This window comes from Pedobacter westerhofensis, assembly GCF_900182595.1.
Lineage (GTDB): Bacteria > Bacteroidota > Bacteroidia > Sphingobacteriales > Sphingobacteriaceae > Pedobacter > Pedobacter westerhofensis.
Genome location: NZ_FXTN01000001.1, coordinates 403,701 through 634,386 on the forward strand (window position 1 = coordinate 403,701; position 230,686 = coordinate 634,386).

At 43.5% G+C, this 230,686-nt stretch carries 210 protein-coding genes, 1 tRNA gene and 3 pseudogenes (2 of these 214 only partly in view); 93 read left to right on the top strand and 121 right to left on the bottom strand.

Translation table 11 applies throughout. The features are described 5' to 3' along the window. On the bottom strand, positions 1-594 hold the start of the coding sequence (locus FN831_RS01630) for a dicarboxylate/amino acid:cation symporter (RefSeq protein ID WP_142526443.1). It extends 792 nt beyond the left edge of the window; only the first 594 of its 1,386 coding nucleotides appear in the window; its start codon is at positions 592-594; the stop codon falls past the left edge of the window. A 143-nt stretch (positions 595-737) separates the two neighbouring features. Here FN831_RS01630 and FN831_RS01635 point away from each other — a divergent pair, with 143 nt between their 5' ends. Next, positions 738-1,235, top strand: coding sequence for an RNA polymerase sigma factor (locus tag FN831_RS01635; RefSeq protein WP_142526444.1), 498 nt, complete (start codon positions 738-740; stop codon positions 1,233-1,235). After that, complete coding sequence (locus FN831_RS01640) at positions 1,222-1,827, top strand: hypothetical protein (protein ID WP_142526445.1); 606 nt, start codon at positions 1,222-1,224, stop codon at positions 1,825-1,827. The genes FN831_RS01635 and FN831_RS01640 overlap by 14 nt, the downstream gene beginning before the upstream one ends. Here the strand turns inward: FN831_RS01640 and FN831_RS01645 are convergent. The 20 genes from FN831_RS01645 to FN831_RS01740 form a co-directional block, all read right to left on the bottom strand. Next, on the bottom strand, positions 1,820-2,440 hold the full coding sequence (locus tag FN831_RS01645) for a hypothetical protein (RefSeq protein WP_185960348.1): 621 nt from the start codon (positions 2,438-2,440) through the stop codon (positions 1,820-1,822). The two genes, FN831_RS01640 and FN831_RS01645, sit on opposite strands and share 8 nt — an antisense overlap. A 108-nt stretch (positions 2,441-2,548) precedes the next feature. After that, positions 2,549-4,435 (bottom strand): family 20 glycosylhydrolase, encoded by a 1,887-nt coding sequence (locus FN831_RS01650; protein ID WP_142526446.1) that lies wholly within the window; start codon positions 4,433-4,435, stop codon positions 2,549-2,551. Further along, the gene (locus tag FN831_RS01655; protein WP_142526447.1) at positions 4,432-6,834 is read right to left on the bottom strand and encodes a glycoside hydrolase family 3 C-terminal domain-containing protein; all 2,403 of its coding nucleotides are present in this window, start codon (positions 6,832-6,834) and stop codon (positions 4,432-4,434) included. Before FN831_RS01655 ends, FN831_RS01650 begins: the two co-directional genes overlap by 4 nt. A gap of 21 nt (positions 6,835-6,855) precedes the next feature. Further along, complete coding sequence (locus FN831_RS01660) at positions 6,856-8,274, bottom strand: glycoside hydrolase family 125 protein (protein ID WP_142526448.1); 1,419 nt, start codon at positions 8,272-8,274, stop codon at positions 6,856-6,858. Positions 8,275-8,295: 21 nt separating this feature from the next. Further along, positions 8,296-9,582: a sugar MFS transporter gene (locus FN831_RS01665; RefSeq protein WP_142526449.1), complete on the bottom strand. Its 1,287-nt coding sequence runs from the start codon at positions 9,580-9,582 to the stop codon at positions 8,296-8,298. A gap of 23 nt (positions 9,583-9,605) precedes the next feature. Next, entirely contained in the window at positions 9,606-11,525 is a 1,920-nt protein-coding gene (gene nagB / locus FN831_RS01670) for a glucosamine-6-phosphate deaminase (RefSeq protein WP_142526450.1), read from the bottom strand. A gap of 22 nt (positions 11,526-11,547) precedes the next feature. Further along, entirely contained in the window at positions 11,548-14,232 is a 2,685-nt protein-coding gene (locus FN831_RS01675) for a glycoside hydrolase family 2 protein (RefSeq protein WP_142526451.1), read from the bottom strand. Positions 14,233-14,258: 26 nt separating this feature from the next. Then, the gene (locus FN831_RS01680) at positions 14,259-16,556 is read right to left on the bottom strand and encodes a GH92 family glycosyl hydrolase (protein WP_142526452.1); all 2,298 of its coding nucleotides are present in this window, start codon (positions 16,554-16,556) and stop codon (positions 14,259-14,261) included. A gap of 8 nt (positions 16,557-16,564) precedes the next feature. Continuing rightward, a complete protein-coding gene (locus FN831_RS01685) occupies positions 16,565-18,001 on the bottom strand; it encodes an alpha-L-fucosidase (RefSeq protein ID WP_142526453.1) in 1,437 nt (478 codons plus the stop codon). A gap of 189 nt (positions 18,002-18,190) precedes the next feature. Continuing rightward, the gene (locus FN831_RS01690; protein ID WP_142526454.1) at positions 18,191-19,798 is read right to left on the bottom strand and encodes a SusD/RagB family nutrient-binding outer membrane lipoprotein; all 1,608 of its coding nucleotides are present in this window, start codon (positions 19,796-19,798) and stop codon (positions 18,191-18,193) included. Positions 19,799-19,804: 6 nt separating this feature from the next. Beyond that, complete coding sequence (locus FN831_RS01695; protein ID WP_221931237.1) at positions 19,805-23,191, bottom strand: SusC/RagA family TonB-linked outer membrane protein; 3,387 nt, start codon at positions 23,189-23,191, stop codon at positions 19,805-19,807. A 177-nt stretch (positions 23,192-23,368) separates the two neighbouring features. Beyond that, complete coding sequence (locus FN831_RS01700; RefSeq protein ID WP_142526455.1) at positions 23,369-24,445, bottom strand: FecR family protein; 1,077 nt, start codon at positions 24,443-24,445, stop codon at positions 23,369-23,371. A 386-nt stretch (positions 24,446-24,831) separates the two neighbouring features. After that, positions 24,832-25,416 (bottom strand): RNA polymerase sigma-70 factor, encoded by a 585-nt coding sequence (locus tag FN831_RS01705; protein ID WP_185960350.1) that lies wholly within the window; start codon positions 25,414-25,416, stop codon positions 24,832-24,834. Positions 25,417-25,753: 337 nt separating this feature from the next. Then, positions 25,754-26,722, bottom strand: a complete 969-nt coding sequence (gene trxB, locus FN831_RS01710; RefSeq protein WP_142526457.1) for a thioredoxin-disulfide reductase — start codon at positions 26,720-26,722, stop codon at positions 25,754-25,756. A 123-nt stretch (positions 26,723-26,845) separates the two neighbouring features. After that, complete coding sequence (locus FN831_RS01715; RefSeq protein WP_142526458.1) at positions 26,846-27,472, bottom strand: toxin-antitoxin system YwqK family antitoxin; 627 nt, start codon at positions 27,470-27,472, stop codon at positions 26,846-26,848. 20 nt (positions 27,473-27,492) lie between these two features. Then, positions 27,493-29,121, bottom strand: a complete 1,629-nt coding sequence (locus FN831_RS01720) for an acyl-CoA carboxylase subunit beta (protein ID WP_142526459.1) — start codon at positions 29,119-29,121, stop codon at positions 27,493-27,495. Positions 29,122-29,190: 69 nt separating this feature from the next. Next, positions 29,191-29,775: an LOG family protein gene (locus FN831_RS01725; protein WP_142526460.1), complete on the bottom strand. Its 585-nt coding sequence runs from the start codon at positions 29,773-29,775 to the stop codon at positions 29,191-29,193. Between the two features lie 92 nt (positions 29,776-29,867). Further along, positions 29,868-31,337, bottom strand: coding sequence for an IMP dehydrogenase (guaB, locus tag FN831_RS01730; protein ID WP_142526461.1), 1,470 nt, complete (start codon positions 31,335-31,337; stop codon positions 29,868-29,870). A gap of 167 nt (positions 31,338-31,504) precedes the next feature. Next, entirely contained in the window at positions 31,505-32,779 is a 1,275-nt protein-coding gene (locus tag FN831_RS01735; RefSeq protein ID WP_142526462.1) for a M16 family metallopeptidase, read from the bottom strand. Next, positions 32,772-34,016, bottom strand: coding sequence for a M16 family metallopeptidase (locus tag FN831_RS01740; protein WP_142526463.1), 1,245 nt, complete (start codon positions 34,014-34,016; stop codon positions 32,772-32,774). The genes FN831_RS01735 and FN831_RS01740 overlap by 8 nt, the downstream gene beginning before the upstream one ends. 242 nt (positions 34,017-34,258) lie before the next feature. Here FN831_RS01740 and mqnC point away from each other — a divergent pair, with 242 nt between their 5' ends. After that, on the top strand, positions 34,259-35,383 hold the full coding sequence (gene mqnC / locus FN831_RS01745) for a cyclic dehypoxanthinyl futalosine synthase (protein ID WP_142526702.1): 1,125 nt from the start codon (positions 34,259-34,261) through the stop codon (positions 35,381-35,383). A gap of 70 nt (positions 35,384-35,453) precedes the next feature. Here mqnC and FN831_RS01750 read toward each other — a convergent pair whose 3' ends face one another. Both FN831_RS01750 and FN831_RS01755 read right to left on the bottom strand, forming a co-directional pair. Then, positions 35,454-36,284 (bottom strand): ferritin-like domain-containing protein, encoded by an 831-nt coding sequence (locus FN831_RS01750; protein WP_142526464.1) that lies wholly within the window; start codon positions 36,282-36,284, stop codon positions 35,454-35,456. 10 nt (positions 36,285-36,294) lie between these two features. Beyond that, entirely contained in the window at positions 36,295-37,008 is a 714-nt protein-coding gene (locus tag FN831_RS01755; RefSeq protein ID WP_142526465.1) for a ferritin-like domain-containing protein, read from the bottom strand. A 164-nt stretch (positions 37,009-37,172) separates the two neighbouring features. Between FN831_RS01755 and FN831_RS01760 the strand changes: the two genes are divergently transcribed. From FN831_RS01760 to FN831_RS01775, 4 genes are all read left to right on the top strand, one after another. Beyond that, positions 37,173-37,952: a LytR/AlgR family response regulator transcription factor gene (locus FN831_RS01760; protein WP_142526466.1), complete on the top strand. Its 780-nt coding sequence runs from the start codon at positions 37,173-37,175 to the stop codon at positions 37,950-37,952. Further along, on the top strand, positions 37,942-40,875 hold the full coding sequence (locus FN831_RS01765; RefSeq protein WP_246101291.1) for a sensor histidine kinase: 2,934 nt from the start codon (positions 37,942-37,944) through the stop codon (positions 40,873-40,875). The genes FN831_RS01760 and FN831_RS01765 overlap by 11 nt, the downstream gene beginning before the upstream one ends. Before the next feature lie 438 nt (positions 40,876-41,313). Further along, the gene (locus tag FN831_RS01770; RefSeq protein ID WP_142526467.1) at positions 41,314-41,511 is read left to right on the top strand and encodes a hypothetical protein; all 198 of its coding nucleotides are present in this window, start codon (positions 41,314-41,316) and stop codon (positions 41,509-41,511) included. Between the two features lie 74 nt (positions 41,512-41,585). Then, positions 41,586-42,707 carry a GNAT family N-acetyltransferase gene (locus FN831_RS01775; protein ID WP_142526468.1) on the top strand — a complete coding sequence of 374 codons (1,122 nt, stop codon included), beginning with the start codon at positions 41,586-41,588 and terminating at the stop codon, positions 42,705-42,707. 8 nt (positions 42,708-42,715) lie between these two features. Here the strand turns inward: FN831_RS01775 and FN831_RS01780 are convergent, their stop codons facing one another. From FN831_RS01780 to mce, 8 genes are all read right to left on the bottom strand, one after another. Continuing rightward, on the bottom strand, positions 42,716-43,045 hold the full coding sequence (locus FN831_RS01780) for a helix-turn-helix domain-containing protein (RefSeq protein WP_041884843.1): 330 nt from the start codon (positions 43,043-43,045) through the stop codon (positions 42,716-42,718). 29 nt (positions 43,046-43,074) lie between these two features. Further along, a complete protein-coding gene (locus FN831_RS01785) occupies positions 43,075-44,427 on the bottom strand; it encodes a UDP-N-acetylmuramate--L-alanine ligase (RefSeq protein ID WP_142526469.1) in 1,353 nt (450 codons plus the stop codon). After that, positions 44,424-45,266: a 50S ribosomal protein L11 methyltransferase gene (gene prmA / locus FN831_RS01790; protein ID WP_142526470.1), complete on the bottom strand. Its 843-nt coding sequence runs from the start codon at positions 45,264-45,266 to the stop codon at positions 44,424-44,426. The genes FN831_RS01785 and prmA overlap by 4 nt, the downstream gene beginning before the upstream one ends. Then, positions 45,266-46,027 (bottom strand): triose-phosphate isomerase, encoded by a 762-nt coding sequence (tpiA, locus tag FN831_RS01795; RefSeq protein WP_142526471.1) that lies wholly within the window; start codon positions 46,025-46,027, stop codon positions 45,266-45,268. Before tpiA ends, prmA begins: the two co-directional genes overlap by 1 nt. Before the next feature lie 117 nt (positions 46,028-46,144). Continuing rightward, the gene (locus tag FN831_RS01800; RefSeq protein WP_142526472.1) at positions 46,145-47,320 is read right to left on the bottom strand and encodes a putative sugar nucleotidyl transferase; all 1,176 of its coding nucleotides are present in this window, start codon (positions 47,318-47,320) and stop codon (positions 46,145-46,147) included. Positions 47,321-47,417: 97 nt separating this feature from the next. Further along, the gene (locus FN831_RS01805; RefSeq protein ID WP_090554400.1) at positions 47,418-47,666 is read right to left on the bottom strand and encodes a type B 50S ribosomal protein L31; all 249 of its coding nucleotides are present in this window, start codon (positions 47,664-47,666) and stop codon (positions 47,418-47,420) included. An 83-nt stretch (positions 47,667-47,749) separates the two neighbouring features. Further along, the gene (locus FN831_RS01810; protein WP_142526473.1) at positions 47,750-48,037 is read right to left on the bottom strand and encodes a hypothetical protein; all 288 of its coding nucleotides are present in this window, start codon (positions 48,035-48,037) and stop codon (positions 47,750-47,752) included. Continuing rightward, positions 48,030-48,446, bottom strand: coding sequence for a methylmalonyl-CoA epimerase (mce, locus tag FN831_RS01815; protein WP_142526474.1), 417 nt, complete (start codon positions 48,444-48,446; stop codon positions 48,030-48,032). Before mce ends, FN831_RS01810 begins: the two co-directional genes overlap by 8 nt. Positions 48,447-48,572: 126 nt before the next feature. Here mce and FN831_RS01820 point away from each other — a divergent pair, with 126 nt between their 5' ends. From FN831_RS01820 to FN831_RS01840, 5 genes are all read left to right on the top strand, one after another. Continuing rightward, the gene (locus FN831_RS01820; RefSeq protein WP_142526475.1) at positions 48,573-49,748 is read left to right on the top strand and encodes an IscS subfamily cysteine desulfurase; all 1,176 of its coding nucleotides are present in this window, start codon (positions 48,573-48,575) and stop codon (positions 49,746-49,748) included. A gap of 68 nt (positions 49,749-49,816) precedes the next feature. After that, the gene (locus FN831_RS01825; protein ID WP_142526476.1) at positions 49,817-50,143 is read left to right on the top strand and encodes a HesB/IscA family protein; all 327 of its coding nucleotides are present in this window, start codon (positions 49,817-49,819) and stop codon (positions 50,141-50,143) included. 150 nt (positions 50,144-50,293) lie between these two features. Further along, on the top strand, positions 50,294-52,207 hold the full coding sequence (locus tag FN831_RS01830) for an AMP-dependent synthetase/ligase (protein ID WP_142526477.1): 1,914 nt from the start codon (positions 50,294-50,296) through the stop codon (positions 52,205-52,207). 45 nt (positions 52,208-52,252) lie between these two features. Then, complete coding sequence (gene lysS, locus FN831_RS01835) at positions 52,253-53,977, top strand: lysine--tRNA ligase (protein WP_142526478.1); 1,725 nt, start codon at positions 52,253-52,255, stop codon at positions 53,975-53,977. 111 nt (positions 53,978-54,088) lie between these two features. Next, positions 54,089-54,301: a hypothetical protein gene (locus FN831_RS01840; RefSeq protein ID WP_142526479.1), complete on the top strand. Its 213-nt coding sequence runs from the start codon at positions 54,089-54,091 to the stop codon at positions 54,299-54,301. A gap of 76 nt (positions 54,302-54,377) precedes the next feature. On the opposite strand, the pseudogene FN831_RS28370 reads toward FN831_RS01840, so the two are convergent. Both FN831_RS28370 and FN831_RS01845 read right to left on the bottom strand, forming a co-directional pair. Continuing rightward, a pseudogene (locus FN831_RS28370) lies at positions 54,378-54,547 on the bottom strand (transposase); the annotation flags it as partial. A 525-nt stretch (positions 54,548-55,072) separates the two neighbouring features. After that, positions 55,073-55,615, bottom strand: coding sequence for a DUF2892 domain-containing protein (locus tag FN831_RS01845; RefSeq protein ID WP_142526480.1), 543 nt, complete (start codon positions 55,613-55,615; stop codon positions 55,073-55,075). Between the two features lie 269 nt (positions 55,616-55,884). On the opposite strand from FN831_RS01845, the gene FN831_RS01850 reads away from it, so the two are divergent. Both FN831_RS01850 and ung read left to right on the top strand, forming a co-directional pair. Continuing rightward, the gene (locus FN831_RS01850) at positions 55,885-56,337 is read left to right on the top strand and encodes a thioredoxin domain-containing protein (protein WP_142526481.1); all 453 of its coding nucleotides are present in this window, start codon (positions 55,885-55,887) and stop codon (positions 56,335-56,337) included. A 5-nt stretch (positions 56,338-56,342) separates the two neighbouring features. Beyond that, on the top strand, positions 56,343-57,020 hold the full coding sequence (ung, locus tag FN831_RS01855) for a uracil-DNA glycosylase (RefSeq protein WP_142526482.1): 678 nt from the start codon (positions 56,343-56,345) through the stop codon (positions 57,018-57,020). Here the strand turns inward: ung and FN831_RS01860 are convergent. Beyond that, the gene (locus FN831_RS01860; protein WP_090554417.1) at positions 57,017-57,487 is read right to left on the bottom strand and encodes an Lrp/AsnC family transcriptional regulator; all 471 of its coding nucleotides are present in this window, start codon (positions 57,485-57,487) and stop codon (positions 57,017-57,019) included. The two genes, ung and FN831_RS01860, sit on opposite strands and share 4 nt — an antisense overlap. Positions 57,488-57,625: 138 nt before the next feature. Here FN831_RS01860 and FN831_RS01865 point away from each other — a divergent pair, with 138 nt between their 5' ends. The 3 genes from FN831_RS01865 to smpB all read left to right on the top strand — a co-directional run bounded on the left by FN831_RS01865 (position 57,626) and on the right by smpB (position 60,695). Next, complete coding sequence (locus FN831_RS01865) at positions 57,626-58,282, top strand: metal-dependent transcriptional regulator (RefSeq protein ID WP_142526483.1); 657 nt, start codon at positions 57,626-57,628, stop codon at positions 58,280-58,282. Between the two features lie 22 nt (positions 58,283-58,304). After that, a complete protein-coding gene (locus FN831_RS01870) occupies positions 58,305-60,164 on the top strand; it encodes an Nramp family divalent metal transporter (RefSeq protein ID WP_142526484.1) in 1,860 nt (619 codons plus the stop codon). An 81-nt stretch (positions 60,165-60,245) separates the two neighbouring features. Then, positions 60,246-60,695: an SsrA-binding protein SmpB gene (gene smpB, locus FN831_RS01875; protein ID WP_142526485.1), complete on the top strand. Its 450-nt coding sequence runs from the start codon at positions 60,246-60,248 to the stop codon at positions 60,693-60,695. 31 nt (positions 60,696-60,726) lie between these two features. Here smpB and FN831_RS01880 read toward each other — a convergent pair whose 3' ends face one another. Then, complete coding sequence (locus FN831_RS01880) at positions 60,727-61,383, bottom strand: protein-L-isoaspartate(D-aspartate) O-methyltransferase (RefSeq protein WP_142526486.1); 657 nt, start codon at positions 61,381-61,383, stop codon at positions 60,727-60,729. A gap of 261 nt (positions 61,384-61,644) precedes the next feature. Between FN831_RS01880 and FN831_RS01885 the strand changes: the two genes are divergently transcribed. Further along, positions 61,645-62,328: a hypothetical protein gene (locus FN831_RS01885; protein WP_142526487.1), complete on the top strand. Its 684-nt coding sequence runs from the start codon at positions 61,645-61,647 to the stop codon at positions 62,326-62,328. On the opposite strand, the gene priA is transcribed toward FN831_RS01885, so the two are convergent. Continuing rightward, entirely contained in the window at positions 62,325-64,805 is a 2,481-nt protein-coding gene (gene priA, locus FN831_RS01890) for a replication restart helicase PriA (protein WP_142526488.1), read from the bottom strand. The two genes, FN831_RS01885 and priA, sit on opposite strands and share 4 nt — an antisense overlap. After that, positions 64,806-65,192 carry a DUF423 domain-containing protein gene (locus FN831_RS01895; protein ID WP_142526489.1) on the bottom strand — a complete coding sequence of 129 codons (387 nt, stop codon included), beginning with the start codon at positions 65,190-65,192 and terminating at the stop codon, positions 64,806-64,808. It lies immediately after the preceding gene. A 91-nt stretch (positions 65,193-65,283) separates the two neighbouring features. Between FN831_RS01895 and FN831_RS01900 the strand changes: the two genes are divergently transcribed. Together FN831_RS01900 and FN831_RS01905 are read left to right on the top strand one after the other, a co-directional pair. Then, entirely contained in the window at positions 65,284-66,873 is a 1,590-nt protein-coding gene (locus FN831_RS01900) for a hypothetical protein (protein ID WP_142526490.1), read from the top strand. 101 nt (positions 66,874-66,974) lie between these two features. After that, positions 66,975-68,399, top strand: a complete 1,425-nt coding sequence (locus FN831_RS01905; RefSeq protein WP_142526491.1) for a DUF5723 family protein — start codon at positions 66,975-66,977, stop codon at positions 68,397-68,399. Here FN831_RS01905 and tsaB read toward each other — a convergent pair. The 7 genes from tsaB to FN831_RS01940 form a co-directional block, all read right to left on the bottom strand. Next, positions 68,396-69,082 (bottom strand): tRNA (adenosine(37)-N6)-threonylcarbamoyltransferase complex dimerization subunit type 1 TsaB, encoded by a 687-nt coding sequence (gene tsaB, locus FN831_RS01910; RefSeq protein ID WP_142526492.1) that lies wholly within the window; start codon positions 69,080-69,082, stop codon positions 68,396-68,398. The two genes, FN831_RS01905 and tsaB, sit on opposite strands and share 4 nt — an antisense overlap. Before the next feature lie 23 nt (positions 69,083-69,105). Next, positions 69,106-69,336: a membrane protein insertion efficiency factor YidD gene (gene yidD, locus FN831_RS01915; protein ID WP_142526493.1), complete on the bottom strand. Its 231-nt coding sequence runs from the start codon at positions 69,334-69,336 to the stop codon at positions 69,106-69,108. Next, positions 69,323-69,718 carry a ribonuclease P protein component gene (locus tag FN831_RS01920; protein ID WP_142526494.1) on the bottom strand — a complete coding sequence of 132 codons (396 nt, stop codon included), beginning with the start codon at positions 69,716-69,718 and terminating at the stop codon, positions 69,323-69,325. Before FN831_RS01920 ends, yidD begins: the two co-directional genes overlap by 14 nt. 62 nt (positions 69,719-69,780) lie before the next feature. Next, a complete protein-coding gene (gene rpmH / locus FN831_RS01925; protein ID WP_083251894.1) occupies positions 69,781-69,939 on the bottom strand; it encodes a 50S ribosomal protein L34 in 159 nt (52 codons plus the stop codon). A 119-nt stretch (positions 69,940-70,058) separates the two neighbouring features. Further along, positions 70,059-70,793 carry a LytR/AlgR family response regulator transcription factor gene (locus FN831_RS01930; protein WP_142526495.1) on the bottom strand — a complete coding sequence of 245 codons (735 nt, stop codon included), beginning with the start codon at positions 70,791-70,793 and terminating at the stop codon, positions 70,059-70,061. Next, positions 70,771-71,832: a sensor histidine kinase gene (locus FN831_RS01935; RefSeq protein WP_246101293.1), complete on the bottom strand. Its 1,062-nt coding sequence runs from the start codon at positions 71,830-71,832 to the stop codon at positions 70,771-70,773. The genes FN831_RS01930 and FN831_RS01935 overlap by 23 nt, the downstream gene beginning before the upstream one ends. A 10-nt stretch (positions 71,833-71,842) precedes the next feature. After that, positions 71,843-72,586, bottom strand: a complete 744-nt coding sequence (locus FN831_RS01940; RefSeq protein WP_142526496.1) for a LiaF transmembrane domain-containing protein — start codon at positions 72,584-72,586, stop codon at positions 71,843-71,845. Positions 72,587-72,714: 128 nt separating this feature from the next. On the opposite strand from FN831_RS01940, the gene FN831_RS01945 reads away from it, so the two are divergent. After that, the gene (locus FN831_RS01945) at positions 72,715-73,629 is read left to right on the top strand and encodes a ChaN family lipoprotein (protein ID WP_142526497.1); all 915 of its coding nucleotides are present in this window, start codon (positions 72,715-72,717) and stop codon (positions 73,627-73,629) included. Positions 73,630-73,631: 2 nt separating this feature from the next. Here FN831_RS01945 and mscL read toward each other — a convergent pair whose 3' ends face one another. Then, positions 73,632-74,081: a large conductance mechanosensitive channel protein MscL gene (mscL, locus tag FN831_RS01950; RefSeq protein WP_142526498.1), complete on the bottom strand. Its 450-nt coding sequence runs from the start codon at positions 74,079-74,081 to the stop codon at positions 73,632-73,634. Between the two features lie 290 nt (positions 74,082-74,371). Here mscL and rpoN point away from each other — a divergent pair, with 290 nt between their 5' ends. The 3 genes from rpoN to FN831_RS01965 all read left to right on the top strand — a co-directional run bounded on the left by rpoN (position 74,372) and on the right by FN831_RS01965 (position 77,067). Continuing rightward, a complete protein-coding gene (rpoN, locus tag FN831_RS01955) occupies positions 74,372-75,844 on the top strand; it encodes an RNA polymerase factor sigma-54 (protein ID WP_142526499.1) in 1,473 nt (490 codons plus the stop codon). A 353-nt stretch (positions 75,845-76,197) separates the two neighbouring features. Continuing rightward, positions 76,198-76,560 carry a VOC family protein gene (locus FN831_RS01960; RefSeq protein ID WP_142526500.1) on the top strand — a complete coding sequence of 121 codons (363 nt, stop codon included), beginning with the start codon at positions 76,198-76,200 and terminating at the stop codon, positions 76,558-76,560. A gap of 42 nt (positions 76,561-76,602) precedes the next feature. Further along, positions 76,603-77,067: a MarR family winged helix-turn-helix transcriptional regulator gene (locus tag FN831_RS01965; RefSeq protein WP_142526501.1), complete on the top strand. Its 465-nt coding sequence runs from the start codon at positions 76,603-76,605 to the stop codon at positions 77,065-77,067. Between the two features lie 44 nt (positions 77,068-77,111). Here the strand turns inward: FN831_RS01965 and FN831_RS01970 are convergent, their stop codons facing one another. The 5 genes from FN831_RS01970 to FN831_RS01990 form a co-directional block, all read right to left on the bottom strand. Then, positions 77,112-77,828, bottom strand: a complete 717-nt coding sequence (locus FN831_RS01970; RefSeq protein WP_142526502.1) for a 3-ketoacyl-ACP reductase — start codon at positions 77,826-77,828, stop codon at positions 77,112-77,114. Between the two features lie 87 nt (positions 77,829-77,915). Then, a complete protein-coding gene (locus tag FN831_RS01975; protein ID WP_142526503.1) occupies positions 77,916-78,356 on the bottom strand; it encodes a carboxymuconolactone decarboxylase family protein in 441 nt (146 codons plus the stop codon). 80 nt (positions 78,357-78,436) lie between these two features. Beyond that, positions 78,437-79,006 carry a Crp/Fnr family transcriptional regulator gene (locus tag FN831_RS01980; protein WP_142526504.1) on the bottom strand — a complete coding sequence of 190 codons (570 nt, stop codon included), beginning with the start codon at positions 79,004-79,006 and terminating at the stop codon, positions 78,437-78,439. Positions 79,007-79,083: 77 nt separating this feature from the next. Then, positions 79,084-79,548, bottom strand: coding sequence for an SRPBCC family protein (locus tag FN831_RS01985; RefSeq protein WP_142526505.1), 465 nt, complete (start codon positions 79,546-79,548; stop codon positions 79,084-79,086). Positions 79,549-79,556: 8 nt separating this feature from the next. After that, positions 79,557-80,006: an SRPBCC family protein gene (locus tag FN831_RS01990; protein ID WP_142526506.1), complete on the bottom strand. Its 450-nt coding sequence runs from the start codon at positions 80,004-80,006 to the stop codon at positions 79,557-79,559. A 229-nt stretch (positions 80,007-80,235) separates the two neighbouring features. Between FN831_RS01990 and FN831_RS01995 the strand changes: the two genes are divergently transcribed. Further along, complete coding sequence (locus FN831_RS01995) at positions 80,236-81,141, top strand: helix-turn-helix domain-containing protein (RefSeq protein WP_142526507.1); 906 nt, start codon at positions 80,236-80,238, stop codon at positions 81,139-81,141. A gap of 46 nt (positions 81,142-81,187) precedes the next feature. On the opposite strand, the gene FN831_RS02000 is transcribed toward FN831_RS01995, so the two are convergent. Further along, positions 81,188-81,952, bottom strand: a complete 765-nt coding sequence (locus FN831_RS02000; RefSeq protein WP_142526508.1) for an SDR family NAD(P)-dependent oxidoreductase — start codon at positions 81,950-81,952, stop codon at positions 81,188-81,190. Between the two features lie 187 nt (positions 81,953-82,139). Here FN831_RS02000 and FN831_RS02005 point away from each other — a divergent pair, with 187 nt between their 5' ends. Next, the gene (locus tag FN831_RS02005; protein ID WP_142526509.1) at positions 82,140-82,910 is read left to right on the top strand and encodes a helix-turn-helix transcriptional regulator; all 771 of its coding nucleotides are present in this window, start codon (positions 82,140-82,142) and stop codon (positions 82,908-82,910) included. A gap of 88 nt (positions 82,911-82,998) precedes the next feature. Next, a complete protein-coding gene (locus FN831_RS02010) occupies positions 82,999-84,363 on the top strand; it encodes an FAD-binding oxidoreductase (RefSeq protein ID WP_142526510.1) in 1,365 nt (454 codons plus the stop codon). Positions 84,364-84,399: 36 nt separating this feature from the next. Here the strand turns inward: FN831_RS02010 and FN831_RS02015 are convergent, their stop codons facing one another. Continuing rightward, complete coding sequence (locus FN831_RS02015) at positions 84,400-84,990, bottom strand: Crp/Fnr family transcriptional regulator (RefSeq protein WP_246101295.1); 591 nt, start codon at positions 84,988-84,990, stop codon at positions 84,400-84,402. A gap of 367 nt (positions 84,991-85,357) precedes the next feature. Between FN831_RS02015 and FN831_RS02020 the strand changes: the two genes are divergently transcribed. The 10 genes and pseudogenes from FN831_RS02020 to FN831_RS02065 all read left to right on the top strand — a co-directional run bounded on the left by FN831_RS02020 (position 85,358) and on the right by FN831_RS02065 (position 94,274). Further along, positions 85,358-86,011 (top strand): hydrolase, encoded by a 654-nt coding sequence (locus FN831_RS02020; RefSeq protein WP_142526512.1) that lies wholly within the window; start codon positions 85,358-85,360, stop codon positions 86,009-86,011. Positions 86,012-86,083: 72 nt separating this feature from the next. After that, positions 86,084-86,443, top strand: coding sequence for a nuclear transport factor 2 family protein (locus FN831_RS02025; RefSeq protein ID WP_142526513.1), 360 nt, complete (start codon positions 86,084-86,086; stop codon positions 86,441-86,443). A 30-nt stretch (positions 86,444-86,473) separates the two neighbouring features. Beyond that, a complete protein-coding gene (locus tag FN831_RS02030; protein WP_142526514.1) occupies positions 86,474-86,863 on the top strand; it encodes a nuclear transport factor 2 family protein in 390 nt (129 codons plus the stop codon). Next, a complete protein-coding gene (locus FN831_RS02035) occupies positions 86,860-87,189 on the top strand; it encodes a phenolic acid decarboxylase (protein WP_142526515.1) in 330 nt (109 codons plus the stop codon). Before FN831_RS02030 ends, FN831_RS02035 begins: the two co-directional genes overlap by 4 nt. Positions 87,190-87,209: 20 nt before the next feature. Next, positions 87,210-88,397, top strand: a complete 1,188-nt coding sequence (locus tag FN831_RS02040; RefSeq protein WP_142526516.1) for an amino acid ABC transporter substrate-binding protein — start codon at positions 87,210-87,212, stop codon at positions 88,395-88,397. Positions 88,398-88,452: 55 nt separating this feature from the next. After that, positions 88,453-89,853 (top strand): sensor histidine kinase, encoded by a 1,401-nt coding sequence (locus tag FN831_RS02045; protein ID WP_142526517.1) that lies wholly within the window; start codon positions 88,453-88,455, stop codon positions 89,851-89,853. A 43-nt stretch (positions 89,854-89,896) separates the two neighbouring features. Continuing rightward, positions 89,897-91,564 (top strand): FAD-dependent oxidoreductase, encoded by a 1,668-nt coding sequence (locus FN831_RS02050; RefSeq protein WP_142526518.1) that lies wholly within the window; start codon positions 89,897-89,899, stop codon positions 91,562-91,564. A 132-nt stretch (positions 91,565-91,696) separates the two neighbouring features. Further along, positions 91,697-92,119 (top strand): ester cyclase, encoded by a 423-nt coding sequence (locus FN831_RS02055; RefSeq protein WP_142526519.1) that lies wholly within the window; start codon positions 91,697-91,699, stop codon positions 92,117-92,119. A gap of 409 nt (positions 92,120-92,528) precedes the next feature. Then, positions 92,529-93,425, top strand: a pseudogene (locus tag FN831_RS02060) (aldo/keto reductase). Positions 93,426-93,467: 42 nt separating this feature from the next. Next, positions 93,468-94,274 carry a helix-turn-helix domain-containing protein gene (locus tag FN831_RS02065; protein WP_142526520.1) on the top strand — a complete coding sequence of 269 codons (807 nt, stop codon included), beginning with the start codon at positions 93,468-93,470 and terminating at the stop codon, positions 94,272-94,274. 212 nt (positions 94,275-94,486) lie between these two features. On the opposite strand, the gene FN831_RS02070 is transcribed toward FN831_RS02065, so the two are convergent. From FN831_RS02070 to FN831_RS02080, 3 genes are all read right to left on the bottom strand, one after another. Continuing rightward, complete coding sequence (locus FN831_RS02070) at positions 94,487-95,650, bottom strand: epoxide hydrolase family protein (RefSeq protein WP_142526521.1); 1,164 nt, start codon at positions 95,648-95,650, stop codon at positions 94,487-94,489. Positions 95,651-96,015: 365 nt separating this feature from the next. Next, entirely contained in the window at positions 96,016-96,903 is an 888-nt protein-coding gene (locus FN831_RS02075; protein WP_142526522.1) for an NAD-dependent epimerase/dehydratase family protein, read from the bottom strand. A gap of 169 nt (positions 96,904-97,072) precedes the next feature. Then, positions 97,073-97,870 (bottom strand): SDR family oxidoreductase, encoded by a 798-nt coding sequence (locus FN831_RS02080; RefSeq protein ID WP_142526523.1) that lies wholly within the window; start codon positions 97,868-97,870, stop codon positions 97,073-97,075. 129 nt (positions 97,871-97,999) lie between these two features. Here FN831_RS02080 and FN831_RS02085 point away from each other — a divergent pair, with 129 nt between their 5' ends. Next, positions 98,000-98,356 carry a winged helix-turn-helix transcriptional regulator gene (locus FN831_RS02085; protein WP_142526524.1) on the top strand — a complete coding sequence of 119 codons (357 nt, stop codon included), beginning with the start codon at positions 98,000-98,002 and terminating at the stop codon, positions 98,354-98,356. 494 nt (positions 98,357-98,850) lie between these two features. Here the strand turns inward: FN831_RS02085 and FN831_RS02090 are convergent, their stop codons facing one another. Beyond that, positions 98,851-99,549, bottom strand: coding sequence for an SDR family NAD(P)-dependent oxidoreductase (locus tag FN831_RS02090; RefSeq protein ID WP_142526525.1), 699 nt, complete (start codon positions 99,547-99,549; stop codon positions 98,851-98,853). Positions 99,550-99,860: 311 nt separating this feature from the next. On the opposite strand from FN831_RS02090, the gene FN831_RS02095 reads away from it, so the two are divergent. Continuing rightward, positions 99,861-101,093, top strand: coding sequence for an MFS transporter (locus FN831_RS02095; RefSeq protein ID WP_142526526.1), 1,233 nt, complete (start codon positions 99,861-99,863; stop codon positions 101,091-101,093). Positions 101,094-101,102: 9 nt separating this feature from the next. After that, entirely contained in the window at positions 101,103-101,672 is a 570-nt protein-coding gene (locus FN831_RS02100) for a Crp/Fnr family transcriptional regulator (protein ID WP_142526527.1), read from the top strand. A 13-nt stretch (positions 101,673-101,685) separates the two neighbouring features. On the opposite strand, the gene FN831_RS02105 is transcribed toward FN831_RS02100, so the two are convergent. From FN831_RS02105 to moaA, 3 genes are all read right to left on the bottom strand, one after another. After that, positions 101,686-101,883: a hypothetical protein gene (locus tag FN831_RS02105; protein WP_142526528.1), complete on the bottom strand. Its 198-nt coding sequence runs from the start codon at positions 101,881-101,883 to the stop codon at positions 101,686-101,688. A 68-nt stretch (positions 101,884-101,951) separates the two neighbouring features. Then, positions 101,952-102,464, bottom strand: a complete 513-nt coding sequence (locus FN831_RS02110; RefSeq protein WP_142526529.1) for a nuclear transport factor 2 family protein — start codon at positions 102,462-102,464, stop codon at positions 101,952-101,954. Between the two features lie 140 nt (positions 102,465-102,604). Further along, a complete protein-coding gene (gene moaA, locus FN831_RS02115) occupies positions 102,605-103,585 on the bottom strand; it encodes a GTP 3',8-cyclase MoaA (RefSeq protein WP_142526530.1) in 981 nt (326 codons plus the stop codon). Positions 103,586-103,998: 413 nt separating this feature from the next. On the opposite strand from moaA, the gene FN831_RS02120 reads away from it, so the two are divergent. The 4 genes from FN831_RS02120 (at position 103,999) to FN831_RS02135 (ending at position 108,624) form a co-directional block, all read left to right on the top strand. Then, positions 103,999-105,609, top strand: a complete 1,611-nt coding sequence (locus tag FN831_RS02120) for a carboxylesterase/lipase family protein (RefSeq protein ID WP_221931238.1) — start codon at positions 103,999-104,001, stop codon at positions 105,607-105,609. A gap of 35 nt (positions 105,610-105,644) precedes the next feature. Continuing rightward, complete coding sequence (locus FN831_RS02125) at positions 105,645-106,103, top strand: cupin domain-containing protein (protein WP_142526531.1); 459 nt, start codon at positions 105,645-105,647, stop codon at positions 106,101-106,103. Positions 106,104-106,152: 49 nt separating this feature from the next. After that, positions 106,153-107,313, top strand: a complete 1,161-nt coding sequence (locus FN831_RS02130) for an aldo/keto reductase (protein ID WP_142526532.1) — start codon at positions 106,153-106,155, stop codon at positions 107,311-107,313. A gap of 72 nt (positions 107,314-107,385) precedes the next feature. Next, complete coding sequence (locus tag FN831_RS02135; RefSeq protein WP_142526533.1) at positions 107,386-108,624, top strand: PQQ-dependent sugar dehydrogenase; 1,239 nt, start codon at positions 107,386-107,388, stop codon at positions 108,622-108,624. A gap of 237 nt (positions 108,625-108,861) precedes the next feature. On the opposite strand, the gene FN831_RS02140 is transcribed toward FN831_RS02135, so the two are convergent. The 12 genes from FN831_RS02140 to FN831_RS02195 form a co-directional block, all read right to left on the bottom strand. After that, complete coding sequence (locus FN831_RS02140; RefSeq protein WP_142526534.1) at positions 108,862-109,698, bottom strand: oxidoreductase; 837 nt, start codon at positions 109,696-109,698, stop codon at positions 108,862-108,864. 110 nt (positions 109,699-109,808) lie between these two features. After that, positions 109,809-110,936 carry a cupin domain-containing carboxymuconolactone decarboxylase family protein gene (locus FN831_RS02145; RefSeq protein ID WP_142526535.1) on the bottom strand — a complete coding sequence of 376 codons (1,128 nt, stop codon included), beginning with the start codon at positions 110,934-110,936 and terminating at the stop codon, positions 109,809-109,811. Positions 110,937-110,960: 24 nt separating this feature from the next. Beyond that, positions 110,961-111,653 (bottom strand): flavodoxin, encoded by a 693-nt coding sequence (locus FN831_RS02150; protein WP_246101297.1) that lies wholly within the window; start codon positions 111,651-111,653, stop codon positions 110,961-110,963. 33 nt (positions 111,654-111,686) lie between these two features. Next, positions 111,687-112,328, bottom strand: coding sequence for an NAD(P)H-binding protein (locus FN831_RS02155; protein ID WP_142526536.1), 642 nt, complete (start codon positions 112,326-112,328; stop codon positions 111,687-111,689). 23 nt (positions 112,329-112,351) lie between these two features. Further along, positions 112,352-113,200: an aldo/keto reductase gene (locus FN831_RS02160; protein ID WP_142526537.1), complete on the bottom strand. Its 849-nt coding sequence runs from the start codon at positions 113,198-113,200 to the stop codon at positions 112,352-112,354. A 111-nt stretch (positions 113,201-113,311) separates the two neighbouring features. Further along, a complete protein-coding gene (locus FN831_RS02165) occupies positions 113,312-114,202 on the bottom strand; it encodes a helix-turn-helix domain-containing protein (protein WP_142526538.1) in 891 nt (296 codons plus the stop codon). A 115-nt stretch (positions 114,203-114,317) separates the two neighbouring features. After that, positions 114,318-115,070: a LytR/AlgR family response regulator transcription factor gene (locus FN831_RS02170; protein WP_142526539.1), complete on the bottom strand. Its 753-nt coding sequence runs from the start codon at positions 115,068-115,070 to the stop codon at positions 114,318-114,320. Next, complete coding sequence (locus tag FN831_RS02175; RefSeq protein WP_246101298.1) at positions 115,070-116,077, bottom strand: sensor histidine kinase; 1,008 nt, start codon at positions 116,075-116,077, stop codon at positions 115,070-115,072. The genes FN831_RS02170 and FN831_RS02175 overlap by 1 nt, the downstream gene beginning before the upstream one ends. Before the next feature lie 147 nt (positions 116,078-116,224). Further along, positions 116,225-116,800, bottom strand: a complete 576-nt coding sequence (locus FN831_RS02180) for an RNA polymerase sigma factor (protein ID WP_142526541.1) — start codon at positions 116,798-116,800, stop codon at positions 116,225-116,227. A 257-nt stretch (positions 116,801-117,057) separates the two neighbouring features. Then, positions 117,058-117,753 (bottom strand): SOS response-associated peptidase, encoded by a 696-nt coding sequence (locus FN831_RS02185; RefSeq protein ID WP_142526542.1) that lies wholly within the window; start codon positions 117,751-117,753, stop codon positions 117,058-117,060. Position 117,754: 1 nt separating this feature from the next. Continuing rightward, positions 117,755-118,999, bottom strand: coding sequence for a Y-family DNA polymerase (locus FN831_RS02190; protein WP_142526543.1), 1,245 nt, complete (start codon positions 118,997-118,999; stop codon positions 117,755-117,757). Between the two features lie 2 nt (positions 119,000-119,001). After that, complete coding sequence (locus FN831_RS02195; RefSeq protein WP_142526544.1) at positions 119,002-119,445, bottom strand: S24 family peptidase; 444 nt, start codon at positions 119,443-119,445, stop codon at positions 119,002-119,004. Positions 119,446-119,720: 275 nt separating this feature from the next. On the opposite strand from FN831_RS02195, the gene FN831_RS28375 reads away from it, so the two are divergent. Further along, positions 119,721-119,888, top strand: a complete 168-nt coding sequence (locus tag FN831_RS28375) for an NrtR DNA-binding winged helix domain-containing protein (protein ID WP_394348265.1) — start codon at positions 119,721-119,723, stop codon at positions 119,886-119,888. 10 nt (positions 119,889-119,898) lie between these two features. Here FN831_RS28375 and FN831_RS02200 read toward each other — a convergent pair whose 3' ends face one another. Then, complete coding sequence (locus FN831_RS02200) at positions 119,899-121,551, bottom strand: RICIN domain-containing protein (protein WP_185960351.1); 1,653 nt, start codon at positions 121,549-121,551, stop codon at positions 119,899-119,901. 320 nt (positions 121,552-121,871) lie between these two features. Here FN831_RS02200 and FN831_RS02205 point away from each other — a divergent pair, with 320 nt between their 5' ends. Genes FN831_RS02205 through FN831_RS02215 form a run of 3 tightly spaced genes read left to right on the top strand, consistent with a single transcriptional unit; the run spans position 121,872 to position 123,822 of the window. After that, positions 121,872-122,264, top strand: coding sequence for a RidA family protein (locus tag FN831_RS02205; RefSeq protein ID WP_142526546.1), 393 nt, complete (start codon positions 121,872-121,874; stop codon positions 122,262-122,264). Positions 122,265-122,272: 8 nt separating this feature from the next. Beyond that, the gene (locus FN831_RS02210) at positions 122,273-122,851 is read left to right on the top strand and encodes a YdeI/OmpD-associated family protein (protein WP_142526547.1); all 579 of its coding nucleotides are present in this window, start codon (positions 122,273-122,275) and stop codon (positions 122,849-122,851) included. 17 nt (positions 122,852-122,868) lie between these two features. After that, the gene (locus tag FN831_RS02215) at positions 122,869-123,822 is read left to right on the top strand and encodes a helix-turn-helix transcriptional regulator (protein ID WP_142526548.1); all 954 of its coding nucleotides are present in this window, start codon (positions 122,869-122,871) and stop codon (positions 123,820-123,822) included. A gap of 89 nt (positions 123,823-123,911) precedes the next feature. Here FN831_RS02215 and FN831_RS02220 read toward each other — a convergent pair whose 3' ends face one another. Then, on the bottom strand, positions 123,912-124,307 hold the full coding sequence (locus FN831_RS02220) for a cupin domain-containing protein (RefSeq protein ID WP_142526549.1): 396 nt from the start codon (positions 124,305-124,307) through the stop codon (positions 123,912-123,914). A 162-nt stretch (positions 124,308-124,469) separates the two neighbouring features. Here FN831_RS02220 and FN831_RS02225 point away from each other — a divergent pair, with 162 nt between their 5' ends. Together FN831_RS02225 and FN831_RS02230 are read left to right on the top strand one after the other, a co-directional pair. Further along, a complete protein-coding gene (locus tag FN831_RS02225) occupies positions 124,470-125,069 on the top strand; it encodes a Crp/Fnr family transcriptional regulator (protein WP_142526550.1) in 600 nt (199 codons plus the stop codon). A 118-nt stretch (positions 125,070-125,187) separates the two neighbouring features. Then, positions 125,188-126,153: an NAD-dependent epimerase/dehydratase family protein gene (locus FN831_RS02230; protein WP_142526551.1), complete on the top strand. Its 966-nt coding sequence runs from the start codon at positions 125,188-125,190 to the stop codon at positions 126,151-126,153. A 177-nt stretch (positions 126,154-126,330) separates the two neighbouring features. Here the strand turns inward: FN831_RS02230 and FN831_RS02235 are convergent, their stop codons facing one another. Further along, on the bottom strand, positions 126,331-127,092 hold the full coding sequence (locus FN831_RS02235; protein ID WP_142526552.1) for an alpha/beta hydrolase: 762 nt from the start codon (positions 127,090-127,092) through the stop codon (positions 126,331-126,333). 233 nt (positions 127,093-127,325) lie between these two features. On the opposite strand from FN831_RS02235, the gene FN831_RS02240 reads away from it, so the two are divergent. Beyond that, positions 127,326-127,913, top strand: coding sequence for a cysteine hydrolase family protein (locus FN831_RS02240; protein WP_142526553.1), 588 nt, complete (start codon positions 127,326-127,328; stop codon positions 127,911-127,913). Between the two features lie 9 nt (positions 127,914-127,922). Here FN831_RS02240 and FN831_RS02245 read toward each other — a convergent pair whose 3' ends face one another. The 3 genes from FN831_RS02245 to FN831_RS27575 form a co-directional block, all read right to left on the bottom strand. Then, positions 127,923-128,231, bottom strand: a complete 309-nt coding sequence (locus FN831_RS02245; protein WP_142526554.1) for a hypothetical protein — start codon at positions 128,229-128,231, stop codon at positions 127,923-127,925. Positions 128,232-128,286: 55 nt separating this feature from the next. Beyond that, a complete protein-coding gene (locus FN831_RS02250) occupies positions 128,287-129,075 on the bottom strand; it encodes a PhzF family phenazine biosynthesis protein (RefSeq protein ID WP_142526555.1) in 789 nt (262 codons plus the stop codon). 108 nt (positions 129,076-129,183) lie between these two features. Beyond that, positions 129,184-129,330, bottom strand: coding sequence for a hypothetical protein (locus FN831_RS27575; RefSeq protein ID WP_185960352.1), 147 nt, complete (start codon positions 129,328-129,330; stop codon positions 129,184-129,186). A 173-nt stretch (positions 129,331-129,503) separates the two neighbouring features. On the opposite strand from FN831_RS27575, the gene FN831_RS02255 reads away from it, so the two are divergent. Continuing rightward, a complete protein-coding gene (locus FN831_RS02255; RefSeq protein WP_142526556.1) occupies positions 129,504-130,076 on the top strand; it encodes a Crp/Fnr family transcriptional regulator in 573 nt (190 codons plus the stop codon). Positions 130,077-130,169: 93 nt separating this feature from the next. On the opposite strand, the gene FN831_RS02260 is transcribed toward FN831_RS02255, so the two are convergent. Beyond that, on the bottom strand, positions 130,170-130,460 hold the full coding sequence (locus tag FN831_RS02260) for a putative quinol monooxygenase (RefSeq protein ID WP_142526557.1): 291 nt from the start codon (positions 130,458-130,460) through the stop codon (positions 130,170-130,172). Between the two features lie 245 nt (positions 130,461-130,705). Between FN831_RS02260 and FN831_RS02265 the strand changes: the two genes are divergently transcribed. Together FN831_RS02265 and FN831_RS02270 are read left to right on the top strand one after the other, a co-directional pair. Then, on the top strand, positions 130,706-131,746 hold the full coding sequence (locus tag FN831_RS02265) for an alpha/beta hydrolase (RefSeq protein WP_142526558.1): 1,041 nt from the start codon (positions 130,706-130,708) through the stop codon (positions 131,744-131,746). 54 nt (positions 131,747-131,800) lie between these two features. After that, on the top strand, positions 131,801-132,652 hold the full coding sequence (locus tag FN831_RS02270) for an AraC family transcriptional regulator (protein WP_142526559.1): 852 nt from the start codon (positions 131,801-131,803) through the stop codon (positions 132,650-132,652). A 52-nt stretch (positions 132,653-132,704) separates the two neighbouring features. Here FN831_RS02270 and FN831_RS02275 read toward each other — a convergent pair whose 3' ends face one another. Further along, the gene (locus FN831_RS02275) at positions 132,705-133,649 is read right to left on the bottom strand and encodes an NAD(P)/FAD-dependent oxidoreductase (protein WP_142526560.1); all 945 of its coding nucleotides are present in this window, start codon (positions 133,647-133,649) and stop codon (positions 132,705-132,707) included. Positions 133,650-134,131: 482 nt separating this feature from the next. On the opposite strand from FN831_RS02275, the gene FN831_RS02280 reads away from it, so the two are divergent. Further along, positions 134,132-135,241, top strand: a complete 1,110-nt coding sequence (locus tag FN831_RS02280; protein WP_185960353.1) for an alpha/beta fold hydrolase — start codon at positions 134,132-134,134, stop codon at positions 135,239-135,241. Here the strand turns inward: FN831_RS02280 and FN831_RS02285 are convergent. The 4 genes from FN831_RS02285 to FN831_RS02300 form a co-directional block, all read right to left on the bottom strand. Then, a complete protein-coding gene (locus FN831_RS02285; protein WP_142526562.1) occupies positions 135,238-137,409 on the bottom strand; it encodes a xanthine dehydrogenase family protein molybdopterin-binding subunit in 2,172 nt (723 codons plus the stop codon). The two genes, FN831_RS02280 and FN831_RS02285, sit on opposite strands and share 4 nt — an antisense overlap. 18 nt (positions 137,410-137,427) lie before the next feature. Further along, positions 137,428-138,072, bottom strand: coding sequence for a hypothetical protein (locus tag FN831_RS02290; protein ID WP_142526563.1), 645 nt, complete (start codon positions 138,070-138,072; stop codon positions 137,428-137,430). Next, positions 138,069-138,542 carry a (2Fe-2S)-binding protein gene (locus tag FN831_RS02295; RefSeq protein ID WP_142526564.1) on the bottom strand — a complete coding sequence of 158 codons (474 nt, stop codon included), beginning with the start codon at positions 138,540-138,542 and terminating at the stop codon, positions 138,069-138,071. The genes FN831_RS02290 and FN831_RS02295 overlap by 4 nt, the downstream gene beginning before the upstream one ends. Positions 138,543-138,708: 166 nt before the next feature. Beyond that, on the bottom strand, positions 138,709-139,692 hold the full coding sequence (locus FN831_RS02300) for an aldo/keto reductase (RefSeq protein ID WP_142526565.1): 984 nt from the start codon (positions 139,690-139,692) through the stop codon (positions 138,709-138,711). Between the two features lie 495 nt (positions 139,693-140,187). Here FN831_RS02300 and FN831_RS02305 point away from each other — a divergent pair, with 495 nt between their 5' ends. Further along, complete coding sequence (locus FN831_RS02305) at positions 140,188-141,084, top strand: helix-turn-helix domain-containing protein (RefSeq protein WP_142526566.1); 897 nt, start codon at positions 140,188-140,190, stop codon at positions 141,082-141,084. A 55-nt stretch (positions 141,085-141,139) separates the two neighbouring features. Here the strand turns inward: FN831_RS02305 and FN831_RS02310 are convergent, their stop codons facing one another. After that, on the bottom strand, positions 141,140-141,937 hold the full coding sequence (locus FN831_RS02310) for an SDR family NAD(P)-dependent oxidoreductase (RefSeq protein ID WP_142526567.1): 798 nt from the start codon (positions 141,935-141,937) through the stop codon (positions 141,140-141,142). A 246-nt stretch (positions 141,938-142,183) separates the two neighbouring features. Here FN831_RS02310 and FN831_RS02315 point away from each other — a divergent pair, with 246 nt between their 5' ends. Then, positions 142,184-142,561: a winged helix-turn-helix transcriptional regulator gene (locus tag FN831_RS02315; protein ID WP_142526568.1), complete on the top strand. Its 378-nt coding sequence runs from the start codon at positions 142,184-142,186 to the stop codon at positions 142,559-142,561. 69 nt (positions 142,562-142,630) lie between these two features. On the opposite strand, the gene FN831_RS02320 is transcribed toward FN831_RS02315, so the two are convergent. Beyond that, positions 142,631-142,990 carry a winged helix-turn-helix transcriptional regulator gene (locus FN831_RS02320; RefSeq protein WP_142526569.1) on the bottom strand — a complete coding sequence of 120 codons (360 nt, stop codon included), beginning with the start codon at positions 142,988-142,990 and terminating at the stop codon, positions 142,631-142,633. Between the two features lie 104 nt (positions 142,991-143,094). Between FN831_RS02320 and FN831_RS02325 the strand changes: the two genes are divergently transcribed. The 3 genes from FN831_RS02325 to FN831_RS02335 all read left to right on the top strand — a co-directional run bounded on the left by FN831_RS02325 (position 143,095) and on the right by FN831_RS02335 (position 146,006). Beyond that, complete coding sequence (locus FN831_RS02325; protein ID WP_142526570.1) at positions 143,095-143,853, top strand: SDR family NAD(P)-dependent oxidoreductase; 759 nt, start codon at positions 143,095-143,097, stop codon at positions 143,851-143,853. 3 nt (positions 143,854-143,856) lie between these two features. Beyond that, the gene (locus FN831_RS02330) at positions 143,857-145,230 is read left to right on the top strand and encodes an MFS transporter (protein ID WP_142526571.1); all 1,374 of its coding nucleotides are present in this window, start codon (positions 143,857-143,859) and stop codon (positions 145,228-145,230) included. 68 nt (positions 145,231-145,298) lie between these two features. Beyond that, the gene (locus FN831_RS02335) at positions 145,299-146,006 is read left to right on the top strand and encodes a dihydrofolate reductase family protein (RefSeq protein ID WP_142526572.1); all 708 of its coding nucleotides are present in this window, start codon (positions 145,299-145,301) and stop codon (positions 146,004-146,006) included. A 7-nt stretch (positions 146,007-146,013) separates the two neighbouring features. On the opposite strand, the gene FN831_RS02340 is transcribed toward FN831_RS02335, so the two are convergent. Together FN831_RS02340 and FN831_RS02345 are read right to left on the bottom strand one after the other, a co-directional pair. Beyond that, entirely contained in the window at positions 146,014-146,478 is a 465-nt protein-coding gene (locus FN831_RS02340; protein ID WP_142526573.1) for a hypothetical protein, read from the bottom strand. 56 nt (positions 146,479-146,534) lie between these two features. Further along, positions 146,535-146,999 carry a response regulator gene (locus FN831_RS02345; RefSeq protein WP_142526574.1) on the bottom strand — a complete coding sequence of 155 codons (465 nt, stop codon included), beginning with the start codon at positions 146,997-146,999 and terminating at the stop codon, positions 146,535-146,537. Positions 147,000-147,412: 413 nt separating this feature from the next. Between FN831_RS02345 and FN831_RS02350 the strand changes: the two genes are divergently transcribed. Genes FN831_RS02350 through FN831_RS02360 form a run of 3 tightly spaced genes read left to right on the top strand, consistent with a single transcriptional unit; the run spans position 147,413 to position 152,773 of the window. Then, positions 147,413-148,222, top strand: coding sequence for a hypothetical protein (locus FN831_RS02350; protein WP_142526575.1), 810 nt, complete (start codon positions 147,413-147,415; stop codon positions 148,220-148,222). A 58-nt stretch (positions 148,223-148,280) separates the two neighbouring features. Further along, entirely contained in the window at positions 148,281-150,578 is a 2,298-nt protein-coding gene (locus FN831_RS02355) for an Rv1355c family protein (protein ID WP_142526576.1), read from the top strand. A 32-nt stretch (positions 150,579-150,610) separates the two neighbouring features. Beyond that, positions 150,611-152,773, top strand: coding sequence for a sensor histidine kinase (locus tag FN831_RS02360; protein ID WP_185960354.1), 2,163 nt, complete (start codon positions 150,611-150,613; stop codon positions 152,771-152,773). Positions 152,774-152,819: 46 nt separating this feature from the next. Here the strand turns inward: FN831_RS02360 and FN831_RS02365 are convergent, their stop codons facing one another. Next, positions 152,820-153,284: a response regulator gene (locus FN831_RS02365; protein WP_142526578.1), complete on the bottom strand. Its 465-nt coding sequence runs from the start codon at positions 153,282-153,284 to the stop codon at positions 152,820-152,822. A gap of 405 nt (positions 153,285-153,689) precedes the next feature. Here FN831_RS02365 and FN831_RS02370 point away from each other — a divergent pair, with 405 nt between their 5' ends. Both FN831_RS02370 and FN831_RS02375 read left to right on the top strand, forming a co-directional pair. Then, positions 153,690-154,769 carry a hybrid sensor histidine kinase/response regulator gene (locus FN831_RS02370; protein WP_142526579.1) on the top strand — a complete coding sequence of 360 codons (1,080 nt, stop codon included), beginning with the start codon at positions 153,690-153,692 and terminating at the stop codon, positions 154,767-154,769. Then, complete coding sequence (locus FN831_RS02375; RefSeq protein ID WP_142526580.1) at positions 154,759-155,184, top strand: response regulator; 426 nt, start codon at positions 154,759-154,761, stop codon at positions 155,182-155,184. The genes FN831_RS02370 and FN831_RS02375 overlap by 11 nt, the downstream gene beginning before the upstream one ends. Here FN831_RS02375 and FN831_RS02380 read toward each other — a convergent pair. From FN831_RS02380 to FN831_RS02405, 6 genes are all read right to left on the bottom strand, one after another. Next, positions 155,174-156,199, bottom strand: a complete 1,026-nt coding sequence (locus FN831_RS02380; protein ID WP_142526581.1) for a class I fructose-bisphosphate aldolase — start codon at positions 156,197-156,199, stop codon at positions 155,174-155,176. The two genes, FN831_RS02375 and FN831_RS02380, sit on opposite strands and share 11 nt — an antisense overlap. Before the next feature lie 94 nt (positions 156,200-156,293). Beyond that, positions 156,294-156,773: a redoxin domain-containing protein gene (locus tag FN831_RS02385; protein ID WP_142526582.1), complete on the bottom strand. Its 480-nt coding sequence runs from the start codon at positions 156,771-156,773 to the stop codon at positions 156,294-156,296. A 102-nt stretch (positions 156,774-156,875) separates the two neighbouring features. Next, entirely contained in the window at positions 156,876-157,565 is a 690-nt protein-coding gene (locus FN831_RS02390; RefSeq protein WP_142526583.1) for a hypothetical protein, read from the bottom strand. 107 nt (positions 157,566-157,672) lie between these two features. After that, positions 157,673-159,037 (bottom strand): RagB/SusD family nutrient uptake outer membrane protein, encoded by a 1,365-nt coding sequence (locus FN831_RS02395; protein WP_142526584.1) that lies wholly within the window; start codon positions 159,035-159,037, stop codon positions 157,673-157,675. A 10-nt stretch (positions 159,038-159,047) separates the two neighbouring features. Further along, complete coding sequence (locus FN831_RS02400) at positions 159,048-162,188, bottom strand: SusC/RagA family TonB-linked outer membrane protein (RefSeq protein WP_142526585.1); 3,141 nt, start codon at positions 162,186-162,188, stop codon at positions 159,048-159,050. Positions 162,189-162,564: 376 nt separating this feature from the next. Beyond that, positions 162,565-164,808 carry an outer membrane beta-barrel family protein gene (locus FN831_RS02405; protein ID WP_142526586.1) on the bottom strand — a complete coding sequence of 748 codons (2,244 nt, stop codon included), beginning with the start codon at positions 164,806-164,808 and terminating at the stop codon, positions 162,565-162,567. Positions 164,809-165,035: 227 nt separating this feature from the next. Here FN831_RS02405 and FN831_RS02410 point away from each other — a divergent pair, with 227 nt between their 5' ends. Together FN831_RS02410 and FN831_RS02415 are read left to right on the top strand one after the other, a co-directional pair. After that, positions 165,036-166,148 carry a sensor histidine kinase gene (locus FN831_RS02410; protein ID WP_142526587.1) on the top strand — a complete coding sequence of 371 codons (1,113 nt, stop codon included), beginning with the start codon at positions 165,036-165,038 and terminating at the stop codon, positions 166,146-166,148. A 4-nt stretch (positions 166,149-166,152) separates the two neighbouring features. Further along, on the top strand, positions 166,153-166,884 hold the full coding sequence (locus FN831_RS02415; protein ID WP_142526588.1) for a LytR/AlgR family response regulator transcription factor: 732 nt from the start codon (positions 166,153-166,155) through the stop codon (positions 166,882-166,884). A gap of 46 nt (positions 166,885-166,930) precedes the next feature. Here FN831_RS02415 and FN831_RS02420 read toward each other — a convergent pair whose 3' ends face one another. The 4 genes from FN831_RS02420 to FN831_RS02435 are packed head-to-tail and all read right to left on the bottom strand — an operon-like array spanning position 166,931 to position 174,059. Continuing rightward, entirely contained in the window at positions 166,931-168,748 is a 1,818-nt protein-coding gene (locus tag FN831_RS02420; protein WP_142526589.1) for an IucA/IucC family protein, read from the bottom strand. Further along, positions 168,726-170,072, bottom strand: a complete 1,347-nt coding sequence (locus FN831_RS02425) for a lysine N(6)-hydroxylase/L-ornithine N(5)-oxygenase family protein (protein ID WP_142526590.1) — start codon at positions 170,070-170,072, stop codon at positions 168,726-168,728. The genes FN831_RS02420 and FN831_RS02425 overlap by 23 nt, the downstream gene beginning before the upstream one ends. A gap of 47 nt (positions 170,073-170,119) precedes the next feature. Then, on the bottom strand, positions 170,120-172,573 hold the full coding sequence (locus FN831_RS02430; RefSeq protein ID WP_142526591.1) for a GNAT family N-acetyltransferase: 2,454 nt from the start codon (positions 172,571-172,573) through the stop codon (positions 170,120-170,122). Continuing rightward, positions 172,518-174,059, bottom strand: coding sequence for a pyridoxal phosphate-dependent decarboxylase family protein (locus FN831_RS02435; RefSeq protein ID WP_142526592.1), 1,542 nt, complete (start codon positions 174,057-174,059; stop codon positions 172,518-172,520). Before FN831_RS02435 ends, FN831_RS02430 begins: the two co-directional genes overlap by 56 nt. Before the next feature lie 472 nt (positions 174,060-174,531). Between FN831_RS02435 and FN831_RS02440 the strand changes: the two genes are divergently transcribed. After that, on the top strand, positions 174,532-176,964 hold the full coding sequence (locus tag FN831_RS02440; protein WP_185960355.1) for a TonB-dependent receptor: 2,433 nt from the start codon (positions 174,532-174,534) through the stop codon (positions 176,962-176,964). Between the two features lie 54 nt (positions 176,965-177,018). On the opposite strand, the gene miaE is transcribed toward FN831_RS02440, so the two are convergent. Then, complete coding sequence (gene miaE / locus FN831_RS02445; protein ID WP_142526594.1) at positions 177,019-177,600, bottom strand: tRNA-(ms[2]io[6]A)-hydroxylase; 582 nt, start codon at positions 177,598-177,600, stop codon at positions 177,019-177,021. Positions 177,601-177,648: 48 nt separating this feature from the next. Between miaE and FN831_RS02450 the strand changes: the two genes are divergently transcribed. From FN831_RS02450 to FN831_RS02460, 3 genes are all read left to right on the top strand, one after another. Then, positions 177,649-178,887 carry a glycosyltransferase family 4 protein gene (locus FN831_RS02450; RefSeq protein WP_142526595.1) on the top strand — a complete coding sequence of 413 codons (1,239 nt, stop codon included), beginning with the start codon at positions 177,649-177,651 and terminating at the stop codon, positions 178,885-178,887. Between the two features lie 144 nt (positions 178,888-179,031). After that, positions 179,032-179,775, top strand: a complete 744-nt coding sequence (locus tag FN831_RS02455) for a ParA family protein (RefSeq protein WP_142526596.1) — start codon at positions 179,032-179,034, stop codon at positions 179,773-179,775. A gap of 3 nt (positions 179,776-179,778) precedes the next feature. Further along, positions 179,779-180,030 carry a hypothetical protein gene (locus FN831_RS02460; RefSeq protein WP_142526597.1) on the top strand — a complete coding sequence of 84 codons (252 nt, stop codon included), beginning with the start codon at positions 179,779-179,781 and terminating at the stop codon, positions 180,028-180,030. A gap of 64 nt (positions 180,031-180,094) precedes the next feature. On the opposite strand, the gene FN831_RS02465 is transcribed toward FN831_RS02460, so the two are convergent. The 4 genes from FN831_RS02465 to FN831_RS02480 form a co-directional block, all read right to left on the bottom strand. Further along, positions 180,095-180,919, bottom strand: coding sequence for a DUF4249 domain-containing protein (locus FN831_RS02465; RefSeq protein WP_142526598.1), 825 nt, complete (start codon positions 180,917-180,919; stop codon positions 180,095-180,097). Between the two features lie 5 nt (positions 180,920-180,924). Next, positions 180,925-183,255, bottom strand: a complete 2,331-nt coding sequence (locus FN831_RS02470) for a TonB-dependent receptor (protein WP_142526599.1) — start codon at positions 183,253-183,255, stop codon at positions 180,925-180,927. A gap of 215 nt (positions 183,256-183,470) precedes the next feature. Next, a complete protein-coding gene (gene bla, locus FN831_RS02475) occupies positions 183,471-184,349 on the bottom strand; it encodes a subclass B3 metallo-beta-lactamase (protein ID WP_142526600.1) in 879 nt (292 codons plus the stop codon). A gap of 50 nt (positions 184,350-184,399) precedes the next feature. Next, positions 184,400-185,431 (bottom strand): Atu2307/SP_0267 family LLM class monooxygenase, encoded by a 1,032-nt coding sequence (locus FN831_RS02480; protein ID WP_142526601.1) that lies wholly within the window; start codon positions 185,429-185,431, stop codon positions 184,400-184,402. Between the two features lie 150 nt (positions 185,432-185,581). Here FN831_RS02480 and FN831_RS02485 point away from each other — a divergent pair, with 150 nt between their 5' ends. The 3 genes from FN831_RS02485 to FN831_RS02495 all read left to right on the top strand — a co-directional run bounded on the left by FN831_RS02485 (position 185,582) and on the right by FN831_RS02495 (position 187,936). Continuing rightward, a complete protein-coding gene (locus FN831_RS02485) occupies positions 185,582-186,802 on the top strand; it encodes a PQQ-dependent sugar dehydrogenase (protein WP_142526602.1) in 1,221 nt (406 codons plus the stop codon). 128 nt (positions 186,803-186,930) lie between these two features. Continuing rightward, on the top strand, positions 186,931-187,497 hold the full coding sequence (locus FN831_RS02490) for a hypothetical protein (protein ID WP_142526603.1): 567 nt from the start codon (positions 186,931-186,933) through the stop codon (positions 187,495-187,497). Next, positions 187,490-187,936: an SRR1 family protein gene (locus FN831_RS02495; RefSeq protein WP_142526604.1), complete on the top strand. Its 447-nt coding sequence runs from the start codon at positions 187,490-187,492 to the stop codon at positions 187,934-187,936. Before FN831_RS02490 ends, FN831_RS02495 begins: the two co-directional genes overlap by 8 nt. 93 nt (positions 187,937-188,029) lie before the next feature. Here FN831_RS02495 and FN831_RS02500 read toward each other — a convergent pair whose 3' ends face one another. The 6 genes from FN831_RS02500 to FN831_RS02525 form a co-directional block, all read right to left on the bottom strand. Then, positions 188,030-189,109: a TlpA family protein disulfide reductase gene (locus FN831_RS02500; RefSeq protein ID WP_142526605.1), complete on the bottom strand. Its 1,080-nt coding sequence runs from the start codon at positions 189,107-189,109 to the stop codon at positions 188,030-188,032. A gap of 31 nt (positions 189,110-189,140) precedes the next feature. After that, positions 189,141-191,726 (bottom strand): zinc-dependent metalloprotease, encoded by a 2,586-nt coding sequence (locus FN831_RS02505; RefSeq protein ID WP_142526606.1) that lies wholly within the window; start codon positions 191,724-191,726, stop codon positions 189,141-189,143. An 8-nt stretch (positions 191,727-191,734) separates the two neighbouring features. After that, entirely contained in the window at positions 191,735-193,162 is a 1,428-nt protein-coding gene (locus FN831_RS02510; protein WP_142526607.1) for a RagB/SusD family nutrient uptake outer membrane protein, read from the bottom strand. Between the two features lie 10 nt (positions 193,163-193,172). Then, the gene (locus FN831_RS02515) at positions 193,173-196,469 is read right to left on the bottom strand and encodes a SusC/RagA family TonB-linked outer membrane protein (protein WP_185960356.1); all 3,297 of its coding nucleotides are present in this window, start codon (positions 196,467-196,469) and stop codon (positions 193,173-193,175) included. Between the two features lie 176 nt (positions 196,470-196,645). Further along, positions 196,646-197,845: a FecR family protein gene (locus FN831_RS02520; RefSeq protein ID WP_142526609.1), complete on the bottom strand. Its 1,200-nt coding sequence runs from the start codon at positions 197,843-197,845 to the stop codon at positions 196,646-196,648. A 69-nt stretch (positions 197,846-197,914) separates the two neighbouring features. Further along, positions 197,915-198,508: an RNA polymerase sigma factor gene (locus FN831_RS02525; RefSeq protein WP_142526610.1), complete on the bottom strand. Its 594-nt coding sequence runs from the start codon at positions 198,506-198,508 to the stop codon at positions 197,915-197,917. Between the two features lie 274 nt (positions 198,509-198,782). Between FN831_RS02525 and FN831_RS02530 the strand changes: the two genes are divergently transcribed. The 3 genes from FN831_RS02530 to FN831_RS02540 are packed head-to-tail and all read left to right on the top strand — an operon-like array spanning position 198,783 to position 201,527. Then, positions 198,783-199,778 (top strand): NADP-dependent oxidoreductase, encoded by a 996-nt coding sequence (locus FN831_RS02530; RefSeq protein ID WP_142526611.1) that lies wholly within the window; start codon positions 198,783-198,785, stop codon positions 199,776-199,778. Between the two features lie 35 nt (positions 199,779-199,813). Next, positions 199,814-200,557 carry an NIPSNAP family protein gene (locus FN831_RS02535; RefSeq protein WP_142526612.1) on the top strand — a complete coding sequence of 248 codons (744 nt, stop codon included), beginning with the start codon at positions 199,814-199,816 and terminating at the stop codon, positions 200,555-200,557. Positions 200,558-200,582: 25 nt separating this feature from the next. Beyond that, a complete protein-coding gene (locus FN831_RS02540) occupies positions 200,583-201,527 on the top strand; it encodes a D-2-hydroxyacid dehydrogenase family protein (protein ID WP_142526613.1) in 945 nt (314 codons plus the stop codon). A 127-nt stretch (positions 201,528-201,654) separates the two neighbouring features. Here FN831_RS02540 and FN831_RS02545 read toward each other — a convergent pair whose 3' ends face one another. Next, positions 201,655-204,078, bottom strand: a complete 2,424-nt coding sequence (locus FN831_RS02545; RefSeq protein ID WP_142526614.1) for a TonB-dependent receptor — start codon at positions 204,076-204,078, stop codon at positions 201,655-201,657. A 234-nt stretch (positions 204,079-204,312) separates the two neighbouring features. On the opposite strand from FN831_RS02545, the gene FN831_RS02550 reads away from it, so the two are divergent. Both FN831_RS02550 and FN831_RS02555 read left to right on the top strand, forming a co-directional pair. After that, positions 204,313-205,116, top strand: coding sequence for an SDR family oxidoreductase (locus FN831_RS02550; protein WP_142526615.1), 804 nt, complete (start codon positions 204,313-204,315; stop codon positions 205,114-205,116). Positions 205,117-205,140: 24 nt separating this feature from the next. Continuing rightward, positions 205,141-206,046, top strand: coding sequence for a helix-turn-helix domain-containing protein (locus tag FN831_RS02555; protein ID WP_142526616.1), 906 nt, complete (start codon positions 205,141-205,143; stop codon positions 206,044-206,046). A gap of 79 nt (positions 206,047-206,125) precedes the next feature. Here FN831_RS02555 and FN831_RS02560 read toward each other — a convergent pair whose 3' ends face one another. The 3 genes from FN831_RS02560 to FN831_RS02570 form a co-directional block, all read right to left on the bottom strand. Continuing rightward, positions 206,126-207,037: an aromatic alcohol reductase gene (locus tag FN831_RS02560; protein WP_142526617.1), complete on the bottom strand. Its 912-nt coding sequence runs from the start codon at positions 207,035-207,037 to the stop codon at positions 206,126-206,128. 87 nt (positions 207,038-207,124) lie between these two features. Further along, positions 207,125-208,024: a helix-turn-helix domain-containing protein gene (locus FN831_RS02565; protein WP_185960358.1), complete on the bottom strand. Its 900-nt coding sequence runs from the start codon at positions 208,022-208,024 to the stop codon at positions 207,125-207,127. A 16-nt stretch (positions 208,025-208,040) separates the two neighbouring features. Continuing rightward, the gene (locus tag FN831_RS02570; RefSeq protein ID WP_142526619.1) at positions 208,041-208,391 is read right to left on the bottom strand and encodes a winged helix-turn-helix transcriptional regulator; all 351 of its coding nucleotides are present in this window, start codon (positions 208,389-208,391) and stop codon (positions 208,041-208,043) included. A gap of 78 nt (positions 208,392-208,469) precedes the next feature. Here FN831_RS02570 and FN831_RS02575 point away from each other — a divergent pair, with 78 nt between their 5' ends. Beyond that, the gene (locus tag FN831_RS02575; RefSeq protein WP_142526620.1) at positions 208,470-209,486 is read left to right on the top strand and encodes a zinc-binding dehydrogenase; all 1,017 of its coding nucleotides are present in this window, start codon (positions 208,470-208,472) and stop codon (positions 209,484-209,486) included. On the opposite strand, the gene FN831_RS02580 is transcribed toward FN831_RS02575, so the two are convergent. The 5 genes and pseudogenes from FN831_RS02580 to FN831_RS02600 form a co-directional block, all read right to left on the bottom strand. Next, positions 209,446-209,970, bottom strand: a complete 525-nt coding sequence (locus FN831_RS02580) for a DUF4199 domain-containing protein (protein WP_142526621.1) — start codon at positions 209,968-209,970, stop codon at positions 209,446-209,448. The genes FN831_RS02575 and FN831_RS02580 overlap by 41 nt on opposite strands. 93 nt (positions 209,971-210,063) lie before the next feature. After that, on the bottom strand, positions 210,064-210,534 hold the full coding sequence (locus tag FN831_RS02585; RefSeq protein WP_142526622.1) for a response regulator transcription factor: 471 nt from the start codon (positions 210,532-210,534) through the stop codon (positions 210,064-210,066). A 45-nt stretch (positions 210,535-210,579) separates the two neighbouring features. Beyond that, positions 210,580-210,801: a UPF0175 family protein gene (locus FN831_RS02590; RefSeq protein WP_142526623.1), complete on the bottom strand. Its 222-nt coding sequence runs from the start codon at positions 210,799-210,801 to the stop codon at positions 210,580-210,582. 238 nt (positions 210,802-211,039) lie between these two features. Continuing rightward, positions 211,040-211,779, bottom strand: a pseudogene (locus FN831_RS28380) (PDDEXK nuclease domain-containing protein). A 748-nt stretch (positions 211,780-212,527) separates the two neighbouring features. Beyond that, positions 212,528-212,601, bottom strand: a tRNA-Ile gene (locus FN831_RS02600). Between the two features lie 66 nt (positions 212,602-212,667). On the opposite strand from FN831_RS02600, the gene FN831_RS02605 reads away from it, so the two are divergent. The 3 genes from FN831_RS02605 to FN831_RS02615 all read left to right on the top strand — a co-directional run bounded on the left by FN831_RS02605 (position 212,668) and on the right by FN831_RS02615 (position 215,341). After that, complete coding sequence (locus tag FN831_RS02605) at positions 212,668-213,306, top strand: HAD family hydrolase (protein WP_142526624.1); 639 nt, start codon at positions 212,668-212,670, stop codon at positions 213,304-213,306. After that, on the top strand, positions 213,303-213,641 hold the full coding sequence (locus tag FN831_RS02610) for a DUF962 domain-containing protein (protein WP_142526625.1): 339 nt from the start codon (positions 213,303-213,305) through the stop codon (positions 213,639-213,641). Before FN831_RS02605 ends, FN831_RS02610 begins: the two co-directional genes overlap by 4 nt. Before the next feature lie 185 nt (positions 213,642-213,826). After that, positions 213,827-215,341: a catalase gene (locus FN831_RS02615; protein ID WP_142526626.1), complete on the top strand. Its 1,515-nt coding sequence runs from the start codon at positions 213,827-213,829 to the stop codon at positions 215,339-215,341. Positions 215,342-215,423: 82 nt separating this feature from the next. On the opposite strand, the gene FN831_RS02620 is transcribed toward FN831_RS02615, so the two are convergent. The 3 genes from FN831_RS02620 to FN831_RS02630 form a co-directional block, all read right to left on the bottom strand. After that, the gene (locus FN831_RS02620) at positions 215,424-216,101 is read right to left on the bottom strand and encodes a DUF6266 family protein (protein WP_142526627.1); all 678 of its coding nucleotides are present in this window, start codon (positions 216,099-216,101) and stop codon (positions 215,424-215,426) included. Between the two features lie 2 nt (positions 216,102-216,103). Then, positions 216,104-216,877 carry a DUF6266 family protein gene (locus FN831_RS02625; protein WP_221931240.1) on the bottom strand — a complete coding sequence of 258 codons (774 nt, stop codon included), beginning with the start codon at positions 216,875-216,877 and terminating at the stop codon, positions 216,104-216,106. Positions 216,878-217,297: 420 nt separating this feature from the next. Then, a complete protein-coding gene (locus FN831_RS02630; protein WP_142526629.1) occupies positions 217,298-218,494 on the bottom strand; it encodes a proline dehydrogenase family protein in 1,197 nt (398 codons plus the stop codon). A 95-nt stretch (positions 218,495-218,589) separates the two neighbouring features. Between FN831_RS02630 and FN831_RS02635 the strand changes: the two genes are divergently transcribed. From FN831_RS02635 to aroC, 10 genes are all read left to right on the top strand, one after another. Then, positions 218,590-218,796, top strand: a complete 207-nt coding sequence (locus FN831_RS02635; protein ID WP_142526630.1) for an RNA-binding S4 domain-containing protein — start codon at positions 218,590-218,592, stop codon at positions 218,794-218,796. Then, entirely contained in the window at positions 218,796-219,863 is a 1,068-nt protein-coding gene (gene aroB, locus FN831_RS02640; RefSeq protein WP_142526631.1) for a 3-dehydroquinate synthase, read from the top strand. Before FN831_RS02635 ends, aroB begins: the two co-directional genes overlap by 1 nt. Beyond that, positions 219,853-220,782, top strand: coding sequence for a sterol desaturase family protein (locus tag FN831_RS02645; protein ID WP_142526632.1), 930 nt, complete (start codon positions 219,853-219,855; stop codon positions 220,780-220,782). Before aroB ends, FN831_RS02645 begins: the two co-directional genes overlap by 11 nt. Before the next feature lie 264 nt (positions 220,783-221,046). Next, positions 221,047-223,407 (top strand): TonB-dependent receptor, encoded by a 2,361-nt coding sequence (locus tag FN831_RS02650; RefSeq protein WP_142526633.1) that lies wholly within the window; start codon positions 221,047-221,049, stop codon positions 223,405-223,407. A gap of 24 nt (positions 223,408-223,431) precedes the next feature. Continuing rightward, a complete protein-coding gene (locus FN831_RS02655) occupies positions 223,432-224,661 on the top strand; it encodes a DUF4374 domain-containing protein (RefSeq protein WP_142526634.1) in 1,230 nt (409 codons plus the stop codon). Between the two features lie 44 nt (positions 224,662-224,705). Next, positions 224,706-226,028 carry a PepSY-associated TM helix domain-containing protein gene (locus FN831_RS02660; RefSeq protein WP_142526635.1) on the top strand — a complete coding sequence of 441 codons (1,323 nt, stop codon included), beginning with the start codon at positions 224,706-224,708 and terminating at the stop codon, positions 226,026-226,028. A 420-nt stretch (positions 226,029-226,448) separates the two neighbouring features. Next, positions 226,449-227,282, top strand: a complete 834-nt coding sequence (locus FN831_RS02665) for a prephenate dehydratase (RefSeq protein WP_142526636.1) — start codon at positions 226,449-226,451, stop codon at positions 227,280-227,282. A 50-nt stretch (positions 227,283-227,332) separates the two neighbouring features. Beyond that, positions 227,333-228,469 carry a chorismate mutase gene (locus tag FN831_RS02670; protein WP_142526637.1) on the top strand — a complete coding sequence of 379 codons (1,137 nt, stop codon included), beginning with the start codon at positions 227,333-227,335 and terminating at the stop codon, positions 228,467-228,469. Between the two features lie 74 nt (positions 228,470-228,543). After that, positions 228,544-229,800: a 3-phosphoshikimate 1-carboxyvinyltransferase gene (gene aroA / locus FN831_RS02675; RefSeq protein ID WP_142526638.1), complete on the top strand. Its 1,257-nt coding sequence runs from the start codon at positions 228,544-228,546 to the stop codon at positions 229,798-229,800. Between the two features lie 11 nt (positions 229,801-229,811). Then, positions 229,812-230,686: the 5' portion of a chorismate synthase gene (aroC, locus tag FN831_RS02680; protein WP_142526639.1), read on the top strand. 217 nt of this gene lie beyond the right edge of the window; the window shows 875 of its 1,092 coding nt (coding positions 1-875); it begins with the start codon at positions 229,812-229,814; its stop codon lies beyond the right edge, outside the window.

Here is a 230,686-nt window from a genome sequence, read left to right on the forward strand (position 1 = left end):
GGCCATCGCCTCCGTCATACTTTTAGGCACAACATGAGAGATAAAGTCTTTTACTGATACTGCAGCTTTCTGGATCCCGGTATCCAGATGGCTGCTTGGCAGCGGCAGGTGCATGGCTTCGCCCGGTTTAAAAATATTGACCATGATCAGCCCCAGCACCAGCGACAGCAAAGAGGCGCTGACAAACCACAACATGGTTTTTCCGCCGATCCGGCCAACGGCCTTGATATCGCCCACCTTGGCTACCCCTACAACAAGGGTAGTGAAAACCAGAGGCGCCACAATCATTTTAATCAGCCGCAGGAAAATATCGCTCAGTAAAGTAAGCGGCTCCAGTTTTTTTTCACGGATGGTTTCATTGTCCTTCCGCATTTTAAGGGCTTCTTTCTTTTGCGCATTGAGCTGAATATAATTTACAGCAGAAGTATCTTTTATTCCTCCAAGTTTGATGTCAATACTTTTGACCTGGTTATCTGCACTTAGGATATTGTTGTTATAAGTATCAAATGATTTTACATTTAAAACGTATCCGAGAATGACGCCCAGTATCAAGGCTAAAAAAATAAAAAATGTTAACTTGTTGTTTTTTGACATTAGTTGTAATTGTGGAAGTTTGAGGGCGTAAAACTACGATAATAAACTTATTTCGTAAAGATTGTGGAAAAGGTAAGAAAAAACTAAATACACTTGTAACATTTCAGTCCTAAACACGTCGAACACTCATAAATTAACACAGATTGGATCAGAAAGACCTCTTATTTAAGCAAATCTTTGACAGTAATTCCAAAAAGATATTCCATTTGTGCTATGGATATACCGGAGATGCCGATGCTGCCAATGATCTCCTGCAGGAAACCTTCCTGAAAGTCTGGCAGAACATGGACAAGTTCAGGCAGAAATCGCTCATATCCACCTGGATCTACCGCATCGCAGTAAACACCTGCCTCACCTATCTACGCTCAGAAAAACGGCAGGCTAAGGATGAACTTACCGAAACGGTCATTGAAAACAAAACGGAAGAATATTCCGAAAAAAATGAGCAGATCGCTCTTTTATATACGTCTATATCAAAACTGGAGGAGAACGACCGTTTGATTATAACCATGGTGCTGGATGAACTTCCCTACAACGAAATCGCAGAGATTTCAGGGATTTCCGAAGGGAATCTCAGGGTAAAAATTCACCGGATTAAACAAAAACTCACCGAATTATACAATCAACATGCAAGACTTTGAAAATATACAGTCCCTTTGGCAATCGCATTCTGTAGAGGTAAAAATCTCTTCGGGAGAGATGCTGGATCAGGCAAAAAAAGAGGTAAATGCGATACGCATCAAATCTCTTTTAAACATCGGGGGCATGGTGCTCTCTTTTATCGCATTCAGCGCCGCCCTGCTTTACTTTAACTTCGACTCCTGGACAACCAACCTGGGGATAGAGATCCTTGTACTGGCGGTGGCAATTTACACCATTCTGCTGTACCGCGAGCACCGCCTGATCTCCCGAAACGATTTCACCGAGCATCCCGGGGCATTCTTAGGCAAACTGCATGAATACCAGCTGAGCCGCTTTAATCTTTACAACAGGTTATACTGGTTTTACGTGGCCGCAATTTCCCTGGGATTTGTCCTTTTCTTTTTTGAAACGCTGCACAACCTGGATACCTGGATACAGGTTTCCATCATACTCTTTACCGTATTGTGGATGGTGTTCTGCGCCACCATCCTGCGCAAAGCCTTTATGAAAAAGGAAAAAGAACGTATTGATCTGCTGATCGAGAAATTTGAAAGAATCAGTGCACAATTTGGTGAAAATGGCCCTATTTAGTGATCTCGTCTATAGAAAAAGTGTTCCCTCTTAAACGGTAAAGGAGCATTTTTTCTGAACCGTTTTTCGCAGCGGTATCGGTAGAATTTACAATCGGGTACGACCTGAAAAGTTCTCCGTTTTTGATCATAAACTTATCGTTGCCGCCATAGGTCTTTTTGGCCCTGCTGCTTAAAGGAGGGAAACTGATCTTATTGAAACTGCCACCACTGTATTCGTATACATTAAGGTCTTTCACTGTTTTTTTGCTTTGCAGTTCGATATAAAGTTCAGGATTGCCATCATTATCGAGGTCCATATTCCAGGCATCAGTAATGATGCCCTCGCGCTCAACGGAGAGCGACTTGTAGTTGCTCTTTGTAGAATCAGACATTAGCAGCAGGTATCCGCCAATGCTGTCTACCCCTTTTCCCCAGCTTACCACTTCAAAGTTAAGTCCCGGTTTTATCGCTATATCCTTATAAAATGCAAAATGATCAGCATTCTTTTTTACTGCCGATCTGTCCTCTCCCGCATTCACGGCCGGTACAGCTTCTTTGGTATTGCAGGCAAACAAAAACAGCAGCCCCACTAAAAGTGCAGACTGCTGTGAAATATATTTTAATGGCTTCATCCTCTTTTTGTCAGCAATTTATGCTAAAAAAGAAATCTTACCAAATTATTATAGTTAAAATAACCCTGCGAATGGCCTTTTATAAGATTAGCCACCCCAAAAGTTTTGTTATTTGGCTTCGTTGTTCAGCACAGTTGTGCTCACTACACTACGTTTGCCGGTTGAGGTAATTACAATAGTTTTTAACTCCAGTTTTTTACCCTTAGGTACCGAAACTTTCAAAGGAGATTTAACTGAATTGGAAACTTCAGACGGGCGTGTGCCATCCAGTGTGTAATAAACTTTTGAGCCCAAAACCGGAGCTTTCAGGTCTGCCGTAATCTCGTCGCCGTCAATTTGTTTATCAGACTGCCCGATCGGTGTAGGTACCCAATAGTTAATCCCTGCCTTATCCAGGCGTGCCAGGTGCAAAGGAAGACGCTCTTCAGAGAAGTTTTTGAAATCTTTTCTCGCTACCGGGCTCCATGCGATCTCACTTAAAGCCATCATCCTCGGGAAAATCTGGTATTCAAGTTTTCCTTCGTTTTCAACATATTCTGTCCAGATGTTTGCCTGTACGCCTTCAATGAATTTCTTCTGATCATCTGACAGTTCAGCAGGAACAGGATCGTAAGAATAAGCTTTTGAATAAGGAGAATTTCCACCAATATTAACAGGTTCATCAGGTGAAGACGATTGCGCATGGTCTACATATAAGCCATTGCTTCCTGGTGTCATGATCACATTGTGGTTCAGTTTTGCTGCAGCAATACCGCCTTCAACACCTCTCCAGGACATTACAGTAGCGTTAGGCGCCAATCCACCTTCCAGGATCTCGTCCCATCCAATGATGTTACGGCCTTTGGAGTTCAGATACTTTTCTATACGGCTGATAAAATAGCTTTGCAGCTCGTGCTCATCTTTTAATCCTTTTTCTTTGATCAGCTGCTGGCAGAACGGAGACTGTTTCCAGTACTCTTTAGGGCTCTCATCGCCACCGATGTGGATGTATTTGGATGGAAATAACACCATCACTTCATCCAGCACATCTTCAAGGAATCCAAAAGTATATTCAGTTGGTGCAAAAACATCATCAAAAACGCCCCATGTTTGCTGAGGCTGTTTGCCTTTCCTGGATCCCGACCATGGTGCTTTAGGGTCAATATACGTATCTCTGTCAGGGAAACAGCTCAACTGCGGATAAGCAGCAATAGCGGCTGAAGCATGCCCCGGCATTTCAATTTCCGGAATAACGTTAATGAATTTACGTGCAGCATACGCTACCACTTCTTTCACTTCTTCCTGTGTATAATATCCCTTAACAGGAGTATTATCGGTAGTAACTCCCGGGTGATGCCCTATAACGCTACCTGCCCTCACAGAACCAACACTGGTCAGTTTCGGATATTTTTTAATCTCGATCCTCCAGCCCTGATCTTCTGTTAAGTGCCAGTGGAAATTATTCAGTTTGTAGGCAGACATCAGGTCCAGATATTTCTTTACAAAAGCCACAGAGAAGAAATGTCTTCCTACATCCAGGTGCATACCACGGTATTTAAACCTTGGATAATCCTGGATTGTACTTGCAGGAACATCGATTTCCTGTCCTTTTTTCTCAGGCATCATCTGGATGAGCGACTGCACACCATAGAATAAGCCTGCACCTTTACCGGTAACTTTGATCGTTTTTGCGTTCACATCAATCAGGTAACCTTCTGCAGGCAGCTGATCAGCGCCATCAGAGCTCAGCAGGATTGCGCGTTCGCCGCTGGCTGCGCTTTTTGTGGTCCTTAGTGCAAATCCACCATTGCCAGCGATAAATGCGTTCAGCATGTCTGCAGTAGCCGCATTAGCTGTCTCATTGGAAACCAGTACTACCGTTTTGTCAAGTTTAAAGAAACCCGACTGCCGTACAACGGATACGGGTGCAGGGATAATCCCCAAATTTGCATCAGTCTGAGCGCTTACGCTCAGTGTTACAAATGCCAGGACTAATCCTGAGATAACCTTCTTCATAGTTTATAGTTTTTGTTTATATTGATTTTCTTCTCCAATTTGATATCCTGAGAACCGGCACCTACCCTAAGGGTAAAACTTCCGGCTTCCACAACTTTCTGAAACTGCTGGTTCAGCAAACTCAGATCATTCTGGTGCAAAACAAAAGATACCGTTTTTGTCTCGCCTGCTTTAATGTGTATACGGCTAAAGGCTTTCAGCTGCTCTACCGGGGTTACTACCGATGAAACATCATCGCGCACATATAATTGTACCACTTCATCACCGTCCCTTGCACTGCTGTTCGTCACATTCACACTCACATGAAGTGTCAGATCAGCAGCCTCGCTTACCTCTGTTTTCAGGTCGTTGTATTTAAAGCTACTAAAACTTAAACCATATCCAAAACTATAGAGCGGAGCCGCCGGCCCTTCAACGTAATCGTGTTTGGATGAATTCTGGTAGTTATAGTAAACTGGTAACTGGCCCACAGATCTTGGAATTGAAATAGGCAGCCTTCCCGCCGGATTGTAGTCGCCAAATAACACATCAGCAATGGCATTTCCGCCTTCCTGTCCAGGGTACCATGCAGATACGATCGCAGGTACATGCTGGGCGGGCCAGTTCAGGTTTAATGGCCTGCCACCAATAAACACGAGCACTACAGGTTTACCCGTTTTTACGATCGCCTGTAACAGCTCCAGCTGCTTCCCCATCAGATCCAGTGACTGGCGGTCGAACCCTTCACCACTTTCCATATCGCTCACGCCGGTAGTGGCCTGGCTTACGGTAGCAGCTCCGGTGCTGATGTATTCCGTTTTAAAATCGCGGGCACTTGAACCTCCCAGTACAACTACCGCTACGTCCGACTGCTCTGCAGCGGCAACGGCTTCAGCGATATGCACATCGGCAGTATCCCTGATCGCGCAGCCTTTTACGTAATTCACTTTTGCTGATGGCAGCTTTGCCCTGATCCCTTCCAGAACGGTAACGATTGCCTTAGGGTCCTGCGGAGCAGTATAATCTCCCAGCTGGTTATAGATATTATCAGCATTTGGGCCAATCACTGCTATCGACCCAAGATTTTTCTTTAATGGAAGAGCAGATGATTCATTTTTTAACAAGATCACTGATTCCTGTGCTACCTTATGTGCCAGTGCAACGGTAGCAGTACTGCGCGCGTTCTTCTGCGCGGCCTTAGGGTCTACATATGGGTTTTCAAATAAGCCCATTTCAAATTTCTGCGTCAGCAGGCGGCCAACGGCTTCGTCAATTCTCTGCTGCGAAACACGGCCCGCCTTCACTGCTTCAAGCAGGGGACCTGAAAAAATCTGCCCGCCAAGGTCGTTGTCCAGTCCGGCATTCATTGCAAGCACCGCTGCATCCGTATTATCTGCAGCCACGTGCTGCGTCATTACCAGTCCATCTATACTTCCAAGATCTGAAACCGAGAAGCCTTTGAATCCCCATTGTTTGTGCAATAAGGTATCCAGCAAATACGGGCTGGCACTGCAGGGAATACCGTCTACAGAGTTGTAGGCGGCCATGATCGACAAAGCGCCGGCTTTTACTGTAGCCTCAAAAGGCGGCAGGTAACTGCTGAGCAGTTCTCTTCTGCCGGGATTAATCAGTCCGGCATTATGACCACCCTCCGGTGCTCCATAAGCTGTAAAGTGCTTCAGGGTAGAGATTACATTTACACCACTGTTCAGCATATTGTTTAGGCCCTGAAATCCTTTTACCATGGCTACGCCCATCGTACTGTTGAGGTACTGGTCTTCGCCATACGTTTCTTCTACCCTTGACCATCGTGGTTCACGTGCAAGATCAAGCACGGGGCCGTAGCCAATATGCGCCCCCTGCAGCCTTGCTTCTTTGGCAATAGCAGCCGCCATCGACTGGATCAGCATGGGGTCCCAGGTACTGCTCTGACCAATGGAAGTAGGGAAAACAGTAGTACCGATAGCCATATGGCCATGCGGACATTCTTCGGCAATAAAAACAGGTATCTGCAACCTGGTATGTTCTATAATATATTTCTGCAGGGCATTGGTTGCCAGCGCGGATTTATAAGGGTCCAGGCCTGTTTCCAAAGTTTTCTGTGTCCAGGGATCAGCCCGCAGCGTGGCCCATAACATCCCCGTCTGGTTTGCTGCTGCGGCTTTTTTGAATTTATCTGAAGCCACAACACCAGCACCTTTCTTTTCATACATTTCCCATCCCAGGAGAGTAGACAATTGCCCAACCTTCTCTTCGATGGTCATCCTTCCGAGCAGGTCCTTTACCCTGTCGGCCACCGGGGCTTTGGGATTTTTATAAAGCGGGCTTTCTTTTTTTTGTGCAGAAACCAATGCAGGACTGCACACAAAAAAGAGAACTGGCAGGAGCCAGTTCTTTAATTTATTTTGATTCGTAAACATTTGGTAACGGGTTAATATCATTTAACTCAATAGGTGCGGACGTGTTTGGAACACCTCCCAGAGGAACTCACCAAAAATGGTGTTTGTCCATGCAAACCAGGCCCGGGTGAAAGTTTCGGGATGGTCTTTTTTGTAAGATTCGTGCATAAATCCCGTACCTGCGTGGCTTTTTTTCAACCATGCAATACATTGTTTAATCTCTGCATCATCACTGCTGGTTAATCCTCTGGCAATGATACTCAGTGGCCAGATCATATCCTGCTGTTCTACGTGAGGACCACCGATACCTTCGCTTTCCACACCTTTATAGAAATAAGGGTTGTGTTCAGAAAGCGCAAATTTACGGGTATTCTGATAAACAGGATCGGTAGCTTTTACAGCGTTCAGGTAAGGCAGGGCCAGCAGGCTCGGCACATTCGCGTCGTCCATCAGGTTTACATTGCCAAAGCCATCTACTTCAAAGGCATACATTTTACCATAAACAGGATGTTCAACGATTGCGTATTTCTGAATAGCCGTTTCCACTTCCAGTGCCAGGGCAGTTAATTCTGACGCCAGAGCAGCATCCTTATGTACTGCGGTAACCAGTTCGGCAATCTGCCTTAAACTCACTACGGCAAAAAGGTTGGAAGGAACCAGGAAAGGAAAAACTGTAGCATCATCACTTGGCCTGAACATCGAGCAGATCAGTCCTACGGGCTTCACCGGGAACCCGTAACCTGCCATAGGTAAACTATCAGTAGGTTTTGCGGTTTCACGCTGAAAAGTATACGGTCCAAGCCCTGTTTTACGCTGCTGCTCTTTAAAAGTAGCAAGGATCCGCTGAATAGCTTTTTTCCACTCAGCATCGTAAGGAGCAGTATCAGCGGTTAGCTTCCAGTAATTATAGGCCAAACGCATGGTATAACAAAGGGAATCAATTTCCCATTTGCGTTCATGAATACCCGGCTGCATCTTTGTATGGTCACTTTCCCATTCACTTTTCTGTTCGCCGGTATGATAAAAGGCATTGGCGTAAGGATCTTTCAGTACATAGGTAGTCTGACGGTTAATTACGCCCGCAATCAGGTCCTGCAGTTTTTTGTCTTCCTTCATAAAAGAGAGGTAAGGCCAAACCTGTGCAGAACTGTCCCTCAGCCACATGGCATCAATATCGCCCGTGATCACATAGGTGTCTGGCTTTCCATTGCTGGCAGTGTAGGTGACTGTAGTATCAAGCGTATTTGGAAGGCAATTATTAAACAACCAGCCCAATTCTTTGTCAGTCACTTTTTTCTGGAACTTCAGAATTGCTTTTTCTACAGCAGGGCTGCTGAATTTTCTTTTATTCAAGGGTACCCTTACGTTGGGATAGGCCAGTTCAAAAGCACTCAGTTCCTTACTTAAAAGGAGCCCTGCGGTAAGCAGGCCGGTGTTGGTAATAAAGTCTTTTCTATTCATTTCTATTTGGTTTTTGTCGTTTTATATCACGGGCTGGTTTTTTAGGGCAGGGATGTTTTTCCCCACCTTCCATCCAGAAGTAGCATAATAAAAAATGAAGAGGTAACATGGCACCATGATCCAGTATGCCTGCTGTGCATTAAACACATCAGCCAGTCCGCCATAACACAATGGGATCACAGCTCCTCCGGCGATTCCCATGATCAACAGTGAGGATGCCATTTTGGTGAACCTGCCCACGCCGTTTAAGGCCAGCGGCCATATCGCAGGATATACCATCGAATTGGCAAAACCCAGCAGGGCGATAAATAAAACAGATACATATCCGCTCGAAAATATCGCTACAAGGGTTAATACTACGCCCAAAGCTGCAAACCATTTCATTGCATTTTCCTGGCTCAGGTATTTAGGGATACAAACAATCCCTACAAGATATCCGAGGATCATTCCCAGCAGTGTAAATGAAGTAAAGAACTTCGCGGTAGCCAGAGGAATGCCCTGATAGGCACCGTAGCTGATTACTGTATCACCAGCCATCACCTCTACTCCTACATAAAGGAACATCGTAAGGACGCCCATCAGCAGGTGAGGGAATTGAAATGCACTGGTTTTACCTGCTGTAGCAATAGATACTGCTTCATCTTCTTTGTCCGCATCAATTTCCGGAAGGGTAGAAAAATAGATTAATACCGCCAGGATCACCAGTACAACGATGATCACTGCATAAGGCAGGATCACACGCGATGCCAGCAGGTTGAGCTCAGCAACTTTTGCGGCAGGGTCCATTGTAGCCAGACGTGCATGAAAACCATCTGCATCTTTTAATGCGATAGCACCCAGGATAATCGGTGCAATTGCTCCTGCTACCTTGTTACAGATTCCCATTACGCTGATTCTTTTCGCGGCACTGTCTGCCGGCCCCAGAATGGTGATATAAGGGTTGGAGGCAGTTTGCAGTAATGCAAGGCCTGTTCCCTGTACAAAAAGCCCCAGAAGGAACAGTGCATAAGTACGGGTAAGGGCCGCAGGGATAAATATCAATGCGCCTACGCCCATCACTACCAGCCCCAAAGCCATTCCATTTTTAAAACCCGTTTTGTTCAGTACACCTGCTGATGGGATTGCCATCACCAGGTAACTGATATAAAAAGCAAAAGCCACCAGGTAAGACTCAAAGTTATTGAGTTCACATGCTAACCTTAAATATGGGATCAGTACTGAATTTAACCAGGTTACAAATCCGAATACAAAGAACAAGGCACCAATGATAAATATGGGCTGTATTCCTTTTTTTGCTGTTGTAGTCATTTAAGTTGTGATAAGAGGTTAAATTAGAATTTCCATTTTACAAAAGCTTCCATCGCTTCGTATTCTGCCAGTCCAAGCTGATCATAAGCTTTGGCAGTTTCCTGCGTACGTGCTTCTGCCCTTACCCAGAACTCTCTTGAATCGTCACCCGGGAAAACAGGAAGGTCTTTTTGCGACTGGTGTTTAAAAATAGCCAGTCTTTTTCTTTCTACTTCCTGCGGAGAAAGCGGCACAGCCATTTCAATTTCATGGGTTTCAAACTCATGCCATGCACCTCTGTACATCCACAACCAGCAGTCTTTTGTCCAGCTTTCTGTTGCACGCAGCCTGATCATCGCTTCAACGATAACATTAAAACATACTTTGTGCGTACCATGCGGATCTGCAAAATCACCTGCAGCGAAAATCTGGTGGGGTTTTACCTGCTGTAGAAGTTCCATCGTTTGCACGATGTCATCTTCATAGCTCACATTTTTCTGGAATTTACCTCTGTCATAGAAAGGAAGGTCCTGGAAGTGGATCCTGTCGTCAGACAATCCTGCGAACCTTGCGCCTGCAATTGCCTCTCCTTTTCTGATCAGTTTTTTTACTGTACGGATCTCTTCAGGATCAGTTTGATTAGGCAGTTTTTTGCTGATGAAGTCGCGCATTTCATCATAAGTGGCACGCAGTTCTGATGCACCTTCTGATCTTGATTCTGCAAAATCAATATTGAATTCCATGAACCTCAGTACGTCATCGTCCCATACAGCAGTATTACCTGAAGTCTGGTAAGCTACATGTACTTCGTGGCCCTGGTCTGCAAGGCGAATAAAAGTACCGCCCATTGAGATCACATCGTCATCCGGGTGCGGTGAAAAGATAATCACACGTTTCTGTGCAGGCTCTGCACGTTCCGGACGCTGACTGTCGTCTGCATTCGGTTTACCGCCCGGCCATCCTGTGATCGTGTGCTGTAATTTATTAAAGATCTGAATATTGATATTATACACAGGGCCGCGTTCTGTTGCCAGCTGCGCCATACCATGGTTATTGTAGTTATCTTCAGTTAATTTCAGAATTGGTTTGTTCAGTTCCTTGGCCAGCCAGATCACTGCTTTGGTAACTGTAGTATCATTCCACTGGCAATCTTTAACCAGCCATGGTGTATCAAAACGTGTTAATGAAACCGCAGCGTCTGTATCCAGGATAAATTCTACGTTTGGCGAAAGCTGTAAGAACGTTGCCGGAACATCAGAAGACAATTCACCTTCAACTGCTTTTTTCACGATTGAAGCTTTCTTCTCGTTCCATGCCATCAGGATAATTTCCTTGGCTTTAAAGATCGTACCAATACCCATAGTAATTGCCTTCGTTGGCACATTGGCTACACCACCAAAGTCGCGCGAAGCATCTCTTCTGGTCAGGTCGTCCAATGTAACCAAACGCGTTCCTGAGTTAGGTGCAGAACCCGGTTCATTAAAACCGATGTGCCCTGTACGTCCAATACCCAGTAACTGCAGATCAATACCACCAAATCCACTGATTTTTTGTTCATATTTCAAACAGAAGTCTTCAATATCTTCCCTTGCCAGCTCACCATTAGGAATATTGATGTTTTCAGCAGCAATATCGATGTGGTTGAAAAGGTTTTCGTTCATGAAGCGTACATAACTCTGATCTGCATCAGGCTTCATCGGATAATATTCATCCAGATTGAAAGTAACCACATTGGCAAAACTTAAGCCTTCTTCTTTGTGGAGACGGATCAGTTCTTTGTAAACTTTTACGGGAGTGGCACCGGTAGCCAGGCCTAATACAGCCTGTTCACCTTTTTCCTGTTTTGAAATGATGAGCGAAGCGATCCTTTTTGCTACGTCTGCACTTGCAGTTTGTTCGTCACTGTATACGGTAACTGGCAATTTTTCGTAGCGGGTCTCTTCCAATAAATTTAATCTGGACATGTTTGTTATAGTATTAGGTTATCTATGGATTTATTTGGATTGTTTGTTCATTACCGGCGTAATTTGTTAATGTAAGCATTGGCATTGCCGCCCCTTTTTCAGGATTATAATCAATGATAATCTTTTTTTCTGCTCCCGGAAGAACAGAGAAGTAGTTATCATCATAAAATACCGGTAGTACCCTTTTCTTCGTGTTTGCATCTACAAGTGAAATGCGGTTGAAGAAGTTTACCGGTCCGTTAGCGGGATTGGTTAAAGTTACTTCGATCTTTCCACTTTTCAATTGTTTAGCAGAAGTTTTGAGTGCTGTTGATTTCAGGTCAGCCAGACCTGAATACATGCCTTTTTCATCTGCCAGCCAGTATAAGTTATTACTCAATATTTTTTTGTTTTCATCCAGCAGCTGCATCGAAAGGAAAGATCCTTTTTTGGCAGACAGCTGATCGATCATTTTTTTGAATGAACCGATTTTCTTGTAGCTGGACGGATCCATGAAAACGAACACCTGCGTGATCATCGTTTCCTTACCATCCATATCATAAGATTTGATTACCAGCATCATGCTGCGTTTAGCCTCAAAGCCATTGTTTACTACATACACCATTCCGTCTTCCTGGTTATACATCGAGTGCAGGGATTCACTTCCCGAGCGCAGGCCGAATAGACAGGCGTTAGGATCAAGATAGTAATCGTACATCTGGCCACGCATGGATGTCCATGGGTTTTGTGTTTTCCAGATCACCACGCCAGTATACCAGTCCCACATATGTGAGCTGAAACCTTCCATTAAACCTCTGTACTGGTCATAATTTACCAGCTGTGCCTTTAAGGCGAAATCGCCAATGCTGGTAGGTTTACCGTAAGGCAGGATATGATCTTCATAACCAACGCCAAGGTAATTATGGTAATCCCATACAGAGTCTGCTTTTTCTGATGGGCCTCCCGGCTGGCGTTTGTCTGCAGGGATAAACTGCGGTGCTACCAGGCTTGACTTTGGCAGGATACGCTCCAGTGATTCCAGATCACCAACGCCTACCGAACCTACTTCAGAGTTAAAAGGCCATGTCCTTGTATTCCAGAAAGTAGAAATTTTCTGAATGCCATAGGGGCCATCACCATTACCGCCAAGGGTATTTCTGGACATATCGTCTGAGTTTGAATAATCTACAAACCAGCGTGTGCCATCCAGCTCCGGAATCAGTTTGTCCCTTAATGGGATCAGGATATCTTCCGGAGGAGTAATCTCATTTCCTCCGCACCATACTGCCAGCGAAGGATAGTTTCTGATCATCTTGATCGCATCTGCAGCGCATTCAAGAAACAGGTTGTGGTCATCAGGATATTTCCTGCGTGTCCACTGATCTTCAGATTTCATCGGATCTAGCCAGCGGCCGTTTGCATCGCCAGACATCCAGAAATCCTGGAATACCAGCATACCGTATTTATCACAGGCCTCAAAAAACTCAGGGCGCTCTGTCAGTGAACCGCCCCAGATCCTGATCAGGTTGAGGTTCATATCGCGGTGATACCTGATTTCGGCATCATATCTTTCTTTGCTTAAGCGCAGCATGGCATCAGACATGATCCAGTTGCCTCCTTTAATGAAGATCTTCTGGCCATTTACGCTGATTTGTTTACTGCTGGTGATGCTGTTCCATTCTGTTTGAATTTCCCTGATACCAACGCTTACCGTTTCGCTGTCCGTAACCAGCGTACCTTTTTCCTGGAAGCTGATTTTAAGGTCATATAAATCCTGTTTACCGTATCCTGCAGGCCACCATAATTTTGGATTTTTAAATACCAGGTCGGGCATTTTAATTTCCGCTGCAGCATTTGCTTTGAGCAGCACACTTTGCGTTACCTTTTTACCATCAATCGTGTAAACCAGGTTTCCGCTCAGTTCTTTTGCCGTTGAATTTTTCAGTTCGGCAGACACTTTAATGATGGCGGGCTCCTGTGTACCGTCAGCTTTTCTTTTGCCGGGAACAAGCGTTACCACATGTGGATTATCCAGGCTTACACTACCTGTTCTTTCGATAAATACTTTATCCCAGATACCTGTATTTCTATCCCTGATCGGACGGATCCAGTCCCAGCCCGCAGTATATTGCGAACCTACACCACGGGCGATTGTACCGTCGCCACCCTGGCCGCCATTTGGATTGCCCACAACATCCGGCGGGTTTACGATCACGGCCAGCCTGTTTGTTCCTGTTTTTGAAAGCAGTTTAGTGATATTGAATGATTTTCTCAGGTACATTCCTTTAAAAGGAGCGGTATTCACCTTTTTGCCATTCAGGAAGATATCGCAGCTATAGTTGATCCCCCTGAACTTTAACCAAACCTGTCCGTCGGCAGCAGGTGCGGCTTCCTTAAAATCCTTTACAAACCAGTAAGTATAATAATCTCTTCCCGCGGTGTATACATCAGGAATGAGGTTGTTGTTCATCCCAAAGTAAGGGTCAGGCACTTCTTTATTTACCAGCATGGTAGTTAAAACCGTTCCCGGAACAACTGCTTTTTTCCAGCCCGAGGTAGAAAAAGAGCCCGATGAAATATCCGTTCCCTGGGCTTTCACCTGTGTAGCGGGCGAACACAGCCAGCCGGAATTAAGTTCATACTGATCCTGAGCAAAAAGCTGTCCTGCTGTTGTCAGCATGACAAGCAATGTACACAGGTATTTAAAGGATTTAAATTTTTTAAACATTATTATAGATTGAATATAGTATTGAATTATTGTGTTACTGAGTATGGCCTGTCTGCTTGTTTTACACCCCATGTGGCAGAAGGTTTGGCGCCCATTGTAATGGTCATTGCTCCGCCTTTGATCAGCTCACTGTGCATGATAAAAGATTTTGTATAAGGTTTTCCGTTCAGTACGATCGACTGGATATACTTATTGGTCTTGCTGTTGTTCTTCACTGAAAGGCTGAATGTTTTGCCATAACTCACTTTCATGGTAGCCTCATTTACAACCGGGCTGCCGAATACATACATTCCGTTGGAAGGATTCTCAGGATAAAAACCCAGTGAAGAAAAAATATACCAGGCAGACATCTGGCCAACATCTTCGTTACCGCTTAGTCCATCAGTTTCATCATGATAAAGATTTTCCATGATGTACCTTACCTTATCGGCAGTTTTATAGGGCTGGCCTACATAAGCATACATATAAGTAATATGGTGACTTGGCTCATTGCCATGTGCATACTGGCCAATCAGTCCGCTGATATCCGGAGATGACGAGGCTCCCATATCGCCTTTTGCTGCAAACAGGGAATCCAGTTTAGCAGTAAACGGTTTCTGTCCGCCCAACAGGCCGATCAGGCCTTCAACGTCCTGTGGCACCAGCCATAAGTACTGCCAGGCATTACCTTCGGTATAATCATCCTGACGGTGAATCGCCTGGAAAGGGTTGAAAGGCGTTCTCCAGGTATTGTTTTCAAAGCGTCCTCTCATAAAACGGCTTTCTTTATCAAAATAATTCTGGTAGCTTTTTCCGCGTTTGATCCAGTAATCATAGTCTGCTTTATTGCCCCTGTTTTTAGCCACTTGTGCTACGCCCCAGTCGGCAACCGCATATTCCAGTCCCATTGCAACAGATTCTACAGTACTGTCAGCAGGGATAAAACCATGTTTCTGCAGCAGGTTCAGTCCGCGCTCTTTTCTCATACCTGTAGCTTTCAGCGCTTCATAGGCAAGATCTTTATCAAAGCCTTTGATGCCTTTAAGATAAGCATCTGCGACAGTAATCATCCCCGGATTACCCACCATACAATCAGTTTCGTTGCCCATCAGATGCCATACGGGCAACCTGCCCTGCTGCTGGTAAATTGCCAGCCAGGTATTTACCATATCTCCTGCTTTTTCGCTGTTGATCAATGTTAACAGTGGCATTGCAGCCCTGTAGGTATCCCATAAAGAGAAAGTAGTATAATTATTGAAAGCAGCATTTTTATAAACCTTTTTATCCGTACCCATATAATCTCCGTTCACATCATTAAATAATGAAGGTGCGATCATCGTATGGTACAAGGCAGTATAAAAGATTTTCATCTGTTTGGGATCAGCACTTTTGATCACTACCCTGCTCAGTTCCTTGTTCCATTCTGCATCGGCTTTGGCTACCTGTCCGGCAAAGTTCCATCCCGGAATTTCGGCTTTCATATTCAGCTTTGCATTTTCAACGCTCACTGGTGAGATCGCAACTTTCAACTGGACAGGGCTGCCATCTTTGGTATCAAACAGGGCAAGGCCCATCACACCTTTTCCTTTCAGTTCAGTGCCGCTCATGGTGGCGGTGCTGTCAGAAACAGAGAATTTTTTGATAGGTCTTGAAAACACAGCAGTAAAGTAGATCCGCTGGTCTGCTGCCCATCCCTTAGAGTAACGGTAGCCAGAAATGGTGGTATCATTTTCCTGACGGATGAAAGTCTCAACCGGGGCATCCCATCCAATACCTTGTTTGAGGTTAATGATAATCTTAGGCTGCTGCCCTGCCGGGAATGTATATTGATGAAAGCCTACTCTTTTGCTTGCTGTAAGTTCAGCTTTAATGCTATATCGTTTAAGCATTACACTATAATATCCTGGCTTAGCTATTTCATCCTTGTGAGAGAACAAAGAAGTGAAACCACTTTGCAGGTCACCTGCTTTTCCTTCTGTCAGTTTAACCTCACCTGTTACCGGCATCACAGAGATATCTCCAAGATCACCGATACCTGTACCACTGAGGTGGGTATGTGAAATTCCGGTAATAGTAGAATCACTGTAGTGATAACCTGAACACCAGTCCCATCCCGTGGAAAGATTCCTGATTCCGAGTTGAACTGCACCAAAAGGTACATCTGCACCTACAAACACATGTCCGTGTCCACCGGTTCCGATGAAAGGATCTACATATTTTGTCAACTGGGGCACTGCTTTATTTTGCGCCAATGCCTGTCCGCTGATTGCAGCAAGGATAAGTGTGCCGCCAAGCATCATACGTTTAACAGGATGATGGAAGCGCTGAAGAGTGATTTTAAACATAATTATAATTATTGTGCCGGATATGAAAATGCCAGGGCACCGTAAACAGACGAATTATTTTTTATAGATTCCGGAAGATGAACTTTTACTGTAGAACCGTTCAGTTCCCATTTAACTGGCTGATTTGTATTTAATATCACCATTTTGGCGCCCTTTTTTGGAGCGTTGCCATTCCATTCAATTGTATTTAAGGCAAGGTTGTCTTTAAAGCAGAAGATCGCATTTTTTGTCAGCTTGTCTTTGCTTTGTGTAAACCAGGTGCTGCCCTGATGATAGTCTGGAGTGATCCTTGTACCGTAGATTGCTTTGCCATTGGCTTTCATCCATTTTCCGATCTCTTCAAGACGCTGTGTAGCAACTTCTGGGAAAGTACCGTCAGGACGGGGGCCTACGCCCAGTAATAAACTTCCGCCTTTTGCCACCACTTCTACCAGTGAGCTGATCACCTGGTTTGGTGTTTTGTACTGGTCATTTTTCACAAATCCCCAGGCATTGCCCAGCGTTAAGCAGCTTTCCCAGGGATGGTCCTGCTGTGTTTTAGGAATAGTTTGTTCAGGGGTCTGGTAGTTTTCGTAAGGGCCGTGTACTGTTCTGTCAACCATTAAAATACCAGGCTGCGCATCGCGTGCCATTGTTGCAATCTTAGGCATGTCGATTTGTTGGTCCCATTCCGGTATTGCAGCACCCCAGCTTCTTACTTCGTCGTTGACGGTTTCCAGCGGGCGTACCCAGCCCCCATCGAGCCATAGGATGTCTATCGAACCATAGTTGTGCATCAGTTCGCCGATCTGGTTATAGGCAAATGTTTTAAACTGATTCCATCTCCATGGATTTTTTCTGATATCGTAATTTGTGTTGCGGTCTGGGGTCGCATATTTAGACCACCAGAAATATTGAGAATGCCAGTCCGGTTTAGAGAAATAGGCGCCGATCATAAAACCCTGTTTTCTGAAGGCGTCGAAAACATATTTAGCTACGTCAGCTTTGGGATTATTGGCGAAGGGGCCGGAGGCAATATTGAAGTCGGATTGTTTGGTGTCAAACATCGAGAAACCATCATGATGTTTGGTAGTAAAGATCATATATTTCATACCAGCATCTTTACCTGCTTTTGCCCATTGGTCTGGGTTAAATTTTACGGGGTTAAACTCTTTGCTGAGTCCCCAGTACCATTTTTTGTAGTCTTCGTAAGCTACAGTACTGTCAGGGCGTTCGATCCAGCTTTCGTTACAAAGCTCCCAGGATTCGATAATTCCGGGGACAGCGTATAATCCCCAGTGGATGAGCATTCCGAATTTCTGGTCCTGCCACTGATCTAATTTTGTTTTTACAGCCTGATCTTTTGGCCACTCATAAATTGTAGATTGCTGATGTACGCCATTCTGGGCTTGTACTTTTACAGATAGCAGTATTAAACATACAACTACCCAATTCATTTTTTTCATTAGAACTTATATTTAGCCTGAAACAAAAGTTCCGGCTGATTTGCCAACTTATTCTCTCCTAAAATCGTGGTTCGGTACAAATAAGCCTGTAATATCTTAAAAAAAAAAGAAACAACTCCTACCGAATTACTATTATTTGAATTTTCATCAAAATAATGGAACACCGGCAGGAGTTCTTTCTATTTATTATTAGTTAGCAACGTCCCACCATACCCTTGAGGTAAGGAAGTCGCCACCTGAAAGTGTTGCAACAGCAGCAAGGTAGTTTGTGCCGTTAGCAGTTCTTTCTGTTTGAGGATAGATCATTCTTCTTGGAATTGTACCATTAGTTACGTTACCTGTGTAGTTTACCGGAGTAAGTACAGGGAAACCAGATCTTCTCCAGTTAGACCAGCTTTCGATGAAGCTAAAAGTAGCATTCTCGTTAGCCCAGTATTGCTCGTTGATCATTTTCAACTCCTGACCGGCAACCAGTGGATGTGCAGCTGCAAAAGCAGTAGCAGTAGCAGGAGTGATTGTCGCAGCAACATTGATTTGTGCCAATCCTGTTAACGAAGCAGCCAAAGCGTTTGAGTAATGTGCAGCAGCATTTGCACCTACAGCCCAGCCGCGGAAAGCAGCTTCAGCAAGCAGATATTCGGTTTCAGCATAAGATAATGTGATGATCGGAGCATTTTGCTGAATAAAAACAGCTACTCTTGGTCTTGAATATTTACCAAGCGGAGCATCTGCATCAGTTGCACCTGCAGCCGGACTTGTACCAGGGTAACCTGCAGCTCTTGCTATGTTTGTAGCACCCTCACCAAGGTCAAAGCCATTAGGCATACCAATCTGAAGGCTCGCAGTATTATCACCTACTAAAGTGCTGTTTTTGTTGTTTGCAGCTCCGGTAGCTGAAACCTCAGCGATAGCACTGATCCGTGGATCGTCTGATGCTTTCAGGAAGTTAATGAACGTTTGGCTCCATCTCACTTGCTGGAAATCGTCAGTCACCAATAATGCGCCAGTACTTGCATTTCTTGTGTCATCGTAGTTACCATCAGTTTTGAAAACCATGTTATCATCATTGCTGGCCATTAATCCACCTGTATATGCTCTTTCAGCCCAGGTTTTAGCGGTAGCAGCATCAACTTTTGTTAAACGCATAGCTAATCTCAGCATCAGCGAATAACCAGCTTTTTTCCATTTTGTAACATCACCACCAAAATACGTATCACCAGTTACTGCTCCGGCAGCCGGATCAAGTGCAGTGATAGAAGCTTGCAGGTTTGTCAACAAGGCAGTATAGATAGCTTGCTGAGAATCATACTTTGGAGTTACATTTCCTGCCTGAGCCATTAATGCTTCAGAAAAAGGAACCGCTCCATAAGCATCAGTGATTCTCTGGAATAAGAAAATCTGATTGATTTTTGCAATCTGGATTACGTTTTTGAATTTACTTGCATCCTGAGCAGTACCTACTTTAATGGCCTGGTCCAGTTTACTCAATGCCGTGTAACCTTCATTCCAGATTCTTGCCTGGTAGCCGATAGTACCACTTGTATTTACATATTTATCACCGTTTCCGTAGTAACCTAAAGTACTTGCCAGACCCTGGATTGCCATAGATTGATATAATAACTGAGTATAACCAGTATTTGCATATCCCAGCAGACCTGAAGTTAGCAAGAAGTTAGGATCTGTATTTGCGCCTGTACCCGCTTTAGGGTCAGTGTTTGTTTCGCCCAGGTGCTCTTTAGAGCAAGAGGATGTAAGCACTACCGCAGAGAAAGCAAGGTATATTAATATTTTTTTCATAGCTGTCTATTTAAATTTGAAGTTAACATTGAAACCATATGTTCTGGTGAAAGGCAATGCACCGCCTTCTACACCTGCCAAAGCAACCTGCGAAGAGAAAGTATTCTCAGGATCAATGTTATCAGTATGTTTCATGATTGTGAACAGGTTACGGGCTACAAGATTAACGCTTATAGATGAGAAAGGTAATTTACCCAGCATATTTTGCTTGAAGGTATAACCTAACGTAGCCTGACGGAATTTGATAAAGCTACCGTCTAATACAGCAAGGCTATTAACATTTGTCATTAAGCCAGTATAGTAGTTCTGGGCACTTACGTTTGTTGTATTCACTGAACCGTCTTCTTTTACACCCTGTGCAACCACACCACCATCACGACCTGGCAAAGTAGCTTTGTTTAAACCGTAGGTATAAGAGTAGAACTCAGTTGCAGAAAGTATTTTGTTACCAAATCTGTAATCAATAAGGAATCCCAGGTTCCAGTTTTTGTACTGGAAATCGTTATTAAATCCACCATACATTTTTGGAAGGCCAGATCCCTGTGGTTTAAGATCACCGCGCAAAGGAATACCATTCGCACCGATTACAATGTTTCCGTTAGCGTCATACTTATAATCATATGCCATGATCTGAGCTACACCGTAACCCTGAACAACACCAATGTAAGCATCACCAGGCCTGTATGTACCAGTATTCAGCGGTGCATTTGTTCCACCGTCGATGTTTAACACTTCTGTTTTAACGTGGGTAAAGTTAAAGCTTGAATTCCAGCTGAAATTGTCAGTTTTGATCGGCGAACCGCTTAACATAATTTCGATACCGGTATTTTTTGTAGATCCCAGGTTTACATATCTCGACTCAAAACCTGAAGATACAGAGGTTGCTGCCTTAACTACCTCTCCTTCGGTTTTTCTACTGAAGAAGGCTGCATCAATACCAATTCTGTTTTTCAGGAATTTTAATTCTGTACCAACCTCAAATTCTGACAATGAATATGGTTTCAGATTTGCATTAGGCAAAATATTGCTAAAGCTTGCTGTAGTTGTATTATTGATAGAATTTCCGATAGTATAGTATTGCTGCGTCAAATATGCATCTGCCGGCTCACCACTTGTTTTGGCATATGATGCACGTAACTTACCGAAGCTTAAAGGCTCCCATTTGGTCAGCTGCGAGAAGATAAAGCTGGTTGACACTGATGGCGTAAAAATACTGTTGTTATCAACCGGCAGTGTAGAGAACTGATCATAACGGCCGGTAGTACTTACAGTCAGCAAGTTTTTGTAAGTGAAATCGGCAGTATAGTATGCAGAAGGAGTCTCTCTTGAATTGTAATCATAGTTGACATTTCTTGTTTTAACGTTTGTAGCTGTGTACAGGTAAGGAATAATAAAGCTGTTACCGCTTGAACCGGTTGATTCATAAGTTGCTTTACGATAGTTAGCTCCTGCACTTGCGTTAACAGTGAAATCTTTTACTACTTCTTTATTGAAACTTAACAATACGTCAGTGTTCATCTCAGTCCTTTGCGCCTGTGAAAGACCATTTAACTGACCTAAACCACCATTAGAGTAAGCTGTTCCATAAGGAGTTACTGAAAGTGAACGGTCATTTGTAAGGTCATACCCTAAACGTGCCTGTAATGACAGGTAACTTGTGAACGCATATTTTGTTGATACCGCAGTAATAAAACGTTTACGGGCATTGTTATTTACCAGCTGACTGGTTACAAAGTATGGGTTAGTTACATAAGAGTTATCATTCCAGCTCATTTCAGCACCAGTTACAGTATTGTATCCGGGAGCCAGAGAGGTTACATCTAAACTTGTTGGCAGGAACTGAACTGCATAGTTAGCGTTCAATGGTGAATCACTCAAATAAGCTTTGTTTTTATCCTGCTGATCAATATAGTTTGCAACCAGGTTGAAAGACAATTTATCGGTCAGCTGTTGATTGGTACTGAAGTTGAAAGTTTTTCTTACCAGTCCGCTGTTAGGCAATACCGATTTTGCGTCGAGGTTAGATGCAGAGAAACGGTAAGTTCCCTTATCGCCACCACCAGCAATCGATACACTGTTAGTTAAGCTTGGTGCAGTACGGTAAAATGTACTTACGTTGTTTGTAACAGCTGAATATGGGTGAAGCTGACCGTCAGCAGCAATAGTTTGCGCACCGTCTAATTTCTCACCCCATGAATACAGACCAGAGCTGATTGCAGAGTTTTGATTAGTTGGTCTTGCACCTTGCTGACCCTGACCATATTCATATTGATAATCAGAGTTGTCTACTGCTTTATCAAATTGTAAGTTGGCATTGTACTCAATTTGTACTTTACCTTTTTTACCTGTTTTAGTAGTAATGTTGATTACACCGTTTGCAGCTCTGGCACCATATAATGCAGAAGCCGTAGAACCTTTCAGTACAGTCATGCTTTCCACATCATCAGGATTGATGTTGCTGAAACCATCACCACCATCAGATCCACCGTACTGTCCTGCGCCTGTTCCTCTTTGAGAGTTATCAATTGGCACACCGTCAATAACGATCAGCGGCGTAGTACTACCAGTAAATGAAGTAGCACCACGGATATTCAACCTTGCAGAAGCACCGGGGCCACCACTTGTACCACCCACACTTAAACCAGCCACGCGGCCGCTTAGTGAGTTTGCAATGTTTGATTCCCTTGCTTTATCCATAGTTTCACCGCCAACTTTAGTTACAGAGTAACCTAATGTTTTCTGGTCTTTAGTGATACCCAATGCTGTTACAACAACCTCATTCAGGTCGTTTGCATTTGGTTTAATACTTACGTTGATCGTAGTCCTGCCGTTAACAGGAATTTCCTGTGGTGCATAACCTATATAAGATACAACCAAAACTGCATTGTCAGGAACGCTCAAAGAGAACAAACCTTCCGCATTTGTGGTAGCGCCACCTTTGCCGCCTTTTACCTGAACAGATGCTCCGATTACCGGTAAGCCAGTTTCATCAGTAATTTTACCTTTAACAACGATATCAGCTTTTTCTCGAACCGGTACAATCACGATTAGATTATTGGCAAGCATGTTATAGGTGAAACCAGTATTTTCAAGGGTTTCATTTAAGATAGAAGGAACATCTTTATCGGTTACATCGATACTGATTGTTTTTCCGGCAGGGATTTTACGGTTACTGAACATGAACCTGTAATCTGATTTTGCTTCAATTTGCGCAAGTACATCAGTAAATTCTGCTGAGTTCAATTTAATAGATATTCTCTTTTGTGAGTATACACCGGCAACTGCACTTAGGTTAAGTGTTAGCAGCAATCCGCATGTAACTTTGATAATGGCCATTGATTTAGCTGGCGCATTTTTAGGCACTGCGCGTTTTAAGCGCGATAAAAATTTCATACTAGTATAATTAGCGTGATTGTTCTGGCTCCCCGCGGGAAGTTGAATAATAGACAATTGTTTTTTTTGCTCAATTTGGGAATGGTTTTATTCCCGCATGTCATTGCTACGTGGAAATCTCTCTCATATGATCTGGGTTAGTTGTTGTTATTTTGTTTATAATTAGTTGTTCTGTGATTAGAAAATCCTGATGGCAGAATCGTTGATGGTATAATTAAACTTTTCTGTTAACTGGAGTGCTTTAAGCGCTTCACTGATATTTTCTTTTTCTATGATGCCGGTAAATCTGAGTTGTTTTGCGTTTTCACTGTCGAAGCTGATATCTACATTATACCATCTTTCCATGCTCCGGGCCAGTGCGGCAAATTCTTCATTTTTGAAAGTAAGCTTATTGTCTGTCCAGGAGGTTTCTATAATGGTAGCATGGTCCGGCTTAAAATACGTCAGCTGTCTCATTGATGTATCAATATCTGTACTGGTCAGGGCAACCCTCCTCTTATCAGTACGAAGATTTCTGAACACAAGTTTTTGTGAGGGTTTTAAATAAATCTGTTTCTTTGACAGGTTATTTAATGTGACTGTAATGGCGCCGTTCAGTAAAGTTGTTTCGGTAAGGCTTTCATTGGAATAAGCTTTTACATTAAAAGTTGTTCCCAGCACTTTAATATCCATATCCTTGGTATGAATGATAAAAGGATGTGCCGCATCTTTACTTACATCAAAAAAAGCTTCCCCAATCAAAAACACTTCCCTGGTAGAATCAGAAAAGTGTGCAGGGTATTCCAGCCTGCTGTCTGCGTTGAGCCTGATTTCGGTACCATCTGTTAACGTAAATACAGAACGTACCCCCTTTGGTGTTTCTTTTACCAGCAGTTCTTTTCTGTAGGTCAGAAAACTATGAAATACGAACAAGGTACAGCAGGCAATTAATAAAACAGAGGCAGCCCGTGACATCCAGCTAAACAAAGGAACAATAGCAATATTGTCCTCTGATGTATCTGGTTCATTTGTCAGGTCGGTAATCTCTTCCTCTCCTGTTTCACCGTTATCTATTTTTTGCTGAATGCGTTTGAAAAGCGAGTCGCTGTCATATTCAACCTTATGGCTGTTAGACCAGTATTCCCTGAGCAGGTCCTCTTCTTTTCGGTCATAAAACGGCTCTCCACGTAAGTAGATTAATTCGCGCTTTTCATCCACTGTGATTTCTCCAGTAAGATCTTTGGTAAGCAACTCAATAAACCGGTTTTTTTCCATTCAGTAATCTTTTAAGAGCGTTCACCTATATAGACACGGATCTTTTATCAAATGCTTACAGGAATTGAAAATAAATTCTGAATAGATAGTGTATTTATAACACTTAGACTGGATTTGAGCATATAAAATGCAGAAACAAATCCTCAAATCTTAAAAAGGGGCTATACTTTTATAAATCCGACTACAGAAACTGATAAAAAATCAGGAATTGGTTATTTTTTATTGAATTTAACATCTAAAAAAGGGTGATATTGATTTTAATCACCTTTTTTTAATGCTTAAATGAAAAATGTATGATTTGCTGGATTTGAATTGCGCCGGACAGATTGAAAATTAGGGGATATCCTAAACCGCCGCGCTGCAGCTATACTATTATATATATAGTATTATACAAACTTCGAAAAGAAGTTCTTTACGGTAAGGTATGGGCTCATTTCAATACTGAGTTTCTTCATTGCCCGTAATACCTGTGTTTGCACTGTCTTATGAGAAATATTCAAAATCTCCGCCACCTCTTTATATTTCATACCATCTTCCTTTACAAGCTGGAAGATGATCTTACATTGCTGGGGCAGCGTATCAATAGCCTGATCGAGTTTAAAGAACAACTCTTTCCTTTCTATCTCTGCTTCAGGGTTACTGTAAGCTATGATTTCACTGTGGCTGTCCTCAATCTGAACAAGCTGGACGGCAGCATTCTTCCTAAGGTGATTTAACGACCGATTTTTAACTGAAATAAAGATATATGTTTCCAGGTTATCTACCTCAAGCATCTTAAGGCGCTGGTTCCAGAAGTTTACAAATACATCCGCTACTATTTCTTCAGCTATTTCTTTTTTATTAACATACAGCTCACAAAACTTTATCAGCCGGGTATTATAGATAAGAAAGAACTGCTCAAATGATTTGTGATCATTATCACAAGCTATTTTAGTCCACAGTTTCTTAGTATCAAGTCCTTTTTCTATCAAAATAGGTATGTTAAATCGTTTTATCAACTTCGTAAACTGAATTTATGATTTATATCTTATAAAATCAACCATATCCGGCGTTTACGTAAAATGTGTCGGTGAATTGACGGTAAGATTGCAAAGCAAGAGCGCAATATTGCCGGCTAATAACTCAAAGAGACAACTTTCTCAATATTTAGAACAGAATTAAGCAATAAAAGCCAGCTAAAACGCATGATGATCATACTAATATATCATCATACTATATTAAATAAATTGGGCCTGCAAGTTCAAACCAGCAGGCCCAATTTATTTTTATGCGCTTTTATAGCTATTACCGATTAAAACGTGAAACAACTTAAGATAGTATCTTTACTTCATCTTCTTTAGCTGCCAGGTAACGCTCGGCATCAAGTGCTGCCATACATCCTGAACCGGCAGCGGTAATTGCCTGGCGGTAATAATGGTCCTGCACATCACCACAGGCGAAAACACCTTCGATATTTGTTTTTGTTGTTCCCGGGATAGTTTTCAGGTATCCGGTATCATCCATTTCCAGCCATCCTTTAAACATATCAGTATTAGGTTTATGGCCAATGGCCACAAAGAAACCTTCAACTTCAAGATCCGACTCCAGGCCGGTCTGGTTGTTGTGAATTCTCAGGCCTGTTACATTCTTGCCATTGCCCAGTACTTCACGGGCTTCGGAATTATAGATCACCTCTATATTTGGTGTATTCAGTACACGGTTTACCATCGCTTTAGAGGCCCTGAACTCATCGCGGCGAACAAGCATATAAACCTTTTTACATAATTTAGCAAGGTAGGTTGCTTCTTCGGCAGCAGTATCTCCCGCCCCAACAATAGCTACATCCTGGCCCCTGAAGAAGAAGCCATCACATACTGCACATGCCGATACGCCAAAACCATTGTAATGCGATTCGCTTGGCAAGCCCAGCCATTTGGCAGTAGCACCGGTAGAGATAATCACTGTATCAGCGGTAATTGTTTTTATTTCATCCACTACCACTTTATGGGGCATTGAAGAGAAATCAACCGAACTTACATAACCAAAACGGATATCCGTTCCAAATCTTTCTGCCTGCTTGCGGAAATCTTCCATCATTTCAGGGCCCATCACTCCGTTGGGATATCCCGGAAAATTATCAACATCAGTAGTCTGTGTAAGTTGTCCTCCGGCTTCCATTCCGGTATATAATACGGGTTTAAGATCTGCCCTGGCTGCATAAATCGCTGCAGTATAACCGGCAGGCCCTGAACCGATGATCAGGCATTGAACGTGTTCTATTTCTTGAGTAGTGTCCATAATATAATTTATAAAATAACCCCTGGCAGTGCTTATTCAAAAAAGGTAATCGCAAATTTGTCCGGGGTTAATTGCAGTACAAAATTACGCTTTAATATGAGATGCACAAAAGGTTAATCTCTCTTAATTCACATTTTTACGCTGTGCTTGCTTATCCCTCAGTTTCTTGCCTGTCAGTGAAGAGATGAGCTTATCATCAGCGTATTCATCTTCCTGCCTGCCGCCCTTCAATGTCCAGGTGCCAGTCTTTTTTCCCCCTTCGTACATACCGGAAATCTGGACTTTGCCATCATTGTCATACTGCTGGTAAAGACCGTTCAGTGCACCCTGAATATAGGCAGCCATTTGTTTGACCTTTCCGTCTGCATAAAAGCTCAGCCACTTTCCCACACGCAGCCCATTGATATATTTGCCGGTAAGCACCACATATCTGGCCTTCCCGTTGATCTCATAACCCAGGTTAGTATAATTGTTATCAGGGGTGATCCAGTCATAATAAACAAACTGTCCGTGGGGCACCTGCAAACTATCGTCCTTAAACGTACCGGAGGTTAGCAAAACGCCATCAAAATCAAACTTCTTGAAGGTATAAACCGTATCTCCTTCTACCTTTCCAAAAACAGCATAATTAATCGCCAGCGTTGAGTCTGCTACGATACGGTCACGCCCATCCAGTAAAATTGTTTTTACCTGGCTGTACGTATTGATGCTGCCTGTAAGAATAAGCAAACAGATAAGTAATCTCTTCATAATAGTATCAAATTTAGCAACTAGGTCTGGATAATTCCGACATTGAATTGTCTTTTTATTGGCGACTGATTTGCGGCTTCAACCCCCATAGAAATCACTTTTCGGGTTTCCAGCGGATCAATTATCCCATCTACCCACAATCTTGATGCCGCATAATATGGAGTGGTCTGACTATCGTATTTGTCTGTAATTTCCTTCAGCATTTCTGCTTCCTTTTCAGGAGTGATCAGCTCTCCTTTCGCTTTCAGCGAAGCTGCCTGTATCTGCAGCAAAGTCTTTGCTGCCTGTGCACCGCCCATTACGGCAATTTTTGCTGTCGGCCAGGCGTAGATCAATCTTGGATCATAGGCTTTACCGCACATGGCATAGTTGCCGGCGCCATAAGAGTTCCCGATGACGATGGTAAACTTGGGCACCACTGAGTTTGCCACCGCATTTACCATTTTTGCCCCGTCTTTGATGATTCCGCCCTGCTCCGACCTGCTGCCAACCATAAAACCTGTCACATCCTGTAAGAACACCAGCGGGATTTTCTTCTGGTTACAGTTCATAATAAAACGGGCGGCTTTGTCGGCACTGTCTGAATAGATCACACCGCCAAACTGCATTTCGCCTTTTTTGGATTTCACCACCTTTCGCTGGTTGGCCACTATCCCTACTGCCCAGCCATCAATCCTCCCCAGTCCGCAGATAATGCTCTGCCCGTATTCCTTTTTATATTCTTCAAACTGGGAGTCATCTGTAAGGCGGTAAATAATTTCGTGCATATCATATTGCTTCTCCCTGTTTTCGGGCAGCAAGCCATAAATTTCCTGGGGATCGAGCTTTGGTGCTGCAGGCTTAACTCTGCTAAAGCCGGCATTTTCCGGCTGCCCAAGCATGCTCATGATATTTTTGATGCTGTCCAGACAGGCCTGATCGTTCGGATGTTTATAGTCTGTTACCCCTGATATCTCGCAATGCGTAGTTGCGCCTCCCAGTGTTTCGTTGTCCACATCCTCTCCGATGGCTGATTTCACCAGGTAAGAACCTGCAAGAAACACAGATCCTGTACCCTCAACGATCATTGCTTCGTCGCTCATAATGGGCAGATATGCTCCACCGGCAACACATGAGCCCATGATAGCTGAGATCTGTACAATCCCTTCGGCAGACATCATGGCGTTGTTCCTGAACATCCTGCCGAAATGCTCCTTATCAGGGAAAATCTCATCCTGCATAGGCAGATATACCCCGGCACTGTCAACCAGATAGATTACCGGCAAGCGGTTCTCCATCGCAATTTCCTGTGCACGAAGGTTCTTCTTGGCCGTCATCGGGAACCATGCACCCGCTTTAACCGTGGCATCATTGGCAACGATCATGCACTGCCTGCCAGATACGTAACCTATACCACAGACAACACCCGCAGCCGGGCAGCCTCCCTGTTCTGCATACATCCCTTCTGCAGCAAAGGCTCCAATTTCCAGAAATTCAGTCCCCTCATCAATCAGGTAAGCAACCCTTTCCCTGGCGAGCATTTTGCCCTTTTCCTTTTGCTTAGCCGCACTCTTTTCGCCCCCACCTTTATAAATTGTCCTGAGCCGGGTTTTCACTTCGTATGCCAGCTGTTTATTGACGTCTTCGTTTTTATTGAATTCGATATCCATAAAGGCAAGATAGAGGTAATCTATGAAATTACAGAAAAGCAAAGATAAATTTCGCGGCAGAAAACGGGATTAAATCAGATCCCTGTCTTTAAACCAAACCGGATCCGGCGCAGCCGTAAAAGCTTTCATTTTTTCCAGCAGTTCCAGAGGCTGATCTGAATTAATTACCAGTGCCCTGTTGTTGGGCTTCAGCATGCGGTGCTCTACCATTACATCTATTTGCGCAAAAAGGTGATCATAAAAACCATTCACATTTAATACGCCTATGGCTTTGTTGTGCAATCCAAGCTGCAGCCATGTCAGCACTTCAAAAAACTCTTCGAGCGTGCCGAAACCACCGGGCAGGATAATGAACCCATCAGCCAGGTCGGCCATCTTTTGTTTACGCTCGTGCATATTCTGCGTAACAATCAGTTCAGTAACCTCTTTATGGCCTACTTCAAGGTCGAGCAGGAACTGAGGAATTACACCTGTTACCAGGCCTTTATTTTTAAGCACTTCATCGGCGATGATTCCCATCACCCCAACACTGCCGCCACCATATACCAAACGGATTTGCTGATCAGCAAAAGCTGCGGCAAGTTCTTCTACTGCTTTAAGCAAAACGGGATCGCCATTAAAGTTGGCCCCGCAATACACACAAATTGACTTCATAAATTCAGGAGATCATTTAGATTAAAAATAAAAAATCACCTCATGCCTGTGGGCGCTGAGATGATTTCAATAAAGTACACTTATATATTATACTAACGTGAATAATTCGGCGCTTCTTTAGTAATCGAGATATCATGAGGATGGCTTTCTCTCATACCTGCTGCAGTAATGCGGACAAACTTAGCTTCCTGCAGTTGTTCGATCGTTGCAGCACCACAGTAATGCATCCCTGCCCTAAGGCCACCCACATACTGATAGATTACTTCTGCCAGTGTACCTTTATAAGGAACACGGCCAACGATACCTTCGGGAACAAGTTTGGTCACTACATCCTCGTCATCCTGGAAGTAGCGGTCTTTAGAACCTACCTGCATCGCTTCTACAGAACCCATACCACGGTAAGATTTAAATTTACGTCCCTCGTAGATGATCGTTTCGCCCGGTGATTCTTCAACACCGGCGAATAAAGATCCTGCCATAATTGAGCTTGCTCCTGCTGCCAGTGCTTTAACAATATCCCCGGTTTGTTTGATACCACCATCGGCGATTACAGGAATTCCTGTGCCTTTTAATGCCTGTGCACATTCATAAACTGCATATAGCTGAGGTACTCCCACACCTGCTATTATTCTTGTGGTACAGATCGATCCGGGGCCGATACCTACTTTGACGGCATCTGCACCAGCCTCTGCCAATGCGCGTGCTGCATCAGCAGTAGCGATATTACCGGCGATCACCTGTAATTCAGGGAAACGTGCTTTGATGGCTCTCACCATATCAATTACACCCTTGGAGTGTCCGTGGGCAGTATCAACTGTAACCACATCCACACCGGCCTGAACAAGTGCCGCTACACGGTCGATATTGTCAGCAGCAACACCAACGGCTGCACCAACTCTCAATCTGCCGCGTTCATCTTTACAAGCCTTAGGATAGTTTTTATATTTCTGGATATCTTTAAAGGTGATCAGACCTGCAAGGTGACCATCTTTACTGATGACAGGAAGTTTTTCGATTTTATAGTCCTGCAGAATTTCTTCAGCCTGGATCAGCGTAGTGCCCTCAGGAGCAGTGATCAGATTTTCGCTGGTCATTACTTCAGATACCGGGCGCTGCATATCTTTCTGGAAACGCAGGTCGCGGTTAGTGATGATCCCTACAAGTTTGTTGTCGTTATCGATAACAGGGATACCACCGATTTTATATTTGGTCATGATCTGGAAAGCATCTGATATCACTGCGTCTGCACGAAGTGTAACAGGGTCCTGGATCATTCCGCTTTCTGAGCGCTTTACTTTGCTGACTTCTTCAGCCTGGCGCTCAATGCTCATATTTTTGTGCAGTATTCCAATACCGCCAGCCTGGGCAATGGCAATAGCCAGTCCTGCTTCGGTAACGGTATCCATTGCAGCAGATACTATAGGTACATTGATACGGATTTTTCTCGTCAGGTAACTTCCGGTGTCTACATCACGGGGAAGTACTTCAGAATAGGAAGGAACCAACAATACGTCATCGTATGTAAGGCCTTCAGCAATAAATTTTTGGGGATCGAGTTGCATAGCAAATAATTAGGAGTTATTACTTGCCGGGCAAAGGTAAACAAATTATTGCCAATCCGAAATAGTTTTCAATAATGAAGGGAATATGAGGCGCAACTGACAATAAAAACCAGCTGCAGCATGCAGAAAAAAAAGCAGTACCGGCTAATTACTTAGCCGGTACTGTATTACTTTTTACCAACGATAACGCTCGTAAATTCTTCAGTATTTAAATATTTATTGGCCAGTACTTTCATTTCTTCAGCAGTGATCGTTTTAACGGTTTTGATATAATTATCATAATAGTCATAATTCAAACCCGAGAAATAAATATTTTTAAACTTATCCGCGTGGGAGAAAGCATTTTCAAGGCTGCCCAGCATAGAACCCAGCATATAGTTTCGTACCAGGTCAAGCTCCTCATCAGCAACCAGTTCAGATTTCAGCAGGCCAATCTCTTTCTCAATTTCGACCAGGGCATTGGCACAAACATCCGCGCCCACCTCTGTAGCAATAAAGAAGTATCCGGAGTCTTTCATCGAAACGATCGCAGAGCCGATGCCATAGGTATAACCTTTGTCTTCACGGATATTTGACATCAACCTGGAGCCAAAATATCCCCCAAGCAGGCAATTCATCACCTGGAAACCCGGAAAGTCTGTATGTGTCCTGTTCAAACTCCTCATTCCCATTCTGATGGCAGATTGTACCGCATCAGGGCGTTCAATAAAGATTTCGCCAGTTAAGGATTGATCAAAAGAGAAGTGATTGATTACAGAAGCATCTACATTGTTCCATTCCTTACCAAAAATAGCATTCAGGGTATCAAATTCCGATTCTTCAAATTTCCCGGCCACAAAGATGGTACAGTTTTCAGGTTTATAAGCCGCGCTGAAATAGCTCGTAAGTTCATCCCGCTGTATCGCCTGATAATCTTCTACTTCAATGTTGGAACCATAGGCAGAATTACCAAAAATGGCATTGGCAAAGTTCTTTCGGGCAATAAAGTCGTTCTTCTGCAGGCTTACTTTTAAAGATTGCTGCTGGTTCTGTTTAAAGATATCCAGCTCCTGCTGAGGAAAGATGCTTTCATTGAGCACAGACCATAAAATTGGCAAGACAGAGCCAAGATGTTTATTGAGTGTATATACTTTAATGCTCGACTGGTCTGCACCGTAATCTGTTTGCAGAAAAGCACCATAATAATCTACTTTATCAGCAATTTCACGGGCAGTAAGGGTTTTCGTACCGTTATTAATCAAATGGCTCACTGCAATTGCCTGTAAAGGATTGGATTCTTTCCAGTTTACGTTTTCAAAAACAAGTTCTATACGAACAAGTTCCTGTTTTCCCGCATTCACAGTAAAAACTTTAATCCCGTTATCGAGCTCCTGTTTTTTCGGAGAAATAAAATTGATCTCATCTACCTGTTTGGACTCAGGTATTAGCGTACGGTCAAGCATTTTCAGAAGTTAAATAATATAATGTAGAACATTGCTCTCTCACGAAAGTCTTTTTTGCGGCATCGTGTATTTTTGGGGCATCCACTGCCAGGTACTTATCGATTTCGGTATTTAAACCTTGTGCATCGCCCAGTAACTCGTAATAAGCAAGGTTCATGGCTTTGTCAAGCAAGCTCATTTCTGCAAATACCATGATAGACTCCGATTTATTCTTCACTTTGGTGAGTTCAGTTTCGGTTACCTCTTCGGTAGAGATCTTAGTGAGCTCTGCCCATACTGCAGCTTCTGCATCTTCCATTGCCACCCCTTCACTCAGTTTCCCTTCCACAATAAACAATCCTTCGTCCATACTGCTGGTAATATAAGCATGGATGTCACTGAATAACTGCTGCTCTTTCAAAAGACTATTATATAGCCTTGATGACTGTCCCTGCGAAAGTATATCCGCCATCAGATCATAGGCCTGATATGTTGAATCCCTGCGTGCAGGCATTTTAAAGGCCATGTAAAAAGCATTTAGCGGTACGTTGGCAACAACTGTTTCCTTTCGTTCAGTTGTTTGTACAGGTTCCTTAGGCAGGTTCCTTAAGTATTTATTACCGGCGGGAATCGGGGCAAACCATTTTTCAGCCAGTATTTTCACATCCTCGGTTTTCACATTGCCCCCTACCACAAGGATGGCATTCTGAGGGTTATAATGTTTATAAAAAAAGGCCTTTACATCTTCCATTGAAGCGTTTTCAATCTGTGCCAGGTCCTGCCCTATCGTGGCCCATTTGTACGGATGTTTCTGATAGGCAAGCGGCCTCAGTTTAAGCCACACATCGCCATAGGGCTGATTGAGGTAGCGCTGTTTGAACTCTTCACAAACTACATTGCGCTGGGTTTCCAGGCTTTTTTCAGAAAATGCGAGGCTTAACATCCTGTCACTTTCCAGCCAGAAAGCAGTTTCAATATTTGTAGCAGGCAAGGTGATGTAATAATTGGTGATGTCATTGCTGGTGAATGCATTGTTCTCGCCGCCTACCCTTTGCAGGGGCTCATCATAACTTGGTATATTTACCGAGCCGCCAAACATTAGATGTTCAAAAAGATGTGCAAATCCGGTTTTATCCTCTTCTTCATCCCTTGCCCCAACATCATATAATATATTTAATACAGCCATAGGCGTTGTATCATCTTCGTGTACCAGTACACGAAGGCCGTTAGCTAGTGTAAAACGATTAAAATCTACCATAAAAAATTTATAATTCCGCCAAATATAAGCATTATGATTTAGGCTAAATGTGCTAATTATTCCACATCTGCAGAACTCCCTTTGACACAAAAAACGGCAGGTTTAGAAGAAACAATTGCCAAGTGTAACAAAATTTAAATATCCTGATTTGGCCTTCGGTGCTGGTAAAGCAGTAATGTGATAATCTCGTGAAATAAAAACAGAAGAACTTAGCTTATATTTGTACTATGATTACTGCTGAAATGAACACTGCTGATTTACTACAACGGGCGCTGCAATTTGACTTTTTAACAAAAGATGAGGGTGTATTCCTGTATGAGAATGCCTCTACCGCTGAATTGTCTTATGTAGCCAATGAGCTCAGAAAAAAGCAGGTCCCCAGTGGTAAGGTAACCTGGCAGATTGACAGGAATGTAAACACCACCAATGTTTGCATCGCCAATTGTAAGTTCTGCAATTTCTTTAGAAGGCCCGGACACGAGGACAGTTATATCACAGATATTGAAACATATAAGGTGAAAATTGAAGAAACCTTCCGCCTGGGCGGCGATCAGCTGCTGCTGCAGGGCGGTCACCACCCGGACCTCGGACTGAATTTTTACGCAGACCTGTTCAGAAAACTGAAGGAACTTTATCCGGATCTAAAATTGCATGCATTGGGCCCGCCGGAGATTGCCCACGTAGCAAAACTTGAAAAGCTGTCGCACACCGAAGTGTTAAGCGCACTTAAAGCTGCCGGTATGGATTCTTTACCGGGTGCCGGTGCAGAAATCCTGAACGACAGGGTGCGGCGCCTGATCTCCAAAGGAAAATGCGGCGGGCAGGAATGGCTGGATGTGATGCGTGCTGCGCACCAGCTGGATATTACCACTTCTGCCACGATGATGTTTGGCCATGTGGAAACCATCGAAGAACGCTTTGAGCACCTGGTTTGGATCAGGGAAGTACAGAGTGAAAAACCGGAGCATGCCAAAGGATTTTTAGCCTTTATACCATGGCCTTTCCAAGATGATGGTACCTTATTAAAACGTCTGAGGGGTATTACCAACGATGTTTCTGGTGATGAATATATCAGGATGCTGGCTTTGAGCAGGATTATGCTGCCAAACGTAAAAAATATACAGGCCTCATGGCTTACAGTAGGTAAAAATGTAGCTCAGCTGTGCTTACATGCAGGTGCCAATGATTTTGGCTCGATCATGATCGAGGAAAATGTTGTTTCTGCTGCCGGTGCACCTCACCGTTTTACCGCAAAAGGAATTCAGGATGCCATCAGGGAAGCAGGATTTGAGCCTCAGCTTAGAGGACAGCAATATAACTACCGCGACCTGCCGGAGCAGCTTGAAGAACAGGTGATCAATTATTAATCATCTGTTACAGGAAATAAAAAAAGAGGGCAATTGCCCTCTTCTTCATTTTAAACCTAAACAAACTATTTTATTTTATAAATAACGAGGCAATAGCAAGTACATCTGCTTTTACCAGGAACTCATCAAATGATTCAGTAGCTGCGGCAGTAGAAACGCCTAAGCTTGGAATGTTAATACCAGCCTGAGTAACATTGTCCTCACCTTTATATACAGCGTCAACCTGTGGAACACCACTGTCGTTGGCACCGGTAATCCATGGTTTTAATGCAGTTACTCCTCCGCCAGCAGGAGCTTTACGCATCTGACGGATATGTGACGCGTGACGTGCTTCAACTGAGTGGATCTGTAATGCTGTCTGCAATACACTAGGACTGCCCATTAAAGCGGGTGCCTGACCTTTATACGCTCTCACACCTGTATCTTCAAATGCCTGTGCAACAGCAAGGAATGTTGGATAGCTGGTGAATACCGTAGGGAAAGTACTTTTAGCAGTATAGTCAAATTGTGTGGCAACAAAAGATACCGGAGTACCGCCCGAAGCAGTAATTGCACCTTTTAATAAGTTAACGTGAGCCAACTCATGATCACGGATCGTATTAATTGCAGAAACTGCAGGAGTTCCCACAGGAATCAATCCTGCCGTAGCAGCACCCTGCTGATAGAAATAATACTCCAGATATTCTAAGGTAAGTGCAAAGTTCAGCACGTCGATTACAGTAGAAGTAGTCTGGCCATATGCTTTTTTGAACATAGAACCAAGGGCAAGAGGAACAGCGGCAACAGCCATTTTAGAACCAAAGTTATAAAACGATTTCATTGCAGCCCTGCGTGGATTTAAGCGCTCATAGATTTCGCCATCCACTTTTTCAATTTCGTCTAATATATTAATGATATTCATGATGTCTTAATTAAGATGGTAAGTTAGATGCGTTAATTTTTGTTTTGATAAATCCCGATGCAATAGTCAGTACTTCTGAAGGTGTCCTTGCTTTATCTAACCCGTTTGCGTCAACTACTTCTGAGTTGGCAAAAGTTCCATTTTCAATTAAATCGCGGATCAATGCAGCGTGTCTTGCTTCAACTGAAACGATTTTGCCGGCAAGCACTAAATAATCTACACTTTTAATCAGTTTACCTGCACCGTTATAAGCAGATACGCCAAGATCTTCAAATGCTTTGGCTGTAGCCAGTACACTTGCCCTTTGTGTAAAATTAATAGAACTAAAATCTACCTCCAGACCTATGATAGCGTTAGTAGCCAGGGCTTTTTTAAAGAATTCCCTGTGAGCAAGTTCGTGGTCCCTGATATCGGTTAACAATGAAAGTTCAGCAGCAGTGATACCTGAGTATGGAGTTTTTACTACGGCATCATAAAATGCAGCTTCCAGTTGCTCCAGGGCATATGCATAATTAAGAATACCCACATCACCAGATCCAAGGTTTACACCATCAGTTCTGAGGCCTTCACTGCCGTCATCTTTTTTACAGCCCGCAGCAATCAGCGCAATACCTGCAGCACCTGCTCCTGCATATTGAAGGAAAGACCGGCGTTGCAGCTGAGCAGTCAGTATGCCACTTTCTTTATGCAGCAATTCCTGATCTTCTTGTTGAAAATTTTTCATAAGTAGATTTTTTTTAGTTTTTTAATGGTTCGTTTATGTAAAGAATAATTCGTGTCTTTAGCATGACATACGCGGGAAAAATTCATCCGGTTTTCAGATAATGAAGAAAAATTCTTATGTGGCCCATTTTTTTGATAAATTCACCTTGATTAAAATATCTGCCTGTGCTTAATGTGATTATAGTTGATGACGAAGAATTCGCGCGTTCTTCACTTTACTTTCTTTTACAGGAAAACTGTGAAAATGTACATATCTGCGGGATTGCAAAGTCTGTGGATGAAGCCACAGAACTGCTCTCTAATTTTGATGTGGACCTGATCTTTTTGGACATTGCCATGCCTGGTAAAAATGGGTTTGAACTCATTCCGGAGGCGAAAAATAACCACGCGCAGGTAGTATTTACCACGGCATTTGACCAGTACGCATTAAAGGCAATTAAAGCAAATGCGCTGGATTACCTGCTGAAACCGATCGACATTGACGAGCTTAAAGAAACGGTAGATAAAGCTTCTAAAGTGGTCCGCAACAGCGAGCAGGAGACGGACAAAAAAGAGCGCCTCAAAAATTTATCTTCAACATTAAATGATGGGGCAGAAATTCGTAAGCTCAGCCTGCCCAACGGACAGGGTTACACGCTGATCGGCCTGAATGAGATCATCAGAATTGAGGCCGACAGTAACTATTCTGTCTTTCACCTGGACAGCAGGGACAAGATTACCGTATCCAGGGTACTGAAGGATTATGAAGAAATCCTGCCCGAAGACCAGTTTGTGAGGATCCATAAATCAAGCATCGTCAACCTCAACTATCTCAAAGAATACAATTCCAGGAACGGTTTGGAAGTACTGTTAAAAAATGGAGAGAAAATCGCGGTATCACGTCGCAGAGCTAGTATTTTTGTAGAAAAAGTTAAATCTTATACCCGCTTTTCAAGTGATAAATAATATCCGGTTTCTGGGCCTGTACTTTCTGGGCTTCTTTCTCCTGATCTGTATGTACAGCTTCGGACAAACCACCTTTGTAAAGCATTTCAACACAAAAGACGGTTTGCCCAGCAATACCTGTTACTATACGCTGCAGGATAAAAAAGGTTATATCTGGGTAGCTACAGACGCAGGCGTATGCCGTTTTGACGGCAAGGTTTTTGAAACCTTCTCCATAGATGATGGCCTGCCAGACAACCAGATCATCAAACTACATGAAGATCATCAGGGAAGGATCTGGTTTTCTGCCTTAAATGGCCAGCTCAGCTATTTTTACAATGGCAAGATCTTTAATGAAAAGAACGACACCGCCCTTAAAATGTTAAATTTTAAAAGCATTGTCATCTCATTTTTTGAAGACAGCAAGGGCAATATGTGGTTTGGCACCAATAAAAACATGCTGGTAAAATGGAAAGGAAAAACGGTCACCAAATACGTTTCCGGCAATATGTCCAGTCAGTTTATCACCACAGTGATGTATGAAGATAAAACAGGCCGCTTATGGGCTGTGAGCGCAAATTCAGTGCATTTTTTTACCGGCAGCACCTTCATCAGCGCAAAACCGGGCACAGGAATGCTCTCGTTTAAAACTGCGCTGAACCGGCCAGAAAAAACGCTGCTGTACCTCGATGGCAGCGGGCTTAACCTTAAAGATGGCAGCAATCAAAAACTCATTCTAAAGATTGACACGGCCCTGCTCAAAAACAACCCGGGTTACTTTTACGCAGAAAATCAGCAGGAAATATGGCTGGCCAATAATTATGGCGTTTATTTTATTGATAAGCACGGCCACCGCATCCAGTACCTGTCCGGCGTACAAACTACGCAGGTGATCAAAGATACCAAGGGGAATATGTGGTTTACCACCAGTAACGGCATCTATATGCTGCCGCAAAAATCTAAAAGGATATATGTGGTAGACCAGACTCATGGTTTGAGCAATAATGGCATAAAAAGCCTGATGAAAGACCGGCTGAACAGGTTGTGGCTGGGAATGGACAATGGTACAATCAATATCCTCAGCAGGCCCGGTTATACGCTCAGCTGTGTAAACCTTCCGGGAAATAAATTTAGCGCCATTAAACAACTGGCAATGGATTCAGCCGGAAAAAATGTGTTTTTTTCATCTGATTATGCGCTGGGGGTAGTTGGCCTTACGGATAAAACTCCCGGAAAGCCCCGTTATCTGCGCGAATCAAATAATTCAAGTTACGTATTAAAAAACTTCAGTATCAGCAATTCCAATCAGCTGGCGCTGGCCTTATCCTCAGGAGTAGTGATCCTGCCAGACCCGCTCCATAATTTTTCCTTTTCTGCTGCAGCTTACCAGCAGGGAAAAAACTATTTCAGCGACAGGGCATACCGGGTATATTACGACAAGTCGCACCGCCTCTGGTTTTCCAACAGTGCAGGCTTTTCTCAATTCTCAAACGGAAAAACAAACCACCTGCATCAGAAAGACGGCTTACTGAGCAAGCGGATCAATGATATGGCTGCGCTTCCAAACGGAACGATGGTGCTTGCCACTGACGGCTATGGAATTATTTTCCTCCGGCAGGGCAGGGTCATCAGACATATCACCACAGAAAGCGGTCTTGCAAGCAATATCTGTAAAAAGCTTTTTGTGCAACAGGGATACGTATGGGTAGTCACCAATATCGCTGTAAACCGGATTCTTTTGAAAGATAAGTATCCTGTGGAATCGTTTGATTTTACCAACAGCATGCTGGACAACGATGTAAATGAAGTTTATGCCGATAAAGACACTGCGTTTTTCGCTACCAATCACGGCCTTATTTATTTTGCCAACAGCCCGTACGACAGAACACAGGAAGTGCCCAAAGTATTGATCTCCTCAGTAATCAACAATAAAAAGCTGATCGATCTGAACTCTTCTATGATCTTTGCAGCGTCAGATAATAATATCACCTTTTATTACAGTGCCATTGATTTCCAGAACAACAACATCTCGTACCGCTACAGGTTAAACCCCAGCAGCGGATGGACGGAGACAAAGAGCAGGCGGCTTGAATTTTCTTCACTGGAGCCTGATCAATATACTTTTGAACTGAGCGCCAGGACCAGCAACAGCCAGTGGAGCAAACCTGTAAGTGTCAATTTTGTGTTGAAAGCACATTTCTGGCAGTCGCTATGGTTTATGGTCCTTGTACTGCTTCTGGCCAGTTTCAGTTTTTACAAAATCGCCGTGATCGTAACCCGGCAGCAGAAAGATAAAGACCAGCAGCGGCTGTTGTTAAAGAACAAAATCCTGATGCTGGAACAGCAGGCATTGCAGGCCATGATGAACCCGCATTTTGTGTTCAATGTAATGAACTCCATCCAGCATTATATCAATACAAAAAATACTTCATCTGCCAATAAAATACTCACTGGATTTGCCAGGCTGATCAGAAAAAACCTGGACATCTGTACAAAAAGTTTTATTTCTCTCGAAGAGGAAATTGAATATCTGTCACTGTACCTGAGCCTTGAAAAAATGCGGTTTGGCGATAAGTTCAATTATACCATCAGCATCAGCCCGGATATAGATCAGGACGAAACAATGATCCCCTCCATGATTTTGCAGCCTTATATCGAGAATGCAATCTGGCATGGCCTGATGCCAAAAGAAGAAGGCGGCAACCTGGCCATTGTAATCAGCCATCAGGGAACAGACTCGCTCCTGATCCAGATTACTGACGACGGCGTGGGAATAGACAATTCACTGCGTGTGAAAAACGAAAAACACAACAGTAAGGGCATGAGCCTCACACAGGAACGGGTAAACCTGATCAACCAGATTGAGGCAGATCCGATACAGATTAACATCAGGCAGAACGGTAACTGGGGCACAACGATCTCCATTTTAGTACCAAACAGGTAGCATTTTACCGTTTACTCAATGATCCCTACCACTTACTAACTATAATTCTTTTCAGATTAAATTTGCATTAAACTTGTTATAGATATTAAAGCAAACAAAGTTTGCAAAAAGCGTTCTTATAGAATTGGCAAAAGATATTTTTTCACCTAACCTAAAACTTATCTCAATTCAGGTTTCATTTGTGTGTTAAAAGTGGTAAAGTTAAAGCTTTACCACTTTTTTTTTGCCCCTGATTTTTATAACTAAAACAAGTTCTGTCTGATCAGCAATCAGTTAAAAATCTTAGGTAGAATTTTGAAAATAGTTCTTTTTTTAAAATGCTTTTTATGTTATTTTTGGTTGAGCAAAAAAAACAACAAAGCATCCCGGGGTGCGATTTAAAAAGTTTTTTTGTATTTTTAACTTATCAATAAATACTGGCAATTTTATTTTAGACAAATGACAAATCCAAAAAAATCCATTAAGAAAGGTTCATTAGATGATCAGGCGCAGGACAAGGAAATGACTGATGAAAATTCTTTTGACTCCGTTGAAAAAAATAAAACATATGATGACGACGAAGACGATGATTTTGATCTGCCACTGGATGATCTTGACACGTTCGACGACTTTGATGATGATGACGAAAGCTACTAGATAATTCTTACCAATAAAACATATATAGCATCTTACACCAAGATGCTTTTTTATTTAAAATACCTCTCCTTTCAATGCAAATTATTCCCGTTTCTGATTCCCAAACAAAAAAAGAGTTCTTAAAAGTTCCGCAGCTCATCTATAAAAATGACAGCAACTGGATTTGCCCGCTTGACCAGGATGTAGAAAAAACATTTGACCCTGCTAAAAATCCTTTTTTTAAACATGGAGAATGTACCCGCTGGATCCTTAAGAATAATTCGGGCGAAACGATAGGCAGGGTGGCAGCCTTTATCAACCAGAAAAAGGCTTACAATTACGAACAGCCCACCGGCGGAATGGGATTTTTTGAATGTATTGATGATCAGCAGGCAGCATTTCTTTTATTTGATACGGCAGCTGCCTGGCTCAAAGAACGGGGCATGGAGGCGATGGACGGCCCTATCAATTTTGGGGAGAACGATACTTTCTGGGGATTGCTGGTGGAGGGCTTTACTCCTCCCTCTTACGGAATGAATTATAATCCGCCATACTATCAGGCATTTTTTGATAACTATGGTTTTACAACCTCCTATCAGCAGATCACCAACCATCTTGCCGTAAGAAACCCCTTCCCCGAGCGTTTCACCAAAATTGCCAACTGGGTAGCCAACAAGCCCGGCTATACGTTTGAGCACTTCTCAAAGAAAAACGCTGATAAATATGTGGAAGACCTGATGGAGATCTATAACGACGGCTGGAAAGATTTTGAAAACTTTGTCCCGATCAAAAAAGAGACCCTTCAGGAGAGCTTTAAGCAGATGGAGACCATAATGGATGAAAAGTTAATTTGGTTTGCTTATTTGAACGGAGAACCGGCTTCATTCGTAGTTATCATCCCGGATGCTAATCAAATGATAAAAGATTTTAACGGAAAACTGGGTTTAATTGAAAAGTTGCGGTTTGTTTACCGCAGATGGAAAGGCGTTAACAGGATGCGGGCGATTGTGATGGGAACTAAAACTGCTTATCAGAAGCATGGCCTGGAATCGGCGCTGTTTATCAAACTCAAGGAATATGTGTTGCCTATGGAGCAGTACGATGAGCTTGAACTTTCATGGGTGGGAGACTTTAATGATAAAATGCTCTCTATTCATGAAGCGACAGGAGCCACTTTTGGAAAGCGGCACCTGACGCTGCGTAAATTGTTCTCTTAAAAGAAATCTTATTTTTCTCTGATCTCTTCGTAAAGATCAATCACTTTTTTCTGAAGCTTAATGATCTCTTCTTCTCTCAGAGAAAGTTTTGCTTTCAGATTGTTGATCTCTTCGAAATTTACAGATTGAGGATTTTCCCCCTCTTTAGAGATGATGTCCATTGTAGAAACTTCGAAAAGGTTAGCGATCTGAGCAAGTCGTGAAATGTTGATGTCTGTAATTCCCGTCTCAATCTTTGAAAACGCAGGAATAGAGATGTTGAGTCTTTTGGCTACTTCGCCCTGGCTCCAACCATTTTTCTGGCGAAGTTGTCTGATGTTCTTACCGATAATGTTCATTTTTATAAATTTAGGTGTGTTTTGTTCTTTTAAATATTCAACTCACGTGCCAATTTGATTAAATCCATTCCTCCAAAGGTGCCAGAACTCATCATGAGCAGGTTGGTATCCTTAAAATTTAATCCCCTCAAATATTGCCCGAGAGTATTGGCATTATCAAAAAAAGTAAGCCGATCGTTCTTGAATGCTGTTCGAACATCTATTTCACTGAACGGTGTAATTTTTTTTTGTTGAAATGTCTTTTCATCAATATATACGATAGGATTATCTGATTGGATCATCGTATCTGCATATTGTAGTAAAAAATTTTTATTTAAACTACTAAATGTGTGTAATTCCAAACAGGCCACTAACTTTCTTTCCTCAAATTGTGACTTTACTGCCTCAACTGTGGCTTTGACTTTTGACGGAGAGTGAGCAAAATCCTTAAATACACTGGTATTATTTTCAGAAAATAACAGCTCCAGTCTTTTTGCAGCCCCTTTAAATGAAATTATCGCCTCATCAAAGGCATCTTCATTTATACCAATCTCCTTACAAACCAGTTTCGCAGCACTTAAATTCATCAGATTATGATCGCCAAAAACTTTCAGCGGCAAATTCTGAGGCAGAAGGTACGTGATACCAGATTTAACGTCATGTGCCGGAATTTCGTACCCTATTTTAGTAATTTCACTGTTACTCACTTCAACAATATTACGTAATTCTTTATCAGCCTCACAATAGATTAATTTTCCACCGGGCTGAATCGTGTTAATAAATGCTTCAAATTGAAGCATATATTCCCCAAAAGTAGGAAAAACATTAACATGATCCCAGGCTACCCCACTAATAACTGCAATATTTGCTTTGTAAAGATGAAATTTTGGTCGCCTGTCTATAGGCGAAGCAAGGTACTCATCACCCTCAATAATGATCATTGGAGCAGAATCAGTCACCTTTACCATGGTATCAAATCCTTCCAGCTGAGCGCCTACAAGGTAATCGAAATCTTTTCCATGAAAATTGAGCACATGGAGGATCATTGAAGTAATGGTTGTTTTACCATGGCTCCCGCCGATTACTACACGCAATTTATTTTTCGTCTGCTCATAAATATATTCCGGATAGGAGTAGATTTTTAACCCAAGCTCCTGCGCGCGCAGTAATTCCGGATTATCAACAAAGGCATGCATGCCCAGGATTACAGCATCCAAGTCTGTGGTGATCATCTCCGGATGCCAGCCCATTTCTGATGGCAGCAGGCCAAAGCGCGCAAGCCGGCCGGCAGAGGGCTCAAAAACCGCATCATCGGACCCTGTCACATTAAACCCTTTTTTATGCAGGGCAATAGCAAGATTATGCATTGCGCTTCCGCCTATAGCGATAAAATGTATTCTCATTCTGATTTTTTAAAATGTGCAGCTACCCAGTCGCCAATTTTCTGATGGTCACAATAGGTTATATTAAAAGCTTTACATGCTTCAGTGATCATCGCCAGATCAGGCGATTCATAAAATCCACTGAAATAAATATCGCCTCCAGGCTTTAGTACGCTGGCGTAAACCGGTATCTGGTCCAGCAATATATTACGGTTAATGTTGGCCAGGATGATATCAAATTCGCGTGCAGGAATAACTTCCTTACCACCCCAGAGGGCAGTAATGGAAGTAATATCATTTAGAGCAGAATTTTCCTTTGCACTGAGGTAACATACCTCGTCGTTATCGATGGCAACCAATTCTCTTGCACCCATTTTTGCGGCAAGAATAGCCAGGATGCCGGTACCTGCGCCCATATCCAAAACCAGCTTATCAGAAACATCTGCGTCGAGGATATAACGCATCATCATAGTTGTAGTTTGATGATGGCCTGTACCAAATGCCATTTTTGGATCAATTACGATTTCATAACGGTACTGGGGCTGCGGGGCATGAAATGTTGCCCGCACATAACAGCGTTCGTCAATAATCAGTGGTTCAAAATTCTTTTCCCACTCCTCGTTCCAGTTTTCTGCAGCAATTTCTGTAACTGTATATGCATATTCAAATTCGTCTTCAAACTGAATCAGCACGTCATTGAGATTATACTGGCTATAGCTGTCCTCATCTATAAAAGCAGAAAAACCATTGGACGTATCTTCAAATGTATTGAAACCAATTTCCGCCAGCTCATTGATCAGAAGGTCTTTCTGATATTCCTGAATGCTGACGAAACTAAATGTAACCTGTATGTATTGCATTAAGCATTGAATGTTTTAACGATATCTGCAAAATCACGTGATTTCAAAGAAGCACCACCGATCAGTCCGCCGTCGATATCCGTTTGTGCAAATAATTCTGCAGCATTTTTAGGATTACAGCTGCCACCATATAAGATTGATGTTGCTTCAGCTGCATCAGCGTCATAATGCGCAGCAATTTCTGCACGTATAAACGCATGCACTTCCTGTGCCTGTTCAGCTGTTGCCGTTAATCCGGTTCCGATAGCCCAAACCGGCTCATAAGCGATCACCGTTTTTGCAAAATCTTCTGCACTTAGAACAAAAAGACCATTAACCAGCTGGTTTTTTAAAATTTCGAAGAAATTACCATTGTTTCTTTCATCCAGTGTTTCACCGATACAAAAGATGGGTGTAAGCTGGTTGGCAAGGGCAATTTTAGTTTTTTCGGCAAGCAGGGTATCGCTTTCAGCAAAATACTGGCGGCGCTCTGAGTGCCCTATGATAACGTATTCACAACCAACAGATTTGATCATTTTTGCGGAAATCTCGCCTGTAAATGCGCCGCTTTCGTTTTGGTGACAATTTTGGGCACCGATTTTAACAGCTTCTCCGCCCAGTTTTGCCAAACTGTTCAGGTGGATAAACGGGGCACATATGATAGCAATCTGGTCGCCTTTTTTCTCATCTTTTACGATGTTAACGATTTCTGAAAACAAAGAAATACCCTCTGCATAATCTGTATTCATTTTCCAATTTCCTGCTACTATTTTCTTTCTCATAATTAATCTATTGTTATTTCTGTTATCTATATTCTACTAAACGGTATTTTAACATTATACTATATTTCCAAAAAGAATCTGGCTACACAAATAGATGCTAAAGTAAAAAACTATATATTAAGATTGTCTATAAATTTCTGTTAATTCAAAAATCTTAGCCAAGATATCTTTTTCTATCTGATTAAACTCAATATTTCTGCGTTCAAATACCTTTTCAGTGGTTTCAAACATTTTATTGAGTTTATAAACTTCAGTTTCCTTTGTACATCCCCAGGAAAAATCAGGGATAAAATTTGCCGGGTATCCACCACCAAACACATTTGAACCTACACCTGCTACTGTCCCGGTGTTAAACATGCTGTTAATCCCGCATTTTACATGGTCAGCCATGATGAGCCCGCAAAACTGCAGCCCTGTATTGCGGTAAGAGCGCTGCTCATAATCCCAGAGCTTTACATCCGCGTAATTGTTCTTCAGGTTTGAATTGTTGCTGTCGGCGCCGATATTGCACCATTGCCCCATTACAGAATTTCCAAGGTATCCTTCGTGCCCTTTGGCAGAATATCCCCAGATCACTGCATTTTTGAGCTCACCGCCTACAGTGCTGTAGGGGCCAACAGTGGTTTGCCCGTAGATCTTGCTTCCCATTTTCACATTGGAGCCGTGGCATAGGGCAAAAGATCCCCGGATATGTGAACCTTCCCAAACCTGCGCATTCTGGCCGATATAAACAGGTCCGTTCAGGGTATTGAACGTGGCGCATTCCGCCTCAGCACCTTCTTCAAGAAAGATCTGGTCGCCCAAAATAGTATTGGTAGCACTCAGCCTGCCAGAAGACCTTCCCTTGGTGAGCAGTTCAAAATCAGCCCTGAGTTCCGTATCATTATTCCTGAAAATATCTTCGGGATATACAATATGTGTAAAAGATCCTGTATAGCCCTTGGGGCGGAGGCCGGCATACTGTGCAGGAGTTATCGCTTCACCGGCATTTACCCTGTAAGCCAGCACAAGTGTATCCTTTAGCAGCACTTCACCGCTCCTGAGGTCGCTGATCGCCTCAAAGAGCGCTTCATCAGGACATATGGCACCATTTACGAAGGTATCTGCATCATGATGTGCAGCGTATTTGACAGACAGGTAGTCTGCGGTCAGAAAGCCGGGCACATGGCCAGCATACTTTGCCCATTTTTCTGCTATAGTCAGTATGCCTAAACGCAGATCAGCAACTGGCCTGGTATAGGTGAGCGGGCGCAGTGAAGCCCAGGAGCTATCATCAAATAAATTTATCTTCATGTGTATTTATTTGTCTTTTTCAGCCAATCTGACAAAAATAAAAAAAGTCCCGAAGCATAAGCATCGGGACTTTAAATAATTTCCTATATGGCTACGATTATTTCTTAGCGTAACGTGTTTTGAATTTATCAATACGACCAGCAGTATCTACCAGTTTCATTTTACCAGTGTAAAATGGGTGAGAGGTGTGGGAGATCTCTAATTTATATAGAGGGTACTCATTACCATCTTCCCAAGTAACAGTTTCTTTAGTATCTACACAAGATTTAGTTAAGAAAGAATATTCGTTAGACATATCTTTAAATACTACGAATCTATAGTTTGATGGGTGAAGATCTTTTTTCATATGAATTTATACTTATTTGTCGCTTATTTTGAAGGTTGCAAATATCCTAATTATATTTTTTATATACAAGAATTAATGAAAAATTATGTACTATACTTTTTCCAGGTCTCCACTTTCTGTTTTTGCCGGCTAATGTATTCATCTGCAATTACTTCTGCAGAGGGCAGCTGAGAACGGCTGATCAGCAGCGATTTCAGCTTCTCTTCATCCACATCGGCACGGTATAATATATTCATCATTTTAGCGATGTCATTATCCAGCAGCCAGGTAAAAGCATGTACCATTTTCTGCCTGATGAGCTCTTCCGTCAGTTCTTCCTCCAGTTCAAAGTCCCTTTCTATAATCCTGCTGAGCGCCCTGATATCATCCATTTGATGCTGATTTAATTTCCTGGCACAGTTCAACCAAAACTCCATTTGTGCCTTTTGGATGTAAAAAGCAGATCAGTTTATTGTCGGCCCCCAGCTTCGGTTCCTGGTTTAAGACTGTAAAACCTTCCTTCTTTAGTCTTTCCATTTCCGCGTAAATATCGCTTACATCAAAGGCAATATGATGGATGCCCTCTCCTCTTTTCTCAATAAAGGATGCAATCGCGCTGTTATCTGCTGTAGCAGCAAGCAGCTCTATTTTGCTTTCCCCTGTTTTAAAAAAGGCTGTAGAAACACCTTCTGACGCAACCTGTTCATGCTTGTAGGCAGGAACGCCCAGCAGCTTTTCATAAAGCTCACATGACAGGCCGAGATCTTTTACCGCAATGCCGATATGTTCAATTTTATTCATCTCCTGCTGTATGGTTAGAAAAATGTAAAAATGCATGTTTTGTGACTGGTATCATAGCAGCTGCCCGGATTTTTTGGTAATCTTTTTTAGTACCTTTGTATAGTACAGCGAACGAAATAAATAACGATGGAATTTCCGGTTTACCTCGATAACAATGCAACCACACCTCTTGATCCAAGAGTCCTGGAAGCGATGCTGCCTTACTTTACCAGCAAGTTCGGCAATGCCGCAAGCCGCAGCCATGTATTTGGCTGGGTTGCAGAAGAGGGCGTGGATTATGCACGTGAACAGGTTGCAAAGTTAATCGGCTGCACTGACAAAGAGATCATCTTTACTTCAGGCGCCACAGAAGCAGACAATCTGGGTATCAAAGGTGTTTATGAGATGTACCAGGGAAAGGGGAACCATATCGTTACAGTTGCAACAGAACACAAGGCTGTGCTGGATACCTGTATACATCTGGAGAAGCTGGGTGCCAGGGTCACATACCTCAATGTAAAGGAAGACGGCCTGATTGATCTTGCGGAGCTGGAAGCCGCCATGACCGCAGAAACGATCCTCGTAACGGTGATGTATGGAAACAATGAGATAGGTGTAATTCAGCCCATCAGGGAAATTTCTGCCATCGCACATCAATACGGTGCTCTATTTATGACCGATGCCACACAGGCCGTGGGAAAGATCCCTGTTGATGTAGATGCTGACGGAATAGACCTGCTGGCCCTCAGCGCGCATAAACTTTACGGTCCCAAAGGGGTAGGCGCATTGTACGTCCGCCGAAAAAACCCAAGGGTAAAACTTACCGCCCAGATGGACGGAGGTGGCCATGAACGCGGCATGCGTTCAGGCACGCTGAATGTTCCGGGCATTGTGGGCCTGGGCAAAGCCTGCGAATTGTGCCGGCTGGAAATGGATGAAGAAGCAAAACGCCTGTCTGCCTTAAGGGACAAACTGGAGCAGGCACTGCTGTTAATTGAAGAAAGCCAGGTTAATGGCAGTACCAGTCAGCGCCTGCCGCATGTATCCAATATGTCCTTTAAATATGTCGCTGGCGAAGGCCTGATGATGGCCATGAAAGATGTTGCAGTATCTTCGGGTTCGGCCTGCACATCTGCATCACTGGAACCTTCCTATGTATTAAAACATCTCGGACTGTCTGACGATATTGCCCATTCTGCGATCAGATTTGGCCTTGGAAGGTTTACCACGGCAGAAGAAGTGGATTACGCAATTGAAAGCGCAAAAAAAGAGCTAAAGCAGCTCAGAAATCTTTCTCCCCTGTGGGAGATGGTTAAAGAATAAATGACATTATTAACTACTTAAACACATGGCATCATTTTAGCTGCCATTTATATATTAAACTTAAGCATATGATCACGATTACAGAAAAAGCGAAAGGCAAAATTGATCACTTGATGCAGGAATCTCAAATGGATACCGACTATTTTTTACGGGTTTCTGTAAAAGGCGGCGGATGTTCAGGATTATCGTATAATCTGGATTTCGATAACGAAGCAAAAAAAGACGATCAGTTTTTTGAAGATAAAGGTGTACGCATTGCATTAGATATGAAATCATTTTTATATCTGGCAGGTACCGAACTTGATTTTACCGACGGATTAAACGGAAAAGGCTTTGCCTTTAACAATCCAAATGCAACCCGCTCATGCGGATGCGGGGAAAGTTTCTCTGTCTAAAATTTCTTAAAAAATTTTGTGAGGGTGCCTATGGTACCCTTTTCGCATTAACTGCCTCCCGGATACCGGGGGAATTATCTCCTCCGGAATGTACTATTATTGTGTTCCTCTGATAAAAACTCTATTATTGCATTCGCAAATACAACCAATATGCCATCATCTGACCAAATATCTACCGTTCCCGGTTTATTGCGGAACGTAGTAGAAAATATTCATTCTCCTGAATCTACTTTTCTTATCCATAAAAAAGCAGAAAGCTGGGAAAATATCTCATTTAAAACAACACTTGAAAATGCCGATGCGGTGGCTGCCTTTTTCCTGGAAAAGGGTATTGTTAAAGGAGACAGAATGGGGCTGATGATCGAAAACGGGCCGGACTATATCTTCTATGATCAGGGTGTACAGCAGATCGGGGCAATCAACGTATCCATTTACCCTACCCTGTCTGAACATGAGGTTGAATATATTATCAACGACTCGGGCATGCGGGCAATACTGGTTGGCAATAACTTTTTGTATAAAAAGATATTAAAGATCGCTGCAAACTGCAGGCGACTGGAATATATTATCCCGGCTTTTGATGACCATGAAAAAATCACTGTCCCTGCTGATCTTCATCTTCAGATCATCAGCTTTGAAGATTTGCTCAGCACCGGTAAAATAAAAACGGCGCAATATCAGCATGACATCAGGGCCATACGTGAAACAATCAGTCCCTCAGACACTTCCTCACTGGTATACACCTCGGGCACAACAGGTACGCCAAAAGGCGTAATGCTGTCGCACAATAACTTTGTAGAGAATGTAAAGGTATGCCTCACACAGATGGAAGTAATTGATAAGGACGATGTCTTTCTGTCCTTCCTGCCGCTCTCGCATGTTTTTGAGCGCACCGCTACCTACCATGTATGCTGCACAGCCGGATGTACCATGGCATTTGCCCAGAGCCTGGAGCTGCTGGCCAAAAATATGATGGAAGTAAGGCCTACCGTGATGAACTGTGTGCCGCGCCTACTGGAGCGCATCCACGATAAAGCTTACAAAAGCGGTACTGCCGAAGGCGGTGTTAAAGCCAGGATTTTCCTTTGGGCAATGGAAACCGGTAAAAATTACCGCCAGAAACTGGATGAAGGAAAAACGCCGGGCATACTGCTTTCTACGGAAAAAATGATCGCAGAAAAATTAGTATTCAGCAAGATCAAGGAAAAAACAGGCGGAAGGCTAAAATTTCTGATTTCCGGCGGAGCCGCTCTCCCAAAAAATGTAGGAGAGTTTTTTGGCAACCTTGGCATCAAGGTATGTGAAGGATTTGGCTTAACCGAAACCTCACCGGTAATGACTTTCAGCGAGGCCAACAGACAGGTATATGGTACCGTGGGAAGGGTTATCCCCGGCATTGAAGTAGCCATACAGGATATCGAAACCAAAGAGATCATCAATATACAGACACACGATACCTTTGATGAAAACTTTGTATGTCCTGAAGGAGAAATCATTGTGCGCGGCCATTGCGTTATGCAGGGCTATTTCAATAAACCTGCAGAAACCGCAGAGGCTATTGATAAGGACAACTGGTTCCATACGGGCGATATCGGCAGGTTCTACAAAGGATATCTGCAGATTACCGACCGTCTAAAAAACATGATCGTTAATGCTTACGGTAAAAACGTTTACCCTACCCCCGTAGAAAACATTTATTTAAAGAGCCTTAAGATTGAGCAGATCTTTCTGATTGGTGATAAAAGGGAATATCTTACAGCTATTGTGATCCCAAACAGGGAGAGCATGCAGGAAAAATTTGGCTTGCCAAATGAGTTTTTTGAATCGCCGGAAATATTTATTACGGAGCCTGAGATCGTTGAATGGATCAACCAGGATATCAAACTCTTCTCCAAAGAACTGGCCAAGTTTGAGCGCATTAAAAATTTCATGATCAAAAGAAACCCCTTTAGCATGGATGAAGGCGAGATCACCCCTACTATGAAAATCAAACGTAAAGTAGTAGAAACGAAATATGCCGAAAGTATCGCCGGGATGTATATGGCATCTGTAGAGGCAGATTAGAATTTTCTAAAAAGAATCTTCTATTTTACTATTTTTGCTGAACATATGAGTACAGGACTATCAGAACAAGAAATATTGCGCAGAAATGCGCTTGTACAGTTGCGAGAACTGGGCATTGATCCCTACCCTGCCGAAGGTTATGAGATCAACACAACCGCTGAAGATATCTTAGCAAACTACAATGAGGAAAATAAGGAAGCTTATCAAAACGTAAGCTTTGCCGGCAGGATCATGACCAGGCGTATCATGGGCAGCGCAGCCTTTGCCGAGTTACAGGATTCAACAGGCCGTATCCAGGTTTACCTGAAGAGAGACGACCTATGCCCGGAGGAAGACAAGACACTTTACAATACCGTTTTCAAGAAATTACTGGATCTGGGCGATTTCATAGGTATCAAAGGATATGTATTCACTACTCAAACCGGCGAAATCTCTGTTCATGTTACTGAATTCACTTTATTATCAAAATCACTAAAACCTCTGCCCGTTGTTAAACGTGATGAGGAAGGAAATATTTATGATGGCTTTACCGATCCTGAGCTGAGATACAGACAGCGTTATGTGGATCTGACGGTAAATCCAGACTTTAAACAGATTTTTATCAACCGCTCAAAGGTGATCAGCACCATGCGGAATTACTTTGACCAGCAGGGCTGGATGGAGGTAGAAACACCTATCCTTCAGGCCATACATGGTGGTGCCGCGGCACGTCCGTTTGAAACACACCACAATACCCTGGATATGCCATTATACCTCAGGATAGCCAATGAGCTGTACCTGAAGAGACTGATCGTTGCCGGTTTTGATGGTGTATATGAGTTCGGCAAAATGTTTAGAAATGAAGGCATGGACCGCACGCACAATCCGGAATATACCGCGATGGAAATCTATGTGGCCTATAAGGATTATATCTGGATGATGGCCATGGTAGAAGAATGCCTTGAAAAGGTTGCAATGGCGATACACGGCAAACCGGTAGTTAAAGTTGGAGAGCACGAGATCAATTTTGCAGGGCCGTACGAGAAACTAACCATGTATGAGTCGATTCAGAAATATACAGGCATCGACGTTTCTGCAATGACAGAAGAGGAACTGGTAGCTACATGCAAAAGCCTGAATATAGAAGTTAATTCATCAATGGGCCGTGGCAAACTGATCGATGAGCTGTTTAGTGAAAAGGTAGAAGCCAACCTGATCCAGCCAACCTATATTACCGACTACCCTATTGAGATGACTCCCCTGGCAAAAAAACACAGAAGCAAAGAAGGGCTGGTAGAGCGTTTTGAGCTATTTGTAATGGGTAAAGAGATTGGCAACGCTTATTCTGAGCTCAATGACCCGATTGATCAGAAAGAACGCTTTGAAGACCAGCTGAAATTAGCAGACAGGGGCGATGATGAAGCCATGGCGATGGATGATGATTTTGTACGCGCACTGGAATACGGTATGCCGCCAACATCGGGATTAGGTGTAGGGATCGACCGTCTGGTGATGCTGATGACTAACCAGTCTACCATCCAGGAAGTACTTTTCTTCCCCCAGATGAGACCGGAGAAAAAAGCAAAGGTGACTACTGATGAAGATTTTGTAAATGCAGGAATACCGGCAGAATGGGTGCAGGTGATCAGGAAAATGGGTTTCAATACGATTGAGGATCTTGCCGGAGCAAATGCCAATAAGGTGTTTAACGACCTGGGCGGGATGCGCAAGAAACTGAAACTGGATCTTACTATGCCTTCAAAAGAAGATGTAACGGCTTGGTTTTCTTAGGCAAACTACCTGATTAGCTTAACATAAAGATAACAAAGACTTAAAGGGCTGCCGTAATGATTTATGGCAGCCCTTTTTTATTTTTACCAGACACAAATAATTTGTAAAGCTATGAATAACTCTAGTCTGGAAATTACCGAAAACGAATACTGCATAAAATTAAGCAAGGATGCTTTTGATTTGTCCCTGATTCGTCAGCTGATCAAAAGAATTCAGTCTGAGCAACTGTTCTTTAGCAAAAGCAAAGATTACATGGATGATGACATCATCAGCAGAGGCGGACTGAATGAGAATGAAAATTTTGACAGTTTAAATGAGAAATAAAAAAAACGCTGTATCATTGAACAAATGTTAGCCTTTTTTTATTTATTTTTGCCCTTGATGTTGTTTTTCTGAAGTTTCAGGTGAATGTTTTTAAGAACCGGCCAAAAGAGAGAAAAGTAGCGCTGTCAAGTTGCTTTTTTCTTAGATTTTGTGCGATGCGCTCAATCCCCATTCGATTTCAACTTTTTCTTTACCTCGGAGCATAAAGCGGCAGAAACCATGGTTCTGTTTAATATTAGCGAAGATTCAATGGCTTCCTGCACCTCTCTTTAAAGAACACACGGTCATTTTGGAATTGAGAAACCTATTATTTACATTTCTCAACCGTTGTCCGTTCGTATCATGCTGTATCATCGTTTTGTTCAAAAACGATCCTGTACCGTTTTACAACCGTTCCTGTACCGTACCTTCTGTACCCCTTTAATACTCCATCCATACCACAACCATACTGCATCTTTACTCCTTAGGTATAATTGCAGTATGGTTGTGGTATGGATGGGGTAAGCATGGTACGGTGCAAATACGGAGCTGAAACGGTAAAGATACGTTATCAAGCAAACCAGTATACGAACGATAGCTAAACAGTGCAGGGATGAAGCATGGTTAAGGTGAAAACAAACCAACAATTACACTTTATCTGGTAATTATGGCAACACAGGGAAGCCCATATGCTAAACGCCCGGAAATGCAGGTTCTCTGATTTGGTAACAGCATTAAGATACCGCCTGTTTGTTTATTTTAAACAATCTGCGTTCTCAATTCGACGTTAAATTACCTGCTGTATCTCACCTGCTGTTGCTTGTCCAGCATTCCCAATTGATCTTTCATCTGTTTGATCTGGTCGGCAAGTAGCTTATTTTTATCCGCTTTCTTTGCTTCTGTCAGATACATTTGCGCCTCCCTTTTGTTTCTTTTTCCCATTGCAATACCAGCTAAACTGAGCTTGGCAAGGGCAATGTTATGATCCATCTGCATACCCAGTGAAAGTGCTTTCTTAAAATACTTCTCTGACTGCATCGGTGCTTTTCTTGATTCAATCAGGCCCATCAGCAGTTGGTAGTAACCATGCTGTATCCTGATCAGCTGAGTTTCGTAATTCGTGATCTTCCTCAGATACAGTTCGGCTTTTGTCATATCGTCTTTACGCAAAAACCACTGTGCAAGCAGCATATTCTCATTATAGAAAAAGGTAACAATGATCAGCAAACTAATGAGTACTGCTAAAACACCCCAGCCCCAGAAACCGAAAATCATCAGTGCTATCGCAGCACCCAATACCACAAAACCTGCGATAAGTCTTACTATGTTTGGCATATCTATCTTTAATTATTTTTTATGCAAATATCGTGTTTATATACCAAAAAAGCAGAGCTAAAAGAATAATTAATCATTCGTGTGACCAGGTGATACAGCTACCCTTTGAATAGCATCACGCCGGCCGCTTGCTCTGGAAATTGCGACATCATTAGGAGGATATCAATAAATATATCAATGTAAAACATTCCTGCTTATATTTGTTATCCTTGAGCACCGGATTTTTACACACCGGCGCAGTACAGGCAATCAAATTAAACGGAATATCAATGATCCCAACCAATTGTACCCGCGAAAGCATCCTTTCGGTAACGGAAATGAAAGAAAAGTATGATACGGAATATTCCGGATATACTCCTGATCCGGCAGTATTGAAGGAATTGAAGCCGCTACTGGGAATTACAAAACCGGACGGAGAAACCTCCCCCTTGTCCGGAGATATCAAAATCGTTATCGTTATGGGCACCTGGTGCAGTGATTCAAGATTACATGTTTCACACTTTTATAAAATCGCTGATAGCATTGCTATCAATGAAAACAATATTTCCCTGATTTGCGTAGATGAAACCAAGAAAGCTGAAAACGGTTTAACAGATCACTTAAACATCACCAGTGTCCCTACGTTTATTCTATCACAAAATGACAGGGAAATTGGTCGGATTATTGAAACACCGGAAAACACGCTCGAAAGCGATATGGTACACATCTTAACAAACAAATAAAAAGCATGTCAGCAGCATTAGAACCAGGCTGGTTAAAAGTCCTTGAACCTGAATTTGAAAAACAGTACATGAAAGACCTGAAGGCTTTTCTGGTACAGGAAAAAGAAGCGGGAATTACGGTCTTTCCTAAAAACGCAGATATCTTTAATGCGTTTAATTATACCCCATTTGATAAAGTTGAGGTGGTTATACTTGGCCAGGACCCCTATCATGGAGAAGGACAGGCACATGGGCTGTCGTTCTCAGTAAAAAAAGGAGTAGTTGCCCCGCCTTCATTAAAAAACATATATAAGGAGCTGGAAACAGATATCGAAGGTTTTACCACGCCCAATAACGGACAGCTGACACAGTGGGCGGAAGAAGGGGTTTTACTGCTCAACGCTACCCTTACGGTACGCGCCCATCAGGCCAATTCTCACCAGGGCAAAGGATGGGAAGCATTTACCGATCAGGCCATCCGCCAGTTATCAGAAAAGAAAAGCGGTTTGGTATTTTTATTATGGGGAAAGTTTGCACAGAATAAGTCGGTATTAATCGATGAGACAAAGCATACGGTGATCAAGTCTGCCCATCCCTCTCCATTTTCCGCTTATACAGGATTTTTTGGCAGCAGGCCTTTCTCAAAAACCAATGCAGCATTGATTGCCAGCGGTAAAAAACCTATCAACTGGCAGATCAGTTAATATTCCAGGGGTACGATCGGTTCTTTTTTCGTGGTAGACATGATCATCATCGTTTGAAAAGTCTTCACCACGCTGATCTTACTGATCTTATCCATGATTAATCTCTCATAGGCTTTGATATCGCTCACATAAACCTTCAGCAAAAAGTCTGCCTGTCCGGTTACGTGGTGGCATTCTGTGATTTCCTTGATCTGGTTTACCTCATCCAGGAAAATCTGGATCGTATTGTTCTTATGAAAATCAAGCTGAACCTGAATAAAGGTCTTGATACCTAAACCAAGCTTCTCTTCATCAACAAGCGCATGATAGCTTTTGATAAAACCAGACATCTCCAGCTTTCTGACCCTTTCTAAAGTAGGTGCCGGTGACAGCCCAATTTCCTGTGATAAAAGTAGATTGGTTATTCTTCCGTTTTCCTGTAAAAGTCTAAGTATTTTAAAATCTATTTTATCTAATTCTGTTGCCATTTTCCTGGATCTTGAACTCAAAGGTAGAATAACGACAGCTTATTTACCAAATTTAATTCTAAAAAATATCATTTAAATTATGCTTTATTTTATAAAAAAATTTTTAGATTTATCTAAATATTCAATTAGGCTTGTAAAATGCATTCTTTCACTGAGGAGAACTACCTGAAGACCATCTATCATTTATCACAGCTAAACGACAGTCCCGTACAAACCAATGCAATTGCAGAAGGAATGAAAACGCGTGCTGCTTCGGTAACGGATATGCTGAAAAAGCTTTCGGACAAGCAGCTAATAGATTATATCAAATATCAGGGGGTAACACTTACCGAAAGGGGCAAAACAACGGCAGTAGGCGTAATCAGAAAACACCGTCTCTGGGAGGTTTTCCTGGTAGAAAAGCTTAAGTTTAAATGGGACGAAGTACATGACATTGCCGAGGAGCTGGAACATATCAATTCCGGCTTACTGGTAGAGCGCCTGGATGAGTTCCTCGGATTCCCCAAGAGAGATCCTCACGGAGACCCGATCCCTGATAAGGATGGTATTTTTGAGCCTGATCAGAATATCCATCTTCATGAGATGTGCCAGGGTGATAAAGGAGTGATCATTGGCGTAAATGAATATACCTCGTCCTTTCTCAAACACCTGGAAAGACTGGGGCTAACCATTGGCATCCGGATTGAGATAGAAGAAATCGCCGACTATGACGGTTCTGTGGAACTGCTGGTAGAGGGCAAAAGAATTAATGTAAGCAGAGAGGTTACCCAGCGGATCCTCGTTAACTATAAATAGCGCCTTAAAATATTATTTACCAATGAAGAATGCAGAATCGCTAAGCGAAGTACATCAGAGTGTCAATACCAGTAAGCGTACCGGCTGGAAAAGGATCTTGTCTTTCATCGGCCCCGCCTATCTGGTCAGCGTGGGCTATATGGATCCGGGAAACTGGGCTACCGATCTGGCGGGGGGAAGTAAATTTGGCTACCAGCTGATATGGATCCTGCTGATGTCTAACATGATTGCCCTGTTGCTGCAGTCTTTGAGTGCCCGGCTGGGCATTGTGCGCGGGCTCGACCTCGCTCAGGCTTCCAGAAATGCCTACCCCAAATGGGCAAACATTCCCTTATTTGCACTGGCACAAACCGCCATTGTAGCCTGCGATCTCGCAGAAATTATCGGTATGGCGATTGGATTAAACCTGCTGTTTGGCCTGCCCCTGATCTGGGGGATCAGTATCACTATTTTTGATACTGTACTGCTGCTGTTCCTGATGAATAAAGGCATGCGCAAGATGGAAGTATTTATTGTTTCGATGGTCTTTATTGTTGGCTTTTCATTTCTCGTGGAGATGTTCATCGTTGAACCCTCATTTAAAGAGATTGTAGGCGGATTAAAGCCCTCTTTTCTGTCCGGACAGGCATTATATATCGCGATAGGGATTATTGGCGCCACGGTAATGCCGCATAATCTTTACCTGCACTCATCACTGGTACAGACAAGAAAATTTGAAAGAGACGAAAAAGGTATCAAAGAAGCCATAAAGTTCAATTTTATAGATACCGCAGTAGCGCTCAATCTTGCATTTTTTGTGAATGCGGCCATCCTGATCCTTGCTGCCGCTGCCTTTTTCAAAAACGGGCACCATGAAGTAGCAGAGATCCAGGATGCCTACAAATTACTTGGGCATATTTTTGGCGGCATCGCGCCCACATTGTTTGCACTGGCGCTGATTGCAGCCGGACAAAGCTCTACAGTTACCGGTACCCTGGCGGGACAGATCATTATGGAAGGGCATATCAACCTGAGGATACAACCCTGGTTGCGCCGGCTGATCACACGTCTGCTGGCCATCATACCGGCATTTTTCACGATTCTGTATTTCGGGGACGACGCCCTGAGCGGATTGCTGATCCTGAGCCAGGTGGTATTAAGCCTGCAGCTGGGTTTCGCCGTGATCCCACTGATCCATTTCACTTCTGATAAAAAAGAAATGAAAGGCTTTGCCATTAAATTATGGGTAAAGGTGCTGGCCTGGTTAAGTGCTGGTGTAATCGTTCTTCTGAACATCAAGCTCGTAGTAGAAGAAATCGCCGGATGGGCAAAAGCCTCAGATGGCTGGTATATTTATGTGGTGATTATTCCTGTAGCTGTGCTGATCGGCCTGATGCTGGTCTACGTTTTCGTATATCCGCTGATTGCCAGGAGCAAAGTCAAAAATAATGTTCCCCATGGTACTGCGCTGGATATAGAGGTGATAGAAAAAATCAGCTATACCACGATCGGCATTACCGTAGATTTTTCTAAAAATGACCGCAATACCATCAGGCATGCCCTGATACAGGGAGGTAAAAGTGCAGATTATCATCTGATACATATCGTAGAAACCGCCGCAGCACGTTATCATGGCAAGGCAACGATGGACCATGAGACGCTGAGTGATGCAGAAAACCTGGATAAATATTGCCAGAACCTGGCAGAGCTGGGCTATCATGCCATACCCCATATCGGCTTTGGCAGCACCGCCACTGCAATTGCCGAAATTACCAAAGGCAATAAGCTGCAGCTGCTGGTGATGGGTGCCCATGGGCATAAAGGTTTAAAAGACCTGATATTTGGCACTACTGTTGAGTCTGTACGCCATAAAGTAACTATTCCTGTATTGGTTGTCAGATAAGACATTTCAGCAGGAAAGTTCAGTTTAAATTGAGATAAATCTGCTGTAAACCGGCAGATCTTTCTGATATTTGTTAATTCTATGAAGAACGATATTCAAATAAAAAATAAAAGAGCATACTTCGATTATAATATCATTGAGAAATATGATGCGGGGCTTGCCCTGCTCGGTACAGAGATCAAAGCGATCAGACAAGGCAAAGCCAACATGACTGATGCCTTCTGTATGTTTATCGGCAATGTATTGTACGTAAGGAACCTTCATATTTCTGAATATAGCCACAGTTCTTTTCACCACCATGATATCAAGCGCGACAGGATCCTGCTGCTGCAGAAAAAAGAGCTGAAAAAGCTGAAATTCAGAAGTGAAGAAAAAGGATATACCATTGTGCCTCTGCGTATCTTTACCAATGACAGAGGTTTCGCCAAAATCGAAATCGCGCTGGCACAGGGCAAGAAAGAATTTGACAAAAGAGACAGCATCAAAGACCGCGAATCTAAAAGGGAAATGGACCGTGCATTAAAGGTTTAGGCCTGCACAGCATTTTCAGCAAAGGCCTGAATTACCAGGCCTGATCTCCTACCAGCGGGACAAACCTAAAGGTATCAAGTTCAAATTTCTCAAATTCTGTCTCGTTAATGCGGATCACGGTAACCATCGTCTGTGATCGTTCGTTCCCTACGGGGATCACCAGTATGCCACCTATTTTAAGTTGTTTAAGCAAGATCTCGGGCACAAATGGTGCACCGGCCGTAACGATGATCTTATGATATGGCGCATGAGCTGCAATCCCCATAGAGCCATCACCGAAAAAGAAATTTGCAGGATAACCCATTCCCGGAAGCACTTTGATGGTATGCCTGTAAATACTTTCCTGTCTTTCAATTGTGTACACCTCAGCCCCAAGCTCCATCAGTATACAGGTCTGGTAGCCAGAGCCGGTACCAATCTCCAGTACTTTATCGCCTTTTGTTATATGCAGCAGCTCGCTCTGATAGGCTACCGTATAAGGCTGTGATATCGTCTGGCCATCACCGATAGGAAAAGCAATATCTTTGTATGCCTGGTTCCAGAAGGTTTCATCAAAAAAGAAATGTCTTGGTACTTTGCCAATTGCATTTAACACCCGCTGGTCTGTAATCCCTCTTGACGCAAGATGCTCCACCAGCTTTTTACGCGCTCCCCTTTCCCGGTAATTGTCTACAAATTTATAAGCCATTGAACTCAAAAATACTTCTTTGCGAGCAAAAATCAATTGTATTTAACACAGTAAAATTGATATAAAACATAAAAACCACCAGATCACTGTCTTGAGTGTCTGCAAACACAGGATTAATTTCCCGCAAAGGAAGAGGCAATTTTATTTAAGAATACGTAGCAGAATTACTTCAGAAAACAAAAATATTTAGTATTTGCCTTTTTTAATCCGGCTAACAAATATCATATATTTTTGGGTAAACACACCCAATTTAATCACCATATGAAGTTAACATCATTCCTGCTGCTGACCGGTTTGCTCCTGTCAGGATATTCCTATGCACAGGTCAACGGGAACTATAATTATTCCCTCGCCCTCAGAGGCTTTTCCATCCTGCAGGCACCAAAAATATTCAACCAGAATTCAGAAACGTATGTAAACAATACCATAACCGGCGAGATGATCAAATTCAACGACAACCAGGTGAGTTACAGGGTAAGCGGAAATTATTTAAAAAAGTCTTTATCATTTAATAACACCTGTATGAATTGTGAACTTGCGCATGGCAGGATAAAGGACTATGCTTTTAAGATCGGGATGGAGAAAAATTTTAATTATGCACGCATCCAGCCCTATTTTGCAATTGATATCGGATACCGGTTTAATCAGTTTAAAGGTCTCCTGAATACTGTAAATTACCAGCAAAGCATTACTTCAGTTCATGCCCTTGAAGATACCAAAAGCGGAGGAACTGCCTCATCAGTGATTGGGTTTAAAATCAACCCGGTTAATCAGGTATCACTTTTTATTGAAAGCGGCATTGAGTTTTATTATGCCTATATCCGTCAGGAAACCACCTCACAGGATGCGTCAGCCATCAGGAGCCAGAACAAGTTTAACCGTGGTGAATTTCTGCTGAACCCTATTTCTGCAGGCATCCAGATCCATCTTGGGAATAAAAACTAATAGGGGTCTACATCAACCTGGATGATGATCCCTTTATACGCTTTTTCACTGTTAAAATCGGTAATCGTTTGTTTGATTACACCCTTCACTTTCTGGATCGCGTCTGCTTTGTCTGATTTGATGATCAGCTGTTTGATATAGTAATTCCTGATCCTTGATACCAGAGGCTGCTCCGGACCCAATACGCGGTTACCTAACTGCGACCTTAGTAATGCTGCGAAATGCGCCGATGCGGCATTCAGCAGGTTAGAGTCCTTGTGTTTTACGTTGATAAATATCAGCCTTGTAAACGGAGGATAGTGGAACTGCCTGCGTTCTTCAATCTCATCATTGTACATTGCGATGTAATTGTTTTCCACTACCTGCTTAATGATGCGGTGGTCGTCATCATAGGCCTGGATGCAAACCTTGCCCTGTTTATCTCTCCGGCCTGCCCTGCCTGCAACCTGCGCCAGCAGCTGATAACTGCGCTCAAAAGCCCTGAAATCGGGGTAATTGAGCAGCGTATCGGCATTGATCACGCCAATCAGCGTCACATTATCAAAATCCAGTCCTTTGGCAACCATCTGCGTACCAATCAGGATATCCGTTTTCTTGTCCTGGAAATCGCCGATGATCTTTTGCAGGCTGTTCTTTGTCCTGGTACTATCTACGTCCAGCCGTGCAATCTTTACCTCAGGAAAAATCAGGCTTAGTTCTTCTTCCACGCGCTCTGTTCCAAAGCCCTTCTGCTCAATGTGTACCGATCCGCAGGCAGGACAGATATTCATGCTGCTTTCATGGTAACCGCAATAATGACAATGCAGTTTGCCGCTGCTTTTGTGAAAGGTAAGGCTCACATCACAGTTCACACATTTGGGCGCAAAACCGCAGGTCTTGCAGATCAGGATGGTTGCATAGCCTCTCCTGTTCTGGAACAGGATTACCTGTTCCTTTTTTTCCAGTGTTGCAGTAATATCATCGATCAGCACACTGGAGAAATAAGAAACCATTTTCTTTCTTTTGGTTTCTTCAGAAATACTTACCACCTCCTGCAGGGGAAGCTCTACGCCTCCAAACCTTTCATTCAGCGTTACCAAACCATATTTATGGTTCAGTGCATTGTAATAACTTTCTATAGAAGGTGTGGCAGAGCCCAGTACGATCTTTGCCTTATGGAGATGTGCCAGATATACCGCAGCATCCCTTGCCTGATAACGTGGTGCGGGTTCATTCTGTTTATAGGACGACTCATGTTCTTCATCCACTACAATCAGTTTTAAGGCATTAAAAGGCAGAAAAACCGATGAACGTGCACCAAGCACGATCCGGTATTTGCCGTTGATCACATTGTTCCAGATCTCCACGCGCTCGTTGTCGTTAAACTTGGAATGGTATACGCCGATGGCATCGCCAAAATAGCGTTTTATCCGTTCTACGATCTGTGTAGTCAGTGCAATTTCGGGCAGCAGGAAAAGCACCTGACCGCCATTTGCAATGGCTTCCTCAATCAGTTTGATATAGACCTGGGTTTTGCCCGAGGCAGTGATGCCATGCAGCAGCACTACATCCTTTGTCTCAAATGCGGTTCCGATACCGCCCAGTGCGGTGCTCTGCGCTTCGCTCAGTTTAAAGTTCAGGATCAGGTCGTCGTTTTCATCCTGCAGGCGGCTTACCGCTTTCTTATGCAGGCTAAAGATTTCCTTGTCCAGCAAAGATTTGAGTGCGGCCTGCCCGCAGTTGCTGTCTTCCAGCAGTTGCTGACGTGAAATTTCCTGACCTGTTTTAGACAGTTTGATGTATGCCAGCAGGGCATCCAGTTGTTTTGGAGCGCGTTCCAGCACTTCAAACAATTGTCTAAAATTCCCCTCCTCTTTATAAAAAGAATTGAGGGTGATGTATGATTTTAACAGCGGCTTGTATTTTTCTACAACCTCTTCCGCGATGTAAACAATTTCCTTGTCCAGCAGCGACCGGATGATGGGGAACACCGTTTTTTGTCCCAGCAGAGCAGAAATCTGATCAACTGTAAGCCTTTTTTGTTTTTCCAGGGCCGTAATCAGTACCGCTTCCTTATCCGTCACAAAAAGCTCCTGATGGTTTACCTCTTCACGGAGGATGATGATCGTTTCGCTGGCCAGCTTTAAGCCGGCAGGCAGGGCGGCCGACATTACATCTCCCTCATTACAGAGATAATAATCTGTCATCCACTCCCAAAATTGTAATTGCGTCTGGTTCACCACCGGATGCTCATCGATTACATCGATGATATATTTTGCGGCATATAATTCGGGCGCAGTCTGGCTGATGCTCCTGATCAGGGCAGTGTATATCTTATTCTTGCCAAACTGAACAATAACCCTCTTACCAACGGCGGTGTGCTCATTTAAATGAAAGGGCACCCGGTAGATATAGTTTTTTGACAGTGAAAGCGGTAAAATAACTTCGATGAAAAGGGTATCCCTTTCTGTAAAATCTATATCAATATGATCCTGCATTTATCTGTTTTTTAATGCGGCAAAAAAGAGCATCGCCCAGCCTGCAATCAGGAGCAGGCCTCCCAGCGGTGTTACGGGGCCTATTATATTTACAAAGCTGATATGCGTAATTTCCCTGGTTGCCAGCAGGTAAAGCGATCCCGAAAAAAGTACGATCCCTATGGTAAAGCAAAAATATGAAATGTCTACCAGTTTTGTCCGGAACCGCGCAAAGGTAGATAAGAAAAGCAAGGCAAAAGTATGGTAAAACTGGTATTCAATTCCTTTGGTCCATATAGCAAGCTGGTCAGCAGAGAGAACATTTTTCAAACTGTGGGCACCAAAAGCGCCGAACATTACTGCCACCGCACCAAAAAAGGATGCAGTTAAAATTATTCGTCTATTCATTCAATTAGCTTTTATCGCTGCCACAAAATTAAGAAACCTCTTTGCATTTTCTTAGTAATCCAACTATTAAATTAAATTTGCTTAAATACAAATGAAAAGAATATACCTCACCCTAATTATATTACTCGCTGCGATGTCTGGCATGGCATACCTATATTTTTCCAGGCTGAACAGGGAAAGTACGTATAACGAGGTAAGCCTCCATGCTGCAACCGCAAACTCCGGACTGGTGTTCTGTATACATAACGATAAAAGCATCTTCGAAATTTTGAAGGGGCAGGATCTGTTTGAAAAAGTACTGGGCGAAAGCCGTTTTAACCAGCTCAGCCTGTTAAAAGACCTTCTGATTTCCAATACAGCGGTAAACAGCCTGATTGCAAACAGGGATGTTTTCATCAGTTTCTCGGGCGGCAAGACCAGGGAGATCAATTACCTGATCAGTACACAGTTAAACGGCGAGCCCGGGAAACCTGTGATCACCGATGCCCTGCAGTCGGCAGGCATTAAAGTAACAGAAGCCGCAGGGATGATCAAGCTAACACTGAACGACAGTACCGTATTTTACCTCGGGCTGGATAAAAACCTGGTGCTCCTGGCAGACAAACCGGAGCTGGTACAATCAGGACTCAGCCAGAGCCCCTCAAAAAGCTCGGAGGACTTTGTAAAGTATATTAAATTAAACAGCAAACTGGGGAAAAACAGCGTAGGCAACCTCTTTATCGATTTTAATAAGATCCCGCCGCTGCTCAAATCAATGATGCCCGGCAATCTAAACGGAAGTACGGCTCTCTTTAACCACCAGGATTCTTTTGCCGCACTTAACTATAATTTTAGCCGCGAGCGCTTGTTTTTCAGCGGCAGCACCCGGCTCAATGCCGCGGGAAACTATCTGAGCCTCTATGCTGCAACAGCGCCACAAAAGAACAGTATGGACAACCTTTTGCCCGCCAATACGGCAAACTTCAGGCTGTATGCCATACCTGATTACAAGCTGTGGCACAAGTCGCTCAACAGCTGGTTCAGCCTGCACAAAGAAGATCAGCTGGTCAGAAAAAACATTCAGCATACTGATCAGCTTTACCACCTCAATCCGGATGATATCTTCCCCAGATATTTCAAAGATCAGCTGATCACTTTTCAGCTGCGGTCTTCAGAAAACCTGGGTGCAATCAATCTGAGCAACGGAGATAAGGTAAAACAGCTGCTGATCGATATCAGTACAGATTATGACAGCGACATCAAGCTGTTTAAAGTGGCAGACCTGCTGTATGGGTATTTTGGCGAACCTTTCAAAAAATTTAGCAGGCCGTACTATACGATCATAGATAATTACCTGGTTGTTGCCAATCAGCCTGCTACGCTGCAGGAATTCCTGAGCTATTACAGAAGAAATGAGCTGCTGGTAAGCACGCCGGACTATATAGACCTGTACGCACAGATCTCCAACACAGCGAGTGTTACTTTTTACGCTAACCACAAAAATTCTGCTGATATTGTTCGCAACAGCATTTTCAGCTCTTATTATAAACATTTTGCGGCTGATAAAGGACTTGGAAAATTCAGTTCGATGATTTATCAGCTCAATGGCGGACAGGGTGATTTCCAGACTAATTTCTTAATCAACAGGTTAGCTGAAAACGATAATAAATCTATAACTGACAGCTTATCAATTATCAGATAATACCCTAAAAATTGTGAATGATTTACATGGGGGTAAAATTTAACATCCAAATAATAGCTTTATAGTATTAAAATCCTCATATTTAAGGACGCTATCATACTATGGTTAAAAGATACTTACTGATCTGTGCTTTATTATTTTCCGTAACACAGCTTAAGGCACAGCAATACGGGCTGTTTAATACAAAAACACTCTTCGACGCTTTTGAAAATCCGGCCCAGAAAGCCTTCGTCCTCGATTCATCACGCCAGTTTGCTTCTAACTTTCTTCTGCCCTATTTCGGTTTAAATGCCGCAAACAAAGGAGATTCCAAATATGTGCTGAGCGACCTGATCAATCACAGCACCTACAATACCGATAACGTGCTGATCGGCAACAACAACCGGAACAAGCTTTTTCAGAGCTCCAATATCTACCTGCTCACCTTCAGGATGTTCCAGTCGTACAAGTACAACAAAGAGCTTGGATTTTCGTGGCAGGTACGGTCAGACGTTTTTGCCGATTACACCAATGAAACCCTGGTTGTTTTTGGCGATTATAACCGCTTTACAAACTCACAGACAGGATTGCTCAACAGCAACGGCTTTGGGCAGTCGTACCACCAGTTTAGCGTAACGTACCGAGAAAACCTGAATAAAAGACTTGCTTTTGGCGCTAAGCTGAGCTTACTGAGCGGCATCACCTATAACCAAATCAACGTTACAAATTCAAGCCTTACCATCAATCACGTAACGGATGACCTTACTGTAGGGCTGCAGGGCACTTACCGTTCTAACTTCCTGCGGGCAAAAGAACTGGATAGAAATTCATTCCTGCCCAATTTTAAAAACCCTGGTATGTCGGTAAGTTTGGGTACAACATACCAGGCCAAAAGCGGTATATTTATCATGGCCAACATCAAGGACCTTGGTTTTATCAAATGGAACAAGCAGTCGCACGATTTTAACGTCAACAGCGCCGTTACCGTTGGCAGGGAGACCATTGATCCTGACAATCCGGAATATATCAATACCAATACCCTTGAAGATGAGCTCAATGAGGTTTTCGTAAAATCAGACCGGCAGAAAGGTTTTTATACCGCCACCAATGCCAAAGCTGATTTCATGATCTCCAGGAAATATGATTTCTATACACCAAGCCTGATTGTTTCCAAAAACCTGTTTTACCAGGGTGGCGACGCTGCTTTTGTAAACACCTTTAAGCGCAACGAGTTTTCTGTCAGCCTGTCTCCTACTTATAATATGAACGGCTTTATGATGCTGGGCACACAGGGCATGTATCAAACACCAAATTTTGAGTTTTTCCTGGGAACGGACAACCTACTGAAATCGGCTGCTATTAAAAAAGTAGCAGTGGTAAATTCAGGCTATTATGGTGCATCATTTTATATGGGACTGGCTATCAAATTCGGGTTTGTAGTGGAACACCCGCAGAACAGCAGTTATATGCCTGGAGTAGGCGACGATACGCAAACCAGCTTTTTCAGAAGAATATTCAAGGTATTCCAGCACAAAGGCCGCGATTAGACTTTCTTCTTTGCCTGTGTGACTACAAAATCTTTCAGATAATAAGGCTCAAAATAAGCTACATCTTCAAAATCCTGCCTGCCAAAGGCCTCAAAGGCCAGCTGGCTCATGTGTGCAGCAGAATTAAACTGAACCGCTGAAAAGAGTGCATTCGGAGATACAATTGCATCACTGCATTTCATTGCCCCGTCGCCGATAAAGGTTACCTGCGTATGCTGCAGCTGCTCCTGATAAGAATCCCCGTCGATGATTTTGGCGGTTACAGGCAACACCTCATTCATATCCTGATCATACATAGCAGTAAACACCTCCATCCTTCTCGCATCAATCATCGGGCAAATGTAACCCTGGTAATCTTTGGCGGTATCCAGGAAACCTTTAGCCATCATCTGCAGGGTATTTACTGCAATCAGCGGCTTATCTACAGCAAAGCAAATTCCTTTGGCAGTAGATACCCCAATCCGTAAACCGGTATAAGAGCCCGGGCCTTTGCTCACGGCAATTGCGTCCAGGTTTGCATAAGCCATTCCGGCAAGCTGCATGACCTCATCTATAAACAGCGTAAGGCTTCCCGCATGGATATTTTGGGCAGCAAGTTCTTTTAAAGCGATCGTTTCGCCGTTGAGAGAGAGCGCAGCCGAACATGTTGATGTAGCTGTTTCGATTTGGAGTATGGTAGCCATTGCAGCAAATATAAACTTAAAATTCAGGGAACAGGATCATGGCCGTGCGCGCCCCATGGATGGCAGCGGCCAATTCGTTTAAGGGTAAGCCATCCGCCTTTAAAGGGGCCGTGTTTTTTGATGGCCTCAATGCCGTACTGCGAACAGGTAGGTGTAAAACGGCAGCTTGATCCCAGCAGCGGGGATATAAACCATTGATAAAACTTAATCAATGCTAAGAAGAACCAGCCGATTGCACGTTTAATCAGTTCCATCGGCCTGTACAGTTACAATCAGTTTTTTAAATGCGTTGGCTAGTTTCTTTTCAAAGAAAGCATATTCGTAATGTTCTTTACCAATAAACTGTATTGAAAGCAGCAGTGTCTGGTCTTCGTGGTTCAGCAGGGGATAAAGATCAGTAGCTTTGTGTAAACGATAAGCTTCACGCGTCCTGCGCTTGATCAGGTTCCTGTCATGCGCACGTTTAAACCTTTTTTTAGACACATTGATCACTACCTGTGCAGGAAAAGCACTTTTACCAGGTACAAATAAATATGACAGGCGGAAGGGATACAATAAAAAAGAAGAACCGTTCTTAAACAACAGGTCTAATGATTTCCTGCTGCATAACCGTTCTTCTTTGATAAATGTTTTCATGTTTTTGATCGCATATTCGCAGACATAATGATCTGCCGGCACTTAACGTGCAGCAATCAAAATTATGCTTTGTGACGACGTTCGTCAGACACTGATAATTTTCTTCTTCCTTTTGCGCGGCGGGAAGCTAATACTCTTCTACCGTTTGCTGTAGCCATTCTTTCGCGGAAGCCGTGTTTGTTTCTTCTCTTTCTTTGCGAAGGTTGGAATGTTCTTTTCATAACTGTATGATATCTTAACTATTATTTTTTTAAATAAGAGGTGCAAATATAGCGCGATTTTTTCTTAATTGCAAATAGATTCAGCAAAGTTTCTGTTTTTATCCATTCTTTATTTGAAGCTACATTCCCAGTGCAGCTTTGAGCTTAATATATCCCGTTTTACTCACCGGGAGCCAAATATCTGACTTTAAAAGCACTATATAACTATCTTTCTCCTTCAATTCGATTTTACTTACCTGGGCAAGGTTAATCAGGTAAGAGCGGTGGATGCGGATAAACTGTTCACTATCCAGTGTCTTTTCAAAAAAACTCATCGTTTTATTTTTATAGAAATGCCCCTCGGTAGTACTCATTTTTACATGGTCATCATCGGCCTCAAAATAATGGATATCGTTTACAGGGATGATCTTGATCACTCCGTTTGTTTTTACCACCACCCTGTGCTGCTGCGCAGGGCTCATACCGGCAGTTTCCAGCAACTCTTCTGTCGGCTCTGCCTGTTTCAGCCTGGCAGGGATCTTATGCATCGCCTGGTCAAACCTCTCCTGCTCTATTGGCTTCAGCAGATAATCTGCAGCATTAACCTCAAATGCCTTAATGGCGTACTCATCAAAGGCAGTGGTAAATATGACAGCAGGCGGGTCTTCCACAAGTTCGAGCATTTCAAAACCATTGATCTTAGGCATCTGGATATCCAGGAAGATAAAATCCGGTTTCAGCTGGCTGATTGCCTTTAAGCCCTCAAAACCATCACTGCACTCGGCCACAATCTCAACATCAGGAAAACTTTTCAGATAATGTTTAACCACATCTCTTGCTAAAGGTTCATCATCAATAAGTATTGTTCTGATCATATTTCTGTGGTATTTTAAGGGTCGTTAAATAAATATTATCATCCAGTATGGTAGTCTGCAGCAAATTACTGTCTGCAAAAAGCAAATATAACCTTCTTCTGATGGCAGACAAACCAAAACCTGTACCACCTGCGGCTTTCATCTCCGGATCAAACGGATTTTTTACGCTGATGTGGAGCAGATTGTGCTCTACTTTTAAATGCACCGAGATCAGTATGGCCGCGGATGTGTTGTAGAGCCCAAATTTGATGGCATTTTCTACAATAGGCTGCAGCAGGGTGCCGGGCAAACAAAGTCCCAGCGTATCCTCATCAATGTTGATGTCAAGGTTTAAGCGGTGACTAAACCTCACTTTTTCGATATCAAGATACAGCTGGATATATTCCATCTCTTCTTCCACGCTCACCCATACCTCGTCGTCCCTTTTCAGTGTGCCCCGTAAAAAAGAAGCCAGCTTGGTAATCATCGTACCTGCTTCTTTGGGATTAACTATCGTCAGCGCATAAACAGAGTTCAGGCTATTGAATAAAAAATGGGGCTGCAACTGGTGCCTCAGCTTATTCAACTCCGCTTCCTTGGCCAGGTTCTCTGCGGTATGCAGGCGCTGCTGCGTTTCTGACTGTTCCTCCAGTTTGTACCAGAGCACATTGGCAAAGGCACACCAGGCCAGGAACACAAATAAAACGATTGACCTGAAAGGCATAGAAACATCAAGGAAACTCCGGTAAGTCTGGTAACGGATAAAGATGGTACTGAGCACATAGGTGCTCAAAAAAGATACCGCTACCGATAATACGATAGCCAGCACGATCACAAACAGCACAATTTCCTGTTTGGGCTGATAAAACCTGAGGATCGTACCTACCACCAGGCAGGACAGGGCAAGTAATGTATTGGTGATTAAACTGTCAGCTACTGAAGCATACCAGTTAAAATTGAGCGTATAATAAAAAAGCAGGACGAATGCTACGATCCAGGCAATATAGAGCATTGCTCCTGCTTTTTGTACGCTTTTGCTTAATAAAGGGTTATTGGCCACAGTTTTAGGTTTAATAGTTTCTGATATCCACCCCGCCCATAATCGCTACGCCCGTTATTCTGATCACTTTCTCTGGTGCTCCACTTGCCGGAACAATAGACCTTTTATCGTCTACACTCCCAAATATCGGGGTAAGCTCATTTTTTACCACCCATGTTGGCGGGATCACAATCTTTACTCCGCCAAATATCGCCACCACATCTATCGTTACCGTCCCCTCAAAATCGGCCTGACTAAAGATCAGGTCGCATCCCCCAAATACACTTACCACATCGCCGCCTTTAAAGTTTTTGGTGATGATCTGTTGTTTGCTACCGCCAAATATGTTGAGAGAATCAATATAATCGTTTTCGGGGCTGCCTGCTGCATCTGCATCAGGCTTATCCTCTATGTTGAAATCCAACGGTTTTTTTTTCCAGTTGAGTTTGTTGCGGCCCCCGGCTGTCAGGATGAAATATAAACCCAGGATCACAAACCATCCTGCAAGATAATAATCAGACATGTCCAGTCCGATGATATCTTCCAGGGTAAAGATTCCCCCGATCACTGCCATCACCATCCAGGCACCACCAGTAAAATTACGCCTGTACCCGATAAGTAATCCTATCGCCAGTAAAATCGTATGCCAGCTAAATACCCAGTGAGGTACGCCTATTCCAAAGTTATTTAAGAAAAATATCAAACCAAGAACTAAAAGGATCAGTCCGCCGCCTAGTCTGTTTGAGTGTTTGTTGGTGTTATTATAAGTTTTCATTACCGTAAAATTTTCATCTAAACTAGGACATAACAGCAGATTTCTAAATACCCCTCTGTTCATACAGCGGTAAAACCCCGGTAAACACCATTTTTTTGCCGGTGAAAAATTATGTGTTAATTTGCCATATGATATATGCAATTTCCCCGGCTGTAAAAAGGCAGTGCCTCTCTATTTTTATACTTGTTAATATCCTGTTTTTCCCTCAATTATTGTCGGCACAGCGGCCCGACAGCGGGGCCGGTTCATCCTGGCAGGTCATTGATACTAAAACAGGTAAAAATATAAGTACAGATGAGCTGGTGCAGCATCTTAAAAAAGTTGATGTGCTTGTTTTTGGCGAAGAACATAACGATTCTGCCGGTCACCTGGCAGAGGCCGAAATTCTGGGGAAGATGATCCTGGCCTACCCTCCTGCGGCCTTGTCCCTGGAGATGTTCAGCACAGACGTGCAACCAGTGATCAATGAATATCTTCTGGGCCTCATCTCTGAGAAGAATTTTATCAAAGAAGCAAAGGCATGGCCTAACTACAAAGACTATAGACCATTGATAGAGCTGGCAAAATCTACGCATAGCGATGTGATTGGCACCAATGCCGCAACGCGTTACAGCAATGCGGTGTCAATGGCGGGACTGGCCCGGCTTAAGGAATTTCCTGAGGCGTCCAAATCCTTTCTGCCGCCCCTGCCTGTGGATACGGCTACCGGAAGATACCATGACAAGTTTATCGAAACCCTTGGCGGGCATGATATGGGAAGCATGAAGATCTATCAGACACAAAACCTCTGGGATGCTTCGATGGCCTGGTCTATCGCAAAATATACAAAGTTAAACCCGGGAAAGAAAGTATTGCAGATCAATGGAAGGTTCCACAGTGATGAAAAACTGGGGCTGATTGCACAACTAAAAAAGTATGCGCCTAAGCTTTCTGTACTGAATATATCCTGTTTCCCGGCTGAGAGCGCTGACGCAAAGGATACAGCAAAATATGCAGGACTGGCAGATTATGTAATCATAACCAGTCCTTCAAAAGCCAATTAATATTATACAGTTCTTGTTTTCAGCAGATCCCTGATCTCGGTCAGCAGTGTTTCTTCTTTTGTTGGTGCCGGTGCGGCCTTAGGTGCCTCTTCTTCTTTACGTTTCATTGCATTGATGGCTTTAACCATTAAAAAGATAATAAACGCAAGGATGATAAAATTGATCACTTCGGTTGCAAAATTACCCCAGGCAAATACCGGCCCTGCTTTTTTTGCATCTTCGAGAGAAGCGTTTGGATTGGCGGCCACAAAATCTTTAACTTTTGCATTCAGCGGAATATAAAAGTTGGTAAAGCCCTTGTCGCCAATCAATAAACTTATAGGAGGCATAATCAGATCATTCACCATTGAGGTCACAATCTTACCAAATGCCCCTCCAATAATTACCCCTACGGCCAGGTCTACTACATTGCCCTTTACGGCAAACTCCTTAAATTCTTTAACGAAACTCATAATGCAAATTTTATTTAATGTTCAATACCACTTATACAATAAACTTAGAGAAAGATATTTTGTTTAATCCTATATATTCCCAAAAGCTATAAAATAGTTTTAATAGCCCTGCCAAAAATTTTATACTATTTATCCGGCTGCTATATCAATAAAAATATAAACTTTATTATAAAAAATGGTTGTTTTATCGAAAAAATAGCGTCAATTACAATAATAGCCTTAAGTGTATAGTTTATATCTAAACCAAATGCTTATTTTTGAAACGGGTCAAAATACCTTTTCTACACAACATGCTTAAACAACATTTACAACAAAAATTACTTCAAAAATTATCCCCTCAGCAAATTCAATTTATCAAATTGCTGCAGGTCCCTACTGTTTCCCTTGATACCCGTATAAAAGAAGAGTTAGAAGAAAACCCAGCGCTCGAAGACCCAAGTTTAATGATCGCTGAGGAACCCAAAGGAGAATATGACGACCTGAATGATACTCCCGAAGATTTTGACGGAGGTTCTAAAGAAGAAAGTATAGATGAGTTTAATGTAGATGATTATTTACAGGACGACGCTGGTAACGACTACAGTACCTCATATAATAACAGCGATGACGACGATGAAAAGAAAGAGACGCCCATCGCCATTGAAAGCACATTTTTTGAAAGTTTACAGGAACAGCTGGACCTTGTTCCGCTGTCCGACCAGGATTTTATCATAGGTAAACAGATCATCGGCAGCCTGGACGACGATGGTTATCTCAGAAGACCGATCACCTCTATGATAGACGACCTTGCTTTTTCACAAAATGCAATGGTTGAAGAAGAGGATGTCCTGGAAATGCTGAAAGTGATCCAAAGCTTTGACCCTCCTGGAATTGCCGCACGTGATCTGCAGGAATGTTTAACTCTGCAACTGCGCAGAAAAGACGCTGCTAACCCGATTATCCAAAAGGCGATCATGATCGTTGAGAATTATCTTGATGAGTTCACCCGCAAACATTATGATAAACTGGAGAAATCGCTGGGGCTAAACAGCGAAGACCTGAAGGAAATCATCGCGGAGATCCTTCGTCTTAATCCCAAACCCGGTGATTCAAACCAGGTAACAACAAAACAATTACAGGTAATCCCTGATTTTCATATCTCCAATAATGATTCTGTACTGATCCTTACGCTCAATTCAAAGAATGCGCCTGAGCTTAGGGTAAGCCGTTCTTACATTGATATGTTTGAGCATTATGACAAAGCTGCACAGAAAGACAAGAAATTAAAAGAGGCAGTACAGTTTGTAAAACAAAAGCTGGATTCTGCTAAATGGTTTATTGACGCCATTAAACAGCGCCAGCAGACTTTGTTAAAAACGATGAATGCGATTATGCAGTACCAATATGAGTACCTGCTTACAGGAGATGAACGCAAAATGCGCCCGATGATCCTTAAAGATATTGCTGATAAGATTGATATGGATATCTCTACCGTTTCAAGGGTAGCCAATTCCAAATATGTGCAGACAGAATTTGGGACTTTCCTGTTAAAATCGTTTTTCTCTGAAGCTATCCAGACCGAGAGCGGCGAAGAAGTTTCCAATAAAGAAGTGAAAAAAATTCTTGAAGATTGTATCGGCAACGAAGACAAACGCAAGCCGCTGGCTGATGAGAAGCTCACAGAGATCTTAAAAGATCAGGGGTATAACATTGCAAGGAGAACTGTAGCGAAATACAGGGAGCAAATGAATATTCCGGTTGCAAGACTGAGAAAAGAACTTTAATTAATTACCATAATATAAAAATGCCAATGGAATCGGGTTCCATTGGCATTTTTTTTTACCGTTCAATTGAATAAGAATATGGAAACCTGAGGTAAGCGCAGCGCATTTCAGACGGCAACGAGCTCCATACTCCGCTTATTGACCTGGAGTTTTGCGTTACTCACCTGGCTGACTGTTTCTGCAAGCTGGGCTCTCTCATTATCCAGCTGTAAATCAGGCAGTTAATTTCTAACAAGTCGCTCCGATGGGTTAAAATGAAGAATTTGTGACCTGCATCAAAAATAAATATATATATTTAACAGCTTATTGTAGTCGTGATTACTATATTTGCGACAACAATAAACCAAATCATCATGAGAAAATTAGATTTTGCCTCTTTGCAAGTAAGAGATTTAGAAGTTTCAAAAAACTTTTATACCAATAAACTGGGCTTTGAACTATCAGAAGCAACAAATCCGGCCGCTTGTATTTTCAGCTACAACAAAGGTGAGGCTAGTTTTGCTATCAGAAAGCCAATAGGCGATTTGGATGGTAAAGAACTGGGTGCAGGTGTATCGCTCTGGTTTGCGATAGATGGAACTATTGAAGACTTACAGGCAGCGCTTTTAGAAAAGAACGTTGACCTGGCGGGCCCTATCCAGGTTACCCCTTTTGGAAAAGCTGTTACCGCAAAAGATCCGGATGGATACAATATCACATTTTTGCAGGCAAACTAATCAGCTACAGGAGATGAACGCAGATCAGATAAATAAGAGCAGATGATAAATAAAGATATTGAGTTCCATTTCAAAAGCCCGGAAGATAGCCCCGGTTATCTTTTGGGCCAGTTGACCATGTTATGGCAGCGAAAACAAAAGCGCGTGCTGGATCCTTTAGACCTTACCCAAACACAATTTGTATTATTGGCCGCACTTGCCTGGCTTTCAAAGACAAACGATGCAGTAACCCAAATTGACATTGCCAATCAGGGCAATGCAGACAGGATGATGGTATCAAAGGTGCTGCGCACCCTGGAAGAGAAAAAGTTTGTGACAAGAAAAGAGCATAAGACAGACAGCAGGGCCAAAACTATTACATTAACCCAATCGGGAGCTGGGATACTACAAAAAGCACTGGCAGCTATTGAAAAGGCAGACATTGAATTTTTCTCACAACCCGGTCTGGATCTTCCGGCATTAAATACGGCGATGTCCAAACTGATCATTAACAACAAGGAAGACTAAATGAAAAAAAACACCCTCAGTCAGGGCGTTTTTTTTTGAAATCATTATGGGTTTGATGAAAATATCGAAGCACTGGCAACCAGTGCACGGCGGTTCATCTTCAACATATCCCGCACCCACTCGGCAAAGTCTTCAGGCTGCAAAACCTTATCTGTATCACCGTCGGTAAGCCCGCCCTGAATACTCATATCAGTAGCGATGGTACTTGGGGTCAGCGTAATTACACGGATATTCTGCTTTCTCCATTCTGCCATCATTGACTGGGAAAGCGAGATTACAGCTGCCTTTGATGCGGCATAAGCCGACATGGTACTGCCGCCTTTTAATCCCGCTGTCGAGGCAATGTTTACGATATCCCCCTCGCCCTTCGCTTTCAGGTGAGGAAATACTGCCATAGCTGCATAGTATACACCGAATAAATTGGTGCGAAAAACCTGTTCCCACTTCTGTGAAGGCATACTTTCCAGTGTTCCGAAATCCCCTATACCCGCATTATTGATCAATATATCAACGCCGCCTAGTTCAGTAACAAGCTGGTTTATTCCGGTTTTGACTTCCTCTTCAGCCCCTATATCAAAAACGGCATATGCAGCTTTAACACCTATACCTCTGATTTCTTCGACTGTTGCTTTCAGGTTTTCTTCATTTCGGCCCGTAATGCCAATATCGATGCCTTCCAAAGCCAATTGTAACGCTACGGCTTTTCCCAGTCCGCGCCCGCCACCCGTAATGATGGCGGCCTTTCCTTTTAATGAGATCATAATAACTGTTTTTTATCCGGGTCAAATTTCCAGTATTTATCCCAATATAAGTTGCAACAATATTATAACTATTACAGCAAATTTTCTTTACTGGGGAGCAAGCTGGGTTGTTATAGCCATCCTGTTCCAGCCATTGATCGTAATAATTGCGATCATCACCTGCGCCAGCTGGTGCTCATCAAAAAATGATCTTGCTTTTTGATATGTAGCATCAGAAACACCACCGTTTGTAATTAATGTCATTTCCTCGGTTAAAGCCAAAACAGCTCTCTCCTCTTCAGTGTAAAGTGCGCCAGCTTCCCTCCAGGCATTCAGCAAATAAATTCTTTGCTCCGTTTCGCCTTGTTTACGTGCATCTTTCGTGTGCATATTGATACAAAATGCGCAGCCATTAATTTGGGAAGCCCTGATTTTGATCAGCTCTTTTAATGTTTTGCTGATGGCAGTGCCTGCCAGATAGTTTTCCAGGCCCAGCAGTGCTTTATAAGCTGCCGGTTCAATTTCTGCGATGTTGATTCTTGTTTCCATTACTCTGATTATTTAAATGATAATCAAAGATAAAGGGGATCCAGGCCCGGAAACTTAAGCTGGTTTAAGAAATGAAATCATCATTGTTTTTTCCTCAGCTCACTTACATATTCCGGTGTCAGACCCAAATAAGAGGCCAGCATATACTGAGGAATACGTTGAACGAAATCGGGAAATGAAGTCACAAACTGACGGTAATTTTCTTCTTTGGAATATACATGAAAAAATTTAACCCGCATCTGTGATGCCGCATAAGCGCGCTGCATCATAATCATAAAATAGCGTTCCAGCTGGGGCAGCTGTGCCAGCAACTGGTCCTGCTTGTGATATTCAATGGCAATGATTGCTGAAGCCTCAACCGACTGGATATAAAAATGAGAACCGGCCTGTTTCATTAAGCTCATGTGGTCAGCTATCCACCAGTTTTCCAGCGCAAACTGAGTGTTTTGTTCAACCCCTTTGTTATTGATAAAAAACATCCTGAGCAAGCCTTGTTCCACAAAATAATTGGCCTTGCAGACCTGACCTTCTTTTAGCAGAAACTCTTTCTTTGCCAGGTTCAAGGGCTTCACACCAGACAAAAGCAGGTCAACCTCATCGTCGTTCAGTGAAATGTATTTTTTAAGATGAGCAATGAAATTCTGATACATGTATAGTGTGATTTAACAATACAAACTTACAAGTATTAAAGTATACTCACTCAGACCTGAGCGAATTGAAGCATTATTTAAACGGCATCCATACCAGCAAGCTCCTTTTCAAGCCGATCCATGTTCTCTTCATTTTTATCCTCCACAAAGGGCCTTATTTTGTTACATTCCTTCTCAGTTTCAAAAATTTGTCTGGAAATAATTCTGGTTTGGCCAGGGCCCAACTCCTCAAATGTTACAATTACCCGGAACAAGGGTTGCGAATAACGTTTCCATGCAATCAGCGATGGATATTCAAGATCAGTGAATTCACAGGAATTCACGTAGTTACCTTTTTCAGGTCCGTGCATGACAAAATTCCATTTACCGCCTTCCTTAAATTCAAACTCATGAAAGGTATTGGTAAAACCAGCGGGGCCCCACCAGATTTTTAAATGATTTGGATCTGACCATGCTTTATAAGCATTTGCCCTCGGAGCATTTACTGTCCTGATCGTTACAATCTCGCAATGCGGATCAATTGGTTCGTAAACTTTCATCATGATATATTTTAAGCATCTGGTATTTGTGGCTCAACCAGCCTGATCAGTTTTTCAAGTGACTCCTGCCAACCCAGATAACACATCTCTACAGGTATCATAGCAGGAATATTTTCCTGCAATACTTTCAGGGATGTACCAACTGATGTTTTTTCGAACCAAATGGTATTGACCATGGTACCAGGCAGATTTGAATCGTCAAACTTGTCGGTATATTTTAACAGTTCATTCGGTATTACTTCTAAATATTCGCCACCAAATGCCTGGTTCTTCCCTGTACTGAAATTTTGGAAAGACATTTTAAATGTTCCGCCTGTTTTTACATCCATATCATGAACTGTCGCAATAAAGCCATAAGGCGGTATCCATGAAGCGAGCGCAAGGGCTTCGGTGAAAGCACGGTATACTTTTTCAGGAGATGCCTTAATAATTCTGTGTAATGAAACGCTGTTGCCTGACATAAACTATTTTTTGTTTCTAATTAAAACTTGCTTAACAAATATGCAGGTAATAACGAATAACCTGCAGGGGTGTTTGCGACAACTTAAAGGGAATATGCGACAAAATCATGAAGAAATACTTTCCTGAGTGTTAGAAGTCAGCCATCAATTTATTGCTCAGCAGAAAAAGCCGTTATCTCATATTATGGTATCTTTATTGTATAAATTTCACCGGACAAAAACATTCATTATGGGAGTATATGAGAGTCTAACAGATTTTTATCAATCGAGATCAATACCTACATTCCTTGAACTGGATTCCAAAATTAATCACTACGATGTTTCTAAGCTCGAAGAAAGCGGCTTTACGAATCCAAGACCTGCAAGATATTGTAGAAGGGACTTTTTTAAGATCGCCCTGATCCGCGGTCACAACCGTTGTCATTATGCAAATAAAAGCATAGAGATCTATGGGTCAGCGCTCTTATTTTTCAGCCCCTATATTCCTTACACCTGGGAACCCCTGTCAGACGAGAATGGCTACTTTTGCATATTTAAAGAGTCCTTTTTTAGTGAAGGCTTTAAAGCAGATATCAATAATTTCGCGATGTTCAAACCGGGTGGAAATGCATACTACAATCTAAATGAGCAACAGGACACACAAGTAAGCATGGTATTCGAAAGGATGCTTCAGGAGAAAGAATCCAATTATCATTTGAAACAGGATTTATCAAGAAGCTATGTAAGTGAACTCATTCATGCTGCATTAAAACTTGAGCCCAACTCAGACGTGTTTAATCACAAAAATGCCAGTGAACGACTCACTGCTGTGTTTTTTGAGCTTCTTCACCGTCAGTTTCAAACGGATGGAACCGTTAATGAGGCATTGCTGAAAACACCTAAAGAATATGCAGATACGTTGTGTGTTCATGTAAATTACCTCAACCATACACTTAAGCAAACCACAGGAAAAACGACAACGGAACTTATTCAAAACAAGATTATCAGCGAAGCACAGTCATTATTGAAATTAACTCATCTGAATATTTCAGAAATAGGCAATCTGTTAGGTTTCAGCGATCCGTCGCATTTTTTTATATTTTTCAAAAAAAGAACTGGCTGTTCCCCATCATCATTTCGCATGTCGGGCAACTAAACCACAACAACCCGCAAAAGCCATTGCGGGTTGTTGTCATATCATATTACTGGATTACCATGCTGATCCCTCCATCTGCCATCACCACAGATCCGACCATGAAACTCGCCCGGTCTGAGGCCAGGAATGACACGATTTCTGCAATTTCAGACGGATCTGCAGCTCTTTTAATCGGAGCTGCTTTACCATGGTCCGCCAGAAATTCGCGTCCATCCGTTCGTTGCTCATTGATCAGATTTGTCACTACATCCCCGACACCTATTGCATTTACCCTGATGCCATGTTCAATTCCCTCTGCCGCAGCCACCCTGGTTAATTGTGCAAGGGCCCCTTTTGATGCCGCATAAGCGCTTATGGTGGGAAAGACAAAGAAACTGGCATAAGAAGCAATGTTCACAATTGCGCCGCTTTTATTCGGGATCATCGCCTTCATGGCCTCCCTGGTATGTAAAAATGCACCCGTTACATTTGTGGCCATAATCAGGTCCCAGTCTTCGAGGGTTGTGTCCACTACTAGTTTATTTATAATCCTGCCGGCATTATTAACCAGAAGATCCAGTTTTCCAAAATATTCAACAGCCAGGTTTACAGCAAGTGATGCCGATTTTTCATCTGTTACATCGGCTACCAGCGTTATTATTCCAGGAAAGTCTTCTTCCAGTTGGGTCACATCCTCATTATAATCTTCAGCAAGTACTTTACATCCGCGCTGATACAAAAGTTTGGCTATCGCATGGCCAATTCCGCTGGCAGCTCCGGTAACAATAGCTACCTTTCCTGTCATCTCATTAGTTACAATGTTGTTTTCCATATTAATCTTATTTGTTAAGCACAAAATTACTATTGCATGTTAACAACAAATATGACAGATCAATCTGATTTTTGTATAATTCAAACTTTTAAACGGAGGCCTTTCATATTTATTTTCAATACTTACTTTCAATGCAATAATATCACAGTTATTTCGTCATTAAATAAATGATTGTAATACATAAAATATGAATAACTACGCATTCCTGGAAGAACTAAAAAACTTCTCTGTATCAGATGGTGAAGTTCTGTCACAGATTGCATTGCCAGATAATTCCCTTCATATGGTGTTTCATGAAGGGAACGAATTTGTGATGACCAGAAAAGGTACGGAAACGCAACTCTCCGGAAACTATTTGTGTGGACATTCGACTATAAGAAAGCATTTCAGCTTCACCAGAAACTGTGATATAAGTGTACTAAAGTTTAAACCAGCGGCCAATTATTTATTTCAGTCTAACTGTTCCGATGCCATAGATGAGCATGTCAGTCTAAGTGATTTTTTACCGGATAGACTATCATTTTCCCTGGAATCTGATCTGCTCAGCAGAGAGGAGAAAATTAAGGCCCTGCTTAACTTTCTAAATCAGCAGCAGCATTCTCAAAAATATAGCCCTGGGATGTTCCATGCAATCAACCGCATTGAACAGTGTAATGGCAACCTGCGTGTAAATAACCTTGCTGATGAAATGGGTTACAGCAGAAGAAACCTGGAGAGAAGGTTCAAAGAATTTACCGGAATTACAATCAAAAAATTCATCAACAATACGCGTTTTCAGTATGCATTTAACCTTCTCCGGCAGGGTATACAGTCACCTGATATCGTTTATTCCTGCGGCTATTTCGATCAAACCCATTTCATAGATGAGTTCAGGGAAACTACCGGAGTGACGCCAGGTCAGTTCGCAAAAAAGGGATTAGCCGAAAATTATTTTATAAGCATACCAAATCCGCTGTAAACCCATCAGATTAATTCTGCTTGTCACAATTTTCCTATTTTCCGGCAAATTTTCTCATGTTTTTTGTAAAAAACAATTACTTAAAACCATGAATGAAAATCAAATGGAAAAATCTGTTAATGAGCTTAAGCAGAGTCTTCAGGGTAAAGTTTTACAGCGAGCCGATGAGGGTTATGATGAAGCTAAAGCAATCTGGAATGGAGCGGTCACTGTTTTGCCTGCGCTCATTATCATTCCGGAAACTGCAAAAGATGTACAGGCAGCGGTATTATATGCCGGAAAAAATAATCTGCCATTGTCAGTTTTAGGAGGCGGACATGACTGGGCAGGTCGTGCACTCAATCAGGATGGCGTATTGATTAGTCTCCGCAAATTAAAAACAATACAAATAGATGCAGATGCAAAAATTGCGCAGGTAGGCGGAGGAGTAATTTCCCGGGAACTTATCGCCGCCGCAGATCCTTATGATCTGGTTGCCGTAACCGGAACCATGGATGTTGTAGGTTTCGCCGGGCTCACGCTGGGCGGAGGATATGGACCCCTAAGTCCTTCCTATGGCCTGGCCCTGGATAACCTTCTTGGTGTTGAAATAGTTTTACATGATGGGTCACTGGTAAATGCTAACGCAAATGAAAATGCGGATTTGTTCTGGGCGCTCAGGGGTGGCGGTGGAAATTTCGGAGTGGTGACCTCAATGCAGGTGAAACTTCATCCGGCTAAGTCTATAGTTGCAGGAATGATGTTTTTTCCTTTTGACCAGGCTAATAAGGTGTTGCGAAGCTATAATAAATTTATACAGTCTGCTCCAGATGAACTGTCTATACAGGCAGGGATCGTTTCTGGTCCCGACCAGATCCCATTGCTATACCTTTTACCAACCTGGTATGGAGAGACCAATGAGGGTAAAAAGCAAATAGCAGCCATAGAAAAATTCGGTACACCAGTGATGACACAAATTGCACCTATGCGATACAAGGAAGTGATTGCCCTATTTGATGAGCACGTAGGCACTGGCTTTCCCTGTGAGATTCAAACGCGCTGGCTGTCAGACTTAAACGATCATGCTCTCGAAAAGATTATAACTGCGGGTGCTGAAAAAACTTCATCTATGTCAGCAATTATCATCAGTCATTTTCGGGGGGCCGCAGCGCGGGTAAACTTAACAGATACAGCCTTCGGATTGCGTAAGCCTCACTTTATGCTCGAGTTTGTTGCTGTGTGGGAGAAACAGGACAGCACAAATGGGCAAATTCATCAGCAATGGGTCCGTGACCTTTCTGCTTCGCTCATCACTGATGCCCTTGCCGGCGGCTACCCTAACATTCTGGGGCCGGATGAACATCAGCAAATCTCAAAAGCTTATGGAGAAAACCTGGAGCGGCTGCAGCAGATCAAAAGCAAATATGATCCTTCAAATATGTTTAAAGCAATCTCTATTCCTTTTTCAAAATAACATCATCCGTTTTGTAATGGATAACAACACGCAGTGTTATTTTTGAAGGAGATTGCGTTTAACACGGCTCAGGGTATCTTTGGTTATACCCAGGTAAGAAGCGATGATATGCTGCGGAAACCTTTCCAGCAGCCTGGGATGACATTCGGCAAAATCAGTATATTTTTTTTCTGCTGTAGCACTTATAGATGAGGTTAACCTCCGCTGGTTGGCAATGTGATTGCGCTCATCAAGCTGGCGCATCATTTCACTTACCAGCGGTACTTTCCTCAGCAGTTCAAGCATATTGGCCCTGCTAACCAAAAGCATCTCGGTATCTTCCCATGCATCGATGGTATACAGGCTCGGCGTACCACTTACCCAGCTTTCCCGGTCGCCCATCCACCATCCTTCTACTCCAAGCCGTACGATGTGTTCCGTTCCCTTGTCATCTTCTGAATATTGACGCATGGCTCCTTTAACGATAAATGCAAAATTTTTGCACTGTTCACCTGCCAGCAACAGGCATTGTCTTTTTTTAAGTTTAAACGGGATGAAAGCCTGCTGGAACAGCATCTTTTCCTCATCTGAAAGAGGGGGACAATCAAATCTATTCAGGTACCCGAAAAAAGTCTCATACATATTCATCCCGCGTATCTTGTAAATATTTAGTATTATTTAATATTATCGCAACTATCAGTAATATTTTAAACAAAGGTATAATTAAATACGGATTTTTTCCAGCACATCGCGGTCAGGAAAATTTATCTTACTGATTTTCAAAATCTTAAGGTCAGCCAAAATGCACAGCCTGAAGCTTTAAATAGATTGTGTAGTAGTACCTCTGTCAGAAGGTAGACAATTGTCTACTTTTTTTTTAGACCTAAGTCATCTTTCTGTTCCTGCCCTGTTCCTCACCTTTGCTTTTGTAAACAACAATTGTTGCTCCGCTAAATACTGGCTGCAGCCAGTTTCATTTTAAATTTAATAATTAATTTATAAAACGATAAACATTATGTCAAAAAATCTAAAAAGAGGCCTTGAAGCCTTGCTGACCCCAGAAAACAGTATTTTAGTATTAATCGATCACCAACCCTTCCAATTCACCAACCTCAACAGCCATGAGCCTACGATGGTGATCAATGCGGTAACAGGCCTTTCCAAGGCAGCTAAAATTTTTAACGTGCCCACTATCCTCACCACGGTTATAGAAGAACGCGGAGGTCTGATCATCAAACAGATCCAGGATGTTTTCCCAGAACAGAAACCCATCAACCGTACCTTTATCAATACCTGGCAGGATCCTGCAGTTACAGACATTGTAGCCGCCAGTGGCCGCAAGCAACTGATCATTGCCGGCCTGTGGACAGAGGTTTGCGTGGCTATGCCAGCAATCCAGGCAGCAGCCGAAGGTTATGATGTATTCGTGGTAACAGACGCTTCTGGTTCAGTGTCAAAAGAAGCCCACGATATGGCCATACGCCGTATGGTAGCGCATGGTATAACGCCGATCAACTGGCTGGCTGTTACTTCGGAATGGCAGCGTGACTGGGCGCGTGTAGAGACCGCAGGACTGGCATCTGGCCTGATGATGGAGCATGCCGGTGCAAGCGGAATAGCTTATGCCTGGGAAGTGCAGCTGTTAAACACCCCTGTAGAAGCCCAATAATCAAAAGAACTGCAACATCCTGAACAACTTGGGATGTTGCATTTTTCAACTGATCATCCATACAACTAAAATATGACCAACCAAGAAGCCCTCATGATGGAAGATAATCTTAACCAGGTTTGGAATGAAAGAGATCCGGACCTTAGGTTGAAAGCCATCCATAGGATTTACAGCGCAACGGCTACCCTCAACCATGTTGGAGACCAGGTAAGCGGTTTTGATGCGATCAATGCCAGCGTATCGGCCACACAAAAGGCCCTGCCTCCAAATTTTGTATTTAGCAGGCTCAAACCAGTAATCATCAATAACAGTATTGGCAGGCTGATTTGGGGAGCAGGACCCATCGGTGAGTCTCCTGTTGCAACAGGAATGGACATTGCACATTTTGAGAACGGCAAGATCAGGTCACTGTATGTCTTTCTCGAAAAATAAAATAAAACCAAATATATAACCATCAGTAAAATGACAAATAAAGAAATTGTATCAAAGGCGATGAAGGAGTTTTTTGCAGACCGCGATATCACCGCCATAGAACGCTACTGGCATGAAGATTATGTGCAGCACAATCCCTCAATGATCAGCGGCCATCAGGGTTTGAGGGATATCCTTCAGTACATCGAACCAGGCTTTAAGTGGGAACCCGGTATTTTCATAGAGTCAAATGACCTCGTTCTGGCGCATAGCCATGTACATGGCTGGGGGCCATCGCCACTGATCGTGGTTGATATTTTCAGGTTCGAGAAGGGCAGGATAGCAGAACACTGGGATGTAGTACAGTCAGAAGTGCCTGCCGAAAAAACAGCAAGCGGGAATGCGATGACCTCATTTAACATAATAAATTCCGGAAGATGAAAAATAATTTAACAGGCAACAGGTTCCTGGCTGATCTGGGGGATTTTAAGTCAGAACTCTTTTTTGAGTCTGATGATACACTGATCTTCAGGATCGCCGATGGCGGCGGACCGGCAGACCCGGGGCATACCGAGAAAGTACAAATTGCAATCGCTGAGATAAGGCCCCAGGTCTATATGATTGCCTGGAAGGAAGCTACAGGCGCAACTGTAACACATGTTGAAGACCATGAAAATGGGATTCTCTACAGTAACGCGACATTGCCAGACGGTAACTTTTACACGATGAAGGGAACAATCAGCCCTTTAAAAGATCATATCAAATGAGCTAAATAAAACAAGCCACCATGAACGTACAATCAAACGAAACTATCCGCATTGGATATAGCTTATCCCTTACCGGGCCGGTGGCAGAAAATACAAAGTCTGCCAGGCTTGCTCACCGGCTTTGGGAAGAGGATATTAATCTCAAAGGGGGCCTTTTAGGCAAACCTGTAGCGTTGATCTGCATTGATGACCAGGGCGATGCCTCAAAGGTGCCTGAAATATACAAACGGCTTTTGGACCTGGAAAAAGTAGACCTGCTGTTAGGAGGCTATGGTACCAACACGCTAAAAGCATCCTTGCCTATCGTTATGGAACGCAAACGCATTTTGATCGGCCTGATGGGACTGGGCGTTAATGGTGATCTGCAATATCCTGATTACTTCGCAATGATACCCACAGGTCCAAATCCAAATACTGCATTAACCGAAGTTTTCTTTGAATTAGCCGCAGCACAAGAACCAAAACCATTAACAGTGGCATTGCTCACTGCCGATGCAGAGTTCTCGCGCAACCCGGTTCTGGGCGCAAGGGAAAATGCAGAAAAGTATAACATGACGATCATCCATGAGCAAACTTACCCGCTGTCAACTACAGATTTTAAACCCATCATAGCACAACTCAAGGAGATCAATGCCGATATTCTTTTTCTTTGTTCCTACCTGAATGATTCCAAAGATCTGATCCGTGCCATACACAACAGCAACTACCGGCCTAAAATGGTTGGCGGTGCCATGATCGGGCCGCAGAGCGCTGCTGTAAAAACCGAACTTGGCCCGCTCTTAAACGGATTTGTTAATTATGAATACTGGATGCCTGTCCCAAATATGGACTTCCCGGGCGTGGCAGATGTACTCCAGAGATATCAGGCGAGAGCTTCCGCTGCTAAAGTAGATGAACTGGGCTTTTATGTAGTTCCCCTGGCTTATGCACAATTGCAGGTTTTGGCACAGGCCATACGGGCTACCGGCAGCCTTGACGATGCTTTGCTTTCTGAATACTGTCGCGAAAATTCATTTGAGACCGTCATGGGAACAATAAAGTTTGGTAAGGGCGGTGAATGGGCAGCGCCCCGCGTGCTTCAGGTACAATTTCAGCATGTAGAAAATGGCGGGCTTGCTACTTTCCGTGACAACAGGATGCAGGTGGTTGTATCGCCGGAACCCTACGCATCCGGCAATCTGATCTATCCTTATGACCCTTCAAAATAGCTTCATCCCGATCAGGTCACAACAGGGCATTCCGCTGGTCAGTTTAAATTCTAATATGAAAAATATAACCGTCAAATCGCTGCAGGCCATTGGGAGTTTAAAGGATGTGCCTGATGATCAGCTGCAGTGGTTTATAGACCGCAGCCGCATTCTGGAATTACCTGCCGGGGCAAGCATATTCAAACCGGGCGAGCTGATACCCGGCCCCTTTATAATTATATCAGGAAAGGTGAGGCTGTGCATGCCCGCCGGGCAGGAGCTGCATGAGGTAGGGACCTACGAGGCTGGCGCTATCGGCGGAAACCTGCCCTTCTCCCGGGCTAAAGTTTCCAACGTGATCACTGAGGTGGCAGAAGACCTCATCTATCTGCAATTTCCGCTCAACCAGTTGGAGGAGATGATCCGGTCTCAATTCGGCCTCACACAGGCCCTGGTACATGTGATGGCCAACCGTATCCGGGAATACACCGCCTTTGAGCAGCAGAACGAAAAAATGATGGCTTTAGGAAAGCTTTCAGCGGGACTGGCCCATGAGTTGAACAACCCCGCTGCAGCCGTTGTGCGGGGATCTGTTTCATTAGTGAAACACCTGCAGCTGATGCCGGACGCTTTCAGGCAGGTAATGTTGCTCCGGCTGGATACAAGAGAGATGAATTACCTGACCGATAAATTGTCAGATGCCCTGTCAAAAACGGAAAAACCGGTACTGAGCATGATGGAGCGTTCCGCTTTGGAAGATGACATGCTGAATTGGCTGGATGACCACGTCACAGCCTTCGGGGCCGATACCGCGGAAAACCTGGTTGATTTTGGCTTTAGCGTGTCCGATCTGGATGAGATCAAAGCGCATATCCCTGCCGCAGCAATTTCAGCAGTGTTCAACTGGATCAGCAACTATCTGGTGACAGAAAAAATAGTGGTGGATATACATGAGGCTTCCGGCCGGATTGCCGGTCTGGTAGGTGCTGTAAAGACATTTACGCACATGGACCGCGGCTACGGTAAACAAAATGCAGACATCCATACCGGGATCCGCAATACGCTAACCATGTTACAGTACAAGATAAGAAATGGGAATGTGCAGGTTGTTGAAAATTTTGACACCAGTTTGCCAGAGGTAAATGCACTGATCGGTGAGCTGAACCAGGTGTGGACCAACCTTTTAGACAATGCCCTGGACGCTATGGAACCTAACCAAAAGGGCCAGCTAACCATTACCACCGGCCGCGCCAGGGATTGCCTGCGCGTCACCATTTCAGATAATGGGCCTGGCATCCCTGAAGATATTAAGAGCCGGATATTTGACCCCTTTTTTACAACAAAAGAAATCGGCAAAGGTACCGGACTTGGATTGGATATGGTGATGCGGATTATTAAACAGCACAAAGGTGCCGTCAAGCTGCAGTCCAAACCCGGGCAAACAGATTTCATTGTGGAGATTCCCATCAATGCATAGCCAATACTTATTTTAATGATCACCTTCTACCCTTCATAAGCTTATGAGCCTACCGATTATATTCTGTATAGATGACGATGCCCAGGTGTTAAGGGCAATTACCCGCGACTTAAAAAGCCGCTACCGCGACCGTTACCGCATCCTGAGTACCACAATTGTACAGGAAGCACTCAAGAGTTTGCTGGAACTGAACAATAAGGGCGATTCCGTTGCCCTATTCCTGTCAGATCAGCGCATGCCCGAGATGCAGGGGGTGGATTTCCTGGTTAATGCCATGCAGTATTTCCCGGAGGCAAAACGGGTACTGCTTACTGCCTACTCTGATAAAGATGCTGCAATTAAGGCGATCAATGAGGCAAAACTGGATTACTATCTTGTTAAGCCCTGGGACCCGCCAGAAGAAAAATTGTTCCCGGTGATCGATGACTTGCTCCATGACTGGCAATGTGATTACCATCCGGTTTTCAAAGGCATAAAAGTAGCCGGTTATCAATACGCTCAAGGTTCTCATGAGATCAAGGATTTTCTGGCCGGCAACCTTGTGCCCTACCAATGGCTGGACATGGAGTCGGATACAGAGGTGAAAAAACTATTGTCCAATAACAGTCTCAGCGAAGCGCAGTTGCCGATCGTATTCTTAGAGGATGGCGGGTACCTCAGCAAACCTGGCTTAGCAGAACTTGCCGGTCGTATTGGTATCAACCCGCGGCGGCAGCGGCAGGATGTTTATGATGTTGTAATCATTGGTGCCGGCCCTGCCGGACTGGCGGCCGGTGTGTATGGTGCATCCGAAGGATTAAAGACGCTGCTGATCGAGCGCCGTGCTCCGGGTGGGCAGGCCGGCACCAGTTCCCGTATAGAGAACTACCTGGGCTTCCCTACCGGTTTAAGCGGCGCCGAACTTACCCGCCGTGCCATGACACAGGCAACCCGTTTAGGCACAGAATTCCTGTCGCCCCAGGCAGTGCGTTCTATTGAAGAAAAGGATGGGTATAAAAGGATCATCCTGGATAACGACGAACAAATTATCACCCGCAGTGTGGTCATCACTACCGGAGTTGATTACAGAAAACTTGAAACTGCCGGTATTGCTGAATTTACGGGCGCGGGGATCTATTACGGGGCTGCCATGACCGAAGCCACAGCCTGCAGGGACAAAGAGGTCTATATTGTTGGCGGCGGAAACTCTGCAGGCCAGGCTGCCATGTACCTTTCTAAATTTGCCAAAAACGTTTATATGCTGATCCGTAAAGCGGACCTTACCGCAACCATGTCTGCTTACCTGATTGATCAGATCGCTTCAGAACCCAATATACATGTAAAACCAGGGACAGAAATTGCAGCTGCCCATGGTTCAGATAAGTTGCAAAGCCTCGACATAAGGACATTTGATTCTCAAAAGATCAGCAATTGCCCGGCAGACGCGCTCTATGTTTTCATTGGTGCCAAGCCTTTTACCGACTGGATCGAACTTAGCATCATCAAAGATGACAAAGGTTTCCTTGAAACCGGCCGCGATCTCAAGTCTCATACCGATTTCAACAAAATCTGGAAACAAAAACGTGATCCCTACCTGCTGGAGACAAGTTGTCCGGGAATCTTTGCTGCCGGCGATGTGCGGGCCGGTGCAATGAACCGCGTAGCCTCAGCCGTAGGTGAAGGTTCTATGGCCATCAGCTTTGTGCATAAGTATCTGGCGGAGGTGAAATAGCCTGCGGCTGCCGGTTTCATTATTTAAAATCAGCAATAAGTTACCCGGTAACCTCAGAGTTACTGTTACTTTAAGTTACAAAGTTTCTATACGACCATTGTTTGGCTTAGCTTTACAAAAAAAATAAAAAACATGAGCAACTTAAATAACGAATCAGTGACTGTTTCCAATGATACCGTCCGCGATTTTTACCACCGCTACGTCGCAGCTGCCAACGCGCGCGATTTTGATACGATCGATACATTAATGCATGATAGTATCCTGCTGAATGGCCAGCCAGTTCAAAAAGAAGAGGCACTTGCAGCTTTTAAATGGCTGACAGACACTGTTCCCGATTATGTATGGCATATCGAAGATCTTTTTGTAGATGGCAACCGCATCGCGGCCCGCTTGCGTGACACCGGCACACCTGCCAAAACATTCTTTGGCGCTGAGCCAACCGGTGCCTCCATAGACTTTACAGAGTTTGCATCTTACAAGCTCCGCGACGGCCTGTTTTCCGAGATGTGGTATTTACTGGATACTGCCAAAATAACGGAACAGCTAAACAAGTAATTTAAAAACAGTCCCGTGTTTAGTGTCTTACTAAACACGGAATTGTATGTTACTTTGGTAACAGAACAAACTGTTTACCAATCATCCTGTCAACATTGCGGCTGATCAACAATGATGGCAGGGTTTCATTTAAAAAATTGCCTTTCACCACCGGGCGGGTAGTTTATAACTATTCCCACCTCAACCGGGCTGCTCTTTTATACCTTTCAAAATTACTGTTAATCTATAAGTTAGAACACATTCTGAGCTGCCTGAACAAGCAAATTGAGCTGTCAAAGAAAGTTTTGATCACCCGGAATCACAAACTTTACGGCATAAACTCAAAATAAGTAAAATGGTTAAGATGGATAAAATACAACTGGGCAAAAATGGCCCGATGGTTTCTAAATTAGGCCTTGGATGTTTGCGGATGTCAGAAAACTTTGCAGCGCCGCTGAGCAATGATGCTGATAGCATTGCAACGATTCAGGCGGCATTAGACAGTGGCATCAATTTCCTGGATACCGGAGACTTTTACGGCAATGGGGCTAACGAACTGCTCATTGGCAAAGCCATCAAAGGACGCAGAAACGATGCTTTCATCAGTGTCAAGTTTGGTTCAGTGATGTATAACAGGCAATTTATAGGACATGACTTGCGTCCTATGTCCATTAAAAACTTTATCAACTATTCTTTGGTACGCCTGGGTATAGAAACTATAGATCTCTACCAACCTTCCAGATTGGATAACAGTGTTCCTGTAGAAGATGTGATCGGAACAGTTGCCGACCTCATCAAAGAAGGTAAAGTACGCTACCTCGGCGTTTCAGAGGTCACAACTGAACAACTTCTCGCTGCACATCAAACCTATCCGATAACTGCGCTGGAAGTGGGATATTCGCTGGCCGACCGTCAGATAGAAAATGACGTGCTACCACTTGCAAAAGAATTGGGAATTGGTGTTGTTGCCTTTGCTGTTACTTCTTAGAGATTGCTGACGGGCGACATGAAATCACCTTTGCCAGAAGGTGATTACCGCCGGATTTTCCCCCGTTTTCAAGGCGATAACTTTTTAAAAAACCTTGAAAAGGTTGAGCTGCTCAAGGATCTTGCTAAGGCAAAAGGACATACCCCGGCACAGTTGGCAATCGCCTGGGTAAACGCACAGGGAGATCAGATCATGCCCCTTATAAGTATGAGCAGCAGATCAAGATTAACAGAAAATATCGAAGCAATGCTGATAAGATTCAGTCCCGATGAAATGGAAAGCCTGAATCAGCACTTTTCGCATGGCGCTATAATCGGTAATACTTTCCTTCGCCGATAGATACTATATTCATTTAGTAATCGTATAGATGATATTATATTAATGATCAATCCTACTGAACTTAAGCCAGAGATACTATTTTTATCATTCATCTCTTCAAAGAGGAAGGAAAGAATAGGTTTTATTGAACACACCGCCCTGATATTCCAGGCCTCCGGACATTTCACTCTTGAAACTGCCGGCGAGCGCACATCTATGCAGCAGGGTGAAATCATGCTGGTGAAAAAGAACCAATTGGGAGAAATCACAAAGTTGCCCCTGGAGGGCCAGCAGTACCAAACAATCGTAATCTTACTGAAAGAAGAACTGTTAAGGAAAATTGCACTTCAAGAGCGGATAGAAAACGTGCCCAAATACAGCGGCCCTTCAAATATCCTTATTCCGGCAAATGATTATCTGCAGGGCTTCTTTCAGTCTGTAATCCCCTATGTTCTGCATGCAGATCAGGAGATTACGCAGGCACTGGGCATATTTAAAGTCAGGGAAGCCGTAAAATTGCTGCTTCACACCCATCCCGGCCTGCGAGATTTCCTTTTCGATTTTTCTGAACCTCATAAGGTAGATCTTGAAAAGTTTATGCTCAATAATTTTCAGTTCAACATCCCGCTGGAGAAGTTTGCAATCCTCACAGGACGAAGCATGGCGGGATTTAAACGTGATTTTAAAAAAACATTTAATATGCCGCCCCGGCAGTGGCTTCTGGAAATAAGATTAAACGAAGCACGGCATCTTATTGAAAAAAAGAACGGCAAATCATCATCCATCTATCTTGACCTTGGATTTGAAAGCCTGTCACATTTCTCCTCTTCTTTTAAGAAAAAATTTGGAAAATCTCCTACTGCCTGGTAAATGCTTGCCCGGGTGGTGATTATATAAGGGGACCCGGGACGCCTGACATAAATTTACCATTCTGTATTGCCATTTGATTGTGATTTTGTGATAAACAAATGGACAACAGACTATTGCGAAATTCTAGAAGATACAAACCAATACGCAGTATTGTCAATGTTTGTCAACAATTGACCAGTTTTTTTCATCGTGAATAAGTTTAATCATTGGATCTAAATTATGGAACTATTACTCCTGATTGATTTAAAAAACAGCTGGAAATCTTCAGCGAATAGCTTTGGCTCTTCCATAGCCGTAAAATGTCCCCCACGCGGCAACACCTTCCAGTGAGATACGTTAAGATTTCTTTCAACCCAACTTTTCACAGGTAACAAAATGTCATCGGGAAAGAGTGCAATAGCGGTAGGAACTGTTATTTTATTCATTGGTGGCAAACCATGGGTATTCTCATAATAAATTTGCGCAGAAGAGGCAATCGTATTTGTAACCCAATAAATCATAATATTGGTTAACAGGTCATCCACACTAAACTTATCCTTAAAGTCACCAGTATTCCCACTCCATGAACGAAATTTTTCTATAATCCAAGCCGCCAATCCAATTGGAGAATCAGAAAGTCCGTATGCTACTGTCTGTGGTTTTGTTGATTGTATATTCATATAGCCACCTTCCCCGGCTATCCATTGTTGGGCAGTCTTCTTATATTCCAACTCCTCAGGAGTAAGATTACTTTCATTGGCAGATGTTAAGATTTCACGAATAATTCCAACATCTGTGAGATGGATTCCAATCAGCAATTCCGGATAATTCAATGCCATATACCTAGTTACACCGGAACCAATATCACCTCCTGCTGCTGCAAATTTTGTGTAGTTAAGTTTTTCAGTCATTAATTTTACCCATAAATCAGCAATCCTTGAATTATTATAACCGCTGCTTTTGGGAGCTGAAGAAAATCCAAATCCTGGCAGCGATGGGATAACTACATCAAAAGAATCATTTGGATCTCCACCAAAGCTTGCAGGATCTGTGAGCAAAGGAATGATCTTATGATAACGAAGGAAACTGTCTGGCCATCCATGAGTAAGAATGACTGGTATTGAATTTGGACCTTTCCCTTTTACGTGTATAAAATGAATATCAATATCATCTACAGTACACTTAAATTGGGGATATTTATTTAAATTACTTTCCTGAGCACGCCAGTCATAATCGTTCTGCCAGTAAGAGATCAGGGATTTGAGGTAATCCTGATCAGTTCCCCGTTCCCAGTCGGGATTAATAATTTCACCTGGCCATTTTGACTTTTGAAGCCTTGATTGAAGATCCTCTAATATGTTATCAGGGATATTGATAGAAAACTTTTCAATTGACATACTAATTATAGCTGTTTGATATTTAGCACCTGATAATAAACATAGTTTATTGAAAAACAGAACGAATTTAGTACCATCAATATTATTAATTACATAAAAATGTGACCTCAGTTGTTAACACCAAGTTTCAAATCTGTCGGTCGCTATCAAGGTCAAGTCTCAACCTTCGCCTGATCTCACGAAATCTCATCAGGAGGACCTAATTAATAGAATTGATGAACCTCTCAATCAAAAATCAGTTAGTAAATGACGACTAATTTAAGACAATAATAACATCAATGTCAGCATTTCATTTTTATTTAGTTTGATCAACTAGGCCTTTTTTGAGGGCCTAGTTGATCAAACTAAACACTTCCTGATACTCACTATGCAACACCGTCAATCCCTGCACTGGATGTGCGCGCTTGTATCTGTTCCTTAACAAGATATTCAAAAGTGAATTTCGGCCGGTAACTGAGCATATCTTTCGCTTTATCCGAGCAGTATACCCGATCAATACTTTTAGGAAAAGTCCAGTGATTACGCTCATATAATTCAATTGCCTCAGGGTAATATTTAGCTATTACGTTTAATGCATCGCGTTTTAAATCGATCAGGTCTTCTTTTTGAAATGGTGAACCACTTGAAATGTTAAATATCTCAAATTGATCGAATTTATGATCCAATGCTAATCTTAATGCCTCAGCCCCGTCTTGCTCGTCGAGCCCGCGGTAAAGCCGATGGCTGAGCTTCAGGTCCTCTGGTTCAGGAAGAAAGCGGCCCACTCTATATACGGTTGCCTCTATTCTCTCCTTCTCAAAAAATTCCCGGCATAGTTCCTCGCATAATTGCTTGGTTATATCATAAATATCACGCGGCTGTATGGGGAGTTCTTCATCTACCCATACAGCCGCGTGGTTGTTAACCAGAGACTTACCGTAAATAGATGTGGTACTTGTAAACAGAAATTTGCTGATACCATTGGCTACGCATGCATTCAGAAGGTTCAATGTACCTTTAACATTTGTATCAACAAACTCTTCCCTTGAGTAATTTAAGTCCATATGTCTGCCGTGTAAAGCAGCAGTGTGTATAATTGCATCGAAGCCTTTGGTAATCTCCAGCAGCGTATTTTTGTCTTTTATATCAGCAATTAATTTAGTGGTTGCACTAGCTGATATGTCCAGGCCGGTCACCATATGACCAAAATCTGCAAGAAGCTTCACAGTAACACTACCTAATTTACCAGCTGAACCTGTTACCAAAACTCTCATATACTTGCAAATATGCAAATATTTAGATATTCACTTTCAAAGCTATATATGTGAATATCATTATTATAGTAGAGGCATCCTTTTTAAAAGGAATTGTGCCTCTACCTAATAAAATAGGTTTTGCTATGATAATGCTTTGCTGCTCAACTAAAATTTGCTTTTGATCAGTTTAGCGTACTACCGGATAATTCCCCCCATCGATATGGTAATTTGCGCCTGTGATATAAGAGGCTTTGGGAGAAACGAGGAAGTAAACCAGTTCTGCAGTCTCCACCGGATCGGCCATCCTGCCCAGCGGTATACCGCCCAAGCGGTTAAATAGATTTTGCGTCATTTCTTCTACCGAAATTCCTGCCTTCTTCGCCAGATCATTAAGAAAATAGGACATGGCCTCGGTTTTGTTAAGTCCGGGCGATACCGTTACCACCCTCACTCCCTGGGGCGCCACCTCATCTGAAAGTGCTTTGCTATAAGCATTAAGGGCAGACTTGGCAGAAGTATACGCCATGGTAGATTCCCATATTGGGAATTGCCCACTGGTAGATGAGATATGAATGATAACTCCACTTTTGCGAGCAAGCATCTGCGGAAGCAACGCTTTGTCTAATCTGACAGAGGAAAACAGGTTCACTTGGAATGCCTGGTCCCAATGTTCATCATTTAGTGTACTAAAGCCACCACCCGGAAAAGTGTTTGCGCCCATATTGTTGATCAGGATATCTACGCCGCCGAATTGTGCGGTAATCTCTTCCGCTACTCTGGTCACATCTTTCGTCAGGGACAGATCTGCCTCAATGAAGTGATAAGGCAACTCTGCATCATCCGGCTGATTACGTGCCGTAATGACTACAGTAGCACCCGCAGCTGCTAATCTGGCTGCAATGGCTTTGCCTATCCCTTTTGTACCGCCGGTTACCAGCGCTATTTTTCCTGCAAGATTTTGCTCAGTTTGTTGTTGATTATTCATATTCATGGAAATAGTTTACTTTTGTTTCGCAAAGAAACTAAAACCAAACCAGGCATTCTGGAATCTGCCAGATATTGGTGGTAACGCCAATGTAACTAAAGGCAATTAGTGGTAACATAAAGGAAACTAATGAGAAAAGCACTTCAAAACCCAGACAACTGTGCCGTTGTACGCACGATGGGATACATTGGCGGGAAATGGAAACCCATCGTATTGATTAGAATATTTACCGGTGTAAAAGTCCGTTTTGGTAAACTGACGGTGCAAATGCCTGATATTTCCAGGAAGATACTGGCACAGCAACTCAAAGAGCTGGAAGAGGATGGCCTAATTATCCGCCACAGCTATATGGAAAAGCCGCCGCGGGTGGAGTATGAACTGAGTGAATTGGGCAAAACGCTGATTCCAGTGTTGAAAGCGATGAACGACTGGGGAGAGCAGATGGAAAATCCGGGTGCATGTCCAACATGGAACCCTGTAATATAGCATGACCAGCGGTGCTATTGAGCTAAATTTAGTTTAAAGCATATCTATACAGTGAAACTGAAAACATCCGGAATCGATATGTTCGTTTCCTGTGGCGCCCACAAAAGCTTGGTAGTCCTTGAGGGCACCGGGCATAATCCCTTTTGTTACCGGCGGTTTCGGTGAACCGATTTAGTTTAATATATATAGTGACTTATAAACCATCCATGGTTGGTATTGCAGCATATAAAGTAACAGACCTCATATCTCATCAGCAGATTGTGTTCAGACTTGGATTTGATTATCCAACATACTTTAATAACACTTTCAGGAAGAAAACGTTTGAGATACCAAAGTCAGTAAGTGCAACCGCAGTTTGAGCAGTGATAAAGTAAAGCATTGCAGATAAATTGGTATACCATATGTTATCTGCAATGTGGTTATAGACTTTACAGCTTTGCTTTCCGATAAAATTACTTAAGAGCATAATTCGCGTAACCACCGTCAGCACGAATCTATATACCAGTGATAAAGCTTGCGTCGTCTGAGGCCAGGAATAAAACTACTTTTGCAATTTCTTCTGGTTCACCCATTCTCTGTAAAGCAGTTATTGATGCCAGATCCGCAACTATTTCGTCTGGAAACAGACTTACAGCTTCTGTGGCAACAGACACAGGGCTAACAATATTTACGCGTATTTTTCTTCCGGCAAGTTCATTTGCTGCTATCTGAGCTATTTTGTTCAATGCGCTTTTTGTAGCAGAATAAACACCTGAATTAAGCCTTGCTGCAGTTGCTGCACCTGAAGAAGTGAATACTACAGACGATCCTTCGGCCAGATGAGGAATAAGCTTCTGTAAAGTAAAATAATGCGCTTTAACATTCGTGTTAAATTGTGCGTCAAAGTCGGCTTCAGTGGTATGTTCGATCGGGGAAAATATGCCGATCCCAGAATTTAAATGCAGCACATGAATGTTGATCCCATTTTCTGAAATAGCTTTTTCTAAATCTGCGATTCCAGCAAGACTTGATGTGTCTGCAATAAGAGTTTTTAGTTTTGGATTACCGATTTTTAAAGCAGCTGGCTGAAGATTTTTTTCGCTTCTGCCAGTGATCCATACGTTTTCACCAGCATTAATAAAAGCCTCAGCTGTTGCAAGACCTATTCCTGTACTACCGCCGAGGATGACCACATTTTTTTCTGAAAATTTCATTTTCTTACTGTTAGATATTGTCTGGCAAACATAGGAGATCAATGGCGGCAAATGAATCCCCAATACCAGGGCTATTATTCAATTACCAATCACAGGATCTAGCCTCTGGAAAGAATTTTTCAAGACCGATACGTCATCGTTTAATGGAAAAAACCTTGAGGATCGCTTTTATTGTAGTCTTTCGCCAATTTTTGAGCATCAGGCGGTAAAGGGTTTCTAACGCAATCCTGCTCTTTTTATATTGATGATTTTGATATAGATCAATGTGAACCTGAATCCTGTCTGGTATTTTCGCAAAACTGTCTTATACTATGCTACCACCCTCAAATTCTCAAAGCGAAATTCAAAACAAGGAGAGCAACCTTACAAAAACACTGATTACTATATTCAGTATTATATTCCTCGAATTTCTGATCATGGGTATATCACTGGGGATTATACCCTCATATGTCCATGATACATTAAAATTCAGTAATGTCATCGTGGGCCTGGTCATTGGTTTACAGTATGCTGCTACCCTTCTTACACGTCATGTTGCGGGTAAGATGGCTGATACAAAAGGTGGAAAACGGTCAGTAATTACCGGGATTTTATTGTCCGCTTTCTCCGGGCTTTTCTGCGTGGCTTCTTACTGGTTCGAACTTACGCCTGTGCTCAGCCTGATCAGCCTTGTACTGGGAAGAATCTTATTGGGTGTTGGAGAAAGTTATCTCGTCATTGGCATTTTTGCCTGGGGATTTTCACTTGTAAGTCCAAATTATGTAGGTAAAGTAATGGTGTGGAATGGGATGGGAATGTATGGTGGTATGGCCTGCGGTGCTCCTTTGGGCATCTGGCTGACATCAGCATTTTCTTTACCTGTGGCTTTTTCAGGAATTATTATTTTCCCTGCCCTCAGTTATGCGGCGATGTTGTTATTGAAAACAGCACCTGTACCCCTGAATGTGCCGAGGCTTCCTTTTTATAAAGCAGTACATCTGGTTTGGCAATCGGGAAGCGGACTTGCACTGGCAAGCATTGGATTTGGTGGAATCGCATCTTTCATCACTTTGTATTTCATTCAGCATTCCTGGGAAGGAGCCTCTCTGGCACTTACAGCCTTTGGAGCAGGATACATTGTGATGCGCCTTTTCTTTGCGCATTTCCCCGACAAATTTGGCGGCGCCAGGGTTGCAATGGTTTCACTGTTAATTGAGATTATTGGACAGCTACTGATCTGGAAAGCACCTAATGCATTTGCAGGAATAGCAGGTGCAGGATTAACTGGAATAGGGATGTCGCTGGTTTTCCCATCTTTCGGACTCATAGCTGTGAAAAAAGTAACAGCCGAAAATCGTGGAATGGCCATGGCAGCTTACAACGCATTTTTTGACCTGGGCGTGGGTTTAACTGCACCAGTGGCCGGTTTAGTGGCCGGCACGGGCAATTACAGCAACATCTACCTGCTCGGCGCAGCAGCTGCTGTTTTGAGTGCATTATTGGCTTATTTCGAATACAAAAAAGGTGTAACAGAGGAAAGGAGAATTGAAACTAAACTTGCGTAGATTTGCAGGATGGCAAAAGAGGCACTGGCAGATTATATCAATAACATTGTTCAGCTCAGTGAGGAGCAGCTCCAGCTTGCCCTATCCTATTTCAAAGAATCCTCTCACAGTAAATTTGAACATTTAGTCAACGAAGGGACGGTTGGGCAATACATGAATTTTGTCACAAAGGGATGCCTGCGTATTTACTTTCTGCGCGAAGGCGGACAGGAAACAACACGCCATTTTGCATTTGAAAATCAATTTGCAACTGGCCTGGCAAGCTTCATTACGGAAAATCCCTCATTGGAGAATATACAGGTTATGGAAGATAGCGAGTTGCTGCGCATCTCGCGAAAGGACTTTTACTACCTGCTCAATGTCATCCCTGCATGGGAGAAATTCTACAGATTTTATCTCGAAAACGCATATATCAATAATCTTGAGATCTTCCACCGTGAAGTGACCAAAGATGCAGAATTACGCTACAAAGAACTGCTTGCCCGCAGTCCGGAAGTGGTAAGGCGGCTGTCCAACAAAGTTGTGGCTTCATATCTCAACATGTCTCCGGAAACCCTGAGCAGGATGAAGTCACGGTAGTGATGGTGTACTTCTACCTAAATCCTGCGTTTATCCATTTCTCAATCGTCTGCAGAGCCAGTATTGAAAACCCAGAATTACTACTGTTTAGATCATTTTTGTTTGCGGCATTACCAGCTGGCAGAAAAAGATGGTCAACGCCAGGGATAACTATTATTATCACATTATTCCCGCCGGCACCAGTTAATTTTTTCCAGTTCTCCAGGTTCATAAACCCAGTGAATGAATAGTCTGAAAGCAACGCTATAGTGGGACGTTAACATTTTGATTGCTATTATATCAGTGTTGTGGTGTTGCTGCTTCACTGTTTGCATTTTTCATCTTAACAGGTCTTACCAGTGTAGAGAAAGTAAGTGAACCCATCTTCCATTTGCCATTTTCCTTAAGGTATACTTCAGTTACCATAAAAGCATGCACCACTTCCTTGCCTCCTACTACCGCCAGAAGATCGATATCGTTCAAAAGGATCGCGGTATTCCCAAAAATATTAACTGAAGCACCATAGACTTCAGCCTTTTTGTACCAAATAAACCCATCTCTTATTGTATTGAGTTCCTGTGTTTTTCCCCAGCTTCCACCCATATGAACAAACACGCAGTTTTCAGCAAAAAGGTTTTTCAGTGACTCTACGTTTTTATCTGCCATCCACTTCCATTTGGTCTTAGACAGATCAAGTAATTCCTGTTCTTCTTTTACGCTGCTTGTTAAGGATGTTGCCGGCAATTTGGCTTGAGCGTGTGATAACTGTACTGTTGCGATGCTGAAGATCAATCCGAGTATTAAATTTTTCATTGTTGATTTTGATTATATTAAGTTCAGAGCTACTATTAAGTTCATACACAAATTTATCAGTAAGCCGCTGAGAAGATGTATACATCTTCGTGATATTTATACCATTTTTACCGGTGGGGACAGGAAATATTTGTCACCTCTTATCCGCCGATAGTGATCATACTGCGGTTATCTAATTTTCCAGTAACAATATCTTCAAATACACCGCTAAACTGACCTCCCAGCGCTTTCGCTTTAGCCATAATGGTTTCCGTAATCAATGGTAGTATATTTTCCCCATTGCGTAAAGGGCCAAGCAAATCAGTTTCACCCTTGGAGAAAAGACAGTTTTTAAGTTTACCATCGGCAGTTAAACGCATACGGTTACAGGTATCACAAAAAGGCGATGTCATGGTACTGATCACCGAGAAAGAGCCAACATGGCCCGGAATAGTAAAGCGCTTCGATGTATCGTTAGGCCGGGGAGTACCTGGTAACACAGTATATCCTGATTCGGCTCTGCTGATAATTTCTTTAAGTGTAAACACCTGATTACTGGTCCATTTGTTACCACTGAAAGGCATAAATTCGATGAAACGTATTTCTATATTGTGGTATTCCGTCAGCGCCAGAAAATCCAGTATTTCATCGTCATTCAAGCCCTTCATCACCACTACATTTATTTTTACATGGATATCATGTTCCAGCAACAATTCGATATTGCTCCTTACACGGTGGTAAAGATCGCGGCGCGTAATTTCATAGAACCTGGCGCTCTGTAATGTATCAAGACTGATATTAATTGATTTGACGTTGGCGGCGATTAGTTCACCAAGCAATTCATCTAGTCTGACACCATTTGTTGTGATAGCAAGCTCCACACCTAAGCTACCAAGCACTTCAATAATTTTGTGCGCATCCTTTCGAACCAATGGTTCGCCTCCGGTTAGCCTGATTTTCTTTACACCCTGCGCCACAAAGAGTTTTGCTATGGTTTCAATCTCATCTACCTGCATCAGCCTGGAAGCCGGGGCAAAGGCGTACTTTTCTTCAGGCATACAGTAAAAGCAGCGTAAGTTGCAATTATCTGTAAGCGAGATGCGGAGATAATCGTGCACCCTGCCGAAGCTGTCTGTTATCATCGTTGTTATTATTATCTGTTTGCGAAACAGCGTAAGTTATTATTCTGCTAATCAAAATGCTTTAACGAGCCCTGTTTCGAGAGCTTTCAAATAGCGCTTCTTATTAAACTCATATAAATCATCTGGACTATATGCAGCTACACGAATGTGATCAAGCGCACTGCCCTGATTTTTTTCTTTGCTTCAGTTTGGGGACTATTCATAGTTTTCCAATTTTTATTTTCTACTATTCATAATAGCCAGGAACAAAACATTCAATGGTACAAGACTAAGTTACCTGTTTGTGTACACGGATTAAAACAAAGCAAGTCAGATAAGTAATTTTGGTATAAACTTCCGTGATATGTATACTATCCTGATGAATAAAAGACAGGATATTTATAGTACCAAATTCTCAAACAAAACTATAGACAATGAATAGAATATTATTGGCAGTGATGTTGTTTTTCGCAGTTTCTGTGCGGTGCCAGCAAAAAACTAACATCGATGGCCCGACCGTTCGCACGGCCTCCGGCGTGTTAAGAGGTGTTAATGAAGGAAAGGTTTCCAGTTTTAAAGGAATACCCTACGCCGCTGCACCGGTAGGGATGAACCGCTGGCGCGCTCCACAGCCTTTTCCCGCCTGGCAGGGAGAACGTGATGCCTCAAAATACGGTGCCGACTGTGCACAAATGGGCTGGCCCCGTAATGGAACAGACATCTCAAAGACATCATCAGAGGATTGCCTCTTTTTAAACATCTGGAAACCTGCGGATGCAGCTGCGAATGCGAAACTACCCGTAATGGTATGGATCCACGGAGGCGGCTTTGTTGGCGGCAGCGGCGTGCAGCAGGATGGTGCAGGCGCTCCCTTTGCTGACAAGGGGGTGATCCTGGTAAGCATCAATTACCGCCTGGGCCGACTGGGGTTCTTTGCTTTTCCGGCATTAAGCAGGGAAAAACCTGATGAGCCTCAAGGAAACTACGGTTATATGGATCAGATTGCCGCGCTGAAGTGGCTGCAACAAAACATTGCTGCATTTGGGGGCGACCCGCGCAATGTTACAATTTTTGGTGAATCTGCTGGCGGCGTTTCCGTTCAGTCACTGCTTACCATTCCGATGGCAAAGGGATTGTTCCAGAAAGTCATTATTGAGTCTGGTGGTGGCCGTAATGGTGTGCTTACTGGCAGGCCCATTGCCAAAGAAAATGCGGACGCTTATTATCCGGTATCTGCAGAAACGATCGGCCAGAACTTTGCAAAAAAACATGGAATTGACGGAACTGATGCCGCAGCGCTGGAAAAACTCAGGGCACTTCCTGTTTCAGAAATTGTTGACGGAGGACAGGAAAACGACGCTGCAACAGGACTGCCAACTTACTCAGGACCTATCCTCGATGGTATACTGGTAACAGAAACTGCACAAAGTGCATATGAAGCGGGCCATCAGCCTCAGGTGCCGGTGATGATCGGCTCCAATAGCGCAGAAGTTCCCTCAGGTTTCGTGAATGCGAAGTCAAAAGACGAGTTGTTGAATCTCTTTGGCAAAATGAAGTCAGAAGCCAGCACGGTTTATGATCCCGATGGCAGTACTGAATTTGCCAAGATGCTCTCATTTGTAAATACAGATAAGGTATGGGCAGAACCTGCCAGGTTTACAGCCAGGGCATTTACTGCCAAAAAAACACCGGCTTACATCTATCTTTTCTCTTATGTATCCACTGCTGCAAAGCAATACATGAAGTACGGGGCGTCCCATGCTTCTGAAATTGCTTATGTGTTTGGTAAACCGATGAACCGCAATGGCGCAGCGGTTTCAGCAACGGATGAGCAGGTTGCAAAACTGATGAATACCTACTGGACAAACTTTGCTAAAACTGGCAACCCTAATGGCAAGGGATTGCCTGAATGGCCGGTCTACGACGCAAAAAAGAACGGGTTACTTGAATTTAGGGCGGATGGCTCAGCTATCGGCGGACCAGATCCTAAAATAGCAAGATTGGACCTGATTGAAAAGGCCGTAACCTCAGGCAACCTGCATTAACATCAACATTATATTAACTAAAATCATTACTTGTCATGAAAAAAAAACTGATCATTACCACTGCGTTTATTGCCGGACTTATACTGAATGCATGTGCCCAGGACAAACCGATTTTCCCAAAAGGTGAAATCGCAACAGTAGATAACCATACTGGCACAGTCTGGTTAACCGAACTGAACAAGCCCGATACAGCAATTGATATTGCCGTAGCCAGTGCAACATTTGCACCGGGGGCAAAACTCGACTGGCACATCCATCCTGCCGGGCAGATCCTGATGATAACTGAAGGCACCGGATATTACCAGGAAAAAGGAAAAGCCATACAGGTGGTTCATCAAGGTGATATCATCAAATGTGTTCCTGGAATTGCACACTGGCACGGTGCATCACCTAAAAGTTCCTTCGCCTATCTTGCTGTAAGTACAAACAGTGCCAATAACAAGACCGTGTGGCTGAAGCGTGTAACTGATACAGAATACAGCAGTGTCAAGTAATGAACACATCGATCAATCCAAACCTCAATCGAAAAAATCAACCTCAAATATGATGAGCTCAGAAAATTTTGAAAATAATAAATCAGGCCTTGCATTAAACCGTCGGAGCCTGCTGAAAGGCGCAGTTGCAATCGCTGGTGCATCTTTATTGCCCGATATAGCTACAGCTGCCCCTGCAACAGTCCTTAGCCATGCCCCTTCCCACCGCCGCAGGCTTGGCGGAACACTGGAAGTTTCGGCTATTGGCCTGGGCGTGCAGAACATGAGCCGGACGTACCAGACCACTGTTCCCTCCAGAACGGAAATGATCAGTATTATCCGCAAAGCACATGATCAGGGTGTCACTTTGTTTGATACCGCAGAGGCTTATGGCCCTTTCGAATGCGAACGCATCCTGGGTGAAAGTGTTGCGCCTTTTAGAAACAAAATCGTCATTGAAACCAAGTTTGGCTGGAATATCGATCAAAAAACCGGTCAGTTCCTCCCTGGTTTAAACAGCCGTCCTGAACATATTAAAGAAGTTGTTGAAGGCATGCTGAAGCGGCTTCGTACAGACCGGATCGACTTACTTTATCAGCACCGTGTAGATCCTGCGGTGCCGATTGAAGATGTTGCCGGAGCTGTTAAAGACTTGATCGCGGAGGGCAAAGTGCTGCATTACGGGCTGTCAGAACCCGGAGCACAAACTGTAAGAAGGGCACACGCCGTACATCCCGTTACGGCAATCCAGAACGAATACTCTCTGATCTGGCGGGGACCGGAAGAGGTGATCCTGCCGCTCTGCGAAGAACTGAATATCGGCTTTGTGTGCTGGAGCCCTCTGGGAGTAGGCTTCCTTACCGGAGCCATTGATGCAGGAACACGGTTTGCCCCGGGGGACATCCGTGGCGGCGAATCACGTTTCTCAGCAGAAAATTTACCGAATAACCTGGAACTGGTAACCCTCTTAAAAAAGTGGGCTGCGAAAAAACAGGCCACCGCAGGACAGATCTCCCTTGCATGGCTGCTGGCGCAGAAGCCCTGGATTGTTCCCATCCCGGGCACAACACAGATGGCGCATATGCTGGAAAATACCGCAGCAAATGAAGTGAAGTTCAACGCTGAGGAATTAAAGCAGTTCAATCAGGAAGTTGCTGCGATTACTGTTAAAGGTGCGCGGCTGCCCCAGGGCATACTCAATATGTCTAATGTTGAAGCAAGGGCGAAATAGTTAGCCTCTGCATTGACGCTGATCGTATATTTTGCGTAGATAGTATATAAATGAAAACCAAACCTACCTCCTATGAAAAAATACATTCTGCCAATTGTAGCCGGTTCCATCTTACTGGCCTCATCATGCTCAAAGAGCAATGATGATAATGAAACAACACAGCCGCCTGAAACTACCACTCCAGGTACTTCTGTTGAGACACAACCGCCAAATTCTACATACCGCCCTGCATTTGCAGGGCAAACGCGGATAGCTGCAGTGCGCAGCACAACGGCTTTCAGCTCCACTGTGCTGAGCACTGCACTGACAAGTCCATGGAGCATTGCCGCCCTTCCGGATGGCCGTTTCCTGATTACTGAAAAGGCGGGTAACATGCGCCTGGTGACAGCCAGCGGACAAGTTGGTAATCCTTTAACGGGAATTCCGGCCGTAAACAGTGCTGGGCAGGGCGGCTTGCTTGGCTTATGTGCCGATCCTGCTTTTGCCACCAACCGCATGGTTTACTGGTCTTATTCTGAAAGGGTTGCTGACGGGAATGTACTGGCAGTGGCCAAAGGCCGTCTTTCTGCCACCGAAACGGGTATGGAGAATGTAACCGTGATCTATCGCGCCACACCTGCATATTCCGGCACCAACCAATATGGCAGCCGGGTAATATTTGACCGCACCGGAAACCTGCTCGTCAGCAGTGGCGACCGCTCAGATCCGGGAATCCGGGTACAGGCACAGGCACTGAACTCCGCAATTGGCAAGATCGTCAGGATTACTACCGACGGGCAACCGGCAGCCGGCAATCCATTTACAGGACAGGCAGGTGCCCGGCCGGAGCTGTATTCTATAGGCCACAGGAATGAACATGGCTTAGCCATACACCCGGTAACAGGAGATTTATGGGAGGGCGAACTAGGTCCCCGCGGCGGAGACGAGATTAACCTGATACGTCCGGGGGCCAACTACGGCTGGCCAGTGATTACATACGGGATAGATTACAGCGGGCAGCCGATAGGTAATGCGATACAACAACAGACGGGCATGGAGCAACCTGTGTATTACTGGGACCCGGTAGTTTCACCAAGTGGAATGACCTTTTACAAGGGCAGCAGAATACCGGAATGGGAGAACAACCTTTTTGTAGCTGCATTGAGCGGAATGCATATCGTAAGGCTGGTGATCACTAACAACCGCGTAACTGGCGAAGAAAGATTACTGGTAGCTGAACAGCAGCGTTTCAGGGATATTACCCAGGGGGTAGACAATGCCTTATATGCGATTACGGACGCGGGCAGGTTATACAGAATTGACAGACAATAGTATCAATCCTTAATCAACTGCCAAGGATCCCTGAATATTCGATCATTTTGGTCAAGATTATAGAAAAACCCATAATTTAAATTCCTAATCAGATAAAATGCCAGATCAACTGTTCCGCCCTGACATAAAAAAAGATCCGCAAATTAGATTGCGAATCTTTTTTTATCCCATTTCTAAAAGAAGAAGTTATCCTGGGTCAGGATTTGAGCCCTTTATTTAACGGGATTGAGCCTTGATTCAATAATCGGTGCTTTTACTCAATTCCGACCAGTCTTCCAGTTCCTGTTGCTGACTGTTTAGCTCTTCCCTGGTGAGCTTAATGGCATCACTGCCCAGCAGCAAGCGGAAAGGAACTTTGTCGCCTTCTGTAATTTTGATCATCGCCTGCGCAGCTTTCTGCGGATCTCCCTGCTGTGTACCACTGGTTTTATCATTTTGTTTTCTTCTGGGACCTACTGTGTCCTTATAGTCGTCAATTTCCTTTGTTGCACCTTTTAATGAACGGCCGGCAAACTCAGTTCTGAATGCTCCGGGTTCAATAACCGTTACCCGTATACCTAAAGGTGCAAGCTCTTTTCTCAAAGCATCAGACATTCCTTCTACTGCAAATTTTGCTGCAGAATAATAACCAGAACCAGGGGCAGCATAACGTCCGCCTATTGAAGAAATATTCATGATCGTTCCCGATTTCCTGCTTCTCATACCTGGCAATACAGCCTGTATCATGTGTACTGTACCAAAAAAAATGGTTTCCATCAGCTGACGGATATCCTTGTCCTCCCCTTCCTCAACTGCAGCACGGTAACCATAGCCGGCGTTGTTGATCAGCACATCCACAGCGCCGAATTTCTCTTCGCCCTGTCTGATCACTGCTGCAATCTGTTCCTGATCTGTAATATCCACTGCGGCAGCAAGAGCTGTTTCAGGATAGGCATCAGTAATTTCTCTTAAACTGTCTATATTCCGGGCTGTGATCACAGCATTATAACCCTGTGCTAAAACTTCTTTGGCTAATGCCAGTCCCAAACCACTGGAGCATCCTGTAATCAACCAGGTTTTATTTTGTGTTTTCATGTTTTTATTGTTTGTTTTTCATTGTGAGACGGAACCTTTAACGAATACAGATTATACCTTGTTTCCGATCATTGTTTAGCCAGAAAGATTTTTACATGTATTGGCGAATATCATCTGTTAAGATTTCCAAGCACTTTCCTGCCGGCATCAGCATCTGCAATCGCGGCAACATCCGCGACGATATCCAGCATATGTGAAAGCTGATCTGTTGTCAGACCATTATGCCTGGCAAGCCCCATGTGAGACTGCAGTTGTGCTTCTACACCGCCCAGGCTTGTAAGAGCTGATACTGTGACCAGTTCACGGTCCTGATTACTCAGAACGCCACGGCTAAATATGTCCGCAAATAAATGCTCTTTAAGGAATACCTCGATAACTGGCACGAAAGCCGCATAACCGGCTTTAGGTCCTGTTTCTGGTTTCCCACTTAAAGTTTCCAGGTTTTTTTTGCCTAACTCATATTTATTGACATTACTGCTGAGGTCGACAGGCTCGGTACCGACAGGGTCCTTGATATTTTTCGCCTTGCGCTCGTTCATTACTGTGCTGAAAGTATTGATTGCATTCAGGCTTCTGGGAAAACCACAATAAGCATATAACTGAACAAGGATTTCTTTTATCTCATTGACTGTCAAACCTGTATCAAGTCCTTTGTTCAACTGAAATTTTAAAGCGGGCAGGTTGCCCTTTGCAGTCAGTGCGGCAATGGCGGCAATGCCTTGCTGACGCTGATCCAGAAACTGTTTGGTGACTGCAGCAGTTTGTCCCGACAGGTAAGTTTCATCATCCACTTTTCCCAGCCAGATCACAGTGCCCTTATCTGCATTAGGACCTATCGCAGTATGTGTCATCCGCTGATCAGGCGAGGCGCCATGCCAGTGCTCAACACCGGCCAGGCAAGTTACGATATCCCCTTGATGGAGAACCTGCTTAGCTTTTCCTTTCTCCTGGTAAAATGCCGTTCCTTCGGTAATCAGAAGAATCTGACCTCCGCCATGCGAATGCCAGTTGGTCCTCGCACCAGGCTCAAAACTCACACTTCCCACTGAGCAATCCAGGCCGTTTTTCGCATCAGTATACATCTTTACGGAGGTATTGCCCGTAAAATGTGAGCTTGCGTCCGTTTGGTTGCCCACACCGGATTTGCTCTTTGCACTCTTATCCTGTGCGTCTGTAATTATGGTCATAAAAATCGCTAAAAATGAAGTGCCGGCGACGCGTATGATTGATTTTTTCATTTGATAGAATTTGATAGTTATTAATTACTTAATCAACTTCAGTTTTTGCAGCCAGGACTGTACCTGTGTGCTTACCTCCACTGCCTTCTTATCTTTGATCACAAGCAAAACACCGTCCCTTTCTATTCCTCCTTTTGTTGAATAACCTTCAAGCACGGTACTGTTAGGCGCCATTTCTTTGACTGTATCAAAGGTGCTGCCAATCCCATAACCTGCATTGCTGTTAAATGGGATAATAGTTTTGCCGCTAAGATCATTGTCCTTTAGAAAACTTTTCATAGGTGGGGGCAATTGCATCCCCCAGGTAGGAAAGCCAAGAAATATCAGATCATACTGCCCTATATGGTCGATTTTTGTTTTCAGCGGCGGAAGATATCCTGTTGAATTTTCGTTGGCCACCTGGTCAACTATTTTCTTATAATTTTCCGGATATGGCGTTACCAGTTCCAGGGCCACCAGTTTTCCGCCGGTTTTTTGCTGAATGATTTCTGCAATTGCTTTTGTATTGTTGGTTCTCGACAAATACACGATCAACGCCTTTTTATTTTTCAGCGAATCTGAAATGTTGGCTGAAGTATCTGAACTGTTTTCCAAGGTATCTGTTTCTTTCATTTGGGGATTTGTTTCAGCACTGGATGCGCTCTTGGATTTTGAACATGCAGAAAGCATCCCGCAGCTCAGGCTTAAGATAAAACTCAAAGTGATGATATATTTCATGATACTGCAGATGTATAAAGTGATGATTTAAAATCAGTAAAAAGATGGTTTCCCCCAGTTGGTATCCGGTTCACTTACACCCAGGCTGGTCCTGTAGAATTTATCAGAACTATCCTCAATAATATCAAAGATCAATTGTGATACGGCTTCGCGGGTAACCTGAGCACCTTCAAAAGGCTCGCCTTTTTGTGTGAGCATATAGTTAGTCTTCCCGGCTTTGTTATACAGCCACGTAAGGCGCAGGATGGTGTAATTTAGCTGATCGATCTCCAGCTGACTTACTGAGTCGGCCTGTTTTCGAATCTGCTCATTGCCTACCATTTTTTTGTTCCACTTTCCGAATGCCCCCGGAACTTCATCATATATGCCAAGAATTGATGCTGCAATAATACGGTCTATGCCAGCAGCATCCATAGCTGTTACAATAGATGAAACGGCTTTTACGTCGCCCATGGAATTAAGATAAATGATATCCACGTCTTTCATAGCTGTTTTTAACAATTCCGTATCTTTGAAATCTCCGTCTACAATTTTTACCCTTTCCGGATTCGTCACCTTAAGTCTTTGCTGTCCGTTGCGTGCAAAAAGTATAATCTGATGATCTGTCTGGTTGATCAGCTGATCAGTCAGCAGCCGGGCAATTTGCCCGGCTGCTCCTAAAATTAAAATATTCATGGTTATAGATGCCTGTGAATTGATTATGATAATTTTCTTTCACCCAACCATTTCACCATTGCCGGGTCGCGATGGTCAAAGAAACTGCTCGCCTTGGTATCCAGCGTATTGATTGATTCCATATCTTTTGTGCTCAGTTCGAAATCAAAAATGTTGATATTCTCTTCCATTCTTTCTTTTTTAACAGATTTGGGAATTGCTACCACACCTCTTTGTGTTAACCAGCGCAGAATGACCTGGGCAATTGATTTTTTATAGGTATCAGCAATTGATTGCAGGAGATCATTGGTGAAAATATCATTTTTACCTTCTGCAAAGGGCCCCCATGACTCGATCTGTACATTGTTATCAAGTAAGAACTTTTGTGTCTCCAACTGCTGATGAAAGGGATGAGTTTCAATCTGATTGACTGCAGGAACAATCTTATTGTGGACGATCAGGTCCATTAATCTGTCAGGATGGAAGTTACTGACTCCTATAGCACGCACTTTACCTTCACTGTATAATTCCTCCATCGCTCTCCACTCACCATAAACATCTCCGTATGGCTGATGAATCAGGTAAAGATCAAGATAGTCCAGCTGTAACTTCTTTAGGGATGCTTCAAAAGCCTTTTTTGTGCCCTCAAAACCCTGGTCCTGTATCCAAAGTTTAGTGGTAATAAACAATTCCTCCCGTGGAACACCACTTTTTTGAATTGCATGCCCTACAGCTTCTTCATTTCCATAAGACTGTGCGGTATCAATCAAGCGGTATCCGCTGCTGATGGCATCCAATACACTTCTTTCACATTCTGCCAGATCTGTTACCTGGAACACTCCAAATCCTAATATTGGCATCTCAATGCCGTTATTCAATTTAATCTTCTGCATAATATTTGTTTTACCATACAAAGGTCAGGTCTTTTACAATGGCATCAAGTATACAGATTACTGATATATCAACCACTTTTACCGATAAATGGATATCACATCAGCATCACGTTAAAAAACAACCTCAGATTTATCCGGAGATGGTCTCTTCATGGCTGAGACCCACTGAGAAGTTAAATCCGGACCTGTCCTGTGTATCGTTCTGTATTCGGTAGGATTATGTCCTACAACCTTTTTGAAAAAACGGGAAAAATGCTGGGGATATTTAAACCCAAAATCGTAAGCAATTTCATTGATTGTTTTATGGCTATTGAGAATTTTATAGGCTGCCTCTTCAATAAGTTTATCTCTGATATATTCCTGGGCAGTTTTGCCGGTTTCTTTTTTCACCAAAGTTCCAAAGTAGTTTGCTGATAGGTTGAGTTTTTCTGCGCATTGTGCAACAGAAGGAATTCCTGATCCATAAGCTTTATCAGCGATAAAAGATTTGCTTAGCAGCTGATCAAAACGCTGTAAAACACTTGTATTTTTACCCGCTTCCACCAGCTGGGCACAGTTTGAAAAGCGCTCACAATAATTGAGGAAAAGCTGGATATTTGAGGCCATCAGTTTGTGACTATGGGTATCCGGCTCAGATGTCAGTTCTATTTTGAGATTAAAAAAAATACCAGCTATCATTTGATATTCCCTTTTGGATAAATGCAATGATTGATCCGCATTTGCATTGAAGAGCTTAAGCTCATTAAACCTACCCTCAATGAAAGTACCCCTAATCAGTTCAGGATGAAAAATCAGGACCTGCCCTCCCGGATGGAAAGGTATTCCGGTATACGCAGTTCTAATAATCTTTTCAGAAGTAGTAAATAATAATCTTCGTTCCTGCTGACCAATAGAACTGAGATAAACACAGTATGATCCATTTTGTATATCAAACCCGGTGTTGACATTTTCAGCTGATAAGTCGATCAGCCTGAAGCGTATATTTTGAGCTGCTGCCTCCATAGTTTAACATCCTGTCAGAATAAAAATCAGGAAAATAGACAGAGATTACAGCTGAGAATGTAACAAAGCGAAAAATATCAGAGTCAAAGCGAAAGGAAAACAAAAACAAATAATCTTAGCCGTTCACGATCCATGCCTTGAAATCTGCAGCTTTATTTTTGCTGATGTAGATAGGTTCCGGCACCGCCGTATCCAGCGTAAGCAATAATCGGCTGTCAAACCATATTGTAATATCTTTAACATCATGGCGGGCAACTATGTACTGTTTGTTGGCACGGTAAAAGTCGGCTGGATTTAAAGAACTAAATATCTGATCCAATGTGCTGAAATATATAAACTGGGATCCATCTCTTAAACAAACGGAGGTATTTTTATCCGAGGTGTAGAAGTAGGAAATTTGTTTCACTTGAACAGGCAGCAATTTATCTTTAACAGGGATCAGGATCTTGTCTTTGTAATTTCTTCCGGAAGTAAATTGTGATACTTTTGATAAGTATGCCACAATATCGATCTTAGTCCATTTACCAAACTTGGAAAGTGCTCTTTGGAGTTCGCTGGTTTTAATTGGTTTAAGCAGATAGTCTATACTGTTTACCTTAAATGCTGCTATTGCATATTGATCATAGGCAGTTGTAAAAATAATGGGCACATCAACAACCATATATTCAAATATCAGAAATGCGGAGCCGTCAGAAAGATGGATATCCATTATAATCAGATCGGGTAAGGGATTAATTTTTAACCAGCTAACCGTCTGGCTTACACTTTCCGTATTTGCCGCTATTTCAATACGCGGATCAATCTCTCTTAAAATCTCTACCAGGCTTTCGTAGGCAGCTGTTTCATCTTCGACAATCAATACTCTCATTATTGGGCATTTAGTGGTAAACGAACAGTAAACAGGTCTTTATCACCTTTAAAATTAATAGATCTGCCCATTAATAACATGAAGCGGCTTTCTAAATTTTCGAGGCCTGTACCGTTGGTTACCGGCGCGGTCAGTTTAGGATATACAGGGTTAGAGATCACCAGTTCGTTGTTTACATTGATTTGAATATTAATGGTCATTTTATGATCGCCATCAATGGTATTATGTACAACAATGTTATCAAGCAGCGGCAGGATGGAAAGCACGGGCAAGGTATAACCCAGTAGACTTTGATCAATATCAATTGTATATTTTAGTTTACTGGCAAAACGAACCTCCATCATATACCTGAAGGAATCTACAAAGGCCAGTTCTTCGGCTAAAGTTGTAAGTCCTTTTTTATCACTTTGAAGGATATACCGGAAAACGTCAGAAAGGTGGTTTACGTAATCGAGTGTCATTTCTTTATTATCCTTACGGATTAAGGATGTAAGCCCGTTTAAGGAATTAAAAAAGAAATGGGGGTTAATCTGGTTGGTCAATGCATCATAGCGGCTCTGCAGATTGGCAACCGTCAAAACTTCAATCTCCTGTTCCTTCTTTCGTTTTTCTGTATACAAGGTAATGATATGGCCTGTAAGGGCACTTAAAATTGAGATGACCAGGAACTGAAACAATACCAGGCTACCAAAATGCCTGACATGTGTAAATATCAGAAATGAAATCACACCATAAACAGCATAGCAAAAGATTGCCGCTGCAGCACTGTACAGCAGACGCTGCTTAAATACGGAGGTGTTTACTTTTTGTAAGTTGAGCTTCACCAAAATGAAGATCATACCAGCAAAGGATATGTACCGAAAGATAAAAAACTCCAAATGACGTATCCATTCGGCGCTATTGAGCCCGTTCAATTCATAAGGCAACCAGGTGATATCGGGGTATAAAACGAATATGGCAGCCACCAGACTAATAATCAGCAACTGGGATAAATTGTATTTTTTCAACAAGGTATCTTTTGAGTGTTAGTACAATTAAAACAAAGCTTGTAAAAATACAATCTTCGTTTGCTATAAACCAAAGCAAGCGTATTAAAGCGAAAAAACAGTGATGAAAACGAAGAAAGTTCGTGTTTTGTTTTTGATGTGCCGGAGTTACAGTTGATCTCCAACTACAAGTACTGAGGTCAGTACGACCACAACACAAGGTTCCATATGGTTAGAAAGTTCCATACGTATCAATCGCAGCGCATCATCTATAATCGTTTTTACCTGATCCGCTGTAACATCGAGAAGACCGGCAGTTTCCTGAGGGCTCAACCGGTCTACAGTGGCCATCTTATATATCTGCCTTTCAAATGGGGGTAGCTGCTCAACTGTGTCCTTGATCATTTGCCGGCTTCTTGACAGCGGATGTTCCGGTGCACCATTGGATTTGCCTTCTTGTTTCATCTTTTGTTCTCCCATAACAATAAGAGCGATGTTTCGGGAAATCACGAGCAGGTATGTCCAGCATTCTTTAATTTCAGCCAATGCTTCCTGTTGCACCCAGGCCATCACAAATGCGTCCTGAACAGCCTGTTCAGCTATATCCACAGATCCGGTTATTCCTAAAATCTCGAAACCAAGTTGATGATAGTACCTGTGAAATAATTCAACTAAAGCATACTGGTCGCCTTTAGCAATTGCTGAAAGCAGATCAGAGTCGACGAAATGCAGACTGTTTTTCATAATACAATATCAGAAAAAGCAGATCAGCTCTGGGTTCACCGTTGAGTTAAAACGAAAATCGACACCCTCAAAACGAACAGGGATCATCTGGCTCCCTGATTCATAGCATAATAAAAAGTAATATCTTACCTGAACAATACTGTGATCCTGATCTCGATTGTATGTAATGCCAGGGCTGAAATACTGGGTTTAGCCAGGCACAGTGCTTTGCCCGGGAGAGCATTTTGGCAAGTGGTATACTGGAACTATCTGTAGGTTTACAGGCTATTTAATGGCAAAATTAAGTCTGGATGATTGTTGTGGACCTTATTGATCACTGTAGAATTAACAGATGTAGAAACCCGAAAACTATTCATCAGATCATCAGGATAAGGGTTACAGAGACTCATCAAATCAGGAACACTCAGATCTTTACTTAACCACAGTGCTTCCTCACTTTGGTCAAGGATTACCGGCATCCTGAACTTTGGGTCATGGACTTTACCAACGGTATCATTGGCAACAGTGGTCATGATGGTAAATGAGCGGTACACCTCATTTGTGATTTTGTTTTTCCACTGGCTCCATAAACCTGCAAAGGCGAAAAGTTCCCTGTCGTTTAAAACAAAACGGTACGGAACCGGCTTGCCGGATTTCTTGTCCCATTCATAAAAGCCATCGGCCAGTACCAAACAGGTTTTATGATTTTTAAGCAGGGGTGCCCAGGTTTTTGCCATAGTGGCTGATTCACTTCTTGCATTTAACGTAGAGAAATCTAATTTGATACTCTCTGCCCAATATGGCACTAAACCGAAATGCATCTTTTGTGCAATATCAGGTTCATCCGCTGTGATCACTAATCCCTGCTGTGTTGGGGCCAGGTTAAAATTAGGTTGAAAGTCTGGCGGCAGTTTCACCTGATAAGCTTTTAATAAGTCCTTCTCTTTCTTTGTTAAAGTGTACCTGGCGCACATATTATTTAGTTTTTATAATGTCTTTCCACTGAGTAGTATACGCAGGACTTAAAAAGTTCCTTTTCATTGCCCATTTTTGCGATGTGCCTTCAGTTGCTATTCTGATTGTGCCCCGTCCATAATGGCCGTTGATCTGATCCATGATCTTGCTTAATTTATCATTTACCGGCCCGTTCCATTTACTAAACATGTTTAATTGAACTTCTGTTTCCGGAATTAATCCTGTAGCGGTCACTTCCACCTTTTGGTACATAAAGCCTTTACGGTAAATGGCCCTTAAGCCGGCCAAAGCTACCTTAACAATTTCCGAGGTATTATTTACGGCATGCGTCAAAGGTATAGTAATTGCCGGAAAAGCCTGCGGCTGATCGGTTTTAAAGCGATTGGTAAGCAACCTTACAGAAATCACTGTTGCACAGCTTTGATCTTTGCGCAGTTTGAGTGATAGCCTGTTTGCGTAGCTGGCGGTTGCCTCAGTCAGTTCTTCCATATCGCTGGTCAGCTTGCTGAATGCCCTGCTGGTGCATAAACCTTTTTTTCGTTCCAGAACATCACTTACAGGAATACAGGAGCGCCCCCATAGTTCATTCCACATCCTTACGCCCTGGATTGTTAGTTTGTCCTGCACAAAGCCTATCGGCTGATTGCGCAGATCGGCTGCAGTTTCAATCCCCAGCAGGATTAGTTGCCTGGCGTAAGCCCTGCCGATGCCCCAAAGGTCTTCTACAGGATAATCTTTCACCGCTTCGGAGATCTTTTCAGGGGTATCCAGCACACATATACCACCTGTGCGCTTGCACATTTTGTTGGCAAGCTTGGCCAGGGTTTTGGTGGGCGCAATGCCCACACTTACCGGGATACCGGTATTTTGAATAACTGAGTTTCTGATCAGGTGGGCATATCTTTCCAAATCCGCAATGCCCGTTAAAGCCAGGAAACATTCATCAATAGAATACACTTCTACTTCAGGAGAAAAGCGCGCAAGGTTAGTCATTACACGGGCACTCATATCGCCATACAGCGTATAATTACTGCTGAATACGTTTATTTTGTGTTTCTTTATTTCATCTTCAATCATATAAAAGACTGCTCCCATAGTAATGCCCAGATCTTTTGCCTCATTGCTTCTGGCAATTACGCAACCGTCATTATTGGAAAGAACGATAATAGGTTTGCCTACCAGTTCTGGCTTAAACAAACGCTCACAGCTTGCATAAAAGTTATTGCAATCAACCAAAGCTACCATGATCAGACCATAAGGTGTTTGATCATAGATCCGTTGCCCATCGGATTACAGCTCCAGGTTACGGCACCAAAAATGACGATCCCTTCGTCTGTAATAGGGATGTTTTGGCTTTCGATTCCGCAAGTCAGAAATCTCATGTTATCACCAGCAAACAGCTTTCGCGTGATCCACTCCCCCTCTACGTTGGCTATTACTATTGCACCGTGTTTCGGCTTTACCGATTTATCTACAATGAGCAAAGCCCCCTTTGTGATACCGAAAAAAGCCATGTCGTTATTTTCCATTTCAAAATAATACGTATTGGTGGGGTCTTTAACAAGCTTTTGAACAATATGGAGCCTGTCTTCACTATAGTCTTGTGCAGGCGATGAAAAACCAGTTACCTCTCCGGGATCAGCAATAGGTTCAAGTTTTGAGTCTCGTTTGGGTGTGATTTTTCTGAACATAGTGTAAATATTAGCCGCCACAAACGTACTAATATTATTAGTTTTTAATACTACTATAGTTAGTTTAAAACACCAGGGTTGTGATTTTGGGGCTTACGTCCCACCAGTTTGTATCCGGCATACTCTCAACTATGAAAAGGAATATTCTCACTGTTCCAAAATGACTAGAGTTTGGCTACACTCTGCCTTAAGTATAAATATTAACTCCTATTGAAAGAGCTGTAAAGCTTGATACCCTAAGCCAATAACCCGAATCAAAGCTGAGTATCTGACCAGTGCCCGGTCCGGAAAGGGCCAATTTCTATAGAAAAATTCTGAACCTCGAAATTTTAGAGAACAGTGGAATAAAACGAAAGGATACAACATATAAGCCCCCAGTACTTTATTCCTTTAATCAGAACTATTTTAAGAAAACAGAAGAAGGATTCAAAAATGCATTCTGATTATTGATCATCAAATACCGATCAGCGCATAAGGTATCCGTACTGCCTTGGCCCGGTAATCATTCGGGTCCATCGTTCCATCAGTATTGGAGCAGGGAGCTAAACAGCTGTCGTAAAAGTTAATGCAATAAGTAAATACCATCTCGTTGTTACTGCTGAATTGCGGGTGTATGGCCGGTGCATAGTATACCGGTGTATGACCCTGCTTGTAATCTGGCAATGCGTACACCACTTTGTTAGCAGACCAGCCTGATTTGGGATCGGCGCTGAAGCGGGTATATACATTACGCTGGGCGATATCACAACCAAATCCAAAATCCATGCTGGCTATCACAAATTTGCCGTTAACTTTTTCTACCCAGAAACCGCCCCACGGCATACCGGTGATGATGGCCGCTCCTGAGACGGTATTTGGTGACGCCGCCCAAGAAGAACCGTTCCAGAAAGTCCAGGTAGTAGGGCTGCTTTGCAGGAAACGGGCCACGTATACGTCGCTGCCGCCCAAGCCTCCGGCACCATAGACATATACATAATTTACACCCGCATCCGTATGTTTTACCATGCCATGCATGTAGCGGATAGCGGTCTGGTTGCTCATAGCAGGTGTATTTAACCGGGTTACGGTATAAGTGGGCAAATTCCCCATATCAATATCGTATATCCCGGCGCTGGTTTGACTTAAGCCATTACCTTCATCCGCGTAAATGTACACATGACTGCCAACTTCTACACCGCCGCTTGGCCAGGTCCAGCTGGTGCCGCTTTGAATGGGGAAGAATTGCGTACCATTAGAGCTGGAGGTAATGTTGGTGGTAGCACCCGGAGAAAAATTCCAGGCCCCGTTGCTTTGCGCCGGTTGCAGAAGATTGCTGCTGCGGTAAGCAATGGGGAAATTTCCGCTGCCCAGACAGGGCGCATTACCATCGCCGTTAAGGCCGTTATACCAGGTGTCATTAGTTGGCCACATCACTTTACCATTATTGGCGCCATAGGTTAGCGGTATGGAGAAAACACCGTCAAATGCTACCGAACCGCTTGTGCGCTTAAAGAAGTTGGTGATCTCGTCATCGCGGTAGCTGTCCCTTGCGAATAAATTGAGCTTCCACCATTGGGTAGCATTATTAACATAGGTACGTTGTGTGATGGCGCTACCATCTGTAGTTGAACCGGCCTCATTGGTGATAGCCAGTCCGGTTGCACGGTTAACGATCTTGTAATTATCTGAGCCAAGACTGGTGATTTCCCATTGCTGGGAATTCTGATTCATCCAGCTATATTGTTCCAGGGTAAGGCCTTGGTTACCTAAACCACCGGGTACGGCCAATACTTTGCCGCTGAACAGGTTCACGATCTTATAGTAGCCTGTTCCCAGATCTACCAGGTTCCATTTTTGCCAGCGGTCTGGCGTACTGGCAGATGCCGCCCATTGCTGCAGCAGCCGGCTATTGTCTTGCTTTGCACCCTGGTTAAGGGTTCCTCCAACTTCAATGGCTTTCGCACTTCCCGCGTTAGTAACGGTGTAAGTATTATAAGTTTCTGTAAGCACATCCGTCCTCAGTTTGCCGGCAGAAAACATTTCTCTTTTTGCTGAATCGTTCTCTTTGCAACCTTGCACAGCCAGCAGGAATATTGCCGCAGCGCATATCATTACTTTTTTTCTCATGGTTTGATTTTGCTGATCAGTTAATAGATTGTTAGTCATATTTCGTCAAAAAAGCATGCGGCTACCAGACAAAGATTAGCACTCATCAAACGCACATTCGGTATATATTTGGTAGCGGCAGGTTTCAATAATATCGCTTACAATAGTATGCTAAATGGATGTAACTTCCAAATATTCAGATAGGTGATCAATGGACTATATCGGAAATGACGGGGAAAGCGTATCAAATTCGTTTTTAATAAATCTCAAAAAGGAGCGACAAACAGCTGTCACCAGACACCTGATCTTTACCATTAAATCATCAAGCTAATTTAAAGAAAATGGAAAAAAACACAATTGATCCCTGGAAGTGGGGAGAGTACACCAACTCAGTTCAGGCCGTAGAAGTAAAAAATGTATCAGGTACCCTTTACTGTTCTGGTCAGGTGGCTATTGATGCCAACGGGCAGCCAAGTACAGAGGATATGCGTTCACAGTTGACGCAAACGATCGCTAACCTGGAACACTTGGTTACAGAATCTGGTTATGAAATGAGCAACATTGTAAGGTTAAACATATTCACAACTTCCACATCCGAATTCTTTACCTCATGTGTTGAGGTATATGCCGGGTTTGTTCAAAAATATGGCATCAGACAAGCTACAACCCTTATTGAAGTTAAAGGGCTTTTCGCTACACTGACAGTGGAACTGGAGGCTACAGTAGTAAAATAAAGATTGCAATGCAGGATGCTGAAATATATTCTCCGGCAAGTGAGGCAGAGTGGAGAGAATGGTTGATCAAAAACCACCTCTCCGCTCCTTCTGTTTGGCTTGTATTTTATAAAAAGAAATCTGAGCGGCACAACTTTACATGGAGTGCCGCGGTTGATGAGGCACTTTGTTTTGGCTGGATAGATGGCAGGCGAAAGCCTGTAGATCATGAAAAATTTATCCAGTTCTTTTGTAAACGGAAACCGAATAGCACCTGGTCTAAGATCAATAAGGAAAAAGTAAGCGATCTGATCAAAAGAAAGCAGATGATGCCCGCAGGTTTAAATTGTATCCATACTGCTAAGCAAAACGGCTCATGGCATTTACTGGACGATGTTGAAGGTTTAGTGCTGCCAGCTGATCTTCAGTTGGCATTTGAGCAGCAAGCCAGCACACTGGAATACTATACAAGCCTCAGTAATTCGGCTAAAAAATCAATCCTGCAATGGGTAAAATTGTGCAAAACTGATAAAACCCGTCAACAAAGAATTACAGAAATCGTAAATTCTGCTAAATTTAAAACTTTACCGGTTGCACTAAAACGGTAATTGCCATATTATAAAAAATGGATAATAGTAAACGCTTTGACCGCATCTTACAACTGTTCTTTTTATTACAGTCTAAATCCCGTGTAACTATCAATGAGCTGCAATGCAGGTTTGAAACCAGTAAACGGACTATCTACAGGGATCTAAAAGCCCTGGAAACGGCCGGGGTACCGATCTCATCACATGATGGTGCCGGGTATTCCATATCCGAGGGTTTTCGCATTCAGCCATCCAGGTTTACACATGAGGAAGTCCTTAGTTTGCTGATTGCAGAAAAAATGATGCAGCAGCATCAAACTAAGTTTATCAAAGAACAATTTGAGTCTGTGCTGGTCAAAGTAAAAGGCTCTCTGCAATCTCAGCAGAAGTTGGCTATGCAGCAGCTTGACGACAAACTTTTGATCAATTCAGAATCTGAGTCGCAGGATTATCTGCCTGATATCCTCAATACCTTGCTGAGCAGTTCGTCTAGCCATAAAATTGTGAAAATCAGTTATCATAAGAGCAGTGAAAAAAAATTTAAAGTTCGGGAAATAGAACCTGTTGGGCTGTTTTACGAAAGAGATTTTTGGTATGTACTGTCATTCTGCTTACTGCGGTTAGACTATAGGAATTTCAGGCTGGACAGGATCAGGCAGGCTGATATAACCGATATCCCATTTACACGTAAACATCCGCCCCTACGCGAGCTGCGGGATCACCTCGATGCTGCTCCCGCCACTCCGATCATCATAAAAGCAGATCTGAAATTTGCTCATTTTATATTTTGGGAACGTGACAGCTACGGGTTTTACAAAGAAGAAACCACAGGAAATCACGTTCTGATGTATTTCAACTGTATCCCGCATCCCACAGCCTTTGTACGTTGGTTTTTAAGATTTATTGATGTTGCGGATATTGTTGAGCCGGTATCATTAAAGGATGAATTAAAGGAAATCCTGGATAATGGTTTAAAGAGAATGACAAAGTGATCAGCACCCTAAAAGTTAACAGATATTTCATCATACAAAACTAAGGCTTAAGGCAGCATCAGAAGAATGTACAGTTCCCTGTTGGTTAATTACAATTGATTGTATTCCTCATCACTAACTGGCTCCAGCCACTCATTGCTTGCACCCTCTGCAGGCACGGCAATAGCAACATGTGAAAACCAGCTGTCCTTAGATGCGCCATGCCAGTGTTTTATGCCCGGAGCAATGTTCACAACATCCCCTGGATTTAAAACCTGCGCAGGTTTTCCCTCTTCCTGAAACCAGCCAATGCCAGCTGTACACAACAAGATCTGGCCACCTTTGTGATGAATATGCCAGTTGTTTCTGCAGCCCGGCTCAAAAGTTACATTATTGGTGCCCACACCTTCTTTAGTTAAAGGTGCAAGGTAGCTCTGGCCGGTAAAATATTCTGCGTATGCTTCGTTTTTCTCTCCCAGTGGGAATATTTGTTGGAAATCACTCATTTGATTATATATTTTGATTGCAAACTTGCAAAGAATTAAACGGTTTACCCTTACCCATATTACAGGTTTATCTACCACTATTACTTAGCAAGTAGGAATTATTTTTGCGAATTAGCAAAAAATACAAAATAAATATGTCGGAACTTTGTGATCAAAAAAGTGATGGATGCAATTTTTAAATATTTTGACCTGTTCCTAAAACTCAGTCCTGAAAGCAAACAGCTGATAGCAGACCATTTAGAACCCTCAACGGTGAGTAAGGGCGAGTATCTCTGGAAGGCCGGACAGAGATGCAACAGCATTTACTTTATCACATCAGGCATCGCACGACTATTTTTTTACACTGAAGCTGGTACAGAAAATACAGTACATTTTATTACCGAGAACAAGTTCATTACCGATCTGGAAAGTTTAAGAGATCAAATACCTTCATCAGTTTCATGCATTGCAGCTATTGACTGTAATGTATTTGTGATTACATCACAAATACTTGAAAAGCTTGAAAACAATGTTCCTGAGTGGCATGAACTGCTCAAAAAAATCACAGAAAAGACCCTGTTTGACAAAATTAAAGCCCGGGAAATCCTGTTTCAGAAAGAATCTAAAGAAAGGTACATTTCATTTCTGAAACTATTCCCCACAGTTGCAAACAGTGTTCCCGCCAACCAGGTAGCTTCTTACCTTGGTATTTCTCAGTTCACATTAAGCCACCTGAAAAAAGAAATAGCCAGCAACGATTTTTTGCGGATTCGCAAAAATTAAGTTTCTCCACTGAAAGACATTTGTATCCAGATCCATATCTCTCCAGGCTGCGCATCCGCCAGATTACGGATGCAGACTAACCCGGAAGGTATTGGCAAAACGAAAATTTGAATAAGAAATGAAAAAAGTATTCATTACAGGAGGCTCTGGTTTTGTTGGACAAAACTTAATCCCATTATTGGTTGAAAAAGGATATTCAGTAAGTGCCCTTGCACGTTCGCCACAAGCTATAGAAAAGGTTAAAAGCCTGGGCGCGATAGCTGTACCAGGTGATCTGGAGTGCAGAGAAGCATTAACTAATGGCATAAAAGATGCAGAAACTGTGTTTCATTTGGCTGCCTCCGTAGATTTTTTTGCAAGTGAAAAAACGTTATATAATCTTCATGTGAAAGCTACAGCCCTGCTGCTTGAAGAAGCTAAAAAGTCAGCTGTTAAAACCTTTGTATACCTGGGTGCGGCATCAGTAATAATGAACGGACAACCAATAGGGAATGCCGACGAACATTTTGTTTCAGACAATCTGACCGACGGTTACTCCCGGACAAAGCTGGCAGCGGAAAAATTGGTGCTGCAGGCAAATTCAGCACAGTTCAAAACAATTTCGATTCGCCCCCCGCTGATTTGGGGTAAGGGCGACCCTAATATTCTGCCGGCGATACTTGACGCGATCAAAAAAGGCCAGATGCAGTTTATCGGGGGCGGCCTGCACAAGATTGTTACCGGAAATGTTAAAAATGTGTGTGAGGCATTGCTGCTGGCAGAAGATGGGGGTTTTGGGGGAAATGCCTATTTCATTACTGACGGAGAAAAAGTGGTTTTTAAAGATTTCATCAAAAGATACGTCGGCACACAGGGTATAGCTGTTCCGGATAAATCGGTTTCAATCGGAACAGCTAAACTGATTGCATCGCTCATGGAATTTGTTTGGAAAACCTTTCAGCTGAAAGGACATCCGCCACTATACAAAGCCATGGTAAACACACTGGGACTGGAATTTATAACCAGCGATGCCAAAGCCAGAAGGGAACTAGGGTACAAAACGTTTGTAACTGTTGAACAGGGATTATCGCTGATGAAATCATAAATCAAAGACTGGCTATTGTACTCTGCAGCAATAAGTACGAGGATGGTAGCAATTATGATTGCCAGCCAGAATGTGACCCTGTTGATTATTCTATCAATCCTTTGTATATTTTCTGATTCGCTCATCAGGCTGTTCTGATTAATGCTGTTCCCCGTGCTTAACTGGTTACTGAAGAAATTAGTTTTTAGCGCTGGCTGCTTCTTCGATTATCCTTAATACAGCTTTCGGCTGTGCGATCATCACCACATGGCCGGATTCCAGCTCAGTAGTTTTGGCTTTGATCCTTTTGGCCATAAAACGTTCCAGGTCTGGGTTGATGGTTTTATCGCCTTTTGCTACGATGTACCAGCTTGGTTTTTGTTTCCAGGCAGGTGTTCCGCTTTTATCCCCAAAAACAGTTTTAGAGGCCGGAGTTTGTGTAGCATAAATTACTTTCCGCTCTTTTACAGGCAGGTCATTGGCAAATGCAGCTTTTACGCCTGCCTCAGATAAATAGACAAAGTCGCCTGCGGGAACAAAGTATTTGCTCAGTTCCGTTCCGGGAGCATTTTTTTGCAGCTCTGGCACAGTTTCGCCAATCTCAGGAGCGTAAGCTGCAACGTATACCAGTCCGATTACTTTAGGATCATTACCAGCCTGGGTAATCACAAAACCACCCCATGAGTGCCCAACCAGGATAACTTTCCCTTTAGCCATATCAATAGCCCTTTGCGTAGCCGCAACATCGGCAGCCAGAGAGGTAACCGGATTTTGTACAGAAATTACAGGATAACCTTTCGCCTGTAACCCGGTGATCTGGTCAGTCCAGCTGGTTCCGTCTGCCCATATTCCATGAACAAAAATGATAGCCGGTTTTTCTGAAGCAGCGCTTTGGGCATGGCTGCTAAATGCAACGATTAAGGCAATAAGCAATACGGAATAAAATTTCATAGTTTTCATAAGATGTGATTTGATGTTAAATATTCATTTTTGTTTCTGTCACAAAGTAGGGGGATATTGAAAAAATAATAGCGTGACGTAGATCACATTAAAGATAGCCCGCAAAGAATGTGATCTGTGTCACAGTCAGGGGTCTGTAATCAAATGAAAGGGTAATAGAGGTCACGTATTTTCCTTCGAAATAAATTCTAGTTTTGCTGTATGGTTCCAATACTTAATCACATCTCCATAAAATGAAAATAACAAAGAAAGATTTCCCTGCATTGATCCTGATTGATTTCCAGAAAGCTTTTGAAGACGAAGAGTATTGGGGAGGCAGCAGAAATAATCCCTTCGCTGAGGAAAACGCAATGAAATTATTGAATTACTGGAGGGCGAACAAATTACCTTTGTTTCACATACAGCACATCTCAGTAAATCCCGAGGCAAAGCATGGCCTGAATAATCCGGGACATGTATTCAAAGATATGCTTAAACCCTTAGCGGGAGAAGTGATCATACAAAAGTCTGTCAATAGTGCTTTCATAGGTACGGACCTGAAAGAACAGCTCGATCAGAATGGAATTCATACCGTTGTGATCGCGGGCTTAACTACCGATCATTGTGTTTCTACCACAACCAGGATGTCAGGAAATTTTGGTTATGACACCTACATTCTAGCAGATGCAACAGCAACCTTTGGAAAGAAAGGTATCAATGGAGAGCATTACAGCGGTGAAACAATGCACCTGACAGCGCTTGCGCAATTGAACCAGGAATTTGCCACGGTTGTTCTTACGCAGGAACTGATTGAAGACCTGGAGGCCGGGGCTGAGAATTAATATCAGCAGTTACAATTTATCTTTTGTTACAAATCTTTTGGCCAGATAACTGCTCATCAAAGCCAGGCCCGCAAAAAAGATCAGCTTAGACAGGTCGTTTTCTGTATACACCCTGCCGGCCCTGAACAACACATAACCTACCACCAGATTAAACAAAGCCCATAATATGTTTAGTGAGGGAGAGGATAAACCTTGTCCGGGTGGTTTGGCAAATGGAGTTGGAAATGCATCCCCACAAACGCCTTTAACAAAGTGGGGAACAAAATTTGTTAAAAATACACCCGCAAAAAAGCTGCTTAGATAATGGTACCTCCCCACATAGGGGGATATACCCGCTTCCGGTTCATGCCGCCCCGGGCATCTATTAAAAATTTTATACGGTAACGATCGTTCCGATAGCATACGTCCTGGCATTGCCCCTGATTATTACCCTTTCGCCCAGATCAGAGCAATATAGTGTACCTGTCCGCTCAGATAATTGGATAGCGATCATATGATTTTTATTCAGCTGCTCTTTCCGATAGGGAATCAGGGAACAATGCGCTGATCCTGTAACAGGATCTTCGAGAATTGTTGACTGCGGGGTAAAGTATCTGGAAACGAAATCGGCACTGCTTCCGGGAGCAGTTACAACCACACCTCCTGGATCAAGATTGATCTGGTCAAACACCTGTCTGTCAATTGTGATGTCGCGTACTTGATGTTCATTTTCATAAATCAGCACAAAATCACGGGATTTTAAAACTGCTGATGGCTGAATGTTCAGGGCATGCGCAATAAGCTCAGGAAGCACTGCAGGAACGGGCTTTCTGGAAGGAAAGTTCAGTGCATACATCCCATCTTCAACCGTTACGGTCAGCTCCCCGCTTAGTGTTGTAAAAACAATTTCCTGCTTGTCAAAATCCATCATGCTGTATATAACATGAGCTGCGGCCAGCGTTGCATGTCCGCACAGATCCATTTCAATCTCGGGCGTAAACCAGCGTAAGTGCACCTTATCCCCATTAATTACAAAAAATGCAGTTTCTGCAACTGCATTTTCTTTTGTGATGTTAAAAAGTGTTTCATCCGGCAGCCATTCCTTTAGCGGGACAACACATGCGGGATTCCCTTTGAATATCTCGTTCGTAAATGCATCGATCTGATAAAGTTTTAATTCCATACAAAGATAATTATGAAGTCTGTTTTAGCGCAATATACAATGCTGCGGCCAACTCCATACTAACGCCCCGCCCGGGCTGCTATTATTTGATATAAACGGTTTTTACGTTTACAAATTCAAGAATACCAAAACCGTTTTCCACCCAAGCCATGCGTTATGAGTTTGCTTAATTTTAGCTGGCGCCTGCTCTTCAGTAAGTGCAGCGTATTCCTTAATTTTCTTTCCGTTGGCCGGATTAATTGAAATAATACTCATTTTTATACTTTAAAGATGATTTAACTATCTGGTTAAGTTTACTGTTTTATCAAGGGTAAATTTGAGCTTAACAGATAAGAAAATAATGTGATTTGAATCACATTAAAATTATCATACGAATTATGTGATGCTCGTCACTTTGACTACCTTTAGGTTTTCATTAGCTTCACACCATGACACCGCAGGAAATCTTAAAAGCTCACCTCAGCAAAACCATCACTCTTACCGATGATGAGTTCAGTTATTTCTTTTCGCATTTGAAACCACTGTCCTTTAAAAAGGGTGAAAGTATTATCACTGAGGGAGATACTGTCAGCTGTGAATATTTTGTGCTGAATGGATGCCTGAAAACATATTATGTAAACGATGATCAAAAGATGCTGATCTTACAATTTGCGATGTCAACCTGGTGGGCTTCGGACTACAATGCGTTATACAATGATGTAAAAGCGACAGTGCATGTGGACTGCATTACAGACACCGACGTATTATGCCTTACCAGCGAAGACCGTGAAAGGCTTTGCAGGGAAATCTATCAGCTTGAATATTTCTTCCGATGGCGCTCCAATAAAGGGTTTGTCGCTACTCAGAGAAGACTGTTATCTTTTATGAACAATGATGCCAGGCATCGCTATGAAGAATTACTGAACATGTACCCGCAACTCTATAATATTGTTCCTAAACATCTTATTGCAGCATATCTGGGCGTATCGCGCGAAACGCTTAGCAGATTGTACCAAAGTTAACAGTTTTCAAACTGCCCCGGCAGCTCTAATCCGCCGGAACAGTATTTTAAAATAGCTTTTATAAAGTAGCCATATCTAAACAATTCTTATAGTTTAAAAAAGTTGTTTCACAAATATCACTTCGCGCAGTTCCAGCTGCGGGATAATTTTGGCTGCTACGATGGCCTGATAGTGAGCTGAGTTTTTGTGAAAGTCAAGGGCCTGCTCATCAAGATATCGCTCATGCAAAATAATCTCGTTGGGATCGCTTTCAGATTGATAGATAGCATAAGAGATATTTCCCGGTTCTTTTTTTGTTTTCTCTGCCAGTTCTGGCAGCAACTGAAGCACGGCTGCTGTTTCTGTTTCTTTTATTTTCCATTTTACGATCAGTTCTCTTTGCATGATGTGTTATATTAAATGTGAATGTTGGTAAAATTTATTCGTTTTTGATTACATGACAAATTTGGTTTGAACGGGCAAGAAATATACGTGACATACATCACAATCAAATTGTCTGCTGATTATGTGAGGTATATCACAATATGCCCGCCAGGGCGAAACGTCCTGTTTCTATAGCAAAACGTGCATTGAAGAAGGTTTCATAATGCGATACGTTTGTGCTGTAAATAATTATATAAAATCATATCATGAAAAATGTAAGTTTCTTATCAATCGCTGCAGCTGTATTGCTCATCTTTTCTGTAAGTGCCAATGTTGCGGCCCAGGAAGCACAAGTTAAAGATAACCATGTGGAAAGCCATGTTAACGCTTTTTTAAAGGTACTCAATTCAGGAACCGGCAAACCTATTGAGCAACTATCTGCCAAAGATGCCAGGGCAGTGCTCACAGGCGCACAGGAATCAGTTAAATTTGATTACAGCGATATCAGGGTTACTGAAAAAACCATCACTACAAGTGCCGGACCCATTGTACTTACTGTAGTGAAACCTGCAAATGCCAAAGGGGTGCTTCCCGTTTTTATGTTTATCCATGGCGGCGGATGGGTACTGGGCGATTTCCCAACCCACAAACGCATGGTAAGGGATTTGGTTGTTAATTCTGGTGCGGCAGCAGTATTTGTGAACTACACACCCTCGCCCGAAGCTAAATACCCCGTAGCGATCAATCAAATCTATGCTGCTACAAAATGGGTGGCCGCTCATGGAGGCGATATCGGTGTAGACGGAACAAGGCTTGCTGTAGCAGGCAATAGTGTTGGAGGCAATATGGCTACCGTGATGACTTTAATGGCCAAAGATAAAAATGGCCCAAAAATTAAATTGCAGGTGCTTCTGTGGCCGGTGACCAACGCAAACTTTGATACTGAATCTTATCATCAGTTTGCTGAGGGACATTTTTTAACAAGAAACATGATGATGTGGTTTTGGGATAACTATGCTCCCGATGCTGCTGTAAGAAAGGAAATATACGCGTCGCCGCTGCAAGCTACTCAAACGCAGTTACAGGGCTTGCCTCCGGCTTTTATAGAAGTTGCAGAAAATGATGTGTTACGTGACGAAGGCGAAGCATATGCACGAAAATTAGATGCCGCAGGAGTAAAAGTAACTACCGTTCGTTACAATGGAATGATCCATGACTGGGGCCTGTTAAATCCATTGGCTACTGTTCCTGCCACACAGTCCGCCCTGCTGCAGGCTGCTGCAGAAATTAGAAAAGCACTACAATAACCAGATCACTAATAGCGTAATCCCTATCTTAGGACATCTTTAATCATACCAACTATGGCCAGCTTTAAGCAATTTGCTTTTAAAAAAATTGGAATTATTGCACTTGCAAATGAGACTGCGCTGCCACAGGCAGCGGCAGAACTGAGTACTTTTGTGAAGATCGTACTGGTAAACGCAGGGGCCACAGTTGTTATTGATTTCCACGAGTACCTGCTGGAGAGCGATGCCCTCTTTTTTATCAGCCCCGGACAAGTGGTTACCTTTGATAAAAAGAGTACCGGAACGATGCTGTATTATAATCGCGATTTTTACTGCGTAGAAATACATGATAAAGAAGTTGCCTGTGACGGCTTGCTTTTTCATAACGTGTATGCAATCCCTGTAGTTTACCTGGATAAAAAACAGTCGGCAGATTTCAGGGGTATTTTTGAAGAGCTCAGCACTGAGTTTGAAGAAAATGACTCCACAGTGGAAGAAATGCTTAGGATTTTGCTGAAGAAAATCATTATTCTGGGCACCCGCATCTGGAAGAAATCAAATATTATAAACGACGACGAGATTGGGCAGGAAGCAGAATTCTCCCGAAAGTTTAGTCAAATGGTTGAATGGTTTTATATGCAGCACCATACTGTTGCTGCCTATGCAGAATTGCTGAAGATTACTCCTAAAGTACTGAACAAGCGAATTGTACGTATGCACAGTTCAGGGCCAAATGAAATTATCAAGAGCCGTATTATCCTGGAAGCTAAACGCTTGCTGGCCCATACCGAACTTAGTGTAAAAGAAATCGGTTACAAATTAGGTTATACTGACCCTTCATATTTTATCAGGTTGTTTACCCAGCAGACAAAAGAATCCCCCCAAACGTTTCGCCTTGCATACCGTAAACAAGGCGAAATGATCTAAGGGCTTTCCGCGGAGAAGAAATTATCATTTTATATCAACTTCTGCACATCGTTTATGAATTTGATGTCTTTGCGGCTATAGCGGAAACAGCATACGTTTGATCACAGAGCTCCTTGTTGACCATTGCCCCGGCAAAATTGCCGGTGTATACAGAATTTGCTACTGCACGCATCATCCCGCAATTATCACCACAGGCATAAATCCCTTTTACTGTGGTACTTTGAAAGTTATCTATCGATATATATCCCTGTTCTGTAAGCTCGCAACCCAGGGATTGCGGAAGATCTGAATGCTGTATAAACGGCACCGCCGCATACAATGCATCATAATTGATGCTGCTTCCATCATCAAAAATCAGGGTGCTGAGCTGCCCGTTTTCATGTTGTATTTCAGATATCACAGTTTCTACAATTTGGATGTTGTGTGTTTTGAATTTTTCAAGATCGTTTGCTGTAAAATCCCCTTTTCCCATTGTAAAGACCGTGAGATCTTTAGTCAGGTTATAAACCAGCGAAGCCAGGTGTACCGCTCTGGCCCCATTTGCCAGGATTCCTGTTTTTTGGCCTTTAAGCTCATATCCATGACAATATGGACAATGAACCACAGAGATTCCCCAGCATTCTGCAAAACCTTTAATATTGGGCATCAAATCTTTAATTCCCGTTGCAAAAATCAGTTTTTTGGTTTGGAAAGTCTCCCCTTCCACGGTAGTTACCGTAAATCCATCCCCGGTTTTAGTGGCTGCTGACGCGGTACCAGTTAAAAACCGGACAGTACTATATTTTAATACTTCTGCTTTAGCTTTAGCCGCTATCACCGCCGGCTGCTCTCCATCCTGGGTGAGAAAATTATGCGAATGCGGCGTTTGGCGGTTACAGGGCAATCCGCTGTCAATGATGAGAGCGTTACGCAGGGAACGGCCTAATGCCATCGCTGCCGACAAACCTGCGTAGCTGCCGCCGATGATGATTACTTCGAAATTTTTTGATGCTGTCATTGTAAAATATTTAAACACGGATGAACCAATGGAAGATGTTTCAAAGATACAATACAGGATTTCTAATGCAACATTGTAGCATGTAAATACTTAATTTTTTAAATTTCGTGACAAACAAACCTTATCTTCCGTACCCAACCGGATTGATATGTTGAAAAAATTTAATCTGAAAATCGGTGTTCCATTTGCCTTACTTTGTTCAGCATTTGCAATTCTTTTGTCTTTTATACGAATTAAATCCGGGCATACAGAGCAATTCTTCTTATTGTCCTATTATTATTTTACCTTTTCCCTGCTGAGCTGGCGATGTCACTGCTGAGCATGGGAACCTGTCAGAAAGTAGATGCTGAACACGTGATCCATCTGGATAAACCAGCAGTATTTATCAGCATTATCAACAACTTCTTTTTAAACAAATAATACGATTGCAATATACTACCAAGTGAATGCCTAAAGGTATATTGCAATTAAATCCGAAACTCATGCATAAATATAAAGTGGCTGCGCCGCTTGTTCTCCCGTTCATGTTGCTGGCTATCATCTTCACGGGCTGCAAGACTGTGATTAGCCCCATGGTGAAAAATTATACGGATCCTTACCATAAGAAAGTTAGGCAGGCGGGATTTATAGAGAAGTCTGTTAAGATTGGCGGCACAGACCTGCATTATACCGAAGGACCAGACAACGGACCGGCATTGGTACTGTTGCATGCCCAACTGATGGACTGGTTTGATTACAGCAGGGTATTGCCTAAGCTATCGAAGTCGTATCATATCTTCGTGCCGGACTATAACGGCCATGGCAAAACCACTGCCCCTGCCAATACGATGAGTGCAAACGCCATCGGTAAAACCTTGGCAACATTCATGGAAAAAGAAATCCGGCAACCAGCTTTTGTTTCTGGTAATTCGTCCGGCGGACTGCTTACAGTCTGGCTGGCAGCCAACAGGCCGGACCTGGTAAGGGCAATACTCCTTGAAGACCCTCCATTGTTTTCTTCTGAATACCCGAGAGTGAAACAGACCATAGCTTACAAATCCTTCCAGTCCTGCCATACGTACGTAGAATCAAACAGCAAAGCCGATTTTCTAACCTACTGGATTGAGTCCAGCACTACATTCATAGAGAAGTACGCAGGAAAAAAAGCCGCACCAAGACTCTTGTCAATGGTAAAAACCTACAGGGAGGGCAACCCCGGAAAACCAGTAGAATTGCGTTTCCTGCCGGTGATGCTGCGGATGTTTTTTAGAGGAATGAGCAGTTTTGATCCGCATTTTGGAGATGCATTTTATACCGGTGAATGGAATAAAGGATTTGACCATGCTGAAACGTTGAAAAGAATCAAATGCCCTGCGCTGTTGTTGCAGGCTAATTTCGAAATCCGTCCCGACGGTATCCTTGATGGAGCTATGAACAAAAATGATGCAGACCGGGCGATGAAGCTTTTACCGGATGCTAAATACCATAAAATTGATGCGATGCATGTTGTCCATCTGGATAAACCTGATGAGTTCATCAGGATCATGAACAGCTTTTTTTTAAATAACATATACAGGGCTCCCAACAAATCAGGAGCCTTGTATTATTTTTAAACAGTAGTAATATCAAATGGCAGCTTCCTGATGCGCTTACCTGTCAGGTCAAAAATCGCATTAGTCAGTGCTGGTGCAAATGCAGGCAAACCAGGTTCGCCCATACCTCCGGCATTCTCATCATTTTCCATAATATGGATATCCATCTGGGGTATATCAGTAATGCGCGGCATTTTGTAGTCATAGAAATTCCGCTGCTCAACCATTCCATCTTTAAAGGTAATCTCATGGATAGTTGCCGCACCAATCGCCATCACTATACTGCCCTCAACCTGCGCTTTGATAATATCCGGATTAACGTACCAGCCGCAGTCTACCACTACCCATACTTTGTCGATGTGTATACCACCTGTACTTTTTTTAGAAACTTTAACAATATGTCCAACGGTACTGGCAAAACATTCCGTGATGGCTACACCGTATCCATCATTCTTTTTCCTGCTTTTCCATCCGGAAACCTCTTCCATCTTATCCAGCAGGCGCTGGCTTCTCTCATCCTTCAGGTATTGTCTTCTCAGATCCATCGGATCTTTCGACGCTTTATGGGCAAGTTCGTCAAGGAAGCTCTCGTAGGCAAAACCATTGGTAGAAGCATACACCGAACGCCAGAAACTGGTTGGGATCGGTGTTTTGAAAGGAATATCAGAAAAGCTAATGTTTTTGATACTTTGGTAATAAGGTTTTAAAAATCCCTCTGAGGTACTGCGATTAGCCTTACCATTGTCGCCGCCCCGCCAGTGATCATTGTTCTGGCCGGCCATACGGAACTTCAGTGCAGTGATTCCGCCGTTTTCTACAGCACCTTCGCATCGGTACGAGATACCGGGACGGTAAGGCCCCTGCGTAGCGTCATCCTCCCGCGTCCAAACCACTTGTACCGGCGCTCCTATTTCTTTAGAAACCATTACTGCTTCATAGGGATAATCCGGCATAGCTTTACGTCCGAAGCCTCCGCCCAGGAATGTCATGTTAACAATTACATTTTCCCGCGCCATGCCCAGCTTCTTGCTCACATAGTCCTGTATCCAGTTGGGTGCCTGTACCGGCCCCCAGATCTCCACCTTATCAACCTGGTAATGGGCGATGCAGTTTACAGGTTCCATACAGCTATGGGACTGGTAAGGAGTTTCATAAACCACGTCCAGCTTGTCTTTTGCCTGTGCGATAATTCCTGTAGGATCGCCCTGGGTAGTCAGCGTTAAGCCTTCGCTGGTTTTGAGCAGCTCACGCTGGCGGCTGTAAATCTCCGGTGTACTCAGGTGTTCAAAGCCAGTATCATCCCATTCTACCTTCAATGCTTTTTTGCCCTGCATGGCTGCCCAGGTAGAGGTTGCTACCACGGCCACCCCCTCGCGGTCTGTATCCCATACGCCCATCACCACTTTAAATACGCGGGTAACACCCGGAACCTTCAAAGCGGCAGTAGCATCAAAACTTTTAACTTTACCACGCAGCCGCGGATTGCGTTCAACGGTTGCAAACTGCAGGCCAGGTATCCGCTTGTCTATTCCAAAGATGGCTTCACCATTGGTTTTCAGCGGCGAATCACGACGGTGGTTGCCCTTACCGATCACTTTATATTCTGAGCGTGCTTTAAGCTTCACATCTTTTGGAGCGGTTAGCTTAGCGGCATCCTCAACCAGTTCTCCGTAGTGCAGTTTTTTACCGCTGGGCTTGTGGATTACATTTCCTGTTTCTGCATAACATTCCGTATTGGGCACTTTCCAGCGTGCTGCGGCTGCCATGATCAACACCTCACGTGCGGTTGCGCTCAGCTTCAGGAGATTCTTATAACTCCCCCTGATCGTAGAGCTGCCACCGGTGAGCTGGCTGCCATATTTTTTTTCGTCACCTTGTGTAAGCTGTATATCTATGCCATAGAGGTCTACTTCCAGTTCTTCGGCGATAATCTGCGCGATAGAGTGGTAAACCCCCTGGCCCATTTCTGCGCGGTGACAGATGAGCGTTACCTTGCCGTTGGTATTGATGATGATCCATGCGGCCAGGGCGATGCCTGCATTTGCAAGCCTGGCCTCATCTTCAGTTAAAACTCTTGGCTCTGCATCCGCAGACATATATATTCCCAGGCACAATGCCGTGCCTGCTATACCTGCAATCCTGAGGAAACCTCTGCGGGACAGGTTTTCAACTTCTTCTGATACTGACATAATCTATTCTTTAAGAAATTATTTTTTCGGCGCGTAAGCACCGGTACTGAGCCAGGTTAACCAGGCTTTTTTAAATGCCGCGTGGCTCATAGGTGGTAAGGTGCGCCCTTCACCAGGGGTCCATCCGGCAAGTACCAGACCGTCATCAGCATGCTCAACTAATTTTTGCATGTCCTTATGACCGTTCCGTTTTGGATCTATCAGCTGTTGCGCCAGTTGACGGGGTGTTTTGCCCTGAAAAACCATTTTCATATCAGCAGGTGGCAAATGCCAGTTGGGGTTTCCCGGAGGAGTGTGTACGCCTGGTGTATTTGTGGGCTGATGGCAGTTGGCGCATTTCATTGCCAGAACGCCCTTTCCCTCCAGGCCTCTTTTCGGGAACATGGTATGTAAATGGCTGTCATCGCCCTGCAAAGGAATATCTCCCGATGGGTGGCAGTTCATACAACGCGGGCTCATCAATACTTTATAAACGGCAGCAAAAGCTTTCACAGATGCTACAGAGTCTTTTTTGATGATGAATGGTGCAGGATGTTCTTTTTTAAGTTCAGCCTTATGGTTCATCCCAAAAGCCATCAATGCAACAAGATACATCATAACGCCCATCACAATCAGCGATTTTGAGGGTCTAAAGTTTTTTAGGGGCCTGATTATTCTGTTCATGTGGTGCCCCCTTCCTTCTTTTGCAGTTCTGCGGCTAAATGTATAGCCTTGCGGATACGCAGATAGGTGCCGCAGCGGCAGAGGTTTCCTGCCATGGCATCATCAATATCCTGGTCAGTGGGTTCAGGTTTCTCGCGGAGCAGGACTGCTGCAGACATGATCTGTCCGGAGTGGCAGTATCCACATTGCGGGACATTCTCCTCATTCCAGGCCAGCTGCGCAGGATGGTTGTTATCGGCAGACAATCCTTCAATAGTTACTACATTTTGTCCGGCAGCGCGGCTCAGTTTGGTTACGCAGGATCGCACTGCTTCTCCGTTAAGGTGAACGGTACAGGCGCCACACTGTGCAACACCGCAGCCAAATTTGGTTCCGGTTAGGCCGATGAGATCTCTGATTGCCCATAAGAGCGGCATATCAGGGTCCGCATCCAGCTGATAGGATTTACGGTTAACATTGAGGTTAATCATAGAAATGTGGTTAGTTGGATGGAATTAACAGCTGATGAGGACCTGTGCCGGATCCTCATCAGTAACTAAAATAACAAATCGATCAGAGCATTCAAAGAACGCGCGCCGATATCAGTAATAATGGTAGAAAAAACCGTGAAATATATCCGCGATCTTGCTTTGTCGTTTATCTGTTTACCATTTTCTGTCCCGACTCATTGTAGCGATGTCCCTGAACTTCGATTTTTGAGACAGCAGTGTTGATTTTATACAAATCAGCCTCACTGAGCGTAAGCTCTGCCGCGCCGGTGTTTTCCTGTAAACGGTGTATTTTTGTTGTTCCCGGAATTGGGACAATCCATGGTTTTTGCGCCAGGAGCCAGGCTAATGCCACCTGTGCAGGAGTTGCTTCTTTATCATTTGCCATATCCTGAAGCAGTTGGACCAATATCTGATTTGCATCACGGTTTTCCTCTGAGAACCTGGGAACACTGTTACGATAGTCAGACTGGTCAAAAGTGGTTTTGCTATCGATCTTTCCGGTAAGGAAACCCTTACCCAGGGGACTAAATGGCACGAAACCTATTCCCAGTTCCTCCAGGGTAGGCAGAATTTCCTGTTCAGGCTCTCTCCACCACAGAGAATATTCACTTTGCAATGCGGTAACAGGTTGCACGGCATGTGCCTTTCTGATGGATTGTGCACCAGCCTCGGACATTCCAAAGTGTTTCACTTTACCTTCCCAGATTAATTCCTTAACCGCTCCGGCAACATCTTCCATTGGCACATTGGGATCCACCCTGTGCTGGTAAAGCAGGTCGATACGGTCAGTTCTGAGACGTTTAAGTGCAGCGTGTACCACATCTCTTATTACTTCAGGGCGGCTATCTGTACCCAGAGCGGTTTTCCCGTCTTTAAAGCCAAACTTTGTAGCGATGACTACCTCATTACGGAAGGGCTGTAAAGCTTCTCCCAGCAGTTCTTCATTTGTATAGGGACCGTAAGCCTCCGCGGTATCAAAAAAAGTGATACCACTTTCAAAGGCGGTGCGGATCAGCTGAATCGCATCCTGTTTTTCCGTTGCGGGCCCATAGCCAAAACTCAGGCCCATACAACCTAAACCTAATGTTGATACTTCCAGTCCGCTATTTCCTAGTGTTCTCTTTTTCATCTTGTTATTTTTTTTTGTTAGTATTTGAGATTTCAACGGCCTTCAATCTGCCTTTCGCAGCCACAGGTAATCAAGCTTGCATGAGCAGAACAAGCCCACCTGAGCAGAACCAATCTGACAATAGCAGAACCAGGTTAAGCTAAGCAGAACAAAGCCGACATCAGCAAAAACATGCTGAGCTAAGCACAACAAAGAGTAGCTAAGTGCAACAAAGCCGACAGCAGCATAACCAGGCTTGAATGAATTAATCAGAGAATGATCTTGCTCATGAATTCAGCATTTCAATTAATCCAAGCGCTGTGTTCTACATCTTCCGTATAATATTATTTTTTACGCTATCCTAATATATTGCGATGTGAAACAAAAGTCTGTCCTTTTATTGAATGGAATACGATACAGATTACGGTTGTTTATACCATTTTTACTGATCTGATGATGCTTACCAGCAACCGGTTAATAAAAAAGGTACATTTGGATTGAACTTAAATTTTGGTTATGGAAGACATCCGGCGTTTTGACACCATCAGTGAATACAATGCATTTAATAACAATGAAACAAGGCATCCGCTAATCAGTGTAGTGGATCTTTCGAAGGCCGATCCGCGACAGGGTTCAAAAATGTATTTTGGCTTCTACATTGTATTTTTAAAAGATGTTAAATGTGGCGACCTGGTGTATGGCCGCGATACATACGACTATCAGGAAGGGACATTGGTATTTATCGGGCCGGGTCAGGTTGCAGGTGTGAACAGCAATGGTGAAACCTATAAACCAAAAGGTTATGCACTGGCATTCCATCCAGATCTTATCCATGGGACTACCCTCGCGAAACGGATGCAGGAGTTTAGCTTTTTTGGCTATCATTCTAACGAAGCATTGCACTTATCTGAACGTGAAAGAAACCTAGTGCTGGATTGTTTTTCTAAAATGGAATATGAACTGGATCGTAATATTGATAAACACAGCAAAAAATTGATCGTAGCTAACATAGAGTTGTTTTTGGATTACAGCATACGTTTTTACGACCGGCAGTTCATTACACGTGATCATGTTTATCAGGGCGTGATGGAGAAATTCGAGAATCTGCTGCATGAATATCTGGCTTCTGATAAACCCCAAACCATCGGATTACCTGCAGTTGGCTGGTGTGCAGAGCAACTGAACCTGTCTGCAAACTATTTCGGCGATCTTGTAAAAAAGGAAACAGGCAAAACGGCACAGGAATACATTCAAACCAAAATCATCGACATGGCTAAGGAGAAGATCTTTGATGCAGGCAAGACGATTAATCAGATTGCCTATGAACTTGGTTTTAAATACCCGCAGCACTTTGCCCGATTGTTTAAAAAACGCGTGGGGCATACGCCTCTTGAGTACCGCTCGATGAACTGAGAAATACAAAACGGCTGGTTGTACAGCCATTTTGTAAGGTAACGGAAGGGCATGTTTAAACTGAATACGTTTGCCCGCCATCAACACGTATGATTGAACCGGTAATATGATCAGCATACGAACTCATCAGATAAGCAACCGCGGCTGCCACTTCTTCTGGCTTGCCAAACCTTGCCTGGTCGTTCTTCAGGAACAGTTCAGCGGCATTTTTTTCGATCTCATCCCATTCATTACCCCAGTTATTTTGTTCGGCCATTCCAAGAATAAGATTTTTAACTGAGTCGACCAGGATGGCTCCTGGAGCTACAGTATTGGAAGTAATCCCTGAGCCTTTCAGATCCCTGGCCAGGGAAACTGTCAGGTTATGTCTTGCCGCCATTGCAGCATTATAATCCGGCTGGATAGAGGTTGGCTGGATAGCTGTGATCCCGCCAATCTGAACAACCCTTCCCCAACCCAGACCGCGCATTTGCGGCAATAAGCGCTGCGCCATTCTTATTCCGGAAACTACGTTCGTATTGTAAACTTCCAGCCATTGCGCTGGCGTTACATCCATCCAGGGTTGCCCGCGATAAACTCCCGCGTTGTTCACCAGGATATCTATTTGTCCGTACTCCAGTGCAGCCTTTACAACACGATCTGCTGCTTCGTCAGTGGTCAGGTCACCAATTGCATAACCAGCCTTTCCGCCCGACTGGTTAATTGTAGCTGCAACAGCTTTTGTCCGCTCTTCATCACGGCCATGTATAATCACTTCAATACCTTCCGCTGCTAACATCACCGCGATTGCTTTTCCCAGGCCCGAGCTCGATCCTGTAACTAATGCTCTTTTTCCTTTAACTTTTAAGTCCATGTTTTCTGATGTTTATTGATCTTTTTTTGATTCCAATTGAAAGCCGGAAGTTCTGTTGATACGATGCTTCTTTACAAATCACATTGTTGTAGAATGACCGAAATATGTTTTCCTTACCAGCTGTTTTTAAATGTTAAAACTTACTTTTGAATGGTCAAATGTATCTGACTTAAAAGGCCCCGACAAGAACGTACGCGCGAATTCGTGACGAACCTGTGGGTTTGTAATATTGAAAATCAACAGGTTATGATTAGAAAAGAAATCAAAAAGGACTTTGACATGGCAGAGTGCAGCGTCCGCAACATACTTGACAGATTTGGAGACAAGTGGTCGCTTATGGTGATAGATCTCTTACGCGAGGGAAAACTGCGGTATAGCGAATTAGACAATAAAATAGAAAGCATCTCACAAAAGATGCTCACAGTCACATTGAAGAGCCTGGAGACGGACGGCCTTATCAGCAGAAAAGTGTATCCTCAGATTCCGCCCAGAGTGGAATATACGCTGACGGAACTCGGTCAAACCCTGCTGCCAGCCATTGATATGCTTAAAAAATGGGCAGCAGATAGTATGCCGGCTATTTTAGCAGCCAGAAGCAAAATGGCGACCCCATCAGCGCCTTAGTCACTTTCCTGTAATTTCAGCTATAACTAAGCATCCTGTCACTATCTGCCTGTAATTAATAACCTGACATTACCTGCCCGTAATTTTATGCCGGTGTTCGGTGCCCCAGTCTGCAAGCACCTGGATAATCGGTTCCATGGTATGACCATAGGGCGTGAGCTCGTATGATACAGTAATCGGCTTTGTCGCATTTACCGTGCGTGTGATCACTCCATTCACTTCCAGCTCCTGCAAATCCTTGGACAGCATCTTTGATCCCAGTCCGTCAATCTGCCGCTGCAGATCGGTAAAGTTCTTTTTGCCATAAAGCAACACACTAATTACCTTAATCTTCCACTTACCGCTGATCAGATCAAGTGCATCCTGAATCGCAAAAAGTATTTTGGAACAGTCCTCCTGCTCCGATATCATCGATTTATATTTTTCCATTTCCATGCTGGTTAATCAGGGAAGCCACTATACTTAAGGAAACCCATATCAAAAGTAAAGTTAGGTTATTATACCTTTGAACCAACAAAAAACTAAAAAATATAATGGAAACTAATTTAAAAGATAAAGTAGCAGTAGTAACAGGAGCATCAAAAGGTATAGGTGCAGGAATTGCCAAAGGACTGGGGAAAGCAGGAGCTACGGTCATCGTGAATTACGCTTCGAGTGAGAGTGATGCTGAACAGGTGGTCAGCGAAATACAACTGCAGGGAGGCAAAGCTTTTGCCATTAAAGCAGACATGAGCAAGTCGGCAGAGGTTAAGCTGATGTTCGACAAAATAAAATCAGACTTTGGTACTGTAGATATACTGGTAAATAATGCAGGCGGCGCAGTTTTTGAAATGATCGACGATTTAACCGAAGACGCATTTCATAAACAATTTAACCTGAATGTTCTGGGATACCTGCTGGCCACACAACAGGCTGTGAAACATATGGGAGAGCAGGGCGGAAGTATAATCAATATCAGTTCCATCCTCAGTACTGATCCCTACCTGGCATCCAGTGTATATGCGGCAACCAAAGGTGCGGTTGATACCATGACACTGGCTCTTGCAAGGGAGCTTGGCCCCCGCAATATCAGGGTAAATTCTATTCTTCCCGGACATACCAATACACCGGCCACAGCAGGAAATTTTGAAGGCGAGCTTGGTGAAAAAATTCTCGCCGGCACACCGCTGGGGCGCTTTGGCGAACCTGAAGATATTGCGCCGCTGGCCGTATTCCTGGCTTCGGATAATGCACATTGGATCACTGGTGAATCGGTGCGGGCCGCGGGCGGCGTTAGGGGCGTTGGGTATTAAGCTATGCCGAAAACACTTATTCACAGAAAGACAGCTTTAGCAATTATACTGACAGTACAGCTGATGCTGGCGATGGATTTTCTGATCGTTGTGGTATCATTGAAAAATATTCAGACAGACCTGGGCTTTACGGCCTCAGGCTTGTCCTGGATACCTAATGCTTTTGGTTTGGCATTTGGCGGACTGCTACTTTTAGGGGGGCGACTGGGCGATATGATCGGACAGGTAAAAGCCTTTCAGACAGGACTGGCTATTTTTGTAATTGCTTCACTTACCGGTGGGCTTGCCGGATCGCCCGAAGTATTAATTATTGCCCGTATTCTTCAGGGGGCAGGCTCGGCATTGGCAGCTCCAAGCGTGCTGGCACTAATCTCGATATTGGCAAGAAACGAGGATGAAAAAAACCGTGGCCTGTCACTCTTCATCGCAGTATCTTCTGTTGGAGCATCGGTAGGCCTGATATTAGGAGGAGCGCTCACGGCATTTATCTCCTGGCGCTGGTCCCTGCTGATCAATGTTCCGGTTGGAGCTATTGCCTTTGCTGCAATTCGTTTTATTGTGCCCGAAACAATTAAGACAAAGGGAAAGGTAGATTTCTTTGGGGCATTTACGGGAGCGTTTGGCTCTGCTGCCCTTGTTTTTGGTTTCATCAGTGCCGGAGAAAATGGCTGGAGCTCTCCTGTTACAATAGTCAGTTTTTGCAGCGCTGCTGTTCTCTTTATACTTTTTGTATGGGTAGAATCGAGGATAGCAGAGCCTTTGCTTAAACTTAGTATTTTGAAGCCGAAACCGCGGCGTGGCGGACTTGCAGTGATGGCAGTGATCGTGGGCATGCACTTTGCAGCACTATTTCTGATCCTGCAATATTTTCAGCAGGTTTTGGGCTATAACCCTTTGCTTGCAGGATGTGCGTATCTCCCGCTTACGATGACTGTCTTTATCCTGTCTAATTTTGTTCCCGCTCTGTTAAAGAGGTATGGTGTCCGTACATTACTGATCACCGGAAGTATCCTGGTTGCAGTCAGTTTAGTTGGATTCTCCAGACTGACGGGCAGCAGCACTTACCTTGGTGATGTACTTTTGCCATTGCTGCTGCACAGCGCAGGCATTGCACTGGTCTTCATACCGGGCAGTATTGTGATTCTGGAGAACGTTGCAGACCAGGATGCCGGTATTGCATCCGGGGTATTGCAGATCAGCCAGCAGATCGGCGGCGCCGTCGGAATTGCAGCTATCATATCGGTCTATACAGCAAATGCGCATGCACAGGATTTTTCCTCAGGCTTGCAGGCCGCATTCTTAATTGCAGCCGGTATAGCATTGATGGCTGCTGTAATTGCGATGTTCAGCATTCCCGGCAAAATAACGAAAACCTGAATTACCTTGCCAGCGCTACTATGGTTAGATTACACAAAACCAATTAAGCTGAGTGCTGTTTATCATAAATGAAGAACGAACGTCCGTATGTAATCTGTCTGATGATGACCTCAGTTGATGGCAAAATCTTAACAGATAAATGGGGCAGTGATCCCAAAGTAAAAGCCCTGGCAGAAAATTTCGAAAAAGCGCATGAAGAACTGGGTGTTAAAGCCTGGCTGGTAGGCCGCACAACAATGGAAAAAGATTTTACAGACTTTGCAGCGCCAATATTGAAGAAAGGGCACCAGGAAGTACCTCGTACGGATTTTGTTGCTGAGCATACAGCTGAGTCTTTCGCAATAGCGATTGACGGACAGGCAAAGCTGGGCTGGGAAGAACCCACCATGCAGGGCGACCACGTGATTACGATATTGACAACAGCAGTACCGGATGCTTATCTTGCACACTTACAGGATATTGGTGTTTCGTACATTTTTGCTGGCGAAAAAAAGATCAATCTGAAGACCGCTCTCGAAAAGCTGACCAGCCTGTTCGGCATCAAAAAATTAATGCTTGAAGGCGGTGCGCATATCAATGGCAGTTTCCTCAATGAGCAATTGATTGACGAGCTTCATCAGTTGCTTTTGCCGCTTGCCGACGGAACCAAAGAAACCTCTACCCTCTTTGAAATTGAGCAAAGCGAAAAAAGAAATGGCGCAACAGTGTTAAAGCTTCACGACGTAAAACGTATGGAAGATGATGTGCTCTGGTTAACTTATAAATTTGACTATTAATGCAGGATTAGTTTTTTCCCAGTATCACCGTGTACGACGCTTTTTTACTGCCCGGATTCCTGATAAAAACAGCTTTTAAACTGTCACGTGTATAAATAGTAAATACCGAGAGACTGTCTTTTCCATTGATAGATTCCTTAAAACCTTTGCTCCCGGCGCTTTTGATCATCCTGGTGTAAGCGCCGGAATCTTTGGTGGTATAACTGATCATGCTCACCTGATCGTCAATGGTGTAAAAATCGTTTTTCAGGGAATCTTTATTAGTGTAAATAATCCCGGAATCATCCTCCATATCCTGATTTTCAGCCCATTTGTAGCCCAGACTGTTAAGTGTTGAATCAATATTTGCCGGTGCCCCATTCATTTTCAGCTGCACAAGCTTTGCAAAAAGATCAGTTTCTTTCTGATCTTTTGGGCTACATCCGGACAAGCAGAATATAAGAAGAAAAGCGAAAATGCAGGAGTACTTCATTGTTTGACAAAATATTCTTCAAACATAACTAAAAACCAATAATCAGGACTCAAATATTAAAGCAGATTTTGTCTCAGCAAAAACTGGAGCTGCTTGTTCACGATCAGTAAGGACTCTATCAGTTCCTTATTCTCTTTTCTCAGTGAGTAGATCTCAAATGCCTTTTCTATGTTAATGCGCAGGTTATCATCACCCCAGGGTTTCTGTATGTATTTATAAACCTCTCCCCTGTTGATCGCATCTACTACAGCAGTAATATCCTCATAACCGGTGAGCAATATCCGTATAGGATCTGGATAATCAGGAATAACAGACTCCAGAAACTCAATTCCTGTCATGCCCGGCATGCGCTGGTCGCACAGGATCACATGGATGCTCTCCTGCTCCAGAACCTTTCTTCCCTCAATTGCAGACTCAGCCGTGAAGATGTTGAACCTCAATCTAAAGCTCGCTTTAAAAGCGTTAAGATTATGCACCTCGTCATCAACATAAAGAACATTAACTGGATTATCGGCACTCATGAGATTTGATTAGATTTTTGCTAATATATTGCTTTTATAAGTTCAAAAAAATTAATTTCGGATAAAACCAGGAGGAGTAGACCCTTTCGTTTATTTAAAAAATTTAATACCAGGCATTTAATGTAATTAATCGCTTACGATATATCACATATGCAATTAAACACCTTTATTTGAACATTTATTTATCAAAATATAATATAAGAATTAATCAGGTAGTAGATTTTATAGTATATTTAGAACTGATAAAACCTAATTTTGGGCAGATTATAACGCACTGATAATCACAATAAAAAATTTGCTTTTAACCTAATAATAGCACTAACTTTAATTCATAAATCATTAGATGAGCTCATTTATACTAAGCAATAGGATCCAAAAATTAACAATGTTATCATTTATTCAAAGCCTGTAAAATGGAGGAGGGTTTAAATAAAGAAAATCCAGAGGTAAGGCTTAGAGCGTTCAGAGCAATTGATGACCCTGAAACCTGTGCCCTGTTTGTGGAAGGCCATACTCATGTGCTCACCAGCATAGGTGTTACCAAAGTTACTTCTTCAAAAAATGGATGGACAACCAATCCGGCAGCTTTTGTAATTGTTGTTGAGTCGCTGGACGGCACAAAAGTATACGGAGGCGCAAGGGTTCATGTTGCGGGAGGATCAGAGCCGCTGCCGATAGAATCTGCCACCGGTGCCATGGACCATGGCATATATGACCTGGTTTGGAAACATGCCCAGTTTGGTACAGGTGAACTCTGCGGGTTGTGGAACTCGCGTGAGATTGCAGGATATGGTATTGGGTCAATCTTCCTGATCCGTGCCGCGGCAGCTATATCCTTTCAGATTGGCATCCAGTCTCTTTTTGCACTCTGTGCACCCTATACTATTCCGCCCGGACTGGCCGTAGGAATGGAAATAGAAAGAAGCATCGGTAACGAAGGCACATTCTATTATCCAAAGCTTGACCTGGTAGCGACTACCATGATCCTGAAAGATGTCCCGGTGCTGAGCAAGGCCTATGAAGAAGATAAGGCTGCAATCATGAAAATCCGCGAGAATTTAAACATCACACGCCTTGAAATACTGCGGAGAAAGGAAATCACTATTCATTATGAGATCCAGATCCCTAACCTGGACCAGTGGGACCTTGAACAGGTGATCTCACAGGCCCATAAAACATTTTTAAAGACTAAAATTAATGAGAATGAAATAGACATTCTTTAAAGCCGTAACCCGTTTTTTGTTTGCCCATACCCCCCTGTTAAAAATTCATCATTCAGCCATGCTAAAAGAAACTATTCTTAAATATACTCCCGAAAATAAACTCGGTTACAGCCCTTACTTTTTTAGAATTCATGATGCTGCCGAAAAGCAGGCCCTTGAACAGCTGTTGTCTGAAGGAAACGTTTTATTTGTTCATGACGAGATTTACAGTCAGCTGCAGGAGCTGGTAAAATGTCTGAGCCCATCTGTAAGGATAAAAGCGGAGGAATATGAAGCGCGGATCACCGCTCACCTGAATGGCCGGAGCCTGGAGGAGTATGGTGTTTGGGTGTATTATCCATGGAGCCGCAGACTGGTCCATTTGCTGGATGAGGATGAATTTGTGATGGTACGTACAAACCGTAACCAGTTTAAAATTACCAGGGAAGAGCAAAATCTGTTAAAAGAAAAAAAAATAGGTATCGTAGGCCTCTCTGTGGGCCAGTCCATCGCCCTTACGATGGCTATGGAACGTACCTGCGGAGAATTGAGGCTGGCGGATTTTGATGTGGCCGAACTGAGCAACCTTAACCGCCTGCGCACAGGGCTGCATAATATGGGTACAAATAAAACAATTATTGCCGCGAGGGAAATCCTTGAAATTGACCCTTTTATTAAAATTAAGCTTTTTCATGACGGGCTCAATAAGTCAAACATGGACCAGTTTTTCACAGAAGATGGCAAACTGGACCTGTTTATTGAAGTTTGTGATGGTATTGATATAAAAATAGAAAGCCGCTATAAAGCACGTGAGCTTAATATCCCGGTAGTAATGGATACGAACGACCGCGGGATGCTGGACGTAGAAAGATTTGACCTTGAACCCGGCCGGCCGATACTGCACGGCCTGGCAGACGGACTTGATCCGGGCAATATCAAAGACCTGTCTAACGAGGAAAAGATACCATACATTCTTAAAATGGTAGGTGCAGAAACGATCTCTACCAGGCTGAAAGCCTCCATGATGGAAGTTGAACAATCCATCAATACCTGGCCGCAGCTGGCCTCTTCAGTAGTGCTCGGCGGCGCGCTCACCACCGATGTATGCAGGCGGATTTTACTGGACCAGTTCCACGAATCAGGAAGGTACTATGTTGATATGGATGAACTGGTTAAAGACCAGGAACCAGAGACGGGCGACCAGTTCCCGGAATCTTACATTGCCCCTCCTGAACTTACAGCCGCAGAAATGCTGCAGCTTACGGAAGCTATTGAAGCACAGCCCGAAACAATGATACTGCCCGCTGAAGTCATATCTGAGATCGTGAATGCAGGAATGCTTGCGCCTTCAGGCGGTAATGCGCAGCCCTGGAAATTTGTTTACAGCGCTAAAGGCCTGTTTATATTTCATGATGCACATTTTTCTCATTCCCTGCTGGATTTTAACCACCTTGGCTCCTATGTTGCCATCGGGGCAGCGGTTGAAAATATCACCATCAAAGCAGCGGCACTGGGCCTGAGCATCTCAAATACCTTTTTCCCGCTGAAGGACAACCGTACCCTGGCTGCCCATATCAGGTTTGCCGCCACAGAAAAACCGGACCTTAAAAAGATCCTTGAACCGGGACTGGGCATGCGCGTAACCAACAGGGAGCTTGCCGCAAGGGAAGCCCTGCCTCAAACATTTTATGATCAGGTACAATCTGCTGTTGCAGCTTATCCCGGTGCCGGTTTAACCGTGATTGAGGACGATAACATGATGAAAAAACTGGGAGAATTGCTTGCAAAAGCAGAAATGCTGAGAATAATTCATCCAAGGGGACATTATGATACCTTTACCAACGAACTGAGGTGGACGGCCGAAGAAACCAATGAAAAAAGAGACGGGCTTGATGTATATACCCTGGGCGCAAGCAACTCTGAACTTGCTGCGCTGAAGATTGCCAGTGATACAAAGGCAATCACATTTTTACGACAGCTCAAAGGTGGCAATGCCTTTACCAGATCAGTAAATAAATCGGTATCATTTTCATCAGCACTGGGTATTGTTACGATGCCCGGCTATTCAGAAATGGACTTTCTGCGGGGCGGAAGCGTGGTAGAGCGCATCTGGCTTGAAGCAAATCTGGCAGGAGTATCCTTCCAGCCGATTTCGCAACTGGTTTTTATGCTGGCAAGATTAGAACATGGCGAGGCCGCAGAGGGTGACGAATTTTATAATGAACAGGTGCGCGCGCTGGGCGAACAATTGGATGAGCTGCTGCCAGAGCTGCGTCAAAAACAGCCCGTTTTCATCTTCAGGTTATCCAAAGCAGGAGAACCGAAAATGAGATCGCTGAGGAGATCGCTTCAATCCTCGTTTATCTATCACGTTTAATTTATAATATTTAGCACAGCTACATGGCCCGCATGCACAAAAATACCGCTTGTAAAACGTTTCTTATATCATTGTTCCTGTTGGTGCTTACCGCAGGTTTGCAGGCACAGGTGATTTATAATGGAAGTAAAGGTATTCAGACGATAGGAAATAAGATTGATTACTTTGTTGACTCAACCGGGACACAGGATATCCAGAGCATACAGCGCCAGCGTCAGTTCCTCCGGTCGGCGGCCAATGTGCCCGACTTTGGAATGATCAAAGTGCCTGTATGGTTAAAGATATCCGTGTACAATGTAAGCTCCACACAAGACCTGATGCTTGAGTTTGATCAGTCGCTGCTACAGGAAATACAGTTTTATTACAAGGAAAACGGACAGTGGAAAGTAAACCAGAGCGGCGAGCTATACCCTTTTCATTCGAGGGAGAACAATTACCACAAGTTTATTTACAGCCTCAAAATAAATTATGATTCCACGGCCACATACTATGCCCGGATCAAATCTACCCACGAGATGCAGATGCCCATTTTCCTGGGAGACAGGGCGCATATGGTGGACAGTAACCTTACCAAAAATATCTTCTTCGGAATCTTCTTCGGGATTATCCTGGTAATGTTCTTCTATAATCTCTTTGTTTATTTTTCTGTAAAAGACCCTATATACCTGTACTATGTACTGTATATTTTTATTGTAGGTGTGGCACAGGCTACCATTGAAGGGTACTCCTTCCACTACTTATGGCCGGACAACAGCTTTATGGCCACCCGGTCGTTCTTTTTGCTGACGGCCCTTGTGAACATCAGCGGGGTAGAATTTACGCGCAAGTTCCTGCAGACCTCCAAATTTGTGCCACGGCTGGACAAGATATCCTACGCTTTATATGCTGTATATGCGATCGTTATTGCACTGACAATCAGAGGAGACCTCTACACCTCCTATCAGATACTTCAGTTCTTTGCCGGTATCGTATCTCTCTACATGCTTACGATCGCCGTATCCATCGCACGCACCGGGTACAGGCCTGCCAAGTTCTTCCTGATTGCCTGGATGCCCCTGATCCTGGGTATCATCATCTGGATACTAAAGGATTACAATGTATTCTCCTATAATGTATTTACCAATTACAGCATCACGATCGGATCTGCAATGGAAGTTATTCTCCTCTCCTTTGCACTGGCCGACAGGATCAACATCTTTAAAGCAGAGAAAGACCGGTATCAGGAAGAAACCCTGAGGGCCCTGCAGGAAAATGAAAGGATCATCCGTGAGCAAAACGTAGTACTCGAATTAAAGGTAAGTGAACGGACTCTTGAACTGAGCGAATCAAACCAGGAATTAGGCAGGACACTCGAAGACCTGAAACAGGCACAGTCGCAATTGGTAGAATCAGAGAAAATGGCCTCCCTTGGTCAGCTCACCGCTGGTATTGCGCATGAAATTAACAATCCGATCAACTTTGTGACGGCGAATATCAAGCCGCTGAAAAGGGATGTGGACATGATGTTTGATGCCTTTACTTTTATTGAAAACATTAGCCTTTCTGAGGCCAGCACTGAGGACAAACAGAAACAGATTGAGGAGTACAAGGAAGAGCTGGATTTTGACTACCTGATCATTGAAATCAATGACCTGCTAAAGGGAATCAGGGAGGGCGCCAGCAGGACTGCAGAGATTGTGAAAGGCCTTAAGATATTCTCCAGACTGGATGAAGACGACCTGAAGGTGGCCAATATCAACGAAGGACTGGACTCTACGCTGATCATCGCAAATAACCTCCTGAACAACAACATAAAGGTGATCAGGGAATATGGCGACATTCCTCATATCGAATGTTATGCGGGTAAATTAAACCAGGTGTTCCTCAATATCATTTCCAATGGAGCCTATGCCGTGCAAAAACAATTTGGGGACCACGCGGGAGGAGAAATTGTGATCAAAACTACCAACGACGATGAATTCATTTACATCAGCATTAAGGACAACGGTACGGGGATGGACGACAAAACGCAGAAAAAGATCTTCGAGCCTTTCTTTACCACAAAAGATGTTGGTGAAGGAACAGGACTGGGAATGTCTATTGCTTACAATACGGTGAAGAAGCACAACGGGAACATACAGCTGCATAGCGCAGCGGGAGAAGGAACAGAATTTATTCTGCAACTGCCGGTGATCCATAAAGTGATTGCGATATAATCACAGTAAAGATGTTTGAGGGCAGGAAAGAAAAGTAAAATATGGATTAAGAAAGGAGCCTTTGTCTGAGCATGAATTCCAGCTGGTCATTTGAACCAACCAGTTTTTCGTTCATATCGGTCAGCTCCGCTTTTTCAAGATATTTATCGTAAGCACGTTTGATGGTCATGTCCAGCTCTTCCTCATTCCATGGCTTGGCAAGATAATGGAAGATCTTTCCTTTGTTAACGGCATCAACCACGGCATTCATATCAGCATATCCGGTGAGCAGGATCCGCATCGGGTCTGGGTATTTTTCAAGAACTTTCTCCAGAAAGTCTACACCTGTCATTTCGGGCATGCGCTGATCTGTAATAATTACATGGACTTTTTTTGCGTCTAAAATTTTCAATGCCTCTTCGCCACTGATTGCTACCAGTACCTGATATTTGATTCGGAAAGTAGCTTTGAATGAAAATAAGTTATTTTCTTCATCGTCTACATAAAGAATTGTTATTTTATCTGCTGACATATATGTGTAATTTACAATAAATCATTTTATAGAGCCGGAGATATTGCCATTGACCAAAACAGCTGCCCAATTAAAAAAGCTTTTGTTTTAAACCAGCTTGTATTAATATAAAAATAATAGTAAAATTAAGCAATTTTGAAGTTTAATCCCATTTTAACCTTTTTTTTATTTAACGACTTTGTCATATTTTTGGAAGGGCAAATAAATACGCTATTAATTAAACCTTAACCATAAATAGTATTCCATAAAGAAAGTTAAGGAACGAGAGCGGCGGATATTTTAAATAATCAACTGAATAACAAAACATATTTTGAAGTCAAAACATATAGGCCCTTATTATGTTGTTACAAAAGTAAATCAAGGTAAGGAATTTATTATTACCTTGCCTGTAAACACACTGATACTATGACCCGCTCACCTGTTAAAGTTTTATATATTGATGATGAAGAAAATAATCTTCTCGCATTTAAAGCAAGTTTTAGGAGACAATATGAGATTTATACTGCAAATTCTGCAGCAGAAGGTTTAAAGGTGTTGGAGAATCTACCGGTGGAAGTGATCATTGCAGATCAGAAGATGCCGCAAATGACTGGTGTAGAATTTTTTAAGAGCATAACTGACAGTTATCCTGACCCGGTAAGGATCCTGCTGACCGGCTATACAGACATCTCTGCACTGGCAGATGCAATCAATCACGGCGATATTTACAGGTATATCACCAAGCCATGGAACGATCTTGAACTGCACAATTCCATCAAAAATGCACATGATGCTTATCGCTCCAAGATCGATCTGAGAAATAAAGTTAAGGAGCTGGAAAAAACCAACGATGAACTCAACAGGTTTATCTACAGTATATCCCATGAACTGCGGGCCCCGCTGGTATCAGTGATCGGAATTGTTAACCTGGTAAAGATGGAAGGCCTGTACAATTCAAGCGGCGAATACTGGGAGCTGATTGAGTCATGCTCAAATAAGCTGGATTACTATATCCAGAAAACACTGCAGTACTACAAGAACAATAAAAACCTGTCAGACAGATCAGACATTAACTTTAAAAAGCTGGTAGACGAGATCATCGATCTTTATTCCTATACAGACAGGGACACACAATTTAACCTCAATATCAATCAGCCACATCCCTTTATGGGAGATGCTTTCAGACTGGAGGTGATCCTTGGGAACCTGATATCCAATGCGATCAAATATCAGAAAGATAATGCTGAACACAAGATTGTAGATATCGCGATAGATGTAAACCCATTTTCTGCAGAAATTTCTATTACTGACAACGGCCTTGGTATCCTCAATGAACATCTTGAAAAAATATTTACACAATTTTTTAAGACTAAAAACAACAAAGGAAGCGGATTGGGGTTATTTATTGTAAAAGAAGCCTTAAACAAGATGAACGGGAAAATCTCAGTAAAATCTTCCCTGAATCAGGGCACTACGTTCAAAATTACAATTCCGAATGCAAATTAACATAGAAAGACCAGTCAGGGTAATGCTAATCGATGATAATATTATCGATCTTAAAATCAATTCCAAGATTATCCTGATCTCTAAACTATTTGATGATATCATCCAGTGCCAGTCTGGCGAAGAAGCACTGAGCTACTTTACCATGCACGCCGGCGAACCGCATAAACTGCCCAACCTGATCCTGCTGGATATTCAGATGCCTGAAATGGATGGCTTTGAATTTCTTGATAACTACAAGCTCCTGCCTGCAGAATGGAAAGCGAACTGCCAGGTGGCAATGTTATCCTCGACCCTTGATTTTGGAGATATCCGCAAAGCAGAAGCTAATTCATATGTGATTAAGTTATTAAAGAAACCGCTTATTCCCGCAGAACTGGCGGCCATCTTTAATGCAAACTTTACGATTACAGAGTAATATCTGTATGGACAAACTCTCCTTTTCTGGCCAGGTGATTCGCTTTACCGAGTTCCAGGAATGATGCCTGTGCAGCCTTTACATTTTCATCTTTTCCTGCCCATATCTCCAGTGCCGGCTGATGTAATGCCCGCGAAAACGAGTAGGTTACCGGCCACGGCAGTTCTGTTTTATAATTGAGGTTGATCGCATTTAAATTACCGGAGGCCGACTCAGGGTCTTGTCCGCCGGAAAGGAATGCAATACCTGCTACTGAGGCCGGTACGGCGTTTAGCAGCGTAGTTACCGTTAATTCCGCAACTTTATTCGCCTCCGCTTTTTCCCTGTTATCCTTGCCCGGCAGTACCATATTTGGTTTAAGGACCAAGCCCCTTAATTCTACTTTCAGCAGATTAAGCTGGTAGAATAATTCGCGCAGGGCACTTGCAGTAACTTCGGCACAGCGCTCAATGCTGTGGTCACCATCCATGATCACTTCCGGCTCTACAATAGGCACAATACCGGCGTGCTGACAAGCCGCGGCATATCGTGCCAGCGCATGGGCATTGCTTACGATACAAGCTTCTGAAGGCAGTGAAGCATCAATTAAGATCACCGCTCTCCATTTTGCGAAACGCAGCCCCAAATTTTTATACTTAATTAAACGTTCGGCAAGATCATCCAAACCTTTGGTTACCTTTTCAGCAGGAAAGCCCGGCAGATCTTCTACACCCTCGTCCAGCTTGATTCCGGGGATCACTCCCGCCTGGTTAAGCGCATCGATAAAGTTAACACCCTCCAGCGTTTGCTGGTATACAGTTTCGTCAAATAAGATCGCACCATTGATATAATCCCCTATTCCGGGTGTAGTGATCAGAACTTCACGATAGGCCCTTCTGTAAGCTTCTGTCTGGGGTATACCGGCAGCTTCAAAGCGTTTGTTGAGTGTAGCTACGCTTTCGTCGATAGCCACTAATCCTTTATAGTCTGCAACCATGGCTTTGGCAGTCATGATCAGTTGATCTTTGTTTTCCATGTCAATTGATAATTATAAATGATAAACATCCCGTTAAAAAGAATTGTTCAGCAGGATGGTTATCTATACAATCAGATGACGTTCAGGAAATTCGTTAGGATTTAACGAGCTGAAAGATTTTGCTTACATCTTTCTCATTACTGGAAGTGAATTTTAGTTTCTTATCAGCCCCGTATAAATACATTGCCGGATACTGCTTGGGATGAAAGGACATGATAAACACATGGTCCCTGTCCTGCAATACCTTCACATTCTTTTGTACGCTTAGCTGTTTTGCAAAGGTACCGGTAAAATAATCTATAGAGCGGTATTCGTCCTGCGAAACCAGATAGATGTTCACATTTGCGAGCTCCTTGTAACGTTTATTGATTTCTGAAACAACTTTCTGGCAATGGCCGCAAGTAGCGTCGAAGAAAAACACCAGTGCTTTTTTGCCTGTCGGGATACTGTAGGTGGAAAACTGGGAGTTGTCACGGTTGTAAAAAATCGCAGTAGGGACTGTTGCACCAAGATCCTGTGCAGTGGCACCAAAAGAAAGAAGGACTACAGTTAAGCAGGTTAAAAAGAGTTTCATAGAAAATTTTGATCAAATAATTTCTTCAAATATCGCTTTCGGAGGCGATTGTTATGTCAGCCAAGTTACAGTTTTGTGTAAAAAAAGGATGCCGCCCTTACCTTACAGCGTATTATAAAAGGTGATGAGCTGGGCAAACCCCTCGTCAGTCTTCAGATTAAGCTTGCTATCTTTAATATAGCTTTCGAGTTCAGCTTGCTTGTTGCCAAGTGCCAGCAGGATTGCTTTTTTATCCTTTTTTACTGCGCTGCCCTTTCCATCTGCATAAAGATAGTATTTCGTTATCTCTTCAAACGACTTTGTGGAAGTTGCAGAATTGTATTCTTTGCTTACCTGCACGATTTTGGAAGTTCTCTTTAACAATTGGGTTTTGCCCTCAGCCAGTACTTCAAAATAATACGAATTGGTAGTATTGGGTATGTTGGTATAGCCCATTTTGAAATGGCGTTTCAGCACAGCACCTGAAACGGGGAAATCAATAGTGAACTCTTTCACCTGTTCTGCCAGCGCGATCAGGTCGTCTTCCCCGCCTTTAACATACATTTTATCCTTGACCAGATCATACCTGATGTTCAAATCACTGTATGACTTTCCGTTGGCTAAACTGAAAGTCCCTGTCAGCCATTCTGAACTTAAGTAAGGTGTTCCCTGTACGTCTACATATTCAGATTTCCCCATTACCTGCCCTTTACTGTCATAAGCTGTGTAATACGTTAATCCAGCCTGAGCAAAAACAGGGGCAGCTGAGAGCGTTAATAAACCGGATAAAAGAATAGTTATGGATTGTTTCATGATCATGATTAGGTTTTTGAAAATACTGAAAATTATAGCGTTGTCAAATAAAGAATAAACAATAAAGGCCTCCTGTTGGAAGCCTTTATTGTTTATTAAATTAAGAATTAGTAACCAGGGTTCTGTACCACTGTACCACCTGAGTTGATCACCTCAGATTGCGGTATAGGGAACAGGTTACGGAATGTTTGTGTAAGGCCTGTTTGATTATAACGGCGAAGATCGAAGAAACGCTGACCCTCATGAGCAAGCTCCAGTCTGCGTTCTTTTCTGATGGCCGCCAATAAATCAGCCTGTGTAGCAGCTGCAGATGCAACCAGTCCGGCACGTAAACGAATAACGTTTAAATCAGCTAAAGCTCCGGTCAAATTGCCCAGCATTGCTCTTGATTCAGCACGTGTTAAGTATACTTCAGACAAACGCATCATCATTACATCATCAACGCCAGGGTTAACTTGTGAATATTTAAGTTGTTTTGACGCAGGAGTAGTACTGAAATTTACATTTTTCCTTAAATCACCTGTTTCAAATGCGTCACGCATGTTGGTGGATGATGAAATCTCATTCCTGCCGCCTAATGAAGTTGGGTAATAGTAGAAAGCGATATTATTGGCATCTGTTGCACCAAATTGAAGCTCCCAGATTGATTCTGAAGAGTTTTTGCTAGTGTAGATAGTTCCATACGAACCGCCGGAAACAAGCGTATAAGATAATGCATTGCTGGTATTTACACTGGTAATCACTTGAGTGGTCAATGTTTCTGCATCAGCCCATGCCTGCCTGTACAACTGCACTCTTGCCTTTAAAGCGATAGCAACATTTTTGTTTACTCTGCCGGCAGAAATTGTAAGTGGTAATTTAACAATTGCATCATCAAGATCTTTCAGGATCTGAGTGTACACATCTGCTTCTGAAGATCTTGCAACTTTTTCATTAGCATCAGCGGTATTTAATGTTGGTTTTAACCTTAAGGGAACGCCCAAACCACCGGTTTGATTGTAACCTGTAGGGCTTCCGCCAAACATTCTGATCAGGTCAAAATAGGCCAGTGCCCTTATAGTCTCACATTCACCTATAGCGCGGTCTTTCAGAAAAGCAGCATCGGTAATACCGGGTGCAGCTGCAATGATGTTGTTTGCCCTGTTAATGGTACCATTAATATGGTTCCAGATGCTGGCAATATCTGTGTTATCTGCCAGAACACTTTTGTTAAATACCTGAGACCAGGTTGGGAATGTACCAGTCCATGTCAGGTTGTCGGCATATAAATCAGGGAAAATCAGGAAGTTCACGGTCATGTACCCTGTCTGCTGTAATCCGTCATACACACCACTGATACCAGCTTCAATACCTTGTCTGGTTGTGTAACCTGTTGATGCGTCAAGCGACGTTTGAGGTTGCTGATCCAGTGTCTTTTTGCAGGAAGTACCTAATAGCAATGCCGGCAAGAATATATATAGTAATTTTTTCATTTATCTAGAATTAAAATCCAACGTTTACACCAAATGTGAAAGTCTTAGCTTGTGGAGCTGTTAAGAAATCTGTACCTGCAGATGCCGGGGTACTGTTAAAAGTACTTACCTCAGGGTCGAAACCTTTGTAGTCTGTAATCGTAACCAGGTTTTGCGCAGCTGCAAAGATTCTTAATTTTCTTACATGCAGTTTAGCAGCAAGATCAGATGGCAGGCTGAAACCAAGGCTCAGGTTTTTCATACGGGCATATGAACCATTTTCAATAAACCTGTCAGAAACACGGTTGTTTGAGTTAGGGTCTCCCAGTACTGCTCTTGGCATTGAGGTATTCGTATTTGTAGGCGTCCAGCGATCTAATGTAGTAGCAAACTGACCATAAATAGTGTTCATACCTTCAGCAAATGACCTTGTATAGTTTAAGATCTCATTGCCGTAGCTAAACTGCCATAACATAGACAAATCAAAACTTTTGTATTTGAAGTTGTTGTTAAAACCACCTGTAAATGATGGCTGAGCAGATCCTAAGATTTTTTGATCGGCAGATGTAATCACGCCGTCACCGTTAACATCTTCAAATTTGATATCACCTGGAGCAGTTGCAGCTAACTGGTAAAGAGCCGTAGAACTACCGGTTTTTGTTTTGGCAGCAGCATTTAACTGATCAATCTCAGCCTGGTTCTGGAATAAACCCAATACTTTATATCCGCGGAAGGATCCGATAGACTGTCCAACTTCTAACCAGCTGCCAAATCCTGCAGCAACGGGAGTGTTGTTATTAGCCAGAGACAAGATTTTGTTCTTGTTGAATGAGATATTAAAATTGGTTGTCCAGCTAAAATTTCTGCCTTTCAGGTTGACAGTTTGTAAATCAATTTCCAAACCTTTATTTTCCAGAGAGCCAACATTAGTGGTATAGGTGGTAAAACCTGTTGAACCAGCCAGCGGTAAAGAAGCGAGAAGGTTATTGGTTTTTCTGTAATATGCATCTACGCTTAAAGTAATCCTGTCATTTAAGAAACCAAAATCAAGGGCAACATCTGTTGAGCTGGTTTTTTCCCAGGTCAGATTAGGATCTCCTAACTGAGACGGATAAAGCCCGGCTACGCCTGAGTAAGCGATACTTTGAGCCGCAGTTGAGTTATAAGCTCCGATTAATGTTCTTGAAGCAAAATCATTCACGAAGTTATTTCCTGTTTGTCCCCAGCTACCACGTACTTTTAAAGTAGACAACCAGTTCATGCTTTTCATGAAAGATTCATCACTGATGATCCAGGCACCTGAAACAGCCGGGAAATAACCGTAACGGTGTCCGTCGGCAAATCTTGATGAAGCATCACTACGTAAAGTTGCAGAAAAGATATAACGCTTTTTATAATCATAGTTTGCCCTGCCAAAGAAACTCACTAATGTTGAGCTCGACCCAGCTGAAGAGGCATCAGTTTTTACAGCAGCGGCAGACAATCTCTCGATATCATTACCCGGGAAATTTGTACCTGAAGCATATAACGTTTCGTTATTATCTTTTTGCCATGATTGTCCGGCAAGGAAATTTATTGAATGGTCACCAAAACTTTTGTTAAATGTTAAGGTGTTCTCATTTAAAAGGTTAAGATCTGAATAATACGCTTCAATAGCAGAACCGTTTGTTGGAGCTGCCGCAGCATTTAATGTTGAAGGAAGGAACCTGCGCTCATGAAAGATCTGATAATCAGCAGCGAAATTTGTTCTGAACGTTAATGAAGGCAATAATTTATACTCACCATACATGTTGGATAACAAACGGCTGGCAGTAGTAATATTTACTGGCTCAGTATAAGCTGCAATAGGGTTTTCAACAGAACTGTATACGTCGCGTCCGTAAGTACCGTCCGCATTGTACGCGTTGATAGCCGGGCTCAGTAAAATAGCTGAACTCAATACACCATAGATGTTATTGTCATTATTGATACGTGTAGAAACACTGCGGTTAAAACTGGTGCTTGTACCTACTTTAAACTTATCACTAATGGTATGATCAAGGTTTAAGCGCATATTGAAACGGTTATAGCTAGATCCTTTTAGTATACCGTCCTGATCAAAAAATCCGGAGGTGATATTAAATCTGGTTTTTTCATTACCGCCGTTGATCGACATGTTGTAATTGCTGATCGGTGCACTGCGGAATACCTGGTCCTGCCAATTGGTAGTAGGATAAGTACTTGGATCAGCAGCTAACAGCGGTCGGCTCAGTCCTCTGGTGATTAAATCGGGTAAACTATTGTAGGTTACAGCACCGATTGTAAGCGTGGGATAACGGTTCAAGACACCATCCTGATATAACTGAACATATTGAGGGCCGGTTAATGCATCAATTGTTTTTGTTGTTTGCTGAAAACCGGTAGAGTAATCCAGGTCGATATTGGTTCTTCCTGTTTTACCTCTTTTGGTAGTTACAATTACAACTCCGTTTGAAGCACGTGAACCATAGATTGCAGCCGCAGCAGCATCTTTCAGTACATCGATTGACTCAATATCGTTTGGATTGATGTCATTCAGTGCATTTGTTTGTCCGTTACCGAAACCGATCTGTGAGTTACTTCCGGTTTGGATTGGCGTTCCGTCAACAACATATAAAGGCTGTGAACCTGCGTTGATTGTGGATACACCACGAACCCTTACCGTAACTGCACCACCAGGAGTACCGGATGCCGAAGTTACCTGAACACCAGCTACAAGACCTTGTAATGATTGATCTAAACCAGTTACCGGACGATCTGCAATGTCAGCAGCTTTAAGCCCTGAAGTTGCTCCGGTCGATGTTCTTTTAGAAGTACTGCCGTAACCAATTACAACAACATCATTCAGTGTTTTCTGGTCAGAAACCAATTTGATGTTATATGTGCTTGCATTACCAACAGTAAGCGTTTGTGGCAGATACCCAATAAATGAAAACACAATTGTGTTGCTTCCAGCCGGTACATTTAAGGTATAAGATCCATCAGCATCTGTCTGAACGCCGGTTTTTGCGCCTGAAACTTTAATAGATACGCCAGGAAGTGGCAGGCCGTCATCAGAAGAGGTTACCCTGCCCCCGATTTTTTTGTTTTGTGCATAAACACTATTTAGTGCAAACGCGCATACAGCAAGAAAAATTAGTAAAATTTTCTTCATTCGTGAATGATTTAAGGTGAGTTAATAATTAAAAGTGGCGAAATATATATCAGATATTTTACAAACAAATCATTTATTTGAATTTTGACCTCAAATTTTTGATTACATTAATATAAAAAACTAATAATCAATAATAAACACACACAATTAAACGTTATCGGACATCAGACAGTCTTTTTGTCTGCTATATGGCCATTAAAAAAAATTATATTCTAAAAAGGAGTCCTATACTTTTTTTTTGGCCCATTATCTACTTTACAGGTAGAGCAGATCAGCCTGTACAAAGTAGCTATTTCCGGGAAAAGTGTCAAAAACTTTATATGAACTGAAAACAAATGAGACAAATGACACAGGACAATGAACTGATCCTCAACATTTAATTTCCAATCCGCTGACGCTCATCTTTAGCCCCGCCTTCGGATCTTCGCTGCTGATTTACTCCATTAGACCCAAAGGATCTCGAATACACCAGCCTGAAGACAGGAAACTTACTCGTTTCGGAACTGTACCTGAGCCTTACATCAGAATCAAAAGCATCCCGCGTAAGGGTTCCGATATAACTTCTGTAGCTGAGCGAACTGAGAACATCGCTTACTGATAACTGGAAACTGCCTTTGTTATCCCTGAGTTCTTTCTTAATCCCAATATTCAATGAGCCCAGTCCACGGATTTCCTGTGTTCCATAATAAGCCAGAGAATTATAATAACCGGAAAGTTCCAGCGCGTAAAGACGGGGAAGGGTAAAAGACTGATTGTAACTCACCGTGTAATTGGAATAAGCCTTTTGAACAGGTGCCGGGGTATAATCAAGTTTAAATTTCCGCCATCCTGCAGTAAGGCTATAGCTCATCTGCCACCAGCGGGATACACTGAAAGGCACATTGGCCTGAAAAACCAGATTGTTTTGCCATAGCAGGTTCTGCGGGGCGATATAAACCAATTGCTTTGAAGGGCCGCTCACTACCTGTCCCTGTACGATCGGATCTTCGTCCCTGCTCGCAAGAACAGAAAACGAATAGCTGCGGTAGGTATAGCCGAATTTCAGGTTACTGGTAAGGACCGGCTTTAATGCCGGATTACCGGAAAAAACAGATACAGGATCATTATAGGTGATGTAGGAGGCCAGATCGTTATAAGTAGGCCTGCTGATCCGCCTGGTGTACGACAACTGCAGTTCTGAAATGGCGTCCAGCTTCCGGCTTAGGAAAATATTGGGGAACAACTTTGAAAGGCTGCGCTTAAATGTAATGATGTGGTTCATCTGGTTCTCTGCGCGGTTGTTTGAATATTCATATCTGGCACCTGCAAGCAGACTTGTTACTGAATCTGGCTGAAAACTCAGGGAAACATAAGCCGCTGCAATAGTTTCCCGGACCTGCAGGTTGCCTGATGCCGGCAAAGCATTTAACCAGTGGTTGCCGACCAGGTTTTCTATCCCTGAGACCCCCTTGTTTGTGGTAAATGTTCCCTTGGCGCCACTCTCCAGTTTCCATCTGTCACCAAGCGCTTTTGCATAGTCCAGCTTAGCCACTTTTACATTTATTTTTGTATCTGCAAAATTTCGCTGTACGGGCGCATAGAGGCTGTCTGTGGTACCAGCGGGATTGCCATAGTTATCAATAAATGAACTTTGTACGGCCGTATTGCTGTGGTTTTGATAATATATATAATCCAGCTGCAAGCCAATCTTCTCCCCTTTGCTGATCACTTTCTCTATATTCACACTTCCCGTTGTAACCTGGCTGCTGCCGCTTCCCTCGATCACCGAATTAAACAACAACACCGAATCGGGCTTCATCCGGTAAAATCCGCGGTTCAGATGATGGCTGTAATTAAGGCTATTGGTATAATTGATATTGCCCCCTATCGTAAGCGATGGCGAAAGCACAGTCTCAAAACCTGCAATGGCATTATGGTAATTTGATACAGGTTTACTTGTGCCCAGGTAGCTGAAAGTTGTTTGCCCGCCTACAGCAAGTACATTTTCTGTTCCTTCGGCCAGCATCTCCCCAAAGGTTTTCTCATGGGTAAAGGCATATGATCCGTACCAGTTCATTTTGCGCCCATTATGATTTAAGCTCATATTTACACCGGCTTTTTCTCCTTTCCCGTATCCGCCGTTTATATTGAATGAACCACTGGTGCCCTGCTGCTTATTTTTACGGGTCACAATTTTGATCAGCCCCGCATTTCCGTCGGCATCGTAATTGGCCGGGGGCGTAGACAGTAATTCTATTTTATCAATATTATCCGCATTCATATTACTTAATAAGGCAACAACCTGCGCTACAGAAAGCCGGATGAGCCTGCCATCCAGCATCACTGTAACTCCCGTCTTGCCATTCAGGGCGATGGTATTGTTACGGGGATCAATCACTACGCCCGGCGAACGTTCCAGTACCTGCAGCACTGAACTTCCTTTGCTCAGCAGGCTGCTCTGCACATTAACGACCAGGCCGCCCGCCTGCTGCTGAAACAGTGGCTTATTGCCGCGGACAATCACCTCTCCCAATTGCCTGGCTGGAGGGAGACTGTCGCGCCGGGAAACTGTATCCGTTACCTGTGCAGCTGCATACTGTAAAAAACAAGTTAAAATCAGGCAAATAAAAATAGTCCTCATGGCTTAGCGATTAGTTTATTAGTCAAAAGAATCATTTGCCGGCTGCCGGCAGAAATCAGATTGACCACAGGAAAGGCATAAATGACCAAATACAATTAAAGCATATGAAGGGCCATGAAAAGGAAACAAAAAACCTGTTATACGCCGGCAGATGTATTTGGTCAATTATTTATATCAACTGATAAACATACCCCGCAGAATTGAAACAAATACCCGTATCTTTAAATATGTCCACCTTGCAAGCTAACCGGAACTGGCTGATCAGAAACAAATTGTACCATATCCCTTTCTGGTGCATCTACCATTTCACCTGGTGGTCGATTGCTATTGGCAATCCCTTAAAAGCGGCAGGGGTACTGCTTTTTTCAGCATCCATCATAAAGTTTTTATTCTACGTGATCTTTCAGGCTATCGCCGTTTACTTTAATCTGTACTACCTGATTCCGCGCTACCTGGAGAAAAGCAGGTTTGCACTGTATATCCTCTTTCTTTTTCTCACGATCGCGGGCACGTCTTTACTGATCACTCCCGGGTATTATTTAAGCGCCTCGTTTTTTGACCAAACCTTTAGCCAGACCTATAGCAGCTTCTACAACTGCCTTGGCGAAGCCATTCCTTCTACCATAGCCAGTATCACTCTGGCTATGAGCATTAAGCTCACCAAAAACTGGCTGCAAACCGAACGAAGAAAGCAGCTGCTGGAGAAAGAGAAACTGGAAACTGAACTGAAATTCCTGAAACACCAGTTTAACCCGCATTTCCTCTTCAACAGCATCAACTCCATTTTCTTCCTGATCCACAAAAATCCGGATATGGCCTCAGACGCACTGGCTAAATTCTCCGAACTGCTGCGCCACCAGCTTTACGAATGCAACGATCAGCAGATCCCCCTGTGCAAGGAAATCAGTTACCTGGAGAACTTTATCGAACTGGAGAAACTACGGCATAACACACAGATTGAAACCGATATCAGCTGCGGAACCATTTATTCCGGTCAGCTGGGCATCGCTCCCTTTATACTCATGACCTTTGTAGAAAATGCGTTTAAGCACGTATCTGCCCATACCGGGCAGCCCAACTGGATTAAAATACAACTAAGTCAGGAGCAGCAGGAATTACAGCTTTTAATTGCGAACAGCGCTGCAGCGCATGCAGACAGCGAGGTGATCAGGTATGGAGGCATTGGTTTAACCAACGTAAAACGAAGGCTCGACCTGATTTATCCGGGAGCATATCAACTGGATATCAAAAATGACAACCAGCGGTTTGAGGTAAGCCTTAAACTTTCATTGTCTTTACTTGAATTGTCTGCAGCAACACAAATGACAAGCTATGAATGATCAAATGATAAACTGTGTAATTGTTGACGATGAGCCCCTGGCCAGGGAGGGCCTGTCCAATTATGTGAGGGAAGTAGATTTTCTGCAGCTGAGGGCTACCTGCGAAAATCCGCTTGAATTGCTGGACCTGCTGGACAGCAGCCCGGTAGATTTGATCTTCCTGGATATACAGATGCCCAAAATGAACGGGCTCGATTTTCTGAAGATCACACAAAAAATGCCGATGGTAATTATTACCACCGCCTTTCCCAGCTATGCCCTGGAAGGCTTTCAGCTGGATGTGCTGGACTACCTGCTAAAGCCCATCACTTTTGAACGCTTTTTTAAAGCAGCGAGGAAAGCCCGGGACTACCACCGCCTGCTGATGAACCCAGGCACTACGGCTGAGCGTAATACCGAAAAACGGGCAGACTATTTTTTTATCAAATGCGGAAGCAAATATGAGAAGATCCCGCTGGAGGATATCCTCTATGTGGAGGGGATGCAAAACTATGTAAATATTTACACCACAAAAGGCAAGTACCTCACGATCCTTTCTTTAAAAAGCCTGGAGGAAAACTTCTCAGAACATTCATTTATCCGGGTGCACAAATCCTATATCGTGGCAATTGCTAAGATAGACAGCATTGAGGGGAATGAGATCTGTATTCAGAACAGTAAAATTCCCATCAGCCGTAATTACCGGGAAAAAGTGATGGAAAGGGTGATCACCAGCAGGCTCTGGGAGAAAAAATAATCGATGGCCGGGATAAACACACAAACCCGGCCATCGAAAGCATAAACTACAAAGCTTCCTGAGCATCCTGCATGGCCATCGCCACAGGATTGATCAGCGTACCGATCAGTTCAGGCACCGGTACATCGGTACTTTCGCTGTACCCATAGGTAAGCAAACGTACCCTGTTGATGCAAACCCGTATAAACTCTGGCACGAAAAGGTCGAACTTTGCATATTTTGCCGCCATCTCCGGGTTTTCTTCCTGAAATTCTACAATCACTGCTGCTACGTTCTTCCAGAACTGCTGTTCGTCATATCCCGCGTAGGTATGAAAGATATTGCCCAGATACCTGAATACGGCATCAAAAATGCCCGAAAGGATAAAGAGCGGCGCCAGCTCATCATCAATCTCCCGCAAAACATCCACCAGATCGTCGGGCAAGGTAGCTTTGGATTCTTCTGTGAGCACAATCTCTTCCACAAAATCCTTGATGATGATCCTTTGCGGGATGTTATCTTTCATTACCAAAATGGTGTTTTCTCCATGCGGACTAAAGAAAAAGGCATGTTTATAAAAAATCCTCAGCACAGGCTTCAGGTAAGCATTCAGATAAGCTTTCAGCCATTCTTCAGTACTGACCCCTGATTTTTCTATCATCGCCCCTACCAGGCTTTTACCCGCATCATCTACATATAACAGACTCGCCATTGTCATGATCTTTTCTCCCGGCTGCAGATAATTCTCTGCGCTCTCCCGCCAGATTACCCCCAGAAATTCCTGGTACTGATATGGTGATTGCGGAATTGCACTGTACTGCGGATGGGTATAGGATGCTGTGGCTACCTCACCGAGCAGTACCACACCGGTTTGCTTCAGATAAGCGTCGCCTTTCAGCAGGTTTTTAGCCCATGCAGTAACCCTTGGGGCAATAGCCAGTTTCTTTGGCGACAAGCCCCTGAAGATTGAAGTATTTAAGATGGAGATTGCCGTTTTCACATAGTGCTTCCGCGGATCAGTGATATTGAAAAAAGTACGGATACTCTGCTGGCACATGTATTCGTCGGCACCCAAAGCCAGCGGAATGATGTACTGGTTCGCAATATCATGCGCAAGCTGCAGCACAATTTTGTTGTTCCATTGCCATTCATGCACCGGTATAAACAGATAATCTGAAGGATTGAGGTCCTTATCACGCAATATATCTTTAAATGCTTCAATCTGCACAGCGCCCAGTTCCTCTTCGTAAAAGGATGCGGCAGTGATGGTATCCAGCGATTTAAAAGCGGCCCTGCTCTGGTGAACTGCCAGCCATGCCAGTTGGGTAGCCTTGCCCGCCTCGGGCGCGTATCTGCCCTGGTCGGCATGGTTAAAGCCGATCCGGCCTTTGTTGATCGTAGCCCATGGATGTCCGTCCATCTGGTGTTCTATCGTCTGATAATCTGCATCGGCGAGCTCTCCTGCTGTAAGCCGGCCTTTCTCATGGATATAGGCATCAGCATATAGTGTATTGAGCGTCTCCTCAACAAAATGTGCCAGCGTAAAAGGTTTGATGCCAAATGTCTGCTGCATCTCGGTATAAAATGCCGGCGCATCATTTAACAGAACACTTGCGCCATGCACATATTTTCTCAGGGTATTTTTTTCAATATGCCAATAATCCAGCGCACGGTGATATGCCGAAAAAGTATACCAGATATGCTGATGATCAGTCCTGAGCAGGAAATGTGTTAATCCATCTTCTTCCTTTCCGCTCTGCTCTGGCTCCGCCAGCTTTTCATGCATCAGTTCTGTGATAGACTTGGCGATATAATTTAAATTCACATTATGCCAAACTTCTTTTTTAAGCGGTTTTACATCGTTAAAGTGGTTGTAGCTCATCATTAAATTTTTCAATCGTTAGAAATTCATTTGTTCTCTCTACTCCAAACTGCTGAAAAGCAATCCGCTTTTCTGCTTTGTACAGTTCCCTGCCCGACACATGATTGAGGATCACAGAATTGCGGTAGGCCCCCATCCCGAGGTCGGGCGTAACAAAGCCATGCGTATGCAGTTCTGCATTCTGGACGAAGATCTCGTCACCGTTGGTATCAATCGCATAATTACGGCCTACCTGGTACTGCTGGTCCTGATCGCGCATGATCCGTTCTGCAATCCCTTCCAGAAATGCGGGTTCTTTATACTGATAACCGGTAGCCATCACTACAAAATCTGTTTGCTGTATAAAATCCTGTTCCTGCTCGGTATGGTAAAAATGCAGGTTGTATCCCCCGGATTCAGCGATGCTGATATTGTTCAGCTGGCAGTTGGTGCTCAGACGCACATGGAGATCGCTCTGATCAAAGCTCAGTTCGTACAACTTGTCAAAAACCTGGTTAATCAGATCATAGTTAATTCCTTTGAACAGCTGGTTCTGTTTGCCCAATACCTGCCTCCGTTTGTCTGCAGGGAGATTATAGAAATAATCCACATACTCCGGAGAGGTAAGCTCAAGCGTAAGCTTGGAATACTCCAGCGGGAAGAAACGGTCAGGACGGGTAAACCATTTTAACTGCAGGCCGTTCGCGGTCTCCGGCAAAAGGTCATTGAAGATCTCTGCGGCACTCTGACCTGAACCAATGATGCTGACGCTTTTCTGCTGCAGCAGCTCGCGTTTGCGGTGCAGATATTGCGAGGTGTGGATCACACTGGCATGCCGCCCATGGCCGGCAAATTCGGGCAGTTTAGGCACAGTACCCGTGCCCAGCACCAGTTTACGGGCAAAGAAGAAATGCTTTTCATCAGTAACCTGATCTTCGACCAGCAGTTCGTAATATCCCTCAGGCTGATTATAGGAAGTGCTCAGCACCTTTTGTCCGAAATGGCAGCTGGGTAACTGATCAACCACCCATTTGCAATAGGCATTGTACTCCTTGCGCAGCACATAAAAATCCTCCTTGATATAAAATTTGTACAAACGGCCTGTTTGCTTCATAAAATTGAGGAAACTATACGGGCTGGTGGGATCGGCCATTGTAACCAGATCTGCCATAAAGGGAACCTGCAGCGTAGCGTCGCTCAGCATAATTCCCGGATGCCAGCTAAATGAGGGCGACTGGTCAAAGAACAGCACCGAAAGCTCTTCAACTGGTGCGGCAAGTGCCGCCATCCCCAGGTTAAAAGGCCCTATTCCGATACCTATGATATCATATACTTTTTGTGTTTTCATCTGTTAATTTTATCAGTTCCTTTTTGAAATAGAACCTTTAATGATAATTAAACCCTTTCCATCTGGCCCGCCATACTAACGTCCTTGCTCTCAGGGAATTTCTCCCAGTACCATTCGCGGTAGCAAAAGGTGAGGTTGGCATCCTTGTGCGGCATTTTCAGCACCCGTTGATATTTAAAGCCAAGGCGTGTGGTAAAAATGTGCATCGCCCGTGATTCTACTGCGGCCTCACCGATACATTTGCCAACCACAGGCTGCAGGAACACCCAGTCCATCAGTACCTGTCCGCAATTAAAGCTGTATTTTTTGTCCTTGTCTGTAGGTGCAATCAGCAGGTGTGACCCATAATCTGTGGGCAGTGCATCGTAATAAGCACCCATCGGTTCGCGCATCGGCCAGTAAGGCTCCATTGTAAAAGTGGCCTCACCGTTAACTTCCCCTATGAAACTGTGCGACTGATCACCCGGGATCAGCGTTCGGTAAAACAGCTCCAGCTCTTTGATGGGGCCGTCCATTTTCCAGATCGGCTTGGCATGCTCCTGGTTAAACCAGTCATGCACCATCTCCAGGTCCCTGTCGATATCAAAAGACCGCAGCGTAATCGTAATATCTTCTTTAGGAAAATACCTGCTGTATAAAGTCTCCTTTGTTTGCGGTTTGATCAGGTTATCACAGAAGAAGTACCTGTTCAGCGGGTTGGGATAATCCCTGTAGATCGCTGGGTTATCAATTGGCGCGCTGGCTTCATCGATGTTATACAAATTGGTGAGCAGGTTCCCTTTCACCTGCCAGCTGCGGCTGTTGATCACATAATCCACAAAACCGGTGGTGTCCATTTCTTCAAACTGCTTAAATTCAAGATACACCAGATCGATCAGCTGCCGCTCATCCGCCAGTCCGTTACAGCCCAGTGCATTCACAATACCCATCAGGTTGTTGATCAAAAGATAATAGGTATACTTTGGCAGGATATATTCATCAGGCACGATAGAGCCGCTCTGATCTGCAAGATCAGGAAGATAGCCCAGCAATTCGGCGGATTTGCCCTCCCTGAAGAAAAAACCCTGATTATCCCTGAAATAGAGCTTTGCCGGGAAACTCTGGCTGTCCAGTTCTACCAGCACATTCTGCTGATGAAACTCAAAGGCCATTCCATATTTATTGAGGATCCCGATGATTGGCCCAACGGCAATATGAAGATACTGCTTAAACCAGTTGACGGCCACCTGTTCTGCAGGCTTATTTTTCTGTCTGGCAGCTTCAAGGATCACGTTGACGATCCTTGGTGTCTGGCCTAATACGGCATCCTGGCACAGTGCGGCCAGTAGCGTTACATTTTTATCTGCGGCCTCGCCTTTAAACACATTGTGACGGATGCTGGTATTGAAACCATTGATCTCTTTGCCTTTGTGGGATACGGTGATAAAAGCAGGATCTGTGATGAACTCGATCTCCGGAAAGTCTTTTTTCAGCAAAGCCCCCATCTCAGTTTTAAGCAAGCGGCTCACGTCATAACCGCGGTGCAGTTCGCGCAGCAGGTTTACCCGTTCAGAATTGGTGATCTTTACATGTAATGAGAATTTAAACATCCAGTCGCTCTCGCGGTTGTATACCGTACGCACCGAGGACGTTGGCGTATACAAAGGCCCCCATTTGCCAAGGTCATACAATAAGCCCTGAACTTCCATATCTCTTACTTCGGGCGTTTTGAGCAGGTACTGCGCTTCCCAGGGATGCATAGGCACTACTTTCCAGTCGGGATGCTGCGTAAGGAGCGAAAGCGACAGCTGATCTGCCGCAGCATATTGCTGCAGCTGGGTCCTGAACACATCGGTAATATCAGCACCTTCAGCGTTCCGCTCCGTCACATTTTCGGGCGCAATCAGGAAATAAGCCAGCTGAAACTGTCCCGCGGTTTCGGGCGAATACATCAGCAGTTCGTCTTCATTTTTAAAGCCCATTCTGCCTTTCGGCAGCGGGTGGGCATGATGGCCCAGGGCCAGCGACTGCTCAGTCTCAATAAAATTCATCTTAACCTTGTTCAGCGGCTTTCCGGTACGGTTAAAATAATCGAGATATACATTGATATTTTCTATGCTGTTGAGCAGGCGGTCCATCACCAGCTCTTCATGTATATCAGGAAATTCTTCATGTGCATAGCCAATGATCAGCCGCATAAAACGTGCGGCATCTATCGGATGGATGTCATCCGTTTTAAGGTCGCGTTCCACGGCAGGGAAATCAAAAACATGGCGCCCGCTCTCTGCATAGTGTTTAAGGGGCACAAATACTTCTGACCCAAGCTCAGAAAAATCAAAGCGCAGGTGCAGGTTACGCCCTGTCAGTTCCAGATATGCTGCGAGCGCCGGGTCATACTTTGGTATCCCAATATAACGGCTCCAATTGTTAAATTCCCGGCAATAACTGTTCAGAAGAGAATTGAAATTAATTTCTTCTGAAATCTGCTGTAGTTTTGTTAAACTGTAGATATTCGTTTCCATGTTGTTTAATAATGTTGAAGATGTTTTTAACGTGATCAATGGTAGTGAGGGGATTGAGCAGCGTAAATTTGAGATAGAACGACTGATTGATTTTTGTGCCTGCAACCAGGGCTTCGCCCCCGTTGAACATGCTTTTTTTAATAAACTGATTCATCTTGCAGATATCTGCCCTATTGTCTCTGGGGTTGTAACGGAAAACCAGGGCACTGATATCAGACTCATTCATCAGTTCAAAGGCAGGGTCTGCCTGCAGGAGCGCTGCAATTTCTGCAGCGGTCTGGATGATCGTTTCAAAGTAACTTCCCAGCTTTACTTTTCCCATCATCCTGAGCGTAAACCAGAGCTTTAGGGCATCAAACCGGCGTGTAGTCTGTATGGATTTATTCACCTGATTTGGCAAACCGTCATCATCATGATCTTTAGGGTTCAGGTAATCTGCGTGATGCGTGATCAGGCCAAACAATTGTTTGTCCTTCACCAGAAAGGCACCGCTGCTAACCGGCTGGAAGAACGACTTGTGATAATCCACGGTAACTGAATGTGCCAGTTCTATCCCATTGATCAGCCCGCGGTACTTGCTGGTGAGCAGCAGCCCGCAGCCATACGCTGCGTCAACATGGTACCATAAATTATATTTTGCAGTTAACCGGCCTATCTCCTGCAGGGGGTCAACGTTACCAAAGTCGGTTGTTCCGGCAGTTCCAACCACCGCAATCGGGATATTTCCAGCAGCAATTTCCTGTTTGATCGCATCTTCCAGCAGGATGGAGTTCATTCTGAAACTGCGGTCAGTCTTGATCCTGATCACGGATTTTTCTCCCAGCCCCAGCAGCGAAGCATTCTTCTGGATGCTGAAATGTGCCATTTCCGAAACAAAGATCCTGAAGCGGGAAGCTTCGGGCGGCAGTCCGTTCAGTTTAATATTGTGGTTTAAATGCGTCAGCGAATAATGGTCTCTGGCCAGTAACAGCCCCATGAGGTTACTCTGCGTGCCTCCGCTGGTAAAAATGCCGTCGGCCTCTGTTCCATAGCCTACTTCATTGCAGGTCCATTCAATCAGTTTTTGTTCCATTAACGTTCCACCGGCACTTTGGTCCCAGGTATCCAGTGAGGAATTGATGGAAGAAATCATGATTTCTGCTGCAATTGCCGGGATCACCAGCGGACAGTTGAGGTGTGCAATGTATTCAGGATGATGGAATGCAACAGCGTGGTTCGTATACAACAGCCCCACTTCGTCCAGGAGAGTGTTATAGTCGCTGAGCGGACTGTCCAGATCTACTTTTGCAAATAATGGACGAAGCTGGGCGGGACTAACCCCGCTGAATGGTTTTTTGTTGTGATCAAGGAAACGTTTCACAGCCTGACTTACCTTACTGACGGCTATCAGGTACTCCTCTGTGTTGTCATGATGAAAGATATCCTTCAGCGGATTCTCCTCAAATAAGATGTTTAAATTTTCCTCTTCCAGGTTGAGTGTAAGCATAATCTCTTGTTTAGTAACAGTTCAAATGATATAATATGGGTCTGAAATGCTGGTTTGGGCTAAATATTTGGTTAACGATTATTTAATTTTAGATAATACTATAATCATAAAGAAATACACCTTTCTACGCCTACGATGAAATCAATAAATTTTCCCTACAAAGAGAGATATTATTTAGAACAATTCAAAACTATATTTAGAACAGATATAAACAATATTACAATAACCTCATTTTCAGCATTGTATATTTAAACAAAACAGGTATATTATAATGACAAATAGGCAGTAATAATTATACTTTTACGATTTAGAGCAATGCAGAGGGTGTTTTAATACACGTTAAATTGTCAGTTTGAAGATATTTTCATCCGATAATTCTCAATTCATGCTTAAAAAACAAAATAAATCCTCTTATTTGGAATTATTACAAATAAAGCATTTCTTTGCGGTCAAAATATTAACACAACCAGATATGAGGAAAAATCTCTACTTAATTTTAGTTTTGCTCACAGCCTTTGCAGGCAGCCTGAATGCACAAAACATAACAGGGAGTATCAGAAGTGAATCACAGCCCCTCAGTGGGGCAAACATCAGGGTGGAAGGCGAAAAGCTTGAAACCAGCACTGGTAACGACGGGCGTTTTCAACTGAACCTGGAGCCGGGCACGCACAACATCATTGTAAGCTATATTGGCTATACCCAATCTGTACAAAAGGTAAGGCTTGCAAAGGGCCAGAACCTTGACCTGGACATCGTGCTTCATCCGGGCAATTACATGGACGAAGTTGTAGTGGTATCTTCGCGCAAGCCCAGCAAAATCAGTGAAATACCGGGCACGGTGTGGATTGTAGACAATCAGCGCTTACAGGAACAAATCCGCGGCGGGGTAAGCTTAAAAGAAGCGCTGGCACAGCTGATTCCGGGTTTGGATGCAGGCCCGCAGGGGCGCACAAATTATGGCCAGAACCTGAGGGGCAGAAATGTGCTGGTGATGATCGACGGGGTTTCCCTGAACAGTACCCGGGGCGTAAGCAGGCAATTTGATGCGATCGATCCTTTTAACATTGAACGCATCGAGGTTCTTTCAGGTGCAAGCTCCATCTATGGCGGTGGTGCAACCGGCGGGATCATCAATATCATTACGAAGAAAGGCCAGACCGGGCCGGCAGCATTCACCACAGAAGCAGGTGCCCGCAGCGGCTTAAAGCAGAAATCTGATCATGATGTGCGCATAGCTCAATCGGTATCCGGCGGAAGCGAAAACTTTAAGGGACGGATCGGTATCGCCTACCAGAAAAACAATGCGGCATTTGATGCTGATAACAAACAGATTTTCACTGATATCACGCAGACCGACCTTCAGTATAACCAGTCGTTCGATATCTTTGCCAATACAGAGTTCAAGTTAAGCCCTAAACAAACGCTGAAAGTTAATGCCCAATACTATAATTCGGGATATGTAGGATCAAAGGATCTTTACCTGGGGCCAAACCTGAGCGGCTTGCTGAGCAATGGGGCATTGTTGGAAATGAGGGATGGTTTTGTATCCTCAGTAAACCCTAAAACGTCGCGCGCAGCAGTAAATGCTGATTATCACGCCGCGGACGTTCTGGGTGGGCAGGACCTGTACATCCAGGGATCTGCAAGAAATGAGAAATTCAGCTTTCATCCTTTCCCTGCACAGGTACGAAACGCCTCTGTACCCGGAGGCGGACTGCTTTATGGCGGATCTTCAACGCAAAGTACGCAGTACCATGCCCTGAAAGCGCTGCTGACCAAACAGTGGTCGTCTTTTAATGTCACCTATGGTATTGATGCCGATAATGAAAGTTTTGATGCCAACCAGACCTTGTTCGACAGGACGGCAACAGCGCTGAGCGGCGGCCTCACCAACAATGGAATTGCAAAAGTGGGCCGTTATCCCGGCTTTAGGGTAAACGGTATTTCCGGGTATGCACAGGCACAATGGAACTTAACCTCAGGTCTGAGCTTATCAGGTGGCATCAGGCAGCAAAGGATGTATGTGAAAGTTAATGATTTTGCCGGAGCCGATGTACAGGCATTGATTGCCTATGGATTGGGCAGGACTGCCACACCTATTCCGGGCGGCAAAAACCATTACGATGTAAACCTGCTCAACGGTGGTCTGGTTTACAAGCTCTCAGAACCTGAGCAGGTATGGGTTAATTTTGCCCAGGGATTTACGCTGGCAGACCCGGCAAAATATTACGGACAGGGCACTTATACGCTGGTGGGAACCAACTGGAACCTGCTGAGCGGCACAAGCGTAAATTCATCACCGCTTACCGGTATTAAAACTGACCAACTGGAAGCAGGATGGCGCCACCGCAGTAAGGTAGTAAACGCCCAGCTTGCAGCTTTCTATTCATGGTCTGAAAAAAACCTGGCGGTAGTTCCCGTTACGCTTGCAGTAACGGTAGAAGACCAGAAGCGCCGCAACCTTGGTGCTGAAGGCTCTGTACAGGTAAACCTTCCCTTAGGACTCGAAATTGGCGGAAACGGGATCTATATCAAATCGCAGAACAAGCAGGGCGACTCCTGGAAACGGCAGAACGTTACCGATGCAAGTCCTTCAAAATCAACGGCTTTCCTGGGCTGGAGAAACAAATCGGTAGGTTTTAAAGTACAGGGCTTCCACTCGTTCGACCTGGAAGATTACCTGGACAACAAGCTGAAAGGATATACTACGATCGATTTACTGGGCAGCGTAAAACTCCCTCTCGGAAGGCTGTCATTTGGTGTGCAGAACCTGCTGAACAAAGATTACCAGACGATCTGGAGCCAGCGCTCACAGTTGTTGTATAATGGACTGGCAACACCGCAGACTTTCTATTATCCGGGACGCGGCCGTACCTTTAACCTGAATTATACCATCAATTATTAAAATATTTTTTGAGTTTTGGCATGAAAAGCGGGTGCCCAAAAAGCATCCGTTTTTTTATCCGTGAATGGCCTGCTTATTGCCATAACTCCGGATCAGTTCACCTTCAAAATCCAGCCACTCTTTCCACCTTTTATCTACATCGGTATCAATGGTGTATTTGCGGGCAAAATTGAGGAACGTAGTATAATGACCAGCTTCAGACACCATCAGTTCGTGGTAAAACTTTGCGAGTTCAGGATCTTTAATATTTTGCGATAACACCCGGAACCGCTCACAGCTTCTTGCTTCTATCATTGCGGCAAACAAAAGACGATCGATAAAAGCCTGGTTCCTGCTGCCGTCCCTCTTGTTGAATTTAACTAACCTGCCTACATAATCATCCTTGCGCTCACGTCCCAGGGTGTATCCACGCTTTTTGATAATATCAACAACCATCTGGAAATGTTCCATTTCTTCGATCGCAATCGCCGTCAGCTCTTCCACAAGATCCATATGCTCAGAATTTTGCGTAATTAACGTGATTGCATTCGTCGCCGCTTTCTGCTCACACCAGGCATGGTCTGTAAGGATTTCCTCCAGGTTAGATTCTGCAATGTTTGCCCAGCGGGGGTCTGTTAATAGTTTTAATCCAAGCATGAGTTTCTGATAATTCTTTCTTCACAAAATTAGTAATAATTTAGACGAATGAACAAGAAGACTCTCCTCATTATTGGACTGGTATGGCCGGAGCCCCGCTCCTCTGCGGCCGGGACGCGGATTATCCAGCTGGCAGAGCTGTTCCTTGCCAGATCATACCAGGTGACCTTCGCGTCCGCAGCCTCAAAAGGTGAGTTTAGCTATCCTCTGGAAGAGATGGGCGTCGCTGAACAGGAAGTCAGGTTAAACGATACGGGCTTTAATACATTGCTAAAAGAACTGATGCCGGATATTGTACTTTTTGACCGCTTTGCAATCGAAGAACAATACGGCTGGCGGGTGCAGCAGGAATGTCCCGATGCGTTGAGAATACTGGATACAGAAGATCTCCATTGCCTGCGCCATGCACGGCAGCAGGCCATCAAAACCGGTAAGCCACTGGATTTGTTTACAGATCTTGCTAAAAGAGAGATTGCCTCTGTTTTACGCTGCGATCTTTCACTGATCATTTCTGAGTACGAAATGAACATCCTGCGGGAACAATTTCACGTCGATGCCTCTTTACTGTGCTACCTTCCCTTCCTGGAAGATGAGATCACCGAAAAAAAGATACAAAACTGGAAAGGATTTGAAGAACGTGAAGGCTTTGTGTTTATTGGCAATTATTTACATGAGCCCAACTGGAATACGCTTCAGTTTCTGAAAACCCGGATATGGCCGTTATTGCGTAAGAAACTTCCTGCTGCAGTGATGCATATATACGGTGCCTATGCAGCTGCAAAAGTGATGCAGCTCCATAATGCCAAAGAAAACTTCTATGTTCATGGCCGTGCCGGGGATGCAAGGGAGACCATCGCCGCCCATAAGGTATTGCTTGCGCCCATACAATTTGGGGCAGGTTTAAAAGGGAAGTTTATCGACGCCATGCAGTCAGGCACTCCTGCTGTAACCACTTCTGCAGGCGCCGAAGCCATGCAGGGAGAACTGGACTGGAACGGTGCGGTTACAGATGATCCGGCTAGCTTTGTTGATGAAGCCATCAGGCTGTATGAGGACAAAAACCTGTGGTTATCCGCACAGCGAAACGGCGCCCGGATGATCAATGAACGCTATGAAAAAATTAAACTGGGGGCTGTCTTTCTGGAAACAATTGATTCTTTGTTAATTAACTATAAAGCACACCGCAATCATAATTTCATCGGGCAGATCCTGCAGTATCAAACCCTGAGCAGCTCGAAATATATGTCTTTATGGATTGAAGAAAAAAATAAAAACAGCAGGGTTTGAACGCGCTGAAAATAGATTTAGCATTTAAGCGGAACAGCCTAATAATGACGATTATAGCTTATTAAAGCAGATATTTGATTAAAAAGACGCAGTGATGTTAAAATATCTTTGTATCATTGCGCCCTTGTACAAAGATATATTGATATGAAGATTATAGCTGTTATCAACCATAAAGGCGGCACAGGAAAAACAACATCTGCTCTGAATATTGGCGCAGGATTAGCTCGTTTGAAGAAAAAAACTTTGTTGGTGGATATCGATCCCCAATCCAACTTAACGGAAGGACTGGGATTAAGGGATGTAGAAACATCCATCTACGACAGCATTAAAAATGACAGCCCGCTTCCGGTAGAAACCATCTCAGAATATTTGGATATCGTTCCTTCTTCACTTGACCTTTTAGGGGCAGAGATTGAACTGGTATCGAGGCTTGGCAGGGAAACCATCCTGAAAAGATTGTTAAAGCCACTGGCAGGAAAATACGATTATGTACTGATCGACTGTGCGCCTGCCCTGGGAATGCTGACCGTAAATGCACTGGTTGCTGCGGACACGGTGATGATCCCGCTGGAAGCAGAATATTTTGCCTACAGGGGGATCGACCGACTGGTATCGATCATCTCAGATGTAAGGACGCATTACAATGAAGACCTGACCATTGGCGGCGTATTTATTACCAAGATCAATCCAAGAAGGGTAATCACAGAGCAGATCACCGGCAGTATCAAAAAGTATTTTAATGATAAGCTCTTTGATACTTCGGTGCGGATCAATGTCGCGCTGGTAGAAGCACAGCTGAAAGGAATAGACGTTTTTCAATACGCCCCCGCATCAAACGGAGCCATTGACTATTCCAATCTGGTAGATGAAATTTTAGTAAAAATATAAGATATGGCAAAGAAAAACTTAGGTGATATAGAGGATAACAACAAGAATTTAGGAGGAGTATCTGCCCTGTTCAATTCTCCGTTAAAAGAGACAAAGGAAACAAAACAGGTTTCAGTGCCTGAAGAAGAAATTGTCACCTACCCTCTCCGCATGAAAAAAAGTGCGCTGAAAGCGCTGAAGATTCTGGGCGCACAACAGGGGATTACAGTGAAAGACCTGATCATGTCTGTGATAGAAAAAGAATACGATCTCTGATTCAATTGATGATCAATGTATACAGATATCTGTATACATTGATCATCTTTTAGCAGTTCTGCCCTTAGTCTACGGTTAATGTTTTCTTATTTGTGGTGTTCACACTGAAATAGCCCAGTGCGTTGTTGCTGATATTTGAAGGAGGGTTTCCCGGTGTTACACCGCCCCCCGGGCCATTGTCCGTTTGCTGGCTCAGTGTAAACCAGTAGGTAAACACATCTTTGTCAATACACTGCATTTCCACTTCGGCAACATCGCCGGTTTTTAGCTTTTCATTGAGGTCGTCATCATAAAAAAGCGTCTCGGTAACTTCATTGCCATTGGTGAGCCTGTCATTGTCTGCATAAACAGTTTTGATCTGTACCCCATTTACTTTCATGATCCAGCGGTACTGGTTTACCTGATCTGCGGGGTCTCTGAAATGCGCTTCTACTGTTTTGATATCGTCGCCGCCAAAAGTGATGATTTTGATACTGAGCGTATCCAGTTTCACCAGCGAAGGCATCGTAGATGAAGCGGTGTAGGTGGTGTTTTTTGCAACTACTTTCATCGTATATTTATGACCGGTTTCAGCTTTTAAAGAAGGATAGGTATAGATTCCGGGTTTAGTTTCAGTGAAAGTCCATGTGTGGTTATCATCGTCTGTGACTACCACCTGCGCGCCTGTTACCGGAGGATATACATTGCTGTTGGTATACGGTACCGATTCTGTCACGGTGATCGTTTGAACACCCAGCTGATCGGTGATCATACCTTCGATCACCAGCTTGCTGGCAGAAGTATTCAGTTTCACATCGATTACCTTTTCACAGGAAGCAGAGCTGATGAGGATGCCCAGTGAAAGGCAGCTGTAAGTGATATATTTTAAGAGGAAGTTATAGTGTTGCATGACGTTTAGAATTTAAAATTGTAAGTAACAGATGGGATGATACCAAAAAGGCTGGTTTGAACGGCTTCCGTTTGCGTTGGATCGTTCTTTTTATCCCTGAAAGCTATCGAATACGGGTTTTTACGGTTAAGTGCGTTGTATACACCAAAGCTCCAGCTGGACTGGTATTTCTTTGTTTCTTTACCTTTTAAGGTGGCACTGAGGTCGAGCCTTGAGGTATAGGGCATCCGATTGGCATTCCGCTCTGTATAATAATAGGTAGTTAATCCCCCTACATTGTATTTCCCTGCCGGATAGGTTACTGCATTTCCGGTACTGTAGATATAGTTGGCAGAAAATGTCCAGCGCGGATTAAAGTTGTAAATCCCCACTAAAGCCAGGTCATGCGTTCTGTCCTGCTTTGCATTATAGTAGTTCCCCTCGTTGATCCCTTCAATCTTGCGCTCAGTTTTTGATAAGGTATAGCTGATCCAGCCCGTTAGCCTGCCCTTTGTCTTTTTAGCGTACAGCTCCATTCCGTATGCCCGGCCTGTACCATACAACAGTTCCGATTCTACATTGGCATTTGCGATTAGCTCAGCACCATCTTTATAGTCGATCTGGTTTTGCAGCCATTTGTAATACACCTCGCCGGAAAACTGGAAGGAGTTGTCCTTGCTGTTCCTGAAATATCCCAGCGCCACCTGGTCTGCCAGCTCAGGCTTGATGTTATTGCTGCTCATCACATACTGATCCGTAGGCGATCCCGTGTTGGCATTCGTCAAAATATGGATATTCTGTGTGTTACGGTTGTAAGATGCTTTTAGTGAAGTTTCATCGGTTAGGCTGTAACTGGCCGAGAAACGTGGTTCTGGATAGATATACGTCTTGAAAAACTTTCCTTTCCCGGCGGTTGCTGCCGAAGCCACTGCACCATCACTATCATAGGTATTAAACGTGCCGGGGCCCAGCAAAGAGAAGCCGCTCAGCCGCACGCCATACAGGATATTAAATTTATCTGTAAGTGTCCATTCGTCAGAAACATAGCCCGCAAGCTCCAGTCCGTACCTGTTTTCTACAGCTAAGGGGTTAAAGCTGGAATTGCCATTGGTGGTAATATCTGATGGGGCAATCCGGTGATGTATCGCCTGCGCACCAAACCTGATGATATGTTTGTTACTATAATATTGCAGGTCTTCTTTTACGTTGTAGTCCCGGATCATTGAGGTTACACGTGCATTGTTATCGGCATCCAGCAGCTCTACCGCATAATGGTACTTGTTATAGATGACCGAAGTATTGGAGAACAGTTTATCGTTAAACACATGGTTTAAGCGGATAGTGGCAGTAGTATTGCCCCAGTCGTTCGCAAACAGGTCTTTGATACCAATGTTATCCTGACCGAAATAGCCGGATACAAACAGCGTGTTCTTATCATCGAATTTATAATTTAATTTGGCATTGATATCATAGAAGTTCAGGGTATTGCTGTTCAGTGAAGAATCAGACGAGGCTTTTAGCAGAAGATCAATATAAGTTCTCCTGGCGCTGATCATAAAAGATCCTTTATCTTTCACAATCGGCCCTTCTACTTTGATGCGGGAGGCGATCAACCCGATTCCGCCTTCAGCGGCAAATTCTTTGTTATTACCATCCTGCATTTTCACATCCAGCACAGATGATAAACGTCCGCCGTACTGCGCAGGCATGCCGCCTTTGTAAAGGCTAACGTCTTTAATGGCATCACCGTTAAAGGTAGAGAAGAAGCCCAGCAGGTGCGATGAGTTATATACGACAGCTTCATCCAGCAGGATCAGGTTCTGATCGGAAGCCCCGCCCCTTACAAAAAAACCGGTATTTCCCTCACCGCCAGATTTTACACCGGGCAGCAACTGAATGGTCTTCAGCACGTCTTTTTCGCCAAAGAGCACAGGCAGGTTGTCAAGAGACTTCATGTCCAGTTTATCCAGGCCCATCTGCGGGCTGCGCACGTTCTCATTTTTGCGGTTTCTGGAAGTGATCACCACCTCGTTCAGATCCGCTTTGTTTGTGCCGAGGTCAATATTGAGTTTTAATGCGGCGTTGAGCGTGATCTTTTTGCTGAAGGACTGGTATCCGGTGTAACTTACGATCAGGTCGTAATCGCCACTGTTGCCTGTGAGCGAATAGAAACCGTACGCGTTACAGGAGGTGCCGAATGACTGCGTGGCGTTCTGGATTTTTACGGTAGCACCGATCAGTGTTTCTCCTGTTGCAGCATCTCTGATGGTTCCACTAATCGTAAATTTCTGTTGTGAAAAGGCCTGGGAAAACAGGCAGAGTAAGAAGATTAAAAACGGGTAACTCTTTTGTTTCATGAATAAAGTGTTTATGCAGGTATAATAATTCTTGACTATCAATTGTCAGTTTTAGATTGGCAAATGTGTTTGTTGTTTCATTATCCTTAAAACACACTAAAAGCAAAATACCCTTAGTCCTTCTGAATTTAAATTTGAATAGCGTCTGTGAGTTTAGACGACTGAGCTTGAAAAACATTTTAGGGAAACAATAATATACAGCGGCGCTGCTTCCCTTAATGCAGGGCAAGCTTCTGGTCATACGCCTTCTGTAAATCATCAAGTGCCGCATCATAACCGCGTCTGTCAATAAAAGCAGCGGGGTTATAGGCATCACCGGGCTGGTGTTTCTGATGGAGGCCAAACTGGCTGGCATGAGACGAAAGCCAGATATCAAATGAAAGATGTTTCAATGCGTTTAAGGTATACGCGTAATCTCTGGCAATTTCCGGATACGCTGTAACTTCAGCGAATTTTTTGTCGGTCACAATACTGGGTAAATTGGCAATCAGCACCCTGTAAGATTTTTGTTCATCTTTAACATCAAAGAGAAAGCTGCAGGAGCCTTTGGTATGCCCCGGATGATGCAGCATCACCAGGTTCATAGCGCCTAAACTTATGGTATCACCATCCTGTAACAGGCGGTCGGCCTTCAGCGGCTGATAGCTTCTGCCAAATCCGCCCAGCGCATAATCCGAACTGCCGCCATCGGCCATCACCGCAGCATCTTTTTCATCCACTGCCATTGCAGCACCGGTCATTTTTTTAATGGCTGCCATTGCGCCCATATGGTCGTAGTGCGCTTGCGTAGTGAGTAGTATCCTGATATCAGCGAACTTAAATCCTAAAGATTCTACACTGGTTTTGATCATTTTAGCCGAAGCAGCAAGCCCGGTATTGATCAGGATATGGCCTTTGGGAGTGGTGATCAGGTAACAGGCCAGATCATATGTCCCCACGTAATACAGATTGCCTGCTATACGAAAAGGGGCATATGGCCTGGACCATTCAGGGGATATATTTTGAGGCTCTTTAACTTTCTGTGCATTTGCGGCAAGGCAGATCAGTAAAAAGACCGGTAGTAGCAAGCTTATTTTTAAGGTACGTTTAAGCATATAAATAAATAAGAACGAAGATATGCTTTTTATGTAAAAAACCTCCCGTTCTAATGAAGGGCTTTCCTCACCGCCGGTGCAATTTCTTTGCCAAACACATCGATAGATTTCATCATATTGGCATGTGAAGGATCACCCACATCCATATGCCCGATAAAACGGGTAATGCCAAACAATTCGTGCATATACAAGATCTTATCTGTTACCTCGGCAGCATTGCCGATAAACAATGCACCGTCTTTTGAACGGCCGCCGTTATACTGCATTTTGGTATATGGAGGCCAGCCACGGGATGAGCCTACGCGGTCCATCTGCGAAGCATAATTCAAATAGTAGTCGTCTATCACCGTCTTGTCGTTGCTCACAAAGCTATGGGAATGTATACCAATCTGCATCTCATTCACATCATGGCCATGTCTCACATATTCATCTTTATAATACTCAACCAAAGGCTGAAACTGCTCCGGCCTCCCGCCAATAATCGCAAGCACCAGCGGCAAACCCAATTTCGCTGCACGTAAAACAGATTCCGGGGTTCCGCCTACTGCAATCCAGATCGGCAGTTTCCCATTGTTTGTAGCCCTTGGCAATACGGTCTGGTTGATCAGCGGGGCACGCAGGCTGCCTTTCCAGTTTACCACTTCATTGTTATTGATATTCAGTAACAGGTCCAGTTTTTCTTCAAATAACTGGTTGTAATCTTTCAGGTTATATCCAAATAATGGAAAAGATTCAATAAAACTACCGCGGCCAACAGCAATTTCTGCACGGCCGTTAGAAATCAGGTCGATCGTAGAAAAATCCTGGTATACCTTTACAGGTTCTGCTGAGCTCAAAACCGTTACTGTGCTGGCCAATTTTATATTTTTGGTAATGCTTGCTGCAGCGGCGAGCACAATCTCAGGACTGGAAACCGCATAATCCGGTCTGTGATGTTCACCCAGGCCAAAAACATCAAGCCCAACCTCATCGGCCAGTTTTATCTGCTCCAGAATTTCCTGCAGCTTTAGTTTTGCTTCTCTTGGTTTTCCGGTTGCCGGATCAAAAGATAAATCACCAAACATACCTATGCCTAATTCCATAATATCTATATTTTTATATCTCCAAAATTACTCATCAGCACTTAGTATGCCCTTGATGTATGGTAATTAATATCTTACACAAGCTTCAGCACAATTGAAAAACAAACTGATGAAAAAACTGTAGATTTAGGTGTAAAAAAATTAATTACTATGATCCGATCTACCTATAATAAAGCTCCGGCTATTTGTGCCACATTACTGGCCTCGGTATTTGCCCTCAGCAGTTATGCGCAAAACAAATCGCTGCCACCTGTAGAAACACAGGCAGCAAATACAAAATACAAGCCTGCTTTTGCCGGACAAACCCGGATTGGAGGGGTAAAAACAAAAACACCTCTATCCGTTTCTCTCATTAGTAAAACGTTAGAGCACCCCTGGGCAATCTGTACCCTGCCCGACGGACGTTTCCTGATTACCCAAAAAATGGGCACGATGTGTATCGTAACCGCTGCCGGAAAAACAGTAAAGACCATCACAGGCTTACCGGCAGTAGTAACCGACGGACAAGGCGGGCTGCTGGATGTAAACATTGATCCGCAGTTTGCTACGAATAAAATGATCTACTGGGATTATTCTGAGCAAACCGCAGGAGGCACGCTGCTGGCGATTGCCAAAGGAAAATTATCTGCCGATGAAAGTAAAATAGAAAACATCCAGGTGATCTACCGTGCTACCCCAGCCTACAAAGGAGCACTTCAGTTTGGGTCGCGCATTGTTTTTGATAAATCCGGGAACCTGTTTGTAACTACAGGTGAACGTTCAGGAGCTGACATCCGCATGAAAGCACAGGCACTTGATGCCGCGATCGGCAAGGTGATCCATATTACCAAAACAGGAAAGCCTGTTCCCGGCGGCCCTTTCGCAAACACACCAAATGCAAGGCCCGAAATTTATGCCTACGGACTGCGCAGTCCTGAAGGTTTGGCAATGAACCCTGTCACCGGCGAGCTATGGGAATCAGAATTTGGCCCACGCGGAGGAGATGAAATCAATATTATCCGCCCCGGCAAAAACTACGGCTGGCCGGTGGTAACCTACGGCCTTGAGTACAGCGGCGAAAAAGTAGGTGATGGTATCCAGCAAAAAGAAGGTGTACAGCAGCCTGTTTATTATTGGGACCCGGTAGTTTCGCCTTCAGGAATCGTGTTTTATAACAGCAATGTGATCCCTGAGTGGAAAGGGAATCTCTTTGTTGGTGGGCTCAGCAGTATGCACATTGTGCGGCTGGTGATCAAAAATAATAAAGTAGTGGGCGAAGAGCGATTGCTCAGATCTGAAAACGAACGTTTCCGTGCCCTCGCAGTTGGTAAAGATGGTGCGTTATATGCAGTAACAGACAGCGGCAAATTTTACCGCGTTGCAAAGAAATAAAAACTAAACTATCAGGCCGGAAAATACTCAAATATTTTCCGGCTTTTTTGTTTTATCACATTGCCACAACAATCATCTGTACCCTGATATTAAACCGTTGCATTATCTTTGCGCAAAAGCTGCAGGCAATGAACAGGCACAAAACGATAAGAACCATTTTTATATTCTTCCTGCTAATTATCCAGGTCGTCTTTATCTCAGAGATCCTGAAAGAGAATACCCATTCACTGGGAATCGTAGCTTCGATGATCATTCTCTCTATTCTGGTGCTGATCACCCATTTACGTGGAGAAATCCACCATAAAGACCATGCTTACGAACACGTCCTGGTAGCACTCTGGATACCCGCTGGTGCCTTTGTCACCTTTTACCTGAACCATTTTCTGAAACTTGGCCCGGTACTGTCTGCCGCCATTACCGGAAGCGCGGCCTCCTTCATTCCGAACCTCAGAAAGCAATCGCATTACCTGCAGCAACTCCCCGCTGCAATATATTGCGGCGCATTTATCGGTATGTCCAGCGCTGGTGTGGCACCAAACTTTTTGTTTATCACCACCGCCAGTATCTTTACAGCCATCCTGCTTATCATATCCAAGAATCTTTTTGCCGGTGTGGGCGGAAAGCTGGGCACACTCGCATTTGCAGGCGTGGCGATTACTTCATTTTTATATTTCCTGATCTCATCCTATGTATAACTTAGCCATTCTTTTTGCTGTAAGCTTTGTGAGTTCGGTTACTACATTTTATGCAAACGAACACCTGAAATATGGCCCGGTGCGTTCATCTGCAATGCTGTCACTGGCCGTTGGGCTCTTCTTTTATTTTTTTCCGCATCTGATGAACAGCTTTCTGGTAAAAAACATACCCATAGTATTTATTGGTGGTTCTTTTATTGGAATGGTTTCCTCACGGGTATTATCAAATTATCTTCTGATAGGAACCGCAGGACTGATCTTCTGCCTGATTTATATCAATACCAGCAGGTTCTTTAACGGATACGGCGGAGCGGTAGGTACAGCATCGGCCATTGCTCTTCTCGCTGTTTTAAGTCTCCCTGTGGTTACCAAAAGACACAGGCTGACCAACGGAATGATGCTGCTAAGGAAAACACTTTTCGGCAGTCCAAGACGGTAAAACTATACCTGATCATCTTGTCTTCAGTATAATTAAATTGAAAAACGCAGAGGCATCCACCATCTGCGTTTTAACTATTAACTGTTCTTAAACCTAATGAATAAGCGCTTTTAATTTCTTCTGTACTGCCTCTCCGCGGAGATTTTTTGCAATGATCTTACCGTCCGGGCCAACGAGAAAGTTTGCAGGCAGGCTTTTTACGCCATAGATATTAGCCACTTTCCCGGTGGTAGATTTCGGATCATTTAATTGCAGCCAGGGAAGTTTATCCTGGTCTACTGCCGTTAACCAGTTTTCTTTGGAACTGTCCATAGACAGGCCAACAATTGTAAATCCTTTATTTTGATAAGCCTGATAAGCTTTGATCAGGTTGGGGTTTTCTTTTCTGCAGGGCACGCACCAGCTTGCCCAAAAATCAATCAGCACATATTTGCCCTTGAAAGCGGCCAGGGAACAAAGTCTACCATTCTTATCTGCCAGGGAAAAATTAGCCGCAAGGGCCCCCGGATCTGTATTTATACTGGCGTCAATAAAGGTTTTGATCATTTTACCATAATTGCTTTGTTGAACAGCAGGGCTGAGCGTCTTATACCCCTGATCAGCTTTGTCCCTGTCCGGATAGGTAACATACAGCTCATAAACAGCAATTGCAGAAGCAACATGTGCTGGATAAGCTGCAACAAAGCGGGCTAGAACACTGTCTCTGAATAAGCCTTGCCGCGCGGCAAATACACTGCGCGTTCTCTTATCATTTTCTGTATTGCCCGTTGGTTTTGGCCTTGTACCTGGAAAAGAATATAAAGAGGCTTTGTATTGCGTTAATAAATCATTTTCCCCGGCACCTGAAACCTTGAGTTCATAAAACCTGCTGAGTGCTCCGCTGATCTGAATACTGCTTTGATCCAGCAGGAATATCCGTATTTGCTGGTTTATGGAGTTGGAAAGCGTACAGAGTACCGATTCCGGAATGCGGATATCTTTTGATATCATTCCATGATCTGCCCTAACAGAATCTTTGTATACAGCATCATTTAGTTCATAAGAAAACGTTACTGTGCCCGTATTCAGTCCGGCAATATCTGCTGTTATATGCGCAGGTTTCTGCGCATATAAATCAGCAAATAACACGAAGCATACACTAAAAACTACTAAAAACTTATGCTTATTGTTCATCGGTAAAATCTCTCTTTTTCAATAACCTTTGTTAGTAATTTAATCCCGGGATAGGTGACTCTGTCAGGATCTTATTCAGCATCTGCTTCAGATAAACCAGGTGCATTTTGCTGTCCTGATCTGAGGTCTTTGCAATTGCAGCACTGATATCCGTACGCAGATCTTTCAGATGCTGTAAAGCAAGTGGCTTCACATTAGAGTACAGCAGGATTTCTGTTGGGGTAACCCCTGCCAGAATGTTATCCAGGGATCCCTGTAACGCAAACCGCTTGTTGTACATGGTAATGATACTGCCCACATACATTTTCTGCATCGTCCTGCGGTATGAATCGATAGGTTTTCCTGTTTTCAGCTCAGTGAAAATACCACTTTTGAGGTCGTTCAGCCATTGTTGTGGTGAGTAGGCCCCTTTGCCATAGTCGCGCTGGTTCACCATCATACGGTACAGGCGGCTTTGTGATGTTACTGAGGCCACCACTTCCTGCTGCAGTTTTTCCACCGCATTGGAACCAAAACCCGGTTCTATTTTGTTTAAAATCTGCGGATCCAGCAGCCATTTTGGAGTAGCAAAGATCTCCTCATTGAAATATCTGATCGCTTCTTTCTGCTTCGCCAGGCTTACAGGTTTATAGATTGCACCAGATTGCTCATAAGTTTTTGGCGTTACCATTACACCGCCCAGGTTTTTAAGCACGTGGAAAGCATATCGGGAGTACTGCCCTACAGCTTCATTGTACATTTCCTTTAGTTCTGTATAGTCCTCACCATCTTCTCTCGTCCAGTTGATCAGCTGCGGAACAATCCGCTTTAAATTTTTGATCCCATACTGGCTGGCCCTGATTGCATCATCGCCCAGGTCTTCGGCCTGTGAACGCGGATCGTAATCCCTGCCCTCGCCGCCAAACCAAAGTCTTTTGTTTGAAGCCAGGCTGTCGATCGTTAGTTTATTCAAAATCTTTTTCTCTGCTTTGGCATCAGCTGCATCTAAAACAGGCTTATATCCCCATTGTATGGCCCATTTATCATAATCATTGATACGTGGGAACAATCCTTTCTCAGAGATATGATCCTCTGGCTGTGCTACATAATTAAATCTTGCATAATCCATGATCGATGGTGTATGGCCGTGTGCTTCTACCCAGGCCTTATCCCGCAATTTTTCTACCGGCACAGTGCTGCTGGCACCCATATTATGGCGCAGGCCCAGCGTATGCCCGATTTCGTGTGAGGATACAAACCTGATCAGCTGGCCCATCAGCTCGTCATCAAATTTATTTTTGCGGGCCCTTGGATCAACAGCACCGCACTGGATCATGTACCACCTGTGCACCAGCTTCATTACGTTGTGGTACCATCCGATATGGCTCTCCATAATTTCACCTGTGCGCGGATCAGCGATATTGGGCCCGTAAGCATTTTGCGTGGGCGAAGCAAAATAACGGATCACAGAGAAACGTGCATCATCAAGGCTCATCGTGGTATCCTGTTCCGGCCACTCTTTACCTACAATGGCGTTCTTAAAACCAGCCTGTTCAAAAGCCTTTTGCCAGTCGTTCACCCCGGCGATCAGGAAGGGGCGCCATTGTTTCGGCGTTGCCGGATCGATATAATACACGATCTGCTTTTTAGGCTCTACCAGTTCACCTCTTCTGAACTTGTCCATATCCTCATCCTTTGGCTCTAACCTCCAGCGGTGGATAAATGCTTCCTGCTCTACTTTTTGCTGGGCATCAGCAAATTTATAATAGCTGCTTGCGAAAAATCCAACACGGGCGTCAAAATAACGTTTGCGCATCGGCTTTGCCGGCAATAAGATAAACGACGTATTCATACCCAGCGTAACCGTGCCCGACTGCGTGGCTGCAGGTAAACCACCTCCGGGACCTCCGGAAGGAACAGCCGAATATGTTCTGATCGTTTTAATTTCCGTATTGATCGGAAAACTCTTTACGCTTTCAATGTAAGACCTGTCGGCCGCCTGCGCACCCAGAGAATAAGATTTCTTATCAGCAGGCTCAAACGACATCAGGTTATTTTCAGCCAGCAGGAAATCAGTTACATCGATCACCACACCGGCAGAATCCCTGGATTTAGCCTTCACAGGAAATGCTGCGATAATCGGGTTAAGGTTAGAGCTCGCCACTGCCCTGGAAATCATATCTGCAGAATCAGCTATGCTCACCAGCGTAGAAACCTTTAAAAAGAGCTTATCATTTGGCCCTTTCTCCCAGTACACGGTATGTTCTGCAACTTCTTCTCCGCCAAAGTTTCCTGCGCCGGGTGTAGATTTACTTAACCTCAGCACTGTCAGGATGTCTTTATTAAGCAGGCTGTCTCCTATTTCAAACAGGTAACGGTCTGCTACTTTATGCACTGTGAACAATCCCTTTTGTGTTACTGCTTTTGCTGTAACCACATCTTTATAAGGTTTGATTGGGTTTTTAAGTGAATCTGCCTTGGTTTTTGCCGCCGCAGCAGCAGCCGTAGCAGCAGTTGTTTTAGCCGGCGCTTTTTTCTCTTCTCTGAAGACACTGCAGGACTGTGAGGTTGTGCCGAGCAAGCCGATGGCCAGGGCCAGGTAAAAATACCTGACCTTAGATTGGTTTTTGTTGTTCATGTTGTTATTTAATAACCTGGATTTTGAGTTAGATTGTAGTTTGCATCAATTGCTGCCTGTGGTATAGGCAGGAGTTTGGATTTAGGCGTGTAACTTGTTTTTAAGGCACCCAATACCGCATCAGCCTCTCCGGTACGTTTTAAATTATACCAGCGGTAAGCCTGCTCGCAGAAAAATTCCTTACGGTTTTCCAGTGCGATGGCAGTCAATAATGTTGTTGCATCGGTAGAAGTAGTTAAGGCAGCCGCAGCCCGTGTTTGTATCGCATTCAGATCTGTGAGTGCACCAGAGAGGTTGGTGCCTGTTCTGGCCCTTGCTTCGGCACGGATCAGGTACTGCTCAGCAAGGCGCATTACAATTTGAGATTCGCTGATCCCTGCTGCTGCGGCCAGAGGCTGTGTACGGTATTTATATTTGAATGGAAGGATGTACGTGGTGCCGGATAAAGTAACATTGCTCATCCAGTTGGTCCTGCGGAGATCTGTAGACGCGAACAGTGCTGCAAATCTGGGGTCCAAACGGTAGTTAAACGTAGTCACACTGGTAAGTGAACTTGGAATGAACACTGATGCCTCAACGGTATACTGGTTGGTGTTCAGCAAAGGCGGAGACATCTCCCAGATACATTCTGTATTGTCCCTTACAAATACCCCGGTAGCCATCGCAGTTCTGGGAACCAAACTATACAGGGTAGATGCAATAACCTCTGAGGCATTGGATTCTGCAGCAGCATAATTGCCGCTAAACAGGTATACCCTGGCCAGCAAAGCTGTCGCAACAAATTTATTCACCAGCGTACGGTCGTTAGACGAGGCAGTAGTTACGCCCGGATATACAGCGCCCAGGTTTGCTTTCGCATCCGTCAGATCTGTGATCATCTGTGCATAAATAGCAGCGGTGGTTGTTTTGGGTAAAAATGCACTGATAGCAGGATCTGTAACCAGTACCAGGGGAACTTCTCCAAAAGTATTTACCATGTGAAAATAGCAGTAGGCACGTACAAGTTTGGCTTCGGCAATATATTGCTTTCTCAGTGATTCTGTAGTACCGGAGGTATTTTGCAAACCTTCTATAATTGCATTTGCACGATAGATCTCTGCATACCAGTCTGAAAATATGGAAGCCTGTGAAGTGCTCAGGGCAGTGTAGGAATTGTTATTAAACTCCTGTAAAGCGGCAGTTGTTGCGATGTACAGCAGATCATCGGCCTGGAGAGAACTGTATGTAGTGAGATTTTGCGACTGGGTAGCTGTTGCAGCTAAAGAACTGAACATACCGGATCTTGCCGCCGTGGCTAGTTTATCGGATGCAAATACCAGGTTGGTAGTTACCTGGTTCAGCGGCGGATCAATATCCACTGTTTTTTCACATCCCGAACTGATTATTATGGTGAATGCCAGCAGGCCGGCTATGATATGATATATCGATTTTGACATTTGATTAACGTTAAAAAGTAAATTGAAAACCACCGGTTATGGTACGTAATGGAGGAGTAGCGATACTCTGTGATTCCGGATCAAAGCCTTTATACTTTGTGATCGTAAACAGGTTCTGGGCCTGGGTATAAATCCTTAAAGTTTGTCCGCTGTTTTTTCCCAGCCATTTAGCAGGTAAGGTATAAGACAGGTTTACGTTTTTGAGCCTGATAAAAGAGGCATCTACCAGAGAAGCATCGGAGGCAGTATAATTAGAATATGCCGTATAAGAGGCTGCACCCGCAGTACCGCGTGTACCTGCAGAAACCAGATAATCCTGAGAGCCCAAAGCCAGGTACTCATTTACTACACTTGCTGCGGCATTGCTAAAATATCCCGGAGGATAGTTAGAAGAAGCCAGGAGGCTTCTGCCCATCTGTTTCACAAACTGGAAAGTAAAATCAAGGGTAACACTTTTATAATTCAGTGTATTGGTTAAACCACCATAATATTTAGGGTAAGAAGTTCCGGCATAATAGCGGTCTCCCCTGCCCGTGGCGGCGAAACCTGTATTGACGGTTCCAGAGTTGTTAAAGTCTGTAAAGGATGGCAAGTTGGTAGCCGGATTAATACCTGCATACTGGTAGAGGTAGTAGGAACTGATCGGGTTGCCCACAATATAGGTTGCATAATAAGATGATTTCTCGATATCGGGAAATGACAAAAGCTTATTACGGTTTTGACTGATGTTGAAAGAGGAGGTCCAGCTAAAGATTTTGTTTTTGATATTCGTGCTCGTCAGAGACAGTTCCCATCCCGAGTTCTGAACCGTTGCCGGCAGGTTGCTCAGATATCCGGTAAAACCGGCCTGGGAACTTGTGGTAAGCGTAACCAGCTGATTGCTTGTCCTGTTACGGTAATATCCTCCACTCAAGGAAAGACGGTCTTTAAAAAAGGCAAGATCCAAACCTATATCCAGTTTTTTGGTTTCTTCCCATTTATAATCGGGATTGGGCAAACGCGTGGGATTTAATCCTGTAGAGCCGCCATACACATAGGTAGAAGCAGCATATGTATCCAGATAACCGTAGTTATCAATCTCATCACTACCTACAATACCGTAACTGCCACGCAGCTTACCAAAGCTAAACCAGCTGAACTTATCTTTCAGCGCTTTCTCTTCGGAGAAAATCCAGGCAGCACCGGCAGATCCGAAATTACCAAACTTGTTATTAGGGCCAAACCTTGAAGATCCATCCCTCCTGAAATTCAGGTTTACAACATATTTATCCTGCAGGTTATAGTTTACACGGCCAAACAGAGACGCATATTTATAGTCGACAGATCCGCTTGAAGTAGAAACTACACTCGCCGCAGTCACGGTTTTCAGGAAGTCGTCAGAGGTAAAACCCGATGCACTGATATTGTAAGGCATCCTGGACTGTTTGTACTGGTAAGATCCACCGGCCAGCGCATTCAAAGTACCTTTCCAGATTTTGCTGGTATAAGTAATCTGTGGTTCTATGATCGTATTATTGGTATAGTTATATACGTAAGATGCTGTACCGGCAGTATATCCTGAATAAAGACTGGGGTTTAATGAAGACAGCGGCCTGGCTACAGTTTGTGTCATATCAGTTTTGCTGTAGCCCAGGTTTGTTTTGATATCAAGTCCTTTCAGCAGGTTATATTTTAAATTCAGGTTGGTGAGCAGGTTGGAGGTACGGTTATCATTGCTTTGATTCAAATAACCCAGCGGATTACTTACAAAGCCATCCCAGTTTAACGCACCGGTTGAGGTGTACAGCGGAAAATTGGGAGGAAGAATATAGGCCCAGGTGGCGAGGTCTGTACTCGCGATGTTATTTTTATCTGTAGAATATATGGCAGACAATGCCAGGTTAAAGCGCTGATCGAATGAAGAATGGTTTAAGTTAAACTTTCCGCCCCCACGCTGGTATCCCTGGTTCCCCGGAAAAATATTACCCTCTTTATGGTACGTTCCGCTCAGGAAAAAGTTTGTTTGTGTATCGCCACCAGACATGCTGGCATTTACATCATTGGTTTTTGCCGTACTGCCAAGGAACATCCGCTGGAAGTCGGTATACCCGTTCTGGTCCCAGACCAGCAGATCCGGCGCAGAAGTGGCCGTCGGCACTGCCGGATTAGTAGTATTATTGGCGAAAGCTTTTGCCCTCAGCGCCAGGTACTGCTGTGTTCCTACCATCTCTACAAAGTGTGACACCTCAGAAATCCCTGAAGACGCATTTACACTGAATTTTGTTCTTCCCGGCCTACCCTTTTTTGTGGTAATCAGCACTACGCCATTGGCACCTCTTGAACCATAGATAGAAGTTGCATCGGCATCTTTTAAAACCTCAATGCTTTCGATATCCGAAGGGTTGATAGAGTTTAACGGACTTGTTGTTCCTTCAGCCGAGGGTAGCCTGCTGTTGGACGCAGAGGTTACACTGTAAGTTGCTGAGTTGATCGGCTCAGACAAATAAGGTACCCCATCAATAAGATAAAAGGGACGGTTGGGTTTAATTCCATTTTCACCGATTGAATTTACTCCTCTGATCTGTACGGTAATTCCTGCACCGGGCAAACCATTGGATTGAGTGATGGTTACTCCAGCCATGCGGCCGGAAAGGGCCTGTAATGCGTTGGTAACCGGCTGATCTTCTATTTGTTTTGCAGAGATGCCCACCTGCGAGCCCGTGTTTAAACGGCGCGTAACGGTACCATAACCAATTACCTGCACCTCGTCAAGCTTTGCGGGATCGGGAACCATATTTACGGTTAAAGTAGGAATACCTGTGATTTCAAGTGTTTTATAACCCAGATAAGAGATCACCAAAACCGGGAACTCATCACTGGTAGCGATATAAAATTTTCCATTATTCCCGCTTAGGGTGTAGCGGGTAGTCCCTTTTACCTTGATGCTCACTCCCGGCAAAGGCTGACCGTTTTCGTCCAGCACCACGCCATTAACGGTAATCGTAGCAAAAAAGCCTTTAACCTTATCCAGAAAGCCTTTTTCCTGAATGATCACAGTCTTATTTTGTATGGTATAAGTAAGAGACTGATTAGCCAGACAATTTTTTAAAACATCATTGAGTTCTGCATTGTTAACATTGATATTAACCGGTGTGGCTTTGGATATCAGATCCTGGTCGTACACAAAATCATAGCCTGTTTGTAACCTGATGGTTTTAAACACTTCGGTAAGATTTGCGTTTTTACGGTTAATAGTAATTTGCTGGGCCAGTGTGGTTGCACTTACCTGCATCATTGCGGCCAATAATAGAAACGTAGTGATACGCATGATCAGCAAAATTTGTCGGACAGGGCGAGAGCGCCTACCCGGATTGTTTGGGTAAAATTTGTACATTTGTTAGGGTTTAAAGTTGAATAGTCTGCGAATGATTTGTGGCTTTAGAATCCGTTGACCAGAGGTGTTCGAGCACTTCTGGTCTTTTTCCAAAGACCACGATATTTTGTTTATTTGGTTACCGTGACCCTCCTTCCCTCTATCTTAAAGTGAACTTTTCCTGTTTTCTCCATTACTTCCAGAATGGACGATATATTTTTAGATCTGGATATCCATCCTCCAAGGTTTAGCTTTTCCGGCGCATCTTCGGCATAAATCACCTCCACATCATACCAGCGGGCAATCTTTCTCATGATGGATCTGAAATCGTTATGTTCCAGAATAAAATCCCCGCGCTGCCAGTCGGTATAATCCTCTGCGTTTACTGCTGTAACCTTTACTGATCCGCCCTGAACTCTTGCCTGCTCACCGGGTTTCAGCACGGTATGATCATTTATTTTCACGCTGCCCTCCAGTAAAGTTGTTTTAGCGGATGTCTCATTGTCGTACGCATTCACGTTGAAATGTGTACCCAGCACTTCGATTTTCTGATGCGCGCTTTCTACAATAAAAGGTATCCTTTTACCCTCGTCAGTAATTTTGCTCACTTCAAAATAAGCCTCACCGCTCAGTTTTACGGTACGTACCGAAGCAACTGATGTTGGAAAAGTTAATGAGGATGCGGCGTTCAGCCAAACTTTGGTGCCATCAGGCAGGTTAACCAGATATTGCCCGCCTGCGGGCGTAAGCACGGTATTGTATTCCGTTTCAGCGCTGATGTTTTCCTGTTCAGGAACGGAATAAACGATTTGTCCGTCTGCAGTTTTGGAAATTGACACACCTGTCTGATCAGCGAGATGTCCGCTGTTGGTTTGATCAAGATTGATTTTTTGTCCATTGGCCAGTATCAGCACGGCTTTGTCCTTCCCCGGTTTAAGGTCTGCACTTGCAGGAAGGTTGGTCAGATCAGATGACGGGTGGCTTTGCCTGTATATCAAAATGCCAGATAATGATATGACGACCAGGGCGGCAGCAGAAATCAGGGGAAGCAATCTTGTAAGCTTCCTGCGCTCGTACCGATTCGGATTTATTAGTTGATGTGCGGAATTAACATCTGGCTCTAAATGGGTATTATTCTGGGAAACCAATGCATGCCTGGCTACTACTTCCCAAACTTCCCCGGTACCCTTTTCCAAAAAGGAATCCGACAGCCGGGGAGCGTCCTTGCTGTTCCAGTTCACATAGGCAGATTCCAGCCAGGCTTGCTCCTCTTCCGAAGCTTCACCGGCTATATACCTGTCTAACAACTGTCTGAATTTTTCTTCTTCCATTACTTATATCATAGGGTTGATATATGTAATACAATCACAGAAAGAGGATTGGGGATATGAATTTAATATTTATTTTATATTGAGATAATATAGCACAAACCAAACCAGTCCAATCTTATTTTTCAGGATCCGTACAGCTTTTTTCATCTGGTCTGCACTCGTAGACTCGGTAATACCCAAACGGGCAGCCACCTCTTTATTTGAAAGATGTTCTTTCCTGCGCAGTTCAAATACGGCCCTCATCCTTGGCGGGAGGTTGGCGATCTCCGCTTCGATCATTGCAGAGAATTGTTTTTCACGGATGAGTGTATCTGTATAGATACCGCTGTCTGCGTTTACCTGGGTAAACGTTTCAGCATAGGCACTAACCCTGCTTCTGCTTTTGATCAGGTTAAAAATTGTATTTCTGAGCGCAATGAAGAGATAGCCCGCCAGGTTATTTCCCTGTTCCAGCGAACTGCGCTTATCCCAGAATTTCATGAACATCTCCTGCAGCACATCCCTTGCATCACTTTCAATCCGAAGTTTATTATAGGCATGAGCGTACAATAGCTGGCTATACCGGTTGAATATCTCGGTAAAAGCAAGATGATCATCGTTTTTTAAACGAAATAAGAGATCATCATCGGTCATTTTCTCATAAGTGATGCCAGAGCCAGTCATTCCGTTCCTAATATTGAGTCATTTCACCTGGGTGTGGCATAATAGAAATCAAAAATAACATTTTTTATCAATTGAAAGCGAAATGATAAGATGATCATCGCTTCCTGAGGAATTTACCGCATATCTGCGTGGCGAGCCCAGGTAACGCAACTGTCAACTTATTACAGTTACTGGTTCGGAAAGCTGCATCTGTAAATTTTATTGAACAAATTGCCTTAAAAGTTATTAACTTATTATCCATTGTTGATTGAAACATGGAATTACCTATCATATTATGAATAAAGTAATCTTGTTAGATAAAAGGCCTGCAGGAGTTCCTGAAGTGTCGGATTTTAAATTTGTAGAGGAAGAAATGCCTTCTGCAAAAGCTGGGGAAGTCCTGCTAAAGACCCGTTTTGTATCCGTGGACCCTTACCTGCGCGGAAGGATGAGAGATGTAAAATCATATGTCGCACCTTTCCAGTTGGGGGAACCTATAACTTCTGCGCTGGTTGTGGAGGTGGTCCGCTCACTGAACGACAAAATCAAAGAGGGAGATTTTTTTGTCGGCTATCTGCCATGGAAGGAATACCAGACATCTACCGGAGAGGGTTTAACAAAAATTGATCCCGAGGCAGCCAGTCTAAGTGCATATCTCGGTGTTTTAGGCGCAACCGGCCTGACAGCTTATATAGGACTAAAAGAAATCGGACTTCCAAAGGCCGGACAGACTGTGGTAGTTTCCGGCGCTGCCGGTGCGGTAGGTAATGTTGTAGGACAAATCGCCAAAATCATGGGATGCAGAGTGATTGGACTGGCAGGTTCTGATGCAAAGATTGAAACACTGAAATCGAAGTATCAATATGATGAAGGTATCAACTATAAAACAACCAAAAATCTGGCGGCCGAGATCGAAAAGCTTTGTCCGGAGGGCGTTAATATTTATTTTGATAATGTTGGAGGAGAGGTATCTGATGCGGTATATGCCAACCTCACTTACAAAGCCAGGATAATTGTATGTGGTGCGATCGCCCTGTATAATGAGGACGAACCTGCGCTCGCGCCAAGGGTAGAATGGCGACTGGTGGTGAACAGTGCTACAATGACCGGTTTCCTGCTGTCGGATTTCGCGGATCTGCTGCCTGCAGGCGTACAGCAATTGACGACCTGGTTTAAAGAGGGCAAACTCAGCCAGTCAGAAACCATCATCAAGGGATTTGACCAGATTCCTGAAGCCTTTATCGGCCTTTTTGAAGGTCAGAACAATGGTAAAATGGTAGTTGAAATCTAATTCTTCACCCATAAAGCTAAAAATCATACCGATTAATGGAAAATGAATCTTTAAATATGGACACATCAACTGTCAAAGAGCTTACCGCAGAATCCTGGTTTGAACTGCGGATTTACAGCTTTAAAAGTGAGGAGCAGCAGGCGCTGATCGAAGATTTTTACAGTCTGGCTATTCCAGTACTAAACACCCTTGGGGTAAATCCTGTAGGCGTGTTTAACGACCTTGAACTCAGCCTGCCCGGAAAGTTATACGTGCTCCTACCTTACCACAGCCCCGAACATCTCTCCGAAGTCAGCACAGCAATGGATAATGACACGGTTTTTCAGGAATCAGCAATAGCCTATTTGAATGCGCCTGCAAATGCGCCCGCCTATGAAAGAATAGAAAGTTCATTCATGAAAGGCTTAAAAAACTTCCCTCATCTGATGGCCCCGGCCGATAAGAAGGCCATCTTTGAATTGCGCCAGTATCAAAGTGCCAGCGAAGCAGCAGGCAAAAAGAAAATAGAAATGTTCAACGACCAGGGCGAAATCGACATTTTTAAACGCCTTCAGTTTGATCCGGTTTTCTGGGGAGAAACCATCATCGGGCCAGACAGGCCAAACTTAACATATATGGTAAGCTTTGACAGTCTTTCAGATAAGGATACCAAATGGTCAGATTTTCTTGAAGATGCAGAGTGGAAAGCGATCAGTGCAGCGCCGGAATATGCAAACGAATTGCTGGTCAGCCTGATTACTTCTACATTGCTGATCTCTGCAGAATGCTCCCAGATTTAATAATTCCCGCTATAAAATTTAACTTATGACACGCTACAAAATTGCTGTACTTGATGACTACCAGAATGTCGCCCTCTCTTATGCTGATTGGACACCCGTATCGGAATATGCAGACGTTGAAATATTCTCTGATCACCTTCATGAACCTGAACAGGTGATCAGCAGATTACTGCCTTTCGATATCGTTTGTGTAATGAGGGAACGTACACCCTTACCCGCTGAAATACTCAGTAAACTCAGCAATCTCAAACTCATCGTTTCTACAGGTTTTCGCAATGCCTCTATTGATACTAAAGCAGCCGGGGAGATTGGTATCGAGATAATTAACACCGGGTACAGGGACCATGGTGCCCTGGAACTGACCTGGGCATTATTAATGGCGATTGCCAAACATATTCCGCAGGAGAATGCGAACTTCAGGGCTGGCGGATGGCAGCAGATGGTTGGTGGCGACCTGAAGGGGAAAACATTGGGTATCCTTGGCTTGGGGAATCTGGGTTCAAAAATTGCCGGAGTTGCAAAAGTTTTTGATATGAATGTGATCGCCTGGAGCCAGAATCTCACAGAAGAGAAAGCCGCTGCCGCCGGTGTAAAATATGTTGATAAAGAAACGCTGTTCAGGGAGTCAGATTACCTGACCATACTGATGGTACTGAGCGACCGCAGCAGGGGAATTGTTGCTGCCGGAGATCTGGACCTGATGAAGCCAACGGCCTATCTGATCAACACTTCGCGGGGACCGCTTGTGGATGAGGAAGCACTGATAAAAGCGCTCACAGAAAAGAGAATTGCAGGAGCAGCGCTGGATGTTTTCGACAAGGAGCCCCTGGATGCGGATCACCCCTTCAGGAAGCTAAGCAACGTACTTGCTACACCGCATATCGGCTTTGTCACTGAAGACACCTATCACGTATTTTTTACAGATATGGTGAACAGCCTTTTGGAATGGTTCAGCAGTAAAGCTGTATAACATAAAGGGGGCTGTATCATTGGCTTTTTTAGAATTAAATTGAAGAATACTTCTGTCAGAAGACACCGCTAAAAACAAGAAAGAGGGTGATCATTGATACACCCTCTTCACTCATAAATATGTTCTGTTAGAAATTGTATTTGGCAGTAAGCCTTACGTTTCTTGGCACTTCGTAAATGTAGGTGTAATAAGAAACCGATGTTGGTGTTTCAGCTGCCAGTTTTGTATAAGAACCCTGTGTGATCAATCTTCTGTCAAGAAGGTTGTTCATCAGTGCAGAAAGGCTGAATTTACCTTTTGCATAGGATACACCAGCATCAAAGCGGATATATACCGGTAATTTCAACTGGGTTTGTCCTGATCCTGCATAACGGTCTGCCTGCACCTGGTACCCTCCTGAAAGCCCGAATCCGTTCAGGATAGAGTTGGTATCTCTGAACCTATAGGATAACCATCCGTTAGTAATGTGTTTTGCAGCATTGGCAAGGTAAGTACCTTCGAGGTTAGTTGCAGGGTTTTTATTCTCGTCATTGGTAACTTTTGGATCTGTATAGGCATAGTTCAATGTCAGGTCTAAACCTTTAGCCACCTCGCCTACCAGGTCAAACTCAATACCTTTTGATTTTACTTCACCCAACTGCACCTGGAAGTTATTGATATCTCCCAGCGGATAAGCCGGATCTGCTGTCAGCATATTTTTCTTGGTGATCTGGTAAATAGCGAAGGTCGAATTCCATTTTCCGTCAAACCAGTCTTTTTTCAAGCCCAGTTCAATATTATTTCCTGTAACAGGTTTAAAAATCTGATTAGTTGCAGATCTTGAAGCCTGCGACTGGGGAATGAAGGCCTGATCGTATAAACTATATGCCGAGAAGGTACTGGTGATCGAATAACTTAAACCTACTCTTGGAGTAAAGGCATTGTCAGACATCTGCGCTGCATTGGTTTTACCTACTGTTGTAGCATGTGTAAACCTGCCCGCTAAAGTTAAACGCAGTTTTTCTTCCAGGAAGCGAAGTTCATCCTGTAAATATGCACCAGTGTAAGTTGTGTTGGTTGCGTAGGTATTAGAACCTGAACGTTCCTTAATACTTCTAGACCTGTCCAGAAAAGGAAGATTAGCAAAAGGAATACCATATACAGGATTGTAAATATTAAACACTGTAGTCCCGGCCAGTTTAAGATCTGCTGTTCCTGAACTTCCAAAGTCTCCCCATGTTTTGAGGTTTCCCATGTCCAGTCCGCCTAAAATTCGGTGAATCACAGGACCGGTAACAACCTGTCCCTGCAGTGAAAACTGTGCGTTTTTGTTGATTGCAAGCTCTTCACTGATATTCATGTTTCTTTTCATATCGCCATTGGCGGCAAGAGAAGTCAGCCAGATTGAACTGCCTTTCAAGCCATAATTGAGGTAAGCCACCTGCGCATTAAAAGTCCAGTCTTTATTCAGTTTATGATTTAAATAGAGCGTAACGTTATGGTCGTTCAGGATACTTGGATCTACAGCGGGGTCTCCCAAAAAGAAACTCGGATCAGTATCACCAAATCCTTTTGGAGAGAACCCGTAGTTTCCTAATGCCAGCGCCTCAACATGCTGGTGCGTATATTCAGCAGTGAATTTGGTCATGCTGTCTATCTGGTAACTGATTACCGGGGCAATTACATATTTGTCGTTGTAATTGTACTTGTTAAAACTGCCTTTAGTTTGTGCCGCAACATTTAAGCGGAACAGCAATTTACCATCTTTGGATAATTTAGTATCCAGGTCTACGGCTGCACGTGCAAGATTAAATCCACCTGCACTCATGCTCACAGAGCTTTTGTTCGTTCCTGTAGGTTTTTTTGTAACGATGTTATAGATACCGCCCGGCTCGCCATTGGCCATCATAAAGCCTGATGGGCCTTTTACAAATTCAATGCGGTCTACTGTAGCAGCATCATCTGCAAGCGGGCCCCATGGGGTTTTCAGGTTCATCCCGTTACGGAATGCAGGAATAGAGAAACCACGCATAAAGATGTTGGCATACTGTGCATCCCAGTGCCCAACCCTTACGGCACCACTCACGTTCCTGGTTACTCCGTCAACTACGTCGAAAACCATCTGGTCTGCCATTACCTGGCTGGTAACCACTCTGATATTCTGAGGAAGTTCCAGTAATTTTGTTTGCAAACGCAATGAAGAGGATACATTTTCTACCTTGTATTTTTTATTGGTAGAGATCTGTACGTCATTTAACTGCGAGAGGTTCTCATTCAGTGAGAAATCTGCGATCACAGTTCCTTTAGTCACGCTTACCTGTTTTTCCTTAGGATAAAGGCCAACGGCGGATACCACAATAACATAGTTTCCCGCCGGTACTTTGTGAATGGTGTAATTACCATCTTCGTCAGTTACCGCACCATAGGTTGTACCTTTTAGCTTTACGCTAACACCGTCAGCAACGGTTCCGTCAGAGGTAGTCACCCTTCCCCTGATTCTTCCCGAATCCTGGGCAGACACCTGCATGTTGATAAATATGAGTAAAATGATAGAGAGTAGAATTTTTTGCATCAGCCCGTTAAGTTTAATTAATAAAATTTTCGGCGCAAAGTAAAGCCAATTTAGATTGTAAAACAAAATTATTTGTAATTAGTCTAAATACTCTAAGCATAAATGAGTTAGTATGTTCATCCCAGAGGCAGATGCAGAAAATTCACATGCCCCCTATTTGGATACAGTTAAGTCCAATCTGGAAACAAAGGATTCCGCGATTAGCCTCTACTTTGTCTGATAAAGTTCAAAGAAATGGCAAAGACAATTTTTATCACAGGCGCATCAGCTGGCCTTGGCAAAGCCACGGCTAAATTATTCCAGTCGAAAGGCTGGAATGTAATCGCTACGATGCGAAATCCTGAAAAGGAAACAGAACTCAACCAGCTGGAAAACGTGACGGTCCTTCCGCTTGATGTGACCAGTTTGGAACAAATCACCGCAGCGGCAGCGCAGGCCACCGGGCTGCATAAAGTTGACGTAGTTTTCAACAACGCAGGATATGGGTTAATGGGAGCAATGGAAGCACTCAGCGACGAGCAGATCCTGCGTCAGATCAACACTAATCTTTTGGGGGTGATCCGTGTTACCAAAGCATTTATCCCGCATTTCAGGGAAAATAAAGGCGGTTTATTTATCAGCACGACTTCCATGGGCGGACTGTTCGGATTTCCGTTACACTCAATTTATCATGCTGCAAAATTTGCGGTAGAAGGATGGTCAGAAGGCATGTCTTTTGAATTGGGGGTACACAATATTGGTATCAAAACGATTGCACCGGGAGCCTTTGCAACTGATTTCCTGGGGAGATCGCTCGACAAAAGTTCACATCCCGCATACCGGGAAATTGAAGACAAATTATTCTCCAGTGTAGACGGAATGATGGACGAAGCGGCCACTGCCGGACAGATTGCCGAAATAGTGTACGAAGCAGCAACTGACGGCAAAGACCAGATCAGGTATCTGGCAGGTAAAGATGCAGAGGCGATGTATGCGCACCGGCTTGAAATAGGCAGCGAAGAATTCAGGAAAGAGATCAGAGCGCAGATTCTGGGCTAGATTTTTGTGGCAAAATTAAATCAAATGAAGATTATCGATTCCATATCAGAAAAACACCGTTTGGTTTCTTTACCGGAGCCATTACATCCACTGGTAAGTGTGATCCGTATTTCAGATATACGTTTTACGGATGACCCGATATGGCAACACTATTCCTTAAATTTCTATTGCATCTCGCTGAAGAAGAATATGTCGGGGAAAACAAGATATGGCCAGCAATACTACGACTACAACAAAGGAGTAATGACTTTCATTGCTCCTAAACAGGTGATGTCACTGGATGCAGACCAAATTGACATACTTAACCCCGTATCTGGCTACGCATTGCTGATCCATCCTGATTTTCTGCATAAACACCCGCTGGCTGCCACGATCAAAAACTATGGATTTTTTTCCTATGCTATCAATGAAGCCCTGCATCTTTCAGACAGGGAGGAAAATTATATTGCAGAGATCTTTCAGAAAATTGATGAAGAATACCAGCATATAGACCGGCATACCCAGGATATTATCCTTTCTCAGATTGATCTGCTGCTGAACTACTGCAACAGGTTTTACGAAAGACAGTTCCTTACCCGGAAAGCCGTAAACCATGATGTGCTCAGCAAAATGGAAACGCTGCTGAATGAATATTTTGAAGATGAAAAGGCCCTGCAAAACGGCCCCCCATCAGTTGAATTGCTGGCAAGTCAGCTTAATATATCTCCACACTACCTCAGCGACCTCTTACGTTCACTTACCGGCCAGAGTGCCCAGCAGCATATTCAGGAAAAAATCATCGAAAAGGCCAAGGAATACCTTTCATTAACCACGCTTACCGTGGCCGAAATTGCCTATCAGCTGGGTTTTGAATATCCGCAGTCATTCAATAAACTGTTCAAGAAGAAAACCGCTGTTTCCCCGCTGGAGTTCAGGCAAACCTTCAATTAACATGGAGGAGGGATTGTTTAAAATGGGATCTGTCCGATAGCCGAAGAAGGAATTCTTCAGCTATCGGACAGATCCCGAATTATGCGATAGTGCCTGAAAGATTTTGCTTCGCCCATTGCGAAAGCCCAACAGTAGGGATCTTATGCTGGTAATTAAAAGTTTCTTCCATAGACCATGTTACGCCCGGATGGGTAAACACCAGCCGGTACCGGTTAAAAACATCATGTGGCTCTTCTTCCAGTTTTTGCTGCAGGTGCGGAACATCCCATAATATCTTTTCAAATTCACCACCAAACAATAAATCCATCAGCTTGCCAATCTCTTCAAAAGAAACAGTATCTCCCGCCACAAATACCACTTCATCCAGTATTTCAGGCTGATGAAACAGAATGGCCGCCGTCAGCGCGCCGATATCCTCACAGGAGGTTAATGTAAGGGAGTGCCGCCAGTCGCCCAGCGCCCGTACAGTTCTGTCTTTCAAACTAATAACCCCAAAATCTTCACGAAACAGAAAGCTGGTGATCATTCCGGTTGAAACGATAACCCAATATGTTTTTTGCTGCGACCTGAGCATGTCCCTGACTTCTAACTGTTCATCAAATACAGGTTGGGCACTGCCCCTGCCGATCCGGTCGTAATCGGCTCCAAATTGCCAGGGGATATATTTTCTGACGCCAGCTGCTAATACTGCCTGCGTGATCTTTACCTGCATACCGGCACCGACAGAAAAGCCGCTGCAACAAATCACGGTATCATACCTCCGGAATGTTGCGGCCAGGGTTTCAATACCATCGCGCACCAGGTCTACTGCCTCTATGCTAATTCCGTTAAACCTTGTTTTGGCGCGGATTGCGTCAGCGTTACTTGATACCGGTTGCACCAATACCCCGATCTTTAACTGCAGGTTATGTTTTTCCTGGTGATCATAAAGACTGTTTAACATCGCGAGGCCAACCTCACCTGTACCTATTACTAAAAATGAATTTTCCATTGCCTGATCATTATAAATTGTTAGGCAATATTAGCTAAGTAAGGCGATGTGATAACTGCAAAAAGGCGACGAAGAATTGCAAAAAAACTACGCTGTCCGATGCTCCAAAGGAGTAATTCCAGTATGCTTTTTATAAAAATTCTGAAAATGGGAAGCTTCCTGGAAGTGAAGGCACCAGGCAATTTCCTTCACACTGTAGTCCGTGTGTTTTATAAGTACATTGGCCTCTTCCAGCAGCCGTTCATGGATGATTGCTAATGTAGTTTTTCCTGTCGTTCGTTTCAGATTTCTGTTCAGCTGATCTACAGAAATCCCTAAAATATTTGCAAAATATGCGGGGGACTTGTCTTTTAATACATGGTGAATGTTCAGATCCTGAAAAGCATCCTCCAGGGCTGTTATGAAAAGCTCTTCAATGCCCCGGTTTTGTTCGGTAACGGCCGTCAATAGCTCATTGTCTAATTTTTGTATGTAATGAATAATGTCCGACACCCTGTTTCTGACCAGGTGTTCTTTAAAGGTATAACCGGATGTGAATTCCAGATTCAGCTGATCAAAAATGAGCCGTATTTCCTCATATTCGGTCTTGGTTAAGGATTGTATCTGAAGATCTCTTTTTCTAAAGATCGGCAGGTCTGTGAGCGATGCCCGGCTGGCGCCCTTAAAAAAGCTTTCACTAAACACCAAAAATATAGCCCTGAAATGTTCGTCGTCAGTTTTAAATCCGGTGCGTAACCTGGGTTGTGTAAAAATGATGGTAGGTCCAGACACCGGGATTTCTTTATTGTTTACGCTGTATATAGCTTCGCCGCACAGCAGCGCAATTTTGTAAAAGGGCTTTCTCTGCAGGCGTTCACATGCTGTCTGGTCCTTTTGCAGATTTTCCCAGGATAACAGATTAAAGTGCCCGGGGAAATCGTTTTGAGATACTACTGCCTGGTCAACATACTGTTTATAAAAGTTATCAATTGCTGCAGGGTTCATCATAACGGTTGAGTTTTTATCACACATTATATTTTAACGACCACTTGACCATTTCAGCGATCACCGGCTCTAAATCCTGTCCGCTTTCAGTTAAGCTGTATTCAACATGGGGCGGAACCACGGACATTGCCTTCCGGCAGATAATACCGTCGGCCTCCAATTCTTTTAACGTTTGAATAAACATTTTTTCGCTTACAGCGGGAACAGCCTTTTTCAATTCGCCATATCTCATTGTCCCAGAAAATAGTTGTCTGATCACAAGAGGCTTCCAGCGGTTACCCATCTTATAAGCAATAAATGTGACCGGGCATTTGGTGGTCACCAATCTTTTGTTCATCTGATTTGTAGAACTCTCTTTTACTTTGGCCATATACACACTTTTAGGTAGGTACTTGATATAAGGTATGTACAAAGGTAATTTTGTTTTCAATAAAAAATCAAAATAAAGATGAAAGCTATAATCATAACAGGTGAAGGAAAAGTAGCCTTAAACGAAGTACCTCAACCGGATGAGGCAAGTTCCGGCCATGTCATTATAAAAATGAAAGCGATGGGAATCAACGCAGGAGATAAGTTCCTGATCAGTGGCAATTACCCCCCGGGTTTTTTCACACAAAGCCTCCATAACATTGCAGGCGTGTCGGGTGTTGGGGAAGTTATCCAGCTGGGTGAAGGTGTACCCGATAAATTTCTTGGCAGGCAGGTAACCGTTTACCGTTCACTGACGAAAAGCGAAAATGTGGTGGGGACCTGGAGCGAGTATGCACAGCTGCCTTATCTCCAGTGTGCAATATTGCCGGATGAGGCAGATCCATTGGATTACACAGGATCGCTGGTAAATATCATCACAGCGTATGGCGCATGGAAGCAACTGACCGACGAAGGACACAAAGGCGTAGTGATTACCGCCGGTAATTCAGATACCGGAAAAGCCATGCTAGGTATTTGTCAGCATGCTGATGTGCCGGTTATCGCGATTGTCAGAAATGAACAGGGCAGGAAGGAACTCGAAGAACTTGGCGCCAGGCATATACTTATCCAGGGAACTGAAGATTTCCAGCAGCAGTTTGCGGCCCTTGCAAATGAACTGAAAACAACTGCCGTTTTTGACGGTGTGGGCGGTGCATTGCTTGGCGAGTTATTAAACGTGGTTCCTGCCGGAAGTACAATTTATGCTTATGGCTTTCTGGGCGGAAATATACCCGTAGCTTTTCATACTGGTATCCTGATCAAAGGAATCACCATTAAAGGCTTCAGTAATTTCAACACCGCAACAGTTCAGGACCATGATCAGCTGGCATTAGCTTTAGAGGAGATCAGCAAAATAATTCACATGCCCCATTTTAAATTTAAAAGCGGAAAGGACTTTCAGTTTGAACAGGTGAATGAAGCTTTAGCTTTCGTTTCTTCAGATGGCGGCAAAGCTACACTATTGGCGTCTTCCGCTTCAGGATCAGGGCGGTAATCAATGATACAACAAGTCCCACAGGTAATATTTCCATATAGGTGGCTCCTGCAACTCCAATTGGGGTTGCATACCACCTTTTAAAAGTTTCCATTTGCTCAGAGATACCAGAAACTTCGGCCGGAGTCATATGGCTGACCCTGGCCGGGCTCAATTGATAAGATGCCAGTTTTTCTATAAAATCAGGAAAGAAATTGTAGTAAGCGATCATCCATCCAATGACGTATAAAGTTGAAGCAATAAGAGCCATGTAAAAAGACATTAAAAAAGCATTGCCAAAGCTGATAACCCCGTTACTTTGCTGGTCACGGTAATTTTTAACACCCACAAATATGAGCGAGAATGACAGCAGCATAGCTGTATACCCCAGGAGCATGCTACCATCAAAGGAGTTTTTAGAGTAACAGTATGCTACAGAGAAAGACATGAAGGTAGCCACACAAATACCTGATATGAGGCCGTACACAAGTACATTTTTTTTCATACTAATTTGTTTAAAGGTTCGGCTGTAAAATTGGGTTATCGTCGCAATATTTCCCTCATACTTTAGGGTGATTTGAATAAAAACTACCAAGTATCAGGATATGATGTTCAGCTTCCTTGCCATTTCAACAGCCTGCGTACGCCTTTGTACCTCGAGCTTCTCAAATATTTTAGACGAATGAGTTTTAATAGTGTCTAATGATAAAAATAACCGGTCTGCTATCTGGAGGTTGCTCAGCCCTTCGGCCATTAACTGCAGAACCTCAAGCTCACGTTTGCTTAAGCGAAGACGGGTAACTTCAGCTTCATTCAACACAAAATGCTCAGTTTTAACTAAAACCTGTTTTTCTATAACTAAAGTATTTGTCCTGGGCTGGGTTAGCTTTTTAGCCAGCCAAATGCCAAGCCCGGTAAAAATTACAGCAATGGCACCGACATACAGCTCAATGGTATAATCAATAACTATCAGCCGCCATTCAAGCCATTTAATAAACAGCAATAAAATAGCCAGAGAAATTCCATAGAGAAAAACAGAACGGTTACGTATCAGGAATTTGAATATCATTTATCCTCCCTCGCATCAGTAATGACAACCTTACTCTCCTGCATTTTAACGAAACGACCGAAGATCTTCTAATAGACTCTGATCCAAATAATGTACATCATACTGAACGAGAATATCAGATAAGTACCATTTTTTCATCCCTGCTATTTCAGCAGATTGTCCTAAAGATAATTTCCCTGATTCATACAGCTTTGCTGCGATAAATCTAACAGTATCCTGATGATCAGCCTCTAAAAAATCAGGTACCTGAAGTGTCATTGTTGTCATTGGAATAAATTTATGAAATGAAGATACTAAATATTAAAATCAATGAGCAAAGCAATTTTTTATTCATTGCTTGGGATTGTCATAATCTTTTATGGCTTTTAAAGTTCCATCAAAACGAAAAAACCCGTTCCTACAATGTAGAAACGGGTTTTTATTCCGGTGGGCCCAACTGGCGCCTCTCGAACCACTTCCTGTCTGATTTGCGTCTAATCGCTGCTTTAAGTATATAAATTTAATATTATCCTGGAAGGTCGCTATCAAGTTCCAGTCTTATCCTGTCTTGTTTAATAAGTTCTTTCAATTCATCTTCTTTCGGAAGGTACAGGCGGTACTTACTTGCAAATAATTTCTCGTTTTCTGCTAATATTGAATATTTCACAATTGTTTCATCCTTCTCTGTACAAAGGATAATACCGATAGTGGATTGTCGTCCTCACCTTTTTTCAAATCATTGTACATTCTGATATACATATCCATCTGTCCAATCGATCCATGAGTTAGTTCATCAGTTTTCAGATCGATCAAGACAAAACACTTCAGATAATAATTGTAAAAAACCAGATCAATAAAAAAGTCAGATGTATCTGTTACAATGTGTTGCTGTCTAGCTACAAAAGCAAAGCCCTTGCCTAATTCCATTAGAAATTGCTGTAGATGATTAATTAGTGCAGTTTCTATTTTACTCTCAGACAGCCTGGTATCAATTGGTAAACCTAGAAATTCAAATATATATGGATCTTTTATTAATTGCTGAGCTTTTGGAGTTTCCTGCTCCCTGGTATCTAATACACGACCGATAAATTGCGATGTGATATTACGCTGTAACATACGTGTATTCCATCCTGATTCAATTGCGTGAATGACATATTGATTTCTCAGACTTTCAGTTTCGAGCCGGCTTATTATTCTATAATGAGTCCAGCTCAATTCGTGACGCGCTGCGTCACGAATTGGAAAAGCAATGTAAAATTGCCGGATATTTCTTAGATTACTTTCATCAAAACCTTTTCCAAAGTGTAACTTTCAACAGTTCTTTTAAATGCCCTATCTTAATCAGTAAATACACAGAGTAAAGGCAAATTTACAAATTTCATGTAACAGAATAAGGGTTGTTTTTAAGAATTATTGTAACAAAATAAAGGTTGTTTTAATATAAGGATTCTTTATTGAAAGGCTAACTCCTTTCACAAAGCTTTCAGATACATATACGTTGTTTTTGAGCTATAAAGATACCTAACTACCAAGTAGTCATATAACAGAGTATCAAAGCTCTCAGATATATCCGTACATTTCTATTAAGCTCTTTAGTACCTGAATCACTTCTATCTGATAATCACCCTACGATAGTCTTCAAAAACATCCTCTAGAATCCTGATCATAAACTTGTCTTTGATTTTGAAATCAGCATCCATCTGCCGTTTTCGTACATAATGAATAGTATCAATAAATTTTCTTGTCCCTTTGTGGTAAACTACAATTTCACATTACAAGTTCCATCATCTTTTAAATGATGTTCAAAAACTGTCGCACTAACAGTTGCCATAAAATTTCCTTAGCGACGGAAAACCACTGTTACACAGTTGTTACATTTTCACGTCAAATTAAACAAAAATTGCTGTAGAAACTGCCAAATGGATGACTGCCAGAGCCAGTGCTGTAAGCATAAAACCTACGTATAGAAACAAAAAAAGCCGTTTCTAATACCAAGAAACGGCTTTTTAAGCAGTGGGCCAAGATGGGCTCGAACCATCGACCAAAAGATTATGAGTCTTCTACTCTAACCAGCTGAGCTATTGGCCCGCGAAAAATCTATTAGATTTTGCGAGTGCAATGTTACATATTTGTATTCAATTTTAAAAACAGTTTATGCAAAAAATCAAAAATATAATCTTCGACTACGGCAATGTTATCTTCGCGATCGACTTCAGGATCGCACAAAAGACTCTTACACAAATCGGTATATCTAATATAGAAGATTTTTTCGGGCATAAAGGACATCACACTTTATTTGATGATTTGGAGACGGGCAGCATCACTCCTGCCCAGTTCCGCGAAGGAATACGCCTGGAAGCAAAAAATCCGGCACTTACTGATGCAGAAATTGATGCTGCATGGAACAGTTTGCTCATCGGAATTGCCCCACAAACACTCGATGTACTCAACGAAACAAAAAAACATTACAGGACATTCCTGCTCAGCAATACTAACCAGATCCATTTCAATTACTTTACCGACTATCTGAAAAGAGAATTCCAGGTTGAAGGAAATGACCATCTGTTTGAAAAAACCTATTACTCTCATGAAATGCTGATGAGAAAACCAAATGTGGAAATCTTTGAACAGGTAATCAGGGAAAATAACCTCAATCCTGCAGAAACGCTGTTTATAGACGATAGCCCGCAGCATCTGGTGGGGGCAAAAGAAGCCGGGCTGCAAACCTTGCTGATGACCGAACATCCAAAAGACCTGGGCAGCTTCTTAAAAGATAACGGTATATTGGTATGACCGGCAACAATCATCAAGTACAGCCAAAGAAATACAGCTCCCTAAAAGAATTTTATCCCTTTTACCTGAGCGAACACCGGAATACAATGAACAGGGCGCTTCATTTCACAGGCATATCACTATTGTGCCTGTGCTTTATTACCTCCATGCTGTTTCATAATGTTTACTTTTTTATAGCGATCCCATTTGTTGCCTTTGGTTTCTCCTGGATAGGCCATCTGTTTTTCGAAAAAAACAGACCTTCAACATGGAAGTATCCGTTCTTCAACCTCGCCTGTGATTTTCTTTTATTTGGTGATATTATCATGGGCAGACAGTCTTTTAAATCAACATAGGCGATATCGATTTCATTTATAATATACCATAGACAAACTCTATATCACTATAGAAAATAGGTGTTATGATACCGCTGGAATAGTATATACTTTTATCGCATCAAGCCTGCGCAGGATCAACAGAATTAAAAACCTGTGCAGGCTCCTTCAAAATACAGGAGGAAGCGATACAAATTTATACATAGATGGAAGAGACAAATAAACCCACCCGCACCTTAACAACTGCCTCCGGCAGACCTTACGTTGAACACGAAAACACACAATCAGTAGGCAGCAGAGGCCCGCTGTTACTGCAGGACTTTGTACTGCACGAGAAAATGGCACATTTTAACCGCGAGCGTATTCCCGAACGTGTAGTACATGCCAAAGGAACCGGCGCTTATGGTAAGTTTACCGTAACTCACGACATTTCAAAATATACCAAGGCAAAAATCTTTAACCAGATCGGCAAAGAAGCAAAGATCTTCTTACGTTTCTCTACCGTAGGCGGTGAAAAAGGGAGTGCCGACTCAGAAAGAGATCCCCGCGGATTTGCACTGAGATTTTACACTGAAGATGGCAACTGGGACATCGTAGGCAATAACACGCCGATATTCTTTATCAAAGACGCAAAAAAGTTCAGTGATTTTATCCACACGCAGAAACGCGATCCAAGGACCAACCTGAAAAGCCCCATAATGATGTGGGATTTCTGGTCGCTGAACCCGGAAAGCCTGCACCAGGTAATGATCCTGATGAGCGACAGGGGAACACCCTATTCCTACAGGCATATGGACGGATTTGGCAGCCATACCTTTTCCATGATCAACGCCAAAAATGAGCGTGTATGGGTAAAGTTCCACTTCAAAACCCAGCAGGGAATCCAGAACTTTACCGGCCCCGAAGCTGTTGCGATGCGTACGCAGGATATGGACCATTCACAGCGCGACCTTGTTGAAGCTATTGATAATGGTGAATTTCCAAAATGGAGCGTAAAAATACAGGTAATGACCGAAGAGGAAGCGCAGACTTTCAGATGGAACCCCTTCGACGTTACAAAGATCTGGCCGCATGGCGAATTTCCGCTGATTGACGTTGGAGAAATTGAACTGAACCAGATTCCTAAAAACTATTTTGCCCATGTGGAGCAGGCAGCGTTTGCACCTACTAACCAGGTGGATGGTATTGGCTTCTCTCCCGACAGGATGCTGCAGGGACGGATTTTATCGTATCCTGATGCTGCGCGTCACCGTTTGGGCGTAAATTATCAGCAGCTTGCTGTAAACGCCTGTCCTTTTATGACCAATAACTATCATCGTGACGGTGCGATGAGGTTTGATGATAATGGCGAAGACAGCCCTAACTATTTCCCGAACAGCTTTGGCGATGTGGTGCCTGATGAAAGATACAAAGAACCCGCTCAGGAACTGCATTCAAGTACGGCCGACTGGTATGACAGGAATGCCGGTGAAGGTGACAATGACCATTACACCCAACCGGGTGATCTGTACCGTAAAGTGATGACTGATGCAGACCGTAAAAACCTGGTCAACAATATCGTTGATTCAATGAGCGGTATCAGCGGGCCTAAAAGATTAGAGATTATCAACTTGCAGCTGTGCCACTGGTTCAGGGCAGATATCAGTCTGGGAATGGCTGTAGCAAGTGGCTTAGGCATCGATGCCGCACAGGCTATGCAACATGAAAACCACCATGCGTAATTGACGAACGTTAATTAATATTTGATTTTAAAACCCCGCTCAAAAGGCGGGGTTCTTATTTTTGAAGCACTAAATTTTTCTTTTATGCTTTCATCGTTACCATTCCAAGGTATTCACTTTGGGATACTCTTTTTCTGTTAGCCGAAACAAAGAAGATCCAGCAGTGAATATGATGTCCCACTAGCTGAGGATATCCTTTATAGCTCCACTTCAAAGCATTTCTGGGAACTTTTCCACACGAATACATTGATTGATAAATATTACGCTTCGTGTTTTCATCATAAAACACGATGACAGCATCGTCATGTGAACGTGTCGTTTTCCCGGGACACGGATTTTGCTCCCAGGTCACGTCAATAGTCATTCCTTCGCCTGCGACGCACTGACCGTCCCAGCACGCATCTATCTCATCAATAGGACAGCTCATTTTCACCTTGCTGAATTCAATGCTGAAATCAGGATATTCACCTTTTACTGCATCGAGCATCAGATGTTTCAACATGGCATTCGGTTTTGACCCTCTATTTTTTTTGCGCAACTGGTATCCAATACCAGGCACATCATAGCCAATACGAAGGAGAAAATCCTTACCAAATTTAAACAATGCACGCTGTTTGGCCTGATCCTCTGTTTGGGAACCCTTTTTTGCGGGTGTTGGTACCTCTTTTATCACCTGCGTATTTCTTACATTCGTGATGACCACGGTTCCAACCTTTCCGCTAATACCTGCTATAATTGATGGTTTTCTTATTACTCCCATGATTACCAGATTAATTGTCCCAAATAAACACTGTCAGAAATACGATCACGCTCATCAGTAATAAAACCAATATAAATTTCAGCAGTATAACCTTTTTTAATGCCCGCCAGAAGAAGGAGATATTCACCTTTGTGCCGCTCTGCACAACATGTTTTATACCGTGCAATTCTAAGCTCAGGAAAATAAGCCATCACCATTACCTGATCAGTATAATGGTCGTCATCCGTTACATTATCCGGATTCCATTCAAATGCAAAGCCCTGATCCGTCAATCTCGCTATTGCAAGCGTGGGAGGAGACATTGTACCCTGTGTGATCCGAAGCTTAGAGTAATCAAGGTATTGATTTGGATATTCTCCCTTAATCGCATTTGCCCTAACACCTGATAACATTACATTGTAAGGAGTTTGTCCTTTCGGTTTCCCTTTTGCATGGGCCCCTACCTTTACAAAATCCTTTAACGGACTTAAATATTTTCCACAGATTGTAGTCACCTGCCTCACTCTTAACTGGTCTACAGTAGGTGGCAGATCAGTTGGCGTTGGAGGCTCAGTAACAGTGGTTTCTCTGTCTGGATGTTGAGAATACACCTGATTCCCAACCTTTCCTGACCAGCCCGTAGCTGGTCCTTTTTTTACAATACCCATAACTAATTGGATTAAATTTATAATTAAACATTTCTCTCTTAATATTTTGAAATAATAACTACGCTTAAAATCACCTAGTGCAGAAATTTGTAAAAATGGTACTGGAATACAGATGATTAAAAGCGACAATTATCATTTATTCTGCCTGAATAAACAATTATTTGTGTCATAGGGTACAAAAGTAAAAACTATTTATTAATGTTAAAAATTAGTTTTTCACAAACCCATGTATATGTGTATTTATTTCGATAACAAGTATTTGTGCTTTCCCCGAACACTCTTCGGTTATTGCTTTATATTTGGTCGTAGTAGCATTTGAGAGTGTTTGTTAAGAGTTTTGATTATGCTCTTTACGGGGATACCACAGGCATAGCTAAGACATACCTCATCCTTACCGCAGCCTTACCTAAAAGGTATAGCTAAGGTATAAACAAGGTATGTTTTACGTCAGTTTATGCTAAGGTTTGGAAGAGCACACAAAGAAGACTCAGCGGACTCACAGAGACCTTGGTCCGAACAATACACGACCAGTATACGAATAACAAAGGATCAAATATTAACTTTAGAATTCCTCCGGTTTTTCTCCCTTGCAATCAGGTCAAGCTCCCTGCTGGTTTGCCCGGCAATAGATGTATTCTCCTGAGCGCGCCTGAACAGATACGGCATGACAGCCTTTACCGGCCCGTAAGGGACATATTTAGCCACATTATAACCCGCATCTGATAAGTTAAAACTCAAATTATCGCTCATTCCCAGTAACTGCGAGAAATATACGTGCGGATGGTTATGCTGAATAGCATGCGTATCCAGTAATTCTGCAAGAACTTTACAGCTGGTTTCGTTGTGCGTGCCGCATACGATCCCTGTTTCAGCGATATTTTCAATGCAATATGTGATTGCAGCATTGTAATCCTTGTCGGTTGATGCCTTATCCGGCTGTATAGGTGAAGGATAACCTTTTTCGGCTGCCCGTTTACGTTCTTTTTCCATATATGCCCCGCGGACAATCTTGGCGCCCAGCACAAAACCTGCTTCTTTGGCGATCAGGTGATCTGCTTTGATATGCGCCAGTTTATCGTGACGGTACAGCTGGTAGGTATTGTAAACGATCAGTTTCTCTTTGTTAAAAAGCATCATCATATCAATAGCCAGGCTATCGATCGTTTTCTGGATCCAGCTTTCTTCGGCATCGACCATCACGGGCACATTCTTTTCAAATGCGGTGCGGCAGATATGCTCGCAGCGCGTCTGTACCCTGGCAAATTCTGCAGTTTCCTCCGGCGTAAGCACCTGCTTTGCGTCAAGTTTCTCCAGCAATGCAAAACGCGCGATGCCGGTGATCTTAAATACAGTGACAGGGACCCGCTTGTCGCCCGCTGCGCGGTCTATCGTACGGATAATCTCTGCACAGGTAAAATCGAATACGTGCTCCTCTTCTTCACCTTCCACAGAATAGTCAAGAATGGTCCCTACCTTACCAACCGCGAGCTGTGCAATGGTATTTTCACATTCTGCGATGGTTTCGCCTCCGCAAAACTGCTTAAAGATGGTGGATTTGATCAGCCCCTGAATGGGCAGACCGATGTTCAAGAATAAATTGGTTACCGGCGGACCTACCTGGGTCAGAAAATTGCTGCTCATGACCTTAAACAGCCAGTAAGCACTGTTTAGTTCGGCTTTTGATTTACTTCGGAAGGCGATCTCAGTATTATCAAAATTTAATTTTTTCCCTTGGGATACTTGCATTTGGATTGATAAGTTAGTCAAACGGTTGCAAAAATATAAATTCCGCGTCTACCAAAGGTAAAACCCTTTGTTTTTAATTGTAAATTTGCTGCACAATGATTGAATTTAAATTAGAAGGCGAATTTATCCCTATGATCCAGCTGCTTAAAGCAACGGGACTGGTACAGAGCGGCGGTGAAGCCCAAACTGTTGTTGAAGACGGTTTAGTGAAATATAATGGCAGCGTAGATTACCGCAAGCGTTTAAAAGTACGCCAGGGGGATCTGATCGATTTTATGGGAAACCAAATTAAAATAGTTTAATGAATACAATTGAAAGTTCGGGTCACAACATATATTTTGATACCAAATTAGCGCCGCTGGCGGAAATCATCGAAAAAGGTACGTACAGCAATATCTTTGTTTTTGCCGACCGCAATACTGCGGAAGCCTGTTTGCCCGTTTTCAGGGAAATGCTGGACGATTTCAGCGGGTTCGACCTGATCGAAACTGATCCGGGCGAGGAAAATAAAAACATTGATTTCTGTATCGGCATCTGGAAAACCTTACTTGATTTTGAGGCCGACCGCAAATGCCTGATGATCAACCTGGGCGGCGGAGTGATCACGGATATGGGTGGCTTTGTGGCTTCAACCTATAAACGTGGTATCGATTTTATCAATATCCCTACCACCCTGCTTTCGCAGGTAGATGCTTCTGTTGGCGGAAAAACAGGGATAGACATTGATAATGTAAAAAACATGGTGGGCACATTTACATTGCCACAGGCTGTTTTTATTGAAGCAGAATTCCTGAAAACTGTCCCTAAAAGGGAAATGTTATCCGGCTTTGCGGAAATGATCAAACACGGTTTGATTGCTGATGAAAAATACTATCAGGAACTGAAAGCCGCTAATTATCAAAATATTACTACTGCAGCTATACACCGCTCCGTGGAGATCAAAAATGAAGTCGTGACAGAAGATCCCCTGGAAAAAGGAAAACGCAAGATCCTTAATTTCGGGCATACCATCGGCCATGCCGTAGAAAGTTATTCATTGAGCAAGGATAAAAAACCACTCACCCATGGCGAGGCGATCGCAATCGGAATGATTTGCGAAGCATGGCTTTCACACAAGAACAGTACGCTTTCTGCTGAAGAACTTGCAGAAATCAGAGCATATATATCCAGCGTTTACCCTGCCTACAAAATTAAAGAGAAATCATTTGACAAGTTATCAGCCCTGATGCAGAGCGATAAAAAGAATGAACATGGAAATATCCTTTTCTCCCTCCTTGAAAGCATAGGCAAATGCACCTGGAACTGCAGGGTGGCTGAAAGTGATATCCGTGAAAGTATGGAATATTACAATTTAACTTATGTTAAGTGAGACTGAACATATAACTGCTACCTTTTTAGTTGTATTTCTTGTTGTTTCATGCCTGCTGGAAATGTATTTCAGCTATGTGCACGACAGGCACCTGTACGAAAAACGGGATACATGGAATAATGTATACCTGATGGGACTGGCATTTTTTATCAATCTGGGAACAAAAGCCCTTACGCTTGTGATCCTGGATGTGTGCTACCAGTACAGGTTCTTTGAGATCAGCAATGTATGGGTGTACTGGATTGTGCTGGTACTGGCGCAGGACCTCCTCTACTGGTGCCTGCATACCTCAGGACATTACATCAGGTTCTTCTGGGCAATGCACGTTACGCATCACTCCTCACCGCTGTTTAACCTCACCACCGGTTTCCGCTCCACGGTTTTTGAACCCCTGTACAGGGTATTCTTTTATCTGCCGCTGGCTTTTCTGGGTTTCAGCGCAGTAGATATCATTCTGGCCTATCTGGTTACTCAGCTATATGGCAACATGGTACATACCCAGACTGTTAAAAAACTGCACCCCATCCTTGAATATATCCTGGTTACCCCTTCGCATCATCGTGTCCACCACGCCAGTAATATTCGTTATCTGGATAAAAATATGGGCATGATCCTGATCATCTGGGACAGGATGTTCGGGACTTTCCAGGAAGAAATACCTGAGGAAGAAATTGTCTACGGATTAACGCACCAGCCCGAAGATACAGGTCCTGTGAATATTGTTTTTCATGAATTCAGGGCCATGCTGGCCGATATGAAAAAGGCTCCGGGAATAAAAAACAAACTGAACTACCTGCTTCGTCCGCCCGGATGGAGCCATGACGGCAGTACCCAGATCGCCAAAGTAATGCAGCAGGAACTTCTTGAAACAGAGCGGCAAGCACTCAGCAGCAATACTGCAAAACAAAGGGTAGGTTAACGTAAATAAAACTTAATAATTATCAACATTCCAAAAAGTTGTATTATTATAAAATTTTATTTTAATCCTATTTTAATCTCCTAAAACGTTAAATTACAGTATCTTATCACTTTTAATGAGGCTTTACGGATGAGTTAAGGCTCCAGATCTATTTGGACTTGGTCTAAATAACGCTATATTTGGCACATAAAAATGCCACACGGTTTCGGACCCGTGTGGCGTAACGGGGTTGCCCCCGCTAACCTTTAATCGTAGTTAAAAGTAATGCAATTTAAACAAATTTTGCTGTTGGCCATCTTATGCGCCAATGTATTTTTCGCGGAGGCTCAAATCAGGCCTTCAACCTTAAGAGGAACACTGAAAAGTAACCTCGGCGAACCTGTCCGCTCAGCGACAATCAAGCTTCAAAACACTTCTTATGGTGCCATATCTGATCAGGATGGCGAGTTCGAGATTAAGAACGTTAAACCCGGAAATTATGTTGTACTGATTAAGGTAATCGGGTTTAAGGATCATAAAAAGGACATCAGGCTGGCATCCGGCGAAAACCTCCACCTCACGATCAAAGTAACAGAGAATGTGGAGCAAATGGAAACAGTAAACGTTTTAGGACGTACTGTTGCCCAGGAGACTAACCGGCAGGCCTTTAATGTTACCGCTATTGATGCCAAAAAGCTTTACAACAGCACACTTGATATTTCAGGTGCCCTGGACAGGGTTGCAGGTATCCGTGTAAGGGAATCAGGTGGTGTAGGTTCAAACTTCAATTTGTCCCTTAACGGGTTTTCCGGTAACCATGTGAAGTATTTTATCGATGGCATTCCTATGGATAACTTTGGTACCTCTTTCCAGATCAATAATATCCCTATCAATATTGCCGACAGGATTGAGGTTTATAAAGGCGTAGTGCCGATGTGGCTGGGATCTGATGCACTGGGCGGTGCAATTAATATTGTAACGGGCGACCGCTACAGGAACTACCTGGATGTATCTTATTCATACGGTTCGTTTAACACGCACAGAAGCGTGATCAACGCGGCGGCAACAAGCAAAAACGGGCTCACTATACAGCTGAACGCTTTCCAGAATTACTCTGATAATGACTACAAAGTAAAAGTTGAAGCTTCGGATATCTACACCGGCGCCTTTGCCCCGGCTGCCCTGTTAAGAAGGTTCAACGATAAATACCATAACGAAACGGCAATCCTCAATGTGGGCGTGGTAGATAAAAGTTATGCCGATAAATTACTGTTCGGGATTACTACCGGACAAAACTACAAGGAAATCCAGACTGGGGCCCGTATGATCCAGGTATTTGGGGCATGGCACAGAAAAGGAACGATCATCATGCCTACCTTAAAATACAAAAAAACAAACCTGATCCCGGGACTGGATTTAACAGTAAATGCGAACTACAATCTTGGAACTGAGCAGAACATTGATACTGTCAATGCAAGGTACGACTGGTACGGCAACTCAAAGCCTACAGGTACCAACGGCGGAGAGCGCTCCAGAAGCTTATATAAATATAAAAACAACAATGGGCTGGCAACAGCGATGGCAAATTACAAAATCAGTGAACGCCAGTCGGTAGCAGTAAGCAATGTGTTTTCAACCTTTAACAGGAAAGGAAGCGATGAGCTTAACCCAACGAATAACGACTATGAAACCACTAAGAAAACCAACAAAAATGTGCTGGGACTCGGTTACAACTATGACGTAAAAGACAGATGGAGCACCACCGTTTTTGGTAAATATATATCACAGGGCAACACCATCGGAAATGGCGGTTCAGCCAAATCAACCACAACCAAGTTTGGTTATGGTACCGCTGCAACTTATTTCCTCAACAAAAATGTGCAGGTAAAAGCCTCATATGAGCTCACTAACCGAATGCCGGACGCGCAGGAAATATTTGGCGACGTTGAAAACCAGGAGGGCAATCCTTCATTGAAACCCGAAAAAAGTAACAACGTAAACATAGGTGCGAGCTACAGTTTCAGCATCAACAAAATCAACAACTTCTCTGTCAATGCCAATGCGATTTACAGACATGCCGATAACTTCATCTATAACAGGCTCAACGCCAACCAGTCGAAACTCGTTGCTGATAACAGAGACGGCGTAAGTACATGGGGCGCTGATGCAGATATCAGGTACTCATACAAAAACTGGCTGAGTGCAGGAACAACGGTTACCTACCAGTTCCTTCGTAACCTGCAGATGTACGAGCCGGGATATACATCGGTAAGCCCGCTTTATAAAGACCAGATGCCCAACATACCTTATTTCTTCGGAAACACCGATGTTTCCGTAACACTAAAAGATGTTTGGAAAAAGGGAAATACGCTCAATATGGGATATAATCTACTGTATGTCCATGCCTTCTGGCTTTACTGGCCAAGTCTGGGAAGCCAGGCTGCAGGTGATGAGAAACGCGTTGTTCCACAGCAGTTTTCACACGACCTGAATTTTGTGTACAGCATGGCGGGCGGCCGTTACAATGCTGGTGTAGAAGTTAAAAATATCACCAATGCTTTCCTGTATGACAATTTCAGCCTGCAAAAACCCGGTCGTGGTTTCTACCTGAACCTGAGATACTTTATCAATAAAACTACTAAATAACATACCAATTTAAACGATAATACAATGAAAACAAACATTACAAAAGCATTTTTAGCGCTTGCATTTGCAGCTGTATTTGCCTCCTGCTCAAAAAACAGTGATTCCGAAGCAGTAGCCAATGATCCGGGAAACTATATTCTTGCAGTAACACCTGTTGCCTCTACGGCGGTTGCAGATTACTTACTAACGGCAAGTGATCTTGATAAAGGTACAGTATCGATTCTTGGAAACGGAATCGAGCAGGATGGTACGTACAGATACTACGTAACAGCTAACAACAAGTTCTTTAGTATGTTGTACGGACAGGGTAACCCCGGAGCTGTAACTACCTACAACATTACAAATGGTAAATTAACAAAACTCTCAAACTTTGCATCCGAAACGGTACAGGCCTTTGCCCCTGTAAACGATGATATCTTAATGTTAAAAATCCCAAGAGCGATCACCAACCCGCTCGCTAACTTCTACCGTGTCAACACAACCAGCATGCTGATTGTTGGTGAAGGCACAGTGAATACCCAAACCATCCTGGGAAATGGCGAATCTGCTTTCTTTAGCTGGATCAAACAGGTAGGAACCAAAGTTTATGCCCCTTTCTTCTCGATCAAAGCTTGCTGCGGTGCAGCTTTTGGTACAGCTTTTCCTGATCAGGCCTGGATCGCAGTTTACTCTTACCCGGGAATGCAACTGGAAAAAGTAATTACAGATAACAGAACCAGTTTCATTGGAAGATACTTTACAGATGGTCTGGCAGTAGTTGAAAACGGCGATACCTATGCTTTCTCTTCTTCAGTAGCGACAAGCAATGGTACGATTTTAAATTCCACCAAACCATCAGCGATTACAAGACTTAAATCCGGCGTTACAGAATTTGACCAGACTTATTTGTTCAACTTTGAAACAAAATCAAATGGTTACGTGATTACCAACTGGACTTATGTTGGTGCCAACAACTTCGTAGCCAACGTATCAAAAAAGGCTGACAGAGGCGCATATACTGTGGGAAATGAATTGGCTATCGTGAACGTGGCTGATCAGTCAGTTAAAATGGTTACGGGAATGCCGCTTCCATCTGAGATTGCCAGCATTACCAGCAATAACTACTCACCTAAAGACGGAAAAACTGCCTACTATGGCGTGAACCTGAAAACAGGTGCAAGCTATGTATACAAAATTGATGCTTCAACAGCTGTTGCCACACAAGGCCTGAAAGTTGAAGGCGGTTCGCTTACAGCTATCCAAAACATCAAATAGTAACTGTCAGATTAATAAATACGATACGCATCACAATTAAAACAATGGCCACAGGAACCAACAATGCCCCCTTCAAAAAGAAAACAAAAGATTCTCTTTTTACCCGCATCAATAAATGGTTGCATTTATGGCTGGGACTGGCATCCGGAATCATTGTTTTAATTGTATGTGTTACCGGCTGTATCTGGGTTTTTAACGAAGAAATCACGGCGCTGCTGGAACCTGAAACAAAAATTGAAAAGCAGGATAAAACTGTATTAAAACCCTCCCAGATCAGCGCGATTGCAGCACAGGCTTACCCGAAGATGGTGGTTGCCTATGCGCAATACATCCAGGGCAGGGCCATTAATGTAACGCTGCGAAATCCCAGGGAGCGGGAACGCCGCGGCGGCGGAACTACGCTGAAGGTTAATCCTTATACAGGAGAGATCATCAGCAGGGAAGTGCGCAAAAAAGGTGAAATCGATTTCTTCAGGTTTATCCTCAACGGGCACCGTAACCTATGGCTGCCCCGCGAAATCGGCAGGCCCATTGTAAATTATGGCACGCTGGTATTTACGGTCATCCTGATCACAGGGCTCATCTGGTGGTACCCAAAAAAATGGAACAAGAGTACAGTTGACAAAAGCTTTAAGATCAAATGGGGCGCTTCTTTTAAACGGCTAAACCTTGATCTTCACAATGTGCTTGGTTTTTATGCCATGCTTTTCCTGCTTACTATTGCCCTCACCGGAATGGTGTTCGGCATCAGATGGTACAGCGAGGGGCTATACTGGATAACCTCAGGTGGCGAAAAACTGACTGAATTCAGGAACATGAAATCAGATACACTGAATATCAAACACCTGTACAGCCCGCAGCAGGCGATGGACATTGCATGGGCCAAAGTCACTGCAAAACATCCGCGTTCAGAAGGATTTTACTATGCTTTCCCTGTTACTTCACAGGCAAAAGCGACGATCGGCATCACCGTATATCCCAGTGCCGGACAGTTTTACAATAACCAGAGCTATACATTTGATCAGCATTCGCTGAAAGAAATCAAAGGCAAAGGCGTTTATGCTGCCTCATTCGAAGAGTCAGGCTTCGGCGGTAAGCTGCGCAAGATGAATTACGATATTCATATCGGCAGCATCCTGGGTTTCCCAGGCAAGTTACTTGCCTTTCTGTCTGCATTGATTGGCGCAAGTTTACCTATCACCGGATTTCTGGTCTGGTATGGCCGCAAGTTTAAGAAAAAGAAACCTTCAAAGTTATCAGTCGCTGAGCTTAACAAAGCAGGCCTGGCGCCGAAGCCAAAACTACGGACCATCAGCAAACAGGAAGAACAGGTATTTCAATTGAATACGGAAGGCACCAAAATATAGCTATAATAATCTTCCCTCGCCTGTTCAGCAAACTTAACTTTTAATTCTCTCTCTGATAACCGGCTATGAACAGCCGGTTATCTCCTTAGTCTATTATCCATACATCATACCGGTCAAAACACACAAAAAATAATTTTTTTTATTTTGCTATTGACAAATTAAATTTTGTTAGTACATTTGGAAAAATAAAAAATACATAAGGGGAGCTGCTAATTAGTCCCAAAGATAAAAAGATGAGAAACATCACTACATATTGGTTTGGTTACTTCTACTACTTTAGTAAGAGCCGGGACTGATATGCAATCAAAAGAAACAAGATAAATTGTATATGAAAAGTCCCGGCCTAAAGCCGGGACTTTTTTTTTTATGCAAAATTTCGAACTTCTTGAGTACCAAATTAACACAGAGATCAATCAAAAAATGAACACATCAGTAAGAGTAGCAATCCAGGGTATCAAAGCATCATTTCATGAGGAAGCTGCTTTCAAGTTCTTTGGCAACAACATTCAAACCATTGAATGTAACTCCTTTAAAAAAACTTGCGAGGTAATGGACGCCAATGAGGCTGACTATGTGGTTATGGCTATTGAGAACTCAATTGCCGGCAGCCTTTTACCCAACTACACACTGATCAGGGAACACAATTTTGCCATCACCGGCGAAGTTTACCTGCCGATACAACTGCACCTGATGGGACTGCCGGGCGTAAAGCTTGAAGATGCACAGTTTGTAACTTCGCACCCTATCGCGCTTCGCCAGTGCATCGACTTTTTTGATGATTTCCCGCACCTTAAAATTGTGGAAAGTACAGACACTGCTGCCTGTGCTAAAAAGATTAAGGACGAAGGGCTGACCGATACGCTGGCTGTTGCCAATACGCTGGCAGCCAAACTTTACGGACTGAACATCCTGGAAAGAAGAATTGAATCCAACAGTAAAAACTATACACGCTTCCTGATCCTGCAAAAGGAGAAAAACGAAGACCTGCAAGAGATCAGCAAAGCTTCGATCGTTTTCCAGGTAGGCAACCATGTTGGTGCGCTTTCACAGGTACTGAACATCTTTGCCGAGCAAAACGTAAACCTGAGCAAAATCCAGTCGATGCCCGTACTGGGAAAAAGAAACGAGTATTATTTTTATGTAGACCTGGAATGGACGGATACCGATAAATATGATATCGCCGTCCGCAAAGCACTCAAGTACACCGTGAACTTTAACATCATGGGAGAATATCTTAAGAACGACAAAGTATAATTACCCCCAAATAAACAAAATCGAAAACCCCCTATTTAATCACCCATATCATGAAATTAAATCTTAACATCCAGCCATTAGAGAGCTGGTTGAACATTAAAAACGAACCGCTCATCATCTCTGGACCTTGCAGCGCTGAAACTGAAGAACAATTGGTATCTACAGCTAACCTTTTGGCTGCAACCGGTAAAGTATCTGTATTAAGAGCAGGTATCTGGAAACCACGTACCCGTCCGGGAGAATTTGAAGGTATCGGAAGCATCGGACTGGAATGGTTAAAAAGAGCAAAAGCTGAAACAGGATTACCTACAGCTGTTGAAGTTGCAACTGCAAAACATGTTGAAGAAGCTTTGGCTGCAGGTGTTGATATCCTGTGGATCGGTGCAAGATCTACGGCTAACCCTTTCACTGTACAGGAAATTGCTGATGCACTAAAAGGCCATGATGTCCCTGTATTGATCAAGAACCCGGTAAACCCTGATATTTCACTGTGGATCGGTGCTTTAGAGCGTATCAACAATGCAGGTATTACTAAAATAGGTGCGATCCACCGTGGTTTCTCTTCATACGAAAAAAGCTCTTTCCGTAACGAACCAATGTGGGAAATGGCTATTCAGCTGAAAACTTTATGCCCTACATTACCGATCATCAATGACCCGTCACATATCTGCGGAAACCGCGAACTGATCCCTTACATTGCTCAAAAAGCACTGGATCTGGATATGCAGGGATTAATGATCGAATCACATATCGATCCTTCTGTAGCATGGACTGACGCGAAACAACAGGTAACACCTTCAGCTCTGGAAGAACTGGTTTCTAAACTGAACCTGCGCGACCCGGAAGCACCAAACGAAGCCTTTGCGGATAAACTTGGAGAATTACGTCAGAAAATTGATAAAATCGATGACATCCTGATCCAGAAACTGGGTGAGCGTATGGCTATCGTTGAACAAATCGGTAACTACAAAAAAGATAACAAAGTAACGATCCTTCAGGTTAACCGCTGGGATGAGATCCTTAAAAAAGGAACTGCATTTGCAAAAGCGCTTAAACTGGACCTGGGCTTTACAGAAAAATTCCTTGAACTTGTTCACGGTGAGTCGATCAGAAAACAAACTGAGATCATGAACGAAGGTAAAACCGAAGAAGAAATAGTTGAAGCTACATCAGGCGAAAAAGCATAACAACACAGGAAAATCTGCAGGGGCTTTGATGTATACAGCTCCTGCATGCTTTACCTGTCTCTAAAAAAATGGTTATGAATAAAAACGCAGTTGTTTCGTTTGGCGCGCCAAAGGATATCCATGCAACTATTAATTTAACGGGTTCTAAAAGTGAAAGCAACAGGGCGCTGATCATCGCAGCCCTGAGCAAGGGGATGGTAACGGCAAAAAACTTGTCTGACGCCGCAGATACCGTTGTGCTGAACAATATTCTGGTGGGGCTGAGCACTGCGCCGGTAGAGGACAGAAGAACTGTTGATGTTGGCCATGCCGGCACTGCAATGCGTTTCCTTACAGCTTTCCTTTCTACGATCCCTGAACAGTTTACACTGACAGGCTCCAAAAGGATGCAGGAACGCCCTATCGGGATTCTGGTAGACGCACTGAAAAGCCTTGGGGCGGATATCTCTTATGAGAAAAATGAAGGTTACCCTCCCCTGCTGATCAACGGCGGTTTAACCAATACTCCATCCGAAGTTTCTATCCGCGGAAATGTAAGCAGCCAGTACCTATCTGCACTGCTGATTATTGCGCCTACCCTTCCAAATGGCTTGTCACTCAATATCACGGGCGGATTAACCTCAAGGCCTTACCTGGAGATGACGCTGAACATGCTGGCTTCTGCCGGTATTGCACACAGCTGGGAAGGCGATACGATCCATATCAAACGTCAGGTACATCAGTCAGCTACGCTGGTAGTTGAGCCCGACTGGAGTGCAGCTTCGTACTGGTACAGTATTGCAGCCCTGGCTGACAAAGCGGACATTACACTGCCCAATCTGAGGGAAGAAAGCCTGCAGGGCGACAGTGAAATCCAGCAGATCATGATCCCGCTGGGCGTTGCTACTTCACGTACCAAAGGTGGGATTCGGCTGGTTTCGGCAGCAGAGCAGGCATTAACAACCGTTCTGAACCTGAAGGACTGCCCCGACCTGGCACAAACGATTATTGTTTGCGCCGCAGCGAAGGGACTGAACCTGGCATTTACCGGCCTGGAAACACTGAAGATCAAGGAAACCAACAGGGTGCTGGCATTGCAGACTGAACTGGCGAAGATTGGTGTTACCTTAAACGAGGATAATGAAGTGTATACGCTGGATTGTTCAGGATTACATTTCCCGGAGAAGATCAGCATTGCTACCTATGACGATCACCGCATGGCGATGGCATTTGCACCACTGAGCCTGCTGATCAAATCGGTTGAAATAGAGGATTACCAGGTAGTAGAAAAATCTTATCCAGATTTTTGGAAAGATCTGCAGAAAGCTGGTTTTACAGTAGAAGAACTTTAATATAAAATAAAATGGCAGGTAATACATTTGGGCATTTATTCAGGATCTCCACCTTTGGGGAATCACATGGTGAAGCCATTGGCGTTATAGTTGACGGATGCCCTGCGCAGCTCCCGATTGACCTTGATTTTATCCAGTCGGAGCTCGATAAGCGCCGCCCGGGACAATCAAAGATCACCACGCAGCGCAAGGAAAGTGATACCGTACAGATCCTGTCGGGCATATTTGAAGGAAAAAGTACAGGTACGCCGATTGCATTGCTGATCCCTAACGAAGATCACCGTTCAAAGGATTATGAGCACAACAAGACTGTTTACCGTCCTTCACATGCGGATTATACCTACGATGCCAAATATGGTATCCGTGACCACCGCGGCGGAGGCCGCTCATCGGCACGCGAAACTGCGGCACGCGTTGCTGCGGGCGCCATTGCCAAGCTGCTGCTGAAACATTATGGCATCAATATCTTTGCCCATGTGTCTGCCGTAGGAACGATCAATGCACCTAACCTTCAGCCATTAACTGCCGAAGAACTTCTGGCCCAGCGCGAAGAAAATATTGTACGCTGTGCAGACCCGGCTACGGCCAGGGAAATGATCGAATTCATTGACCAGATCCGCAAGGATGGTGATACTGTAGGGGGAAAAATCAGCTGTGTGATCCAGAACTGTCCTCCGGGTTTGGGGGAACCGGTTTTTGATAAGCTGCATGCTGAACTTGGCAAAGCAATGCTGAGCATCAATGCGGTTCATGGATTTGAATATGGTTCGGGTTTTTCGGGCAGTGAAATGCGCGGGTCTGAACACAATGATATCTTTTTAACCAACGGGGATCAGGGGCCGAAAACGCTGACCAACTTCTCCGGGGGAATACAGGGCGGTATTTC

What these genes read in the sequence shown, in the direction of transcription:
- FN831_RS01775 (WP_142526468.1), top strand. Translation starts at nt 41,586, where the DNA reads ATGCAAATTATTCCCGTTTCTGATTCCCAAACAAAAAAAGAGTTCTTA.
- FN831_RS02400 (WP_142526585.1), bottom strand. Translation starts at nt 162,188, where the DNA reads ATGAAGAAAATTTTACTAATTTTTCTTGCTGTATGCGCGTTTGCACTA.
- FN831_RS01830 (WP_142526477.1), top strand. Translation starts at nt 50,294, where the DNA reads ATGCCATCATCTGACCAAATATCTACCGTTCCCGGTTTATTGCGGAAC.
- FN831_RS02280 (WP_185960353.1), top strand. Translation starts at nt 134,132, where the DNA reads ATGCATAAATATAAAGTGGCTGCGCCGCTTGTTCTCCCGTTCATGTTG.
- FN831_RS02335 (WP_142526572.1), top strand. Translation starts at nt 145,299, where the DNA reads ATGAAGAACGAACGTCCGTATGTAATCTGTCTGATGATGACCTCAGTT.
- FN831_RS02235 (WP_142526552.1), bottom strand. Translation starts at nt 127,092, where the DNA reads ATGAAAACTATGAAATTTTATTCCGTATTGCTTATTGCCTTAATCGTT.
- rpoN (WP_142526499.1), top strand. Translation starts at nt 74,372, where the DNA reads ATGCTTAAACAACATTTACAACAAAAATTACTTCAAAAATTATCCCCT.
- FN831_RS02435 (WP_142526592.1), bottom strand. Translation starts at nt 174,059, where the DNA reads ATGCTTACACTCAACCTGGAAGAGGAAAATTTAAACATCTTATTTGAG.
- smpB (WP_142526485.1), top strand. Translation starts at nt 60,246, where the DNA reads ATGAAGAACGATATTCAAATAAAAAATAAAAGAGCATACTTCGATTAT.
- FN831_RS01960 (WP_142526500.1), top strand. Translation starts at nt 76,198, where the DNA reads ATGAGAAAATTAGATTTTGCCTCTTTGCAAGTAAGAGATTTAGAAGTT.
- FN831_RS02665 (WP_142526636.1), top strand. Translation starts at nt 226,449, where the DNA reads ATGAACACATCAGTAAGAGTAGCAATCCAGGGTATCAAAGCATCATTT.
- FN831_RS02565 (WP_185960358.1), bottom strand. Translation starts at nt 208,024, where the DNA reads ATGATGAACCCTGCAGCAATTGATAACTTTTATAAACAGTATGTTGAC.
- FN831_RS02010 (WP_142526510.1), top strand. Translation starts at nt 82,999, where the DNA reads ATGAATGAAAATCAAATGGAAAAATCTGTTAATGAGCTTAAGCAGAGT.
- FN831_RS02490 (WP_142526603.1), top strand. Translation starts at nt 186,931, where the DNA reads ATGAACAGGCACAAAACGATAAGAACCATTTTTATATTCTTCCTGCTA.
- FN831_RS01825 (WP_142526476.1), top strand. Translation starts at nt 49,817, where the DNA reads ATGATCACGATTACAGAAAAAGCGAAAGGCAAAATTGATCACTTGATG.
- miaE (WP_142526594.1), bottom strand. Translation starts at nt 177,600, where the DNA reads ATGCTTGGATTAAAACTATTAACAGACCCCCGCTGGGCAAACATTGCA.
- FN831_RS01735 (WP_142526462.1), bottom strand. Translation starts at nt 32,779, where the DNA reads ATGCTTGACCGTACGCTAATACCTGAGTCCAAACAGGTAGATGAGATC.
- FN831_RS02545 (WP_142526614.1), bottom strand. Translation starts at nt 204,078, where the DNA reads ATGCAAAAAATTCTACTCTCTATCATTTTACTCATATTTATCAACATG.
- FN831_RS02140 (WP_142526534.1), bottom strand. Translation starts at nt 109,698, where the DNA reads ATGAAAACACAAAATAAAACCTGGTTGATTACAGGATGCTCCAGTGGT.
- FN831_RS02460 (WP_142526597.1), top strand. Translation starts at nt 179,779, where the DNA reads ATGGCAAAGAAAAACTTAGGTGATATAGAGGATAACAACAAGAATTTA.
- FN831_RS02160 (WP_142526537.1), bottom strand. Translation starts at nt 113,200, where the DNA reads ATGCAGAAGATTAAATTGAATAACGGCATTGAGATGCCAATATTAGGA.
- FN831_RS02155 (WP_142526536.1), bottom strand. Translation starts at nt 112,328, where the DNA reads ATGAATATTTTAATTTTAGGAGCAGCCGGGCAAATTGCCCGGCTGCTG.
- mce (WP_142526474.1), bottom strand. Translation starts at nt 48,446, where the DNA reads ATGAATAAAATTGAACATATCGGCATTGCGGTAAAAGATCTCGGCCTG.
- FN831_RS02365 (WP_142526578.1), bottom strand. Translation starts at nt 153,284, where the DNA reads ATGTCAGCAGATAAAATAACAATTCTTTATGTAGACGATGAAGAAAAT.
- FN831_RS02510 (WP_142526607.1), bottom strand. Translation starts at nt 193,162, where the DNA reads ATGTCAAAATCGATATATCATATCATAGCCGGCCTGCTGGCATTCACC.
- FN831_RS02030 (WP_142526514.1), top strand. Translation starts at nt 86,474, where the DNA reads ATGACAAATAAAGAAATTGTATCAAAGGCGATGAAGGAGTTTTTTGCA.
- FN831_RS01840 (WP_142526479.1), top strand. Translation starts at nt 54,089, where the DNA reads ATGAATAACTCTAGTCTGGAAATTACCGAAAACGAATACTGCATAAAA.
- FN831_RS02150 (WP_246101297.1), bottom strand. Translation starts at nt 111,653, where the DNA reads ATGAAATATATCATCACTTTGAGTTTTATCTTAAGCCTGAGCTGCGGG.
- FN831_RS02260 (WP_142526557.1), bottom strand. Translation starts at nt 130,460, where the DNA reads ATGCAAAGAGAACTGATCGTAAAATGGAAAATAAAAGAAACAGAAACA.
- FN831_RS01845 (WP_142526480.1), bottom strand. Translation starts at nt 55,615, where the DNA reads ATGCCAAACATAGTAAGACTTATCGCAGGTTTTGTGGTATTGGGTGCT.
- FN831_RS02105 (WP_142526528.1), bottom strand. Translation starts at nt 101,883, where the DNA reads ATGAACCTGGAGAACTGGAAAAAATTAACTGGTGCCGGCGGGAATAAT.
- FN831_RS02390 (WP_142526583.1), bottom strand. Translation starts at nt 157,565, where the DNA reads ATGAAACAATCCATAACTATTCTTTTATCCGGTTTATTAACGCTCTCA.
- FN831_RS01885 (WP_142526487.1), top strand. Translation starts at nt 61,645, where the DNA reads ATGAAGTTAACATCATTCCTGCTGCTGACCGGTTTGCTCCTGTCAGGA.
- FN831_RS02215 (WP_142526548.1), top strand. Translation starts at nt 122,869, where the DNA reads ATGGATAATAGTAAACGCTTTGACCGCATCTTACAACTGTTCTTTTTA.
- FN831_RS02415 (WP_142526588.1), top strand. Translation starts at nt 166,153, where the DNA reads ATGATAAACTGTGTAATTGTTGACGATGAGCCCCTGGCCAGGGAGGGC.
- FN831_RS01995 (WP_142526507.1), top strand. Translation starts at nt 80,236, where the DNA reads ATGGGAGTATATGAGAGTCTAACAGATTTTTATCAATCGAGATCAATA.
- FN831_RS02605 (WP_142526624.1), top strand. Translation starts at nt 212,668, where the DNA reads ATGCAAAAAATCAAAAATATAATCTTCGACTACGGCAATGTTATCTTC.
- FN831_RS01645 (WP_185960348.1), bottom strand. Translation starts at nt 2,440, where the DNA reads ATGAAGCCATTAAAATATATTTCACAGCAGTCTGCACTTTTAGTGGGG.
- FN831_RS01905 (WP_142526491.1), top strand. Translation starts at nt 66,975, where the DNA reads ATGGTTAAAAGATACTTACTGATCTGTGCTTTATTATTTTCCGTAACA.
- FN831_RS02250 (WP_142526555.1), bottom strand. Translation starts at nt 129,075, where the DNA reads ATGGAATTAAAACTTTATCAGATCGATGCATTTACGAACGAGATATTC.
- FN831_RS01970 (WP_142526502.1), bottom strand. Translation starts at nt 77,828, where the DNA reads ATGATCTCATTAAAAGGAAAGGCCGCCATCATTACGGGTGGCGGGCGC.
- FN831_RS27575 (WP_185960352.1), bottom strand. Translation starts at nt 129,330, where the DNA reads ATGAGTATTATTTCAATTAATCCGGCCAACGGAAAGAAAATTAAGGAA.
- FN831_RS02500 (WP_142526605.1), bottom strand. Translation starts at nt 189,109, where the DNA reads ATGAACAATAAGCATAAGTTTTTAGTAGTTTTTAGTGTATGCTTCGTG.
- FN831_RS01980 (WP_142526504.1), bottom strand. Translation starts at nt 79,006, where the DNA reads ATGTATCAGAATTTCATTGCTCATCTTAAAAAATACATTTCACTGAAC.
- FN831_RS01685 (WP_142526453.1), bottom strand. Translation starts at nt 18,001, where the DNA reads ATGAAAAAAATGAATTGGGTAGTTGTATGTTTAATACTGCTATCTGTA.
- FN831_RS02525 (WP_142526610.1), bottom strand. Translation starts at nt 198,508, where the DNA reads ATGACTGGCTCTGGCATCACTTATGAGAAAATGACCGATGATGATCTC.
- FN831_RS02345 (WP_142526574.1), bottom strand. Translation starts at nt 146,999, where the DNA reads ATGAGTGCCGATAATCCAGTTAATGTTCTTTATGTTGATGACGAGGTG.
- FN831_RS02580 (WP_142526621.1), bottom strand. Translation starts at nt 209,970, where the DNA reads ATGAAAAAAAATGTACTTGTGTACGGCCTCATATCAGGTATTTGTGTG.
- FN831_RS02110 (WP_142526529.1), bottom strand. Translation starts at nt 102,464, where the DNA reads ATGAAAAATTTAATACTCGGATTGATCTTCAGCATCGCAACAGTACAG.
- ung (WP_142526482.1), top strand. Translation starts at nt 56,343, where the DNA reads ATGTCAGCAGCATTAGAACCAGGCTGGTTAAAAGTCCTTGAACCTGAA.
- FN831_RS02410 (WP_142526587.1), top strand. Translation starts at nt 165,036, where the DNA reads ATGTCCACCTTGCAAGCTAACCGGAACTGGCTGATCAGAAACAAATTG.
- FN831_RS02310 (WP_142526567.1), bottom strand. Translation starts at nt 141,937, where the DNA reads ATGGACTTAAAAGTTAAAGGAAAAAGAGCATTAGTTACAGGATCGAGC.
- aroB (WP_142526631.1), top strand. Translation starts at nt 218,796, where the DNA reads ATGAATACAATTGAAAGTTCGGGTCACAACATATATTTTGATACCAAA.
- FN831_RS02340 (WP_142526573.1), bottom strand. Translation starts at nt 146,478, where the DNA reads ATGAAGTACTCCTGCATTTTCGCTTTTCTTCTTATATTCTGCTTGTCC.
- FN831_RS02325 (WP_142526570.1), top strand. Translation starts at nt 143,095, where the DNA reads ATGGAAACTAATTTAAAAGATAAAGTAGCAGTAGTAACAGGAGCATCA.
- FN831_RS02055 (WP_142526519.1), top strand. Translation starts at nt 91,697, where the DNA reads ATGAGCAACTTAAATAACGAATCAGTGACTGTTTCCAATGATACCGTC.
- FN831_RS02405 (WP_142526586.1), bottom strand. Translation starts at nt 164,808, where the DNA reads ATGAGGACTATTTTTATTTGCCTGATTTTAACTTGTTTTTTACAGTAT.
- FN831_RS02520 (WP_142526609.1), bottom strand. Translation starts at nt 197,845, where the DNA reads ATGGAAGAAGAAAAATTCAGACAGTTGTTAGACAGGTATATAGCCGGT.
- FN831_RS01695 (WP_221931237.1), bottom strand. Translation starts at nt 23,191, where the DNA reads ATGAAATTTTTATCGCGCTTAAAACGCGCAGTGCCTAAAAATGCGCCA.
- FN831_RS02290 (WP_142526563.1), bottom strand. Translation starts at nt 138,072, where the DNA reads ATGAACAGAATAATCAGGCCCCTAAAAAACTTTAGACCCTCAAAATCG.
- FN831_RS02485 (WP_142526602.1), top strand. Translation starts at nt 185,582, where the DNA reads ATGATCCGATCTACCTATAATAAAGCTCCGGCTATTTGTGCCACATTA.
- tpiA (WP_142526471.1), bottom strand. Translation starts at nt 46,027, where the DNA reads ATGAGAAAGAAAATAGTAGCAGGAAATTGGAAAATGAATACAGATTAT.
- FN831_RS02275 (WP_142526560.1), bottom strand. Translation starts at nt 133,649, where the DNA reads ATGACAGCATCAAAAAATTTCGAAGTAATCATCATCGGCGGCAGCTAC.
- FN831_RS02360 (WP_185960354.1), top strand. Translation starts at nt 150,611, where the DNA reads ATGCACAAAAATACCGCTTGTAAAACGTTTCTTATATCATTGTTCCTG.
- FN831_RS02530 (WP_142526611.1), top strand. Translation starts at nt 198,783, where the DNA reads ATGAATAAAGTAATCTTGTTAGATAAAAGGCCTGCAGGAGTTCCTGAA.
- FN831_RS02015 (WP_246101295.1), bottom strand. Translation starts at nt 84,990, where the DNA reads ATGAATATGTATGAGACTTTTTTCGGGTACCTGAATAGATTTGATTGT.
- FN831_RS01800 (WP_142526472.1), bottom strand. Translation starts at nt 47,320, where the DNA reads ATGAAGATAAATTTATTTGATGATAGCTCCTGGGCTTCACTGCGCCCG.
- FN831_RS01820 (WP_142526475.1), top strand. Translation starts at nt 48,573, where the DNA reads ATGGAATTTCCGGTTTACCTCGATAACAATGCAACCACACCTCTTGAT.
- FN831_RS02550 (WP_142526615.1), top strand. Translation starts at nt 204,313, where the DNA reads ATGGCAAAGACAATTTTTATCACAGGCGCATCAGCTGGCCTTGGCAAA.
- FN831_RS01755 (WP_142526465.1), bottom strand. Translation starts at nt 37,008, where the DNA reads ATGAAAAATTTTCAACAAGAAGATCAGGAATTGCTGCATAAAGAAAGT.
- FN831_RS02205 (WP_142526546.1), top strand. Translation starts at nt 121,872, where the DNA reads ATGGAAAAAAACACAATTGATCCCTGGAAGTGGGGAGAGTACACCAAC.
- FN831_RS02450 (WP_142526595.1), top strand. Translation starts at nt 177,649, where the DNA reads ATGAACAAGAAGACTCTCCTCATTATTGGACTGGTATGGCCGGAGCCC.
- FN831_RS02065 (WP_142526520.1), top strand. Translation starts at nt 93,468, where the DNA reads ATGATCAATCCTACTGAACTTAAGCCAGAGATACTATTTTTATCATTC.
- bla (WP_142526600.1), bottom strand. Translation starts at nt 184,349, where the DNA reads ATGCTTAAACGTACCTTAAAAATAAGCTTGCTACTACCGGTCTTTTTA.
- mscL (WP_142526498.1), bottom strand. Translation starts at nt 74,081, where the DNA reads ATGAGTTTCGTTAAAGAATTTAAGGAGTTTGCCGTAAAGGGCAATGTA.
- FN831_RS02240 (WP_142526553.1), top strand. Translation starts at nt 127,326, where the DNA reads ATGAAAATAACAAAGAAAGATTTCCCTGCATTGATCCTGATTGATTTC.
- FN831_RS02355 (WP_142526576.1), top strand. Translation starts at nt 148,281, where the DNA reads ATGCTAAAAGAAACTATTCTTAAATATACTCCCGAAAATAAACTCGGT.
- FN831_RS02660 (WP_142526635.1), top strand. Translation starts at nt 224,706, where the DNA reads ATGGCCACAGGAACCAACAATGCCCCCTTCAAAAAGAAAACAAAAGAT.
- FN831_RS02320 (WP_142526569.1), bottom strand. Translation starts at nt 142,990, where the DNA reads ATGGAAAAATATAAATCGATGATATCGGAGCAGGAGGACTGTTCCAAA.
- FN831_RS02295 (WP_142526564.1), bottom strand. Translation starts at nt 138,542, where the DNA reads ATGATTAACCTCAATGTTAACCGTAAATCCTATCAGCTGGATGCGGAC.
- FN831_RS02025 (WP_142526513.1), top strand. Translation starts at nt 86,084, where the DNA reads ATGACCAACCAAGAAGCCCTCATGATGGAAGATAATCTTAACCAGGTT.
- FN831_RS02185 (WP_142526542.1), bottom strand. Translation starts at nt 117,753, where the DNA reads ATGTGCGCCAGGTACACTTTAACAAAGAAAGAGAAGGACTTATTAAAA.
- FN831_RS01985 (WP_142526505.1), bottom strand. Translation starts at nt 79,548, where the DNA reads ATGATGAAAGTTTACGAACCAATTGATCCGCATTGCGAGATTGTAACG.
- FN831_RS02630 (WP_142526629.1), bottom strand. Translation starts at nt 218,494, where the DNA reads ATGCAAGTATCCCAAGGGAAAAAATTAAATTTTGATAATACTGAGATC.
- FN831_RS02610 (WP_142526625.1), top strand. Translation starts at nt 213,303, where the DNA reads ATGACCGGCAACAATCATCAAGTACAGCCAAAGAAATACAGCTCCCTA.
- FN831_RS01870 (WP_142526484.1), top strand. Translation starts at nt 58,305, where the DNA reads ATGAAGAATGCAGAATCGCTAAGCGAAGTACATCAGAGTGTCAATACC.
- FN831_RS01725 (WP_142526460.1), bottom strand. Translation starts at nt 29,775, where the DNA reads ATGAAGTCAATTTGTGTGTATTGCGGGGCCAACTTTAATGGCGATCCC.
- FN831_RS02620 (WP_142526627.1), bottom strand. Translation starts at nt 216,101, where the DNA reads ATGGGAGTAATAAGAAAACCATCAATTATAGCAGGTATTAGCGGAAAG.
- FN831_RS02045 (WP_142526517.1), top strand. Translation starts at nt 88,453, where the DNA reads ATGAAAAATATAACCGTCAAATCGCTGCAGGCCATTGGGAGTTTAAAG.
- FN831_RS02535 (WP_142526612.1), top strand. Translation starts at nt 199,814, where the DNA reads ATGGAAAATGAATCTTTAAATATGGACACATCAACTGTCAAAGAGCTT.
- FN831_RS02190 (WP_142526543.1), bottom strand. Translation starts at nt 118,999, where the DNA reads ATGGTAGCTTTGGTTGATTGCAATAACTTTTATGCAAGCTGTGAGCGT.
- FN831_RS02090 (WP_142526525.1), bottom strand. Translation starts at nt 99,549, where the DNA reads ATGAAATTTTCAGAAAAAAATGTGGTCATCCTCGGCGGTAGTACAGGA.
- FN831_RS02375 (WP_142526580.1), top strand. Translation starts at nt 154,759, where the DNA reads ATGCAAATTAACATAGAAAGACCAGTCAGGGTAATGCTAATCGATGAT.
- FN831_RS01715 (WP_142526458.1), bottom strand. Translation starts at nt 27,472, where the DNA reads ATGAAGAGATTACTTATCTGTTTGCTTATTCTTACAGGCAGCATCAAT.
- FN831_RS02080 (WP_142526523.1), bottom strand. Translation starts at nt 97,870, where the DNA reads ATGAATAATCAACAACAAACTGAGCAAAATCTTGCAGGAAAAATAGCG.
- nagB (WP_142526450.1), bottom strand. Translation starts at nt 11,525, where the DNA reads ATGTCCAGATTAAATTTATTGGAAGAGACCCGCTACGAAAAATTGCCA.
- FN831_RS01895 (WP_142526489.1), bottom strand. Translation starts at nt 65,192, where the DNA reads ATGAATAGACGAATAATTTTAACTGCATCCTTTTTTGGTGCGGTGGCA.
- FN831_RS01990 (WP_142526506.1), bottom strand. Translation starts at nt 80,006, where the DNA reads ATGTCAGGCAACAGCGTTTCATTACACAGAATTATTAAGGCATCTCCT.
- FN831_RS02050 (WP_142526518.1), top strand. Translation starts at nt 89,897, where the DNA reads ATGAGCCTACCGATTATATTCTGTATAGATGACGATGCCCAGGTGTTA.
- FN831_RS02440 (WP_185960355.1), top strand. Translation starts at nt 174,532, where the DNA reads ATGAGGAAAAATCTCTACTTAATTTTAGTTTTGCTCACAGCCTTTGCA.
- FN831_RS02635 (WP_142526630.1), top strand. Translation starts at nt 218,590, where the DNA reads ATGATTGAATTTAAATTAGAAGGCGAATTTATCCCTATGATCCAGCTG.
- FN831_RS01940 (WP_142526496.1), bottom strand. Translation starts at nt 72,586, where the DNA reads ATGAAAACTTATAATAACACCAACAAACACTCAAACAGACTAGGCGGC.
- FN831_RS02180 (WP_142526541.1), bottom strand. Translation starts at nt 116,800, where the DNA reads ATGAAAAACAGTCTGCATTTCGTCGACTCTGATCTGCTTTCAGCAATT.
- FN831_RS01655 (WP_142526447.1), bottom strand. Translation starts at nt 6,834, where the DNA reads ATGTTTACGAATCAAAATAAATTAAAGAACTGGCTCCTGCCAGTTCTC.
- FN831_RS02200 (WP_185960351.1), bottom strand. Translation starts at nt 121,551, where the DNA reads ATGAGAAAAAAAGTAATGATATGCGCTGCGGCAATATTCCTGCTGGCT.
- FN831_RS01740 (WP_142526463.1), bottom strand. Translation starts at nt 34,016, where the DNA reads ATGGTAGATTTTAATCGTTTTACACTAGCTAACGGCCTTCGTGTACTG.
- FN831_RS01805 (WP_090554400.1), bottom strand. Translation starts at nt 47,666, where the DNA reads ATGAAAAAAGATCTTCACCCATCAAACTATAGATTCGTAGTATTTAAA.
- prmA (WP_142526470.1), bottom strand. Translation starts at nt 45,266, where the DNA reads ATGCAATACATACAGGTTACATTTAGTTTCGTCAGCATTCAGGAATAT.
- FN831_RS02385 (WP_142526582.1), bottom strand. Translation starts at nt 156,773, where the DNA reads ATGAAACTCTTTTTAACCTGCTTAACTGTAGTCCTTCTTTCTTTTGGT.
- FN831_RS02430 (WP_142526591.1), bottom strand. Translation starts at nt 172,573, where the DNA reads ATGGAAACGAATATCTACAGTTTAACAAAACTACAGCAGATTTCAGAA.
- FN831_RS02005 (WP_142526509.1), top strand. Translation starts at nt 82,140, where the DNA reads ATGAATAACTACGCATTCCTGGAAGAACTAAAAAACTTCTCTGTATCA.
- FN831_RS02035 (WP_142526515.1), top strand. Translation starts at nt 86,860, where the DNA reads ATGAAAAATAATTTAACAGGCAACAGGTTCCTGGCTGATCTGGGGGAT.
- FN831_RS01770 (WP_142526467.1), top strand. Translation starts at nt 41,314, where the DNA reads ATGACAAATCCAAAAAAATCCATTAAGAAAGGTTCATTAGATGATCAG.
- FN831_RS02285 (WP_142526562.1), bottom strand. Translation starts at nt 137,409, where the DNA reads ATGTCAGTATCAGAAGAAGTTGAAAACCTGTCCCGCAGAGGTTTCCTC.
- FN831_RS01640 (WP_142526445.1), top strand. Translation starts at nt 1,222, where the DNA reads ATGCAAGACTTTGAAAATATACAGTCCCTTTGGCAATCGCATTCTGTA.
- FN831_RS02265 (WP_142526558.1), top strand. Translation starts at nt 130,706, where the DNA reads ATGAAAAATGTAAGTTTCTTATCAATCGCTGCAGCTGTATTGCTCATC.
- FN831_RS02230 (WP_142526551.1), top strand. Translation starts at nt 125,188, where the DNA reads ATGAAAAAAGTATTCATTACAGGAGGCTCTGGTTTTGTTGGACAAAAC.
- FN831_RS01720 (WP_142526459.1), bottom strand. Translation starts at nt 29,121, where the DNA reads ATGGATATCGAATTCAATAAAAACGAAGACGTCAATAAACAGCTGGCA.
- FN831_RS01880 (WP_142526486.1), bottom strand. Translation starts at nt 61,383, where the DNA reads ATGGCTTATAAATTTGTAGACAATTACCGGGAAAGGGGAGCGCGTAAA.
- FN831_RS02560 (WP_142526617.1), bottom strand. Translation starts at nt 207,037, where the DNA reads ATGGAAAATTCATTTTTAGTAATAGGTACAGGTGAGGTTGGCCTCGCG.
- FN831_RS01780 (WP_041884843.1), bottom strand. Translation starts at nt 43,045, where the DNA reads ATGAACATTATCGGTAAGAACATCAGACAACTTCGCCAGAAAAATGGT.
- FN831_RS02075 (WP_142526522.1), bottom strand. Translation starts at nt 96,903, where the DNA reads ATGAGAGTTTTGGTAACAGGTTCAGCTGGTAAATTAGGTAGTGTTACT.
- FN831_RS02270 (WP_142526559.1), top strand. Translation starts at nt 131,801, where the DNA reads ATGGCCAGCTTTAAGCAATTTGCTTTTAAAAAAATTGGAATTATTGCA.
- FN831_RS02305 (WP_142526566.1), top strand. Translation starts at nt 140,188, where the DNA reads ATGGAAGACATCCGGCGTTTTGACACCATCAGTGAATACAATGCATTT.
- FN831_RS01690 (WP_142526454.1), bottom strand. Translation starts at nt 19,798, where the DNA reads ATGAAAAAAATATTAATATACCTTGCTTTCTCTGCGGTAGTGCTTACA.
- trxB (WP_142526457.1), bottom strand. Translation starts at nt 26,722, where the DNA reads ATGGACACTACTCAAGAAATAGAACACGTTCAATGCCTGATCATCGGT.
- FN831_RS02130 (WP_142526532.1), top strand. Translation starts at nt 106,153, where the DNA reads ATGATGAGCTCAGAAAATTTTGAAAATAATAAATCAGGCCTTGCATTA.
- FN831_RS02145 (WP_142526535.1), bottom strand. Translation starts at nt 110,936, where the DNA reads ATGAAAAAATCAATCATACGCGTCGCCGGCACTTCATTTTTAGCGATT.
- FN831_RS01750 (WP_142526464.1), bottom strand. Translation starts at nt 36,284, where the DNA reads ATGAATATCATTAATATATTAGACGAAATTGAAAAAGTGGATGGCGAA.
- FN831_RS02645 (WP_142526632.1), top strand. Translation starts at nt 219,853, where the DNA reads ATGTTAAGTGAGACTGAACATATAACTGCTACCTTTTTAGTTGTATTT.
- FN831_RS01660 (WP_142526448.1), bottom strand. Translation starts at nt 8,274, where the DNA reads ATGAATAGAAAAGACTTTATTACCAACACCGGCCTGCTTACCGCAGGG.
- FN831_RS01860 (WP_090554417.1), bottom strand. Translation starts at nt 57,487, where the DNA reads ATGGCAACAGAATTAGATAAAATAGATTTTAAAATACTTAGACTTTTA.
- FN831_RS01700 (WP_142526455.1), bottom strand. Translation starts at nt 24,445, where the DNA reads ATGGAAAAAAACCGGTTTATTGAGTTGCTTACCAAAGATCTTACTGGA.
- FN831_RS02000 (WP_142526508.1), bottom strand. Translation starts at nt 81,952, where the DNA reads ATGGAAAACAACATTGTAACTAATGAGATGACAGGAAAGGTAGCTATT.
- FN831_RS02315 (WP_142526568.1), top strand. Translation starts at nt 142,184, where the DNA reads ATGATTAGAAAAGAAATCAAAAAGGACTTTGACATGGCAGAGTGCAGC.
- FN831_RS02420 (WP_142526589.1), bottom strand. Translation starts at nt 168,748, where the DNA reads ATGATGAGCTACAACCACTTTAACGATGTAAAACCGCTTAAAAAAGAA.
- FN831_RS01900 (WP_142526490.1), top strand. Translation starts at nt 65,284, where the DNA reads ATGAAAAGAATATACCTCACCCTAATTATATTACTCGCTGCGATGTCT.
- FN831_RS02040 (WP_142526516.1), top strand. Translation starts at nt 87,210, where the DNA reads ATGAACGTACAATCAAACGAAACTATCCGCATTGGATATAGCTTATCC.
- rpmH (WP_083251894.1), bottom strand. Translation starts at nt 69,939, where the DNA reads ATGAAAAGAACATTCCAACCTTCGCAAAGAAAGAGAAGAAACAAACAC.
- FN831_RS01930 (WP_142526495.1), bottom strand. Translation starts at nt 70,793, where the DNA reads ATGATCAGAACAATACTTATTGATGATGAACCTTTAGCAAGAGATGTG.
- FN831_RS01865 (WP_142526483.1), top strand. Translation starts at nt 57,626, where the DNA reads ATGCATTCTTTCACTGAGGAGAACTACCTGAAGACCATCTATCATTTA.
- FN831_RS02255 (WP_142526556.1), top strand. Translation starts at nt 129,504, where the DNA reads ATGACACCGCAGGAAATCTTAAAAGCTCACCTCAGCAAAACCATCACT.
- FN831_RS02455 (WP_142526596.1), top strand. Translation starts at nt 179,032, where the DNA reads ATGAAGATTATAGCTGTTATCAACCATAAAGGCGGCACAGGAAAAACA.
- FN831_RS01785 (WP_142526469.1), bottom strand. Translation starts at nt 44,427, where the DNA reads ATGAGAATACATTTTATCGCTATAGGCGGAAGCGCAATGCATAATCTT.
- FN831_RS02590 (WP_142526623.1), bottom strand. Translation starts at nt 210,801, where the DNA reads ATGACAACAATGACACTTCAGGTACCTGATTTTTTAGAGGCTGATCAT.
- guaB (WP_142526461.1), bottom strand. Translation starts at nt 31,337, where the DNA reads ATGCAACTCGATCCCCAAAAATTTATTGCTGAAGGCCTTACATACGAT.
- FN831_RS02425 (WP_142526590.1), bottom strand. Translation starts at nt 170,072, where the DNA reads ATGAAAACACAAAAAGTATATGATATCATAGGTATCGGAATAGGGCCT.
- yidD (WP_142526493.1), bottom strand. Translation starts at nt 69,336, where the DNA reads ATGGAACTGATTAAACGTGCAATCGGCTGGTTCTTCTTAGCATTGATT.
- FN831_RS02615 (WP_142526626.1), top strand. Translation starts at nt 213,827, where the DNA reads ATGGAAGAGACAAATAAACCCACCCGCACCTTAACAACTGCCTCCGGC.
- FN831_RS02585 (WP_142526622.1), bottom strand. Translation starts at nt 210,534, where the DNA reads ATGATATTCAAATTCCTGATACGTAACCGTTCTGTTTTTCTCTATGGA.
- FN831_RS02370 (WP_142526579.1), top strand. Translation starts at nt 153,690, where the DNA reads ATGACCCGCTCACCTGTTAAAGTTTTATATATTGATGATGAAGAAAAT.
- mqnC (WP_142526702.1), top strand. Translation starts at nt 34,259, where the DNA reads ATGAACACTGCTGATTTACTACAACGGGCGCTGCAATTTGACTTTTTA.
- FN831_RS01965 (WP_142526501.1), top strand. Translation starts at nt 76,603, where the DNA reads ATGATAAATAAAGATATTGAGTTCCATTTCAAAAGCCCGGAAGATAGC.
- FN831_RS02020 (WP_142526512.1), top strand. Translation starts at nt 85,358, where the DNA reads ATGTCAAAAAATCTAAAAAGAGGCCTTGAAGCCTTGCTGACCCCAGAA.
- FN831_RS02570 (WP_142526619.1), bottom strand. Translation starts at nt 208,391, where the DNA reads ATGGCCAAAGTAAAAGAGAGTTCTACAAATCAGATGAACAAAAGATTG.
- FN831_RS02515 (WP_185960356.1), bottom strand. Translation starts at nt 196,469, where the DNA reads ATGCGTATCACTACGTTTCTATTATTGGCCGCAATGATGCAGGTAAGT.
- priA (WP_142526488.1), bottom strand. Translation starts at nt 64,805, where the DNA reads ATGCAGGATCATATTGATATAGATTTTACAGAAAGGGATACCCTTTTC.
- FN831_RS02120 (WP_221931238.1), top strand. Translation starts at nt 103,999, where the DNA reads ATGAATAGAATATTATTGGCAGTGATGTTGTTTTTCGCAGTTTCTGTG.
- FN831_RS01850 (WP_142526481.1), top strand. Translation starts at nt 55,885, where the DNA reads ATGATCCCAACCAATTGTACCCGCGAAAGCATCCTTTCGGTAACGGAA.
- FN831_RS02330 (WP_142526571.1), top strand. Translation starts at nt 143,857, where the DNA reads ATGCCGAAAACACTTATTCACAGAAAGACAGCTTTAGCAATTATACTG.
- FN831_RS02165 (WP_142526538.1), bottom strand. Translation starts at nt 114,202, where the DNA reads ATGGAGGCAGCAGCTCAAAATATACGCTTCAGGCTGATCGACTTATCA.
- FN831_RS02670 (WP_142526637.1), top strand. Translation starts at nt 227,333, where the DNA reads ATGAAATTAAATCTTAACATCCAGCCATTAGAGAGCTGGTTGAACATT.
- FN831_RS02380 (WP_142526581.1), bottom strand. Translation starts at nt 156,199, where the DNA reads ATGGAAAACAAAGATCAACTGATCATGACTGCCAAAGCCATGGTTGCA.
- FN831_RS02395 (WP_142526584.1), bottom strand. Translation starts at nt 159,037, where the DNA reads ATGAAAAAATTACTATATATATTCTTGCCGGCATTGCTATTAGGTACT.
- FN831_RS02505 (WP_142526606.1), bottom strand. Translation starts at nt 191,726, where the DNA reads ATGAACAACAAAAACCAATCTAAGGTCAGGTATTTTTACCTGGCCCTG.
- FN831_RS02125 (WP_142526531.1), top strand. Translation starts at nt 105,645, where the DNA reads ATGAAAAAAAAACTGATCATTACCACTGCGTTTATTGCCGGACTTATA.
- FN831_RS01975 (WP_142526503.1), bottom strand. Translation starts at nt 78,356, where the DNA reads ATGGAAACAAGAATCAACATCGCAGAAATTGAACCGGCAGCTTATAAA.
- FN831_RS02095 (WP_142526526.1), top strand. Translation starts at nt 99,861, where the DNA reads ATGCTACCACCCTCAAATTCTCAAAGCGAAATTCAAAACAAGGAGAGC.
- FN831_RS02195 (WP_142526544.1), bottom strand. Translation starts at nt 119,445, where the DNA reads ATGTTCAGAAAAATCACACCCAAACGAGACTCAAAACTTGAACCTATT.
- aroA (WP_142526638.1), top strand. Translation starts at nt 228,544, where the DNA reads ATGAATAAAAACGCAGTTGTTTCGTTTGGCGCGCCAAAGGATATCCAT.
- FN831_RS02300 (WP_142526565.1), bottom strand. Translation starts at nt 139,692, where the DNA reads ATGAAAAAGAGAACACTAGGAAATAGCGGACTGGAAGTATCAACATTA.
- moaA (WP_142526530.1), bottom strand. Translation starts at nt 103,585, where the DNA reads ATGATAACAGACAGCTTCGGCAGGGTGCACGATTATCTCCGCATCTCG.
- FN831_RS02100 (WP_142526527.1), top strand. Translation starts at nt 101,103, where the DNA reads ATGGCAAAAGAGGCACTGGCAGATTATATCAATAACATTGTTCAGCTC.
- FN831_RS02210 (WP_142526547.1), top strand. Translation starts at nt 122,273, where the DNA reads ATGCAGGATGCTGAAATATATTCTCCGGCAAGTGAGGCAGAGTGGAGA.
- FN831_RS02070 (WP_142526521.1), bottom strand. Translation starts at nt 95,650, where the DNA reads ATGTCAATTGAAAAGTTTTCTATCAATATCCCTGATAACATATTAGAG.
- FN831_RS02170 (WP_142526539.1), bottom strand. Translation starts at nt 115,070, where the DNA reads ATGAGAGTATTGATTGTCGAAGATGAAACAGCTGCCTACGAAAGCCTG.
- FN831_RS01675 (WP_142526451.1), bottom strand. Translation starts at nt 14,232, where the DNA reads ATGTTTAAAAAATTTAAATCCTTTAAATACCTGTGTACATTGCTTGTC.
- FN831_RS02575 (WP_142526620.1), top strand. Translation starts at nt 208,470, where the DNA reads ATGAAAGCTATAATCATAACAGGTGAAGGAAAAGTAGCCTTAAACGAA.
- FN831_RS02225 (WP_142526550.1), top strand. Translation starts at nt 124,470, where the DNA reads ATGGATGCAATTTTTAAATATTTTGACCTGTTCCTAAAACTCAGTCCT.
- FN831_RS02555 (WP_142526616.1), top strand. Translation starts at nt 205,141, where the DNA reads ATGAAGATTATCGATTCCATATCAGAAAAACACCGTTTGGTTTCTTTA.
- tsaB (WP_142526492.1), bottom strand. Translation starts at nt 69,082, where the DNA reads ATGGCTACCATACTCCAAATCGAAACAGCTACATCAACATGTTCGGCT.
- FN831_RS02650 (WP_142526633.1), top strand. Translation starts at nt 221,047, where the DNA reads ATGCAATTTAAACAAATTTTGCTGTTGGCCATCTTATGCGCCAATGTA.
- FN831_RS01920 (WP_142526494.1), bottom strand. Translation starts at nt 69,718, where the DNA reads ATGAAAACATTTATCAAAGAAGAACGGTTATGCAGCAGGAAATCATTA.
- FN831_RS01650 (WP_142526446.1), bottom strand. Translation starts at nt 4,435, where the DNA reads ATGAAGAAGGTTATCTCAGGATTAGTCCTGGCATTTGTAACACTGAGC.
- FN831_RS01810 (WP_142526473.1), bottom strand. Translation starts at nt 48,037, where the DNA reads ATGGATGATATCAGGGCGCTCAGCAGGATTATAGAAAGGGACTTTGAA.
- FN831_RS02085 (WP_142526524.1), top strand. Translation starts at nt 98,000, where the DNA reads ATGAGAAAAGCACTTCAAAACCCAGACAACTGTGCCGTTGTACGCACG.
- FN831_RS02220 (WP_142526549.1), bottom strand. Translation starts at nt 124,307, where the DNA reads ATGAGTGATTTCCAACAAATATTCCCACTGGGAGAGAAAAACGAAGCA.
- FN831_RS02495 (WP_142526604.1), top strand. Translation starts at nt 187,490, where the DNA reads ATGTATAACTTAGCCATTCTTTTTGCTGTAAGCTTTGTGAGTTCGGTT.
- FN831_RS02465 (WP_142526598.1), bottom strand. Translation starts at nt 180,919, where the DNA reads ATGCAACACTATAACTTCCTCTTAAAATATATCACTTACAGCTGCCTT.
- FN831_RS02135 (WP_142526533.1), top strand. Translation starts at nt 107,386, where the DNA reads ATGAAAAAATACATTCTGCCAATTGTAGCCGGTTCCATCTTACTGGCC.
- FN831_RS01665 (WP_142526449.1), bottom strand. Translation starts at nt 9,582, where the DNA reads ATGACTACAACAGCAAAAAAAGGAATACAGCCCATATTTATCATTGGT.
- FN831_RS01945 (WP_142526497.1), top strand. Translation starts at nt 72,715, where the DNA reads ATGATATATGCAATTTCCCCGGCTGTAAAAAGGCAGTGCCTCTCTATT.
- FN831_RS02480 (WP_142526601.1), bottom strand. Translation starts at nt 185,431, where the DNA reads ATGGAATTAGGCATAGGTATGTTTGGTGATTTATCTTTTGATCCGGCA.
- FN831_RS01680 (WP_142526452.1), bottom strand. Translation starts at nt 16,556, where the DNA reads ATGTTTAAAATCACTCTTCAGCGCTTCCATCATCCTGTTAAACGTATG.
- FN831_RS02655 (WP_142526634.1), top strand. Translation starts at nt 223,432, where the DNA reads ATGAAAACAAACATTACAAAAGCATTTTTAGCGCTTGCATTTGCAGCT.
- lysS (WP_142526478.1), top strand. Translation starts at nt 52,253, where the DNA reads ATGAGTACAGGACTATCAGAACAAGAAATATTGCGCAGAAATGCGCTT.
- FN831_RS02350 (WP_142526575.1), top strand. Translation starts at nt 147,413, where the DNA reads ATGGAGGAGGGTTTAAATAAAGAAAATCCAGAGGTAAGGCTTAGAGCG.
- FN831_RS02470 (WP_142526599.1), bottom strand. Translation starts at nt 183,255, where the DNA reads ATGAAACAAAAGAGTTACCCGTTTTTAATCTTCTTACTCTGCCTGTTT.
- FN831_RS02540 (WP_142526613.1), top strand. Translation starts at nt 200,583, where the DNA reads ATGACACGCTACAAAATTGCTGTACTTGATGACTACCAGAATGTCGCC.